The organism is Paenarthrobacter sp. CAP02 (assembly GCF_040137855.1).
Classification (GTDB): domain Bacteria; phylum Actinomycetota; class Actinomycetes; order Actinomycetales; family Micrococcaceae; genus Arthrobacter.
In genome coordinates this window covers 1-188370 of sequence record NZ_JBEEII010000008.1, presented here as the reverse complement: position 1 = coordinate 188370, position 188370 = coordinate 1, and the positions used below count along the sequence as shown (strand labels likewise).

The following is a 188370-nucleotide window of genomic DNA, read 5'->3' as shown; positions in this document are numbered from 1 at the left end:
GAACCAGTGACCTCTTCCGTGTCAGGGAAGCGCGCTACCGCTGCGCCAATCGCCCATGCATCCGACAAAAGCCGGAAGACATGGTTTTCACCGAGGTGGGTACGGGATTCGAACCCGTGTATACGGCTTTGCAGGCCGCTGCCTCGCCTCTCGGCCAACCCACCGTGTAAGCAGGATTCCGGGGAATTCTTGCCTTGACAGTGCCTTGCGAGCGGACGACGAGATTCGAACTCGCGACATCCACCTTGGCAAGGTGGTGCTCTACCAGCTGAGCTACGTCCGCAGTGTCGTTTTGGCGGGCAGCCCTTCAGGCATTCCGTCGCTTTCCGACGAGTAAAAACTCTATAGGAGGTTCCTGCAAACTCCAAATCGGTCGCTTGCTTTTGGGTCTGGACGTGGCCGGATCCCTGCAACTACGCGGTTCCTGGCGAGTTTCACGGCTGTAATTCCACGGCTGTAGTTAGGGTGCGGCGGCCATTGCCGGACCCGTTTTGCATTCCGGCGCTGGTCCGTTAGTGTTTTCTATGCACCCGGGCGATTGGCGCAGTGGTAGCGCGCTTCGTTCACACCGAAGAGGTCACTGGTTCGAACCCAGTATCGCCCACCAAGAGAAACCCCCTGGACTATTGTCCGGGGGTTTCTTGCTGTCTTCGGTTTCTTTGTAGTCCGGACAGCTGCGACACGAAATACGCACCCGACGCACTTCCCCAACGTGCGCATACAAGAACTACCCGAAGAGCCCCACACAGATCCAGAGTCTTCCCTATGCCTGGGAGACCTGGCTCTGACTGCCCCGATCCTGGCCGCAAAGCTGGCGCGACTGCCGTCGGAGCAGCTCGCCATTCTCTTCCCCTCGGAGAATGTCGGTCCTTTATGACACAGTCTGTATATGACTGCTCCACTGCTTGCCCACGCGACTGACTATGGCCGGATGTACGCCCGCTCCACCACTGAGCAATTCTCCGTGCCATCCATCACCACAGTGATCGGCCAACAGGCCCACACCTTGGACGGATGGTTCAGTTACATGGGCGCAAGCAGCCTGGCTGCCGACCCTGAGCTTCCCGCCATACTCGGAAGTCCGGCCAAAATCCGGCAAGCGATCAACAAAGCATCCAAGTCTGCGGAGCTTTACCGGGACCAGGCCGCTGCCCGCGGTGACAGGGTGCATACATACTGCGAGCAGGTGGCGTTGAGGGCGATGGGGCGGCCGCACCGCATGGAGGAATGCCGGGAAGACCTGGCAGCACACGGCGAACAGGCCTTCGCGGCCCGGTTTGACGAGTGGTGGGATCTCTACCAGGTTGAACCGCTGGCTCCCGAGATTACGGTCTGGAACTCGACCGTGGGCTACGCGGGGACTTTGGACCTTGTTGCCCGTATCAATGGGCGCATTTGCCTCATCGACTACAAGACCAAGGGGACAACCCGTGATGGGACTGTCAAAGCCCTTGATGACAAGGTGGTCATGCAGCTCACGGCCGGAATGAAGGCCGAAGAAAGCCTGGTGGACCCCGTGGCTGGCCAATGGGAGCCCTGGAAGTATGGTGACAATCCCATGCTGCTCGCTGTCGCAGTGGGCGAAACTGAAGTGCGGCCGCAACGGGCCAACCCTGAGATCCTCAAGCATCACTGGTGGAAGTTCTGCGCTTTGCGCCGGGTGTGGGAGATGTCGGCGGAAGTTGCTGCCGCCGGACAGGCGTTGCTGCCCATCGCCCCGCCTGTGTTCGCGACGGCCGGAGCAGGGCAGGGAACAGCAGCGGCACGGTGACCTCAACTAAACTGGCTTAGGCTCCGCATCACCCGGAGCCGGGTTTGACGAACGTGAGGACTGACAGCACATGGCAATTATGAGTATCCGAATCATTGGGGATCCGGTGTTGCGCACCGTAGCCGATCCCGTTACTGAATTCGGTCCGGAGCTCGCCAAGCTGGTAGCAGACATGACCGAAACCATGGAAGACGTTGAGGGCGCAGGCCTGGCCGCACCCCAGGTTGGAGTTAGTCAGCGCGTTTTCACGTACCGCATCGGTGGCGTGGAGGGCCACATCATCAACCCCGTCCTGGAAAACAGCGAGGATTTCCAGCCCGACGAAGTTGAAGGGTGCCTCTCCATCCCCGGTTTGGGCTTCCCCGTTCGTCGGTACCGGACCACCCGGGCAACCGGAGTGGACCTGAATGGCAACCCCGTTTCGGTGGAAGCCGAAGGTATGTTGGCCCGGTGCTTCCAGCATGAAACCGATCACTTGGACGGTATCTTGTACACCGACCGGCTGGAGGGCGAAGACCGGAAAGCGGCCCTCAGGGCCATCCGTAACGCCAACTACCACGCCATCACGGAGCAAACCACGTCCAAGCGTGCCAACTCGGTTGGTTCCAGTTTCGGTGGCAGCAGCTTTGGGGTTTCCGAGTGAGGGTACTTTTCGCGGGCACACCCGCCGTCGCCGTCCCGTCCTTGGATTCTCTTGTCAAAGCCGGGTTCGACGTCGTGGCGGTCCTGACGCGACCCGACGCGCCGGTGGGCCGCAAACGCATCCTGACTCCATCACCGGTTGCGGCCCGTGCCGCGGAACTGGGACTGGACATCATCAAGGCGGCGAAGGTAGAGGCAGAAACAACAGCCCGCATCGCGGAATTTTCTCCCGACGTGGCCGCGATTGTTGCCTACGGGGGAATCGTCCCGCGGGCAGCGTTGAGCGTACCCACCCACGGTTGGATAAACCTGCACTTCTCCTTGCTTCCGGCGTGGCGCGGTGCTGCACCTGTCCAGCGTTCCATCATTGCCGGCGACGACATCACCGGGGCGGCGACATTCCAACTTGAGGAGGGGCTGGATACCGGCCCCGTCTTCGGGACGCTCACTGAAACCGTCCGCCCGGAAGACACCGCCGGCGACCTTTTGGACCGGCTCTCCGTGAGCGGTGCCGTATTGCTCAGCCAGACGCTTTCCGCGATTGAAGCCGGGCAGGCCGTGGCCCACCCGCAGACCGGTGAAGTGTCGTTGGCTCCCAAGCTGACATTGGATGATGGGCGTCTGGACTGGAGCCAGCCCGCCCTTGCCCTGAATCGAAGGGCCAGGGGTGTCACACCGGAACCGGGGGCCTGGACCACCTTGGACGGCCAGCGGGTCAAACTTGAACCCGTGCTGCCAAGGCCCGATGTGAAGGACCTTGCGCCGGGAACCATCCGCGTGGAAGCCCAATCCGTATTGGTGGGAACCGGATCCCACGCCGTCCAGCTTGGTCGCATTCAGCCGGCCGGTAAGAAAATGATGTCGCCGGCCGATTGGGCCCGTGGCTTGGCAGCACCTGAGAGAGTGGTATTCGAATGAGCGAGTCCGGCCGGCGAGGCCCCAACAACAGCGGGAGCCGGGACGGTGGCGGACAAAGCGACCGTGGAGGGCAAGGCAACCGGGGTGGGCAGGGGAGTAAGCGCAATGCCCAGGGCAGGGAGCGGAACAGGGGCCCGCAGCGCGGGTTCTCCACCAGTGCTCCTGCGCAGCGCACGCGCCGCGCTGATCCCGCCCGCCTGGTGGCATTCGAAGTCCTCCGGGCGGTCGCTTCCGAGGACGCCTACGCGAACCTTGTCCTCCCGGCCCGTATCCGCGAGCACCGCCTGGATCGTCGCGATGCCGGTTTCGCCACAGAGCTGAGCTACGGCGCGCTGCGCGGCCAGGGTACGTATGACGCCATCCTGGCCCGCTGCGTGGACCGGCCACTAGAACAGCTTGATCCGGCCATCCTGGACGCGTTGCGAATTGGCGCGCACCAACTGTTGTCCATGCGGGTGCCTGCCCACGCAGCTCTGGACCAGACAGTTGGTTTGGCCCGTGCGGTCATCGGTGCCGGTCCGTCCGCACTTATCAATGCCGTGTTGCGCAAAGTCACGGCCCATACATGGGATGAGTGGCTGGATACGCTCCTTGACCAGGAAACGGATGAGACCAAAATCGCGGCCCTGCGCCACGCACACCCGGAATGGATTGTGCGGGCACTGCGTCAGTCTTTGGTGAACCACGGGCGCCCGAAGTCCGAGATCGACGCACTACTTGAAGCCGACAACGCAGCACCAGTGGTCAACCTCGTGGCGTTGCCCGGCCTGGGTGACCTCAACGAAGCGTTCGAAAACGGCGCCACCGCGGGCGAACTGGTGGAAGGCTCCGCCCTCTCAGCCGGTGGCGACCTGGGCCGTTTCGAGTCTGTCCGCCGCGGCACCACCCGGGTCCAGGACGTCGGCTCGCAGTTGGTTGCCCGCGCCTTGGCCGGCGTAGACCTCGACGGTGCTTCGCAGGACGGTGAACGGTGGCTGGACTTGTGTGCCGGACCCGGAGGCAAAGCTGCGCTGCTTGCCGCCTTGGCCCATCGTGACGGGGCTACCCTTCTGGCTAATGAACCCGCACCGCACCGCGCGAAGCTTGTCCAACAAGCGCTATCAGCTGTCCCCGCTGAGAGCTGGACTGTGCGGACCGGCGATGGGCGGGAGGTTGGTACGGAGCAGCCCGAGGCCTTCGACCGTGTACTGGTGGACGTCCCCTGCAGCGGATTGGGAGCTCTGCGACGGCGGCCGGAATCGCGCTGGCGCCGCTCACCGAAGGACATCGGCGACCTCGGCCCACTGCAGCGCGACCTCTTAAAGTCGGCAATTGACGCGGTCAGGCCCGGCGGTGTGGTGGCTTATGTGACATGCTCGCCGCACCCGGCGGAAACAACCGCTGTTGTGGGCGACGTGCTGGGCAAGCGTGAGGATCTTGAACTGCTCGACGCCGGACTGGCACTCGACCATGTCAGCCTCACCGGCAGCCTCGGTGCCGGCCACGAGCAGACGGCCCAACTGTGGCCGCATATCCACCAGACAGATGCGATGTTCATGGCGGTTATCCGCAAGAAAGCCTAGTCACATACATGCAGCCGCAACGGACGATGTGTCCGTTGCGGCAGCCCGTTCACCATCTACCCGAAGGGCCTGCCTTGTCCCAGTGCTGTATCAACCCGAGCATCCTGTCCGCGGACTTCGTCAACCTTGAGTCGGAGCTGAAGCGCATCAGCAACGCCGACGCCGTTCATGTCGACGTCATGGACAACCATTTCGTGCCCAACCTGACTCTGGGTTTGCCCGTGGTTGAGAGGATCCAGGCAGTCAGCCCGGTTCCGCTGGATGCCCACCTCATGATCTCCGACGCCGACCGCTGGGCCCCTGCCTACGCTGATGCAGGCGTCGCCTCAGTGACTTTCCACGCAGAAGCGGCGATGGCACCGGTCAAGCTGGCGCGCGAGCTGCGCGCCCGTGGGGCGAAGGCGGGGATGGCGTTGCGCCCGGCCACCCCGGTGGAGCCTTATCTGGACATGCTCAGTGAGCTGGACATGCTGTTGATCATGACCGTGGAGCCGGGATTTGGGGGTCAGTCGTTCCTCGACATCACGTTGCCCAAGATCCGGCGCGCCCGGGCGGCGATTGAGGGATCGGGCATTGGCGTGGCCATCCAGGTGGATGGCGGAATCACCGAAGAGACCATCGTCCGCGCGGCTGAAGCCGGCGCGAACGTCTTCGTGGCGGGATCCGCCGTCTACGGACACCAGGATCCGGCGGAAGCCATCGACCGTCTCCGGGCTGCCAGCCAGGCCGCTGCAGTGAGCTTCTGACACCTGTCACGGATGTTACGAAGATGGCTGGGAATAGCCTGGGATTCTTTGTAGTTGTGGCAGAATAACAACACACATACGTGCTCCGGGGTCGGTGTAAGTCCGAACCGGCGGTTATAGTCCGCGACCCGCAAGCCGTCACGGCCCAGATTGTTGGGCCTTGGAGGCGAACGGTTGAATCGGTGAAATTCCGATACCGACAGTTAAAGTCTGGATGGGAGAAGCACGTACAGTCATGCCTTGGGCGTTCCATCAGTGAACGCCCGGCATTGCGCTGTCGTACACCCCCGGAGTCATCGCGGCTTACTGGGAAGGAACGGCATGGACTTACTGCGATGGCTCTTCGAAGCTCAGATCCCCGTTGGAGGATCTGCTCTTGTCTTACGCGAAGTGCTTGGAAACATCTTTGGGTTGCTCAGCGCCCTCGGCGGAATGCGCCGGAAAGTCTGGGCCTGGCCGATCGGCATTATCGGCAACCTTCTTTTACTGACGGTCTTCCTGGGCAATGTCTTTGGTGCCGCTGCGCCCGCGACCTTGTGGGGACAGGCGGGGCGTCAAATCATGTTCATTGCCGTGGCCATCTACGGCTGGCAGTGGTGGAGGCAGGGTCGGCAGTCCAGCAGCATGGGGCGTGCCGTAGTTCCCGGGTGGGCCAGCAACAAGGTCCGCCTCTCTCTGGTGGCCGCGATGATCGCCGGAACCGCGGCCCTGACACCGCTGTTCGATTCCCTGGGTTCCTACCCGCCGGTGTGGGCCGACGCGTGGACCTTCATGGGCTCGCTGCTGGCTACCTACGGCATGGCCAAGGGGTGGACCGAATTCTGGCTCATATGGGTGGCCGTGGACATCGTGGGCGTACCGCTCCTGTTCAGTGCCGGTTACTACGCCAGCGCGGTCATGTACCTTGTCTACGGATTCTTCACCCTCACCGGATTCTTCGTGTGGTGGCGTGCCGAGAAGCGCGAACAGACACTCCTTCAACCCGGGGCTGCCCGGGTGGGAGCGGCCCGATGAACCACCTGGACATGCTCAAAAACGCCGCCGCGCAGCAGGCCATGGAAGCCGCACTGGCCGCCGCGCTTCGCGGCCCAAGGGGAGCGAACCCGCTGGTGGGTGCAGTGATCCTCAGCCCGGAAGGCGAGCACCTGGCTACCGGCTACCATCGTGGCGCCGGGACGGCACATGCCGAAGCCGACGCCATCTCCGAAGCCCGCCGGCAGGGCATCGACACGGCCGGGACCACCATGGTGGTGACCCTCGAGCCGTGCAACCACGAAGGCCGCACCGGCCCCTGCGCACAGGCCATCATCGCCGCCGGAATCGCCAAGGTGATTTACGCCGTCGACGATCCCCACGACCCCGCCGCGGGCGGCGCCCGGACGTTACGCGCCGCCGGAGTTGAGGTCCACTCAGGTCTGGCGGCCGAGCGGGCACGGGACCTGAACCGCGAATGGTTCGACGCCGTTGCCGCCAAGCGTCCCTTCGTTACCTTGCATATTGCGCAGACCCTGGACAGCCGGATCGCCGCCGTGGACGGCACCAGCCAATGGATCTCCAGCCCCGAATCACTGGCAGACAACCACGGCCTCCGGGAGTTGATTGACGCGATCCTGGTGGGCACCGGAACGGTGCTGATTGATAACCCGCGGCTCACGGCGCGCGCACCGGACGGGGAGTTGTCGCAGCACCAGCCTTTGCGGGCAGTCATGGGACTGAGGGACGTTCCCGAGGACGCCGCAGTACGGGGAAGCGACGGACGATTCGTCCACTTGCCCACCAGGGATCCAGCCGAGGCCCTTGACCGGCTCTTCGCTGAAGGCGCCCGGCACGTGATGGTGGAGGGTGGCTCGAGCATCCTCAGCACCTTCCTGGCCGCCGGCCTGGTGGATGAACTGATCATCTACCTTGCGCCGACACTGCTGGGTTCCGGAACGGCCGCGCTGAATGACCTGGGGATCACTACCTTGGCCGACGCCCAGCAGTGGTCGTGGGACGACGCCGGCGGCGGAGCCGTCCGAACCCTGGGCAATGATCTTCGCCTTCACCTGCGGCCCACCCGGGCCGTCAACACCAAGAATTCAGTTCCGCGCAGGGAAGCTGCGGAATATGTCACAGGAGGACACTGATGTTTACCGGAATCGTTGCCGAACAAGGCACTGTGCTGGGCGTTGAGCATGAAGGCGATGCCAGCGCGACCCTTCGCTTGAAGGCACCCACCACCACCGACGGCCTCGCCTTGGGCGGTTCCATTGCCGTCAACGGGGTGTGCCTGACCGCCACCCGGATCGACGGCCAGGATTTCAGCGTCGACGTCATGGGCGAGACCCTCGTCCGCACCACCATTGGCGAGCTGGCACCGGGGGACACGGTCAACCTGGAACGCTGCGTTCCCGCCGGCGGCCGCCTCGACGGCCATGTGGTGCAAGGCCACGTCGATGGGGTGGGCGAGCTCGTCGAACGTGAAGCACTGGGCAACTGGGACCGCCTCCGCTTCGGTGTACCCGCCCCGCTGGCACGGTACATCGCCGAGAAGGGGTCGATCGCCGTCGACGGTGTTTCACTGACGGTGACCGCCGTCAGCGCGGCGGCAGAGACCGCGCCATGGTTCGAGGTGGGACTCATCCCCACCACGTTGGAGGAGACCGGACTGGGGGCCAAGCCCGTGGGTGGCCGCGTCAACCTGGAAGTGGACGTGCTCGCCAAGTACACCGAACGCCTGTTGTCTTTCGCGCCCCAGCAGGGGAGTGCGCGATGAGCGTCCCCACGCACTCCGAAACCCCGGCGAACCGTCGTACCGGCCTCGACCCGGTGGAGGCCGCTGTCGCTGCCATGGCCGCAGGCAAGGCGGTCATTGTGGTGGACAACGAAGACCGCGAGAACGAGGGCGACATCATCTTCGCTGCCCAACACGCCACGCCAGCGCTGATGGGCTGGACCATCAGGTATTCGTCGGGCGTCATTTGCGTCCCCTTGGAAGGCGAACGGGCTGATGCCTTGATCCTGCCGCCCATGGTGGAATTCAACGAAGACGCCAAAGGCACCGCCTACACCGTTTCGTGTGACGCCGCCATCGGTGTCAGCACGGGCATTTCGGCGACCGACCGCGCCCTTACCGCCAGGATCCTGGCTGACCCGGGCAGTTCCCCGGCCTCCATCACCCGGCCCGGGCATATTTTCCCGCTGCGGGCCGTTAAGGGAGGAGTGCGTGAACGTCCGGGACATACGGAAGCTGCCGTGGACTTATGTCGTCTCGCCGGGCTTGCCCCGGTGGGTGTGATCGCAGAGTTGGTACATGACGACGGTGAAATGATGCGCTTGGACAGCTTGCGCGACTTCGCCTCCGAACATGGATGCCCCCTCATCTCCATTGAGGACCTGGTGTCATATGTTGGGAAGGCAGAGTCCGGCACGGCACATCATTCACAGGCAGACGAGGAGAAGCGATGACCGCATCGACAACACGCAGCAGCGACCACACGGACCCCGTTCCGCCTTCTGTAAGCGGCGGGCCAATCGTGCAGCTGCCTACGGCTTTCGGCGAGTTCATCGCCCAGGCCTGGACCGATCATGAGACGGGTCATGAACACCTGGCCGTGAGCTCACCGAACCCGCCCAAGGGCGGCAAGGCGCCCCTGGTGCGCCTTCATTCCGAGTGCCTCACCGGAGACGTGTTCGGATCCTACCGTTGCGACTGCGGTGAGCAACTCGCCTTCGCTTTGGAGCTTATCCACGCCGAGGGCGGAACCCTGCTGTACCTGCGCGGGCAGGAAGGCCGCGGGATTGGGCTGGCCAACAAGATCAAGGCCTATGCCCTTCAGGAAGCCGGTTTCGATACCGTCGAGGCCAACGAGCAGCTCGGCCTCCCGGTGGATGCACGCTCCTACAGTGCGGCAGGCCAGATCCTGGCCGAGATGGGCCTGCACGAGGTCCGCTTGCTGAGCAACAACCCCGACAAGCAAAACCGCCTTGCCCAGGCCGGAGTGTCAGTTGTGGAGATGGTTCCCACCGAGGTTCCATCCCGCGAACAGAACCTGCGGTACCTGCAGACCAAGAAAGACCGGATGGACCACCTGCTGGCCCTTGATGTAGAGCCCGTCAGCAACGGCAAATCCCCGGCAGCACGCCCCATTGACAAGAACCACGACTGAACGGATCCACGGAACACCATGAGCGGACACGGCGCGCCCACTATCGACCTCACCACCCTCAACCCCGAGGAAACCTCGCAGCTCAGGCTCGCCATTGTCGCGGCCAGCTGGCACACCCAGATCATGGACGGCCTGGTGGACGGTGCACTCCGCGCCGCCAAGGAAGCCGGCATCGCAGAGCCGACCCTGGTGCGCGTCCCGGGCAGTTTCGAGCTTCCCGTCGCAGCGGCCAGGCTCGCTCCGCACTTTGACGCTGTCGTGGCGCTCGGTGTGGTCATCCGCGGCGGAACCCCGCACTTCGACTACGTCTGCCAGGCAGCGACGTCGGGACTCACCGACGTCAGCGTCCGCACCGGCGTGCCTGTGGGCTTTGGCGTCCTCACCTGTGACACCGAGCAGCAGGGCCTGGACCGGGCCGGCCTGCCGGGTTCGCAGGAGGACAAGGGACACGAGGCAGTAACTGCTGCCCTCGCAACGGCAGTGACGCTGAAGCAGTACAGCTAGAACAGCCGACTGAAGGGGATGTGGGTGTGTCTTCACTCACATCCCCTTCGTCATGCAACGCCCCAACAAGCGGTGGCCGCCTCAGAGCAAGTAGTCTGGAGGGCGTGAAGAATTTCGAGACGCTGTTCGCAGAACTGAGTGAGAAAGCAGCGACCCGCCCCGCAGGTTCGCGCACGGTTGCCGAACTGGACTCCGGAATCCACGGAATCGGCAAGAAAGTGGTCGAAGAGGCCGCCGAAGTGTGGATGGCCGCGGAGTACGAATCGGACGAAGCCGCCGCTGAGGAAATCTCCCAGTTGCTGTACCACCTGCAGGTCCTCATGCTCGCCAAGGGCCTCAGCCTGGAAGACGTTTACAAGCATCTCTAGCCACGCCCCTCCGCGACCCTGTCGCGGAGTCAGCTGCGTGGCCGATGTGCCTGAAACCTCCATTCCAAAAAGAAAGTCTCCCCAATGCTCCGTGTAGCAGTCCCCAACAAGGGATCCCTGTCCGAAGCCGCCTCGGCGATGCTGTCCGAGGCCGGTTACCGCCAGCGCCGCGACTCCCGCGAGCTGGTCATGGTGGACCCCGACAACGACATCGAGTTCTTCTTCCTCCGTCCCCGCGACATCGCTGTTTACGTCGGCCAGGGAACCTTGGACGTTGGCATCACCGGCCGGGACCTCCTGCTCGACGCCAAGGTCGAAGCCGAAGAATTGCTTCCCCTGGGCTTTGCGCCGTCCACTTTCCGGTTCGCCGGCCCCGTCGGTGACTTCACCGGCGTCGAACAGCTTGAAGGCAAACGCCTGGCCACCAGCTACGACGGCCTCTTGCGTGACTACCTTGCCGAGCGCGGCGTAAACGCCACGGTTGTCCGCCTCGATGGTGCCGTGGAATCGTCGGTGCGCCTCGGCGTCGCTGACGCCATTGCGGACGTCGTTGAAACGGGAAACACCCTCAAAGCGGCCGGCATGGAAATCTTCGGGGACCCTATCCTGAAGTCCGAAGCCGTCCTGATCCGCCGCTCCGGTTCGGGTGGTGCCGCCAACGGGACCGCCAAGGAAATCGACATCCTGATCCGTCGCCTGCAGGGTGTCCTCGTGGCACGCCAGTACGTGCTGATGGACTACGACATCCGCAAGGACCTGGTGGAAGACGCTGCCGCGCTGACCCCGGGGCTGGAATCGCCCACGGTTTCGCCGTTGCGTGACTCCGAGTGGGTTGCGGTGCGGTCCATGGTTCCCAAGAAGGAAACCAACCGCATCATGGACGAGCTCTACGACCTCGGGGCCCGAGCCATCCTGGTCAGCAGCATCCACGCCTGCCGGATCTGATCACCGCATTCATCGAGCAGACCCAGCAGAATTGAGGAGCAGCACATGGCTGTAGCCGTACGCGTCATTCCCTGCCTGGACGTCGACGCCGGTCGCGTCGTGAAGGGCGTCAACTTCGAAGGCCTCCGGGATGCCGGTGATCCCGTGGAACTGGCACACCGCTATGACAATGGCGGGGCAGACGAACTCACGTTCCTCGACGTCACGGCCTCATCGGGCAACCGCGAGACCACCTTCGATGTGGTCCGCCGGACCGCCGAGGAAGTCTTCATTCCCCTCACCGTGGGCGGCGGCGTCCGTGGCGTTGCGGAGGTGGACAAGCTCCTGCGCTTTGGTGCGGATAAAGCCTCCATCAACACCGCTGCCGTTGCGCGGCCCGACGTCATCGATGAGATCACCCGACACTTCGGTTCGCAGGTCCTGGTGCTCTCCGTGGACGCCCGCCGGACCCGGGAAGGCGACGTCCCGACGTCGTCCGGTTTTGAAGTCACCACCCACGGTGGCCGCACGGGGACCGGCATCGACGCGATTGCCTGGGCAAAGGAAGCGGCCGACCGGGGTGTAGGGGAGATCCTGCTCAACTCCATCGATGCTGACGGAACCAAGGACGGATTCGATCTCGAACTGATCCGCTTGGTCCGCTCAGCGGTGAACATTCCGATCATCGCTTCCGGCGGCGCGGGAAAACCCGCACACTTCCCGCCTGCTGTGGCAGCAGGCGCGGACGCTGTCCTGGCGGCTTCGGTCTTCCACTTCGGCCCGGACGACATGATTGCCCAGGTGAAAGCCGCCATCCGCGAGGCCGGTTTCGAGGTCCGCTAGCTTCTCCAGACACGAACGCGGGGTCACTTCCGGCCCATGATCCCCTTGAGGATGGGCCGGAAGTGACCCCGCGTTGTTGCTTAAAGGCCGATGTCCGCTGACTGCAAAAGCGCGACGGCGTCCGGCTGGCCCTCGTAGGTGACCAGGGCCTGGCTGGTGCGTCCGTGGGCGTGCATGAGGAGTTCGCCGGGGTCGCCAACAATGGCAACGGAAACAGGCGCGCGCTTGGCCACGTGTCGGGGTCCGGTGGGCCGGACCAGGACGATTCCAAGGTCCACGCCGCGATAAAGGAAGGCGGCGCGTTTGATCAGCTCATCCCAAAGCGCGTCAGAGTAGGCTTCGTCGAGTGCGCGGGGAGCCCAGCGGTCACCGGCGCGGCGGATGTCCTCAGTGTGGACGAAGTATTCGATGAGGTTTGACGTCTCATCCAGCGCCTTGATCCTCAAAGGGGAGAGGGCCGGCGGACCCGCCCGAAACGTCTTCACAAGTTCCGCGTACGCGTCGGAGTCCTTCAGCTTGGCGGCCAAAGTGGACGTCGCCTTCTCAGAGGCCTTGCCAAGACTGGGGATCAACAGCCCCAGTCCTACGGCGATCTTCCGCTCGCGCAAATACAAATGCGCAGCGAGATCCCGTGTCTGCCACCCTTCGCAGAGCGTGGGGGAGTCGGGGCCGGCCGCAAGCAGGGTCTCGGCCAGTACTTCTCGGGAAGGATCGACGAAATGCATCACTTGTGAAACTAGCACGATCAGGGCTCTCTTGCGCAGTGGAACCGCCGCAGAATCCGGGTCCCGCCAAAGGCACTAGACTTGATCTGATGTCAGAGCAGTCCGCCCCCAGCCCCTCTCCCGCCGCGGAGCTTTCCAGCGACCCCACGGGCCCCTTGCCCCAGGAGATAGCAAGCGCCCTCAAGCGCGATACAGCTGGCCTGGTAGCCGCCATCATCCAGCAGTACGACACCCACGAGGTCCTCATGCTCGGTTGGATGGATGACGAAGCGCTGCACCGCACCATGACCTCCGGACGCGTCACCTTCTACTCCCGTTCCCGGCAGGAGTACTGGCGCAAGGGCGACACTTCCGGACACGTTCAGTTCGTGAAGTCAGTCGCCCTTGACTGCGACGGCGATGCCCTCCTGATCCGCGTGGACCAGATCGGCGCAGCCTGCCACACCGGTACCCGGACGTGCTTCGACGGCCGCGACTTCAGCGTCGTTACGGGCCACCGCGACTAAGGCATCCACCACTTTCCACTGACGCACCACCTCAGACCAAAAGGCGGAGAAAATAGCCATGCAGGACCTTGGAATCATCAGCCCGGGCCTGGAAGAGTTCCGCGAACTCGCCGTCCACAGCCGTGTCATACCCGTCCGACTCAAGGTCCTGGCCGACGCCGAGACCCCCATTGGTTTGTACCGGAAGCTTGCCAAGGGGCAGCCCGGAACATTCCTTTTGGAATCGGCAGCAGTAGGCGGGGCATGGTCCCGTTACTCTTTTATTGGGTCCAAGTCCCGGGCCACGCTGACCACCAAGGATGGCCAGGCCCACTGGATCGGCGAACCACCCGTCGGCGTGCCGGTCACCGGTAACCCGGTTGAAGCCGTCCGGGACACCATCGCTGCGCTCCAGACGGACCGTTTTGACGGCTTGCCTCCCTTCACGTCCGGCCTGGTTGGTTTTCTGGGCTGGGAGGCCGTGCGCCACTGGGAGCGGCTGACGTCCCCGCCGGAGGACGACCTGCAGCTGCCTGAGATGGCACTGAACCTCGTTACCGACATGGCAGTCCACGACAACGTGGACGGAACAGTCCTCCTCATTGCCAACGCCATCAACTTTGACGATAGCTCCGAGCGCGTGGACGACGCCTGGCACGACGCCGTAGCGCGGGTGAAGGGGCTGCTTGACCAGATCAGCACTCCGGTGGCCCAGCCCGTTTCCGTGCTGGAAAAAGCAGCCTTGGACTTCGGCTCGAGCGTGCAGGAGCGGTGGGACGAAGCCCGGTACCTTGAAGCGATTGATCGCGGCAAGGAAGCGATCGTTGACGGTGAAGTTTTCCAGGTGGTGATCTCGCGGCGCTTCGAAATGGAGTGCGCGGCCGACCCCCTGGACGTCTACCGGGTCTTGCGCAATACCAACCCCAGCCCGTACATGTACCTCTTCAGCCTGGAGGATGCCGACGGCCGCGAGTACTCGATTGTGGGTTCTTCGCCCGAGGCCCTGGTGACGGTAACCGGTGAGGAAGTCATCACCCACCCGATCGCCGGCTCACGCCCCCGTGGCAAGACAGTTGAGGCCGACAAGGCCCTGGCTGCTGAACTGTTGGCCGACGAGAAGGAACGCTCCGAGCACCTGATGCTGGTTGACCTTTCACGGAACGACCTCTCGAAGGTGTGCGTTGCAGGCACCGTGGACGTCACGCAGTTCATGGAAGTGGAGCGGTTCAGCCACATCATGCACCTGGTGTCCACGGTGGTGGGCGAGCTCGCTCCGCACGCCAAGGCGTACGACGTCCTCAAAGCCACTTTCCCTGCCGGTACGCTGTCCGGCGCGCCCAAGCCGCGGGCTTTGCGCCTGTTGGACGAGCTCGAACCACACCGGCGCGGAATCTACGGTGGCGTTGTAGGCTACCTGGACTTTGCCGGTGACATGGACATGGCCATCGCCATCCGTTCCGCCCTGCTGCGCGAAGGACGCGCCTATGTGCAGGCGGGCGGCGGGATCGTGGCGGATTCGCACAAACCCTCAGAAGCGCTGGAAACAGTGAACAAGGCAGCAGCACCCCTGCGGGCCGTCCACACAGCCGGCTCGCTGCACAACATCTCCGGTGACGCGGTGCTCGACACTGACAAGGCCGACGGCGGGACGACCGCACCATGAGCACGACGACACCCCGTTGGGCCCGAAAGGCAACCCTGGTCCTGGCCATGACGGTGCTCGCCCTCCTGGTCTTTGGGGCCACCACCCAGACCTGGGTCGAGGTCCAGCTGGACCCTAACGGAGCATCCAACAGCAACCTCTACGTCCCAGGAAACAAAGCTGCTACTGCCGTGACGGCATTGGCCCTGGTGGCCCTGGCGGGCGGCTTGGCTGCTTCCATCGCCGGGAAGATCGCGCGACTGGTCATTGCCGCCATCATCGGGCTGTCCGCAGTGGGCATCATCCTGGCCGCCATTACGGTGGCGGTGGATCCGCTCGGTGCGGCGCAGGGTTCCATCGCTGCAGCAACAGGCATCTCCGGCGGGCAGGCCAGTGTCACCACCACGGCATTCCCCATCCTGGCTGTCGTGGCGGGCGCGCTCCTGGCGGTCTGCGCTGTAGTGCTGCCCGTTGCCGGGCGCCACTGGAAGTCGCGGACCAAGTACGACACCCGTACCGGAGGTCAGCAAGGCGGTAACGGGCCGGTGGACGAGATCGACAGCTGGGACAGCCTCTCGCGGGGTGAAGATCCCACGTAGCGCGTCATGGCGTCGGACAATGTCCCGGCCGCCGTCAATAAATGGCAGAATGTAAGCAGTATTCATCCTGAGGAGATTTCACATGAGCAAAACCACAGTGTCCGCACACCAAGCTGAATCCAAGATGGCGAGCCACGCTGACGCCATCGGCCACGGTAATAGCCCGGCTGCCTGGACCTGCGTGATTGTGATGCTCGTTGGCGCCCTGATTTCCTCCATCGCTTTCGTGATTGCCAGCACCCCGATCTTCGTCGGCGGCCTGGTCGTCATGGTCATTGGCCTCATCGTGGGCCTGGTAATGCGCCGCGCGGGCTATGGAGTTGGTGGCAGCAAGCTGCAGAACAACGGCCACTAACCGTGACCGTTCTTGATGACATCATTGTTGGCGTCAAGGAGGACATGGACGGCCGTCGCCGTCACGTATCCCTTGTGGAGCTGAAGGAACGTGCTGCCGACGCAGCTCCGGCACGTGACGCGTGGGCCGCCCTCGGCGGTACCTCATCTGTTCGCAACGACCTCAAAGTCATCGCTGAAATCAAGCGCCGCAGCCCTTCAAAAGGTGATCTTGCGCCCATCGCGGATCCTGCGTCCCTCGCGGTCCAGTATGCCGACGGCGGAGCTTCCGTTATCAGCGTCCTGACCGAACAGCGCCGCTTCGGCGGTTCGCTGGCCGACCTCGATTCCGTGCGTGCCGCCGTCGGAACACCCTTGCTGCGTAAGGACTTTACCGTTGACGAGTACCAGATTTGGGAAGCCCGTGCCCACGGCGCCGACCTCATCCTGCTCATCGTTGCAGCTCTGTCCGACTCCGAACTCGCAGAGTTCAGCGCGTTGAGCCACGAACTTGGCATGAACGTGCTCGTGGAAACGCACACCGAGGAAGAAATTGAGCGTGCTGTTGCGGCACAGGCCAGGATTATTGGCATCAACGTCCGCAACCTCAAGACGCTCGACGTCGACCGCTCGGTTTTCGGATCGCTGGCCGGTTTGATTCCGGCTGAGTCCGTCATTGTCGCCGAGTCAGGTGTCAGGGGCGCCGATGACGTATCGCACTACGCAGCGGGTGGCGCCAACGCCATCCTGGTGGGGGAGGCGCTGGTCAGCGACTCCACGCCGCGCGAACGCATTGCTGAATTCAAGGCAGCGGGAGCTGCCGCCATCGCCGTCAGGAACTGAGGCAGTTACTGAATCACGGCGAACAGTCATAGGGCAGCCCGGGCATGTGCCTGCGGCTGCCTTGTGGCAAGTAGAACTACCCAATGAACTAACTGGAACAGGACGGTGAGACTGATGGTCGACGCGCCAACAGCCGGCTCAGAAGAGAATGTGGCTGACGCATTCCTGCAAGGTGGCCCTTCGCTGCGCAACGCATCGGGGCCCTACTTTGGCAGCTACGGCGGACGCTGGATGCCCGAGTCTCTCATCGCCGCCCTCGACGAAGTCCAGGACACCTTTGAGAAGGCCAAGGCTGATCCCGACTTCATCGCGGAGCTGAAGGACCTCAACAAGAACTACTCCGGCCGACCGTCGCTGCTGACCGAAGCCAAGCGCTTCTCCGAGCATGCAGGCGGCGCGCGGATCTTCCTGAAGCGCGAGGACCTCAACCACACGGGCTCCCACAAGATCAACAACGTCCTGGGCCAGGCCCTGCTTGCCAAGCGCATGGGCAAGACCCGTGTCATCGCAGAGACGGGTGCCGGACAGCACGGCGTGGCCAGCGCCACGGCCGCGGCCCTGCTGGGACTTGAATGCGTTGTGTACATGGGGGCTGAGGACTGCCGCCGCCAGGCGCTCAATGTGGCCCGCATGCAGTTGCTCGGTGCCACTGTGGTGCCCGTGACCAACGGATCCCAGACGCTGAAGGACGCCATCAACGACGCCCTCCGCGACTGGGTTTCGAACGTGGAACACACCCACTACTTGCTGGGTACCGCTGCAGGTGCGCACCCGTTCCCTGCCATGGTCCGCTACTTCCATGAAGTCATCGGTGAAGAGGCCCGCAGCCAGATCCTTGAGCAGACCGGCAAGCTGCCGGACGCCATTGCTGCCTGTATCGGTGGCGGCTCCAACGCGATCGGCTTGTTCCACGCTTTCCTGGATGACTCATCCGTGAAGATCTATGGCTTTGAAGCAGGCGGAGAAGGTGTCGAAACCGGCCGTCACGCGGCTGCCATCTCCTTGGGACGTCCCGGCGTGCTGCACGGCGCCCGGTCCTACCTCATGCAGGACGAGGACGGCCAGACCATCGAGTCCCACTCCATCTCGGCGGGCCTGGACTACCCCAGCGTGGGTCCGGAGCACTCTTACCTTGCTGACATCGGGCGCGTTACCTACGAAGCCATCACCGACACCGAAGCCATGGACGCGTTCAGCCTTCTGTGCCGGACCGAAGGCATTATCCCTGCCATTGAGTCCTCGCATGCCTTGGCTGGCGCCATCAAGATTGGCCACCGGCTCACCGAGGGCAAGGACAACCCGTCCGAGGTGACCGTGATCGTCAACCTTTCCGGCCGTGGTGACAAGGACGTGGAGACTGCCGCTGCCTGGTTCAACATGTTGGACGAGGAAGGGCACGTCAAGGGCACCACCCTGTCCACACGTAAGCCAAAGGGGCCCAGCGAACGCGCCGCCGAAGCTGATGCGGACGGAAACGAGGACCAGAAGTAATGACTGAACAATTCGCCAGCAAATCGGCTGAAGCCATTGACCGCGCCAAAGCTGAGGGCCGTGCGGCCTTGGTAGGCTACCTCCCGGCGGGTTACCCGACAGTGCAGGAAAGCATCGAGGCCGGCATCGCCCTGGCCCGCAACGGCGCCGACCTGATCGAAATCGGCATCCCTTACTCTGATCCCGTGATGGACGGCCCGGTCATCCAGGCCGCCACGACCGAGGCGATTTCCAACGGATTCCGTGTTGCCAACGTCTTCGACGTCGTGGCCGGCATCACCGCTGCCACCGATGCGGCCGTCCTGGTGATGACGTACTGGAACCCCGTCATGCGCATGGGCGTAGATGAATTCTCACGTCGCCTGGCGGAAGCCGGGGGAGCGGGGCTTATCACGCCGGACCTCGTCCCGGACGAGGCCCATGAGTGGTTTGAAGCCTCCGACAAGTACGGCCTCGACCGGGTGTTCCTTGTGGCACCTTCATCCACGCCCGAACGCCTGGACATGACTGTCAAGGCAAGCCGCGGCTTCGTCTACGCTGTCTCGATCATGGGTGTCACCGGAACGCGCACCTCGGTCAGCAGCAGTGCCGAGGACGTGGTGGCCCGGGCCCACGCGGCCGGAGCCGAGCGGGTCTGCGTTGGTCTCGGAGTCTCCAACCCGGACCACGTACGCGAGATCGCCGCCTACGCGGACGGTGTGATCGTCGGTACCGCGTTGGTGGCGGCACTGCGCGACGGCGGGGTTGACGCCGTCGGGCAACTTACCAAGAACCTCAGCGCCGGCCTGGGCCGCGCGGCTGCAGAAGCCTAGGAAAAGGAAACAGCGAACCGAATGCAGACCGTCCTCCACGCAGCGGCAATGGTCCCCCTGAGTATCCCGAGCCCTTCGTGGTCGGGTTTCGACATTCCGCTGCCGTGGGGGACGCTGCGTATCCACGCGTACGCCCTGTGCATCCTTGCGGGCATCATCGTTGGCCTCTGGCTGACGTCGGCGCGCTGGAAGCGGCGGGGTGCTCCGGAGGGAAGCCTGTGGGATATTGCCATCTGGGCGATTCCCTTCGGTATCATCGGTGGCCGCCTCTACCATGTGTTCTCGTCGCCGGATGCGTACTTCGGCCCTGGTTTTGACGGCACTGGCGACCTTTCCTTGATTCCGCAGATCCAACGGGGCGGTTTGGGGATCTGGGGTGCCGTGATTCTCGGTGTTGTGGGTGCCTGGATCGGCTGCCGTCGCGCCGGGGTGAAACTCACGGCCTTCCTGGACGCTGCAGCTCCCGGTCTACTCCTGGCCCAGGCCATCGGCCGCCTGGGCAACTGGTTCAACCAGGAGCTCTTCGGGGCCCCGACCACGCTCCCGTGGGGTCTCCAGATTGATCCCGCCAACGCCAACTTCCCGGCCGGCATGCCTGCGGACACCCTGTTCCACCCAACATTCCTCTACGAACTGCTGTGGAACCTCGCCGGCGTCGGCATTCTGCTGCTCCTCGACAAGAAGTTCCAGTTCCGCTGGGGCCGCCTGTTCTGGCTTTACGCCGTCTACTACACCCTCGGCCGGGTGTGGATCGAAGCCCTCCGGATTGACGATGCCGAACAGATCACCCTCTTCGGTATTACTACCAGGCTCAATGTCTGGACCAGTATTTTTGTCTTCATCGCAGCGCTGCTGATCTTCGTCGCCCTCGGACGTCTGGGTCGTCCGGTGCCGGACTCGCCGTATTTGAAGGGCCGGGAGCCGGAAAAAAGCGTCGAAAAGGAACCGGACGCGGTGACGAGCGTCACCAGTCATGATGTGGACGCATCTGTCTCAGATACTGGTTCGCGTGATAATCTCCGTGATAACCAAAGCGATCCGGGCCACGTTGACGAGCCGCAGGATGCTGCAGGGCGCGCCGCCAAGGACACCACATCCGCCGCGGATGCGACACCTGCCGCAACTGCCGTAAGGAAGGCCCCCGGATCCTCGCCGAAGGCAGACGACACCAAGTAGTCGCCGTCGGTACAGGGGCAACAGAGTCACCGCTCGTAGGGCCCAGTCCACAGCGTCGTGGCACCCCGGAAACCGGACCGCAGCATACCGATGTTCGCTGGTCAAGCCGGGGCCAGTGGTCTGCGTAACTGTTCGTTGCGCTTGATCGGCTGGCCTACAATTCCAAGTACTAGCGCTTTGTTATGCCCGTCACAGGGTAGGCAAGGTGGGGCCAACGTTGTCCCTTCCATACGCACGATCTCGAGGAAGGACGTCTCCCATGACCCATCTTCATAACCCCGGTTGGTCCGAAAATATCGAACCTCAGGGTGCCATGTCTCCGTTCAAGCGCTTTGCTGCGCTCCCGGAGGCCCAGGGTCTTTACAAGCCTGACAAGGAGAAGGACGCCTGCGGCCTGGCAATTATTGCCACGCTCCGCGGGGAACCGGGATACGACATCGTGGAAGCGGCACTGACCGCCCTCCGCAATCTCGAACACCGCGGCGCTGTTGGCGCCGATGAAGGCACCGGAGACGGCGCCGGACTGCTCATGCAGGTCCCGGACGAGTTCTTCCGGGCAGTTGCAGAATTCGAGCTGCCCGCCCCAGGCCAATACGTGGTGGGCACCGCTTTCCTCCCCGCTGAATCACGCGAAGCCGACAACGCTAAGGCCGGAATCGAAGCACTTGCCGCTGACGAGGGCCTGACGGTTCTCGGCTGGCGCGAGGTTCCCGTGGTAGCCGACCTCGTCGGTGCCATGGCTCGTGCGTGCATGCCGTACTTCTCACAGCCGTTCTTCGCCTCGGCCAACGGTGAACAGCTCGATCACAATGAGCTGGACTCCCGTGCCTGGCGTATCCGTAAGCGGGCGCAGAACAAGTTCGGCGTCTACTTCCCCTCACTGTCCTCGCGCACCATCGTTTACAAGGGCATGCTCACCACCGCGCAGCTCGAGCCCTTCTATCCGGACCTTTCGGACAAGCGCTTCAAGACCAAGCTTGCGATCGTGCACTCGCGCTTCTCCACCAACACGTTCCCTTCGTGGCCTTTGGCGCAGCCGTTCCGCACCATCGCCCACAACGGCGAAATCAACACGGTCAAGGGCAACCGCAACTGGATGCGTGCCCGCCAGTCGCAGCTGGCCAGCCCCCTCCTGGGCTCCGTGCCCGAAGAGTTGTACCCGATCTGCACCCCGGGTGCCTCGGACTCGGCCTCCTTCGACGAAGTGGCTGAGCTCCTCTGGCTCTCCGGCCGCCCCATCACGCACTCGATCATGATGATGATCCCGGAGGCCTGGGAGAACCACGCCACCATGGATCCGGCCCGCCGTGCTTTCTACGAGTACCACTCCCTGCTCATGGAGCCGTGGGACGGCCCGGCAGCTGTGTCGTTCACCGACGGCAGCCTGGTCGGCGCCACCCTGGACCGCAACGGGCTGCGCCCGGGACGTTACTGGATCACTGAAGATGGCTTGGTCATCTTCGCTTCCGAGGTTGGCGTCATCGAGGTTGAGCCTTCCAACGTGGTCAAGAAGGGCCGCGTTGCTCCCGGCAAGATGTTCCTGGTGGACACCGAAGCCGGCCGCATCATCGACGACGCCGAGGTCAAGGCCGAGGTTGCCGCAGCCAATCCGTGGGCCGAGTGGCTCAAGGACAACCTGATCGATATCAACGAGCTTCCCGAGCGCGAGCACGTGCTCCACACTGCTGCGTCGGTGAACATCCGCCAGCGCACGTTCGGCTACACCACCGAAGAGCTGAAGATCCTGCTTGGACCGATGTCCAGGACAGGTGCAGAGCCCCTCGGTGCCATGGGTTCAGACACCCCCGTTGCCGTCCTCTCCAAGCGTCCGCGCCTGCTGTTCGACTACTTCGTGCAGTCCTTTGCGCAGGTAACCAACCCGCCGTTGGATGCCATCCGCGAAGAGCTGGTGACGTCGCTGAAGTGCGCCATCGGCCCGAACGGCAACCTGTTGGATGGCAAGCAGGTCCGCCAGCCGCAGATTTCACTGCCGTTCCCGGTCATCAACAACGACCAGCTCGCCAAGATCGCCAATATCGAGAGCCCCGAAGGCGACCGCATCGCCATGAAGGTCCGTGGCCTGTACCGCCCCGAGGGTGGGGAGGCGGCCCTGCGTGCCCGCCTGACCGAAATCTGCGAGCAGGTTTCCGGCGCGATCAACCGCGGCGTGCAGTATGTGGTTCTCTCGGACCGTGACTCGAACGCCCAGTGGGCACCGATTCCGTCGTTGCTCCTGGTCAGCGCAGTCCACCACCACCTGCTTCGCAGTGCCAACCGCACCAAGACCGCCCTCGTGGTTGAGGCCGGCGACGTCCGCGAGACGCACCATGTGGCCGTATTGATCGGTTACGGTGCTTCGGCTGTCAACCCGTACCTGGCCATGGAATCAGTCGAACAACTGATCGCCAACGGCGACGTCACAGGTGTCACGCCCGAAGACGGTGTCTACAACCTCATCAAGGGCCTCGGCAAGGGCGTCCTGAAGATCATGTCCAAGATGGGCATCTCCACGGTGGCGTCCTACACGGGTGCACAAACCTTTGAGGCTCTGGGCTTGTCCCAGGAACTGGTGGATGAGTTCTTCTCCGGCACCCACTCCCAGCTGGGTGGCGTGGGACTGGACGTCATCGCCGCAGAGGTTTCGGCCCGCCACCAGATGGCGTACCCGGAGGGCGGCATCGAGCACCCGCACCAGCCGCTGCTCGGTGGCGGCGAGTACCAGTGGCGCCGCGACGGCGAACCGCACCTCTTCAACCCGGAGACGGTGTTCCGCCTGCAGCACGCTACCCGCGAACGCCGCTACGACATCTTCAAGTCCTACACCAAGGGCATCGATGACCAGTCCGAAAACCTGATGACCCTTCGCGGGCTCCTCAAGTTCAAGGACGGCGTCCGTCCGGCGGTCCCACTCGAAGAAGTCGAGCCGGTCTCCAGCATCGTCAAGCGTTTCTCCACCGGGGCCATGAGCTACGGCTCCATCTCCAAGGAAGCGCACGAGACCCTGGCCATCGCCATGAACCGGCTCGGCGGAAAGTCCAACACCGGTGAAGGTGGCGAGGACGTTGACCGCCTGCTGGATCCGGAGCGCCGCTCTGCCATCAAGCAGATCGCTTCGGGCCGCTTCGGCGTGACCAGCCTCTACCTGACCAACGCCGAGGACATCCAGATCAAGATGGCCCAGGGCGCCAAGCCCGGCGAAGGTGGCCAGTTGATGGCGCAGAAAGTCTACCCCTGGGTAGCCCGGACCCGTCACTCCACTCCCGGCGTGGGGCTCATTTCCCCGCCCCCGCACCACGACATCTACTCGATCGAAGACCTCGCGCAGCTCATCTACGATGCCAAGCGCGCGAATCCCTCGGCACGGGTGCACGTCAAGCTTGTTTCGGAAGTCGGGATCGGCACTGTGGCGTCCGGCGTCACCAAGGCGAAGGCCGACGTCGTGCTTGTTTCAGGTCACGACGGCGGTACCGGCGCCTCGCCGCTGAACTCGCTCAAGCACGCGGGTGTGCCGTGGGAACTCGGCCTGGCCGAGACCCAGCAGACCCTCATGCTCAACGGTCTCCGTGATCGCGTAGTGGTCCAGGTCGATGGCCAGCTCAAGACCGGGCGCGACGTCGTCATTGCTGCCCTTCTGGGTGGCGAAGAGTACGGCTTCGCAACCGCACCGCTGGTGGTTTCGGGCTGCATCATGATGCGCGTTTGCCACCTGGATACCTGCCCGGTGGGCGTTGCCACGCAGAACCCCGAGCTTCGCTCCAGGTTCAACGGCAAGCCCGAGTTCGTAGTCAACTTCTTCGAGTTCCTCGCAGAAGAAGTCCGCGAAATCCTCGCCGAGCTTGGTTTCCGCAGCCTTGAAGAGGCAATCGGCCACGCCGAGGTACTGGACACCCGTGAAGCGATCAACCACTGGAAGGCCGAAGGGCTGGACCTGGATCCGATCCTGCACGGCCTTGAGTTCGACGACGACGTGCCGCTGCGCAACATGACCGGCCAGAACCATGAGCTGGACAAGCACTTTGACCAGCGCCTGATCACCATGGCCCAGGAAGCGCTCAGCGACCGCATGCCTGTCAAGATCACCTTGGACGTCATCAACACGGACCGTTCCGTGGGTACGATGCTCGGCCACGTAGTGACCAAGACCTTCGGCGTCGATGTGCTGGCAACCGACACGATCGACATCACGCTCAACGGCACCGCGGGCCAGTCCCTCGGCGCATTCCTGCCTGCCGGAATCACGCTGCGCATGTTCGGCGATTCCAATGACTACGTTGGCAAGGGCCTTTCGGGTGGACGCATCATCGTCCGTCCGGACCGCACCAACGTGTTCCAGGCTGAGCGCAACGTCATTGCCGGCAACGTCATTGGTTACGGTGCCACCAGCGGCGAAATGTTCCTCCGTGGCCAGGTGGGCGAACGCTTCCTGGTCCGCAACTCCGGCGCGACCGCCGTCGTCGAGGGAATTGGCGACCACGGTTGCGAGTACATGACCGGTGGCCAGACGCTGATCATCGGCCGCACCGGCCGTAACTTCGGTGCCGGCATGTCCGGTGGTACCGCTTATGTGCTGGACCTCCAGCCTGAGCGCGTCAACAAGCTGGCCCTCGACACCGGCGAGCTCCAGCTCCTGGAGCTCGACGCCGAGGACCGCGACATTGTCCACGGCCTGCTCACCAAGCACGTCGAGGAAACCGAATCCGTCCTGGCCGGCCGTCTGCTCGAGAACTTCGACGACACCGCCGCCCGCATCACCAAAGTACTGCCGCGCGACTACGCCGCAGTCCTGCAGACCCGTCTCGACGCCATTGAAGAGGGTCTTGACCCCGATGGCGAAGAAGTATGGTCCCGAATCCTGGAGGTAACCGGTGGCTGATCCACGCGGATTTCTGAAAGTCCGGCAGCGCGAGACGCAGCCACGCCGTCCCGTTCCCGTCCGCATCATGGACTGGAAAGAAGTGTACGAGGCCCAGGAAAAGGGTGTCCTGAAGAGCCAGGCCGGCCGTTGCATGGATTGCGGCGTTCCGTTCTGCCACCAGGGCTGCCCTTTGGGTAACCTCATTCCGGAGTGGAACGACCTCGTGTGGCGTGACAAGGGTGAAGAAGCGATTGAGCGCCTCCACGCCACGAACAACTTCCCGGAGTTCACCGGCCGCCTGTGTCCGGCGCCCTGCGAGGCCTCGTGCGTGCTGGGGATCAACCAGCCCGCCGTCACCATCAAGCAGGTTGAGGTTTCGATCATCGACCAGGCCTTCGAGAACGACTGGGTCCAGCCCCTTCCGCCGACGCGCCTTACCGGCAAGACGGTTGCCGTGGTTGGCTCGGGTCCGGCCGGCCTGGCAGTCGCACAGCAGCTGACCCGCGTGGGCCACACGGTTGCCGTCTATGAGCGCGATGACAAAATCGGTGGCCTGCTCCGCTACGGCATCCCCGACTTCAAGATGGAGAAGGAACAGGTTGACCGCCGCCTGGAGCAGATGAAGGCAGAGGGAACCCGTTTCCGTACCGGAGTCGCAGTTGGCACCGACGTCACCTGGGAGCAGTTGCGCCGCCGTTACGACGCGGTGGTTGTTGCGACCGGCGCGACCGTTCCTCGGGATCTTCCCATCCCCGGCCGCGACCTTGACGGCGTGCACTTCGCCATGGACTACCTCGTCCCGTCGAACCGTGCGGTTGCGGGGGAGACCCCCGAGAACCACATTGACGCACGCGGCAAGCACGTGGTGATCCTCGGTGGTGGCGACACTGGTGCCGACTGCATCGGTACCGCCCACCGCCACCAGGCGGCATCGGTGACCACGCTCGCGATCGGCAAGCAGCCGCCGTCGGAACGTGCCAGCCACCAGCCTTGGCCAACATTCCCCACCCTGTTCGAGGTCGCCAGCGCCCACGAAGAGGGCGGCGAACGTACTTACCTTGCATCCACCGTTGAATTTGTCGGAGAAAACGGCAAACTCACCGGCGTCAAGGTTGCTGAAACCGAGTTCGTGGACGGCAAACGCCTGCCCAAGGCCGGTACTGAGCGGGTTATTCCTGCTGATCTTGTGTTCTTGAGCCTTGGCTTTACCGGTGCTGAGCCGGCAGGGATCACAGAACAGGTCAGCGCAGAGTTCGACGGTCGGGGCAACGTTGCCCGCGACGGCTACTACATGACGAACACCGAAGGTGTGTTCGTCGCCGGCGATGCCGGACGTGGCCAGTCACTGATTGTGTGGGCCATTGCGGAAGGCCGTGCATGCGCGGCCGCAGTGGACAAATTCCTGATGGGAAGCACTATTCTCCCGGCACCGGTCGCCCCCACCGACCGTGCGATCGCGGTCTTATAGCGCCGACAGGAATGTTCTTTTACTCAATCAGCACGAACTACTTAGGGTAGGTATATGAGACGCGCGAAAATTGTGGCAACTTTCGGCCCGGCTATCTCCAGCTTCGACAACACCCTCGCGGTGCTGGAGGCCGGCGTCGACGTTGCCCGTATGAACATGAGCCACGGCGACTACTCCGTCCACGACAACACCTACGAGAACGTCCGCAAGGCCGCGGCCCAGCTGGGTAAGCCTGTGGCCATCATGGCCGACCTCCAGGGACCCAAGATCCGTCTGGGTCGCTTTGTTGACGGCCCCCACGAACTGGCTGTCGGCGACACGTTCACCATCACCACCGAAGACGTCCCGGGAACCAAGGACATCTGCTCCACCACGCTCAAGAGCCTTACCGAAGACGTCAACGTCGGCGACGCCCTGCTGATCGACGACGGCAAGGTAGCAATGCGCGCCGTTGAGGTGGACGACGTCAAGGTCGTCGCCGTTGTCACCGTCGGTGGCAAGGTGTCCAACAACAAGGGCATCAACCTGCCTGGTGTTGCAGTCAACGTCCCCGCGCTGAGCGAAAAGGACGAAGACGACCTCCGTTGGGCCCTCAAGCGGGGCGCGGACCTGATCGCACTCTCGTTCGTGCGCGATGCTTCCGACATCACCCGCGTCCACGAGATCATGGACGAAGAAGGCCGCCGCGTGCCGGTGATCGCCAAGATCGAAAAGCCGCAGGCCGTGGACCAGCTCCACGAAATCATCGACGCCTTCGACGCCATCATGGTTGCCCGTGGCGACCTCGGCGTCGAACTGCCGCTCGAAGAGGTGCCGATCGTCCAGAAGCGCGCCATTGAACTGGCACGCCGTTGGGCCAAGCCGGTCATCGTGGCCACCCAGGTCCTCGAATCCATGATCGACAACCCGCGCCCGACGCGCGCCGAGGCTTCCGACTGCGCCAACGCAGTGCTCGACGGCGCCGACGCAGTCATGCTCTCCGGCGAGACCTCCGTGGGCCAGTACCCGATCGAAACCGTCAAGACGATGGCTCGGATCATCGAATCGACCGAAGTTCACGGCCTCGAGCGCGTCCCCCCGCTGGGCACCAAGCCCAAGACCCGCGGTGGCGCCATCACCCGTGCCGCCGTCGAAATCGCCGACCAGCTGGACGCAAAGTACATCTGTACTTTCACCCAGTCCGGTGACTCGGCACGCCGCCTCTCGCGCCTACGCCCGGTCAAGCCGGTTTTCGCTTTCACCCCGGTGGAGCACGTCTGGAACCAGCTCGCCCTCACCTGGGGCATCCAGCCGGTGCTGGTCCCATCAGTGGGCCACACCGACGAAATGACCGCACAGGTAGACAAGAGCCTGCTGGAAATGGACCTGGTGGACGAAGGCGACCTGGTTGTCATCGCCGCCGGTTCCCCTCCCGGGCAGGCCGGTTCCACCAACTCCCTGAAGGTCCACAAGGTAGGCGACCTTGCCGACACCTCCAAGACCGACGACGGTGCCCGCAAGGAGCCCGTTGGCCCATGGCCTGAAAAGAAGTCCAAGACCAAGGCATAGCCCTTAGTCGTGAAAGCGGGCCCCACCTCTTGGTGGGGCCCGTTTTTGTTTTGCTTTTGGCGGGTACGACGGCGGCCGCGCACCTCGCGTGAGGTGAGCGGCCGACGTCGTTGTTTTGCTGCTGGTGTGGCGCTAGTTGACCTGGTTGATGATGGTCTCGGCAACCTCACGCATGCTGAGGCGACGGTCCATGGAGGTCTTCTGGATCCAGCGGAACGCTTCCGGCTCCGTCAGGCCCATCTTGGTGGTCAGGAGGCTCTTGGCGCGCTCTACAAGCTTGCGCGTGGCGAACTGCTCCTGAAGGTCCGATACCTCGTTCTCAAGCGCCTTGATTTCCTCGTGGCGGCTCAGCGCGATCTCAATCGCGGGGATGAGGTCCGCAGGGGAAAAGGGCTTCACAACGTAAGCCATGGCGCCGGCGTCGCGTGCACGCTCCACCAGTTCCTTCTGGCTGAAGGCGGTCAACAGGACAACCGGAGCGATCCGGGCCTTCACGATCTTCTCAGCAGCCGAGATGCCGTCCATGACCGGCATCTTGACGTCCATGAGGACCAGGTCCGGTTTCAGTTCCTCAGCCAGCTGCACGGCCTTCTCGCCGTGGTCAGCCTCGCCGACGACGTCGTACCCCTCGCCCTTCAGAATTTCGATAATGTCCAAGCGGATGAGCGTCTCATCCTCGGCTACGACAACGCGTCGGGCCGGCTGGCTCGTGGGTGCGGACTCCGTCTGTTCGGTCACGGGATCTCCTAGGAAAGGTTCGGCGGGTTCATGTCCATCTTAGTGTGGACTCTTTGATGGCTGGTTTTTGTTGCATCAGCGCGCCCGGTTCTTTGAATCAGCCTATCTGCATGTATAGTAATTTCGCGTGCTGGGAAAGGATCGCGTTGCTCACAGAGATGGGAGCGGTCAGCGAGATTTAACTTCCCGGTAATCCGCGCCCGAGTGGCGGAATTGGCAGACGCGCTGCACTCAAAATGCAGTATCGAAAGGTGTGTGGGTTCGAGTCCCACCTCGGGCACTGTATTGTCGCAGGTCAGGGGCCTATATGGCCCCTGACTGTTGACAAAAGCCCCAAATCTGTTGACACGGAACTAGCATTTTTATGTGGCTAGTATCCGGAAACGCGTCAAAAAGGACGGCTCTTTGTCCTTCATGGTGGTCTGGCGCGACCCCAAGATCCGGAAGCAGCAGGGCATCACTGTCGACTCCGCGCATGAGGCTGAAACGCTCAAGCGGTTGCTCGATGCGAACGGTCAATCCTTTGAGATCGCCCAGCAGGCACTTCTGGACAGCAGGGCGAAGATACCCACGGTTGGGGAAGTAATCCAGGAGCACATCGACCTCCTGATCCGGCCGTCGAGCGGGACCGTCAAGACGTATCAGACGATGCTTGATCTCCATGTGAAGAAGGTCATCGGCCACGTGCCTGTCGACAAGCTGGACTACCGGATGATCGCCTACTGGGTGAAGTCGATGATGGCCAAGGGGCGTTCACCGAAGACGGTCAAGAACGTGCATGGTCTGATCTCGGCGTCGATGAACACCGCAGAGATGCTCGGCTACATCACGCGCAATCCTTGCCGGGGCGTGCAGCTGCCGAGCGTGGAGAAGGCCGAGGACGAAATGATGTTTCTCACCCACGCGGAGTTTGGATTGATCATGGACGGCATGGGGGAGCGGTACAAGGATTTCACGAACTTCCTGGTGATGACCGGGACGCGCTTTGGCGAGGCGACGGCGCTTACCGTTGCCGACATCGACTTGTTAGGAAAGCCGGCGACAGCTCGGATCAACAAAGCGTGGAAGCGGGATGGGCAGAACCAGTTCTACATTGGGCCGACGAAGACAGGCGCAGGCAAGAGGACTATAGGGTTGAATCCTGCACTGGTGGATCTGCTGATTCCGTTGGTGGCTGGCCGCCTTGGTGGCGACCTGCTGTTCACGACGCCCAAGGGTGGACGGATCGTGCACAAGCTGTACTGGCACCACTACTGGATGCCGGCGGTCAAGGCCGCGCAGGAACGCGGCTTGCGGAAGAATCCACGGATCCACGATCTACGGCACACGCATGCTTCCTGGCTGATCCAAGATGGCGTGCCGATCTTTACGATTTCGCGTCGGTTGGGGCACGCGTCGACCAGGACTACCGAAGGCGTCTATGGGCACCTCATGCCGGAAGCTCTGCAGGCCGGGGCGGATGCGACGGAGCGCTCGGTATCAGCGTTCATGCGCTGACGCTATTACTGCTGGACGGTCCCTAGGAAGCCACCCGATTGCGAGCCCTAGCGCCGATGAGACGGGTGCTGGTGTTGTTTCCTTGGCGGCTGTCTGCTGCCGGGCGGGCGACGGGCAATATCTCACTAAGCCTGGCTATCTCCGCAATGTGCTCCGACGTAAAGACGATCTTTCCCTTGCCCCAGCACGCATGCGGGAAGCGTCCCGCAGCAGCGCCGTCCCGCAGCCATCCCTCAGTGCAGCGCATGAGTGCTGCGGCTTCAGCGGGTTCGAAGAATTCCAGATTCATAACTTTCCGTTCACAGTTCGTCCAAGCTTGCCAATTCATGCTCGGTTCCTAGGGCGAGGACATGACTGGCGAGAAGTTTGTCCTAGGAGTTCTGGGGCAACCGGCGCGGAAAGAGACCCTAGCATCGGCTGCCTGGAAGTCGTGCGGGAGCTAGCGCAATCTATTCGCTGTCCTCGTGGCTCAGCAGCAGAGCGAGGAGTCGATAACGCATCCACGAGTGAGAAAGTCGCTGGGCATGACGACGAGATCAATCTCTTCAGCGCTCGATGTCGCAAGGGCACCGACGACGACCAATCATCCACCGTGTAGGAACGAGTGGTTTTAGCACAGGGGGTGTCCCGACCTTGTTGCAGAATGGGACGCATGGATCAACTCTGGGGCATTGGTGGGGTCGTTGTTGGCATTTTGGCCACAGCTTCCGGTAATTGGTGGAATGAGCGCCAAAAGTTTAAGCGTGAACTTAGTAAGGAGCGAATCGCTCGGGAGCGCGCTGTGAGTGTAAAACTGCTCGATAGCGTTGATTCGGAGTTAGCTGCTTTGGGGGCGTTCGGGGATGAGCACGGAGTCTTTCCCGGGGATATGGGCCGAGATCCGTCCGACTCCCCGGCGCGGGTAATGCTGACTAAGGTTTATTTCAACTGTCAGCCACGAGTGCACGCAAGGGCAGTAGCTCTGGTGGACGCAGTGGACGCTTGGGCGTGGAGGGGTGGCCCAAAAGAGTCAGTCCAAAAGAGCCGATTAGAGTTCGTTGAGGTTGTGAGGAAGCAACACTAGTAGCATGTGGCTTATTGGAAAGGGGGCAAGTTGGAGCGCGATGAGGTGAGACTCAAGATACTCGGCGCACCCAATGCCATCGACGTGCGCGCGCTCCACCGCGCCCTTGGTGGCCTTCTTGACCTGCTCCACGGTTCCACGGACGTTCACTGGTTTATCTCTGACTTGAGAGTCGGCAGCGCTCAAATCCAAATCCGTCCCCCGCGTAAGACGGAGGAGGAATGGGAAACTGCATTCCAAGAAATTACGGAAGGCCTCCGTCATTTGGAGACCGAGTGTTCCACGCCAGCTGCATGGGGCGACTCTATGCTCGAAGCCCTCGTCCAAACTGGAAGGCTGTCGAAGTTCGCCGGTGTTGAGGGTGTAGAGGTGACTCTTGGCGAAGGTCGCCCTATCCGGTTGGACCGAGAAATCGTTGCAAATGCCGCGCGTGCGCTCAAGGCACCAAACAAGTCACTCGGGTCAGTTGCGGGGAAGATTGACCGCTTCATTAGCCGTAGCGGAAAGAATAACTTTGGCTTGGTGGATCAAAACACGGGCAAGTCCGTTCAAGTGACTTTTACAAAGGCGATGGAATCGCGTGTGGTCGAGGCAATCGGCAAGCAAGTGCTCGCTTGGGGAGCTCTGCGACGAGACCATACAGGTCGAAAGGTATCGCTCGCATTGGAAGACTTCGAGGTTGTTCAAGCCGGACGCCGGACGGTGTCTGTTGACGAGATCGTTGGAGCGTTGGGAACGGATTGGACGGATGGTCGCGGTTCAGTGGAATGGGTAAGGGAGCAGCGTGACGAGGACTGAACCACGGCGAGCCATAGACACATGTGTCTTGATCAACGTTATGACGGGTGGTGCAAATGACGATCCATCATGGTTGCCTCGGAGCAAGCAAGTCCTTCAATCAGCCGTCCAAGGAAAGTACCAGCTGACGCTCTCCGCATTTGTCATCCCCGAACTTGCCGGAAACGGCAGGATTCGAGGCGATCAATTGCCTCGAGACGTTCGGCACGAGCGCGTAACCCGCGCTCGCGATTGGATCAGCAACGCTGGATTTATTCTCGTGGAGCTCGATGGGCAGATAGCCAACCAAGCTGCAGATCTGGCCATTACTAATCAGCTTAAGGGTGGTGACGCAGTCATCCTGGCTAGCGCGATTAGAGCCAAGGTTGACGTTCTTTACACATGGGATTCGGATCTGCTCAAGCTGAACGGGGAGTTCAGCTTCGAGATAGCACAGCCGCCATCTCCTGGCGACGAAGGCCAACTCGACCTCTTTGGTGCCGCCGCAGCCTCCTAGTCGCTCGTCGCTAAAATTGTCAGGCAGGATGACCACCGCGTAGGACTTCGCAAAGACCCGCAGTGACGACCGAATGGCCATACTCCCTTCGATTTCATCAATCTCCCGCTCTGGACATGTCCAGAGCATGGTAGTTCAATGGTTTTGCAAGCGTTCGGAGCGGCTCGGTATGGCCGCCAACGAACTGAGCGTGAATGCATCACTGGGGATGCCATGAACAACAGCCCATATGCATCAGGACATTCGCCGGCGGAGCGGGCCATGAATGCCTTTGAGTCCCTGACGCTTCCGACTCACCTGAACTTGGAACGACTCGTCGAAGTGGTTGAGGGTGTTCGGCGGCGTCCCATACAGATCGAAGCTGCCGTTGCACTGAATGGTGGATCGGTCTGTGGTTTGTGGCTCTCCACGGACGACGTTGAGATAATTTTGCACGCTGTAAGTCCTTCTGGGCTGCACCGGCAGCAGTTTGTGCTCCACGAACTTGGGCACATGGTCCTGAGGCATGACGAAGTGGTCGTCCCGGCCGACTATATTGAGGTTCTCTTCCCCAATCTCTCGGCGGGTCTCGTGTCTCGGGTGTTGGCTCGCAGCAGCTTCACTGATGATTTAGAGGCCGCCGCGGAATCGCTCGCGGATCTTTTTGCAGCAGCAATCAGGAACAGTGCGAAAGAGCCAAGATCGTTCGAGAGGGTTTTCGAATGATCCAGATTGTGGCCGCAGCTCTGATTTGGCTACTAGTCATCTGTCTCCTCCCGGGAATCAGGAGACGGCGCGATCACAGCGTGCTGACGGCCGCGATCACGATTTCAGTCTCACTGACGCTCAACATCGATCAGGTCTACTTGGGCGTTGATTCTGTCTTAGGCGGTCGCAACCTCGCGGACCTGTTGGCGAACATATCTATGGTCGTGGGCATCTACTTTCTTTCGAGAGCCATCATCCGGGCGGCGACGCCGGACGAGATAGTCGGGAAGCGAGACCGGACTGGTCTAATTCTCTTGGCCGTGGTGATCATGGGTCTGGCAGCCAGCTTCAGCGCCATCGTCACTCAGGGCAGTTCTACTCGTTTCATGGTGGATTACGGTGACCAGTCGGCTGCTGCCCTCTACTCGTCCATCCAGTTCGTATACATCGGCTACGTGGTTGTCGTTACCGGTGTTACGTGTTTCCGGTTTCGCGGTGACATGTTGAGGCCCTACTTCCGTACGGCATTCACGTGCATCGGGCTTGGCTGCGTCTTTGCCGTTCTCCTTGTAGTCCTGGTGCTGGTCATGGACATTCTGCATCTGCAAGGGCGCTTGGATGCTATGCGTGCGATCTCGCCTGTTTATGATGCGGCGGTCGTTGCCGCCATGTTTTTCCTTTGCCTAGGTCTGGGCATACCGCCCGTTGCGCGTCGACTTCTCCGCCATAGGGAGTCCGTGACCGAGGACGAGTTGGTCAGCAGCCTCACGAAAATCTGGGAAAAGACAACAAAGAAACGACAAGACGTTCGGCTCGTGAGAGACAGCGAAATGATCAGTCAACAGGACCCGGCCCAAAGACTCCATAGAATGCTTGTTGAAGTACAGGACGCACTGTTAGTCGAGCCCGGGTTGGGCAGCTCCTTGGACATTCACGACCTCAAAGTCCTGAGCGCTGCTGAGAATCATCTGGCTGGACCTTTCGTGCGCAAAGTTCCAGTTCGTCGACGGAGGGGGAGCGGGCGATATGACGGATGATGCGAGTTCGTCCGAAACGCCTCAGATCAGATTGGCTAGAAAGCTCAACCTGTTACTTGACCTCTACGAGGCCGCGGGATCTGAAGCATTGACCTACCCCGAGATCAATCGGCATATGAGTCAGCGTGGAACGCCACTTTCCCGCTCCCGCTGGGCGTACATGCGCAGCGGGGATAGCTCGCTGGCGACCGATCCCGTGCTGCTTCGGAACCTTGCAGAGTTCTTTGGAGTGGACCGTGAATACCTCTTGGACGACGCCGGGGAAATACCAAAACTTGTAGACGCTCAGCTTGAACTTCTTCGTACGCTGCGTGAGTCACGTGTGCGGAACTTCGCTGCTCGTCAGTTGCAGGGGATCTCTCCGGAAACCCTGGTGAAGCTCCGCCAAGTGATCGACGAACGCAATAGGGCTCATGAGGTGGACGATGTCGACAGCAACTAGTCGTAGGGCTATAAGGGTTGGTGTTCTTGCTGCATCCGGGGCTTTGCTTGCAGGCGTCGCCGGTGCAGCCCACTTCGCTCGTCAAGTTGTTGTGCCGAAGTACAGCCGTCGTGAGGATTTGGACGTTCGGGCCGTGCACACTGACGGAGGCGGATCTCTGAAAATCGAACTTTCCGCTACAGAACAAACGAGAGCGCAGGGACGATACAGCTTATGGTTTGACCAGGGAAATGGCCATGCATGTTTAGGCTCCGTCGTTGCGACAAACCCCAACCGCGGAACGGTCACCCGGACGGTTGAGCGAGTGGACTCTGGGGACCTCCAACAAGCCACGGCAGGTATCTGGAGTGGGTACGTTTACTCGAAACCGGAGCAACTTGGGCTGCCTTATCAAGACGTCGAGATTCCGGTCGAGAATGGTGCCGCCCCTGCGTGGAGGTTCGATGGCCCATCCGCCGGCGTCAATGCATCCGGCGGATGGGCCATCCACATCCATGGCATGGGCGGTAAAAGAGCCGGGACACTTCGCGGCATACCAGTCGCAAGGCGTCTGGGACTGACGTCGCTCGTTGTCTCGTTCCGCAACGACGGCGATGCGCCGCCGTCGTACGATGGCCGCTACAGCCTCGGCCAAGGCGAGTGGCGAGACGTCGAGGCCGGCATCAAACACGCCATTTCCAATGGCGCTGAACGCATTGTCCTGTTCGGATGGTCACTCGGCGCTGCCATAGCCCTTCAAGCAGCGGCACTGTCTCCGAATTCCTCGCTAATAGACGGGATGGTTCTTGACGCGCCAGTCTTCGACTGGCGATCGACCCTAGCAGCGAACGCCAAGGCCGCAGGACTCCCTCGGCCACTTGTACACCTGGGCTTCACTATTCTTCGATCCAAGGCCCTCCGTTGGGTTACAGGCCTTGGTGAACCGATATGTCTCGATTCCCTGGATTGGCTCGCGCGAGCATCTGAATTGAACAAACCGATCCTCGTGCTCCATGGAAAGCAGGACGACACAACGCCCTTCGAAGCATCGAGAAAAGCTGCCAGTCTGAGGCCGGACCTAGTCAGGCTGGTTGAGTTTGAAGCTGAGGGCCATTCTCTGGAGTGGAATGTCGACCCCGAAAAGTGGGAGCGATCGGTCGAGGAGTGGTTCCACGGCCTCCCGCTGGCCGGCGCTAGTCCTGAACAAGCGGCAGCGCAGTCGTAGGAGGCATTTGCACTGAGTACTGGGCCGCTAGGTCGATTAGCTGACACTCGACGAATGAGGCGTGAGCGGCGTAACGCTCGTCGGCCAAAGCCTGAATGTAACCAGCAGACTCAAGGACGAGGAGATGACGCCGAACCGTCGCTCGAGGAGCCTGAAGTCCTGACGCCAAGACTCCAGGGGTGGATGGCCCACTTCTGATGAGGAAGCGAAGAATCTGGCTCCGTGTTCGGTTCATCAAGATGGATGTCGTCATTCAAACCACGGCTCTGGTTTGGGGAATGTTCGCTGTAGACGGGTCTACAGCAACAGAATACGCCTCGGCGGAAGGCATGAAAAGAAGTCGTCCCGTTCCCCGTTGCCCCACGCGCGCTCTCGCGAAATACTGACATCGGAAGACATGTCTTTTAGTGTCATTACGTGGTGTTCGGATTCCGGGGTGAGCATGAAATCAAACGGGGCAAGTCGCGAGGACGCCTCGTCGCCCCAAGCTGCTCTGGCCCACCGGTTGAACCTGCTGCTCGATGTCGTTGTAGCCGAGAGAGGTTCGCCCGTCACTTTCAGGGAGATTGAGGCCGGACTCCGAGCTCGAGGAGTCAAAATCTCCAGGGCCAGGTGGTTCTACATGAAGGATGGAACAGGGCGTCTGGTCAGTGATCCGCAGCTGCTGGGCGCTATCTGCGAGATGTTCGACGTCGATCCCTCCTATTTGCTGCACGGCGTCGAAGGCGACGTTCCCGAACGCATCGACTCGCAGTTGGAGTTTGTGAAGTCTCTGAGGGCGGCCCGGGTGAAGTCATTCGCTGCTAGGACGCTCGGGGACGTCTCGCCGGAGACGCTTCGCGCAATCTCCGAGTATCTGAACAAAGACATCGACTTGCACCCGAACGGGGAGCGTGCCGCGGCTACTCCTCCAAGACATACCGAAGATGAGCGTCCAGCAACTCCTTGATGCGGGCAGGATTGGCCGAGTAGCGGGGGGAGCGGCCGTGACGCCGCCCGGCCTCCACATCGACCTCGATGGCGCCAACCTGTTCAAGTGCGATGAGGTGTTTGGCTACGCTGGGCTCACCGGCACTGACCGCTGCGACGATGTCCCCTCTGGACGCAGGACCATTTGCCGTCAGAAACCTCAGAATTTCGTTCCGTGAGCGGTTCCCGAACGTCGCCACGGCGTCTTCAACGTCAGGCGACCAGGCGTCGTCGTGAGGCTGCGTGATCCGTGGCATGGCTCCATTCTTGCTGAACAACATGCAAAAAGTAAGAACTGGGGTCTTGACGATACTTTAATTATCTTTGACAATAATTTTTAGAAGCTTTTGTTGTGGTCAGGGTCGTTACTGCCACGTTGCGCCGCCTCATCTGGTGACGCTGAAGATATTCGAATCCGTTAGTCGAAGCGGTGAGAGCCATGAGCCTGGAACACCTGGCGGGCAACGCTGAAATAGAGAACTCAAACTCATCCCCGGTGGACATTTCGCTGCTGAATCCGATGACACCGACCCTGACTGTACCCGTCGACCAGATGATGGGAGCGGTCGAAGGCGTGCGCCGCTACGTCATCTCGCACTTGGCTCGAATCGGCCGCTCTTGCGATGTGGACGATGTCATGCAAGACATCAGGATGGCTGTCTGGGACGGGGTGGCGCGCGGTAACTACCGGCAGATCCCTGGAGTTCCATTTGGGGCGTGGGTGCAAGGAGTAGCGGGAAATGTCTGTGCTGCGCACGTCCGCAAGGAACTCGGCCACAAGACGTTGCCCCTGCTTGTAGATCCGAGCAACGGTGAGAGCTCGGACATTCTCCAGCAGCTAGCGGTGCTGGTCGTGTCTCGTGATTACCGCGAAGCCGAGGAGATCATCGATCAAGAATGGGCGCACATGGTTCTGGGGCTGACTCGGGCCGCTGTGTCAGCTCCGGTATGGCGACTCGCAGTGGGCAGCCTGACCGAGCCGCGACGATACGCCCCTCCGTCGCCGCAAGACCGTCGCCGCTGGAATGCAGTCACCGCGGTTCGGCAGACTGCAAAGACAATAAGCCAAGCGTTGAATGTAGATCCGGAACTTGTGCACGACATGCCCGGTCTGTGCCGGCACGCCGTTGGTTGTCTGCCGAGTCCGCTGCTGCGGGGAGTGGCCGAAGCAGTCGTTCTGCCGGAACATCACGGCATCGAACGGCAGGATGCCATCGCCGCGGTTGCCGAGGAGTTCAACGTGACTGATAGATATGTGGCAGTTCAAATCGGCACAGCCCGTCGCCTGTATCAAACGGCATGGAGAGTCATTCGCAGTTCCATGACTTCGCCTGTTTAGTCAGGTTGCTCATTGGCGAGCTGAGTCATGGACAGGCAAGGAGTAAAACATGGCGGAATCCCTTTGGCGCAGGCGAACAAGTCGTCGGTGGGTATTTGGCTTAGCGCTGGCGGCCATCCTCGGCGCCCTCATTCTCGTTCTGGTCGCACCGCGGGAGTCTCCGTCTACGAAAGGGAGTAGTGTCCCATCGGTAGAGCCTTCAACGCAAAAGGCACTTCCGAACATTTCCCCGACTACTACAGCGAAGCCAACGAGGTCAGCTGCACTCCCTAAGGTGCCCGCGTCCGTTCCGCCTGTCACGGCCGATTATCGGGCGCTTGCTTCCGCGGCCGCCGTGGCCATCTATAGCTGGGACACCCGAAGTTCGTCCTATTCGGATGTGTACGCCCGAATTCGGGGTTGGTGGTTCGTGCTCCCTGACGGATCAAATCCGTTGGCAGTACTCGTCCAGGAATTTGAGGCAACGGGCATCAACGCGGGGTCCTTCGCTTCGCTCGCAGGCCAAGGCGCCTACCGGGTAGCAACGCTCGAATCCATGGCCTGCGACAGCGAGCTCGTAAAAGTTCGCGAACGGCCGGCTCCGTGGGTGGGGCTTCATGTCTGCACGGTTCGCCTCAAGGTTGTTGACCAGACGGTTAGTAGCAGCAATTCATACACAGCGCCGGTCAGTGTCATGGCCAATTGCCCGCCGGCAGCGAGCGCCCCGCCTGATCGTTGCCAAATGGTCGGCTTCTATGCATCGACTAGCCGGATCGTCTACTGATGCCGCATCCGGCTTTGGCGATGGCCCTAGTCAGGCGCCGAGCGCTCGTACGGGCTGCGATCGCCGTCTTTCTCGTCATCGTGCTTTCCCTGGGTGTTGTCGTCGGTGCGGTCGCTTTAGCCTTTGCGGGCGACAAGCCGGAATCACCTGTCGGGTGTGTGTCGAACAGTGGCGCTGTCACACAAGAGTGCGGTGGCAACCGTGCTGGAAGTCCTTGATGAACTGTTTGACATATGCGAACATCCTTCGTAAATTGCGAATGCGGATAAATGATGCAGTGATTAGGCTCACGCGTCAAGGGTCGATTTTTGATCTGTCTGAATTGCGGTAAGTTCCGCAAGATCCACCGTCTGTGCCAATCTGAGAAAAATGGGCCCATCCCCTTGACGTTCGCCGAATGTGGGTACAAGATTCAATCTGCTCCTGATCAACCAGTCAGATATTCGCATATTGCGAACGCAGGCGAGCTTCATGTTTTGCGCATTTTGGGTGCAGCGGATCACGCTCCACATCGATAAGGCCAAGCAGCGAGGCGCCATAGGAGGAATTCTTGGTCACTAAAATAGATAACGCTCTGTCCGATGTTGCCATCCGAACAAAGCGCAAAGTATTCCGGCGACTGATGCCGATACTGATGCTGGGGTACATCATTGGATACCTCGACCGGACCAGCATTTCGTTCGCCAGTCAAGGGCTTAGTCAGGAATTCGACATGAATGCCACCGCATTCGGATTTGCCGTCGGTATTTTCTTTTTGGGCTACGTGCTGTTTGAAATTCCCAGTAATGTCTTGCTGCATCGAGTGGGAGCCCGGATCTGGATCACGCGGATCATGATCAGTTGGGGGATCATCACCGTGCTCATCGGGTTCACGACGGGCGCAGCCGGCGTCTACGTCCTGAGGTTTTTCCTCGGCGTCGCTGAAGCTGGATTCTTCCCCGGCATTCATCCTCTACCTCACCTACTGGTTTCCCAATGCCGTTCGGGCCCGCATGCTGTCAATCTTTATGCTCTCTGTTTCCATCGCCCTGGCGACCGGAAGTCTCTTGAACGGTCAGATCCTTCAGCATTTCGACGGACTGCTTGGCTTTTCGGGCTGGCGATGGATCTTCTTCGTCGGCGGACTTCTGGCGGTCATCCTCGGCGTGCTCAGCTTCTTTCTGTTGACCGATTCTCCACAGAAGGCGCGTTGGCTCGACGAACCTGAACGCCAGTGGCTGATCGAGACCCTGGCGCGGGAAGGCGAAGAGCGTGCGGCGGGCCGATCAGACCACGGCATTTGGGCGGGTCTGCGTGATAGAAGGGTCATCCTTCTGGCGGTCATCTTCTTTTTGATCCAGTTCGGAAACTACCCCTTGGCATTTTGGCTGCCGCAACTGGTCAAGAGAATCGGACCGGAATTATCGGCAGTTCAAGTCAGCCTGGTAACAGCCATTCCCTATGCATGCGCTGCAATAGTCCTGTTTCTGATGGCAATGCGCTTCGCACGGCGGGACGCCGAAGTGGCTCATGTCAGCATTCCGCTGATTGTTGCTTCGGGTGCATTCGCCGTAATCACGGCGTTCCTGGGGCAGCCGATCATTGCTCTTATGGCAATCACCGTGGCTACGATGTGCGTCCTCCCGGCCACAGCAATGTTTTGGTCTCTGCCCACTCACTATCTGACCGGTGCTGCAGCCGCGAGTGGAATCGCATTGATTAACTCCGTAGGTAACATTGCCGGTTTTGTAAGCCCCTACAGTTACGGCATTCTTCGGGATGCTACCGGAAGCGACAATGTGGCCCTGGCAATGCTCGGCACTGCGGTCATTGCTGCGGCCGTGATACTCATTATCTGGCGGAATAAAACCCGGGAACGAGCCTCTTGGAACAGCCCGCGAACGTCACGTCCTGAAAGGGTTGACGCGAAAGAATCTTGAGGGCAAAAGTGTCAGCACAAGCTTGGCAGCCCCATTTGCCTGGGGCTAGTCGCCCAAGGGCTCAATGGCCCATGCGATGAGATGAAGGCCGGTAGCGGCCCGCCCCCGCAATGCGAGCCATCGCCGTCGTAATTGCTGCTCGCCGTCCGGAAGGGTGGGTGCCATGGGGAGGGCGCTGTGTGCAAGGTGCTGGCTCAAGGTGGCTTCTTCCTGCCGCGCCAGCAAGAGGGCAAGCGGATAGTAGCTATTCATCAGTTCTCCCAAGCGGTTCTCCAAGGCGGCCAGTCGGCGCTGCTGACTGGCCGGGCGGATCTGGTCTACGTTTAGTGCTTTGTAGTAGGAAGAGTATGCGGAGGGAATCTTGCCGCACTGTGCCACTCTGGGCCACGTTGGATGAGGGGCAAGCCGGGGCTCGACGAGGCGCGGGCCTGCGCCCGGGGGAGCGTGACTGGCCGCCGACTCCTATTGTGTTCCTGAGCCGAAGTCGACGGCCAAAATCGCCCGGGACAGGGTGACGGCACGGTTCGCCAGTTCTTCAAGCTCGGCGTCGGTGCAGTCGCGGGAGGCCCAGCGCGTGGCCCCTTCCAGGAGGGTCACCACAACCCTCACATGCTCCGTGGGATCTGAGCATCCCATATCGCGTGCCGCCGCCACGTACATTTGTTCATGGAGTGTCACCCAATCGTCCACTTGCGCGCGGAGGTCCTTGGGCAGGACTCCCGCCATCCTGTCTGTGGCTACAAGCAAGTCCCAGAGGTTGCTTTCCGGGAGCCGCACCTGCCGCGTGAAATGAAGCCTGACCATGGCGTCCCAGAACTCTTCAGCGTTAGCGGCCGGCGCGACAGCTTCGAGCAAGGCTACGCCAAAGCGGTGGAAATGCCAGCGGAGCGATTCGGCAACGATTTCATCTCTGCCCTCCGGGAAGTGGGAGTAGAGGCTGGGTGGCTTGATGTTGACGGCATTCGCGATGGTCCGCATGGAAACGGAGTTGAATCCATTGGCGATGGCGAGTTCCAGGAAAGCCTCAAGGATGTTTTGGCGGGCGGTTTTCTGGCCGGCCCAGTTCCAATCCTCAAGCTTGGTCTGGAAGCCTGCCTTCGCTGCTTCGTAGGACGTCAGGCTCATAATCCGCCATCCTAACAGTCGTTAGGTAAATCGGGGTAGGCGCTTCCCTAACGTCTGTTAGTTAGGTAGTCTGGAAGTGGCGTGGAGCACATGCACCCACCAGCCTGAGTGGTTTGAGCGGAAGAGCAAACAATGGTCACCGAAAACACGAGCCTGGGGCCCCCTCGGAACAACAACATCATCCTCGGAAGCGGTCTTTCGGGAATGGTTGCTGCGTACATCAGCGCACGTGCCCTGGAGGAGAACGCATCACAAGATGAGAACTGGAGCGCCGAGCGGGTCTTCCGTCCCAAGTTGCCGAGGTGGCGGCCGCGAAAGAACAGGCCCAGTGGACCTGGCCCGGCGTTGGCGTCCTGAACCGCATACCGAGAGAGAACCTCCACATGTCTGCAGAAACTCTGTCACCGTTGTCCCACGAGACACCACGAGAAACCAACCGGGTCCGTGAGCTCTTCCTAATGCAACCGCATGCCGACCTCAGCGGTATCCGTCCCATGGTTGCCCGCTCGTGGTACCGGAGTCGGGCTGCCGGCGTTGATGCCTTCTCCGACCGCGGGTTCTACGACGAGGGGCGAGTAGACGAGTTCACGATCGCAGCGGCCGGCCCGCACCTTCAGAAACTCGACGAGGTGGCCGCCGACCTGGGCGGCTACGTAAACATCACCGCCCCCAACGGTGTCCTGGTCAAGGCCGACTTTTTGCGGGACGACGGGTTCCCCGCCGGGTACTCCCTGCTGGAGGAGAGCTGTGGCAGCAACGGCGAGGGCCTGGCACTCGAAGAGGGGCGTGGTGTCTGGCTGGCTCCGGAAGAACACTTCCGGGAGGACATGAGGGGGAACTGGTGCTTTGCTTCCCTGGTACGCGACCCGTTTCATAACCGTGTGCGGGCCGTGATTGGGCTAACCCTTCCGGCAAACCGGGTCAGCACGCTGGAGCCATCATCGACCCTGCTCATGCTCGAAGGCGTCGCCTCCCGGATTGAACGGGACATCGAAGTCCGGACTTCGTCGAAGGAGCGGGCGCTGCTCAGTGAGTACCTCAGGATCTCACGCCGAAGGGGCAACCGGGCCGTCATTGCCGTCGATGGCAAGAACTCGCTCCAGAACGCGACGGCGACGGCGACGCTGGTGGACAGCGACTTTTCGATCGTTTCCGGCTATGCCAAAGCAGTCATGGCTTCCAGCCGCAACATGAACTGCGAAGTCATGCTGCAGGGGCCAGGGCGTTCCACGCTGGAAATATCACCGGTAACGCTTTCTGCGGCCAATATCGGAGCAATTGTGGTGGTCCGGCCGCATGCACCTGCCAAGGAACGGGCGAATGCTTCCGCAAGTGCGGCAATAACCCTGGAATCGGCACCTCGAGGGACCGCCGAGCGGTTGTTGAAGCATGTGGATGGCACCAGTACGGAGCTCAAGCGGACCCTCAACCTGGCGCGGAAGGCTGTGGACCAGGACCGTTCCGCGGTACTGATCGGTGAACTGGGCAGCGGGAAATTGCGGCTGGCCGATGCCATCGCGTCACTGCGAGGTGGCCGGATGGTTGTGGACGCACGTAACGGAGACCTCAGGAACCACAACTTCAGGGACGTCCTGCACCGGGTTTCCACCGAGCTCCCAGCCACGTTGATCGTGGAACACGCAGATGAGCTGTCGCAGAACGAAGCAGGCGAGATAGCACGCAACCTTCGCGGCAATTCCACCACCAAGCTGATCTTCACCATTACACGCCCCACGGACGCAACCCTGCTGCTTTCCGAGGCGTTCGACGTCCTTGAAATCTCGGTGGCACCGCTTCGCAACAGGAGGGAAGACATCCCGCAGCTTGCCAATGCGATTGCTGAGGAGCTGGGGGAGCGGCGGCTTTCGCGCCGCCTGCTAACGACGCTCACCCAGGCCGACTGGCCGCGTAACATCGACCAGCTGCGGGCCGTCGTATCCAACGCCGTAGAACGCGCAGACGGCACAGAAGTCACAGTGGATGACCTTCCGCAGGGATTCCACCGCGTCCTGACGAAGGGGCGGCTTTCCCGCCTGGAAGATGCAGAACTCAGTGAACTGCGCACGGCGCTCCAGGAAGCAAAGGGTAACCGCAGCCTCGCGGCCGAAACCTTGCAGATCGGACGCTCCACCCTGTACCGGCGCATGGACTACTTCCGCAGCCGCGGCTTCGATCTCTGATTGCACGCAGGGCGCAGCAGCCGACCCCTAAGGGGCCGGCTGCTGCTCTCTGCCCAAAAGCGCCGAAAGGCCCGACTACGAGTGGCCGCCTGTGCTGCCCGGCTCTCCCAGTCGGTGGGACACGGTGTCCCACTGCGGTGTCTCGATATGGCACGGATGACCGCCCCGATATCGCGTTGTACTGGAAATCACCCGACACCGGCACCCGTCCCAAGGAGTGTCCGGCAGCGACCGAGGGTACGAACACGAACAGGACGACTGACTATGACCCGCGATGCCCAGGGAACCATTCTTGTGGCCCCTCACCATTTTCCGGACCTGGACCGTGAGCACGCGCTTGCGGAGGAGTTCGGTTACACACTCAACCCAGCGGCAGACACCGATGCCTTCCGCGAAGGGCTTCCCGAAGCCGACATTGTGATGATCACGCCCTATGCCAAGCTCACTGACGCCGACTTCCCGTTGATGACCAAGTGCCGTGCAGTGATCCGGTACGGAATCGGCTACGACAACATCGACGTCGCTGCGGCTACCGAAGCGGGCATCCCGGTCTCGATCGTTCCGGGCACGGCCTCGGAGGAAGTCGCCTCCCATGCCTTCGCTATGGGCCTGGCGTTGGCCCGCCGCCTACCTGCCGGAAACGCCGCCATCGACAACTTTGGCTGGGCCGGAACCATCGGCTACGACACCCCTGTCCTCTCCCAGCTTGAGGTCGGCGTCCTGGGTATGGGCCGCATCGGGCAGCACGTGGCCCGCATGTACTCGGCTGTAGGAGCCCGCGTCCGTGCCTACGATCCCTTTGTCACGGAGAGTTTCGTGGAGATGACCGGGATGCAAGACATCCTGGAAAATTCCGACGTCGTCTCCCTCCACCTGCCGCTGAACGACGAGACGACGAACCTCATCTCCACCGACGTCCTCGCCAAAATGCGCAGAGGCACACTGATCGTCAACGTGTCCCGCGGCGGCCTCATCGATGAATCCGCGCTCGCCGAAGCATTGGCCTCCGGACACATCGCAGGCGCCGGCATCGACACCTTCGCCCAGGAGCCGCTCGGTGCGGAACACCCGCTGCGGACGGCGCCAAACGCCATCCTCACGCCGCACATCGCGTGGCGTTCCAACCGGTCGACAGGTGCCCTGCAGGACGGTGCCGTGGAGCGCGTACGCCTCGCGCTGACCGGCCAGCCGCTCATCGACCTCGTGAACTGAAACGACTTCTGAATTGAAAAGACTGGAGAAACCCGACTTGGCTACCACCAATCATTTAGAAGACCTCGCCGCATTGCAGAACCCTGCAGAGGATCCGCACCTCCGCCGTGGGCCGCGCGGCTTCCCGCTGCTGCCTGGCGGCTACGGCCGGTCAACCTACTACACCGGCGCGCCAAGCCCTTACGCCATCAAGGGCGAGGGCTACCGGGTGTGGGATGACCGCGGCCGTGAACTGATCGACGCGAACAACAACTTCACCTCCCTGATCCACGGCAACGCCCACCCGGAAATCACCGAAGCTGCAACCAAGGCCCTCACCACGGGTGCAAGCTGGGGCATCCCGAACCTTTACGAATGGGAACTCGCCGAACTCCTGCTCGGCCGCCTTCCCGAACTGGACCAGGTCCGTTTCGCGAACTCCGGCACCGAAGCCGTCATGTCCGCGATCCGTATTGCCCGTGCCAGCACCGGCCGTGAGCGCGTTATCGTCACCAAGGGCGGATACCATGGAACGTCCGAGGTTGCCCTGGTTCCCGGTGGACCGTCCTACCAGCGCGGCGTCACCCGCGGCGTGATCGACGACGTCACAGCGGTTCCGCTGAACGACGTCGAATTCCTGCGCCAAGCGGTCGAGGCCGCTCCGGACGCCTACGCCGCTATCATCCTGGACCTGCTGCCCAACCGGGCCGGCCTCCTCACCATCAACGAGGAGTTCGTCCGGACTGCCCGGGAACTGGCCACCCGTTACGGCATTGTGCTGATCATCGATGAGGTCATCAGCCTCCGCCTTGGCTACAGCGGCTTCAGCGGCGAATACGGGGTTACCCCGGATCTGCTGACCACTGGCAAGCTCATCGGCGGCGGATTCCCCGTCGGAGCAGTCTGCGGCAAGGCCGAACTGATGGCCGAGGTGGACCCGACGCGTCCTGGCAGCCTGCCGCACGGTGGCACCTTCTCCGGCAACCCCGTCAGCATGGCGGCCGGTTCCGTCGCCCTGCGCCTCTACACCGAAGATGAGGTCAAGCGCCTGAACGAGTTGGGCGACACCGCTCGCGACACGGTCAACGCCAGGGTTTCCGAAGCCGGTTGGGAGATCCGCGGCCGCGGCTCACTCCTCCGCGCCGTTCCGGCCGGTGCAGAGAAGGTGGACGAGCACACCCAGCACAAGCTGTGGTGGGCCTCCTACGAGCGCGGCCTGCTCGGCTCCCCGGCCAACCTGTTGTCGCTGTCCACGCCCATGGACGAAAAGGTGGTCGCTGACGTTACGGACCGCCTGGCCGACGCCGTCCTGGCAGTCGCCTCAGGGGCTCCCACCACGGAAGGCGCAAAGTAGCCATGAAGATTGTTTCCTACGAACACGAGTCTGGGGTCCGCGGTGGCGTCCTGATCGATGACACCGTCTATGACCTGGAGCTGCTGCTGCAAGGTTCCCGCCAGGCGGTGCACGGAGCCACGACGTCCGTCCGGGAATTCCTGGAATACTACGGTGACAGGCTTGAGGCCATTTCGGCCGAGGTCAGCGCATTGGCTGGTCGGGACCCCGAAGCCCATGTGGGTACGCGGGCCGCTATCCGTTTGACCACACCCGTGCCCAATCCCTCCAAGGTGCTGTGCATCGGACTGAACTACAAGGACCACGTTGCCGAGACCGGGCGCGCGTTTCCGGAGTACCCGGACGTTTTCGCCAAGTTCGCCTCCACCATGGTTGGACCCGAGGACGAGATCGGCGGTGCGACGGTCAGCCAAAACCTCGACTTCGAGGGCGAGCTGGCAGTAATAATCGGGCGCAAGGCCAGTCGGGTCACCGAAGAAGAAGCGCTGAACTATGTTGCAGCGCTTGCCCCGCTGAACGATGTCACGGCCCGTGACCTGCAGTACCGCGGGACCCAGTGGCTGGCAGGCAAGGCTGTGGACGGGTCAACCCCGTGGGGCCCTGCCCTGGTCACCTTGGACGAAGTGGGCGATCCCCAAAACCTGGGCCTGGCAACCCGCGTGAACGGCATCGAAGTGCAGCGCTCGAACACGAGCCACCAGATCTTCCCGATCGCCCGGATCGTCTCCTACCTCTCAAGCTTCCTCACCCTGGAACCCGGCGATGTCATTGCCACGGGGACCCCGCAGGGCATTGGTGCCAAGCGGAATCCGCCTGTCTGGCTTGAACCGGGAGACACGGTGGAAATCGAGATCGACAAGGTGGGGCTGCTCCGCAACACCGTGGGCAAGCCCCAACTCTAACCCCCTGCAAGCTCTACGAAAGTAATGAAGACCATGAGTGATGTACAAACACAAGCAAGTGAGGCCAGGTACCGCATCGCCGTCGACACCGGCGGTACGTTTACCGACGTCGTGGTTGGTTCCAACAGCGGTGACATGGCGGTCGGCAAGGCGTTGACCACCTACGACCGCGTGTTCACCGGCTTCGAAGCGTCCGTCCGCCGCGCAGCCGAGTCCGTTGGCTGGAGCGGTGACGATGTTCTGCGTAACGCAGACGTTATTGTCTACGGCACCACCCACGCCACCAACGCTGTTCTCACCGGTAAAGTGGCCAAAACGGCACTGCTGACCACGGACGGTTTCGCCGATACCCTGCTGCTGCGCGAAGGTGGTCGCCGTGATGCCTTCGATTCCAAGGCTGCCTACCCGCCGCCGTACATTCCCCGCCAGCTGACCTTCGAAATCACCGAGCGCATCTCTGCCGAGGGCGACGTCCTGGTGTCACTGGACGAAGAGCAGGTCCGCGAAGTCCTCGGATCCTTCAAGGAACAGGGCATCGAGGCCGTAGCAGTCTCCTTCCTGTGGTCCATCATCAACGATGCCCACGAGAAGCGGGTTGCCGAGCTGATCCAGGAAATCCTCCCCGGAGTTCCGTACACGCTCTCCAACGCGGCAAACCCCACCATCCGCGAATATCGACGCTCCTCGGCAGCCTCGATCGACGCTTCCCTGAAGCCGTTGATGGCCGACCACTTGGGCAAGCTCCGCTCGGACCTCCAGGAGTACGGTTTCGCTGGGGATCTCTTGGTGGTCACCTCCGAAGGTGCCGTCCTCGACGTCGCCGATGTCCTTGACCGTCCCGTCCTGCTTCTGAACTCCGGCCCGTCCATGGCACCGTTGGTGGGCGCGGCTGCTGCTCCAGACCACGACACCGTGGTGGTCTGCGACATGGGCGGCACCACCTTCGATGTGTCCTTGGTGGAGAACGGCGTGGTCCGTCACACCCGTGAGGCGTGGCTGGGGGAGCCGTTTGTCGGTCACCTCACCGGTTTGTCCTCCGTCGCGGTGTCCAGCATTGGCGCCGGCGGCGGCAGCATCGCCTGGATCGACGGCGGCGGCCTGCTTCGCGTGGGCCCGCAGAGTGCACGCAGCACCCCCGGTCCGGCAGCCTACGGCCGCGGCGGCGAAGAACCAACCGTCACGGACGCTTGCGTGGCGCTCGGCTACCTCGACACAGAGGGCTTCGAAGGTGGCTTTACCCTGAACCGCGAGGCTGCCATTAAGGCCATTGACACCCGCATCGCGGGGCCGCTGAAGATGGACACCCTGCAGGCCGCCCAGGCCATCCTGGATGTCTCCGCCAACCACATGGCCACCGCCATCCGACAGTCTGCCCTCGAACAGGGCGTTGATCCCCGGGGCGCGCTCATTGTTGCCGGCGGTGGCGCCGGTGCCATGGTCGCAGCGATCATCGGCAGGCTCCTGGAAGCCGACACCGTCCTTGTCCCGGCGACCGCCGGCGTCCTGGCCGCCTACGGCGCTCACCGCGCCCCGATCGCCACAGAGTTCCTCTCTCCGCTGCACAACGACACCCGCAGTTTCGACGCTGGTTCGGCCTCCCGTGCGGTGGAGGACCTAACAGCCAAGGCTGAAATCTTCGTGAAGCGCTTCGATGGCGTGGGCGAGGCACCCAAGGTCACCTACTTCGTGGATGCCCGGTACCCCGGCCAGGCCTGGGACCTCCGCGTCTACCTCGACGCCGCCCCAGACACCTCCGGCGATGCGGCAGGCATCATCGAGCGCGCCTTCCACGAAGAGCACGACCGCCGCAACGGCACCCACGACCCCGACAGTCGCGTGGAGATTATCACCTGGGGCGTCCGCGTGGAGATACCGCGTCCGGAGCACGCCAAGTCAGAAAGCGAACTCAGCCGCACGGCGGAAATCCACCGCACTGACGACATCGTGTTTGGCGGCGAACCTTTCAGCACCCAGCGCTACCGGGGCGTGACGCTCGCGCCCCGCGACAAGATCGTGGGACCGGCCGTCATCGACCAGCCCACCACCACAATCGTCGTACCGCCGGAATGGGACGCGACGCTCGATGAACGATCCAACATCTACCTCACCCGTAAGGAGGCGTAACCGTGACGCGCGAATTCGATCCCGTAAAGCTCTCGGTCCTTGCCAACGCATTCGACGGCATTGTCCGCGAGATGACCAGCGGCCTGCTCCGCTCCGCCCGCTCGTCCGTCATCAACACGGCCCGCGACTTCTCCTGTGCCGTGCTGACCGCGGACAACCAGTTGCTCGCCGCGGCCGAAGGTGTGCCAGTGCACGTCTTCGGCGCCGGCCCGCTGGGCGAGGACATGGTGGAACTGCACAAGGACATCCGGGAAGGCGACGCGTTCCTGCACAACGATCCCTACATGGGTAACTCGCACGCTGCAGACCACGTGATCCTGGTGCCCATTTTCATCCAGGGACGCCACCTCTTCACTGCCGTGACCAAGGCCCACCAGGCCGACTGCGGCAACTCGCTTCCCACCACGTTCTTCGCCACAGCGCGGGACGTTTATGAGGAAGGCGCGCTGATCTTCCCCTGCGTCCGGATCCAGCGCGACTACACAGACATCGACGACATCATCCGCATGTGCAGGTCCCGCATCCGTGTTCCCGACCAGTGGTACGGCGACTACCTCGCATCCGTGGGGGCTTCCCGTATCGCCGAGCGCCGCATCCACGAGCTGGCAGAAAAGTTCGGAGTCGATGACCTGGTGGACTTTGTGGATGCCTGGTTCGACTACTCCGAGCGACTGACCGCCGGCGCAATCGAAAAGCTGCCCGAATACGTCCTCCATGGCACCTCTGCCCACGATCCCTTCCCCGGCACCGGACCGGACGGCGTGCAGCTCCAGGCGACCCTCGAGGTGAAGCCCAAGCAAGGCAAGATTGTGATCGACCTGCGAGACAACCCGGATAACCTTCCCAACGGCTTGAACCTCACCAAGGCAACCGCCACCGGCGCCGCATTGGCCGGCATCCTTTCCGGCATCCCGGAGAACCTGCCGAGCAACGCCGGAACCTTCCGCCGGGTGGAAGTGCTGCTGCGTGACGGCTGCGCCGTCGGTGTTCCGAAGCACCCGTACTCCTGCTCCTCGGGCACTACCAACCTCGCCGACCGCGTAGTGAACATCGTCCAGGCCGCGTTCTCCCAGATCGACGACGGATACGGCACCGCCGAGGGTGCCGCCGGCCAGGCACCCGCCAAGTCGGTCATCTCCGGCACGGACGAACGCAACGGCAACGCCTATGTAAACCAGATCCTGGTAGGTGGTGTCGGCGGGCCGGCTACCCCGTTCGTCGACGGGTGGCCCACCTACCAGCGTCCAGTGTGCGGCGCCCTGCTGTACCACGACAGCGTGGAAGTGGACGAGCAGCGTTACCCGATCCTGGTCCACGAACGCACCCTGGTAGCCGACACCGGCGGAGCCGGCCGCCAGCGCGGCGGACTCGCAACCCGGGTCACCATGGAACCCCGTGGGGAGAGCGTCACCCTCACCTACGGCATCGAAGGCAAGATCAACCCGCCCAAGGGTGTCCGTGGCGGCCACGACGGGGCAGAACCGTCCGCCTGGGTAGAGGACCTCAAGACCGGCGAACGGCGCGAGATCCCGGTAGTAGGCCGCTACGACCTGCAGTCGGGCGAGAAGGTCGTCTCCATCACCCCCGGCGGTGGCGGCTACGGCGATCCGCTGGAGCGTGACGTCCTGGCAGTCCTCGACGACTACCGGGAATCCCGCGTCACTGCCGAGGCCGCAGCTGCCGATTACGGCGTCGTTATCACGGACGGCGCAGTTGATGAGGCAGCCACGGCGAAGGCCCGCCAGGAACGCCTGGCCGGCTAGCCGACTGCTATCGCAACCCATCCCGAGGCGAGGTATATTCCTCGCCTCGGGATGTTCCAACAAACATTTACGGAGATTCACATGGAACCCATTCGAGTCGGCATCATCGGCGTCGGAAATGTCCTTAACCAATACCTGGACAAGATCGGCGTCCACCCCGACGTCAACATCGTTGCGCTCGCGGATGTGAACCCCGAGGCAGTGCGGAAGCGTGCTGCCGAGTACGACGTTCCCAAGGCCCTCACTCCGGACGAGTTGCTCGCAGATGAAGACGTGGAGTTGGTCCTCAACCTCACGCCGCCCAAGCTCCATGCACCGGTCACCCTACAGGCGATCGCGGCCGGCAAACATGTCCTTTCGGAGAAGCCCTTCGCGACCTCTCTTGAGGAAGCCAAGCAGATCCTGGACGCAGCAAGGGCAGCCGGCGTCAGAGTCGGCTCCGCGCCCACCACGTTCCTGGGTTCCGGCATGCAGACCAGCCGCAAGCTCATCGACGACGGCTGGATCGGCGAGCCGGTGGCGGCCTTCGCATCGTTCGCGTGCCGGGGCTATGAGCACTGGCACCCGAACGTGGACCCCTTCTACAGCCCCGGGGCTGGCCCGATGCTGGACATCGGCCCGTACCTGATCACCAATCTGGTGAAATTCTTCGGCCCGGTGAAGCGGGTATCCGCGACCACGCCGCGTTCCTCCGAGACCCGTCCCCGCCCGGGCAAAGAGGACGAAGTCATCCAGATCCAGACCCCCACGCACGTCACGGGCACCCTCGACTTCGAGTCTGGCGCTACAGCTACGGTGATCGTCAGCTGGGACATCTGGAACCACAACCTGCCGCACCTGGAAATCTACGGCACGGGCGGTTCGCTGGCCGCTCCGAACCCGGACCACTTCTCCGGCGCTCCCGTGCTGCGCCGCGGCGAGCCTGGCGACCTTGCGCTGGACATGACACCTCCCGGTGGCGGAGATTGGCGCGAAACGCCCATCACCCACCGGGACGACGCCTACCGCGGCATCGGCCTGGCCGAATTCGGTTACGCCATCCGCAACGGCGTGGAACCCCGGACCGGCGGCGACTTCGCCTACCACGTCCTGGAAGTCCTCCTCGCCTTCGAGGCGTCCTCTGAGCAGGGCAAGCACATCGAAATCGACAGCACGTGCGAGCGGCCCCGGCCGTTGCCTTCGGTAGGGCCGCAGGAGCCGTACCGCTTCGACTAAGACAAATACGAAACAGCAGCCGACGGCGGCACGTAAGTGCCGCCGTCGGCTGCTGTTTGTTTGGTGTCCGGGCACATGGGTTGCTGCGTCCCAAACTGGGACACAACTTTGCTTCCCCATGGTGAAAACCTGATGTTCGGGCGAATCGGTTTGCAAATGCCGACGCACCTACGAATTTAGGAGAACCCATGACTAGCACAGCCGCTGCTGATATCGGCACCGAGGTCAATATTGCAGCCGATAAAAAGGCCGTCCGCCGCCGCACTGTCGCACAAGCGATCGTTGAGTATTTGCAGGTCCAGTACAGCGAACTCGATGGTGAAAAACGGCGTCTGATCGCCGGCATGTACGGCATCTTCGGGCACGGCAACTCCGTTGGCCTGGCTCAAGGCATCGATGAATACGGTGTGGACTTCCCGCATTACCAGGGCAAGAACGAGCAATCCATGGTCCACGCGGCCATCGGTTTCGCGAAGGCTTCCAACCGTGCCGCCACTCTGGCCTGCACCGCTTCAGCGGGCCCAGGATCCACCAATATGGTCTCCGGTGCCGCCACGGCCACCACCAACCGACTCCCTGTGTTGCTGTTCCCCGCGGACATCATCAACAACCGGTTCGGCGACCCCGTGCTGCAGCAGATCGAGCACCCTGTTGAGCGAGATGTTTCCGCCAACGACTGCTTCCGTCCTGTCAGCCGATACTTCGACCGGATCACCCACCCCGCACAGTTGCTGTCCACGCTCCCGGAGGCCATGCGCGTCCTTACCGACCCTGTGGAAACCGGTGCCGTGGTGGTTTGCCTTCCGCAGGACATCCAAGGTGCCGAGTTCGACTTCCCGGAGTCCTTCTTCACCCCGCGTGTCTGGCACATCCGCCGTCGCCCGGCAGTTGAGGACGAGCTGCGCGACGCCGCCGAAATCATCCGCAACGCCAAGCGTCCGCTGCTGATCTCCGGTGGCGGTGTCCGCTACTCCAAGGCACAGGAGGAACTGGCACGTTTCAGCGCGGAGTTCGGCATCCCGGTGTCAGAGACCTACGCGGGCAAGGGCAGCGGACCCATCACCGACCTCAACCTCGGTGCTCTGGGTGTGACCGGCACGGTGGGAGCCAACGAGATCGCGGATGGTGCAGATGTGGTCATCACTGTCGGCTCGCGACTCCAAGACTTCATCACGGCCTCGCATTCGCTGTTCCAGAACCCGGACGTTAAGTTCGTCAACCTCAATGTGGGCTCCTTCGATGCCCACAAGATGGGCTCATTCCCTGTGATCGGGGATGCCAAGCTGAACCTGGCCGCCCTGCGGGCGCGCCTCGCCGCCGTCGGATACTCGACGTCGGACGAGTTCCGCAGCGACATCGCAGATGCCCGCAAGGCCACTCAGGAGGTGCGCAAGCACGACCTCCAGGATTTCGCCGGCGAACTGATGAGCCAGGCCCAGGTGATCGATGTACTCAACAAGCGCACCACCAGTGATGACGCACTCATCTTGGGCTCCGGCGGCGTGGTTGAGGGCATCCACAAGGCGTGGGATCCCTCCAATGGCACCGAAATTCACTTTGAATACGCCAACTCCTGCATGGGCCATGAGATCCCGGCCGGCCTCGGCTACCGTTTGGCCCGTCCCGATGCGCCGGGCGAGGTATATGTCCTGATCGGTGACGGTACCTACTTCATGCAGCCCACCGAACTGGTCACGGCTGTCCAGGAACGCAAGAAGATCATCACTATCGTTATCGACAACCGCGGACACCAGTGCATCTGGCCCCTCCAGGTTGCCAAGGGTGGTCCGGGCCGCGAATTCGGCACTCAATACCGGGAACGCAGCAAAGAGTCTGGTCGACTGGACGGGGCGATCCTCGACTTCGACATCGCCGCCAACGCGGCCAGCATGGGCTGTGCTGCCTGGTCCACGACGACCGTCGAAGAGTTCTCGGCTGCCCTCACCGAAGCGAAGGAAACCGAAGGTCCCGCCGTGATCGTGGCCCGTGTTGAGCCGTGGCGCTACCTTTCCGGCAATGGCGCCTTCTGGGACGTTGGAGCTCCGATGACTTCGGAGCGGCCCGCCACCCTGGAGGGTGCTGCCAGGCACCTCAAGGGCCGTGAGCGCCAGCGCTTCTACGCTGCCACCACCGCACCTGAAACGCGCTAAGCGCACCGGGCGGGACCGCTACGCAGCGGTCCCGCCCGTCGTCTTACGGGCTTGCCCGTTCTTTCTGATTTTCGCAACTAAGGAGCATTCATCATGAGCGCATTTGCCGTTACTGATCCGGCTACCGGAACCATCCACGCCGAATACCCCGCAGCCACTGATGCCGAGGTGGAAGCCGGGCTCAGCGCAGCACAGAAGACCTACCAGGAGTGGTCCCGCACCACCACGGTGGCCGAACGGGCGGCCTTGGCCAAGCGTCTTGCGGACCTGTTTGTCGAGCGTAAGGACAAGCTGGCTGCCATCATCAACCGGGAAATGGGCAAGCCGCTGCAGCAGGCAGTGGGCGAAGCTGAGTTCTCCGGTTCCATTGCGGCCGCTTTCGCGGAGCACGCCGAGGAATGGCTGGCTGATGAGCAACTCGAAGTAGCAGACGGGCTCCGGAGCTTCTTCCGGTACCAGGGCCTCGGCGTGATTCTGGGCATCATGCCGTGGAACTACCCCTACTACCAGGTGGCACGGTTTGCCATTCCGAATATCATTTTGGGCAACACAGTGATCGTCCGCCACGCCAGCCAGTGCCCGGAATCGGCGTTGGCGCTGGAGGAACTTTTCCGCGACGCAGGCTTCCCGGAGGGCGCCTACGTCAACCTGTTCGCCACCCACCAGCAGATCTCGGACATTATTGCCGACGACCGCGTACAGGGTGTCTCACTGACCGGTTCCGAGCAGGTGGGAGCGATCGTGGCTGAGCAGGCGGGGCGCGCGCTGAAGAAGTGCGTACTGGAGCTCGGGGGCGCCGACGTGTTCCTGGTGCTCGATACGGATGACGTGGACCTTGCAGTGAAGAAGGCCGTCATGGGCCGCATGGGCAACACAGGCCAGTCGTGCAACGGTTCGAAGAGGATCGTCGTGATGGACAAGTACTTCGATGAGTTCTCGGAGAAGTTCAAAGCCGCCATCGCCGGACAGTCCTACGAGAACGGCGATTTCGGGCCGATGTCTTCGGCTTCGGCCACCAAATTCCTGGCCTCGCAGGTGCAGGGCGCCTTGGACCAGGGCGCCGAAATCCTAGTAGGCAACAATGAGCCCGAGGGCAACGTCTTCACGCCGACGGTGATCACCAACATCACCCCGTCCATGGACGTTTACAGTGAGGAGCTTTTTGGCCCTGTTGCCCAGCTCTACAAGGTCAGCAGTGACGCTGAGGCGATCAAGCTGGCCAACTCTTCGCCGTACGGCCTGGGTTCCGTGGTGATTTGCGACGACGTTGAGCGCGCCGAGCGCGTCGGCAACCAGCTCGACGTCGGCATGGTCTTCGTCGGTGCCTACGACCTCAGCGGTGCGGACGTGCCATTCGGCGGCGTCAAGAAGTCCGGTTACGGACGGGAACTGGGCAAGGTGGGCATGCTGGAGTTCGCCAACAAGAAGCTGTTCCGCTTCGCGAAGTAGTTTTCAGCGCACAAGTTTCAGCGCAGCACATAGGAGGCCGGATCATCGCGATCCGGCCTCCTTCCTGGCTTTTAGCAGCAAGCTGCCTTATTGCTCCTGCTCTGTGTACGGCATAGTGCCAGCCTCCATCGCTGCCAGCTGCAGCGCAAGCAGTTTGGAGTAGAACCTGCCGTCGCCGATGCCGAGGGAAACCATGAACCACAGCTGGTCCACCGCGGTTCGCCGCCACAACCGGCCATATTCGCGGTCCGCCCCCACCTTGGCGAACTCTCCGACCCGGTCAGCGATGTCACCACCGAGGACCTGCCGGACCACCGATGGAGCACCTTGGTAACCGGTAGCGAATACAACGAGGTCAGCCGCCAGGCTGCGATCCCCGTCCAGCAGGACCCCGCTGGAGCTGAGGCCCTCCACGCTGCCATGACGTAACTTGATGGTTCCATCGATGATCAGTTCGGAAGCGCCGGCGTTGTAGTAATAGCCGGTTCCGTTGAGGCCAAAGATCAACCCCAGGACGCCCTGTCCGTCTGGGCCGTCGCTCAGTTCGAAGCCGGCTTCAATCAGGCCGTCCAACAGTTCCCGGTCCATCGCCTTGACCAGCTCAACATGTTTGGGTCCGTGTGCAGGGAGTGCTCCGAAAGGCGTCGAAGCGTTGATGAGGTCGGCTTCTTCGGTGCTGTATTTTCCGCTGACGTGGTTCGCATGCATCACCTTGTGGAAAGTGGAGGTGTTCATGACAAAGGTTCCGGACCGCTGGATCATGGTAACGTCGACGCCGTGCTCGGCCAGATCCTGTGCGATGTCGTGCCCGCTGACGCCGGAGCCGACAACCACGGCACGCTTTCCCTGCCATTGTGCGTGGCCCTTGTAGTCCACGGCGTGCATCACGGTGCCCTGGAACTCCGACCCTCCGGGTACCTCCGGAATGTTAGGTGCAGCGTTCATCCCGGTGGCGAAAACCAGATGCTTGGGCTTGATCCTGCGGTGGTTCCCTTGCCGGTTAATGTCGACGATCCATCGCCGGGATGGTTCGTCGAACTTCGCGGCGTCTACTGTGGTGCCGGTCCAGACGGCCAAATCCAGGAGTGTCGCGTAGCTCTCCAGGAAGTCTCCCAACTTGTCCTTGGGAGTGAAGCGGGGCCACGTCGATGGGAACGGAAGATACGGCAGATGGTCGGAAGCCAGCGGAGTGTGGAGCGCCAGCGAACTGTACCGTTTACGCCAGTTGTCCCCAACGCGCTCGTTCGGTTCCAGAACCAAGGCGGGAATCCCAAGGGCCCTCAGGCGTGCTGCCAGCATGAGCCCGTTGTGCCCTGCGCCGAGGATGACAACGTCAGGCTCCTGCTGGGTGAACTCGGGGTCGAGTCCGTCCTGCCAGCCAACGCGGTTCCGGACCGGCCCGTGGGTTCTTCCGCTCGGTCGGGCGTCGAGATGGCACTCGGGGTGGCTGTCCAAGGCGTCGAGGGCCAACACGAGGGTCGCCGCGAGCCAGGTTCCGTCGTCGTCCGGCTGCACCAAGCGGACGTGGCCGAACCCGTTGCCTGCGCTGTTCCTGAACTGCAGGAAAGCGGATATGGCGCCGGAAGTTCCCTCCTCGACAACCACCGATGCGTTGCCCGGCCGCACCTGGATCGACGTCGGCCGGTCTGCTGCGGGAACGGCGAGGCAGGTGGAGATCTCCTGGTGTCCAATCGCATTGCGGAAATCCCAGGACAGGGCCAGGAGGTCACGGACAACGCCGTCGGGCAGGAAAAGGTCCGCAGCGGCGGCGACGTCCTGCGAGGACAAGGCATTCGTGAGCTGTCCCACCCATTCATGCACGATCATGCGGGGTGTTGTGGTGGAGCCCGGCTCCATTGCCTGGGCTATGGCTACATCAGTCATGAGTGCCGATTCCTTTGTGTGTGTCATGTGTATTGTCTCTTTCACTGTGGCGTCCGTAGACGAGCCGCCCTCATTACTGCGCGGTGTATCCGCCGTCGATCAGCAGGTCCGCCCCGGTGATGTAGCTGGCTTCGTCGCTTGCCAGGTACAGGACGCCATAGCTCACCTCTATAGGCTGGGCGGCCCGCTTCATGGGGGTAGCGTTGCTGAACTCCCTGTTGGACTCCTCGCCCTCTTCCTCAGCCATGGGCGTCATCACAAGTCCCGGCGACACGGAGTTGATACGCACGCCACGGTGCGCGTATTCCATGGCAGCGGCACGGGTCATCATCTTCACGGCCCCTTTCGAGGCTTGGTAGGAGAAGCCTCCGGGGCTGCCGACAGTGCCATTGATGGAGCAGGTGTTGACGATTGCGCCGCCGCCGCTTCGCTCAATCGCAGGTGCACCATGCTTAAGGCCAAGAAAGACGCCCTGTTGGTTGATCGCGGTGGTCTTGGACCAGCCGTCCAGGCCCTCATCTTCGACAGACTTCATGGTTCCGACGATTCCGGCGTTGTTGATCAGGATGTCCACGCGCCCCCACCGCTCTTCCGCTGCCGCTACTACGTATTTCCATTCGTCTTCGGAAGCAACGTTCAGATGCAGATAATGGACATCGTGCCCGGAGTTTCGGAGATCATTGGCTACTGCCTCGCCGACGTCGTCCAGCATGTCGGTGACGAGTACCGAAGCGCCTTCTTGGGCGAAGAGGCGTGCGTGGGACTCGCCCTGTCCTCTGGCGCCGCCAGTGATGATGGTTACCTTGCCTTGCACACGGCCCATGAGTCTCTCCTTTGGTGTGGATGATGTGAAGTGCTTCACGCTTGGGAAGACGTTACTGCTGCCACTTGACGGGATTTGTGTCAGAAAGAGACATCTTTTGCCTCAGGATCCGCGCCAGCATGGGCGGGAGGCGGGGCACCGGACCGCGCGGGATCAAAGGGGATTGACAGTGGGCGTGCGGCTCCAAGGCAAAACAGCGATAGTCTCCGGCGCAGCTTCCGGGCAGGGCCTGGCGACAGTGCGCGCACTGGCGGGCGAGGGGGCCAATGTCGTTGCGGCAGACATTGATGAAGCCGGGCTGGACCGACTGGCAAAAGAGAACGTGCAAATCTTCACCCATCGTTGTGACATGAGCAAAGCTGCTGACGTGGAACGGCTCGTTGCCACGGCAGAAGAGACATTCGGAGCAGTCCATGCGCTGCTGAATTGCGCCGGATACTTGCGGGCGGCCTCCGTTCTGGAGACGAGCGACGAAGTCCTCGATCGGATCATCGATATCAACCTCAAGGGAGTGTTCTACGGTTGCAAATACGCCATCCCTGCACTGCAACGGGCCGGCGGGGGATCAATCGTGAACTGGGGCTCGGTCAACTCGATGGTGGCCGAACCCGACATCGCCGCATATTCCGCATCCAAAGGAGCGGTGCTGATGCTCACTAAATCTGTGGCGGTCGAATACGCCAAGGACAACATCAGGGCTAACTGCCTGTGCCCCGGCGGCGTCCGTACTCCCATGGTTGCCGGTTTTTTCGACGAAGGGTTCCTCGAGGACGAACAAGCCCAGCGCGCCTACCAGCCGCTCGGCCTGATCAGCCCGGAGGAAGTAGCGGACGTCGCAGTGTTCCTGGTTTCGGACGAATCACGAAAGATGACGGGTTCTGCCGTCATGGTCGATGCGGGCTATACGGCCGTCTGAACAGATGTCCCACCTTGGGACAGTAGGCGCTGCCCTGGCTGCGTAATCTCGACAGAACCATCCCGCACGTTGGGGCGCAAACAATCCATAGAGGAGCAATCACGCGATGACCATTGACCAGCAACAGGCCTTCGCAGCCCGGATGACGGAACAACGGCGAAGCGGCCACACAACAGTTCACCACGTCATCGCGGGACAGGAATATTTTGAAGGCGAGCTCCTGCAGCGGGAAGACCCCAGCAACCCCAGCTCGGTGGTCAGTGCCTGCCACGACGCGCCGGATGAACTCGTCAAGCTGGCTGTTCAGGCGAGCCGTGATGCCCAGCGTGAATGGTCCCGGGTTCCGGCCGCACGGCGCATTGAACACGTTCGTCGGGCCATTCCCTTCATTGAGGAGCGCCTCGAGGAGTGGGCGGTCCGGGTGGCCCTTGAGATCGGCAAGCCCTACGCGGGTGCAAGGGCCGAAGGCGCAGAAGTGCTTGAAATCCTCCGGCAGTACGCCGATTACGCGTCGGCTCCAGGAGCCTTTGAGGATCGACGCAATGAGGACCCGTCCGGACTGGCCAACGAATCCGTACTTCGGCCCTACGGCGTGTTCGGCGTCATTACGCCGTTCAACTACCCGATTGTCCAGGCTGCAGGTCCAGCCATTGCTGCGCTGATCGCGGGCAACGGAGTGGTGGTTAAGACATCGCATGATGGTCCGTGGTCCGGGCACGCCGTATATGAGCTCTGCGAGGCAATGGGACTCCCTCGGGGATTGGTGAACGTGGTCCACGGAGGCGACAGTCCCGGACGGGCGTTGGTTGCCTCGGACATCGACGGCATCTGCTTCACGGGTTCGGTGGCCGTAGGGAAGTCGATCCTGGGGGACTTCGCCTCCGGGCCCTATCCCCGCCCCGTCATTGCCGAAATGGGCGGCAAGAATCCGGTAATTGTCACTGATACGGCTGATTTGGAACAGGCCGCCGACGGCATCGTCTTCTCGGCATTCGACCTCAGTGGGCAAAAGTGCAGCGCGCTGTCCCGGGTGTTGGTTACCCCTTCCGCCCACGACAAACTCGTGGAGCTCGTAGGGGAGAGAGTCAGGGACCTGAAGGCCGGCGACCCTGTGGATGCAGGTGTGTTCGCGGGTCCCGTTGTTTCTGCCGAGGCCGTGGATCGCTACGCCGGACTGCTGGCAACGGCCCGCGGTGAAGAATTCCACGTGGAGACCGGCAAGGCTCAGGATGGCGGCTACTTTGTTCCGGCCACCGTGGTGTCCGGAGTGCCCGCAACTCATCGCTTGGCCACCAAGGAGCACTTCCTGCCCTTCCTGACCATCAGCAAGGTGCCCACTTTCGAAGCGGCCTTGGCGGCCGCCAACAACACAGAAATGGGTCTGACGGCGGGAATCTACACCGGTGACGAGGCAGAGGCGCGGGAGTTCCTCGACCGTGTCGAGGCCGGCTGTGTGGACGTGAACGTCCCGGGCCACGCCACGACCGGGTGGTGGCCGGGACCGCAGACCTTTGGCGGCTGGAAGGCGAGCGGTACGACCGGGAAACAGACACTCGGGAAGTGGTACTTCCAGCTTTTCGGCCGCCAGCAGGCGCGGAAACTTCCCGCTCACCTGCAGCACCTGCTCCAGCACTGACATCAGCCAAGCCACTATCGGGAAAGCAGGCACGGCATGGCTTCGAAGGACGTTTCATGGCTCCCTACGGCTTCTTCGCTGCGCGTGGGCGGGACGCCCAACGCGGAAATTCAGTCGCTCAGGGAACGTTTCCTGACAGAACCCGGAGCGACGGACCTGAGCAGTCTGAGGCCGGTCATTGCCAGATCCTGGCAGCGGAGCCTGGCCTGCAATGTAACGGTCACGTCGCCGTTTCTGCAGGCTGCTGTCCACCAGGCCGACGAGCAGTTGCTCGCTGCTGCCGAACCCATCCTGACCGAACTCGAACGTCTGTGCAGCGACTCCGGGGGGCTGGTGGTGCTTACTGACGCCGAAGGCACATTGGCCGTCTTTCGCGGAGATGCCACAGAACGTCGAAAGGCGGAGCTGTTGTTTCCGAGCCTGGGAGCGCAGATGGCCGAGGACCTGATTGGAACCAACTCCGACGGAACTGTCCTTGAGGAAGGCGAAGCAGTACAGGTCTGGGGCGCCGAACACTTCAGCGAGGCGCTCCAGAACAGTTACTGCACGTCTGCTCCCATTCGTGATCCGATACGCCGCTCCGTGAGGGGTGTCCTGGGCCTGATGTTGCCCGAGAAGCTGGCACGCAACACGGACCCCGGCTCTGTTCTCCTGACCGTCCATGGGGCGGCCGCGGACATCACCAGGAGGCTGGCGGAACGACTCGCGGCGCGGGAGCAGGCGCTAATGTCCGAATACCTGAAGGAGATCCGGAAACGCGGAGCAGATGCTGTGGTGGCGATGGATGAACGCACCACCATCGCAAGCCGGAGTGCCCTCCGCATGCTGGATCCCAGCGATTTCGCGGTACTCGCGGCCCTGGCGCGGGAAGCCGAACAGCGGGACGGCCTGTCCCAGCACCGTCTGAATGTCAGTACTGGCAGGGAGGTGCAGCTTCACATCCGTCCCATGGAGTTCCGCGAATCAGGCTCTGGCGGAGCGTCCGTGATGCGCGTCCAGGTGCCGTCCGTCTCGCTGGGTGTGCGGGCGGCGACTACTGCCCGTGAACCGCAAGCGCATTTCGACGGGATGGTTGGAACCAGCCGGGCCTTCAAGAGGGCTCTTGGTGCTGCGGCTGCAGCCGTGAGCAGGCGGATGCCTGCTCACATCATCGGGGAACAAGGAAGCGGTAAGCGAACTTTGGCGGAGGCCATGGCCGGTCGCCTGTCGAGGGAGACGCGAATATTCGACTTTACCCAAAAGCCTGCCCGGGCCACTGTTGACGACGTTGATGCTGCCCTTGAGCAAGGGGCGGCTGTTATCCTCCACAGGGCAGACAAGTGCCCGCCGCATTTCCTGGACGACTTGGAAGGTCTGCTCCACGTCCTGGAGCAACCCCAACTTATCCTGACTGCCGGCGCCGTTAGCGATGATCTCCTGCCGGTGCTGTCTGCGTTGAGAGGCATTGAGGTTGGCATGCCACCTCTTCGTGACCGGCGTGAGGATATCGTCGGGCTGGCGTCGCATCTGCTAAGGAGAGCGGTGGGCAGGGAGGTCCGAATGTCACCGAAGTTGCGGGATGCACTGGTGGCTGCGGACTGGCCGGGCAACGTGCGGCAACTCCGCGACCTGGTTGAATCCGCTGCCTCACGGTCCCTGAGCGGAGAACTGCACCTGTCGGATCTCAACGCAGTGCAGCTGCGTGGACTTGGCACCATGCCGCTTACCCGGTTGGAAGAAGCGGAGCTTCAGCAGATCAGGGCCGCCCTCGCCGAGGCATCAGGTAATCGCGTTCGGGCCGCCTCACTGCTGGGGATCGGAAGGTCCACGCTTTACCGCAAGATCGAGTTATATGAAGCCAAGGGGTTCGATCTGGCGCTGTGCTGATGTCCCTGTCTGACGGTTGCGTGGTCCGGAATGCATCATCCTGGCACAGTTCCAGTGCCGTTCGAAGATCACAATCTAGGAACTGACCCGAATCCGGTTGAATCTACCCTCTGGTCATAGCAGCACGGCCAATCGGCCGCTCTTTCACCCAACACAGCGCGAGTCAACGGTGACTCCACTCCTCCGAGGAGAAAACACGTGAAACAAGAACTCCCCGTCCGACGCGAAGCAGCGGACGAACCAGAAGTCAGTGAAGCACGATCGTCGAAATACCAGCTCAGGGGCCGGATGGGAACCACCGGACTCCTCTTCACAGTGCTGGCCTTCACGGCTCCCCTTGGCGTCGTCTTCGGCTTTGTCTCTGTGAACATCTCCTTTGGGGTAGGAGTCCCGATCGCTTTCGTCGCGGTCGCTGTCCTGATGGCACTCTTTGCCATGGGATTCACTGGAATGACCAAGGCCATACCGCGGCCTGGAGCTTTTTACACCTACATCCGCGAGGGTTTGGGCCGTCCCTTCGGTTTGGGGGGATCTTTCCTTGCACTGGTCACCTACGGCTTCAACGTGACATCCTGCATTGTTGTTTCCGGCATTGCCGTGAACAACCTGCTTGGCGCCTTCGTAGATGGCGTGTCAACGCCGTGGTGGCTGTGGAGCATGGTGATGTTCGGCATCGCTTGGGTGCTGAGCTACTTCAATGTGGAGCTTTCCGCCAAGGTCCTCTCCGTCATCCTGGCCGTCGAAGTCCTTTCGGTAGCTGTCTTTGACATCGTCATCATTTCCAATGGAGGGCCAGAGGGCCCGTCCTTCGAACCTTGGAACCCCTCCAACCTCTTCACCCCAACCATCGGTGTCCTCCTGTTGTTCAGCATCGGAGTGTTTAACGGGTTTGAAGCCACGGCCATCTACAGGGATGAGGTCAAGAAGCCGGCCATCACCATTCCCCGGGCCACCTTCCTGGCCGTTGCCTTCCTGGGAATCTTCTACGCTGTTTCAGCCTTTGCCCTCATCCTGTCAGCGGGAACATCACAGGCAGTGGCAGTGGCTGGGGCGGACCCCACGGCCATGATGCCAGACGCGCTACTGCGCTACTTCGGAGCCTTCGCCAACCAGGTCATCGCCATCCTGCTGGTCACCAGCTTCTTTGCCTCAGGCTTGTCCCTCCAGAACATCCTTTCCCGTTACACCCACTCCCTTGCCGTTGATGGCATCTTTCCGAGGTCCATCGCGGCAGTGCACCTCAAGCATGGGTCTCCGCACCGCGCTGCTGTAACAGTTGGTGCCGTTCTCCTGCTTGTCCTGCTGGTCCTGGTCCTCTCGGGCGGTGACGAGGATTCCCTGTATGCCGCGGCGGCCGGCGTTGCGTTCTATGGGATGCTGCTTTTGCTCTGCCTGACGGCCATTGCGGTCATAGTGTATTTTCGCAGGAACAAGTCCTCGATGTCGTTCTGGCGGACGCTGATCGCCCCGATCGTGGCCCTGGCAGGGATTGGGTTCGCTTTGTTTACAGCTTCCTTCAATATGGAGCTGTTAGTGGCCGGGGATCCGCTCCTGCTGACGGTTCTGCTTCTGATCCCTTACGCGTCGATAGTCGCCGGCATCTTCCTGGCGCTGGTCCTCAGAAGCCGGAAGCCGGATACGTACATTCGGATTGGACGCGCTCTGGACTAAGGCGGCCCGCCCTAATAGGGCTCGAAAACGTAACTACAAAAGGAGGCCGGATCATCGCGATCCGGCCTCCTTCCGTGCCCTAGGGGCTTAGGCTCCGTAGGTCGTGTGTCCGGAGACTTCCGGAATTTCCACCCAGTCACCGGAACCGGCGCTCTTCAGCGAGGCATCCACCAGTTCGGATGCCGACCACCCGTCAGCCACCGAGGGACCGAGCTGCTTGCCTTCGGCCACCGAACGCAGGAACAGCGCGGCCTCGATGGTCTTGAGGTCATTGAAGCCGATTCCCGGACCGGGACCCGGCTGGAAGCGGCCGAATTCGCCGTAGGACGGCGGTGTCATGATGGTTCGATAACCGCTGCGGTCGGTGGCGAGCTCAAGCTGGTTCATGCGTTCGAAGTTCCAGCGCAGCGAGCCTTCCGTGCCGTACACCTCAATGATGTATTCGGCGTGCGGTCCAATGGCTACGCGCGTGGATTCAAACATACCGATCGCGCCGCCTTCGAAGCGGGCCAGCATTGCGGTGTAGTCCTCGTTTTCAACCTCACGGGTGACGTCCGAGGCCTGGCCCATGTCGAAGGAGTTGGAGGAAGTACCGGCCGGCAGCGGGCGGTCCTTAATGAAGGTTTCCGTGACGGCATTGAGCGAAGTGATGCGCCCAACCAAGAACTGTGCAAGGTCAAAACCGTGACTCAGCACATCGCCCAGGACGCCTGAGCCCGCTCGTGCCTGCTCGTAGCGCCACGTGAAGACCTGCGTCGGGTCGGAGGCGTAGCCGGTGAGCAGGCGGATCTGCACGTTGGTCACCTTGCCCAGCGCGCCGGAGCGGATGAGCCGCCTGGCTTCAGCTACGGCTGGTGCGTGCCGGTAGTTGAACCCCACGGATGTGATGAGTCCCGCAGCCTCGGCGCCTTGGGCAATCTCGCGGGATTCCTGGGCGCTGCGGCCCATGGGCTTCTCGATCCAGAAGTGCTTGCCGGCTTCGATGGTTGCCAGGGCGATTTCGTGGTGCAGGAAGTTTGGGGAGCAGATCGAAACGACGTCGACGTCCGGGTTCTCGAGCACTTTGCGGTAGTCGGTAGCCGTTTCCTTGTAGCCGAGCGCGTCCTCGGCGTGTTGGCGGCCGGCGTCGTCTGGGTCTGCCGCGATCACCAGCTCGGGGTGCCGCGGCAGTTCAGGGAAGAACTGTTTGGTGGCGAGGTAGGCGCGGGAATGCAGGCGCCCCATCCACCCCACCGAGATGAGGCCAACGCCAATGCGGTTCTGGTCTTCCAAAGTGGACTCCTTAGTTTTTGCCGCTCTCCGGCGGTGCCGTGCCGCTCAGCGAGGCGGCATCTGCGGATCAGCTTATGAACGCAGGGTGTGTGCGCTGTGTCTCAATCTGAGACATCCTCCGAAGGCATCCGGCTGTTTGAGTAGGACGTACTAGTCCAGCAACGCAAACAAAGAGGAGCCCGCCAACATGATGGACCGCAGTCAACCAGTTCGCACCGAACCGCTGCGGGTGCTCGTCACAGGCGCGACGTCCGGTGTCGGTGAAGCTACTGCAAAACTCTTCGCATCGAGGGGGGCGCGCGTAGCCCTGCTCGGACGCCGTGCGGTGGAACTGCAGCGCGTCGCGGACGACATCGACGGCGGTGGGTACCAGATAGTCACCAACGTTGCCGACGCCGAATCAGTCAGGGATGGAGTCCGGGGCGCGATCCACTCCCTCGGTGGGCTGGACGTGGCCGTTAACGCCGCGGGCGTTGCCGGCTATGCGGCCCTCCAGGACCTGGACGAGCACCGCTGGCGCGAAGTGCTGGACACCAACCTCTCCGGTACGTTCTACGTCGCCCGGGAAGCGGGACTCCACCTGCGCAGAGCCGGGGGTGGAGCGATCGTCAATGTTGCCTCGGACCTCGCAACCATGGGAGTCGCCGGGCTGGCCCATTACTGCGCAGCCAAAGCCGGTGTAGTGGGGCTCACAAAGGCGCTTGCAGTGGAGCTGGCGCCCCATGTCCGCGTCAATGCCGTCTGCCCCGGCCCGATTGATACACCTATGCTGCGCTCGGGCCTGGACGCCGAGCCGGATCCCGTCCTGGCCCTTCAGCAGAAGCAAAGCACTGTGCCGCTGAGCCGACTCGCCGATCCGGAAGAGGTGGCAGCAGCCATCTATTTCCTGGCCGTTGACGGCACCTTTGCCACCGGCACCAGCATGGCATTCGACGGCGGCACGTCCGCCGCGTAGCTGTAAGACCCACGACCTCATATAGAAAAACAAGCCAAGGAGCCTTGAAAGATATGTCCGAGTCGAATTACAACGACCTCCGCAGCGCACGATGGTTCGCGCCACACGACCTCACGGGATTCGTACACCGCACCGCCATCCAGGCTGAAGGCTTCTCACGCTTCGCCCTCAAAGACAAACCAGTCATTGGCATAGCAAACTCCTGGTCGGAACTGGTTAACTGCAACATCCACTTCAAACTGCTGGCCGACGCCGTGAAGCGCGGGGTCCTCATGGCCGGCGGGCTGCCGCTGGAGTTCCCGACGATCTCCTTGGGTGAGAGCTTGATGAAGCCCTCTGCAATGCAGTTCCGGAACCTGATGGCCATGGACGTTGAAGAGTCCATCCGCGCCTACCCGCTGGATGCCATCGTGCTTCTGGGCGGTTGTGACAAAACCGTCCCGGCGCAGCTCATGGGTGCCGCCAGTGCGGATGTTCCCACCATCATGCTGACGGGTGGCCCCCAAGAGCCCGCCCACTTCCGGGGGAAACAGCTCGGGGTTGGCACTGACACGTGGAAGTACGCAGATGAGTTGCGTGCCGGCAAGATCACCGAGGCGGACTTCGACGAGCTTGAATCCGCAGCGAAACCTTCCGCAGGACACTGCAGTGAGATGGGCACTGCCTCCACTATGACATCCCTCGTCGAAGCCCTGGGCATGTGCTTGCCGGGCACTGCCTCAATCCCTGCAGTGGACGCGCGCCGCGCCCAAGCAGCGGAAGCCACAGGACGCAGGGCAGTGGAAATGGCCCTGACGCAGGGGCCAAAGCCCAGCGAAATCTTGACCAAAGAAGCCTTTGATAACGCCATCACGCTCTTGATGGCTGTAGGTGGTTCCACCAATGCCGTCGTGCATCTCCTGGCGCTGGCGAGGCGCGTTGGTTACGAGCTGCCGTTGGACCGCTTCCACGAAATCTCGCAGCGCACGCCTCGCATCGTCAATGTCCGCCCATCGGGTGAGTACTTGGTGCAGCAGCTGTTCCAGGTAGGTGGCATCTCCACGGTACTCAAGGAGCTGACGCCACTGCTGAACAAGGATGCCATTACCGTCACGGGTGAGTCTCTTGAAGATGGCTACAAGATGGCACCAGAGCCGGACGGGGTCGTAGTCAGCACGCTCGAAACACCCTTCGACGCTTCAGGTGGCATCGCCGTCGTCCGTGGCTCCTTGGCACCCAATGGTGCCGTGATCAAAAGGAGCGCAGCCTCCAAGGACCTGCTGCAGCACAAGGGGTCGGCGGTGGTGTTCGAGGATATTTACGACCTCGGCCGCAGAATTGATGATCCGGATCTGGATATCACGGAAGACTCCGTACTGGTCTTGCGCAACAGCGGGCCCGTAGGAGCTCCCGGTATGCCCGAGTGGGGCATGCTTCCCATTCCGGAGAGGCTGCTGCGCCGTGGTATACGGGACATTGTCCGGATCTCCGATGCGCGGATGAGTGGTACGGCCTTCGGCACCACAGTCCTGCATGTTTCGCCGGAGGCTGCGGTGGGCGGCCCGCTGGCCATTGTCCGCGACGGCGATCCGATCGTGCTGGACGTCGAGAATCAGCGACTCGATTTGGACATCCCGGCTGAAGAAATCGAAAACCGCCTGGCCGACCTCAAGCTTCCCGCCCCGAAATACCGACGCGGCTACGGACGCTTGTTCATTGACCACGTCAACCAGGCACATGAGGGCTGCGACTTCGACTTCCTCAAGGGTTTGCCTGATGAAGAGCCGCAACGGCTGCCGTATGGACTGATGAGCGGTTGGCAGGGCGGCTGGTAGGCCGCCGCCGAAACTAGGCACGAGTTTTAGGGGCGCTTCTGCGGAAGCGCCCCGTGGAAGGAGAAAATGTGTCACGACCTAAAGTGATTGTCATCGTCCAGGAGGGCCGCCCGGTGCCCCCAGTGGAACGTCTGAAGGACGAAGCGGAGGTGGTGGTGGTCCGGACGGCGGAGGAATTCCGGGTTGCCCTGCCGGGGACGGAGATCCTGTTCCTCAACGATTTCCGGACGAAGCTCCTGCGTGAAGTGGGCCCCGGGGACTTGCGCTGGATCCACACTTCCAGCATCGGCGTCGACAGCCTCATGACCGAGGAGATCATCAACAGCGACATCGTGGTCAGCAATTCCCGTGGGGTATGCGAGCGTCCCATCGCTGAGTGGGTCCTTGGCGTGCTGCTGATGTTCACCAAGGACCTCCGCCGCACGATCGAGCTGCAGCAGGCGCGGACATGGCAGCACCGTGAGACCGAGCCGTTGCTGGGCCGCAAGGTCCTGGTGGTCGGCCCGGGACCGGTGGGGCGCGAAACTGTGCTGCTGCTGCGGGCGGCGGGCATGGATGTATCAGTGGTGGGCCGAACGGCTCGCGAGGACAAGCAGTTGGGCGCCATTGCCTCCTTTGACGAGCTGGATGCGCTCCTTGGAGAGGCCCAGGACGTGGTGCTGACTGTTCCCCTGACGGAGGAGACCCGTGGGCTGTTCAACGCTACCCGGTTCGACAAGATGCGTGCCGGTGCCCGCTTGGTCAACGTAGGACGCGGAGCCGTGGTGGTGGAGCAGGACCTCCTTGATGCCATTGATTCAGGGCACTTGGGTGCTGCGGCTTTGGATGTCTTTGAGAACGAGCCCTTGGCGGCTGAAAATCCCCTGTGGAGCCGCAAGAACATCCTGGTTTCCCCTCATGCCTCCGGGGACCTGATCGGGTGGCGCGGACGTGTGGTGGACTGCTTTGCAAAGAACCTGCAGCAGTGGAGGACTGGGCAGCCGCTGAGCGACGTTGTGGACCTCAAAAAGCTCGGCGGAAATGCTCCAAAAACGCTGTCTCAAGCTGGTACAGTACTGCCACAATCCGCGTCGGTAGTGTGATTCAGCACTCTAAATTTCGTGACGAGGATTACATGTCTAGCTCAACAAAAGGCAAGCCAATAACGCCTACCCAGACCCAGGAAAACAAGCTCAGCGGAAATATGGGGGTGGGCGAACTCGTGATGAACGTGCTCGCCTTTTCCTCCCCGTTGACTACAGTCGCCGGCACCCTGCCCGTGATGCTCCTCTTCAGCGGCCACACAGCTCCGGGAATCTACCTCCTGGTGACGCTGATGCTCCTGATCTTCTCTGTGGGATTCGTCAAGATGAGCAGGAGTGTCGAAGCTCCTGGCGGCTTTTACTCCTTTGTCACGGCCGGTCTTGGCAAGCCTGCGGGCTTGGGGGGCGCCCTACTGGCGCTCGTGGGATATATCTTCATCGGTTTCTTTGCGCCGTCACTGTTCGCCCTGACGCTGCAGAGCTTCGTGGTCAATACCCTCGGTGGCCCTGATATTCCTTGGTACTGGTACGGACTGGGCATCATTGCCATCACAACACTCCTGGCCTACAACCGGATCGACCTTTCCGCGAAAGTGCTGACGGTTGTAATGCTGCTCGAGTCCACCGTGGTCATCATTTTCGATGTTGCGGCGTTTGCCTCAGGAGATGTATCCCAAGGCGTCGGATTCTCCATGCCTTGGATAACCGACGCCGGATTGGGCCTTGCGCTGCTGTTTGCAGTTGGCAACTTCTTTGGTTTCGAAGCAACGGTCATCTACCGCGACGAGGTTAGGAATCCGGACCGGACGATTCCCCGGGCAACTTACCTGGCAGTCGTTGGCATCGGCTTGTTCTACGCAGTGGCCGCCTGGGCCTATACGGCATTCCTGGGAGCTGACAACGTCCAGGAAGAAGCCAAGGCCAACACGGTAAACCTGTTCAACGACGGCGCAACTGTGTTGGTTGGCAAGATCTTCGCGGACGTCGGGATTGTCCTGCTCATTACGTCCATCCTTGCTTCCATGCTTTCCATACAGAACATCGCGGCGCGATACAGCTTCTCGCTTGCCTCTGATGGGGCGCTTCCAAAGGTGCTGGGCAGGGTGCACCCCCGCCACAAGTCTCCCTACGTTTCAGCAGTGGGTGTGGGCCTTCTCTGGGCCGTGGCTACCGTGGTTTTCACTGTGGTGGGAGTTGCTCCTGAAGCTCTCTACCCGATCGCCAGCGGGAGCGGCACTTTCTCGGTCCTGCTGCTGATGTTCATCACTAGCTTTGCTGTATTGGTCTACTTTGTACGCCGCCGCAGCTTCGCTCCGGATTCCGTATGGAAGACCATTGTGGCGCCAATAGTCAGCGTGATCTTTCTCGGCTTGATCACCTACCTGGCTATTGCCAATTACCCGGAACTGATCGGCGGTTCCGCCCTAATGACAGCTATTTTCATGACCTTCACTTTCGCCTTGTTCATTGGCGGAATTCTCTACGCATACGTCCTGCGCCAAAAAAAGCCGGATGTTTATGCACGCTTGGGCCGGCAAAAAGTTGACTAATAGACATTTCAACATTGGAGACCTGCAGTGACGCAACAGATAAGGGTCGGCCTGTTCGGGACCGGCAGGATCGGCCAAGTACATGCCATGAGCTTGGCGACACTGGAAGAGGCAACGTTGGCCTGGGTGTGCGATCCCTTCATTGAGGGTGCCAAGCGAACAGCCGCCGAGTTCGGGGGCCGCGTGAGCGACGATCCCGGGGAAGTGTTTGCCTCTGGAGAAGTCGATGCAGTCATTGTGGCGTCTCCAACGACCACCCATGTGGAACTGATGGAGCAGGCGATCGACGCAGGCATCCCGGTGCTGTGCGAGAAACCCATCGACTTGGAGATCTCCCGCGTAGATGCACTCCGGGCGAAGGCAGCGGCAACCGACGTTCCCATAGCCTTGGGATTCAACAAGCGCTTCGACAGGCATTTCGTGGAGCTGAAACGTCGTGTGGCTGCCAACGAGATTGGAACCTTGGAGCAGCTGATCATCACCAGCCGGGACCCGGGTGAACCACCCGCGGCCTACCTGCCCCAATCCGGAGGTATTTTCCGGGACATGACCATCCACGACTTGGACATGGCCCGCTACTTCATCCCGGACATTGTCGAGGTGTCAGCCCAGGGTGCCAATGTATTTAGCGATGACATCCGCAAAGCGGATGATTTCGACTCGACCGTGGTCACCCTGCGGGGGTCCAAGGATGAACTCGTGACCATCCTCAACGCCCGGCATTCCGCCTATGGCTATGATCAGCGCATGGAGGCCTTCGGATCCGCGGGCTTGCTTCAGGTGTCCAACAAGAACGACAGCCTGGTCCGGCACTGGGGAGCCAGGACGGTGGAAGGGATGGGGCCGTACCAGAGCTTCTTCCTTGAGCGCTACGCGGAGGCGTACCGGCTTGAAGTAGCAGAGTTCCTGCGCGCTGTCCGCGGGCTTCCCTCGCGGAGTCCTGGCTTCGAGGACGGCCGTGCGGCTTTGATCCTCGCTGATGCTGCGGAGAAGTCCGCCCGGACCGGCGCCGCGATAGCCGTACACCTCTCCGCCTGACCCTGAACTGCCCGGCCTGGGCACGGATTCTTTCGCAACAATCCGTGCCCAGGCCGGGCTTTGCCCTTTAAGGGAAGTGAATTGTTTCCCGCGGCAACAGTTCAAGTCAATGCGGTGTTTCAAACTGGCACATCTGCAGCATTCTCCGATCCGTCAAAGTTCAAGTAAGTGAAACAGTGTGGCAAAGGTCACGCAGTTGAGGGGCTCCCTTGGAAATACCCCAACTCTGCAAAGTCAAACAACGTAGTTTGATGGGCCGACTGTCAGAGGTGTTTCACCGGTTCATTTGCATGGCCCTATCAAGCGAGGATGAGATGACCGACGCACCACCGGCGACAGTTCCACTTGTCGCCCTCAAGGACATACACAAGACATTCGGGGCGGTGTCCGCTTTGCGCGGAGTCAGCATCGATGTCATGCCCGGCGAAACCTTCGCACTTCTGGGAGATAACGCCGCCGGCAAGTCAACGCTTATGAAAGTGCTGACAGGCGTTTACCAACCTGACCGCGGCTCGATTGAGTTGGACGGGAAGCGGACCGAGTTCCCAACCCCTTCCGCTTCGCGCGACCAAGGCGTCGAGATGGTCTACCAAGACTTTGCCTTGGCAGACAACCTCGACGTCCGGACCAACATCTTCCTGGGGCGGGAGCCTCAAAAGAACATCCTTGGTCCGCTGCTGAGGATCATCGACAGGAAGAAGATGGAATCCGAGACCAAGCGGGTACTGGAACGCCTGGACATCCCCATCAACCCGCGCCTGAAGGTCAAGCGACTCTCAGGTGGCCAGAGGCAGGCCGTCGCGATCGGACGCGCCCTCGCCTTCGATGCACGCCTGATCATCATGGACGAGCCCACCGCGAACCTGTCGGTGGCCAAGGTGGACAAGCTCATCGAAGTAACCCAGCGCCTCAAGGACCTGGGCATCGCGGTGATCATCATTACCCACCGCCTCGACGAAGCCTTCGCAGTGGCAGACCGCTTCGCCGTCATGCGCCAAGGGCAAGTGGTTGGGCGGTTCCGGGTGGGTGAGGTTTCCGAAGCCCAAGTTGCCCACCTGATTTCCCACGGGACTCTGGACGACTATGTGGACACCGGCAGCGGCATCCCTGAGGAACGTCGCAAGATCGGAAGCACTTCATCGATGGAAACCGTTGATGCCCTGGCCGCGCGCGGTACTACGAACGGGAGCGACTCGTGAGCATCACCATGGACAATCTGAAGACCAAGCTGGGCCCCGCCGAGCTTAAGGAAGGCCTGACAGCAACGAAGGTCAAGCGCTTCATTGGCGATTACGGAATCATCATCCTGTTCGTGGTGATCCTGGTCTTCCTCGCAGCAGCGGCGCCGAACTTCCTTACCCTGAACAACATCGTGAACGTCGTCAGGCAGTCCTCCATTATCGGACTGATCGCACTGGGAATGACCTTCATCATGATCACGGCAGGAATCGACCTGTCGGTGGGCTCCGTAGTCGGTCTGGCTGGCATGACCTTCGCCCTGCTCGCTCCTGCCAGCGGCGGCGCCTTTTGGCTCCCGCTGATCGCCGGACTTGGCGTCGGGCTGTTGGTTGGTTTCCTGAGCGCGGCAATGGTTGTCTGGGGAGCCATCCTTCCCTTCCTGGCCACTTTGGCCACCATGGCAATAGCCCGCACAGCTGCATTGGTGATCACAGACGGGCAGGTTGTCTCCGGCCTGAGCGGACCGGCCGAGTGGCTGGGATCCGGCTTCATTGGGCCCGTCCCGGTACCCGTAATCATCTTCCTGGTGGCCGCCATCATCTGCGAATTCGTGCTGAGCCGAACCAAATTCGGCTCCCATGTCTACGCTGTGGGCGGCAATGAGGAATCGGCCAAGAAAGTCGGCATCTCCACCAGCCGCGTACTGTTCACCGTCTACCTCATTGGCGGCGTCACTGCCGCCCTTGGCGGACTCGTTCTCACCGCGCGGCTGGACGGCGCCGCACCGGTGGCAGGTACCGGCTACGAACTCCAGGTGATTGCCGCCGTCGTCATTGGCGGAACGAGCCTCTTTGGCGGCGTGGGTACCATCCGAGGAACCGTCATCGGCGTGCTTCTGCTGGGCGTGGTGATGAACGGTATGAACCTGATGGGCGTTTCCTCCTACTTCCAACAAGGCGTTCAGGGCGTGATCCTGGTCCTCGCCGTCCTGCTGAACCGCTGGAAGTCCGACTGATACGGCAACAAACAACGCATCACAGCAATCTCCCAACGCACAGACATAAACCACTGAAAGGAACAACCATGGGTATGCGACGTAAAATCGCCACGGCCGTCGCCATGATGGCTGCAGGAGCACTCACCCTCACCGGCTGTGCCGGTAGCAGCAACGCAACCAGCACCGGAGGGGCGGCCAAGAGCTACAACATTGGCGTTGTGGTCCTTGATCTGCAAGACCCGGACCTGGCCCACATGACCGACGCCATGAAGAAGACGGCGGAGGAAAAGGGCGTCAAGCTCAACATCACTGACTCCAAGAAGGATGTTGGCAGCGAACTGAATCAGGTTGAGGACCTGCTCACCCGCCAGGTGGACGCGGTCATCATGCAGCCGCTGGACGGCGATGCCAGCCAGAACGCAGCCAAGCGGGTCATTGCGGCCAACATTCCGCTGTTCATCCTTTCCACCGAGTTCGCCGACGGATCGAACGTCGGCTACAAGAGCTACATCGGCGTGGATGACACCGTGGCCGGCCAGATGCAGGCCGAATACCTCAACAAGCTGATGCCCAACGGCGGCAACCTGGTATTCGCCGCAGGCATCTACGGTGCATCGTGGACCGACCGCCGGAAGTCCGGCTTCGACAAGACCATTAATAAGAACTTCAAAATCGTGGCCGAATTCCAAGCCAAGGGTAGCCGGGATGACGCCAAGCGCAACATGGAGGACACCCTTCAGCGCTTCCCGTCCGGCCAGATTGACGCGGTTGTGGCCAACAACGACGAAATGGCCATCGGTGCGGCTTCCGCCATTGCCGATGCGGGACGCACTGCGGAGTTCAAGGCCGTGGTTGGAGTCGACGGTACCGATCCCGCGTTGCAGGACATCAAGGCGGGCACAATGTCTGCAACGGTGCGCCAGGACTCCGCGGGTCAGGGCGTAAAAGCCGTTGAGGTAGTGACGGACTTCCTCAACGGTGCCAACGTGGACAACCGCTACACTCTGCCGTTCACGCTCATCACCAAGGACAACCTGTCGGAGTTCCTGAAGTAACTCCCTGTCGGACACGGACGCAGTAACGGGCACAGTGGATCTCTCCGCTGTGCCCGTTCTGTTTTGGCACACTCCGGCAGGACGAGCACCTGCCTAAACTTCCAGCGGACCATAACGAATTGGAGAAGGCGAACATGCCCCACGGTGACCACGAAGACACGAAAGTTGAGCAGTTGCTGACCGCGTTGCGCGGGCAGGGCATCGAGGTGGATGACTCTCCGCGTCGGCTCTCCGAGTACTCCTACGATGCGTCCAACTACCGTGTCCGGCCTGCCGCCGTCGTCTTTCCGGCGAGTGTCGGCGATGTCAGGAAAGTGTTGCGCGCCTGTTCCACACTTGGCGTCCCGGTCACCGCGCGTGGCGGCGGAACGTCCATGGCAGGCAACGCAATCGGCCACTCCTTGGTGATCGACCTTTCGCGTCGTCTGACCTCCGTGGGAGAGCTCGACAGCGGTGCGGCGGCGGTCTGGGCGGACGCCGGCGTGGTCCTTGGTGAGCTGCGCTCCTACGTCGAGAACGCGAGCGGCGGGGAGTTGACCTTCGCGCCGGACCCTTCGTCCATGACCCGGGCCACCATTGGCGGCTCCATCGGCAACGATGCCTGCGGAAACCACTCGGTGGCCTACGGACGCATGACCCAGCATGTGCAGGAAGTGGAACTCGTGACGGCGGACGGAGCACACCTGCATGCGGGCAGGGACTTCCTGCGGGCCGTGGACGCGGGTGACCAGCACTCCGTTGCCCGGGCCGCGGAACTTCTTACGGGCCTGAAGGAGTTGGCCCAAGCCAACCTGGCCCCGCTGCGGGTTGAGCTGGGGAACATCCCCCGGCAGGTCTCCGGCTACCACCTGGGACACCTCCTACCTGAGAACGGCCTGGATGTGGCGGCCGCCTTGGCAGGCAGCGAAGGAACGTGTGCCCTGGTGGTCCGGGCCAAAGTGGGATTGGTGCCAAAGCCCCGGACCACGGCACTCTTGTGCCTTGGCTACGCGACCACCATCGATTCGGCCCGTGATGTGATGACCATCCTTGCGGCCAAGCCAAGCGCCATCGAAGGCCTGGACGCCTCGATTGTGGACATCATGCGCCACCGCCGGGGTGCCGCCAGCGTGGACTCCCTCCCGCAGGGCAAGGCGTTCCTGATGGTCGAGTTCCCGGCGGACAGCATCGACCAAGCCGCCTCGGATTGCGAACAGCTGCTGGAGAAACTCAAAGCCGACGGTCGGGTCCTGGACCATGCCCTTGTCACGGAGCCCCTGGAGCGCGCCAAACTCTGGCGGGTGCGCGAAGACGGTGCGGGACTCTCATCCCGGCGGATCGATGGAATCCAGACCTGGCCCGGCTGGGAAGACTCGGCGGTCGCGCCGGACCGCCTAGCCGACTATCTCGCGGAGTTGCTGCCCCTCGTGGAGAAATACGGCTACACCGCCTTCATGTATGGACACTTCGGGGCCGGCTGCGTGCACATGCGCCTGGACTATGACCTCCGCAGCGACACCGGCCGGGAGGCCTTCGAGAACTTCACCCGCGAAGCAGCGGCACTGGTGGTGGCCCACGGCGGCTCCCTGTCCGGCGAGCATGGTGACGGCCGGGCACGCAGCGAACTGCTGGACGTGATGTACTCGCCCACGATGCTGGCCATCTTCAAGGCGTTCAAACACCTCTGGGATCCTGCCGGAGTCCTCAACCCTGGAATCATCGTGAACCCCGAGCCCTTCGCTGTTTCGCTGGCTCTTGACGGCGCGCCCGAGCCGGGTGCGGCGGACGGTGAGCCCGCAGCGGTGCCGGGTGCCGACGTCGTACCTGCTTCAGCTGGCCACAGCCTGCTGCCGGTGGTGAGCCCCTTCGTCGGCAATACCCACGCGTGCATCGGGGTTGGGCGCTGCCGTGCGACCACCGGCGGCTTCATGTGTCCCAGCTACCGTGCCACCAAGGACGAGAAGGACTCCACGCGAGGCCGGGCCAGGGTCCTCCAGGAACTTACCCGCACCAAAGGCACCAGCCACGACGGGTGGTCAAACCCGGAGGTCCGGGAAGCTCTGGATTTATGTCTGTCCTGTAAGGCCTGCTCGTCTGACTGCCCCACTGGGGTGGATATCGCAGAGGCCAAGTCGGAGCTGGTGGATGAGCACTATCGCGGGAAAATCCGACCCTTTACACACTATTCCATCGGTTGGCTGCCGCGGTGGCTACCACTTTTGACGCGCATTGCGCCTATCGCCAACGCGGGGACCGGCTTCCGGCCGTTCCGGTGGGTGGGCGAAAAGTTGGGCATTAGCGCACGACGGCGGCTCCCAGCCTTTGCGGTGTCGGGCCGTATCCGGCGGCGGGTCGGCGAGGCAGAATTTACGGACAACGCAGACGTACTGCTCTTCATCGACAGCTTCACCCGCGCCTTCCGGCCCGAAGTGGTCCCGGCCGCTGCAAGGGTGCTGCGCGCATCGGGCAGTTTTGTGGGCTGCACACCCGACGCCTGCTGCGGACTGACGTGGATCTCCACCGGTCAACGCGGGGGAGCACGACGCCGGCTGGCCCGGTTGATCAGCAGGCTCGACGACGGCACGGACCGTGCCATCGTGGTGCTGGAACCTAGCTGCGCGGCGACGATCCGGGACGAGGGTCCCAAGATGGTGGGCGGTGCGGCGGCCGCGCGCGTGGCTGCCCGGGTCCGCTCGTTCTCCGTGGCTGTCGATGAGGCTATCAAACGTGGCTGGAAGCCGTCCGCCGTTCCCCCAAAAACGGCTGTCCTGCAAACCCATTGTCACGAGCATGCGGTATTCGGCTCGGGCGCCCAGAGACGGGTCCTGGAGGCGTGGGGCGTACCCAACGTCGTGGAGTCGTCCTCGTGCTGTGGAGTGGCCGGGAACTTTGGCTTTGAGGCCGAGCACTTCGACATGTCCATGAAGGTGGCCGATCACTCCATTGCGCCGGCGCTGGAGAGCAGTGACGGGCTTGTCCTCACCGACGGTTTCAGTTGTGCCATGCAGGTCTCGCAAATTGATCCGGAACGCTCCAGCAAGCATCTGGCGATTGCCTTGGATCCCTTGAGTGCCCGATGGACGGAGGACTAGGTGGCGTATCTCGGCATTTTCCTCATTCTGGTGGCGGCGGGGTTGCGTTTGGCAGGCGGGCATTTAGCCGGACCGTCCCGCGAACCCAGGGTGACGTCCAGCTTCCGTGGCGTCCACGCTGTTCCCTTGGGAGCTGCTGCTTTCCTGGTGGCTGCCAGTGGGGTCTTTATCTTCGCTGTGGGCATCAGCGTAGACGGTTGAGCCGTGTCTCAAACTGACACGGTTGCTTCGGGGTCCCGTGACAGATGCTGGAAGTGACCCAATAGCCCCATTACTTTTGAGAGTTGATCTCGATGATGAACAGGAAGCTCGCGCAGGGACGGCATGTCGAATGGTTGCGGGCATCGGCACACTTCAATGAAACCGATCTCGGTGAACGGACCGACCTTCAGCTGAAGCGCTCCGGGAAACTCGTTCACCGTCTCCTCCAGGACATGGCAGGAGGCCGCGACAGCGACGCCTCACCGTGGCCCACGCCGGGCACCTAGCCCCTCAAGCTGCGGGTCCGTAGCGCTTGTTCCTGGCACTGTGTCCAAGCGCTACGGCCCGCTTTCCTTACGCCAGGAGGCAGAGTTGGGCATTCGTGGATCCGCGGGCATGGCAGCCTCCCCGCTAGCGGCGTCCGGCGCCTGGGAGGGCTCGCCAACGTCCTACGTGTTGCCTGTCGAATTCGGCGGTTTCGCGGGGCCGGACCTGGCTACGGCTTGCCTGCTCCTCGATATGCCGCCGCGAACTTTGATCAGGCGCCTGTGCAGGACCAAGCACACCGTCAGGTCGTTCGCTGCGCCCGCGGCCTCCGCCCTGATAGAGATTCCGTGGGGGAGGCATTGGCACCAAATGGCCTACGCCGGCAGACGGGTTAAAGCCGTGCCCCAGGGCTCCCTTACCCTTTCTGTCGTAGGCGTCACTCTCACCAGCTGCGACGGGTACACGGATGACCTCGTGGTGGGACGGGTACGGGAGTGCTTTGCTGACTGTCTCATTGGTAGTGGGGACTCTGTATGGTTTAGGTCTTCTCAACCTAACGACTGTTAGTTAGACTCATTCCGTTACGACCCTTTAAGGATGAAATGAGTCCATCTCCGCGTGAGCAGGCGAACGCTGCTGTTCGGGAATTCCTATCCAAGCGTGACTGGGCGGCGCAGACGCCCGCAAGGAAGCGGATCCTCGTAGCCTTCCTCCGGCTGGCCGCCACCAATGGTTACAACTCGGTGAGCATGCGTACGCTGGGCCGCGAGCTGGGCCTGAAGGCGCCAAGCCTTTATTCCAGTTTTCCGCAAGGCAGGGACCAGATTGTGGCAGAGGCCCTCCTCTGGTTTACCCACGGCTTCGCCCGTGACCTCCTTGATGAAGTGCAAGAATCTCCGTGTGCGGGAGACTACTGGGCGGCCCTTGTCCGTTTCCATGTCGCCCAGCAAGTGAGCACGCCCGAAGCTGATCTTTGGAATCTCCTGGTTGCTTCGGACAAGGTGGCAGGGTTCCTAGGTCAAGAACTGCGTGAAGAGCTGGCCTTTTGGCATAGCCTGCACGAGGAGATGTATACAGCTGCGGCCGAAGAAATGGGACTCGCCGTCACGCGGCAAACAATCCAAGCCATTTTTACGCTGCTCGACGGGGCCGCTCACTGGTCCGCTTGGGACGGCACGGTGGCGCATCTGGAAAAGCTGGCGGACCACGGGGTGGCCCTCAGCCGTTCCTTGCTTGAGGCGGGGACCCAAAGCCCGGCGGGGGCATAGCCAGGCTGTCCCAACATGACACAACTCCCTTCCGTGGCCCGTCGATACTGTGATTCAGAACTCAATATTCAGTGATGAGGATTACATGAACAACACCACGCTCGAGGCACCAAGATTATCGCGTCAGACCCATGAGCACCGGCTCAGCGGCAACATGGGAGTGGGCGAGCTCGTCATGAACGTGCTCGCTTTCTCTTCACCTCTGGCCACAGTGGCCGGAACACTCCCGGTCCTGCTAATGTTCAGCGGGCAAACCGCACCTGCCATCTACTTGCTTGTGACGCTCATGCTGCTGATCTTCTCGGTGGGATTCGTCAAGATGAGCCGGAGCGTCCAAGGCCCGGGTGGCTTCTACTCCTTTGTCACAGCTGGACTGGGCAAGCCTGCTGGCCTCGGGGGCGCCTTCCTGGCACTGTTTGGCTACATCTTTATCGGCTTCTTCGCGCCATCATTCTTCGGGGTGACGCTTCAGGGGTTCGTTCTTAACACTCTCGGCGGTCCGGACATCCCTTGGTACTGGTATGCGTTGGCCATTACAGCCCTGACTACTGTGCTGGCCTACAACCGCATAGATTTGTCGGCCAAGCTGCTGACAATCGTGATGTTGCTTGAAGTGGCGATCATCGTGGTGTTCGATGTCGTTTCGTTCTCGGCCAACGGACTAGGGGCAGTGCAAAGTGCAGGGTTCGCCCTGCCGTCCATCACCGACGCAACCCTTGGCCTGGCGCTGCTTTTCGCCGTTGGCAACTTCTTCGGGTTCGAAGCCACCGTTATTTACCGGGACGAGGTCAAGAACCCCGACAAGACCATCTCTCGTGCCACATATTTGGCCGTGGCAGGCATCGGCATCTTCTATGCGGTTGCAGCCTGGGCCTTCATCGCCTTCTTCGGCGCCGACAAGATCCAGTCCGAGGCAGCGAACAACACGGTGAATCTCTTCAATGACGCACTCGTCGGCCTTATGGGACGTATCTTCGCCGACGTCGCCGTCATCCTGCTCATCACGTCCGTCTTGGCTTGCATGCTGTCCATCCAGAACATTGCCGCCAGGTACAGCTTTGCGTTGGCCTCGGACCACGCGTTGCCTTCCTTCTTGGGCAGGGTGCATCCCAAGCACAAGTCGCCGTACGCCTCTGCACTGGCCGTAGGTGTTGTGTGGGCGGGAGCAATCGTGCTGTTTACAGTCATAGGGGTGGCTCCGGAGGTGCTCTATCCGGTTGCCAGCGGTAGCGGAACTTTCGCCGTACTGCTTCTGATGTTCATCACGAGCTTCGCTGTGCTGGTGTACTTCATCCGCCGCCGCGGCTTCGCTCCGGAATCGTTGTGGAAGACGGTCATAGCACCTTTCATCAGCGTTCTGTTCCTTGGTGCCATCACCTACCTGGCAATCGCCAACTACCCTGAGCTCATCGGTGGATCGGCGGTCCTGACCGTCGTCTTCATGGCCTTCACCTTCGCGCTTTTCTTCGGCGGAATCGTTTACGCCTTTTTCCTGCGGGCAAAGCGTCCCGACATCTACGCGCGGCTTGGCCGGCAGAAGATCGACTGATTCGAACTCCTCTATAGACCTCTGTCCGGGTCACCTTCCATGAGATCGCCTACCCATGGAAGGTATCCCCGGTGGAAGGCCATTCCCTCCGGCAGCCCGTCTACGGAAACCGATGAGCCGGAAATGTTGATATTAATCCGGCCCTCACCGATCGGCGCGTTGGCGATGTGCAAATCGCCGTAACTTTCTGGAAGGACAGGGTCCATCCAAATGCCACCCTGGGATACATCGGGATCGTAGCGCATGAGCGTGGACACCAGCATTATGGGTGTGGTGGCGGCCCAAGCCTGGGGCGAGCAGGCAGTGGGGTAGGGTACGGGAGCTGAGAACGCCTCGCGACTGAAGCCACAGAACAATTCTGGCAGCCGACCGTCCGAGAACTCTGCAGCCTCCAGCAGTGCCGTCGAGATACGCTGTGCTTCCTCCACGAAGCCATAGCGCATAAGGCCCACCTGAATAATGGCGTTGTCGTGCGGCCAGACAGATCCGTTATGGTAGCTGACGGGGTTATAAGCGTCCATGTCGTCAGCCAGGGTACGCACCCCCCAGCCGCTGAACATTTGATCGGACATCAGGTGCTCTACTACGCCGGGTGCCTTGTCGTCGTCGATAATGCCGGTGGCCAGACAGTGTCCCATGTTGGAGGCGCAGGCATCGACCGGGCGCTTGTGGCCGTCCAGGGCGATTGCAAAGTAGCCCTTGTCCGGCAACCAAAACCGGTCATTGAACTGCTGCTTCAGGCGTAGAGCGCGAGCGCGGAGTTGGGCCGCTTTGGCCTCGTCGCCGACCTCATGCGCCATCCAAGCCGATGCTAAACATGCGCTGTAAACATAGCCCTGCACCTCGCTCAGCGCTATTGGGCCTTCGGCCAGGGTTCCGTCGGCGAAGTTAATGCCGTCCCATGAGTCTTTCCATCCTTGGTTGATGAGGCCTCTATCGTTACGGCGGGCGTATTCGACAAAGCCGTCTCCATCTCTGTCGCCGTAATTCCAGATCCAGTCCATGGCCCGGTCCGCATGGGGCTGCAGGTCAGCTATGGTCTCTTTTGCGAAACCCCATCGGCTGACTTCGCCCAATACCATCAGAAATAGCGGCGTAGCATCGACACTTCCGTAGTACGCCGGCTTTCCGCCAAGGGCAAGGCCACTGGACACGTCCAGACGTACCTCGTGAAGGATCTTTCCGGGTTCTTCCTCGCTCAGGGGATCTACGACACTGCCTTGCAGGTCCGCTAGCGTTTGCAAAGTACCCAGTGCCAAAGAGGGATCGACCGGGAGTGCCATTGTCGAGGCCCAGAGAGAGTCCCGCCCGAAGAGGGCCATGAACCACGGCGCCCCTGCGGCAACTACCACGCGCTCGGGATGCTTAGGGTCCTCGATCCGTAATGCCCCCAAATCTTCGTAGCTGCGCCGCAGTGTTCGTTCGATGGACCGATTGCCCATATGCACCAGGGGGATTTTGGCCACCCACTCCTGCCTGCGACGGTCGCTTGGCGAGAGGGTCTCTTTGTCGAAGTGCACACGGGGCAGAGCGCCTTCCACGCCCCACGGCGCCACCCTAAGCTGCACGTTCCATTCTCCGTGCGGAGGGACGCTCATCCTGTACGTCACGGCCTCTGGTGTCACCACTGCAGCGGGGCCTCCGTCGATATTGACGCCCTTGGCAATTTCCTGCCACGTTGCCCGGATGATCAGCGAGTGGGCCTCCACTTGCCTGGTTTCCTGCCAAGTGCGCTGCACGCGCGACTCCTTCACTTCGAAGAGGTCCGCAAAATCTGACTCAACTTCCAGCGCGATGACACATTCCTCGGGCAGTCCAGAATAATTCCGGACGGTGATCTGCTCGGTGATGCCAGTGCCCACTTCCCGGAGTCGTTCCACGACCAGCGGGCTGTCTGCCCTCGCGTCCCGGCGTGGTACTCGACCCACTATGAGAACCCGGTAAGGCTGTTTGACGTCCGATGCAAGTGCCTCAACGGGCTGTCCGTTCACCGAGAGCTTCCAACAGGACAGGATGCGTGTGTCTTCGTAGAAAAGCCCATGCGGGAGGCCGGGAACTATGTCCCCATTGGGTAGCGAGATGCAGAAGTTGGATCCTTCCACCAGCGTGACGGCCGGGCCCAATGCTCCGGCCGCCGTGTCAGCATTCCACCCAGCCATTGCGGCTCCTTTGAGGATCGACATCGGAGTGGTTGTTCACGGATGCCCACCGTCACCGTGCTATCTGATGCCTCGTCGTCAGTATTTCTGACGCTACGCTTGTCGTCGCGCGGCTACCAGCCCTCAGCTGGCTCATAGTACGGGTTTGGTAAGCCAGTCTCCGGGGCAGTGTGGGATAGCGCAGTCGTGCATGGAAGTTCGTAGGTGCCAAGGAGTGCTTGGGTGACTCTTCGGGCTTGCGCTACACAGTACATCGACCGGATGAACCAGCTACCGAATCGACCGTACGAGGGTTTTAACGTTCCGGAAATGCGGAATGTCAACAGTGGAAATCTTTGCCTCATAGGTTTGAGTCAACGCCGGAAGGGCTGCAAAATTCGAGTTGAATCGTACTGGAAGGGTCTGGACTGTGAAGTCTCGAAACTTGGCTTCCCGTGGGGCTGTTGAGTCGAAGTCTCGAAACTCGGCGACCAACGAATCAGGTGCGTCGTGGTCAGGAGTGCGTGAAACGGCTGATGTTGCGCGAATGTTTATAGGGCCGTATGACGAAGCCTGCCAACGACCCGAATGCTTTTGCCTGAAATCCCGCTAGTAGCTGATGTCGTGGGCGCGGCCCAGTCTTCCTTGGTTGCTTCGGCGTTTAGTGTGCGAGACCCGCGCCGATTTCGACCACCAAAACTCCGGCTCCGATGAGCATTATCCCGACTGCCGTGAGTGGTTCGTTGAAGAAGATGCGGGCCGAGACTGCCGTGAGTGCCACACCACAGGCTACCCAGATTCCATACCCCACACCAAGAGCAATCCCCTCGCTTAACGCCAGGCTAAGGAAGACGAAAGCAGAAATATAGCCGGCAACTATGGGAATTAGCCAGAGTTTCTTCTTCAGTCCTTCCGAAGCCCGCAAGGACATGGTGGCACTAGCTTCCGTTACGATGGCCAGGCTCAGGAAAACCCAGCTCATAGCGCATCTTTCGCTTCTTGGAGGCGCTTGGCCTTCTGCGATCCAAGCTCGACTGTTACGACGCCCGCGAGGATACACAGCATGCCGAGCCCCATCAGCAAAGTATGGGTCTCGTCAAAGATAAGAGCGGACAAAATAGCCGTGGTGGTTACTCCGCCTGCCCCCAGGCGCCGTAGGCAACGCTGATGGACATGCCGAGGCGCAGGCATATTGTCAGCAGTCCGAATGCTGCGATGTAGCCGACGACGACCAGCCCGTACCAGCCTGGCGCTTCTATGGCGGCTTTGAGGGCGAGGGTGGCGCTCACCTCTGTGAGGATGGCACCGCCGAGTGATAGCCATTTCTTCACTCTGCTTCTCCGCCCCGGGTCATCTCCATCAGTTGCGCCAAAATGGCGGATCGATCGGCTGCGCTTGGCCTAAGTCATGGCATGTTCAAGCCGTTTCGGTAGGCGGTGTTTTTGTTGGTGTTCCAGCCTGCGATGATGCCGGCGCCGAGCATGTGGTCGGTGAGGCGTGCGAAGCGGTAGCCGGGATCAGTGTCGAGGGCGAGCTGGAGATACTGATGTGCTTTGGATCCTCGGCCTTCCCACCAGTTGATGTAGCCGATGGTGGTGAGGATTGGTGCTGCGTGTTGTGGGCTGGTTCTGGTGTAGGCGTGGAGGAGGAGTTGTTGGGCCCATTCGACGCGTGACCACTGGGGTGCGGTCGCGGTTTGGGCGAAGAGGATGTGTTGGGGTGGTTCGTTGATGCCGGGGATGTCTGCCATGAGCCGGTCGCGGATGTGGGGGAATTGGAAGTACGCGATCAGCGTGGCGCAGTCCTCGTCGGTGGGGAAGTCGTTTGAGTCGAGCATGCCTGTCCAGAGTTGGCTGGCTTGTAGCGCTGCTTGATGGGGTGCCTGGGCGCGGATGGTGTTCATGCGGTTTTCGACGGCTATGGCGTGGTCTGCGTCGCGGGTTGGCACGGGGAGGACGATTCGGTTGGTGGGTTCGATGGTGCTGCCGCGGTAGATGAATTCGGCGTTGACTCGGCTGAATTCGGTGGTGCTGATGGGCAGGCTGATGTCCTGGCCTGGTTCGCTGTCGTAGGGGGAGTAGGTGTCGTCGCTGACGAAGATGCCCTCGCGGATGGTGATGCCGTTTTCGGCGAGGACTCCGGTCAGCGCGGCGATGGTTGCTGCGTGCGGTTTTGGCTGGCCAGGTTGGCAGGGCTGGGAGGTGTAGAGGGCGAAGACGATGCTCGAAGCTTGGGTATCGCTGGTGAGATAACTGCTGACGGTTCGGGCGTAGGGGAGTTCTGTTCCGGGTTGGCGGGGGAGGTCGATGCGGAGGGTGGCGCCGACCTTGCCTTGGTCCAGCGTGATGCAGACAAGGCTTTCTTGGGGCCAGAACCCGAGGGTGTGCCCGATGAAGCTGAGTAGGTCTGCTGGGTCTTTGATGGTGAGTGCATTCATGGTCCTTTTCCTTTGCGCGTCCGTTGCATTTATTGGTCGTTGGGCTGTTCGTATAGGAGACATGTCCGCTGGGCTCGGGGAGGGAGCTTGACTTGGGGGACAGAGCAGGTCCGGAAAAGTTCGGACGGGCCCAGTGGAGCAGGGAGCGTCGAGCGAAGTTTCCAGATCGACGCTGGATTGTCAGCGTCTTGGATGCGCCGAGGCCCACCCATCCATGTTCTGGCTATCAGATGACAAATAGCGTTGTTGCTTCTGGCTATCCATGGGCAGGCTTGGGCAGGGCGTCATGACGAAAGCGGCCCTGTTCGTAGGTGTGCCGTCGCTTGGCTGGATCGCTGTCCAGGATGCGGCGGGCGGGGCTGCTTCCGGTCCGACATATGCGGTGTTATCGGCACCTGCATGACTTGACTCCAGTTGCAAGCCAGCACGCTGGTTGCCGGATTGACTACTAATTCGCACTAGTGACTATTAGAGAAGCGGAAATCGTCGCTCGGAGAGAACTGACTCCGGCATTTGAGCATACTAAGGAACGTGCCTAAGGGCTTAGATTCCAAAATGAGTTAGTCAGACAGTAATATCGTTGGCACTATTTCACAGAACACTCAAAAGACGTCCATTTGATTAGTTCGGCAACAGGCGGCCTTGACCTCCTTAAGCAAAACGTCATCACATCGCTCGGGAGTGACATAGATGAGTGCTCACATCGCGCATTGTCAGTGACCTGCAGTACTGCGATTCGTTTGTAGGAGATACGCAGAATGGCTTGGTTAGGCCACTTGTTCCGTTACCCGTACCGTAACTTGATTTTGAATTATGTCTGAAATGGATCTAAACTCACGTTGACAAGCATGTCCAAACTTGCGTGATCATTCCTCACTCAAGAAGAGTTTGGGAGCTTTTCTCAACTTACGTGAAATCCGCTCACTCAACACGAGTGAAGCGGGTGCTTCTGGGCTCTAGATTTGAACTTGACATAGCTCTATTTGATCCGAAAAGATCTCCTTTAGCATTTATTGAACGGAGATTAGTGAAATGAAGATTTGCTCCTATGGAGGAGAAGCCTGCGGTGAACCCGCGCAGCTGTGTGGACCAGACAAGGTTTGCCCCAAGCACTACGGGCGCATGAAACGTTGGAAAAGTTACGACCCGTTGTGCATCCATGGCGGTGAGGCTTGTGGGCGAGACATTCGACTTTATGGCGAGGGAAGCTGCCGGGAGCATCATTTCTACGCAGACGCAAAACCGTGCATTGAAGGTGGATGTGAGCGGAGGCCAACGGCCGTTCGGAACAAATTTGTCGGGGGCAGATGCGAGAAACACGATCAAGCACACCGTTCAGCCCAGAAGCGGGGTGGGCAGGTTTGTTCTGAAGCAGGGCGCGGTGACTGCGGGCCGGCCAAACGCTTATACGACGGGAAGTGCCGTAAGCATTTCGAGCGGCAAAAGGTTCATGGCAGCCTCGAACCGATTGTCTGCAATGAGGCAGGATGCCGGGTTACGGATGCGACCGACCTGTCGGGACGATTTACGGCAGGAATGTGCAACATGCACTACCTCCGAGAAAGGCGAGGGCAGAAACGCGTCAAAACACTGGGCGTCCGTCTTTGCCCTCAGTGTGGGGACGACATGTCAAAAGCCAGACAAAATTCTACGTACTGCAGCACGCGGTGTCAGACAGCAGCTTGGGTCGACGCAAACATCGAAGTTGTGAGGCTGAGGCGTCGGATGTCCCAAAGCAAGAGAAAAGCAGCCAAGTATGGCAATCCTGGATACGAAGACTTCGGTATCCAAGACTGGCTCGACCTCGTGAAATTTTTGGATCATCGGTGTACTTACTGTGGGGAACAACTCGATGCCAGCGAGCTGGAGTTGGATCACATTGTTCCATTGAGACGCGGCGGCCCCCACCGTCTGTCCAACATCACGGCGGCTTGCAGCCCATGCAACCTATCAAAGCGGGATCGGCCACTCTTGTTCGAATGGGCTCCGAAGCGGCTAGGCGGAAAGCCCCGCTGGGACAAAACTGCTCCACGGGGGCAGCGGTCGAACCCTTGGAAACCGGAGGAGTGGAGAGGGAACGACGGCCCTCTTCCTCACATCAAAAGGTTGGCTGCATCATTTCCCGAACTAGCAAGGGCGATTGAGCTAACGGAGTCATTTTTTCAACGATGCACCGAAATCGGACCAATGCCACCGGAGGAAGAAGAGCCAGCTGCGTAATCCCCGGGGCTGCTGCGGTCTCATCGACGCAATCGCCGGGAAGGACCCGTAGGAGAAAATCAGGGCGTCGGCCACGTCTAGGCGGCAGCCTACGCCAGGGCTCTCGTCCCGGTCTCGTACATCAGATCGGTCTCAGGATTGGTTACGGGGGTTTCGGCAAATTCGAACTCGGCAGAGTAGAGCAGCCCGTCAATGGTTTCCACCGTGGAGATCCTGGTAAGGGCGCCGAGTAGAGTGCCGTCGGGTAGGCGGAATTCGGTGCCGAAGTGTTTGGACTTCAGGCTTCGAGCTGGAAGAAATGTCCAGGTGATGGCCCGCCGGGCCTTGTCTAGATGCGGAAGATCCGGGGAACACAGGGGGCACGCCGTCCGCCTCGGCATCGCTTCGATCTGCGCCCGCGTCTTCAGTATCGGCCAAGCCGGGATGGGGTCCTCGTCGGGCGAGTCACCTTGGAGCCGTTGTGGAAAGCGAAAATTCGTAGACCAGGCAGAGTCACGGTCAACGAAACGGCGCGTGCTGTCACATGTAGGCACGTGGACCTTCCCGGCGAGGGAGATGATGTAGCAGTCGCCGGAGTCCAACCACTCCTGCATAGCGGCCTTCTCCAGCGCCAGCGTTTCCTTCATCCGCTCCCGGAGCTCATCGTGGCTGAGAGCCTGCAGGGTCCTTGCGTAGTCCTCCTGCTTGTACATCGTCCTGGCGGCGGCCGCGGCCTGCCCTGCCTCCGAATCGGCCGGGCTTGTCAATCCACTCATGCCGATGAGCTTATCCGAGCTGACAGCTGCGGCGGTCCAAGGATGATCCGCGCTGCGGTTTCCGGACCGCGGATCTTTAGAGACTCGCCCTGCTGGGATTGGGGCTGGCCCGGTGCCGGGGGTGGATGGGTGCGCCGCTTTACTGCGATTCTTCATGTGCGGCAACACGCTGAAGCACTCCGGGGGTGCCGCGCACATGTCGCCCATGAACGAGGACGCTGGGGTGCTTCGCGTCGGCGCGCTCCAACAGTCCGGCTACAGGATGGAGCACCTGGGTGTGGCCCAGGAGGTGGCTGGATCGAGGCCGGTCAGTCTAGGTTCGAGTCATATCGCAGGCAAGAAACAGCACCTTAATGAACCAAATACGTTCACGTTTTCGGTGACCGTCGTCTAGAAACCGCCTAGTGGCCAAAGATACCGGCCTTTCATGTCGGTAGCACGGGTTCGAATCCCCTCTCCCGCTCGAAGGCGTCCAGTGCGTCGTCAAGCTTCCGTAGCTGGGCGAATAGAGCGTCGGCCGTCTAAGTCGCGGGTCACAGGTTCGAATCCTGCCGGGGCACGGTTCTGCGTTTGCTGCTGCTTACGCAGCTGCTCCGCCCGGTGGCGCTGCATGGCCGCCGCCGTGATGGCTTCGTCAGCTTCCACTCTGATGCCCCTGAACCCGTCCAACAGGTCATCCAGGTAGATGAACGGAACGCAGGAGGCGGGGTCGGCTTTCTGACAGCCTTCTTCCCGATCAGTTCCTGGATCGCCGCGGCTCCCTACGAGCTCTGGCCGACGGACATCACCGAACATCACACGGCCGGGGGCAAGCTCTACCTTTGCGCGGCGAAAAATGTCTATTGCGAAAGGATGGGCAGGTATTCGGTGGACTGGCGGATGAAGTCCACGCTTGCCGTGGCAGCACTGGAGAGCCCGGTCCAGGCACGCAAACCTGCAGGGACAAATGGGCCATTCGGATCGTGGGTTCCAGCTCCGTAGTGCCGGTTCGTCGAATCGCTCCGTCACCACGGGCTCACCGGATCCATGGGCAGTGTCGGTGCGTGCGCGGACAACGCCGCGGAGGAATCGTTCTTTTCGCTGCTGCAGAAGAACATCCTCGACCGACAGCGGTAGCACACCAGACAGGAAACTCAGACTGGCCGTCACAACGTGGATCGAGAGACGCTACCACCGCCGGCGTCGGCTAAGAAGGCTGGAAAAACTCACACCCATCGAATATGAAACAATCACCGGACCGCGCTTACAGCGGCCTGAGACTTCGAGTTAACTGAAGTTGGGCCCGTCCCCATGATTGATATAGAACTAGAAGTCTTCCCATAGGGACTTCAAGGAAGCGGCGATATTTAGCTATGTAGCCTGCTATACAATTACTTCATGGGAAGAGACTTGGTGTTGTATCCTAAAGGTGCCGATAAGGCTGAGCTTGTTACCTTCATTACATCTTTTGACAATGTGCAGAAGACGAGTAATCACTTATGGGATTGGCCAGTGGGTACTGTTCATTATTTCTGGTTTGATGAAACCGACTACAGGTCGACCGCCGGCGTGGAAATCACAATTTATCCAGTTCGAGATGATGAAAGAAGCATTGATAGCGGAAATTGGGCTATGCACGTCAGAAATACGTACTCGGCAACTTGGCATGATGTTGAGATGCTGAATAGGATACTCCGCAGCGGACGCAAGCGATTTGGTGGAGACATACTTGGAGATTACGGTAAGAATAGATATGCCCCACTCTGGGAAGATGAGTCTACTCCTATCAGTAGGGGGCTTGCGTGGGTTTACAACATGTCTCATCGGAATATAAGCGCAATTTTGCATGCACTCCCAAATGAACTTGACCTCAGCCAGGTCGAGGATGCAAAACTTACAAGTCTGCTCAGGTCTGTCGATCCTTCACGAGTCACTTATAACGGACTAGTGCCGTTTCTCGTTTCAATTATGGAGTTCTATTTCAGGAACATATTTATAATACTGCTCAAATACGATTTAGACGCGCGTGGCAGGATTGAGGAGCTAGATTTCGAGTTATCAGAGTCTGAAGCACCTATAGAGCAAACGATAGCCAGCATCGTTACTTTCCAAAATTTGCGCAATACAAAAAGAGCATTCAAGAAATGGCTGAATATTGATGTTCAAAATGCGCTAGATGGGCACGAAGATAACTGGCAGGAAACGCTGTGGCATCGATTGGGTGATCTGATCAAATACCGACATGACATCATTCATCGAATGAGCGTCAATACTAGTTTCAGTCGGGAGGAATTCATTGAGCGAGCTCAACTAGTCGAAGAATCGCTTAATGTTCTGCTAGGAGCAATAGCCCAGAAGTATCATTTAGATCTCGAGGATATCCAAAGCTAATATCCTCCCAAGTCGGGGCTGTCGATTAGGGCATCGAGCAGAACATCGGTGGGTAACATAGTCTGTTCATCATTCATGAATATCCGTTCCTGGACAAGGTTTGTCCTATCCGTATCCACAGAGGACGCAAAACTAGCGCTTTCTGCCCCAGTGCCTAGTGCAGCACTAAGCCCGCCAGTAGTCGTTGGACCCGCCGTCGCCAGGTTTGTTTGAGAAGTGCGGCGCCTCGCAGTCCCTCGGTGACACACGCGGGGACGTGTAGCAGCGCACACGGGCTGGGTTAGTGCATCTCGACGGGACTTCAGGCTGGCCCGGCCATTCACGACCGGTCTATGTGGGCCTTCGCTCAGTGAAAGTTCACGAGCGGACCATGAGAACTGCTTCCTCACTCGTCGGTGAAGTGATCACGACAGGACTTCGTGCCCCGCTAGATGATCGGACCACGCAGGGCTTCGGCCGGCGAGCCACAGAGTGGGTACTCAAGGGTGTCCCGGTGCGTCTGGAGGTCGGCCCCCGAGATCTCGAATCAGGCCAAGCGACGATCACGCGACGCGACACCGGCGCCAAGGAAAAGGTCACGATCAACGAGATCAGCACAACCGTTGTCGCTCTCCTGCAGCGCACATAGCGAGATGATCGAGGCATCTCACCAGCGACTCACGGACCGCGCCGTGGACGCAATGTCGGTAGCGGCGGCTCTTGACGCTGCCAGAGTAGGTTTTGCGCGAATCACGTGGGGGCATCTCGGCGAGAAAGGCGGGGACGCACTCAACCGCGGGGCTGTCAGTGTCCGCTGCCTGCAAACCCGCGAAGGAACTATACCGGGTAGCGAAGACCTCGACTCAGAACTCATGGCGATTGTCGGCCGGAGTTATTGACCATTCATGCCATGCGCTAGGACTGGCAAACCCGACCGCGATGGTTGTCCGGAAAATCTAATGCTTCCTGAGGCGGTGCTGCATCTGCGGCTGGCAAGCCAGACTCAGGATTTCCGCGCCCCACGGGGGTCTCGTTTAGTCGTCACGGCGTGAAGCGTCTCAGTATCGGCGGGGGAGGCGCTTCCGAGCGAGGGAACGTAAGGGGTTCCTGTACCGGACAGATTCCGCATCGAATTTGAGATTGCGTTCATGTGAACCGTACTCGCCGCCGCACCACGACCCAGTACGCGCGCTGGTACAGTCAGCGGCAGTGGTCCGAACAGATTTGGGGAACTGATGAGGCTTGAGGGCTATCACGTAGTTGTGCTTTTGGTGATGGTGTTGACAGTGGCCGCTGTCATTGTCGGAGTGACGCTCTTGGTTCGGTGGGGCCTGCGACTTCGCCGGAAAGGCGACGGCGGCGAGAGCGCGCCCCGGCTGGCCAAGAACGCTTCGACGAAACCGTAGTACCAGCCATATCAGCACGACTAGCAGCGTGCGCAGAGCTTTCCCCGGCAACGCCCTCCGACAGAACGAGACAGAGTGACCGCTTACGAAGACGTACTCGACTGGATCGCTACCCGGCCCTGGTGGCAGCAGCGCGCACTGGCCCGCATCGCGAGCGGTGAAACGATCGGCGAGACCGAGTACGAGGAGATCGCCAAGAGCCTGTTTAAGGAGCCGCCCCCTGCTCCGGAAGGGGGCTGGCTCGCATCGGTCACCGCCCCTCAGAGCACCAACGACGAGCCGGTGCGGATCCTCTCCGTCAAAGGCGTGTCGAATGTCAATCGGCTGGCCGAGAACCAGGAGCTCACGTTCGCGCCTGAAGGCCTGACCGTCGTATACGGCAACAACGGCAGCGGGAAGTCCGGGTACGCGCGCATCCTGCAGTCCATGGTGCGCGCCCGCCACCGGGCCGACATCCTCCCTGACGTCTTCGCTGAGTCCCCGGGAGAGCAGTCGGGCGAGGTGACATTCCTCGTCGCGGCGACCGAGTTCACCTCGTCGCTCGGGTCCACTGCCGATCCTGCTCTCGGGCGCGTCGCCCTCTATGACGAGCACTGCGGAGACACGTATCTCAACTCGGAAGCAGAGATCTCCTATCGGCCTTCGGCGGTGCAGCTTCTTGACGACCTTTCGACAGTGACCGCCGGCGTGCGGCGTGTCATCGACGCGTGGAAGACCGAGAAGGGCGCGCCCGGAGCTCTCCCCGTCGTCGTCGATCCTGGATCGGCAGCGACGTTCCTGAGGGCTCTCACGGCCAAGACGAAGGACGCAGAGATCGCCGCGGCCATCGCTTGCCCTCACGGCGTCGACCAGAAGCTGAGCGATCAGGTCGAGGAAGTGGCTCGGCTCCGGACCGCTGATCCGGGGCAGGAGAAGCAGAAGCTGATCCGCACGGCCGATGCGCTAAACCTGGTCGCCGGTCACCTGTCCGGCCTCGACCGCTCGTTCGGCTCCGCGGTGCACGAGAAGCTCAAAGGGCTGCGCGAGAGCGCGAAGGCCGCCCAGGAAGCGGCGGACGCAGCGTCATTGACCACGTTCGGAGACGAGCCGCTCGCCGGCATCGGATCGCCGGTCTGGAAAGCGCTGTGGCAAGCGGCGGAAAAGTACTCGCGCGTCGTCTACCCGGAGCACGACTTCCCGCACTCAGACGACGGAGCGGTCTGCGTCCTCTGCCAGCAGTCCCTCGACGGCGGAGGGGCGGCGCGGCTGAAGCGGTTTCACGAGTTCGTCTCGGACACGACGGCTAAGGACGCCGATTCGGCCAAGAAGGCGCTCGAGACGTTCCTCGCAGCTCTCGGCCGGCAGCCGGTCGAGAGCCAACCGGTGGCGGTCGCCATCGCCGCGATCGAGCAGTCCGAACCAGGATTCGCCGCGCGGGTCCAGACGCTGATCGACGCATTCCACGCGCGTCAGGCAGCCATGATCGCCGATGAGCAGCCAGCGGACGTAAGCGTCGCGGCGGAAGTCGCCACGCTTGCCGCCCAGGAGAAAGGCCTCCGCGACCAAGCCGGCTCGATCGATGCCGCTGATTTCGCCGGACGTCTCGCTCAGGCCCAGACCGAAGAGAACCGGCTGCGCGACCAGATCGCGATGCGGGACGGGAAGCCCCTGATCGAGGCGGAACGGGCCCGCCTGCTCGAGCTGACGGTGCTCAACGACAAGTTCTCGGAGACGAACACGCGCGCTATCACTGACAAGGTGGGCGAGCTGACGAAGAAGTACGTGACCGAAGAAGCCCGAGACCGCTTCACTCGCGAGACGGACCGGCTCGAACTGGAACGGGTCACCTTCAAGGCAACCAGGTCGCGCCAAGGAATGGGCCTGCTCCACAAGGCCGACTTCTTGAACGCGCGTGCAGGCGCGCGCCTCGGCGACGTCCTCTCCGAAGGAGAGCAGACGGCGCTCGGCTTCGCCGGATTCCTGACCGAAGTACACTTCGACACGAGCAAGTCGGCGCTGGTGTTCGACGACCCCGTTTCCTCGCTCGACCACATGCGGCGAGAGGCGGTCGCCAACCGGATCGTCGACCTGGCGGGAGAACGGCAGGTCATCGTCTTTACGCATGACATCGCCTTCACGATGGTCCTTCGCAAGACGGCAGAAGCAGCGGACGTATCCTTCGCGACCCGCGGCATCGAACGCAAGCGCAAGATCGGCCCGGGGTTCACCACCCTCAAGCATCCCTGGACGGCGCAGGACGCCGCGCAACGCGTGGACACCCTGAGGCAAGAAGTCGCTTCGCTGCGCCGCGACGAGGAAGGCATGTCCGATCCGGACTACCAGCGCGCCACCGAGGAAATCGCGGGTCACATGTCCCAGACATGGGAACGCATCATCAGCCAAGTGCTGGCCGAGCCGCTTGTGGACTATCGAGCCCTGGAAGTCCGCGTCGGGAAACTGAGGGTCATCGGCCGAGTCACTCCTGACGACATCAAGACGTACGACGATTCCTACAGCAGGATCTCTGGTTGGGCTTCCCGTCACGATCCGCACCCCGAGCTGAACTACACGCCGCCATCGGTGGATACCCTCACGGCCGAGATCGACGTGCTTGATACATGGCTGAAGAGCGTCAAAAGGTACCAGGCGAGCTGACCTCAGTCGGGTGCGCGCCACCAGCGCCGTCCGGCACTACGTCCGCCTGTTCAACCCGCAGGCGCAGGCGTCGTGGTGGACGAGGCCGTGGGCCAGGGCCTCGGGCGAAGTGTCATTGACGACGTAGGGCTCGCTGCCCGCGTGGAGATCGCTGTCGTCGAACTGCGCCCAGTGCGCCAGTGCTTCGCGCACAGCGGTCCGGACGTGCTCCGCCCGGTCGTCGATGAAGCGCTGGCACACTGCACGGATGGCCCCGGGCTCCTCGATTTGCAGGATCGACCATACTTTGACTTCGCCGACGCGGATGTCGCGGGTGAAGCCGCGCGGTCCGCGCACCTCGATGCAGACTTCGTCGCCGCCCGTGGGCTCGTCACGCCATGCGATGCGAGCTTGATGGTCGCTGGTTCATCCTCGCAAACGATTCTCCCCGCGCGGGTACCTCTGCGCGTACTCCGCCTGGATCTCCGGGGGCAGTGCCACCCAGATCGCGGCGACGCTTCTCCAGAATTCGACCCAGCGATCCTCTTCGTTCATGGCTGTGACTCTACGCCGGGCGAACACCGGAGCCCCGTACGGGTGGACCGGGCGCACCGTTGGTGGCAATTGCTGCCACGGCGATTGCGCCTCGCCGTCAAAAATGTACCCCATCAGCCTCGGGCCGGTGGGGTTCATTTTGTGAGGAGCGGTCTTCGCTGTCCTTCACGCGTGCCGCGGGCAGTCCGGGCGTCAGTGCGCCGTCTCGACCCAGCCCATTCCGGAGTGGCCGGTCTCGTGCATCCACTCCTTGCCGCATGCCGTGCAGCGGTAGTCCTGCTCGTCGGCGACCTTGCCCCCGCCAAAATGGCGGGAGGCTCCGACCGGCTCGAGGCGGGTATGCGGCCGGATGCTGCGCCCCGCCGGGCCGGTGTCCACCAGCTTCCAGCAGTCGTCGCACATTGCCTCCTTCACGAGCTTGACGATCTCGGGCGTCACACGGAACACGTGGGCCTGGCGATAGCCGGAGCCCTCGGCGTAGTCGGCCTCCATCGGGAACTCGGCGTCCTCGGGGAGGCTGCCGCGCTCGATGAGCTCGGACGTGATCGTCCGCAGGGGCTTCGTCCAGTTCTTCAGCTGCCGCTTGGGCTCGTAGTTGCCGAGGCGGAAAATTTCCTCGCGGCTGATCTCGCCGCCGTTCCTGATCGCCTGGTTGAACGCCTCGAGCTGCACGTCGTTGCCCCGGCGTCTGAGGCTCTCGCGGAGCATCAGGACGAGATCCAGCGTCCAGCCGCTGGACACGGCGTCCCGCCAGGACTCGTTCTCGTGCGCGCGCTCCGTCGGCCCGGCGCCCGCTCGTATGGAGCGGATCGTCTCCAGCAGCTGCGCCACTTGCGCGGGCGCGAGATCGCTGATGTCTAGGTTCAGTGAATCTGGCATATCCTCTTCCTTGTATCGGCCTCCCCGACGAGTTGCACCTTCAACGTCACGCGTCAGGGAGGCTGGTCTTGTATCCGCAGTTCACGGGTACAAAAGAGAACATAACACAACTATCGCCAATAGTTAGCTATAACTCTGTTTATCACTCGGAAGTATTGTTCTCGAGGTGACGGCGCTCCGGTCGGTGCTTCGCGTAATACTCCGTCGTCCAGTGGTGGTCGTAGAACCCGGAACCGTTGAGACGGTGCATCGCTGGGATGATTGTGGGCGACGCGAGGATGGAATCGCACAGCGGCGTCAGGGCACGGACGACGACCTGGCCGAGGTGGCCGAGGATCTCGATCTGGCCGGTGGTGTTCCCGAGCAGCACGGGTGCGATGGTGTTCATCGTTTCCTGGCCTTCTTCCTTCGGCACGCCGAAGTGCACGCCGCCCTCGACGTTCGCGTAGTACCGCACCACCTGCCGGACGGTCAGATCCGCGCCGTCGACGAGGCCCACCCGTGCGCGGGCGAACTCCGCGATGGTCGGCAGGGCGAGGGCGTCCGACCCGCCGACGAGTTCGGGACCGGCGAGACGGAGAGCGTAGGGCAGCTCGTCGGCTCCAGTCTGGGGCTTTGCCCAAGGCTTGATCCGGAATTCCGTCGGGATCCCTCGCCGGGCAGCGAGGACGGAGTCGACCAAGGCGGAGCCGTCCAGCAGCAGCTTGCGGAGCAGTGGCGCGATGCCGAGCAACTCGTACCTGCTCCTGCTGCCGGGATCCTCGCTACGGGTTCGCACGTCGGCGACCGTCTCCACGAGCAGCCACTCGGCCAGGATCATCTGCATGCCGATGTCACGCGCCATCGCAGGCTCGTCCTTTATCTGAGACTTGGTCCATGGCTGTGACTGTACGTGGTGCCACCGACTGCGAAGCATCCATCTTACAAACGAACGTTAGGAAGGAGAGTTGCCATCAGCACCACTCGGCACGGCGCCGGGGCAAGATGACACCCATAATGGACAGCAAGTTGCGGCGCGCTCCTGACGCGGAATGGGTGTTGATGTACCGGCTCGGGCTGAGCCGGAAACGCATCGCGGAGCTCGTACGCGCCGAACCTGCCACTATCGTTTACCACCTGGTCATCGCGCCCCGCCAGGACCCGGGGCTCGAGGCCGCCCACCAGATCGCCGCCTGTGCGGCACCCGTTCCTCACCCCTCGCCAAGGATCTGGCCCGCATGGAAGAGATCATCGTCTGGGTTACGGCCGAAGGTCGGGTCCCCCGTGACCGCTCAAAGGACAAGGGTGAACGGTCCATGGCTCTGTGGCTTTCGGACCGCCGGCGCGAAGCAGTCGAGGGCACCCTTCATCCCGCCTACCCTGACGGCCTCGGCAGAGTCTCCGGGTGGCCAGGGGACTCAAGGGCAGCGATGGAGGATGCCCGGTGGCATGACCGGTTCGCCCAGCTTGTGGGCTTCCGCGCCGAAGGAAACGACTGGCCCCGCCACCACCACTACGTATCAGAGCGTGAACATTCCCTCGGAGTGTGGATCCACGCCCAGCGGCAAAGTACCGCCGCGGCGAACTCGACCGGGCGAAGATCAATCTCCTGGATGGGCCTCTTCCCGGTTGGCGCACCGGGCGAACCAGGGGCCGGCGGCCCCGTCGTTAGACTGATACTGGTCTCGCCCAGGCTCGCCCGAGAACGTCACGCCTGCGGTAGCCTCATTGAGGCTCTCCAGTCCCCGTAGCGTGGAGAGCCGGGAGCCTCCACGCTTGAGTCCCTGGATTCGCGCGGAGGCTTTCTCATGTCCCCCGATGCAGGCCCCCGGCCAGGTGCAAGGGCAAAACACCCTGCAGCAGGTGCGGCGCCTGCTCTCCGATCTCATGGAAGACCTCGAACCCGTGATGCGCCAGCTCGTCCGCGTCTTGATCGATGACGGCACCTTTTGCCTGGGATTCCAATTCCTCCCCGGCGGACAGCTCTGCCCCACCGTCGACTGCTTTCCACGCCCGGCTGACCTATGGGGCCCGCACGATCGTCTACTGTCAGAATGGCGGCTTAGTCTTTACAAGAAGATTAAAAAAGCCACCCGGTGCTCATAAGTTGTGGGGCCACCAGCACCCGCGCCTATGATCAGAAATATTCAGTGGGTACTACAAACTTTGAGCGACAGGGCGACTTGATGGAAAGTGCTGACCAGGGAAACATACAAGGGCAGAGTTCCTCTCAGCAGGGAATCGGTCAGCCCAGAGTACCCCTGGGTGCTCTTCGGCATGCTGTGGGGGTCGTGGCATATGCATTCGGTACGGAAAACCAGTGCGCCAACGCGGCAGCCCTGCTTTGTGAAGTCGGTCTACACCTTGGCTACACGCTCACGGCGAGGCCCGTGTCTCTTATCGCGGCCGACTCAACAGGACGTTTTGCAGTTATGGGACCAAAGGCGCTGGAGCGCCATCCTAAAACCTCGGCGGGCTCGAGTCTAGGGCACGTCGTAGTGACCTGTGAGAATCCGTCACTACTGATGGATGCCAACTTGTCTCAGCTCGAGCAACACGGCATGAGCGGGCCGATCGTCATGGCAAGGATCGAGAGCACGGATCCCGACGATGGTGAGTGGGGTTTTCAGGAGGACGATCTCAGCTTCTGGTACATCCTCGATGAAGGTGCTCGCCCGCTCATTGAAGGATTTGATGAGGCTATGGCTTACTACACCGCTGAAGCGCTGCCGATTGCCAAGTGGATCATAGACGGCGCGACGGCGGGAGACATTCTGCGCCGACTAGGCCGGACTTCCGGATACCTGGCCGAAAACTAGTGCGCACCGTACGAGCACCAGGCAGGTAGGCGGCAAAGAACGCCACCAGCATGCCTCAACGCGGTGTTGTTAGGCGGAAAACTCCTGCCGACCCGCAGGGAGCCCAAGTTGGGGCCAAGCAAAGGGCACCCCCACACCCGCCCGCCGTAGAGGACCAGGCCGTGCAGCTGTCTTTGAGCCGCCGACCCCCGGTAAGATTTTCGCCCCAGGACGGGTACATCGCACCGTCATTGTGTTCGGATTCGCGGCGGACCGTTTCCGCTTCGATGGATTTGGCCACGAAGTGACTCTGCGGCTTTTCCTTTTCCGGGCCGAGGACCAAGAACCGGACGTCGGTTCCCCGTGGTCCGGATACCGGTGTCCGGTCATGATGGCGAGGGCGTCTCACTCGGAGGTCTCCGTCCCCACCAGGCATTGGCGCCCCTTTTTTACTGCCCACCAGGCATTTGAAACACCCAAGCCACCGGCACTGAGAATCCTGCACGAGGGACTGCTGGTCAGATAGTTTTGCCTGATGGCGCTGAACGATCCTTTGAGTATTCACCAGGTCGATACGGATGCATCTTCGGCTACGCCGGGTGCAGTGGAAGAGGTCCTGAAGGAGCATTACTACAGGGTTGATCCCGCAGAATACTTCGAACGCCGGCTCTGGGGCATAGTTGCCCTTGCTGATATGCAATCTGGTTCGGTGAAGTGGGACCGCACGGATCAGGCGTCCCTCTTCGGACAGTTCCAGTCAGTGTTGAAGGACAAGAAGTTCGCACTGGACGTCCCGCCGGGCGACACTCTTAGCAGCAGAACGATGGCCTCAATTGAGTCCTACACCTTGATGCAGCACGTAATCGAAACTGCGCTGCGGCTGTTTGTGGCCGGTCTGGAAAGAGCTACGGGTAGCAGTCCGATGACAAAGCTGCTCAACATGCGACTGAGCTCGGACCTCCGCGAGCCCATCAAACCTTTACTTGGAGGCGCCGCCCGGCATGCCGTCTCCAAGGTGATGTTTCCTCGGGAGCTTCGTCATGAAGAATCCGAGGGATCCAAACAGGACATGCGGCGGCACCTGGATTTCCTAACAGCCTGGCTCACTTTCTTCGCGCAGTTTTATTCGGACGGCGGCTATAACGGCGCCCAAGGAAACAATCAGCTCAAACATGGCGCCACAGTTGCCCCTCGGGATGACCTCAGTGTCGTGCTGCACCTCGCCGAGCAGCCTCCAACAACTCTCACGCCGGAGCAATGGAATGATGCAGCGGCCGTGGTCAACGCCGAATCGGTGACCTACGTCCTCCAGGAGCGCGGAGGCAAGAATACGACCCCTGGTCTGACCCTGCGGACAGATAATTCCGATCCCGCTACAAACCTGGCAATCAGCCAGGTCGGAATCAGCGTTGTGCGTTCACTGTGGCAGCTGTCGCGGGTCGTGGCCTACCCGCTCACTGTCAAGGACTACGCCTATGACTACTCACCTCTGCCGGCTGAGCTCTTCGCGAGCACAGAACGGCCTCCGCGGTCCATGACCCAGACGCTTCTTCAGCCTGCTCCGAAACCTGCAAAGCAGAGTTCCACCGCTCAACGGAGGAGGAAGCGTTGAACGCAGCCACCTGGTGAGGGTGCCGCTAGCGCTTTGGAACCGGGACAGTCCTGGATAAAACGGTCGTCATGAGGGACTGCCTCTCCGGGCGAGAAATGGACAGAGTTCCCCTATCGGTCCCTCTACGGTTGTTCGCCGTGACTGACCAGCTAATCTCGATCTGAGTCTCCAGTTCCGGGTCCGAACTAAGGACGGCAACGGGCCACGTTACGACGGAATCTTCGGCGGCAATGTCGCCAATATCGAATGTCACCTTGACCATGTCGTCGTCAATATCAACAGACGGTCGCCGGGGGGTGGTCGGCCGCGCCAAGGGAATTTCGTACCCCTCAAGATGCATGAACAGGGAGGTAGGCGGCAGGTTTTTGCCCACCTGCACCGGAAGTTCAGGCCATTTGGTAAAGGGATCGTCTACCACGACGTCCATCCCGGCCGGAAGTTGCAGCGTCAGCCGGACGGCCAGCACCGCCTCATCCGTGGTGTTGGTCATTCTCATGACATTGTGAAAACCTGGTCTGGAGTAGACCACGTGCTGCGTCCACTCGTCCACAAGACTCCTACATCTGCCTATGTATTCATTGAGGTCCTTCTTGTAGCGGCCAGGAGTCTGCTTTCCAAGTGACTCAAAGGCGGACATCATCGCCCCGGAGAAATCAAAAGGTCCCCTCGACGCTGACTCATCCATATCTTGCAGTCAAAGCAGGTGCTCGCGATGGCTTTCGAGCCACTCTTCAATGGATGATTCATCGTGCCAGAACAACCGGGGATCGTTTTGCCACTCAAGGTGAACCTGGGGCGTCAGTTTCTGGAGGCCGGCGATCAATCGTCGCTCCAAGCGTCTGATGTCTTCAGCCGTCGCAACTTCGGTGCTTGTCCCTGACCTCACAAAAATTGTGCCGTTGCGCCACAACCGTTCTTTGTTGCCTCCGTTGTCAGTGAATTCCTTCTCCAGAGCGTAAATATGAGCGGCCCGAGGCGCGGCGAGGATTGTGATGACCGCTACGTCCAGATTATTGAACCGTCCGTAGTCCAAGACGAACTGCGGACCACGAGTACCCGTATAAGACTGGATCTGCATCGTAATAGTGGCACTGTCGGCTTTCGTCAAGCCCTCGGCCCGCCCTGAATCGACACCCAGGACCAGATAGGCCTCACCGCCGAAATACTTCGCAGCCACAGCGGGATCCCTGTTGGCGAAACCAAGGATGAGCCTCGCGAGGTTCCCGGTCTTCTTCTTGTCAGTCAGATCCCACTCACTCTTGAGCTCCATGGCACTGTTTCGTCACCCAAAGCGCCGTCGTAAATCGCATTGAAGAGCTCCGCGTGGTCCTCAGCGGACAGGGGCATGGACCGATTCAATGAATGCCGCATAACAAGTTCCTTTCACAATGCCGGATTCCATTCTGCCGGGTCGGCATGCGGCACCCGTGCAGCTCCGTCCGGCGGGTTGGAGGGGGCAGTGGGTCACTCGTTCCACTCCGCGCTTCCGGAACCAAAGCCAGCACGGTCATACCGGGAAGTATGCCTTGCCTGCTCGCTTTCACTAATGATCTGACCCGAATAGGAGTATGTGGATTGCAGCGTCGACGAAGGCCACTTGGTTCCGCAAGTAGGCCGTGAGCGTGCTGGGCGCGTGGTGCAATGCGATCGGTGGACTAAGGCCGCTAGAGTGACCTTGACCGCAAAGCGAGGATGGCGGCTGTGTGCCTTCTTGTCAGCCTGTAGCCCTTGGCCCTACCTGCTTGCAGCCCTTTGCGGAAGACCCAGACATCGCGCAACCGCATCAGAATGTTCTGCAGGTCACCGGGCTTGTGCTTGCCCTGGAAGGCCTGCACGACGTCAACTATGGAGTTCTGGAAACCTGGATCAAAGGCGTTGGCGATCAACACCGACACCTCTCTGGCATCCGGCGAGTTGTACTCCAGACTTTCAACGTAGGACAGTACCTCGTCGAGGTGGAGCTCGTCCCCTGAGACCGGAAGCTGGTCTCCGGACGCCAGTATGAACTGGGCTTGCCAGGCAAGGAACACTGACTCCCATGGAGCGGGAGTGCCGAGGTGATAGAGGGTAGCTTCCCTGGGCTCGGTGAGGAAGGGTGTCGGGCGACGGACAATCTTTCCGGCCCGCACGACCATCGTGTTCGTCAACCTGTACTGGGCCCTCGCGAGCCGGGCGATCAGATTCTGCTCCGCCAGGTCGGCAGCAGCGGACGGCACCTGGCCTGCGATGAAGATCCGCGGCGGGGCGCCGAACCGTGCGACGTGCCAGGTAATCATCTGGTGGTTGCCAAATCGCTGCGTCAGTCCCCGGGCCTGTCCCACGTAGAAGGGCTTGGAGGGGTAGCCGGCGATGTTGAACATAAGCACGTAGATAAACGTCCGCCCTGCGGCAGCGTTCATGCCGGACGCCGGCGGATTGATGAGCTCGTAGGCGAAAGACACCGTTCTCCTGGTCCGTTCGCTAAGCGCAGTGCGGCCCAGCCGTTCAGACTTCCTTTCGCCAAGTATCAACGATGTCGGGACGGAATCGCTCGGCGAATCGCTTTCTCTTGCCTGCGTTGATTTCGGCAGCGAGGTCCTTGAGCTGGACGGCTGCATCGCCACGCCAATTTCTCGCCAGCGCTCCGGCAAGGAGATCTTCTGGATCAAAGTGATGGTTTGCTTTCCTCAGCTTCGTGAGACCGTCGAGCACAGTAGAACGATCCCGACTGTCCGAGAGGCCACTCGAGGAGTTGATGAGGTCGGTGAAGGTATCCATGTCGGCAGCGACGACGGGGTCGGGCAGGATGGGTTCTTTGACCTTAATCGTTGGTCCGCCTAGATGTATGGGCTTGAAAGCAGTGACCCACGGCTGGCAACCGACCATTTCTTCAGTCCCAATGCTCCGTTGATGATGTTCCGGGCCTGTAATCTCATACGCGGCTACGGCTGCCGTAGATCTTTTCGTCTCTACCTCCCACAAATGCGCGGCATGGGGTCGATACATCAAGACAGGGCCAGAGGGCAGTGCACCGACCTTCCCACGGGAGTCGGTGTAGACCTTCGCCCCTTCAGCAACGAATGCAGCTAGGAGAGGTTCGTCGTCGAGATCGTCCTCATGACCCGTCTGTATCCCGACCAGCCTGGCATCGCCGTTAGCCAGCGCGAGACACCAGGCAATTGTCGCGGCTAAATCCTTGTCACGGTCCTCATATGAATAATCATGCGATAGCGCCACGTAGGCGCGAGGGAGTGTCGTCCAGTCTTCTTCAAACATCATGAAGTCAGACTTTCACGCCCCTCTGACATTCTCAGTACACATACGTGCGAAGCCCCGTCCGGGCCACCTGGCCGGCTTCCAGCATGGCGCCGCGTCCGCACCGTGCCTGGCAGTCGGCAGCCAAGGCCAAGCCGAAATCCAAAGAACTGGGGGAGTTGCGCGCCTTCGAGCCAGCCTCGCGCCGAAGCGACGGGGCACCCAAGGTTGGTCCCGGTCCGGGGTACGTGGTCACCTCTGGAAATGTTTACCAGCCGGCATGGTGCAATTCCGTAGGCAATGTGTGGGATGAGAACCCCAAGAGGGTGCTGGTCGTCGAAGAGATTAGCGCTGGCCCTGGGAAAGTCCGAACAGCCTGCGACGAACCCATGCAAGTTGTGGGACCAGGCTAGCCGCCGGTGAGCTTCTACCGGCTGGAACTAAACCTTTCGGCCGCCCGTCGTGCCCTGATGATGATTGGGCCTCATATCGGCAAAGGCGCGATGGTTCTGATCTGCTGGCCGAGGCGCCCCGCGATGCGAAGGTGACCCCGACTCGTCGGGCTGAGCGCGGCTTTCGCATGGCCCAGATGGGCCAGACGGATCTTAATGAGTTCGCGTGTCACTCTCTCGGCAACACGAAAGAGGTTTCCTTGGAACGGTGATCCGGCGGCGATGTGGTCCATGACGGGCGATTCTGTGTCGTGGACGATGGCGTTACGAGTGTCCGCCAGGAACCAGTACCAGTTACCAAAAGAGCTGTATTCGGTGACCTTTTTGAATCCGCGAGGAAACACCGGGCCTGACTCCTGCCACAAAAACTCATGGGCACCGATCGTTCCCGCCACCGAACTGTAGATTCCTTCGAGAACCTGTATACCTTCAGCGGTTTTGCTCTCTCCTGAGAGTGCCTCGATGGCTGTCTTCAGCTGCACGATGATATCCGGCATGGTGTGAAGCGGTGAATTTTCCCACGCCCGGCTGTGCCAATGAAGCGCGGCGAGGACCTCACAGTTCACCCTGAGAGATTCATCTGACAACGCTTCCACGGCGACCCGGTAGACGGCCTCCAGGAGCTCGCCGTCCAGCCTAACGTCGGGGATCGCTACAAGCCCTTCGGGAGGTGTCACGACTACAAAGTCATCATGCACCGTGCCGCCACCAACGATTCGGCGGTTTAGTGATCCGCCTCTGGTTCGCACAAATGTGCCCTTTTTGAGTGCAGAGACTTCGCCAACAAAGAACGTCGCGACCTCGGCCGTAGCAACGTTCGGTGCTGCCGCTTCCCAGGGGATCTCATTCCCAAGGCCGGCGTTGGCATCGGCTACCGCGAACGACACCGCAGCCCGGAGGGCAACTCTTTCGTGCTCGCGTGCCTCTCCAGTCGACTCTGGCTCCGTTCGCTGAACGAGGGTCGCAGTGGTCAACGGCTGGCCGGCTTCATCACGGAACCGGGCAAGGAGTGCGCTCACCGTCCGGCCAATGTCGTCAAAAGGCGCAGCCAGTTTTTCCGGGTCCAGCGGTTGCAGTGACCACGGTCCAGCCGTCACTCCCTCACGCAGACGAAGATACGGGAACAGATAGAGGGCTGGTCGGTCAGTCACGTATCGATTATCCGATGTCGGGGCACGCCTTGCAGTTCGACACCGTTACGTCGCCTGGTCCGGGTCCCAGTCCTCCGGGTCATGCTCCTCCAACGTCTCAATCAACGGCTCGAAGCCGCCCACGCCGGTAGCCGCGGACACGACGCGGATCTCCTCGGCCAAGTCCCGCCAGATCCCCGCGTACCATGCGGCAGGATCAGTGCCATGCTCCAGCAGGAACGCATCCAGGGTCGCCTTACGGTAGACAAGTCTGGCCCCTCGCTTCTCAACGAGCGGACCTCGCCCGACGTACCTCAGACTTCGCAGAAACTCCACGCTCAGGGTGTATCCGACCGGTCCACTCAGGTAAGTCGCAGCCTCCCGGGAGCTCATCTCCATGTCTGGAGTCAGATCGTCCATTGAACCAGCCTTCGCTGCCTACCGCAGGGGCGGCAAGGTCTTAGCCATTAACCAGGGCGGCCTCATCGAATAGTCGCTGCAGGGGTCCATGAGCTCGTACCCGTTGTCTCGGTAGAAGTTCCGCAGCCTTTCAACATCGCCGGTCTCATCAGGATGAACGACCACGAGGTCGCGGCCCGCCTCCTGGGCGTCATCTTCGAAGGCTTCCAGCAGCAGGGCGCCGATGCCCCCGGACTGCCGTTCCTTCTGCACATAGAACTTCACGAGCCACGAGCATGCCCAGTATTCGGGCCGGTCCTCGTAGGCAGCCAGGTTCGCCCACGCCGTTGAACCATGATGGCCCGAAATCCAGCCCGCTATCCCCTTGGCGTCCTCGGCGACAAACTCACGTTCGCTGACCCGACCACGCCCATCGTGGTACCTCTGACCGTTGTCTCGGTCCCAGGGGAGTATCAGGTTGCCTATTGCCACCTGGTCACCCCGGCTGGCTCGTCTTATGTCCATGTCCCTGCTTCAGTTCTATGCCCGTATCTGGCTGCTGACTTATCGGCATGATCTTCCCACAGATGCCTCGTGGGGACGGCGGTAGTGCGCGAGGCGGGGCACATACCCGCCCGTCTCAGGCACCCTGGGGACTACATCAATGTCGGTAGCTTTCTCTGGGCTAGGCGCTTCACGGCCTCGGGAGTCGGTCGACCCCGCGCCTCGTCGAGGGCGACCCTCAACTGCGCGGCGAGGATATTGCGTCGCACGTGGAGGGCTAATTCTCTCCGAGCCTCCGGATCTCTGCGGAGCTTTCCGTCCGGCGTTCTCAACGTATCGAATGGGGACGGCGCCGGCGGGGGCGTCCGCTGTGCCAGCCGCACCACCGCCTCCGGCGTCTCTCGCCCACGGATCTTGTCCAAGGCGACCCGGAGTTGGGCCGACCGGATTCCACTCCGTATTCGCAGAATGGTTTCGTCCCTGGATGCACGGGCTTCTTCATCACCAGCGGACATCGTCTCGCCCCTCGCTGCATCCGTGATTTCTGGCATTTCCCTGTCAGTGCCGGTCGAAAACCGAGCCGTTTGGCTACAGTAGCCATTCGTCTAGTCGTCCCCTGAGGGAACGGGTAACTGGATCACGAAGAAGTGAGCTAACCCGTCGGTACCGGATTTCCAGCGGAGGTCTGTCGTGTCGTCGAAATCCTCGGGTACGTAGCTTAGGAAGAGTTTCAAGAGAGTCACTGACACGTCGTCGCGCAGATCAAGAATGACCCATACCTCAGCTTCCCAAGTGGGAGAGGACTGCCGCTGACAGATCCGCTGGAATCGCGTTGACAACATCATTGAGATTCCTTCGGATTGTACGTGCCCGCTCCGGCCCGTCTAGCCCCTCCTTTGTCGGGGCCTGCGTGCCGTGAATTTCCCTGCGTCGCTCCTGCGTCGCTTATTTCCTCTGGGAATTTCCCGTCCCTTACCCAGGGGTAGACAGGCCTCCGTCGGGCACAGCTCCGCAAGCTTCGCCAGCAGCCAAAACAACGGCGGGGGAGAGGGGAGCTGGCCACTCACCACGAGCGCCCCACCCACCGAATCCTCAGCAAAGGACACACACCATGAACGACCGCATCGCACGCGCCGCTCTGACACGACTGTTCGACGCGCAAGACGTCACCGGCCGTACCCTCGTCGGCACTCTAGGCGCCTACGCCGCCCTCCGCGTCGCTACGGGTGACCAGCCCGGCCACACCTTCGGGCACATCACGGACGTCGACCTCACCGAAGCGTTGAACCGCTGGGCGCCCCGGATGGCCGACGTCGACCCCGAGCGGGACCTTGCCGAAATCGAGCGCCTCGGTGGCGGGTTCCTCATCCCCGGCGACGAGCACTGGCCGACCGGCCTCGATGATTTGCTTGATGCACCGTACGGGCTCTGGTACCGGGGAGACATCACCCACGGCATCCCGGCCCCGGAACGGTCCGTCGCGCTGACCGGGTCCCGGGATTCGACCAGCTACGGCGCGGCCGTGACCGGCGACATCGCCCACAAGTTGGCCCAACGCGGCATCTGCGTCATGTCCGGTCTCGGCTACGGCATAGACGCCCACGCCCACCGCGCCGCCCTTGCCGGGTTCAGCGGCGACGGGGCCGCGACGATCGCCGTCGCCGCCGGCGGCCTTGACCGAGACTACCCGTCCGGGAACGCCGACCTCGCCGCGGCCATCCGGGCTGGGCCAACGGCCTGACGGTGTCTGAGCAGCCCCCGGGTAACGCGCCCACGCGCTACAGGTTTCTCCAGCGCGGCAGGATCATTGCGGTACTGGCGGGGGTGACCTGTGTCGTGGAGGCCCGGTGGCGTTCCGGCGCCCTGCACACCGCGCACCAGGCCGAGACCATCGCCCGGCATGTTGCAGCCGTCCCAGGCAGTGTCCACAGCGCGAACTCCGCAGGATGCCACCGGCTCCTGAGAGACGGCGGAGCAATCCTGGTCACTGACGCGGCCGAGATCAGCGAGCTTCTAGCGGCAGTCACTTTGAAACGGCTGCGCGTATTTGCAGGCGCCGCATACGAGGGCTCCGAAGCATCTGGTCCCGTCGTGGGGTGCTCGAAAGCGGCCAAAAAAGAAGTGTGGACAATGTGCACACCTTCCACCCCGGACTGCGCCGTACAACCCCCGGACTGCCCCGGATTCCGCATGTTTCCGCGACTTCCCAGCAATGGCAAGGGCGGGAATCCCGTTCGAGTCCCACCTCGGGCACGGCATACCCCCTCGTCAGAGGGGGTTTTGCTTTAACGTGTGTACAAAGCTTGACATGTGCCTCTGATTAGTTGGCCCGGGTGGTGCCTGGCCGCCGGGCACGGCCTGTTCAGTTTGGATGGGGGAGGCTCGGCATCCTGGCGTGTGGGCGTTCCCCTTGCCAGGTCGTGGGGTCACTGGTGTCCTCTCGTGTGGTGTTCATTCGGCACTTGTTGGCCGCTCACTACTTCATGGAGTGCGGTTGTGGTGTCGACATGACTTGACCGAAGATCACGCTGGATATTCTTTCGAATCCGAACTCGCCTGTGGCCGTTGCGTCTGGTCGGTTCTGGTCCTGCCAAAGGAGGTGTGGACAGTGTCCACACTTAAAGCAGACAACAATTAACCCCCTCCTGGCTTGGCTTTCGGAGTAACCACCTCTTCGTTGGGTCTCTCACTTCCTGGCAACATGCCCTCCTGCTCACAGCCACATAGCCATGCGAAAGTCCAGACCCTGCAGGACCAGGCCTCTACTCTGACCGGAGAGTTAAGGGAGTTGATTACGCCCAAACTTCCGGGTTTTGGATGCAGGAGGGCAGGGTTCGGGCCGCTAAAAGAAGAACCCGTCCCTTTCCTACAAATTTTCTGCACCTGCGTTTGAGCATCATGTTGTGTGGCTTCCAATCAAGGGGTGCTGTCAGTCTTGACGGGAAAGAGTTCGTTCCTCCAGACGGTAACGGGACAATCGGATCTCTCGCGGGCGCGGCATCGACAAGCCCAGCGCCGATAAACCCACTTCCGTAAGAGGGCAGATCTTAGGAATACAGACGCGCCAACAGCTCCGCACCAGCCGTTTTGCCCTGGATAAAACTGACCGTAAGCCAGTGAAGACAGTTCTTAGCAGCGCTTCTTGACCATCCGTCGGCCCCTCGGCAGCCCGGCTCGTGCGTTGCCGGGCTGCAGAGGATCTCAAGCTCGCGAACGCAGAACGGTTACCGAACGGTCCCGCACAATAAGGGTGCTCACTGGTGCTTCCACCTGCTGGTCGGGGTCAGAGGAAAGGGCCAGCTCCCATTCCTGCCGGGGCGCCTCCGGAACGGTGAACTCCACACCGTTTTCGGCGGCGTTGAAGAGCACGGCGAAAGCATCTGAGCCCTCGTGTTCCAGGACAAACGCGATGGCCCGGTGGTCTTCGTTCCAGTCTCCTTCGCCGAAGTTCTGCGCGTCGGCCCGGAGGACCTGGACCGAGTTGGCGCTTCCGGTCTCCGGAGCCTGGCGGAACCAGTCGGGGCGCAGCGCCGGATTATTCCGGCGCAGGGTGATCAGGTCCTTTGTGAAGTCCAGCAGGCCGCCGTCCACCTTGTTCCAGTCGAACCAGGAAATTTCGTCGTCCTGGCAGTAGGCGTTGTTGTTTCCGTCCTGGGTGCGGCCCATTTCATCGCCGCCGAGGATCATGGGTACGCCGGTGGACAGGAGCAGCGTTGCCATAAAGTTCCGACGCTGCCGCTCGCGGAGCTCGTTTACCCCGGGATCGTCCGTGGGACCCTCGATGCCGTGGTTGGCGGAGCGGTTGTCACTTTCACCGTCGTTGTTGTCCTCGCCGTTGGCCTCGTTGTGCTTTTCGTCGTAGGCTGTGAGGTCGGCCAGGGTGAAGCCGTCGTGGGCGGTGATGAAGTTGACGCTGGAGACGGGGGCGCGGCGGCTGGCCTCGTAGACGTCGGGGCTGCCGAGGAATCGCTGTGCGAAGTCGCCCAGTACGTTGCCGCCGTCGTGCCAGAAATCCCGGGCGTCGTCACGGAACTTGCCGTTCCATTCAGACCAGTCGGCGGGGAACCCGCCCACCTGGTACCCGGCTGTGTCCCAGGGCTCGGCGATCATTTTCACCGGGGCCAGGACGGGATCCTGCTGGATCAGGGTGAGGAAGGCGCTGTGCAGCTCCGCACTACCATCCTGCCTGGTCAACGTTGTGGCGAGGTCGAAGCGGAAGCCGTCAATGTGCATCTCTGTGACCCAGTAGCGCAGCGAGTCCATGATGAGGCCCAGCGCTGCGGGGTGCCCGACATTGAGACTGTTGCCGGTGCCCGTGGTGTCGAAGTATGCCGATTCCTCGCCTTCCACCAGGCGGTAGTAGGCGCCATTGTCGATGCCCTTGAAGGACAGCATGGGGCCCATGTGGTTACCCTCCGCGGTGTGGTTGTAGACGACGTCGAGGATCACCTCGAGCCCGGCCGCGTGAAGTGCCTTTACCATGGCTTTGAATTCGGCGACCTGGCCGCCGCCGTCGCCCGCGGAGCTGTAGTCGCCGTGGGGAGCAAAGAAACCAATGCTGTTATAACCCCAGTAGTTGCGCAGGCCCTTCTCCTCCAAATGGCTGTCCTGGACGAACTGGTGCACGGGAAGAAGTTCGACGGCGGTCACGCCCAAGTCCGTGAGGTGCTTGATGGCGGCAGGGTGGGCCAGCCCAGCGTACGTGCCCCGGATGTCCGCCGGTACGTCCGGGTGCTGCTGGGTGAAACCCTTGACGTGAACTTCGTAGACCACCGTCTCCGCAAGCGGGGTCCGCGGAGCGACGTCGGCGGTACCTTCGTCCCAGTCGAAGGAGTTGTCGGTAACCACACAGCGCGGAACCGAGGGGGCCGAGTCCGTTTCGTCCAGCTCCGAGGGCGCATTCATGTCATGGGCGAAGACTGCCTGGCCCCACTCGTAGCCACCCTCAATGGCGGTGGCGTGGGGGTCCAGGAGCAGTTTGTGGACGTTGTGCCGCAACCCCGCGTCCGGGTTCCATTCGCCGTCGACCCGTATGCCGTATCGGGCTCCGACTGTGACACCCGCAACCACGCCGTGGAACACATAACCCGTCCGGTCTGAAAGTCTGGTCCGCGTCTCGTTGCCGTCACCGTCGAACGCACAGAAGTCCACGGCGTCCGCTGTCTGGGAATAGATGGCGATGTTTGCGCCGCCCTCGCGCAGCGTGACACCCAGCGGATAGGGAAGGGAACGCGTGGCAGTAGCCAAACTCATGCGATGCTCGTTTCTCTGCGATGTGATTTCCAAATAATACTAAGTATGCTTACTAATAGCGAAATCGCGACTACATGGCTCGACCAAGCCGATATGTACGAACACAATCGCTATGCCATGACAAGCGCCTCATGTTGCAGCGGGGAATGCGCTGCCTGTGAGCTCTGGAGGCATGGGCGGGTCCAGGAGGCGCTTGCCGATCATGCCTTCCAGCTGGTATCGCTCCGGCGTGAGCGGCCCTTGTCCACTTCCTTGTGGTGAGTTATTGTCCGCAGCTACGCAGTCGGGCTACCCGGCTCGGGACCGTAGGTAGCAGCGTCCCACCAAGACGCGGTAGAGACTCCCTCATTCAGCACCCCATTGACGCCGCGATCCAGGACGCATGATCCCGAACACCCGGCGTGAGGTACGCCCGTAGAACTCCGAAAGCCTAGCGATTTTCCCTGACCAGTTTCCCCAGTAACCCCATGAGACACCTCTCGGGCCTTCGGGGTCAGGGGGCCGAAATTCGGTGCCATCGAAATCGGCGGTCGAATGCCCACCTCCGTGTCACCAGCCGGATTCACGGGATCCAGGAAAGTTCCGCCGTGCATCGCACGTCCATCCTGCGGCGCCGTGGTGCCGTCCAGGGTGGATGGGGTTATATCCGTGCGGCTCGTCAATAATCCGGCGCGGCCGTCCGGGACGTGAGCGTCCGCGTGGAGATGAGGCGCCCAAACTTCGGCGGAAGTAATCAAAGCACTCAGCACTCCGTAGGAACGAATATCAGGAACATGCATAAGCATACATATAACTAGCCAATCTAGCTAGTCTATCTAGTGACTTTGCTTTCCGATTGTCGATGCCGTGGGCAGTTTTGATGCCGCGCGGGCGAAGGTGGGCAGGGGTGTTGCGCGGTGAGTGCGCAAGCAAACAAGATCCCGGCGACATACATACCGACGTTGATTCCTGCGATTTGCGTGTGCTGGGCTCGTGCTCCCCGGACGTCGTCTACCTCCAGTTCACGGCACTAAGACTGGTAACGGATCCCCGTATGCACGACGAAGACGACGGCGGGCCTTCGCGCCGCCATCTTCGTCGTCCTGCTGCCCGGACAAGCCTTTAGGCGGAGGCGCCGCTGGTGACCTCGTCTGTGATGACGGAAGTTACAGGAAGGCCGCCGGAGAGGACGATGTGGCCGGCTTTAATGACGGTGCGGTTCCGGCGCTCGTCCCAGAGCACTGAGGGCTCGTCGAAGGGATTTCCGTCCAGTATCACGAAGTCCGCGCATGCCCCCTTCGCAATACGGCCCAGGTCATCGCGCCGGAGCAGTGCCGCGTTCGTTGAAGTCGCAGAACGGAGTGTGTCGTAGACTCCCAGCACTTCGCACTGCAGGCGAAGCCCGGCCAGCTGTTCATCCTCGAGCTCACCCATGAGGTCGCTGCCGAAGCCAATCCGGACTCCGGCGTCGCGCGCCAGTGTGACGGCGTTCTTGCCGGCGGCCAGGACTTCCTGGTTCTTGGCGACTCCTACCTCGGTAAGTCCGATTTCCGCTCCTCGGCGGCCCATAGCGTCGTATGTCACCAAGGTGGGTATGAGATAGACGTCATTCTCCGCCATGAGACGGGCGGTTTGAGCATCCAGCAGGTTGCCGTGTTCGATGCAGCGGACTCCATTGAGGACTGAGTGCGTAATAGCCTCTGGCGAGTAGGCGTGCGCGGTGGCGTAGCTGCCGCGCCGCGATGCCTCTTCGGTGACAACGCGGATTTCCGCCGCGCTGTACTGGGGCACACGGATCGGATCGACAGGAGAGATCACTCCTCCGGAGGTCATGATCTTGATGGCCGTTGCGCCGGTCCGAAACCGGTGGCGCACCGCCAGCAGCAGGTCCTCGACGCCGTCCACCACCTCACACATATGGCCGCCATGGAAGCAGCTTGCATCGTTCGCGGCGCGAATGTCACCGTGACCGCCGGTTTGGCTCAGCGCCGGACCGGTAAAGAAGTACCGGGGACCGGGGTACAGTCCCTCCTCGATGGCAGTTGCCAGGCCGACGTCTCCCCCAGCCACATCCCGGACTGAGGTGAAGCCCCGGCCGAGCGCGGCCTCAAGCCTGCGGGCACCGGCCAGCGCGGAATAGCTCAACGGCCCGGTTTCGTTGATCGCCGACGTCAGACTGAGCGCATACGCATGGAAGTGGGCATCGATGAGGCCGGGAATTACCACCCGGCCGCCCGCGTCAAGTATGTTTCCGGCGCCAGTGTCTTCGTCGGTGCTGCCTACGGCGGTGACCCTGCCATCCCGGATGACGATGGAGCCCTCAATGAGGGCGGGTGATTCGCCGTCGAAAATCCTGGCGTTCCGAATGGTCAGGCTTCCCTGGGAGTTGGGGATCACGTGCAGTATTTCCTTCCAATAGGGGGGGCGCACGCTAGCTCGTGGCAGCAAGTGCGTCTTCGAGGAGCCGGACAGAGCGCCTCGCAACCTCGACGGCGGCGTCCACCGAGGACTGGTCATAACTGCCTTCGGGTGCCAGGAAGTTCATCGAGCCGATCGTACGACCGTCGCTGAGCACCGGGACATTGACAATCGCGCCGCATCCCAGTGATTCGATGGTTCCGGAGTCGAAGAAGAAAGCCCTGACCGCTTCCCTGTCGGCACCCAGGAACGGCCGCTGTCCGATGAGGACCTGCTCCAGCCAGACAGGATTAGTGTCTCCCGCGAGGGTCTTCTTGCCGCCAACCGGGTAGACCTCGGGGTGGGTGGTGTAAACGCGCGCCATGCTGTCACCATCGTCGGCAATGACGGAGGCGGTGAAGAGACGGACGCCTACAGTGTCGCGGGCGGAGGCGTAGACGTCGTCGAAGGATTCAAACTGGGAACTCATGGGAGTCCTTTCTGGTTTCGTAGGGATCTTTAGAAACTTGTTTTCCGGGCGCCGCCGCACGGAGCACGTCCAGGAGCAGATGGACTGACAGCAACTGGGACGGATCGTCCAGCGGGACGCCCAATTCCCTGGCCCGGCCAAGCCGGGCCTGGAGGGTGTTGCGGTGCACATCGAGGGCCGCCGCTGCAAGGCTGACCGAGCCGCGGTGGTCAAGGAAGGCTGCCACCGCAGCGACGATCGCTTCCCGGTCAGGGCTAGCCATCAGCCGTGGCAGGCTCAGCTCGGCGACCAGCGCCACGGCATCCCTGTCGATGAAGGTGGTTGCCGCCGTCACGCCCAGGCCGGTGAAGCCCAAAACCGTGCCCTGCCCCGCCGGTCGGGCGGAGACGGCAGCCAGCCGCGCTTCCTGGATGATGGACGGGAGCGGCGGGGCCTCCTCCGCCCAGCGGGACAGGCCGGCCACCAAGCCCAGCTCGGCCAGGGAGGGCTGCAGCCGTGTCTTGAGCCGGAGTTCAAGCTGCGCCGCAATTGCTTGGTGGGCGGCCGGAACAAGTGCCAGCCAGCCGTCTTCGACCTCCGCCAGCGGACTGCGGGGTGAGACCTTCCGCCAGAGCAGCCTCAGCACCGCCGTCAGGTCGTTTACGGGTGTGCGCAGGCCGCTATGGCAGATCCACACTGCCGCGTAGCGTTCGTCCCGGCGCCACCCAAGCTGTGTGAGGAGGTGCCGGTGGTCTTCCTCGAAGTCCTTGCCGGACGAACCTAGGCCCTGGCTTAACCGGGCCAGGGCCGCAGTGGGAACAGCCCGGACTGTGTCCCGGGAATTGCCCAGTAACCAAGCGGCCTTCACCGAGGGTGCAGCCACTTCCAGGATCGATCGGACCAGCGGTAGGTTGAGGACACTGGAGGCGGGTAGGCGCACAGTGAGGGCAGAGGGGACGGTGGCGTCTGCGGCGCCCACGTCAACCGTAATGACCTTTGCGGGGTCCCGTGGGGCCGTGCCGGTTGAGGCGAGGACGACGCCGTCGTGTTCCAGCGAGACGCTAACCCCGTCCAGTTCCCGCGAGATAGTCCTAAGGACGTCGGGAAGGGCGCTGTCCTTGGCCACGGCCCGGGCGAACCGGGCGAGCTCGGCATCCATCACTGACAGGGCGGCGCCAATCTCGGCGGCCAAAGCCAGCGCGACTCCGGCGGGGTTCCCTTCCGCCGCCAGGAGCGTGATGCCAAGCCGTTCGGCCAGGCCGATCACCGCGCTGGAATAGGTGCTTCCGGCCACGACGACGGCGCTGGCCCGCCGTTCCCAGGCATGCCTGAGCGCGGCGGAGACGAGCCATCCACCGGAGCCCATTTCCGCCGAGAGGACCACAACTGTGTTCGGCCGCACCCGCTGGATTGCCTCGAGATGGGAGACCAAGACAACGCTCTCGACCAGGGCGCTGGAGGGGGTGAGGTACAGCGGGGTGGTGCCGCGCAGCGACCCGTGAGCCAGCAGGCCGGCAACGTCGAGCCGCGTGTCCTTCATGGTCCTACCCATGGTGCCGCCTTGGATGGTGGAGGGGAATGCCGAACGCGGCCGGTTCGGCCAGGTCCAGCCCGGCCTCCGAATACCATTGCGGCGCGGCACTGAGCTTAAGCACATCAACGACGCTGCCCACCCGAAGGTCGTCCAGGTTGGCCACGGAGCCATGCTCGGAATTGAGCAGCGTCACCATGTCCGGAACGGCCGCCGCGACGGCACCGTCCACGAGCACCAGCAGAATCTCATTCTGGATCTCCATCCGGATGATTTGTCCGGTGGTTTCCTCCTCCAGGGTCACACTGGAGGGCTGCGCCGGCAGTCCGAGGTCAGTCGGGCGGGAGAGGCCTTCAATGTGGGTCACCCGCCCCCTGGCGATGCGCGTCACGCCCAGCAACTCGGACAAGGACAGGAATTTGCTCTCCGCCGAGGTTTCGGCTTCGAGAATCTCGCCGATGTGGATCATCCGGCTGATGGAGCCGTGGACTCCGTGCTCTGCCAGCTGCCGTGCAGAACATGGATACATCACAGTGGCGGCCCAGCCGCCGAGCTCAGTGACGAGTGCGCGGACCAGCGTCTCGGCGCGCTGCGGATCACCCGCCTCTACTACGGCCCGCTCACCGGTTGCTCCCATCAGCGCGATGGGGGCGATCGCCACCCCGCCGATGGTCAAAGTGGTCTGGCTGATCAGAGGAAAGACCCGCCCCATGGGATCGGAGTCGACAACAGGAAGAGACGACTGCAGCCCCACCATGAGGGGAATGATTCCGTTGATATTGGCGGCGGCGAGCGAGTAAATGGCCCGCACCCTGCGCCCGAGCCTGGTTTCGATGGCCTCAATGCAGCCGGTGAATTCATCTCCCACGGGTGGCATGTCGGAGATGAACAGGCCTTGGGTCACCATGCCAACGGACACCACTAGGTCATCCGGAGCCAGTTCATCTACGGTGATGAGCTCGACGGACCGGGTCTGCATGGCCTCCTGGATCATGCCGGCGTAGACGTGTATGGCGGTGGGATCGATGGCGCAGGCCAGGAAGTGGGCGCCGGTTCGAAGGTGCCCTACGTCGTCCGGGGTGAGGACGGTGCTCATGCCGTGGCCTCCATGGCATGCGCATTAAGCGCCTGTTCCTCCGAGCCGGACGCACCGCCCGCGGCCTGGACCCGGATACGGATAATTCCGGGATTGCCGTAGGGCATGGCGTAGACGTTTGATTCGATGATGCGGGTATCTGTGGGGCCGGCGCCCAGCTGGACTGCAGCCGAGCTTGCTTCTTCCTCGGCCCGGTGCTGCACGCGGTGGAGGTCTGCTTGTCCGCTGACCCTTTCGAGCCTGTCGATCCACGCCGTCAGCGGAGTCGCGGCACAGCCCACGAGGGTCAGGTCCCGGGCAAGTGGAAGTGGTGGCACCAGGCCGTACTCAGGCGGGGTGTCCTGACTGGTGCGGATATCGGCGACCACCGTTTTGATACCCGGCCGGAATGGATGGTTCGCCGTGTATGGTTCCACGATGGCGGCGTTGGTGGCGAGGCTCGCTTCATACCCCTGCCGGATGAGGCTGCGCGCAACAGGAAGGCCGCCGCGCATGTTTCCCACGCTCACGCCCTCGTCGGTACAGATAACCACTTCGCCGTCACTCAGGCCGCCCAACGTGGCCGCGCCGAGGATCGCCATGGCCGCTTCAGGACGAAGCGCGTGCACGGGGGCCGTCGCCAGCCGCGCCAGGGGCGCCCGGCCGCCGTCGTTCCTTGCATAGGACAGTGCGGCGGCGGGGAAGTGGCGCTTCCCCGCCTCGTCCAGCATTGCCGCCAGTTCCTCGCCGGATTGCATCAGGGCGCTGTTGAGGACGGCGGTGTAGTCACGGTCGCGGAACGCGCCCGAGTAGAAATCGCTGGAGATGCTGATCCGCATGTCGCTGTTGTTGGACAGGATGGCATCCGCGATGCGGGTTTCGTGCTCGGCGGAGGCGGTGGAGCCGACGGCGGTGATGGCTATGTTCCGCAGGCCGCCGGACAGGATGGAAGGCAGTTCCAGCAGGAAGGCGTCCAAGCCCAGAGTCGCCAGCGGTCGTCCCCGCAGGTCGTGCCCGCCCTGGACATGCACGGTTTTAGTGACGGCTGGCTCGATGTGCGCAGGCAACCTGGTGTTGTGGAACTGGTCGGCCGGAGGACGGGGAGAGATGCGGACAGCGACGACGTTCCCGGGCCTGGCCGAGGCGAGGACGCGTCCGACGTCGGCCGTTACGTCGGTGATCTGGCTTCCGAACTGCAGTCGCAACGAGGACAGAACGCTGTCCAGCGCTTCCGCCAGGCTGCTGGCCCGCCGTTGTTCGGCTACCGAGACGACGGAGCGTCCCTCCACAACGAGCGCCCGGCAGCTGGTGCCCTTGAGCATCAGTCCTAACCGCATTGGCGGGCCTCCTGATCAGTGTTCTGTCGGGCCCTGGCCCCGCGATCCATCCGTGTCATATCTCTAGGGTCCACCCTGGCCGGTCATCTGGTGGATTTGCGGAAGAATAATCCGTCGGCCGCGACGGCCACGAGGATGAGGACGCCGGTCACCACCTGCTGGTAGGTGGTGTCCCAGTGCAGCAAGTTGAAGCCGTTGCTGATCACGGTGAGGATCATGACTCCCACGAAGGCCCTCCACATGGCACCTTGTCCGCCCAGGATGCTGGTGCCGCCGATGACCACGGCGGCGATGGCGGTGAGTTCGATGCCGATGGCCATGGCTGGCTGGGCTGACCCGGCACGTGAGGCCAAAATCATTCCAGCCATGGCGGAGCACAGTCCGCTGATGGCGAAGACGGCGACGTGGATGGAACCGGTCCGGATGCCGCTGAGACGGGCGGCTTCCTGATTGCCGCCTACCGCGTAGATCCTGCGCCCGAAAGTGGTGCGCCACAGAACAATTCCCAGCACAACGGTCATCGCCAGCATCAGGACCGAACCGGCGGTGAGGCCGAGGAGGCTTGGCCAGGTCCAGGTTTGGAAGGATGCGAGTTGGTCAGGAAGCGGCGCGACGATGGAACCGCCGGTGATCACAATGGCCAGCCCCCTGTAAATGATGCTCACCGCCAGTGTCCCGATGAACGAGTTGACCTTCGTGCTGACCACGATCAGCCCGGTAATCGAACCGAGCAGGGCACCCACAAGCAACGCCCCGAAGAAACCGGCCGCAACGCCGAAATGTTGGGTGATCATCACGCCCGAAATGGCGGAGACCGCGAGGGTGGCGGTCGAGGAGAGGTCGAAGACTCCGCTGATGATGCACAGGGTGGCTGCCGCGGCGAGCAGCCCCACCACGGCGGCCTGGTCGAACAAGTTGATGAAGTTGCGGCCGGTGAGGAATGTTCCGGTGTTCAGGGTCAGGAACAGCATGATGGCTGCCAGGCCAAAAACGATCCCGAAGTCTTTGAAGTTCAGATTGAATTTTTTCCCTGCCGACGAGGGCACGGCAACTGACGTAGTGGTCATGTGGTTCACCTATTTCAGAAAAGCGGAAGTCATGACTTCGTCACGGGTGGCGTTTCGGTCGAACTCGGCAACGATGCGCCCGTGCCTCATGACATGGATACGGTGGGACAGACCGAGCACTTCCTCAAGCTCGGAGCTGACCACGATGACTGCTGTGCCCCTCGCAGCCAGTTCAACGATGATGCTGTGGATCCGGGCCTTGGCGGCGATGTCCACGCCCCGAGTGGGTTCATCTACCAGGAGAACCGCCGGAGGATTCAACAGCCATTTGCCGAAAAGTGCTTTCTGCTGGTTTCCTCCGGAAAGGTTGGCTATCGGCTGTCCCGGGCGGGCTCCGCGCAGGTCGACTGACTTGCTGACGTCCTTGACCTCCGTCCATTCCCGGCGGGTCCTGACGAAGCCGGCCCATGAGCGTGCGGGCAGAGTCGAGAGGGCAATGTTCTCGCCGACTGGTCGGGACATGACCAAACCCTGTTCTTTCCGCGACTCGGGAATGAGGGCGATACCGGCCTTGATGGAGTCCCTGATGGAGCTGGGGCGGATGCGGCGGCCGTTGATTTCCACGTGGCCGCCGGTGGTTCGGTCGGCACCGAAAACGGCGAGCAGGGTTTCGCTGCGGCCGCTGCCCACCAGCCCGGCGATGCCTAGGATCTCCCCGCGGCGGACCTCCAAAGATATGTCCTTGACCTTGGCACTGGTCAATCCGGCCACCCGGATAACCGTCCCGGCTTCGGACGGTACCTGCGGAACGTCCGGGATGAGGAAATCGACTTCCCGGCCCACCATGAGCCGTACCAGCGACTCTGGAGTGTGGCCCCCGGCGTCTTCGGTAACGATGTGCTGTCCGTCGCGCAGAATGGTCACCCGGTTCACCAGTCCCAGGACTTCCTCCAGGTAGTGGGAGACAATCAGGACGGTGGTTCCGGTGCGGGCCAGCCGTTTGACGACCTGCAGGAGTTTTTCCTTCTCCGCCTCGTTAAGGACGGCGGTGGGTTCGTCCATGCACAGCACCTTTGCCCCGCGGGCAAGGGCTTTCAGGATTTCCACCTGTTGCTGTTGTCCGATGGGAAGGGTCCCCACCGTTGCCCTTGGGTCCAGCTCAAAACCGGTCTCTTCCAACAGCCGGGCGAAATGGTCGCAGTCCCGGTTGGGGGAGAGGAGGCTGCCCCTGTTCGACCAGTGGCCCAGAAAGACATTTTCCAGCACCGACAGGTTAGGGATCAGTGCCAATTCCTGGGAGATGAGAGAAATCCCGTGGGATATGGCGTCCCGGGGGGTTGCGATCCTGACCGGCTGTCCGTCCAGCTCCATGGTTCCGGAGTCCGCCGTGATGGCTCCGCCCAGGATTTTGAGCAGCGTGCTCTTTCCGGCGCCGTTTTCCCCCATGATGCCGTGGATTTCCCCGGGGGTCACCGACAACGTGACGTCCCTCAGCACCTGCGTTGCCCCGTAACTCTTGCCGATCCCGGAGACGGTGATTTCGGGGGCGGTTCTCCGGCTGGCGTGCTCGTGTTTTTCCAACTGTTGTATAGCCATGTTGACCTCTGGAAGTGGAAGGGAACTTAGGGCCAGGGTCCCGGGGCCGAAGCGGTGGGCCCCGGCCCCGGGGTGTTAGAAGCGGGGCTGTGCTAGTCCGAGTACTTTGAGACGTAGTTCAGGGAATCCAGTGCTTCTTTGGTGCCCTTGCCGTTGTTGGGGGAGAGACTGGCTTCGTCGATAGCGGTTTCCACCTGCTTTCCCCGGGCTTTGGCCAGCCCCAGTTCGGTGGCCTTGGCGCCGTTGGCCACGACGTCGCTCACATAGATGGAGAACCATTTGCCGGACCGGACCGCTTCCACGTTGGATACAGACGCGCCGTTGCCGATGAACTTGATGGCACTGTTCCCGGCGGCCGCGGCGGCTCCCGTGATGGCCTGGGATGCGCCGATCACCACGTTGACTTCAGGGTTCGCCTGGGAGACGTTCTGGAACGCCTGCCGGCCGCTGTCCTGCGTGTAGCCGCCTTCCACGCTGGCCACGAGTTTGATCTTCGGATCGGTGGCCAGTTCCGCTTTCACGGCCTCGGTCCGGGCATTGTCCAAAGGTAGGGACTTGAAGCCTTCAAGGTAGGCCACCTTGCAGGTGTCGCCCGGCACCTGGGCGCACGCTTCCTTGCCCATCTCGCCGAGCATCTTGCCGTTGCGGGTGGGCAGGTCCACGATGCTGATGGCGCCGGGGATCTGCGGCTGGGTAGTATCGAACTTCGGCCCGATGACGGAGAACTCGACGACTACAGTGATGCCTGCCTGCACTGCCTGGGTCAGCGGGGCGATGAGGGCCTGGTTGTCATTGGCCTGGACGACGATCACCTCGAACTGCTTGGACGTGACGGCATCCTGAATTTGCTGGACCTGGGTCTGAGCGCTGAAGTTGGAGTCCACGAAGGTGGCGCTGGCGTTGTTGGCCTTGGCCGCCTGCTCCACTCCAAGGTACGTGCCCTGTGCAAAGCCGTTGGATTTGGCAAAACCAAAGAATCCGACGTTGAGCTTCTGGTCCGCACTTGCAGCGGATGCCTCTGTGGTGCTGCTTTGGGCGGGCGGGGCGCATGCGGAGGTCAGCAGGGCGAGGCTCATGAGGGCCATCGCGGCGGCCGGGCGCTTTTTGAATTTCACGGTCAGTCCTTTCGATGAAGCGTTTAGTAGCCGTAGTGGGTCTTGGCGAAGTCCTCGGTGATGAATCCATTGACGATGTCGTACTCAATGTCTTCGCGGGAGCGCTGGGCGACATCGCCGAATCCACCGCCGCCCCCTACGGCCAGGCGAACCACGTCGCCGGCCTTGATTTTCCGTGCGTTGGCTTTCAGTGTCCGGACCTCATCCTGGCGGCCGGGGTTGATCACTACTTCCGGGCCCTTGGCGTCGGAGCCGCCGAAGAGGCCCCATGCCGGTGTCTTGGACCTTTCGAACCAGAGACCCACCACGCAGTCGGCGAGGAACTCATATTCACGGACCACTCCGTTGCCACCGCGCCACTGCCCGGGGCCGCCTGAGTTCGGCCGGATGGAGTATTCGTTGATCCGCAGCGGGTAGCGGGTTTCCATCATTTCGACAGGCAGGTCCTTCAGCGAACCGTTGACGTTGTTGATCATGGCGGATTCGCCGTCCGTGCCCTTCCATGCGCCCCAGCCGCCCAGGGTGGCTTCCATGCTGACGAAGTTCCGGCCGAAACGGGGATCGAAGCCGGCCGCGGTGATGATCATGGAGTCGCCGTGGCTGGCGCTGGCTACGCGGTCAGGCATCGCCGGTGCCATGGCCTTGGAGACCAGGTCTATCAGCAGCCCCAGATGCGAGAAGTACCACTGGCAGGGTGCCGGTGCGACGGCGCCGAGCACGGAGCCGGAACGGACCTGGGTAGTCAGTGGGCGGAAGGATCCGCCGTTGGAATTGGAGTCCGGGCTGACCAGGAGCTTGTACCCCACGCGCAGGGCGGAAACGGCTTGGGCTGCGCCGCAGTTGACCGGGCCCATGGTCTGGTCGGCCGAGCCGGTGACGTCGAAGTCCACCGTGTCGCCGGCCACGGTGATCTTCAAGCGGATGGGGATGGGGGTGTCCAGATTGATGCCGTCGTTGTCCAGCACGCCTTCGGCTTCGTAGACGCCGTCGGGAATGTTCCGGACGGTTTCGCGCTCGATCTCCTCGGTCTGCCGGAAGATTTCATCACGGGCCGCATCGAGCTGCTCCATCCCATACCTGGACACCAGTTCTTTCATCCGTGTGGTTCCCATCCGGAGTGCGGCGATCATCGCATGCATGTCGCCGATGGTCTGGTAAGGGAAGCGAACGTTAGTGCGGATCAGGTCCACCACGGAGGTTTCGATGCCGGCCTCCATGAGTTTGACCGGCCCCATGCGGAAGCCTTCCTGGAAGATATCGGTGGCATCCATCGAGCCGCCCACGTCCTTGGACCCCATGTCCATCCAGTGCGCCCGGGTTGCGGCGAAACCGACTACAGATCCGTTGTCGAAGATCGGCGCGAAGATGGTGACGTCATTGAGGTGCGTTCCGCCGAGGTAGGAGTCGTTGAGGATCCACACGTCCCCCTCCTGCCAGACTTCGCGGCCGTAGAGCTCTTCGACGGCGATGGAACAGGTTTCGAGGTTGCCGAGGAACAGCGGGAGCCCGGCGGATTGACCGAGGACGCGGTGTTTGGTGTCCAGCAGCGCCACCACGCAGTCCCCGCCTTCGTAGAGGATGGGTGAGTAGGCGGAGCGAATTAGGGTGGCGTTCATGTCGTCCGCGGCGCTGGTGAGAGCGTTGCGGATGATTTCAACGGTTACGGGATCCAGGGTTTTGACTGCAGTGATTGTCATTTGCGGTACCTCAATTTCCTTCGGCGTCTTCGATGCGGATGACCAGGGAGCCGAACTCGTCGACCGTGACGTTGAACCCGGGCGGCACCACGGTGGTGGCAGTTTGTTCCACGATGATCGCGGGGCCTTCAAAAGCGTGGCCGGCGGCCAGATCGTCGCGACGCACCACGGTGGTTTCGTGTTCCGAGTGGTCAAAGACAACCGGGCGCATCTGGTGTTTGAACTCGGGGCTCTGGGCTGCAGGGAAGAGCGGTGCTTGCAGTCGGCCCAGGTCGCCCACAGCTTGCATGCGCAGTGCGACGATTTCGATGGGCGCTCCGGGGTTGGAGTGCCCATAGCGCTCGTGGTACATGGTGGAGAAGCGGGCCGCCAGGTTCGCGACGAAGTCTCTTGACTCGGGCTCGTCGGCGGAGGTCAAAGGAACGTTCAGCGAAAATTCCTGTGATTGGTAGCGCACGTCCACGGAGGGATTGGTCCGGCGGCTTTCCTCCGGAACCCCCTCCGAGACGAGGGACCCTAGTCCCTCCACTTCCATCCGCCGCAGGACCCCGGACATGTCGGCGACGTCGATGTCTTCGTCGAGGTAGAAGTACGGCTCGGAGAAGTCCTTGCGGATGTTGGTCTGCAGCATGCCCCAAGCCGAGAACGCGCCGGGGAAGCGGGGAACCACGGTTTCCGGGATCCCCAGCTCCTTGGCGAGGAAGACTGCATGCATGGGGCCCGCGCCGCCGAAGGCGACCAGGGCGAAGTCGCGAGGTTCGATGCCGCGGGAGATCGTGATGGTCCGGATAGCTTGGGCCATCTGGGAATTGGCGACATCGCAGATGCCTTCGGCCATAGCGATCGGGTCAAGGCTGAGCTGGTCCCCCACGGTTTTGAGGGCCGTGATGGCCGCTTCCCGGTCAAGGGCGACCTGACCGCCTGCGAACCAGTCGGGGTCGACCCGGCCCAGCACGAGGTTGGCGTCGGTGACGGTAGGTTCGGTGCCGCCGCGGCCGTAGCAGGCCGGGCCGGGAGTGGCACCGGCGGATCGTGGGCCCACCCGGAGCCCGCCGGCTTCGAGCCATGCCACCGAGCCGCCGCCGGCTCCCACGGTGTGGATGTTGACGACGCTCATGAGCATCGGCAGGCCTTCGAGGTGGGCCTCGGTGGAAACGTCGGGTTTGCCGTCGACCACCAGGGAGACGTCGAAGGAGGTGCCGCCCATGTCAACGCCGATGAGGTTGCGGTTGCCGGAAACGGCAGCCAGTTCGACGTCACCCATCGCACCGCCAACCGGTCCGGACAGCAGCGTTTGGAGGGGACGCTTGCGGGCTGATTCCGCGGTGAGTACGCCGCCGGAGGATTGCATGATGTGCAGCGGGGCCTCCACGCCGCGGTCGGCGAGCTTTTCTTCCAGGTCCAGGAGGTAGTTGCGGACCACGGGGCCGGTGTAGGCCTCGACGACGGCGGAGGAGGTGCGCTCATATTCGCGCCATTCCTTCGCTGCTTCGTGGGAGAGGGAGACGGTGAAGTCTTCGCCGAGTTCTTCGAGCAGGATTTCGCGGGCGCGAAGTTCGTGGGCCGGGTTCTTGTAGCTGAAGAGAAATGCCACGGCTACAGCGCCGTATCCCTCTTCCAGGGCACGGCGGGCCGCCTGGCGGACGGCAACTTCATCGAGCGGGCGGATTACCAGGCCTTGGGCGTCAAGGCGGCCGCCGACGCCGATGACGTCCTTCCGCTCGACCAAGGGAGCCGGCTTCCGGTACTGGGCGTTATAGAGCTCCAGGCGCGGGCCACGGGCGATGTGGTACGAATCCTCGAGGCCGGCCGTCGCCAGTAGTAGAACGGAAACACCGCGGCGCTCAAGGAAAGCGTTCAGTCCCTGCGTCGTGCCGTGGACCAGGAACTCTACATCGGAAAGGTCGGTAACAATCGATTCGAGGCCGGCGATGACGCCGGCGCTCAAGTTGCCCGGCGTGGTGGATGCTTTCGTCGCCTCATAGGTCCCTGCAGCCTGGTCGTACGCGACGATGTCAGTGAACGTTCCGCCGATATCCATCGACACCCTGTAGTTCGGCATATGTATCTCCTCATGATTCCGGGTTGAACTTGGTGTGTGGAAAATCACGTTAGACATGAGGGGTCTCGGGTCACGGTGCGTCGTGCACAATGCAGGTAGAGGAAAAAGGGCTTGCTGCCCAAGAAGCCGTGCGGAAGGCTGGTTCGGCAGGGGTTTTAGGGGCCCGAGAAATCAGCGTACGGAATTCCCGGGTGATGGTTGACACGCTTGCTGAGCCACTCGGGGCAGTTTCCTGTGCCAGATCGGTGAAGGCTAAGTGGAGCGGCCAAGTCGGCGCTTCTCCTGCAGGGAGCTGAGTTGGTCTTGCAGCGGCACGCCCGTCGCCGGGAGATCAGTGAAGGGTTGGACTTTGTGACGAGTCACGACGCTGAACTGCTGACCCGCCTTGAGGACGCGTGACAACGTACCTGGACATTGAGGACGCCCTGCAGGTTGTAGACCGCTATGGCTTCCACATCCGGGATGTTGGTCTGTTGGCATCGGCGTTGGCCAGGCCTGCGACAACCGTCATGGGTGCAGAGGCATACGGTGATCTGGCGACGAAAGCAGCTGCTTTGTTGGAGTCCGTCGCACGTTTTCATCCCCTGAGCGACGGCAACTAGTCCACGGCCGCCACGACTTCGCAACTGATGAGGGGTTCGAGCTGGTTGTGGGCGTCGCCGCAGGAGGCATCGACTTAAGGGACTCTGCAGCGGCAATTTCGAAGCACCTCGTAGCCCGCTGACCTGGTGCGTCGGAATCGCAAAAAGGAGGTGTGCACATTGTGCACACCTTTCCCTTCGGACTGGCCCGTACAACTGCCGGACTGCCTCGGATTCCGCATGTTTCCGCGACTTCCCAGTGTTTACAAGGCCCAGAATCGCGTTCGAGTCCCACCTCGGGCACGGCATGACCCCTCTTCGGAGGGGTTTTTGCTTTACGTGTGTACATTCTGGTTGGTCAGGTCCCTCTGACACTGGCCGCGGGGTGTGCCTGGCGCTGCGGGTCGCCTGTTCTGTTGTGGGGGAGCGGGTTCAGGGCCGTGGCTGGGACCCGCCGCTTGCTCTGAACTGGGCCTATGCGGTCCTTTCCTGGTTCGTTCAGTAGGTCGTGGTTGGCCTACACCCCTTCATGGGTAGGGATGCTGCGCACGACATGACTTTGGGAACTTGCACTAAAGATCCTGACTGCGGTTCCTTCCTCGAGCGAGGAGACGTGGACGGTGGCTGCTTTGTCAGACCAAAGGGGGTGTGGACACTGTCCACACTTAAATCTTCTTTATCGTGACTAATTGCGCCCATTGGCTCTTCCCTCCTTGGGCCTTCGTCTACTCATGCATGTGAGTGGCAGTAGCGACATGATGCGGATTCGGAAGCGGTCTGCATTTGCAGGGACATTCAGAGAGTTCGGCGGCAATGGTCGGCCGAGTGCTATCAAATGGGTCCTCGCCTGGAGCTGAGCGAAACTGCCGTCATCGCGCTTGAAGAACGACACAAGCCACAGTTCAAGGCCATTGAGACTCCGATCTCTGGGACTGGCGCTTTCCTACTCAGCAGCAATACCAAGCTCTCGAGCGACGGCGGGACTGAGTCCAGCCGACGGCCGTTTCGGGCAAATCCTAGCTGTACTGCCAAGGAGGTTGAACACACTGATTGAGTTGACGAGATCGCGGACCTCATCCACAGGCGCAGCTATCTCTCCGTCCACAGCCTCGAGAGATGCCATGGGCAGAATGACAGTGCTTACGGCGGCGGAATACAACAATGGATGAGTTGTTCCCAAGATCGGAGCAACGCATTCACCGTTACAGGGGAATTTTCAAGAGACTGATGGATCTCGAGGGCTTGGTCTTCCGCCATTTGCGTGATGACCATGCGTCAAGACAGCTACTATAAGGGCGAGACAGTCGTAATCGGACCTATAAATGTCCAATCTAGTGCGAATGTATAGGTGCTGTCAGTTGGTAGTTTCAGCGTTTCCTGCCTTCGCATCCAATGCGGCTTGATACATGCGGTGCAGAAAGAAGTATTCACATTGTTCGTAGTTTGACTCGGAATCGACAAATAAAGGGTCGTCGAGGTAGAATGTCGGTGCTCGTGAAGAACGAACTGCACAGCCTATGAGTCCAACAGAATATAGCAACTTTGCCAGTGGCTGATAAAGAGCAAAGCCCGTTGAGTCTTTTCCAGGGGACCACATGGCCGCGGATAGATCCCTTAGCCAGTCAGTGCCAGGGAAATTCGGTTCTGATATAAGCAGCATAGCCTCATCAAGTCGGCGTTGGAATTCTTGTTTATCCATGCGAGCCGAACACCCGCGAAACTTGGTAAAAACTTGATCAATCCCAGGATATGTGGGTTTCCACTCGTCTCGAAGCGCGAGGAGGCGTTTGGCCGAATAGGTGCGCTCTGCATTGTGGATGTCCTGCCAAGTCAATCGGGTCTTTCCAATACCCACGCCAAGACATTCGTTTGCGAAGGCGATCGCATCGCGCGGCCGCATGAGGGTGCGCTCCAACATGTACTGGAGAGGATTCCCTCTCGTTTTATTGGTATGAGGAAGAAGATCACCCATCGACGTGGCTGCGACGTCGGTCCTTGTCGCTGATGCCTTGACGCGCTCGTCCAGAAGCTCTTGCAAGTCTGCCCGTGTCCACCGGAGGTGTAAGACCAGTGAGCGAAATTTTTCCTCCTGCCCGCCGCTCTTCTTTCCGAAATCGAGCTCTTGAAAAATGTTTGTTCTTAGTGCGACCACGACTTTGAGATTTCGCACGCGCTTTAGGTCCAAGACGGTTCGAAAAAGACAGCGGATCAGGTCATTTGCAAGTCGCTCATCGATCCAGTCCCGGTCCAGATCATCGATAATGACATATGTGAAGTGTTGGTCATCAAGTATATCTTCGTCCAGCACGGAGATCATCTTGTTTAATTTTGCCAGTTGTGTGTCATTAACAATTCGCTGAAACCGTTCAGTTTGTTCTGCCCTAGATTCGGTAGAAGCCTCCGTGCCAGCGGACGCGACAGCACGCGCTGAAACCAAGCCGCCAGTAGTCCCTCCTTCAACTTCGGCATCAATGCGGCGGGTGAACTTGTCCGTTATCTCGCGAACTCTCTCCTCTGTCTCACACCAAAACCTACCCTCGAATTCGTCAAGATAGCCGAGTGCCGCCTCCTTGCCGTGATCTTTTGATATCCGTTCGCGGAGGTTCTTCAGAAAGCTTTGCTTTGCAGCCGGTGTATTGACGCTGTAGCGATGACGTATTATTTCGACAAGAAGTACATGCTTCCACAAAGCAATCCAGAAAAGATCAAGATTGACGCCGAGGGAGTCAAGATATCGGATAACCTGCAAGTCGGTTATGTAAGGCAAAGACAAGTCTTCAGGGTTGATTCGGATGACATGTTCCGGGATCTCTTCTTCGATGCGTTGGAATGCCGCAGACTTTCCTGCCCCGGTACGCCCGATGACGAAGCATCTGGGATCTTCCTTAGAGCGGATGACGTCGTAGTCGCCGGACTCGTAGAAGGCATCTGAAAGAAGAGGATCCGCTTCTGCCTGTTCACCACCAAGAGTAAAGCCGCTTTTGAAGCGTGAGTTCTTAGACATTGCGACTCCTTGAACGTCCCCAGTATTATCCGAAGACTACGGTGACCTGGGAAATGTGTCGAGGCGTCGAGCCACCATTGGTTGCGACTGGGCAATCTCGATGATCGAGGACCCAAGCCGGTATGCGAGGAGCTTCTGGGCAAGTGTGATAGTCGATGGTGGACGGCAATTCCTCCGGCATATGTGTAGCGTTGTCAGCGCAACATGATGCGCCGGCCGATTGCTTATTCGGATGACATCGCGGCCGCTTGCCCATGGTTGGGCCCCGTTGGCCTTCTTTGTGTTCTGTCCGAGAGCGTGCTCTGACCAGTGAGAGCACGTATGTACTTCTGGGGGTCTTACTCGACAGGCTTACGCGGTCTCGATGGACGCTATGGCCCTCGACGCGGTCTGGTAAAGCAGTTCGGTGTGCGGATCGGTGATGGGAGTTTCTGCTTTGGCGAACACGCGGCGCTTGTCGCGACGTGCTGACCCCATACCGGGAAGCGTAGTTCAGCCGTCATGGTGTGAGGACGCTCACAGGCGGTCCGCAGGACAACGTGACTCGTGTGCCAGTCATTGACAGGCCCCATGGCTAGAGTGGTGGAGCCAGGTAGTTAGCAAGCCTTAGGGGGAACATTGTCCGTTGTTGAATCGCTGATCCAATCACCAGCTGGCCTGCGCCAGTTGCGCCTCATGCAGGCATTGACGGAGCTAGAACCACTTGACGGAGATCATCAGGTAGGTGTCAGTCCGCTCCGGGCTGAAAGTGAGAAGTGGGGGCTTGAGCCCGGAGCCATAACCAGCGACCTCAAGTACCTGCAGTCTCTGGGCATGGTGGAGTGCTTTGAGTCGTTGGCTGGCATCAACAACGTCTTCATTCAGCAAGCGGGCCTAGATATGGCCAAGGAATACCGGACATTCATGAAGAACAAGGTCCGTCGCAACAGGGCATGCCGCGATGCCTACCTGCACTGGCTCTACGAGGGCGACGACGCTCCTGGTGATTTCCACAGCGAGTACACCTTCTACGGCTCGCCGTACAGCGAGCAGGAACTCAAGGACGCCAAGAACTGGTTGGATGAAGAAGGCTTCATCGTCGGCAAATAGACCGCCGACAACGACATCTACTATGCAGAAATCACTTCAAAAGGAACCCGAGCCGTCGAAAGCGGTCGCTCCGTGAATGACTGGCACGCAGGAGGACTCTCAATGACAGACCGCAGCATCAACATCACCGGCTCTCAGAACGTCAACGTGGCTCAGGACAGCTCGAACGTGACTCAGAGCAATACTCTGACTCAGGAGCAGCTGGGCAAGATCACTGATGTCATCGAGTCATACCGAGCGTTGAGCAGCGCTCTCAATCTGCCGGAAGAGCAGCTGGAGGCTGCTGAAACTCTCGTGGGTGAGATTGAGGAAGAGACCGCCGATGTAAATGGTGAGCCAGGCAAGATCCGTCAGGCATTGGAGCGTCTGACCGGCATCGTAGCTGAGTACGGTGCAAAGGGTGTATCGACGGCTGTCATCAGTGTCATTGAACAGGCCCTTCAGTATCTCGGTTAGATCAATTGCCGAAGTTGCCAGAGTGCGAGCAGCGGTTTCTCATCGCTGCCGCCAAGGACGGTGTAACTTTGGTGCCGGCTCCTAATTACGACTGGATCGGCACCCGAGGGCCGTTTGGTCTGGCGACTCAATCTGGACCACTCTTCGACACGGTCCTGGAGATGGCACAAGCTCTTGATGGCTACTTGGATGTCATGCGCTCGCCGAAGCGCACCAAGCGAGCTGACTTCGACTTGATCCACGAACCAACCGGCATCCACATCGAGGTGGATGAAGAGCAGCACTTCAGTACCCACCGACTGAAGATGTTGGACTTTTATTGGCCTGACATCGACTACGGGTTTGACCCAGAGGAGTATCGGGCTCTCTGCCGGCTGCACGGTCCTCGAATGGACCGAACTGGCTGGGCTGCCAAGGACACCGTGAATTTCGGTCCGAGGAGTCGGGCGAAACAGCGAGCCTTCTACGACGCCATGAAAGATCTGGTCCTGCCCGCCATGGGTATGCCGCATGTCATCCGGGTCGAGGTTATCGACCGGGAACCGGAACTTGCTTGGGCATTGAACAGAGAACGAATATCCGCCGCTCTTGCCATCTAGGGAAGAGGCACCACCGACAAGCAAAGAAGTCGGTCAAACTAAAGGGGAAGTTGTTGTCCACAGTTGAATCACTAGTTCAAACCACGTCCGGACTCCGGCACCTACAGCTGCTTTCCGGTCTGGTTGACTGGCTGCCACTCAGTGGTGAACGTCAGGTGGATGTCAGTGAGTTGTACACCCTCGCGAAGTTGGAGGAGCGTCCGCGAGAAAGCGTTACGAGCGATCTCGAAGCCCTGCAAGAGCACAGATGGATATGGTTTGAAAAGCCGGGTGGAGGCATCGACTCTGTTGTTGTGACTCAGGCGGGCATTGACGCTGCGGAAGACTTCAAGACTTTGCGCACTGATCCGCGGCGTCGGGTCAAGGAGATACGGGATGCCGTACTCAACTGGCTTTACGACGAGCAGCTGAAGGGTGCGAACGTCTTCGGCATCAGCGACTTCCTTAAAAGCTCCAAGAACCACTTCCTGGGCGAGCCTTACTCCGAAGAGGAGCTGGCACGGGCTTCAAACTGGTTGATTGACGAGGAATACATCGACGGCACCAAGACATGGGGTGCTGAGTTGTTGAGGCCGACCATCACCACCAGAGGCAGCAAGGTCATAGAGGCTGAACAATCAGTCAATAAAGCCTTGGACGCAGCTGGGGTCACAAACAACGTAACCATTACGGGATCTCAGGCTGTCAACGTTGCTCTGCAGAGCTCCAATGTCACGCAGTCCAACTCCATGACGCGCGGGCAAGTTGAAGTAGTAGAGCGCATACTCGGCTCTGTACGCGCCATGTTGAACCCGATGGTTCTTGGTGTTAGTGATGACGTAACCACCGAAGCGCAGAATATCGCTAATGAGGTAGATGGAGAGATTCACTCACCAGCTCCCGATGCTGCCAAAGTGAGGGCGCTGCTCTTGAAGTTGGTAGACCTCGCCGCGACCGGAGCCGTCCAAGGTGACGTTGATGCCCTGAACGCCATGATGCAACAGGGCATCAACGGGATCGGTTAACTAGGACTGGATGTTGTCCTGGCGGTAGCGGTCGATGACCGAGGCGCACAATGGCACCGGTCAATCAGCCTGTTTCCTCTGCCGACGGGTTTTATCCTGTGTTGCTTGGTCACTCGGAATGACCAACCGTCGAAGTTGTTGGTAAGCCAGCGTACGGTGAGGGGATCAACGCGCCAATGGGGCTTCAACCGCGCGGAGGAGCGAGGGTGAAGTTGAAGGTCTTCAGGTGGAACTGGTAGCCGAACCGGATCGCCCCTTTGACTCAAACGCCATCAGTGTGCGTTGGAATGGGCGTGTACTCGGCCATCTCAGTCGTGAGGACGCGGCTCGCTACACGCAACCAGTCAGGAGAATTATTGCCATTGGGTTTGGTGCGGCATCCACTGCTCGAGTCTGGGCCTACGACGAGGGGGATCGGCTTCGAGCCCGCGTCACCGTTGCACTGCCCAAACCGGGATTCATAGCTCCGCTCAACGAGGCCCCGTGGGCGTGAACACGCTCTTGCCATGGGGATCAGCAATACAGGTCCTTAAAGAGGAGCACCATTTCGACGTTCTTTTCAGTCACGTGCAGCTGACGCTGTCGGCCGCCTGCTTGTCAGTTCTACGGTGTGCAATCAGACAAAAAGAAGTGTGAACAATGATGCTCCTATTGTTGTCAGGTCGTTGGACCAGGCGCCGTGCACGTTGCCGGGTCGGTGCTTACTGAACGATATAACTGGCTTTTGCAAAGATTGCTGTAGGGTTCCCTCGCCCACAGGCGTCGACAAGCTTGATGTCGAGCTGATAGTGCCGATAAGCACCCATACGTCGTGCTTGACAATTGACCCAGCATGAAGAAAGTGAAGAAGGGTCAGGAAGGTTGGCATGCCGCGGGTATTGATACACCATCTCCCGCTGAATCCATAGTCCTTCGCCAGGGTAGATTTAGGTGTTCCGCTAGCTGCCCTTCTTGCCAATTCGTCTGCTTGTTCCAGGGTAAGCGCCCTTCTCCGGGCCCCGGTAGGCGCCGCGTTGTTTGGCCAGAGCAATGCCTTCCCTTTGGCGTTCTCTGATAATTGAGCGTTCGAACCCAGCAACATCACCCGTGACTGAGAGCATCCTTTGACGCCGTCGAGTCCTTGGTGCACCCCAGTCCCGGCACCGCTGCAGAGTCCAAGACGAAGCCGCCAGGACGTAGTTAGATGAAGTTTCGGACAACGGGCAGCTTTCGAATCGGTGACTTTGGTGGGCCATGCAGCTTTCGCCTGTTCCGGGTCGATTCCCGGCCGCGGCAAGCCCGCTTATCGAGGATGTTTCGGTGGTTACCGCCGGCTGGGCATCATCGGGCGGCGGGGGCGTTTGCCGGCGAGCATCCTGATGACAAACTTTGTTCTCGGGCATTCCCAGGAGGGCCGGGAATCCGCCCTCCCGGGTGCGCCCCTAGTCGTTCGATGCCTGTTCATGACAAACAGGCGATAGGTCTATCACGGGAAAATGTTCTCGAGTTCGGGTTTCTGCTTCACCATGCCGTACTTGTGGACGACGTCGGCCAGCTTCCCTTCGGCCTCCATGTCAAAGTCCACCGTGAAGGTGGGAAGGTCCATCGACTGCAGTTGTTCTACAGTGTTCTTGGTGTACGTGGTAACGATTTCACGGACCTCATCTGGGTGTTCCTGCGCGTACGCTACCGATTTGGCCAATGCTTTGTTAAACGACTCCACCACTTTGGGCCGGTTCTTGACGGTGTCGTTCGTGGCGAAGTAGCCGGCTAGCGTGAAGTTCGGGGAGAACTCGGAGAAGTTATAGCTAACAACCCGGCTGCCTTCCGCGACCGCTTTCTGCAGGAACGGCGCCAGGATCCACCCGGCGTCTACCTGCTTCTTCTCAACAGCCGCTTGGACCTCGGAAGGCGCAATCTCAACGAACTTCATGGTGCTTGAGTCGCCGCCGTCAGCGTCAACCAGGGCCCGGATCGTGGTATCCACAGAACCCGAGATGCCAAGCACGGCAACGGTCTTGCCGGCGAGGTCGGCAGGTTTCTTGATGGGGGAGTCGTTGGGAACTATCACTGCCTGGGACTTTGGTGCACCGGCCGTAGTGGCCTCGTTGCTCACGAACTTTACGTCGATGCCCTTGTCGCGGGCCAGAAGGACGGAGACCGTGTTTCCCATGCCGAAGTCATAGCTTCCGGATACGACGGCGGGAAGGATGGCGCCGCCGCCGGATCCGGTTTTGATGTCCAGGTCCAGACCCTCTTCTTCGAAGAAGCCTTTCGATTTTCCAAGCCAGATGGGTGCCGAGTCCACGATGGGAATGACGCCGGCAGTGACTTTCGTCGCCGAGCCGGTGGAGGGCTCCGCCGGGCCACCACAAGCGCTTAAAAGCAGCGCAGAGAGGGCAGCGAGTGCGAGGAAACGTTTATTCAAGGGGTTGCTCCTGATGATGTTGTTGGGAGATTGGGGCACTGCAAGGGAAAGTCACGGACGCTGGGCGTGGAATCCGTTCACACGCCTTCGCCTGCGGGGCGGTGGCCCTTCTTGGCGAGTTGGATCTGCTCGTAGACGTGATGCCGGAGCTCCGTAAAGCGGGGCAGCGTGCGGGTATTGAGCTGGTCGCGATCCGCGGGCAGGTCAATGACGAGCTCTTCCTGGACTACGGTGGGGGAACTCGAGAGGATGATGACGCGCTCGCCGAGATAGACCGATTCATCGATGTCGTGGGTGACGAAAAGTACCGTGACACCCAGCTTTTTCCAGACCGTGCGGATCAGGTCCTCCAAATCCGCGCGGGTCTGTGCGTCCACCGCCGCGAAGGGCTCGTCCATGAGCAGGACCTCCGGCTGGTAAGCGATTGCACGGGCAATCGCAACGCGCTGCTGCATGCCGCCAGACAGCTGCCAAGGGTAGGAACGCGGCACGTGCGACAATCCCACGGCTTCCAGGGCCTCGTCGACGAGTCGGTCACGCTCAGCCTTGGGCACCCCTTGGTTCTTCAATGGAAGCTCGACGTTTTCGCGGATCCGCATCCACGGAAAGAGGGAGCGGCCGTACTCCTGGAACACAACAGCCATCTTTTTCGGCGGCCCTACGACTGGCTCGCCATTCAGGAGGACTTCGCCGGCGGTGGGGGACATCAGCCCGGAGATGCACTTGAGCAAGGTGGTCTTCCCTGAGCCGGAGGGACCCACCAGGCACGCAAGTTCCCCCGGGCGGAGGTCGAAGTTCAGGCTCCGAACGGCTTCAACCTCGCCGCTGTCGGTCTGGTAGACCTTCTTGAGCCCGCGCACGGAGAGCATTGCAGGTTCGGTGGGAAGGGCATTCCTTTGCGAACCGCGGGTGGCATAGATGGATTCAGGCTGCATTTTCTACCTCTCGCAAGCCGTGGTACCAACGCAGCACGCGCCGCTCGGCCCACTGGAAGATGAATGACATGACGACGCCGATGAGGCCCAGGAGCACGATGCCGGACCACATCTCCGGAACCGCGAAGGACCGCTGGAACTGGACAATCGTGAAGCCGAGCCCCGAGGAGGAGGCGAACATTTCGGAGATGACCATGAGGATCAACCCCAGGGACAGGCATTGGCGGACGCCCGCCATGATTTGCGGTCCTGCGGAAGGCAGGACGAGGTAACGAACCCGCGCCCGTCCGGTGATGCCGTAGGTACGGGCCGAGTCCGTCAACACGGAATCGATTGCCCGCACGCCTTCTATGGTGTTGAGCAAAACCGGCCATATGCAGCCGGAGACGATCACCGTTATCTTCATGGAATCGTTGACGCCCAACAGGAGGATGAGCACCGGTACCAGCACCGGAGGCGGTATGGCACGGAAGAATTCCAGGATCGGTTCAGTCAGTTCACGCAGCCAACGGACGGAGCCGATGAGCAGCCCACCCAGGACTCCGAGCAGGATTGCCATGGCGACTCCGGCCAGCAGCCTGCCGATGCTGGGTAGCACGTCGGAGAAGATACGTTCGCCAACCCAAGTTTCCGCAAACGTCGAAACAAGGGGAACAGGCTTTGGGAGGAAGAAGTTCGTTGAGGTGGAACTCGTTGCCCACCAGATCGTGACCAGTAACGCAGGCAGGGCACTGGCATAGAGGAAACGCTTCAGGAGGTTCATGCAATCGCCTCCGAGCGGACCGACGAGTGCCAGGCCAGGACCCGCCGTTCGACGTTGCGCATGGCAACATTGATGCCCACACCAATGAGGCCGGTGGCTACGGCCAGGGCGTACATTTCCGGGACCGCGCCACCGGACTGGGCCAGGGCAATCTCGCGGCCCAGCCCCGGGGAGCCGATGACCAGCCCGGCGGTCACGGCCAGGATCAAGGCGACGGCCGTGGCCAAGCGAACCCCGGTCATCAGGTAGGGCAGTGTTGTGGGGAAAACGACATATCGGATCCGGGCCATGGAACTCAGTCCGTAGGACCGTGCCGTTTGCATGGCGATGTTGTCCACATCAGCCACGCCATAGAGCACCTGAATGAAGACCTGCCAGAACGACGCGTAGATGATCAGCATCAGCGACGACTCGATTTTTACGCCGAACAACAACACCGCCAGCGGGATCAATGCAACCGACGGAATCGGCCGGAGGAACTCCACTGTGGAATTCGTCAGCCGGCGAAGAACGGCTGAGGACCCGATGACGAAGCCAAGGACGACACCCAAAACAATGGAAACAGCAAGACCGATCGCCCATGCCTGCATTGTTTGGCCAGCGGCTATCCAGAACTTGCCATGCACAAAATTGCCCATAAGAGCGCCAACGATATCGCTGGCCGGCGGCATGAAACGCGGGTCTACAAGCCCGGAACGGGAGCTCGCTTCGGATAGCAGCAGGAACCCTGCGACGCCGGCAAGGCCCAGCACCTGCCTTCGGGCTTTCATGGCAAACCCCCTGGGTCCCTTGACAGCGGTCCCGCCGGAGAGGGCGAGGGACTTGGTTGTGGATTCATTGGCTTCTTTCGTGATGACGGTGGATTGACTTGACCTCGCGAACTGAAAGGTCTAACCAACGAATGGTATGATCAAACTCATTGCGGGTGCAATAGGTCACATGCGTTGGTTGCTTGGAAGAGTGTGGTCCGGCGCGGGAGGTCGGGGAATCGAAGGTGATAACAATCGAGCAAGAGCTTTATGACTACAGTCCGATCGTCGACCGTCCTCCCCTTGAATGGCCCGACGGCAAGCGGGTGGCATTTTACGTAGGCCTCAATATCGAGCACTTCGAATTGGGGAAGCGATCGATATCACTGTCGCCCGGGTCCGCCGGACTCCCGCTTGATCCGCTCAATCACGGGTGGCGGGACTATGGCATGCGGGTTGGAATATGGCGGATCATTGAGTCCCTAGATCGCTACGGACTACGCGCGAGTGCGCTGTTGAACTCGGATGTCTGCACGCGGTACCCCCGGATCATCGATGCCGGGAGGGAGCGGGGGTGGGCCTGGCTTGCCCACGGGCGCAGCAATTCCGTGCTTCAGACGGGAATGTCGCCTGGGGAAGAGTTGGAATACCTCCGCGTAGTCATGGACACCATCGCCCTGCACACGGGCTCGCGACCCAAAGGCTGGCTGGGGCCTAACGCTACTGAGACCCCTGAAACCCCCCGGATCCTTCGGGAACTCGGAGTGAGCTATTTGCTGGACTGGCCTGCCGACGATCAGCCTTTTTACCTCAATGTCCCGGGGATGATGAGTGTCCCGTACTCCTTCGAAGTCAACGACGTCAGGATGCTGGGCGGGGCGGTCAGCGCGGGTGAGTTCTCGCGAATGGCAATGGACCAGTATGAGCAACTTAGTAAGGATTCAGCCAATGGAGGCCGGGTCATGGCATTGCCCTTGCATCCATTTATTAGCGGTCAACCGCATCGAACCAAGTACCTGGACCTGATTCTGGGCTTCATAACCAGCCAGCCCGATGTCTGGTTAACCACCAGCGACGAAATCGCCCGGCATTACCAGCTTGTTAATCCGACGCCCCTGTCGCAGCCGGCCGACCATATCCACCAAACCAACTACACGCGTTAGGAAAAGAAATGCAGTCTTGGCGAGACGTAATGTCTGAGGAAGCCTACAAGGGCTTCGGTGCTTCAATGGAGCGCGCTGTTGAGGCGGGTCAGAGGCCGGCGCTCCTGATCATCGACGTGGTCACAGCTTTCCTCGGCGAACCGGGCCTGTCCCTGAAGGAGTCAGTTGCGGAGCGCCCGCTCAGTTGTGGCCCCGCAGGCTGGTCGGCATTGACGCACATAAAGGAGCTGATCGAGTGGGCGCGGGCCAAGGATTTTCCAGTTATTTACACAGTGGGAAACTCGGGAATCCTGGGTGGCGCTTTAACGCGCCCCGTTGATGAGAGGCAGGCCGGCCACTCGGAAATCGCCGAAATTCCCGACGTGATTGCCCCTCTTCCTCCGGAAGCGGTCATCGCGAAACCTCGGGCCAGCGCGTTCTTCGGCACCCCGCTGGCCGCGTTGCTGGTGAAGCAGAAAGTGGACAGCCTCATTGTCACCGGCTGCACCACGTCGGGATGTGTCCGGGCTTCCGTGGTGGATGGGCACTCCCACGGTTGGCCGGTGGTGATCGCGGAAGATGCCGTGTTCGACCGCGCGAAGCTGAGCCATGACGTCAGCCTTTTTGAGATGAATGCCAAATACGGGCAGGTGTCGGGCTCGAAGGACATCATGGAGGCCTACGCTGACCCCGCATGAGTCCATCCATTAGGCCATTGCGGTATGATTTCCTCTGTTGTCTTGCCGCAATCGGCGGAAGGACCGCATTCTTCTTACGCATTCGACGATCCGTCTGACCGGCGGTCGGCAGGGGGGCAATGGCTACCAACACCGAGGATCTGTTCCTCCCTGTCAACGTTGACCGGGCCTCGCAGGTCATTGTTGACCAGATCAAGGTACTCATCAGGTCGGGAAAGTTGCAGCCGGGCGACCGGCTCCCCAGCGAACGCGAACTGTGCCAGCGTTTCAACGTCAGCCGCGTAACTGTCCGCGAGGCACTGCGGGTGCTTGAGACGAATGGGCTGTTGACCATCCGCGTCGGCTCCCATGGCGGCGCTTTCCTCACCACTCCGTCGGCCGAGCAGTTGGGCGTAGGCCTGGCCGACCTGCTCTCGCTCGCCCCGGCCACCGCCCATGATGTAACCGAGGCGCGTTTCATCGTCGAGCTTGGCACCTTGCCCTTGGCGGTTGAGCGGGCCACCGAGGAAGACATTGCAGCACTTTTCGCAATGGTCGAAGAAGCTGAAGCGGCGCTTAAGGCCGGCAAGTACAACGTTGAGCTTTCCGCTGCGTTCCACACCCGCATTGCGCAATGCACCCACAATCCGGCGGTCGAGATGCTGATGCAAAGCTTCAATGGCCCCTTGCGGATGTCGCTCGAGGAGTCGCACACCGCTGCGCCCATGGGTGAGAAGGGCATTGCAGAGCACCGCAAGCTCGCCGAGGCCATCCAGGCGCGGGATATCGACGGCGCCCGGAAGCTGATGACGGAGCACCTCAACCGGACTGCCGCCCGCGTCCTGCCCAACTCCTAGGCAAATTTCGCAGGCAAGTTCCCTGGAAAAAGCCTCCCCGGCTCGATTGGCCGATTCCTGCCGCCACTCTCGGCTTCAGGAGCGGAGTCCCTTGGCTTTGCGTCCATATTGGGGACCTTGGAATCCCGCCCGAGCGGGGAATGAGCCGGTTATTCAAACTCCCGGCCTAATCCGCGAAATTCCCTATTAAATCCAGCCCCAACCTCTCGCAATTTCCGCGTATCCGCGCTACGGTATAATGGTCTAACCAATGGAGGATCACATGACCGGAACCCTTATAGTCGGCGCCAGCCAAGCCGGCCTGCAGATTGCATCGTCGTTGCGTGGATTCGGGGATACCGATCCCATCACCCTGGTCGGCAACGAGGACGTTGCCCCCTACCAGCGCCCGCCATTGTCCAAGGCTTACCTGGCCGGCAAGGCCACGGCCGAGTCCCTCAGCTTCCGATCCGCCGATTGGTACGCGGAGAAGGGCATTGAGCTCCGCCTGTCCACCCACATCCAGGCCATAGAACTTGACGGCCCCTCCTCCGGCAGCGGCGTAGCCGTGACCGGCGCCGGCGTGGAGATCCCATTCCGCCGGTTGGCCCTGGCCGTGGGCGGCTCGCCGCGGCGGCTCCCCATCCCGGGTGCAGACCTCGACGGCGTTTGCATACTTCGCGATATCTCCCACGCGGACGATCTGCGGTTGCGCTTGGAAGCCGCGTCCAACGTCGTCGTCATCGGTGGCGGATTCATCGGCCTGGAAGCGGCTGCGGCCGCGACGGCTGCAGGCAAGGACGTGACCGTCGTCGACGTCGCCGATCGGCTTTTGGGCCGCGCGGTAGCCCCGGAAGTCTCAGCTTTCTACTTGGCAGCACACCGTCGGCGCGGCACCCAGGTGCTCCTGTCCACCGGGATCGAAGCCATCGAGGGCAACGAACAGGGCGGCGTAACCGGAGTCCGCCTGGGCGACGGCACTGTCCTGCGGGCCGACGTCGTACTGGTTGGCGTTGGGCTCGTGGCCAATACCGGCCTCGCCGCAGGTCTCGGCCTCGAAATCGATCGTGGAATCGTTGTGGACGCACTGGCCCGCACCAGCAACCCGAACATCGTGGCCGCCGGTGACTGCACCACGCTCCCGCATCCCCTCACCGGTGAGGGCCGCTACCGTATCGAGTCGGTCCAGAACGCCATAGCCCAAGCGCAAATCGCTGCCGCCACGCTCGTGGGACGCCCGCAGGGGCCGGCGGCTGTGCCGTGGTTCTGGTCGGACCAAGCCGACCTGAAGCTGCAGATTGCGGGACTCTCCAATGGCTACGACCAGGTGGTGGTCCGTGGTGAACCGGATGAGGAACAGTTCTCAGTCCTCTACTACGCCGCCGGTCGGCTGATCGCGATCGACGCTATCAATGCGCCCCGCGACTACATGGCGGTGCGCAAGCTCCTGGGGGCCGGCGGCAGCATCCCGGCTGAACTCGCAGGGGACACCAACGTCCCGCTCAGGGACCTTGCGGCCGCCGTCACGGTCTGAGCCAAGCCAAGCAGCAGAGAACGCTAAAGTGCCCCTCACCTCCGTGGAGGTGAGGGGCACTTTTCTGCACGCTGTTGCTCAGCGCCTGGCCGCAATGCGCGCGGCCAGGCCCGAATAGACCCCCACGGCGTTGTCCCGCAGGATCCGGAGTTCATCCTCCGGGGAAAGGCCCGCGTTTTTCACGTAAACCAAGGTGTGGTCCCACTCCACGCCGCTGTCTGGATCCGCGCCACGTACCGCCCCGAGCATTTCCGAGGCAAAGAGGATGTTGCCGGCCGGAATTACCCGTGTCAGCAGGTCGATTCCGGGCTGGTGGTACACGGCCGTGTCGAAATAGACGTTGGCCAGCAGCTCTGACGGGTCCTGCCAGCCGTTGCGCATGGAAAGGCCCCGGTACCTGCCCCAGTGGTAGGGAACGGCGCCTCCACCGTGCGGAATCACAAAACGCAGCCCGGGAAAGCGCTGAAAGAGATCCGATTGCAGGAGCTGCATGAAGACGCTGGTATCCGCGTTCAGATAATGCGCGCCGAGGGTGTGGAAGTTCGAATTGCAGGCAGTAGACACGTGGATCATCACAGGGATGTCGAGTTCCTGGATCACCTCGTAGAGCCCGAACCAGGACTCGTCGGTCAGTGGCTTCCCAGCCCAGGTCCCTGACGGGTCCGGATTGAGGTTCGCACCAACAAATCCAAGTTCGGTCACCGTGCGCCGCAACTCCGCGATAACTCCGGCGAAGTTGCCGTCAGGTGTCTGGGGCAATTGGGCCACGGGGGCGAAGTGCTCCGGGTACAGCTCGCTCACGCGGTGAACGAGGTCGTTCGAGACCCGTGCCCAGGCGTTGGCTGTAGCTGCGTGCGGGACGTGGTGTTCCATGCCTGAGGCCCGGGGGGAGAGGACCATGAGGTCGCCGCCGCGCTCACGAAGGATGCGCAATTGGTTGGGTTCCACGCTTTCGCGGAGCTCGTCGTCACCAATGGGAGCGAGGACGGCGTTCTCTCCGTTGAGCTGGGCCTTGCGGAAGGCGAACAGCTGCGCAGGTTCCGTGGTGTAGTGGCCATGGATATCGATAATCACTTGCGGGCCTCCTGTGTCCAGTCCTCGTAGGAGATGTAGCGAATGCCGGCCTTTTCAAGCAGCGGACGCATATTGTTGACATCCAAGGCAATCTCGCCGGCTTGATAACGCGAGCGAGCTTTGGCTTCTTTTTCCTCGCGGGCCTTCGAGGCGGCAAGGACGAGGGCGGCCTGCCGGCGTGGTACCACCACAACCCCGTCATCGTCGGCAACCACCACATCACCCGGATGGACGATCCGGCCGGCAATTGAAATAGGCACGTTGACGTCGCCCAGGCTTCCCTTGCCGGTTCCTTCCGCCGATACCGCTTTGGACCACACCGGGAAGCCCATCTGTTGAAGATCAGCCACATCCCGGACACCGGCTTCGATGATCAGTCCCCGAACGCCCCGTGCCTTCAGCGACGTGGCCAGGAGATCGCCGAAGTAACCCATATCGCAAGGAGCAGTCGGCGCGACAACAAGTACGTCGCCCTCGCCGCACTGCTCTACGGCTACGCCGATGGTGGTGTTGTCCCCCGGGGCAACGGTCACCGTGACGGCACTGCCCGCGATCCGGACTCCGCGCTGTACCGGATTGATGTGTGAACCGAGCAGCCCCTGACGGCCTTGGGCCTCATGGACGGTGGCCACACCGTAGGCGGCAAAGCTGTCCACGACTGTCCGGTCGGCGCGGGGCGCGTTGGTTACAACGAGGCCACCCATCAGCGCACCGCTCCGCCGGGCTGGCCCACCAGTTCGGGCATCATGGACACGTGGATGGCATCCTCGTCGGTCTCGCCGGCGAGCACGCGAATGGCATGGTCCACTTGGTCGATGCCGTAACGATGGGTGGCCAGTTTTTCCAAGGGGTAGCGCCGTGAAGCGAGCTGGCTGACGGCGAGTTCGCAGGCGTTGAAGGAGTGTCCGCGCGCCGACTTGATGGTGATTGCCTTCTCGGTGATTTTCTTCACGGGGAAGTCGGGGAAGGCGGCCAGTTCGCCCTGGATGAGCAGGGTGCCTTCCCTGCGCTTGAGGACGTCGACGCCGAGAAGCACCGGGGCGGTGCCCGCTCGGGAAGTGCAGTCCAGGACGTAGTCCAGGCCGCGGCCGTTGGTCAGGTCCATGATCTTCTCGCGGGGATCCTCGGCGAGGACATCAATGACGTCGTCGGCGCCCAGTTCCTTGGCAAGCTCAAAACGGGCTTTGTCCCGGGTGGTGCCGGAAACGATCACCTGTGCAGCGCCGGCTGTCTTGGCGGCGACCAGCTGCGCCAGGCCCTGCTGGCCCGGGCCTTGGATCAGCACGGTGTCGTTGTATCCGATGCCTGCAGTCAGCAGGGCCCACTCAATGCCGTTGGACAGGGGCATGACCAGGCCTGCTTCCTCGGCTGTGATGGTGTCCGGGATCTTGTGGAGCACCGCGTTCCAAGGCAGGTACATGTACTGCGAAAAACCGCCCCACAGCGTGCCGGGGAAGTCGGCGGAGGTATACCCAAAGCGGCGCGCATCGGGGTTGGTCCGCCAGTCAGTCGCCTCGCAGTGGCGGTACTCGCCGATGCGGCACCACTCGCAGCTGAAGCAGGCGACGTAGTGTTCCACGAACACCCGGTCCCCTTCTTCGAGTCCTTGGCGCTTCTTGAACTTATCGCCGGCCTCCACAATGACGCCGACGTTTTCATGACCCATGATGACGGGACCCTGGGTGGCCGCAGCGGTTGGCGGATTGGAATACAGCTTCACATCCGTGCCGCAGATTCCTGCGACCTCAATTTTCAACAGGGCCGACTCATCGTCGATCTTCGGCCGGTCAAACTCGCGCATCTCGGTGGTTCCCGGAGCAACCCGGACCGCCGCCAGCACCTTCTCAGACATCTTTGGCTCCCTTTGAGCACGGCTTCTTAGCCTTGGCAAAATGGTTAGACCAATCTACCATGCAGGTATCCATCGTTGCCATAGAAATTGGAGCCGCCATGCCCGTCCAGTTATCAGCCCTCAGCAGGACCCAAGGAAACAACCGCCGCCTGAAGGACGGGACCGTTGTCCCCGACGGCTTCCCGCTGGAGTTCCAGGAGACGCCGGTCCTCGTCCAGGGATTCCGCAGGATGGTCCGTGAACTGGCCTATGACGTCAGCGAAATGGCGCTGACGACTTACCTGACGGCGAAGGAGCACGGCGTGAAGTTCACGGCGCTCCCGATTTTCCTGGTGCGGGGATTCCACCACGATGCGATTGTGGTCCGCCGCGACTCGGGCCTTAACCACCCCGGACAGCTTGCCGGCAAGCGCGTCGGCGTGAACCGCGGCTACACGGTGACCACCGGCGTCTGGGCCCGGGCCATCATGGCCAACCAGTACGGGCTGGACCTGGACTCGGTGACGTGGGTCCTTTCCGGTGACGAACACGTCCAAAGCTACGTGCCGCCGTCGAACGTCGTTTCCGCACCTGCGGGCAGGACGCTTGAACAGATGGTGCTCGACGGCGAACTTGACGCCGCGATCGGCGTCAAGGCCGGTTCCCCTGACTTGGTCCCGCTCATCCCCGACGCAAACCAAGCCGCCCTCGCAGCCTTGCAAACAACAGGGTTCTATCCGATCAACCATCTGGTGGTTATCCGCGACGAGGTGCTGGAGGCCCACCCGGAGGCCGCCGTCGCGGTGTTCGAAGCCTTCGCGGAATCCAAACGGCACTACCTTGCGGACCTGAAAGCCGGAGCGCTGGCCGAACCCGACTCCGCCGACCGGCTCCACCTCCAGGTACTGGAAGCTACCGGCTGGGACGATCCCCTCCCTTACGGCGTGGAGCCCAACCGTGAAACCCTGGAAGACCTCATGGAACAGGCAATCCGGCAGCACATCCTGACCAGGAAGGTGAAACTGGACGAACTCTTTGCCGGGCCGGTCCGCGGGCTCACCGGCTAAACGTTCTCCATACGCAAGTCCAACTGCGCACGGACAGCCACAGGAGCTGCCGTGCGCAGTTCGTGTTTGGTGGCTTCTTCAAGGGGCATCCCGGTGGACAGATGCATCAAGACACGCAGCGCATTTCCGTGGCCAACCACCACCACGCTCCGGCCCTTGCGCAGTTCCGGAGCGAGGATTTCCTCCCAGTACGGCGCCATGCGTACAGCCACGTCCGCCAGGCTTTCGGCGGAGACAGCCGCCGCCTCGGGATGTCCCGCGTACCGGGGATCGGTGCGCCTGGCGGCCAGGCCGGCGTCGTTGGCGCTGGGAGGACAACCGTCGACGCCGCGGCGCCAGGACTCCACATCAGCGTCGCCAAAGCGCGCCCTTGCGTCGGCTTTGGCCAGCCCCTGCAAGGCGCCGTAATGACGCTCATTCAGCCGCCAGTGCGCGCTGGGCGCCAGTTGCCAACCGGCCTCTTCAACCAACAGCCGGGCCGTTTCCACGGCCCGGCTGAGGACGGAGGTGTGTATTGCGTCGGGAGTGATGCTGGAGAGCTGCGCCGCGGCCCGCCGGGCCTCCGCGCGTCCGCGGGCGGTGAGGGGAACATCGAGCCACCCGGCGAAGACGTCATCCGCATTGGCGGTGCTCTCACCGTGGCGCAACAGCACCAGGCCGGACATCAATGTTGCTCGAGGAACGCCAGGATCCGGGCGGGAGCGGTTTCCCGGGTTTGTTCGGCCACCGGAACATCCCAGTACTCGTGGACCGGGAGGCATTCCTCAAGGTAGCGCGCTGCGGACGGCGCATGTGAGCTGTCCTGTCCGGGAACAATCAGCCCCGGTACCTGTAGGGTCATCAGGTCCTCGGCTTCGACGCCCGGCACCGTGTCCCGGTCGAAGAGGCCCCGCACGGAACCGGTGACCATCAGTTCGTACTGCTTTGGGTCCATTGCCGCGTAGGCAGCCGCGAACCCGTCGTTGCCGCGCAGCGGCGCGGCCCAGGGACCCACGCGCGGGTCCTTGCTGAAGCCCAACGTGCTGGATCGGGCAAGTTCGACGACGGCTCCCATGCCATGTTCGAGGGCGAAAGCAAGGTGTTGGCCGAAGCGGCGGTGCTGGGCCATCCGGTATTGCGGCCCGCCGGCGGGGGAGAACAGGACCATGCTCCGCACACGGTCCGGGTGCCGGACGGCCAACGCCGCCGCAGTGGAGCATCCCACGCAACCACCCATCGTGTGCACGGCGTCGTAGCCGAGGTGGTCGATCAGTCCCAGCGCCTGGGTTACGTAGCGGTCCCACGCGAGGCGCTCCAGGCGACCGCCGGACTGGCCGGACTCACGCCGGTCGAAAACAATGCACGTGTACTTGCTCTTGAAGGCTTCGACGAAACCGAGCTCCCGGTACCGTCCGAAAGTGATCCAGTTTTCCAGCGTGGAGTCGAACCCGCCCGGGCTGAACATGAGCAACGGAGGGCCATCGCCCACTGCCTGGTAATTGGTTGGGATTCCGTCAATTTCGACAACGGGCATGATGTCTCCTCTTAACCTTGGCCGCGGAGGTGCTTCTCCCCGCGAATATCTGCGATGCACTCGGTCAGGGCGTCAAAGGCGATGCGCCCCACATTGGCGTAGGTAGTGGGTTCGGCATCGATCCACTTGGCGCTGTAGCCGATTGCCGCCGTCGACATCCTGATCCGGCCGTCCAACCACGGACCGCCGCCGAAGCCGCCCAGCACGGGGATGGAGACCGCCTCCACCACGGCCGGCCCCACCACCGGGCCGGAGTTGGTGAAGTTGAGGGCGACGGCGCCTGCGGACTCGAGTCGTTTGGCTTCGGCGACGAACTGCTCCACCATTTCCTCCGGAACAACCGCTCCTTCGGCCTGCGAATACGCAACACCGTATTTAAGGGCTGTTTGCGGGGTGATGCCGAACTGCGCGAAAACGGGGACGCCGGCACGGGTGACGGCCTCCACTGCTTCGGGGAAATCGGCGGCGCCGTCGAGCTTCACCATGTCCACGCCCGCTTCCTTGGCCAATCGGATAGCCGCGCCGACTGCCTCCCTGGCCCCCTCTTGGAGGGGACCGAACGGGAAGTCGCAACTGAGGAGTGCGGACTCCACGCCGCGGCGCACTGCCTTCGCCGCAACCAGGATTTCCTCCATGGTGATCTCCAGCGGATGGGAGTGCCCCCAGAGATTGACGCCCACTGAGTCGCCAACCGAGACGATGTCCGCACCCGCACGGTCTGCGATCCGAGCCATCTGGTAGTCCCAAGCGACAATGCAAGCGCTCTTCGTGCCATCCTTCTTCATTTCGCGGAGCTTGGGAATGGTCATGGTGCTCATGCGCGCGTAGCCCTCAGCAGCTCAATAAGATCGTCTTCTTCGGCGGGTACCAGCAGGATCCTGGCGTGGGGCCGGAGGTGGAAGAGCGCATCACTGGTGAGCGCGCCGGGTGTGACAACCAACCCGGCGGTCATGATGCCGCGCTCACGGGCGAGGCTCCCGACGGCGGCAACCGCCGCCCCGTTCTCGCCGGACGTAGAGACCATGATCACCGTGTTGGTGTCGGTCATTACCTCTCCCAGGGACACATCCGAGGCTCCGATCTCCGACAGCACCCCGCCGGGGCCGGAAACGGAGAAGAATCGGGCCTGGCCCCAGTCGAGCAAGGCTGCGGAACGGATGATGCACTCGGCCTCGTGGTCGAAAGCGACAACACGGGTGTTCCGTGCGGCCGACAACGGGTAGTCGATCCGGAATGCCGCTTCCTTGGTGGTCGCGGCCCGGGCGCATGAGCTCGGACCCGCGGGCACCGAACGTGGAGCACTTGAGTGTTCGTGATCGTGATCGGACATGGCTCAGACCGAGGTGTGCGGCTTGGCCGGTTCTGCGATCATGGCCTCGCCGATGCCCTCAACGAAGGCTTGGTCGGCGGGGAGCACGATCGCAACCGAACGGACCTTTTGGTCGCTGGGCCTGTTGCCGGTGGGTTCGACGCCGTCCTGCAGGGCTTTTACAGCCTTGTAGAGCTTCTGCCGGGCCTTGATGATGCCGGCGTCGGTGGCCACCAGGCGTTCCTTCGTCCGGTCCACAAGCGGGCCCATCGATTCCTGGAGCGAGGAGTCCTGAAGGGCGATTCCCTCGATGCCCGAGTAGTTCTCTCCACGCTTCTGGGACTCGCGGTCCATCAGGTAGTCGTTGTCCTTGTTCGCCAGTGGGCGGTAAGAAGCATCGTTTGCACTGTGGACGCCCTTGCCGGCGCGCATCGCAGCGACCTCGGCTTCCGTAAGCTGACGGGTGGGGTGGTAATCGAAGCTGTACGCCCAGCAGTTCTCGTCGTCGATGGGGACCCAGAAGTGGCCGTGGACGGGGTGGTCTCCGCGCGGCGGAACCATGGTGAAGTTGGGCAGGACCCACGGCGTCACGCGCCAGTAGTACTTGCCTTCCTCGGCATTGCGGCGCGCGCCGATCAACAATCCGCCTTCGTAGTCCACCACTTCGAAGAACGGCTTCAAATCGCCCTTGTTGTATTCATTCCCCTTGGATCCTTTGAACAGCGGGTCGCTTTCCAGGTTGCCGCCATGCAGGAAGGTGACATGGCTGGAGTCGATGCCGCCCTCAAGTGCCTGCAGCCAGTTGCATTCCTGGAGTCGCTTGGAGGTGAAAACCTGGCCCTCCGGTACGGTGTACGCTTCCCACTCCGGCAGCGGGGGCTGGGCCGCGGGGTCGCCCAGGTAGGCGAACAATACGTCCCCGCGCTTGACCATGGGGTAGGCCTTGAGCTTGACGTTGGCGCAGAAGTTGCTGGTGGCCGGCTCACTGGGAACCTCCACGGCCTGGCCGGTGACGTCGTACTTCCAGCCATGGTAAGGGCAGCGGAGGCCGTTTTCCTCGTTGCGGCCGAACCACAGCGACACGCCGCGGTGGGCGCAGAACTCGTCCATCAGGCCGTAACGGCCCTCGGAATCGCGGAAAGCGATGAGGCGCTCGGACAGCACCTTGACGCGAACCGGGGGGCAGTCGTTTTCCGGGAGTTCCTCGGCCAGCAGCACAGGCTGCCAGTAACGCCGGAAGAGGTCACCCATGGGAGTGCCTGGGCCTGTCTGGGCCAGCAATTCGTTGATGTCCGTACGCAACATGCGAAGGATCCTTTCGTCCTGAGCTCGTCCTGAGCGGGGTGGAAAATGCTTGCTTTTGTCCCGCTTCCGGCTGTGCCTCTAGCGGGACGGGAAACTAGGGCTGGGTCGGCGGAAGGTCGACCACCAAACCGTCGAGCTGCTCTTCGAGCACGATCTGGCAGCCAAGGCGGCTGCAGTCCCGCGGCTCGGAAACACCCATGTCTATGAGATCGGCCTCGATCTCGCCGGGCGTGCCCACTGTCTCCCGGAACTCCTCACGGACCCACACGTGGCAAGTGGCGCAGGAGTTGTTCCCGCCGCACTCGCCGATGATGCCTGACACTCCGTTGCGGAGAGCCGCTGACATCACCGAGTCGCCGACCTCGGCGTCCACAACATCGATTGCGCCGTCGGCGCTTACATAAGAAATCTTGACCATTGGATCCTCCTGCTAATGGTCTAACCATAATGCCGTTGTTCCGCTTGCCGTGTCAATGACGGGTCCATGGAATTTCCTGATCACGAGCCCGCCCGGCTGTACGGCCAAACCCTGCCGGACAACAGCCAGGGCCTGACACGGAGTCAGGCCCTGGCGGGGTTGTTCTGTTGACGAGAGCGGATATCAGGGATTGATCAGATCCGGCGCGAAGACATCGTTCGTCGCGCACTCTTCAGGGGGCACCGACCGTTCCATGAGCTGCTCCGCCGTCGCGGTGTTATCCGCGGTGACGTAATCCGTCGGGGGCCTGCGGTTGATCCTCAGCTGGAATATGTCATTGCGGTTGTAGTGGCCGGCGAAGTCCTGCGCGATCTTCTGGCGGGCCCACTGGTCGAAGTCCAACTCCGCGTAGAGAATCCCTTCCGTGGTGCCGTTGAGGGGGCCGGCAAGGATCCGTGTGTCGGGGCCGATGATGGCTGAGCCTCCCTGGCCCGCTCCTGATGCGATTCTCTCAGCAGCCTCCGCTGTCAGCCCCAGCTCTTCCGCATAGCCCGGGTGGGCAACGCCGCAGGCGCTGATCACGAAAGCTTTGGACATCAGCGCGAAGTTCTGTGCCGCCAGCAGCGAAGTCTGCGGCATGAGTGATGTCCCGTCCGCAGCCGAACGGAAATGCGGTGGCCAGCTCATTCCGTGCAGCCTCGTTCCGGCGGCGGTCAGGGCAAAGATTTCCAGGGGGTTGGAATTCTCGCCGCAGACCAGGGCGCTGGCGGGTCCGTATTCGGTGTCGAACGGCCGCAGAGTGTCTCCCCATCCTCCCCAGTGCACTATGCGCTCGCCGGCTGTTGGCTGAAGCTTTTGGTGCTTGCCCAGGAAGTGCCCGTCCGGGCCAAAAAAGAGTTGGGAGTTGATGAGGGAGCCCGGTGCATTCGAGGCCCGTTCACACGCTCCCATCACCACGTATGCTCCCGCATCCCTGGCCGCCTCGCCGATCGCGTCGGTTTCGGGCCCCGGCACCCTGATGGCGTTCTTGAACAGCCTCAGGTTCAGTTCATTGGAGAGGGGGTTGCTGACTGGTTGGAAGTGGAACCACGTAGGGTGGCCGGGCAGGAACCCTTCGGGAAAGACGATGAACTTCGCTCCCTTTGAACCGGCCTCCCGGATAAGTTCGCAGGCCTTCGCGGTGCTCCTTTGCAGGTCGAGGAATACGGGGGAGGCCTGGACTGCCGCAGCGGTGATGGAGCCGAAGAACTCAGCCAATGTTTGTCCTTTCGCGGGTGGGGCAGGGTCCGTCTTCAAACAGGGGCCCGTCACAGCTCCTGCCAGGGCTTGTAGATTTTCTTGACGTCGTCGAGCGTCAGGGAAGCGGCCGACTTGATGGTGAAGTGGGTGGCTTCGAGGATCCCTTTCAGCTGGTCCTCGGTGAGCTTTCCGTCCCGGGAGCTCATGGGAATCTCTTCTTTGATGATCCGCGCGGCCAGCTTGGGGTCCATGCCCCACTCGTCCGCCATCATCTTCGTCGCCAGGCTTTCGTCATCCATGATCCGGCCGGAAGCCTTGTAATAGCACTCGGCAAAGGCCTTGACGTCTTCGGGGCGTTCTTTGATGATCTTGTTGCTTGCGAAGACCACAGTCATGGCGTTCGGCCCGATGAGTTCGCGCACGTTCTCCAGGACTTTGGCGTTGCCGGCCTGCTCGAGCCCGAAAGCGGCGTGTCCGCCCCAAAGGAACGCGTCCACGGTTCCGCTTTTCAGTCCAGCCTGGATGCCGTCAAGGCTCCCCATGGTCACCTTCTTGAAGTCTGTGTCGCTCCATCCTGCTTGCTGGGCGAGTTTCTGGGTGGCATAGTCACCTGCCGAGCCGAAACTGCTGATCGCAAAAGTCTTGCCCTTCAGGTCGGCAAAGGACTTGGCGGTGCTGTCCGGCCTGACAACGAGGTATTCGTCGAATACCGACATCGAAGCGCCGATGATGGACGCGTCCAGGCCTTGGGAAATGGCGCCGATGACCCGGTTGGGCGAGGTGATTCCGATGTCTGCGCTGCCCGCCGCTACGGCCTCGGCGGTCTTTTCGCCAGCGGTGAGGCTGACTTTCATCTGTGGATCGCATTCAGGCCAGATACCAAGGAAGTCGCCGGCTTCCGCGCCGAGCTCCGTGGGATCGTGCTTGTTCGACTGGATGACGCGGATTTCATTGGTCCCCGCGTCGTCGGCACCCGCGGAACCACCGCAGCCGCTTAGAAGCAGTATGAAGGCTGCACCTGCGGCGGCTGTTCGGAGGCTCCTTGTGATGGCGGGAGGTGCAAAATTTCCCATGGGCATGTAACTCCTCTACGTGGTTGTTGGGGCGAACGTGGTCTTACATATCTTTTGAGGTGCGGCCTCGCCTGCCGTACATCAGCACCACTGCAAGGAAGGCGACGGCGGCAAGCGCGGCGCCGACCAGCAGGACGCCTTGAAAGCCGGCAAGGAAATGGTCGGGGGAAATCCCGGCTGTCGCGGGGGAGCCGGCGAACAGCTGGTAGAGCAACACGGTGAGCGTCACGCCAATGGCCCTTCCCAGATTTCGAAGGGTCGCAATGGTGCCGTTGGCTACTCCGGCCTGGTCCTGCCCCAGGTCACCCATCACGGCCGAACTGTTCGGCGGGCTGAAGAGCCCGACGCTCGCGCCGATGAGTGCCAGCAGGGCGGCAACCAACCACGACGGCGATGACTCCCTGAGGAACGACGCCCCAGCGAACGTGGCAATCATCACGGACAAAGCCACGAGTGCAGGACGCCGGGAACCGACGCGGTCGCTCCACCAACCGGAAAGGGGCGACACCAGAAGCATTGCAACGGCCTGGCACGTCATCATCAAGCCCGTCAGGCCGATCGACCACCCCAGGACCTCATGCATGTACAGGGGGAACAGGAATGCGGGAAACAGCAGGAGTACGTAGGAAAGGAACGCGGCCAGTGTTCCCCAGCCGTAGACACGCCTGCGGAAGTGGCGGAGGTTGATGAGGGGAACGGCGGTCTTGAGCTCACGCAGGACAAAAAGCCCGCAAGCCGCAACCGCCGTTCCCAACAGTCCAATGACCACTTCATGCGACCATCCGAGTCGGGGTGCGAAGCCGAGCCCGAGCAGCAGGCTCGACGTGAACACGATGAACAACGTGAAACCGGGGACGTCCAGCCGGGGTGCCCTTGCCCCCTTCTTTGAGTCCTTGGGGACGAGGGCCATCACGCCGATCGCACCGATCAGGCCCACGGGGACATTGATCAGGAAAATCGAACGCCAGCCAAACGCCCCTGTAAGGAGGCCGCCCAAGGCCGGCCCCAGCAACGTCCCTGCCGCCACCATGCTGCCGATGATCCCCAGGATCCGGCCCCTTCGGTCTACCGGGAACGTTGCCAAGGCCAAGGGCGTGACGGTCGCCATGAACATTCCCGCGCCGATTCCCTGGAGCACGCGGAACGCAATCATGACCGGAAGGGCCGGTGCCAGGCCCACTGCGAGCGACGCAACGACGAAAGCCAGCAAGCCGCTGCTGAGGATCCGCTTTCCGCCAATGGCATCCGACAGTTTGCCCAGGAATGGAACTACAGCCGTAATGGTCAGCAGGTAGGCGGACAACACCCATTGGAGGGAGTCGATATCAACCCCGAATTCCTTGGCCATCATCGGCAGGGCCACCACTACGGCTGTGGCGTCAATGTTGGCCATGAAGGTGCCCGTGGTAACGGAGAAGAGGATGATCCATCTGGCCGCCGTCCCCGCCGATGTGCGCTGGGTGGGCTGGATTTGGGTTTCGGTCATGGTGCGCTTTGCTCAGTGGGCAGCGTTGAGGGACTTGCCCCGTTCGGACTTGGGCGTCAGCAAAAGGTTGACCAATCCCTGCAATATGCCCACCAGGACCATGAGGAGAATGATCATGGCGAACGCCTGGGGAGCTGCGAAGGTCTGGCTGTTCAACGCGAGTTGATAACCAAGCCCGGCAGTGGAGGCCAACATCTCGGCGAAGATGACGGTGATCATTGACGCGCCGGCGCCGATGCGGACACCGGAGCTGATCAGTGGCAAAGCACTCGGCAGCTTAATAAGGAAGTCGGTCTGGAATGAGCTGGCCCCGAACGCCCTGGCTACCGTCAGCATGGTGGGCTTCACCGTAGCGAAGGCCCGCAGCGAGTTGTAGGCGATCGGGAAGAACGCACTGACCGCCCCATAACCGATCTTCGACCCGACTCCCGTGCCGAAGGACAGGATGAAGAGGGGGTAGAAGAGGATCAGCGGAGCGAGGTAGCCCCAAACGAAAATCGACTGGAAGACCTGGGTCCTAACCGGCGTCCTCGCTGCCCAGAAGCCCGCGGCGAGGCCGAACACCGATGCGATGATGAAAGCAGCCAGGATTTCACCGAACGTGATGAACGCGGCTTCGTAGGTCACCGGCTGCGCAAGTGCTTCGCCAAGGGCTTCCATGACCCTGGGGATGGTGGGCAGAACCAGCGGGGAGATCCCGCCGGGACCGTTACCGTAAGCCCAGATACCTAACAAAACGCCAAGTCCGAGCACCCGCAGGGGCCATACCAGCGGGGAATTTTTGTGTTGCTTCATTGATTTCCCTATGCTCTCTGCTTTTCCAAGGGGTTGGCGTGGGGGCCGTTGCCCATGGCTTCGTTCAGCATCAGGAAGAGCTGTGAACGCAGTTGCGCAAACTCCTCCGTGGCAATGAAGTCGAGCGGGCGCGGACGCATGTGCTCGATCTTGACTTCGGCCATGACCTTGCCCGGACGGGCGGACATGACGATCACGCGGTCGGCCCAGTAAATGGCCTCATCCAGGCTGTGGGTCACAAGGACAACCGTCTGCTTGTTTTCCGTCAGGACCGTGGAAATGCTTTCGCCGAGCGAACGACGCGTCTGTTCGTCCAGTGCACCGAACGGCTCGTCCATGAGCAGGATCGACGGGTCCATCGCCAAGGCCCTGGCCACCGCCACGCGCTGCTGCATGCCACCGGACAGCTGGCCCGGGTGGGAATCAGCCCACTGGGACAACCCCATCATGTCCAGCAGTTCCTGGCTGCGTTGGTGCCGTTCCTGCTTGCCGACTCCCGCGAACCGCAATCCGACGCCGACGTTGTCCAGGATGTTCTTCCACGGCAGCAGGGAGTAGTCCTGGAAGACGAAAGCTGCCCTGCGGGGGTCCGGTTCCTTCACCACTGAGTCGCCCACCGTGATCTGGCCCTTCGTGGGAGTCATGAGCCCTCCCATGCAGGTCAGCAGCGTTGACTTGCCGCAGCCGCTCGGACCAAGAAGGGCTACGAATTCACCCTCGTGCAGCGACAAGTTAATATCTTTGAGTGCTTCGACCGTCGTTCCGGCACGCGTGAACGTGACCGAAACATCATTGATGGACATTCGCATTGCTGTTTACCTAACTTGTCGCGGTGGTTGTAGCGGCCCCGGCGGCGGAAGTCTGCCGCCACTTGGTCAGCCGTGTTTCTAAGTGATTCCAGATGGTCCCCGCAACGACTGCGAGGATGGTGACTGCCAGCATTAGCGCAAGGGTCTTGTCCGTGTGCAGTTGTTCGGCGTAGACCCGGATCAAGCCACCCACACCGTCCGAGGAAGCCCACAGTTCTGCGATGAGGACCCCGATGAACGCGTGGCGGATTCCGAACCACAGTGCCGTGAAGATGCCCGGCAGGGCGGAGGGGAGTACAACGGTGAGGATGGTCTGCCCCCAGGATGCCTTGAAGGCCCGAGCCACTTTCATGTGGCGCTCCTCGACGAGCGCCATGCCGGCGGCCACGTTGATGGTGACGAACACTGCCGCTTCGAAGGCTCCAAATACGACGGCGGACGTGGAACCGATGCCGCACAGGAGGATGAAGATGGGCAGGAAGATGGACTTCGGTGTCGACATCAGGAACAGCAGCGGGGCCGAGTAGGCCTGCCAAAGGGTCTTGGACAGCCCCATCACGGTTCCGACGACGATTCCCACGGCGGTGCCGATGACGAAGGCCATGAGGATGTTTCCACCCGTGCTGCCCAGCGCCGTCATGACTTCGCGGGTGCCCAGCATCTCTACGAAGGCGACGGCGACGGCCAGCGGAGTGGACACGAAGTCGATGTCGATCAATCCGAGCCTCGTGAGGAGTTCCCAGGCGATGATCACGGCGGCGATGACGGCTACCCTGCCGAAGCGCGCTTGGACTTTTACGTTGGAGTTCCTTAGCAGCTTGGGGGCGGACAATCGCATTTGCTGGCGGGGAGGTGCTGAAAGGTTGGTTTGCATTGGGTCAGCTCCGTGCCCCGTGTCGGGCGGCCATCACAGGCTCTTCCAATGCTTGTACATGCCCTTGACGTCGTCGATCGTGAGCGACTTGGCGGACTTGATGGTGAACTGCGTAGCTTCAAGGAGCCCCTGCAACTGCTCCGGGGTCAATTCGCCGTCCCTTGAGCTCAGCGGAATTTCGTGCTCGATGATCCGGGCCGCCAGCTCGGGGCTCATGCCCCAGTCTTCGACCAGCATCTTCGTAGCCAGGGCGGAGTCTTCCATCATGGCCTCGGTGGCCTTGTAGTAGCACTCTGCGAAGGACTTTACCGCTGCGGGGTTCTTTTCGATGATCTCGTCTGTAGCGAAGACCACGGTCATGGCGTTTGGTCCAACGAGGTCCTTGACGCTGCCCAAAACCTTGGCGGAGCCCTCGATCTCGAGGCCGAATGCTGCCTGTGCGCTCCAGAGGAAAGCGTCTGCCGTTCCGCTCTTGAGCCCGGCCATGATGCCGTCGAGGCTGCCCATGGTGACGGTCTTGAAATCGTTGGGACCCCAGCCTTCCTCGTGGGCGATCTTCTGGGTTGCGTAGTCACCGGCGGAGCCGAAGCTGCTGATGGCGAACGTGGAGCCCTTCAGGTCCGCGAACGAGGTGGCTTTGCTGTCCTTCCGGACCACGACGTACTGGTCCCACACGGGCATGGATGCGCCGATGATCTTGCCCTTGAGTCCTTGGGATACGGCGCCGATGACGCGGTTGGGGGAAGTGATACCGATGTCGGCGCTCTTGGCGGCCAAGGCTTCTGCCACCTTCTCGCCGGCCGTAAGGTCCACCTTCACCTCGGGCGAGCATTCTGGCCATATGTTCATGAAGTCGCCGGCTTCCGCCCCAAGCTCTGTGGGGTCCTGCTTGTTCGACTCGATGACCCTGATCTGGGTCGGACCACCGTCGGAGGCGGGTGCACCGTTGGCACCACCGCCGCAGGCCGTCAGTGCCAGCGCTGACATGGCCGCCATTGATGCCAGAAGGGGGAGGCGGCGCGGGGGACCAGATTTCTTCCTGGCCGGGATCCAAGAAAACATGAAGCTCCTCTAAGTTCGGATAGCTGCGGAACGGGTTCGACGCAACGCAACAGAGGGCGGAGTTGGGCGAACCACGTTGTTCAGGTCACAAAAACAAGTGCCCGTTGAAGGACGGTAATTTACATCACTTCGGCATGTCAATAGTATGGTCAAACCATTAAGCCAAACTGAGGGGTTCTTGTGAATCGACTCGATGCAACAAAGGCGGCTATCGTCGTCGTCGACATTCAAAATGACTTTTGCCACAGCGGTGGCTACCAAGGGCAGCGGGGAAAAGATGTTGCCAGGGTGCAGGCTGCGGTCGGGCGCCTCGAACCGTTCATCCAGGAGGGCCGGGACCTCGGTGTCCCGGTGATCTTTATGCAGAACCTCCATGATCCGCAGAGCGACACGGAAGAGTGGCGTGGGCGCCACTTGGAAGCGCGCGATTCGCAGTCCTGCCTGCCTGGAAGCTGGGGGGCGGAGTTCTACACGCTGGAACCGCAGCCGGGAGACCATGTGCTTTCCAAGGCGCGCTACAGCTCTTTCGTCAAAACCGGCCTGGAAGAACTCCTGCGATCCCTCGGCCGCACATCGGTCTTCTTCTGCGGCGTCGCTACCAGCATTTGCGTGGAGACCTCGCTGCGGGACGCGACCTGCCTCGACTTCCTGGTCACCCTCGTGGACGACTGCTGCGGAGACTATTCGGAAACGGCCCACAACAACACCGTGCGCTCGGTGGCCGGGGGCTTCGGTGCAGTGACGGCGAGCAGGGATGTTTTGGAAGGCTTCCGGGTCTCAGCCAGGCCCGTCTCTGCGGCGGGCTGAAATCCCTTAAAAGTGAAACCGCTGTGGGGCGTCCGTATGGTCCCGGGCGCCCCGCAGCGGGCTTGTTGGATTAGCCCAGGCCCAGCTGGACAAAGATGAGCCACGCAAGCATCGGCACAATGCCGATCATGACGATCGCCCACACAAGCAGGGCCCGGAAGAATACGCGTTCATCCTTCGGCTGCGCGCTGGCCATGAGCAGGGCTCCGCTGGTGGACATCGGGCTCACATCCACCACGGAGGAGCTGATGGCTATGGCCGTGACTACTCCGATGGGGGAGAGCGCCGGGTCCATCGCGATGGGGTTGATGATCGGGCTGACCACTCCCAGCGTGCCGGTAGTGGATGCGAACGCGGAGACGACGGCGACGACGTAGCTGGCGATCAGGGCGGCGAGGGAGCTGTCGCCCAAGCCTGCAATGCCCGCCTCGAGTTCCTTCAAGGCGCCCATTTCTTCGAGCATTCCCACATATGTGACGATGCCGGTGACCAGGATGATGGCCGACCAGGGCATGCCTTCAACCGCCGGCTTCTGGATGCCCGGCTTCACGCAGACCAGCACCAGGGCCACGACGAGCGAGGCCACGCCAACGTCGATGCCCAGGACGGTGGTCAACACCAGCAGTCCTCCCAAGCCGATCAGGGTCAGGATCCGGATGGGCGTCGCCTCCACCTTTTCGGGGGCTTGGCGCACGCCGGGTTCGATGGCAGCCTGTGCCGGGGCGGACTTCGTGAGCAGTGACGATCCCTGCTGGCCCGCCTGGGTGCCGGCCGCCGGATAGGCGGAGTCTCCGCCGTCGTTATTTCCCGTTTCCGGTGTCTTCGCAGCGGCGCGACGCTTCATGAACCACTGCACCAGCACGTAGGCAAGGAAGGCGAGGACGGCGTTGAAGATGAAGCAGTAAATGTACAGTTTCAGCGAATCATCGGAGGCGCCGGCATCATCGAGCATGACGTTGGCGAGGACGCCGAAGGGGTTTACCGGGGAAAAGGCGCCTGCGTTCGCGCCCTGGACTATGACCAGGCCCATGGCCAGGGTGCTGATGCCGAACCGGACCCCAAGTGCCAGGGCTACCGGCGCGACGATTGCGACGGCGGCCGGAGTGAAAGCTCCGGCCGAGGCAAGTGCCGCCGTCAGGAGGAACATCAGAATGGGAACAAGGGCCTTGCGGTCACCGGCGAGGCGCTCGGCCCAGTAGGCCAGCAGGTCGATCGTGCCGGTAATCCGCACGATGCCAAACAGCAGGGTGGCGCCAACGAGGATGAAGAAGAGGCCGGCAGGGAATTGTCCGATGACATCCTTGACCGGCATCCCCACCAGGAGGGTGCCCACGCCGAACGCCGCAACCAGGGCGATGAGTCCGGCGTTGATCCTCGTGAATGAGCCAACGGCAAAGGCTGCAACGAGGATAAAGAACGCGATGAGTGAGAGGGACATGACCATGGGCTCTTTAGATGGTGGCGCCGGTCAGGGTGCGTGCTCCCGAGAGCAGGCTGCCGGCTCCCGTAATGGCGGGAACATGCCCGAGGGACTTGAGGATTTCGAATGTAGTAGCCGTGGCTGCGGTAATGACCGGCAAGCCAAGCTCATCCTCGACAGCCTGAACCGCCGGAAGCGAGGGCATCTGGACGCAGGCGGAGAGGACAATCGCTTCCGCGCCTTCCCGCTTGAGGTTTCGCGCAATGCCGGGCAGGTTCTGCGGATCCAGGCAGCCCACGGCAAGGTTGTCGGCTACCTCGAGGCTGGTTGCGTCCAGCACGGTGATGCCCGCTCCTTCGATGTACTCCACCACCATCTGCGTCAGCGGCTTCATGTAGGGCGTGATCATGGCGACCTTGCGTACGCCCATGGCCTGCAAGGTGCGAACCAAGGCTCCTGCGCTGCTGGTGACCGGCGCGGGGTGGCCGTTCTCCGCTGCTGCAGCGGCGATGACTTCTTCTGACTTGGCGTGGGCACCGGGACCTTGGGCCATTACTGCCACGAGGCAGGCGTAGGCGATCACGTCCACGTCGGCGTCCGACACTGCCTGGGCGCAGTCGGCAGCCTTGCCCACCATCGCCAGCAATTCTTCGCGATTGACGTTCTTCATGCCGGCCCGTGCCGAGTGGAACGTGTACTTGTGTCCCGTGGCTTGGGACTGGCGGCGGAAGAGCTCAGGAAGCTCGGTCTCCATGGTGGTGTTCGAGCTCGGGACGATCAGGCCGATGCGCGAGGCGCCGGGGCGCTTGGGCTCGGCGGCGGCTTCACAGGTTACTTCAGGAATGGTCATCGTTTTTCTCCACGACGTTGTGCTTACAGATAACCCCACGATGCGGGTTGCCGTCCCATAATGTGGGTTTCTCACGCGGATGTCAAATGGGTCACACATCTTTGAACGGTCCGGCGGACCTAAGATGGAACCCGCGCAGGATGGGGATTCCGGGTAGAAAGGACCTTCATGGCATCCGAACAGAGTTCGACTTCTTCACCTCTCTTGGTGCTGCATAAAGTCGCGGAGATCTTGAATTGCTTCTCCGTCGCAGACCCCGAGCCAATCCTCCAGCAGATCATCCGGAGGACCGGACTACCCTCCAGTACGTGCCAGCGGCTGGTCCAGAACATGGTTCGGGAAGGGTTCCTCGACCGCGAGGGGGACCGGTACCGCATTGGGATCGGCATGGTCCGCTGGGCGGCGCCGGGAACGCTGGGCCTGGACCTCGTCAAACTAGTCAAGCCCGTGCTGCAGCAGTTGCGAGACGAGACCGGAGAAACCGCCTGCCTCTACGTCAGGGACGGCGCGTTCCGTACGGTGGTTGCGGTCGCAGAGACCCGCCATGTAGTTATGCGCCCCTTCATGGTGGGAATGGTGATGCCGCTCCACGCAGGCGCCCCGGGCAAGATCTTCCTGGCGTACGATCCCGACGCATGGAACTCCTTGTCGGAGCCGGAGTTGAGCCCCTTCACCTCCGCGACTCCGGTCACCCTCGACGTTCTCCGAGTGCAGGCTGAGGAAGCCAGGAAGCAGGGCTTCTTCGCCGCCTTCGGGGAACGCAACGAAGACGTGGGTTCCGTGGCCGCGCCGGTTTTCGACCATGCTGGTCGCTTGGCCGGCGTGCTCGGCCTCGGGTTCCCCACACAGCGGGTTACGCCCGCGGATGCGCCTCGGCTCGGACCCATTGTGGCGCGGGCAGCGGCCGCTGCATGTAATGCGTTGGCTTACCAAAGCACCGAGGGATAGGGCTGCACCGTCCCGCGTGTCCTTCAGGGTAGTAATTAGAGTGCGAATTGTTCGTGCACTATCTCTCTGCTACGTTGTTCAGGTTCCGTCCGAAGAGGCCTCCCCCAATCCGCTTCGGACGGGACGCCCAAGCTGCTCATCTGCCTAGGCTGGACCATGCGACATGACTTTGACCCCGCTGAGTTGTCATCACGCGACTTCTACCAACTGCTGACGGCGGTGGTCGTTCCGCGCCCCATCGCATGGGTCTCCAGCAGGTCGCCCGGTGGCGTTGACAACCTTGCCCCGCATTCTTTCTTTACGGTGGCATCGGTGAATCCGCCCGTCGTTCAATTCACATCGGTCGGCGAAAAAGACTCGCTGCGGAATATCCGCTTGTCAGGGGAGTTTGTGGTGAACCTGGCGCCGGCCGGCCTCATGGCCGAGGTCAATGCGACCGGTACGAACTTCCCCCCGGACGTGAGCGAATTCGATGCCGTCGGAGTGACAAGGGAAGAGGGGCGCACGGTCGCGGCGCCCCGGGTTGCTGAGTCGCCGGTGTCCTTGGAGTGCAGGCTTCACAGTACGACGGCGATTGGCGATTGCGTTTTGGTCTTCGGGCAAGTCACCCATGCCGCAGTGGATTCCGGTGTCCTGGATGGCAGCCATCCACGGATCGATCTCCTCGAGCCGTTGGCGCGCCTGGGGTTGGATGAGTGGGCGGTGACCGGTGAGGTGATGGAACTGAAGCGCATCCGCGTAGACGACTGGCCGGCCGGTTTCGAGGCGGAGAGCCGGCGGTCGGGATAACTATCCTCCGGTTTCCGACGCCGCGCCATTGGGGTCGGTCTGTGCTGCGCGGGCGAGCCGGCACATGGCGTGGTGAAGTTCCTGGGCTTCTTCGCGGCTGAGGCCCAGTTTGTCGAGCATGGTGGCGGGAACGGCCAGCGCTTTGGCTCGAAGGGCGGTTCCAGCCGGCGTCAAGCTTACGGCGAGGGAGCGTTCGTCGTTTGGCAGTCGCTTGCGCGTGAGATAGCCGGAAGCCTCCAAGCATTTGAGCAGTGGGGATAGGGTGGCCGGGCCGAGCAGGAGTTCGGCGCTGATGTCCTTGACGGAGCGGGGGCTTCGCTCCCAGAGTGCCAGCATCACGAGGTACTGCGGATGAGTCAGATCGAGTTCCTGCAGCACGGGCCGGTAGGCGCCGATGACCGTGCGCGAAGCCACCGTGAGTGCAAAGCAAAGCTGCCGCTCGAGCAAGAGGTCATCTTCGGCCTCTTTGGGAGAAGACATAGGGAAATGATACCGAAACAGCCGGCTGTGAGCGCAGGATCCCTCTTGCGATGGTGGTTGGTCGCACTTTTCCTTGATCTGCTGGCGTCCTCGTTGGTTCTCCTGCCGCACCTGCTCGGATTCGAAGCCGGAGGCGGATCAGAAATCCTGACAAATGTGGCAACTCTTGTCTTCGTCCTCCTGTGCCCGATCGTGCTCGGCGGTTCGTGGGCCCTGGTCCGGCGGCACGACCGCATGCGGGATGACTCCAAAGGGCCTGGCCGGTCCATAAGCGATAAGGAGACGAGTCAGGAAGCACCTGAAATCCAAGCGCGTCTTGAGCGACTCTTTACTATCCGGGCTCTGATGACCGCGTTCCAGCCGATCCGCGACCTGGCCACCGGGAAGGTCGTGGGGGTTGAGGCACTTACCCGCTTTGTAAGCTCCCCCCTCAGGTCTCCGGACCAATGGTTCCGGGAAGCCGAATCAGTCGGTAGGGGCGCGGATCTCGAATTCCTCGCCCTGGAAACTGCTCTGCGGGCCGCGGCGGATCTTCCAGAACACCTTTACATCGGGGTAAATCTATCTCCCTTGGCTTGCCTTGATCCCCGTCTCGGCGAAGCTATTAAGGGTTCGCGCATCCAACCCGAAAGGATCGTCGTGGAATTGACCGAGCACTCAGTCGTTGCAAATTATGCAGATCTGAAGGCGGCACTGGCGCCGCTTCGGGAACAAGGGCTCCGGCTGGCAATCGACGACACCTGTGACGGATTCTCGTCTCTGCGCCATATCGCCATGCTTAACCCGGAGGTGATCAAGCTGGACCGGACGATCTCGGCCGGAATCGACTCCAACCCCACCTTACGGGCCCTCTGCGCGGCCATGGTCAGCTTCGCGACAGACATTGACGCACGGCTCGTGGCGGAGGGAATTGAAACCGAGGCACAGCTCGCCGTGATCACCCGGTTGGGCGCGCATGCCGGCCAGGGCTACCTGCTTGGCCGCCCCTCCGTCCGCCCGGAAGACTGGGCGCGTTGGAAAGAAGGACGCGACCGTGCCCCAAGGGCTGGCGATAGTAGTCAGGAAAGCGACATACGTAGATGTCCGTGAAGCAGGGCAAAGTTGACAAGCTTCGGCATGAAGGACCCGGACCGCCAGCCGGTAGAAGTCCAGCTTGCGGGAGAACAGCGGCCTTGCGAAATCATGAAACAGGGTGAGCTCCAGCGCCGTTAGGACCGGCATTTCCACATAAGCACCGTTATCGATCAATCACTTGCATCGGATCGCCGGCCCGCTCGCCCGCATTCCGGTTGCGTTCCGGGAATAGGGACCTGGAGTCTGAAAGAACGGATGCCGGGGCAAGGGGTGATCGAGCATTTGTTGGTGTTGCAAGGACAACAGCGGCCCCGGCCCTTCGTACAGAGGCTATTCGGGGTAGATCCATTGGCGGGCGGGAGCCGCTCTTGGTACAAGGGCGCTCTCGGTGAAATCGCTATTGGACACCTCCTCACTGCGCTTGGCCCGGACTGGACCGTGCTGCACGCAGTTCCCGTAGGCGCCAAAACCGCCGACATCTACCATGTCCTCATCGGCCCCTCAGGTGTCTTCACCATCAATACCAAGAACCACAGTGGCCAGAGTGTTTGGGTTGCAGGTCACGTGATGATGGTGGCAGGCAGAAAACAACGCCACCTCCAAAACGCACGATACGAAGCCACCCGCACAGCGGGGCTGCTCGGACGATAGGTACGCGCCACGGTTCCAGTGACAGCCGTCATCGTCATCCGGAACTCCAAGACCTTGACAATAAGGGAACAACGCATCGGCGCAGTTGTCCTCACCGACCACCAACTAATCTCCTGGCTCAGATCCCGCCCGGTCATCCTCAACTCCAGGCAGGTCCAACTCCTCGTCAGCGCCGCGGAAAAGCCAGCCACATGGCACCGCAACCCACAACCGGCAACAGACCCGGTCCTCTTGCGGAGCAGATTCTCGGCCCTCCAAAAGAGCATCAATCAGTCCCCGGGTCATACGCGGGGCATGGGAGCTGGGCGTGCTGCTCACAGTGCCGATCCTTATGCTGGCAAGGCTAAACGGTTACTAGAGGACGCCAAAAACACTTTCAAACGACAAAGATCAGCTACCCCATCCACTTCAGCTCGTACCGCTCGAAGGCCGTTGAGGGAGATTCCATCCACGTCTAGGTGAGGCCCGGAACGCAGTTGGCTCTGTCGTTGTGGCACCGAAAGGTGTTGTATATGCTCATTTAACCTGTGCCATTGGGGTACGGCGCCACGGTCTGGGGGACGCAATGCGACGTCTGAGTCTGGGTGCTTTCATGCTTGCTGCCACATTGCTGAGCAGTATTGCCTTCGCCGGCCCTGCCCGCGCCGATGATTTCTTATGGCACAACCTCGATTCAGGAATTCTGGGATGACGGCAAGATCTATGCAGACATGGTGACTATTCGCAACGACGGATTCACTTATGTCTATGCCGACAACAGCTTCTCCCAGCCGGAGTGTGCAGGAGGTTACGTTGGGCCAGATGTCAACGCCATACTTATGCCGGGGGACTGGGACGGCGACGGCTATGCGGACTGGATCTATCGAGCCAGTGATGGTGGATTGCATCGGATGCCAGGTTGGAGCGGCGGCACATCAAGGAACCAGATCGGCTGGGGCTGGAACATCATGACTGCGCTGACATCACCCGGGGCTGGGACGGCGACGGCGCCCCAGATGTGCTCGCCAGAGATGGCAGCGGAGTTTTGTGGCTGTACCGAGGTGACGGGGATGGCCACTGGTTTCCTGGGCGCACACAGGTCGGCTGGGGTTGGAACGTCATGAACACTATTTTCAGTGGCCATGATTTCAATGGTGATGATGCCTCAGATGTCATCGCCCGGGATGTCAACGGCTCCCTTTGGCTCTACCCGGCAAACGGATCCGGGGGCTGGCAGGACCGGGTGCGGATTGGCTGGGGTTGGCAAGTCATGACGAAATTTGCCGCTCCAGGTGACCACAACCGGGACGGCCACGGTGATGTCATCGCGCAGGACATCGACGGAAAGCTCTGGCTGTATCCGGGAAACGGCACCGGCAGTTTCACCGGCCGGCGCTTCCTGATGGACACCCCGACATCCAAAATCATTGGATAGCGCCGCCAAACGCCAACAAGATCTCACGGCCGTTGAGGCGTACACGGATCCATCACCGCTGCAACGTTTGAACCGCGGGGCCTCCGCTTAGCGGAATACCCTTCCGGCGGCCGGTGTCAGTATTTTCAGGCAAGGTGTTGCAGCGGCGACGCGGGTCTCAGTAATCTCTCGGGAAGAGCGTGTCGCTGGGGTGCGCCGGAAATGGGGGCCCATCGTGCGCCGTCTGATCATGATTGTTTCTGCTGTGGTTGCGCTGACGTTGGCCCAGCCCGCGGTCGCTGCGCAGGCGGATGATTCCTGGCACAACTCCATCCAGATCTGGTGGGACCGTGGCGTGGTCTATTCCGATCTGGTCACGATCACCGATGAAGGGCATGTCATCGTTTATGAGGGCAAGCCCGGTTGGGAAGGACAGGGTTTGGGGCCCGGGAACACTGTCGTGTTGGATGCGGATGCTTTGGTGACGCCGGGGGACTGGGACGGCAACGGTAGCGCTGACTGGATGTTCCGCGACAGCGACTCTTTGACTTCGTGTTGATCACGGCCGATCTCCGTGCCTCGGAGGAATCGTCGGACGTCAAGACGAGCATTATTGGTAGGATTCTTGAGCGTACGATCGATCGCACTTCTGCTGACTCTCAGATAGCGGAGATTGTTGAGAAGACCCGCATTGCTCAACAGGAGATCTACACCAAGAGTTTCCGAGAGCCACTTGAGAAACTGACGGGGCGCCTCAACTCGGTGGTCTCCACGTATAGGTCCGGGCAGGCTACTGAAGGTCACTCCAGCGGAAGTTGAGCTGAAGGCGCCGCGCACAACGTTTAATGTATCAATCCTTGACGGGAAGCTGGAGACGCCGGTGGAGCGGCAGGGCCATGGCTTCCAATGAACGCTCCTCATTTCTGCTTTGCAGATGCTTGCTGAACATGGGGCAGCGTCTGCGAATGGCGTTATTTGCCTGGCAATCGAAGAGCCTGAGTTGTACCAGCATCCAGTTCAAGCTCAAGCGTTTGCCAAGGTGCTTCGCGACCTCGCGGAAGATGAATCCAAGAATATTCAAGTGGCCTACGCCACCCACAGTCCCATGTTTATTGAGGCACAACGATTCTCCCAAGTCCGTCGTCTTACGCGCAGCGTTGAGGGGGATGGTGCCGTCAGCGTCCACGCGTCCAGCCTCGCCATCGTCAAATCATTGCTTGAAGGCATAGTCAAGCCTGCCACCGTAAATCGTCAGCTCGACGGCACAGTGTCTGCTCGACTACCCCTTGCTATGTTTGCCAATGCCGTTATTTTGGTCGAGGGCACTACGGAGGTTGCAGTGTTCGAAGGTATTGCTGATCGAACCCATGTATGGAGCCTTGCAGCGTGGGGTGCTGCCGTCGTTGAGGTAGGGGAAACTCTAGTATTCCACTAGCCCACGCCATACTTACGAGCCTCGGCATACCGGTGTACGCGATATTCGACGGCGACAACGGCTTTGAGCGCCGGGCGATTGCGAACGGAAAGAATGCGGAGAAGGTTCAGGAGGAGCGGGCCGCCCACATATCGGCAAACCAGAAACTCCTAAGGTGCTTCGGCCTCCCCGAAGTGGATTTTCCCTCCCAGCAGGTTACAGACAATGTTGCGATCTTGAGCGACCATCTGGAGGCACTCTTTGCCTCAGAATGGACAGAGTGGGAGGCTGCATGCGCGGCACTGGAAGAGGAGTCTGGCGTCTCGCTTCGAAAGAACCAAGTTGGTTATCGAACTGCGACGACGAGAGCAACAGGCACGCCCCCGGAGATCCTTACAAAAGTGCTTGAGCAGGGGCTGGTGATGGCCGGGAAGCTCTAGCCAGGACGACCACTGGGGTGAAGCACTGAGTTTGAGAGCCCGTGGTCGTGGTGGCATCGGTCGTGCATATCCTCTCGCGGACACCCAATTGGCCAGAGAAGTCGGGCGGTTTGAGCCGACATGTGCTGATGGGGCAAATCCGCTATGGATATCTGAAAGGAGTCCAACGATGCAGGAATCTTGCTCTGGTCAGAGTCGTAAGTTCCAGTGCGGTGGACCGCGGTCTAAGGGTTCGACCACAAGTCCGCTGCTCCATCAGGGGCGTCTCCGTGGGTGGCCATGGACCGAAAAGTGGCTGTGGACATTGTCCACACTTTCCACCCCGAACTGCCTGTACAGCCGCCGGACTGGCCCGGATTCGGCATGTTTCCGCGGTATCCCAGCAATGGCTAGGGCGGGAATCGCGTTCGAGTCCCACCTCGGGCACGGCATGACCCCTCTTCGGAGGGGTTTTTGCTTTAACGTGTGTACATTCTGTTCGGCCAGGTCCCGCTGACGATGGCGGTGGGGTGTGCCTGGCCGCGGGTCGCCTGTTTGGTTGTGGGGGAGCGGGTTCAGGGTCGTGGCTGGTTCGCCCTCCGCTGGCTTTGAACTGGGTTATGCGGGCCTCTCCTGGTTCGTCCGGTAAGCCTGGTTGGCCTACACGTCTTCATGGATAGGGATGCTGAGCGCGACATGACTTCGAGATCCTTCGGCAAAGAGCATGAGGTCGGCTCGTTCCTTACGTGAGGAAGCCAGCCAGGCCGATGCTTTGTCAGGCCAAAGGTGTTTTGTCGGCATCCCCAGGAGTGCCGGGACTCCGGCCTCCTCGGGTGCGCCCCTAATCGCTCAAAGTCCGCACATGATGCAGGGGCAAGGGTTAGGGGAACGGTTTCAATAGATCGGCTTTCTGCTTCCGCGGGACCAGGCCAATAGGAGCCGACAACATTCTGGACTACCTAGGCCTGACCCCGCGTGAAAGCTGGCACCGCTGGAACACGTCGCTGGCTGGCGCGCTCCGGACGAAAGTATCCCGGACGGACGGAACGGACAGCCGGGCCCTGCATGCAGCACTCCCTGCTGGACCTGCATAAGGTGGACGGGCATGACTTTCGCTGCCCCTGGTGCGGCCCGGGACGGGGTCGCCATTGCACCTACTTCTGGTCGGTTTGCAGGCGATGCCTGGAGTCGAGGCAGTTAGGCCACAGGGCTTTGAAGGTTACTTGCGTTGGGCTTTTCGCTGTTGCGTACACCGATTTCCACGTCGTCGGGGTTTTCGTTGACGAAGTACATGATGATCATGCCGAGGAAGGGGCCGACAGCGAGTGTGATCAGGGCGACCATGAAGGAATTGTTGGTGGCGGTGAAGGCGGCACCGACGGCCAGGGGGACCAAGACGCTTCCGATTTGCCATACGGCGTTTGTTATCCCTGCAGCGCCGCCGAGTACACGACTGCTCACGAGGCGGGGTACGAGGGCGACGATGAGTGGGAGATAGCAGTATGCCCCGAGTCCGAGCAGCGGGGCGGCGATGAAGAAGGCCAGTGCGTTGTCCAGCGTGCCGAAAACGACGAGCGTGACGGCGAAGCAGCCTAGGACGACCATCGCGGGTATTCTGCGGGCGCCGTTGAACTTGTCTGCGATCCAACCGATGAGGGGTTTGCCCAGGACGCCGAGGGCTCCGTAGACAGCTACGACTCCGCCAGCGACAGTCGGGTCGATGCCGTGTCCCTTAATCATGAGGGCATTGGACCAGGTGATGAAGCCATAGGTCCCCCAGAAGCCGCCGAATCCCGCCAAAGCCAGGAGAAGCAGGTTCTTGTTGCGTCCCAGTTCGATAAGGACCGACCGGCCCTCGGAGCGGTTGGCCCTTATGGCCACCACCGGGCCGGGCCTGAGCATGAGGTAGCAGGCGATGCCGGCCACGACGGAAATGCCACCGAAAAGCAGGTAAGAGGCATGCCAGGAGTAGTGCTGGATGAGGTACGGGACAGCGGTGTTGGCCACAACGACTCCCAGCGAGGTTGCCGAGGTGTAGATTCCCATGGCCTTGCCGAGTTCCTCGGGGCGGAACCAACTGGATATCAACTTGATCCCGGCGGCATATTCCGCCCCGGCGAAGAAGCCGATGACCGCCTGCACTGCGATCCCAATCCAAGCAGACGTCGTGGACCCGAAGAGCATCATGGCTGCTCCGGCACCCACAAGGGATACCGAAATTAGCAGGCGCCCTCCGACTTTGTCGGTTAGAAATCCAGTGCCTGCGTTCGAGACGACATAGCCGATGTAATAGAAGGTGGCGAACAGTCCGAGGCTTGCCAGAGGCACGCTGAGGTCGTCTCCAATGAAGGTCGAGGCCGGACCCCATGTTGAACGGTCAACTGAAGTCATGGTGAAGGCCAGCCAGCAAAGGACTAGGACCAGCCAGCGGTAGGGGCGCCTCGATGGATCGAGATCAGTGGAGACGCGGGCAGGGTTGAGGGTAGTCATGTTTATCCCATTCTGAATAGGCGTCGTTGCCGCGGGACATCGCGAAAACAAGAGTCTGAATGTGATGAATATAACCGGCCTCTGCGACGTAAAGCAATGCTTTTCGTCCGCATGGTGCCAAGTTGCGCGTAAGACGGACGTTTTATATGTTGAGGCCGTCCCTCAGGTCCGTGATGAATTCACTAGCCGTGTCTCTTAGGGCTGGGAGGAAGTTGTTGGTCATGTCCACGCCGGGAGTAGTGGCTTCGTGGACTGAGGCACTCATGGCGGCCACGACTTCGCCTCGGCGGTTTCGAAGCGGGACTGCAACGGCGCGTATCCCGGCTTCGAGCAATTGGTCGACATAGCTCCAGCCTTGCTCTCGAACAGCGGTCAGAGTGATGTCGAGATCTGCGAGGTCGTTGGCCGCTGCGTCCCTGCCCGCGGAGCGCTTGGCCTCCTCGAGGGCTGCGGGGGGCAGGAGTGACAGTAGGACCTGGCCCATGGCCGTGCGCTCTGCTGGAACCCTGGTGCCCGGCCGGATGTTGACGATCAAGGGACTCGGTGCACTGGCTCTGGCTACGTAGCGCAGGTCCATGCCGTCCAGAACGCCGACCGAAACCGAGGCTCCGAGCTTTCGCGCTAACGCTTCGAGACGGGGTCTGGCCACATCTGCCAGCGAAAGCCGGGGCAGCAGGGAGTACCCCAGTTCCAGTACCCGGGGAGTCGGCGCGTAACTGCGCCCCTGCTGTTCAAGGTAGCCAAGGGAGGCCAAGGTCAGGACGAAGCGACGCGCCGCCGAGCGCGGCAGCCCGCACCGCGCCGCTATCTGCGCCAGGTTCATCGCCGGGCGGCCTTCATCGAAGGCGGTGAGGATACACAGGCCTCTCTCCAGCGATTGAATTACATCGGAGGGACGCGTCCGCGCTTGAGCGGGGGCGCTGGAAGGCGCTGGCGCGGGCCCCACCGACGCCGTCACTGAAGACGGCCAAAGCGTAGCCGCCGTTCGCTGGGCGGCAGACTGAAGCAGCGGAACAAAGTCGTTCTTCAGTACGGCGGCGTCGACGCGGGTGGCATGGGCTGCAATATTTAGGGCAGCGACGATCCGCCCCTTGGGGTCATGCAGGGGAACGGCCACCGATCGAATTCCCGGGGTCAGCTCCTGATCGGCTACCGCCAACCCGCTCGTACGCGCCTCCTCGATCCGTTCCCGCACGTAGTCCGGATCGAAACCGGGGCTGGGCTCAATGGACGACAGGTAGTCCTCAAGGTCATCTGGGGCGAGACTGCCCAGCAGAACCCGGCCTGTGGCCGTACTGTGTGCGGCGACGCTTGCGCCAACGGTGATGTTGGCTGTGACGATCCTGTCGGCTGCTACGCGGGCGGCGTAATAGACGCGGCGCTTGTGCAGGACGGTTAGGGAGGCTGTTTCCCCAACCGTCTGGACAAGCTCATCCAGGTGGGGGTGGGCGGCGTCAGGCAACGGATTGCTCCGAAGGTAGGCATCCCCAATCGCCAGCACCCCCGGGGTCAGCCTGTATCCCTCCGCCGTCTGGCTTGCGTACCCCAGATACTCCAAGGTCAGGGCGAATCTGCGGGCCGCAGTACGTGTAATACCGGCCAGCGACGCGACGTCCCCTACGGAGAGTGCCTCTTCCTGCTCGCTGAATGCCTTGAGGACGGACAGGCCCCGCTCCAAGGAATCCACATAATCCGGATCGGTGGCCGCCAGCTCCGCGGCGGTCGGCATGGATGCTTTCACATTCTCGAATCTAGACCATTACCTGCGGTGGGGACGCCTCGCTTGACGGACCAATGAGACGCATGCAACACTCACTGAACCGATAAGCGCGCGTATGCGCGTAGAACGGACAAAATCGAATGTAGCGAAAGGCGCAACGTGCTTACTCCAGATCAGAATGTCTTGCTGACCCAGACCGGACCGGAAACTCCTATGGGGCGTTTGTTCCGGCGTTATTGGTTTCCCGCGCTTCTCGCCGAGGAATTGCCCGAGACGGATTGTCCCCCGGTGCGTGTCCAGCTCCTAGGCGAGAGGCTCATAGCGTTCCGCGACAGCTCCGGCCGGCTGGGCCTGTTGGACGAGTTCTGTGCTCACCGGACCGCTTCCTTGTACTTCGGCCGCAACGAGGAAAACGGCCTCCGATGTGCTTACCACGGGTGGAAGTATGACGTGGAGGGCAACCTGACGGACATGCCGTCCGAGCCAGAGGACTCCAAATTCAGGTGCCGGATTAAGCAGAAGTCCTACCCCTTGGTGGAACGGGGAGGCGTGCTCTGGGCGTACATGGGTTCGGCCGAGCAGATGCCGGCTCTGCCGGAGCTTGAATGGGCCCTGCTTGGGGATGGCCAGCGATTCATTTCCAAGCGTCTTCAGGAAACCAACTACCTGCAGGCCATGGAGGGCGGCATCGATTCCAGCCATGTCTCCTTCGCTCACCGCTTCAACCTTGACGATGACCCCATGCACTCCGGAACGGCTGGAAATGAGTACATAAAGGCTGATACGCGCCCGAAGTTCGAGGTCGCAGAAAGCGATGGGGGGCTGCTGATCGGAGCCCGGCGCAACGCGAATGAAGAAGAGTTCTACTGGCGCATCACCCAGTGGATTATGCCCTTCTACACGATCATTCCACCCTTCGGCACCCACAACCCCATGGGCGGGCACGCCTGGGTCCCGATCGACGACACCACCTGCTGGGCCTGGTCCTGGAACTACCACCCCACCCGTGACCTGCGGGAAGACGAACTGCAGCAGATGCGAAACGGCGACGGCATTCACGCCAAATACATCCCCGGAACATATCGAACCCTCGCCAACAAAGACAACGACTACCTCATGGACCGCGAGGCTCAGAAGCAAAACAAGACCTTTTCCGGCATTGAAGGCATCGCCGCCCAGGACTTCTCGCTGCAGGAAAGCATGGGCGACATCGCCGACCGAACCAAGGAGCGGCTGGGCACGTCAGATGCCGCCATCATCCTGGCACGCCGCCGGCTTCTTGCCGCATTGGACTCCATGGAAGACGAAGCCCTCCCGGGCATCGACACCGCAGACCAGCGGGTGCGCTCAACTTCGATGCTGTTGCCCAAGGAGGTCCCGTTCCACGAAGGCGCCCACCAGGCCATTCAGGTTGTCCCGGGAACTGACTTCGTTTCCATCTAGCCAGTGCATCTAGGAGTTCGGCATGAAAGATCAGCGTTCCAAGGTCACCGTTTCGCCCATGGAGTCGACGGCGGCTGCCTCCCTTCCCGATACTGTCAGGGCCGCCGTCTCGTTGCCCGAATCAACCACCACTGTTCAGGCAATCGACCCTGAACTGGCCACAAATGCCGCAGGTTGGCTGAAGGTGGAGTCCTCCGCGCTGTGCGGGACCGACCTGGACCTCTACCAGCGCGGCCTTGCACACCCAACAGTGATGGGGCACCACGTCATCGGCGAAATCATCTCCCTTAGCCCTGTGATGCAGTGGTCGTGGGACGTCGAAGTTGGCGACAGGGTGGCACTGGAGGAATACCTGCCCTGCGGACTGGCCACCTGTGATGCGTGCTCGAAGCCGGATGTCTACCGTTTCTGCCCTGAAGCGGACCTGTGGGGCGGCCAGCGCCGGGTGGGAATGCTCGGAACCCACGAAGGCTCCGGCCTTCACGGCGGCAACGCTGAATACATGGAGCTCTCGACGCAGACGGTGCTGCACAAGCTGCCCCCGGACCTGGATTCGAACCTGGCGGCCTGGACCCAACCGTTCGCCAACGCCGTCGATTGGGTCATCAACATCGGTGGCGCGACCAGCGGCTCGCGCGTGGCCATCATAGGGCCGGGCTACCACGGCATCGCCGCCGTCGCGGCCGCACGCGCAGCCGGTGCAGACGAGATTGTCGTATTGGGGCGAAACTCACGCACCAGCCGGGACCGCCTGGAGATTGCCGAGGCAATGGGCGCCTCCATCGTCGTCAACGACGACGCCTCTGCAACCTCGCTGGCCTTGGGCCGCCACGGTAAGGCGACCGGCTTCGACGTCATCGTCGATACCGTCGGCGTTGGGGGACCCGCACTCCAAACTACCGAACACCTCCGAAAATTGGGACGCCTGGTCCTGGCCGGACTCGGAGATACCCCCGTCACCGAAGTGAACCTCAGGACCCTGGTGCGCGGCGCCTCCGGTGTCGTCGGCGTACGTGGGCGTTCACCCCAGGCTCTCACCAGGAGCATAGAGCTTCTTACCGCCCATGACACGGGCTTAGAACATGTGCCCAGCATCGATGTCGGGCTGGAAGGCGTCGATGAGCTGTTCCGGACCCTTCTGGACCGATCGGGACCCAGCAGCCCGCACGTGGTGATTCGACCTTCGCTCTGAGCAGCGACAACAAAACATAAGGAAAGCCCATGACCCATCTGACATCGCGTGCCTATTACAAGGCCCGCATCCTTCTTGTACCGCTCGGGCCGTCGGGCGCGGCGCTCGTCTCGTCAATGTCCGACGCCGGACTTCGCGAAGTCCTGATCGCTGCCCCCGCAAACCACCCGGACGGGGTGTACGTGCGGGCAATAGACGAACCTGAAACGCAATTGGTGACCGAAACTGTCAGTGACCTCGCAGCGAGCACAGACATGATGGTTTTCCTCGGATCGCGGCTTGAGGAGATCCCCGACGATTTCGTCGAGAATATGGCTACAGCCGGACGGAACCAAGGCACCCTCCTCGCGGGCGTCCTCGTTGGTATGGGCGGCTGGAGTACCCAACCCGGCTCGACATCCATGAGGGTCCTCCGCCGCGAGCTGGACATGCTCGTCACAGTCAGGAAAACAGACCTCGCAAGCGACTTTATTGAGGTCCTCAAGGGCGGAACCAGGGAAGCCATTCCCGGCAAACTCTTCCAACACCCCATCACCGGAGCATGACCATGTCCCAAGAGACTTTAGACCTCGTTGTCCGAGGCCTGCGCCAGGAATCGACCAACGTCGTGTCCCTAGAACTGTCCCTTCCCGACGGAGGCCCACTCCCTCACTGGGAGCCCGGTGCCCATCTGGAGGTCATCCTGCCGTCGGGCCTGGTTCGGCACTACAGCCTGTGCTCGGAGCCGCGTCAACTTCAGAAATACCGTCTCGCCGTCCTCCGCGAAAACGGCGGACGCGGCGGGTCAGAGGAACTGCACTCCCAGATCCGCATCGGTACCAAACTCACAGCGCGCGGACCACGCAACCATTTCCGAGTTGAGGACGGCGCCGCACACCACCTTCTGGTCGCGGGCGGCATCGGCATCACACCGATAATGGCCATGGCGCGGGAACTAAAGGCAGCAGGCAAAAGCACGCGCCTCGTCTACTGCGGATCCAGTCGTCAAACCATGGCTTTCATCGACGAGCTCCAGGAGATCATGGGAGATTCCCTCGCGCTCTACCCTCGGGATGAGCTCGGCCGCGCCGACCTGCTAACCGAAATCCAGAACGCGCCCGAGGGAACCGCCGTGTACGCGTGCGGACCGGAACGGCTCTTGACCGACCTCCAGGGCATCACCGCAGCGACACTGGGTTCAGACGCCTTCCATGCCGAACTCTTTAAAGCCGCTACGCCAACGACCCGCACTGTGACCGAAGATGAAACCAAGACGGACGCACCGTTCGAAGTCGAGCTGCGCCAGTCCGGCTGCACCCTGACCGTTCCACCAGAAAAATCCGTCCTAGACGTCGTACTCGGGGTGAACCCGTCCTTCATGTCCTCGTGCGAGGAAGGGTTCTGCGGTACCTGCGAAACCAAGGTTCTGGAAGGTGAAGTCGACCACCGCGACACCATCCTCTCCGAAAAGGAACGCGCGAAGAACGACACCATGTTCATCTGCGTTAGCCGCTCCAAGTGCCCCAAACTGGTCCTGGACGCCTAGAGGGGTTCGCGTTACGGCGCAGCTGGATGCGGCCACACAGGTGACAGCGGCAGCGCCAAAGGCTTCTGATACCACCCGGCCACGGGAAGCGACGGCAGGAGCTGCCCCGTCCCGGCCCCTCTGTGCGGACGTTACCTACTGCTGTTGTCGAGTCCGACATCGCCGTCTCCTTTCTGATCAAACGGGACCCCACACGCCGTCATTCAGAACGGTCCCTAGATTCCAAGGGCGTTGTAAACGCGGCTGATGCGGCGACACATCCTCAGCAAGGCGGAGCGCGGGAAGAACGAGACGGTGACACTCTGCGTCGGCCGGTCCAAGACGGCGCTGCTGGTGCTGGAAGCTTGAGCCGGACCGGAGGACAGTAGACCGACCGCTGCGTGGGAGTACGACGTTGGCTGGCCTGTCACCCGCCCGCCGTCGGTGGAACTATGCGCTGACGGCGGGGGGTCGTTTCGATGGCCGCCGCCGTCGTCAGAAGACGTGGGAGGACGGAGGCGCGGAGGTTTTTGGCACTGACCCGCGTCGGGTGTGCGGAGACGTTCAGCGCCGCGATGATGCCGCCTCCTCGGTGAGCCCGGAGAGTAGGACGCGGCCGGTCGCCATCGGGTAGGTCGGTAGGCAGGCTGGTGCCGATGATGATGTTGATTGAAGGAAGCGGTCGGTGGACGGGTCGACGTAGATCACACGGCCCCGATGCAGCACCGACAAAAAGGCGGTCTGTCGACCCTCCTGCACCAGCGACACGAGATGCGGATGGGCCGCCACCAGCCGATTGTGGCTGAGCAGATACGCATCCCCGATCTCCGGCACGGCTGGATGGCCGTCGGGAAATAGCCGCTGGCGTCAAAGGAGAGGCCACCCAGGTATTCCAAGGTGAGAATAAAACGCCTCGCCGCGGTCCTGATGATCCCGACGAGCTCGGCAACATCCGAGACCGACAACGGCCGGCGGCGCGAAAGACTCAACGTGGGTGTATTCAGATGCGGGCCTGCCCATGGGGGACAGGGAGCGGTGTCAATGCGTCCTCGCTCCAAGTACAGGTCATCGCGGATGTGGAAGTGAAGGATCTCGCCCCCGACGACGTTTCCTGTGGCGCTGATTGGAACGATTCTGTCCAGGCGGCACTTGTCAGCGATCGGTGCGCTTTGTATGCGCGGCACGGTGGTGCTGGCTGATGAGGCTTTTTCCAGGCCGGGATTTCGAATTTCGTGCACAAACAATTAGTGTCCTAAAGGTAGTAAGTACGCTTGATAGTCAGGGGGGGAGCTGGGCGGTGCGGAATGACATGCCTGTTGTGTGGGTGGAGCGGTATTTTCGGGGGTTGGGGCCTCGTGGGCGGACGGTTTTGTTCCAGCTTCCGTTGTCCGTAACGATGTTGCTGGTAACCGTGCTGGTGACTTTCCTGCACCCGGGACTCGAGTGGTTCGGCCCCTTCGGGTACAGCTTGGTGGCACATCTGGCTCTACTCGTCGCCTGCTTTCTTGTGCCGTGGGAAAAGCTGCCGGGACGGGCAGCGCTCGTCATCCCTGTCTTGGACTGCCTGGCCGTGGGGCTCACCCGCGGTGCGGCGGATCAATACCTCGCGGTGCTGGGGTACCTCCTCGTTTTCCCAGTCACCTGGTTGTCCGCCAGCAAGCAGCGCAGCGGTGTAATCATCGCCGTTCTGGCGACCCTCCTCAGCGCCGCTCTGCCCCCGATCATCCTCGGCGCTGGAATCACCCGGGGCGACTTCCTGCGGATAGTGCTCCTGCCCGTTATCCTGGCGGCCATCGCACTTGCCGTCCATACGGTCTACAACGTTCTTTCCCACCAGCGACGCCTGCTGGAAAAGCAGCAAACCGAGGTGCGAAACCTGTTGCGCGCGAGCGAAGAACGTGAACAACTCCTCGTCACAATCGTGGGCACGGTCAGCGTCGGCGTTTGCGCTCTCGATGCCCGGGGCCGGCCAATACTCACCAACCACTGGCTCAGTCGCCATCTCACTGGCACCGGTAGCGAGGATCCTTTCGGGGCAGGGCATACGGACATCCCCATCTACCACGTGGACAGAATTAGTCCCCTTCCGCCCGACCAACACCCCTTCCACCGTGCCGCCAGAGGAGAGGCCTTCACAGATGAACTTGTCTGGGTCGGTAGCGCCACTGTCCAACGCGCGTACTCCGTCACCTGCAAACTTATGAAACACTCCAACGGACAGTGTTCCGGCGCGGTTCTGGCCTTCACTGACGTCACCGCACTGGTAGAAGCCCTCACCGCCAAAGACCGATTTGTCGCCAGCGTCTCACACGAACTCCGAACCCCGTTGACGTCTATCCTTGGATACCTGGAACTGGCCTTTGACGAAGACCTTGAACCCGGCCTCGAACACTACCTCTTCGTGGTTCGCCGAAACGCCCAACGTCTGCTCATCCTGGTTAACGACCTCCTTACCATCGCCTCAGATGCCCTGACTATCAATCCCCGGACAGCAGACCTGACCGAAGTCATCAGTCACTGCGTCGAAGCCGCCCGCCCCCGAGCTAAGGCTGCCGGCATCACCTTGGAAGTGGAAGCGGGCAGTCCTGCTAGAGGAATATTCGATCCTGACCGTATCGGCCAAGCAATCGACAACGTAGTGTCTAACGCCATCAAATACACTCCCGAGGGGGGCTCCATCAAAGTTCGGGCGGGAGCGAGTGCTGACATGCTCAGTTGTGAAGTCACCGACACTGGCATCGGCATGAGCAAGCACGAACTCGACCAGGCCTTTACTCGATTCTTTCGTGCCGCCAACGCGCACTCCTCAACTATTCCCGGCGCCGGCCTTGGACTGGCAATCACTAAGACGATCATCGAAAACCACAAAGGGACTGTCGCCCTAGTCAGTAGCCCTGGACATGGAACCACCGTTGAGATCACACTTCCCAAGACGGGCACAACTTCAAGCCCCTAAGAAGCTCCCATTCGCGCGCCGAGTCCGAAGTGAACTCCCGCGTCTGCACGTACTTTGGAGCGCCGACAACGGATGTTCCCTCAAACGATTGCTGCCCGTGACCGACCCCCAAGATTCGCTGGCGGAATGGCTGAACACCAGGTCTGGCGCATACTTTCCTAGGTCCCGGCCAATCTATCTTGTTCCGGCGGGCGGTGTCTTGTTGGTGTTCCAGCCTGCGATGATGCCGGCGCCGAGCATGTGGTCGGTGAGGCGTGCGAAGCGGTAGCCGGGGTCGGTGTCGAGGGCGAGTTGGAGGTATTGGTGGGCTTTTGATCCTCTGCCTTCCCACCAGTTGATGTAGCCGATGGCGGTGAGGATGGGTGCTGCGTGTTCGGGGCTGGTTCGGATGTAGGTGTGAAGGAGCAGGTCTTTAGCACATTCGATCCTGGACCAGTTCGGTGCCGCGCTGGTTTGGGCGAAGAGGATGTGTTCGGGTGGTTCGTCGATGCCTGGGATGTCTGCCATGAGCTGGTCGCGGATGTGCGGGAATTGGAAGTAGGCGATGAGTTTCAGGACTTTTTCGTCGGTGGGATAGTCCTTCGTGGTGAGCATGTCGTTCCAAAGGTGGTGCGCCTGGTGGGCCGCAGCCGCTGGCGGGCGGGCGAGGATGGCTTCCATGTAGCGCGCGACGGCGGCAGCGTCCTCCCACTTGTGGGTCGCCGCCGCGAGGTATGGGAGCCGGGCCACCCGGCCTCCACAATGCCCTGATGGACATCGACAGAGTCGACACTTCCGAGCCACATCAACCCTGAACTTCAGATCAGAAATGTTGTGGAAGTGGAGTTGAGTTGTTTCGTCTTGTCCATGAGTAAGTTGAACATGGCAGTAAATGGCCGGGTGAGACCGAGCTCTAGTCGCCTTCAGCCGAGTCCTCATCGATTGGCAGCGATTTAACTACGTTCAGTATCAGAGTGACATAGCGGGTTGCCTCTTTTATGTGGACCGACGCTTTTCGGTGCACAGCCTCGTTGCGTGCTCTAAGCGCATTGGCAAGCTCACCATATTTGGTGCTGTCGATTAGTCCTGCTTCGACGGCACCAACGAGCAGTGTATTGGGGTTTGATCGGGGAATCGCGGCTGTCTTAAACTTTCCCTGCCGCTGCGTCAGCTCCGCTTCCAGAAGTGCGACGGCGGATATCAGGGCTCCATCCGGATCGTTCTGTTCGAGCAGCCTCTCAGCCACTGTCCTCCGTGATTGCATGGCGTCGGGACTGAACTGGGAAATCCATTCCCTGAATGACATCTGGAAAGGTTCAGGGTCCTTCTGGTTCCGAATCAGTGAGTTCAAACCAGAGAGAATTTCCGGAACAGCATCGGACGTGCCTTTGATTAGGAGGACGTTTTGCTTTTCACGCTTTAGTGCTGCGAGTGCGGCAAACTGTTGACCTGCTTCGCTACCGATGTCAACGACCAAGACGGTCGCCCGTTGGGCCAAGGCGTCACCTTTGGTGGTATCCGTACCTGGCGGACTTTGTACGTCACTGGCGACTACGGGGGCGAAACCGGCTTCTTCGACAACGGGAAATAAAGTCTCCTTGTACCAGGCTACAGAGCTGATAGGTACTTCGAAATAGCAAGTCACGCTACTCTCGGCCGGGACCAAGAGGTCGGCTTTTACCCTCTCGTCGGTACTCTGACTCACTTCCAAGACCATCTGTCGCCAGTAGGATCCTAGTTCTTCGAAGAGTCGGCGTAGCTGTTCGTCGTAGGAGAGCCCAGCGCGGCGTGGCAAGTTAATGACGCGGACACCGCGGCGCTCAAAACGGGCTACTTCCTGAGGGGATGCGGATATTTGAACGCTCCATACCTGACGGCTCAGACCCCCGAGGCGTTCCTTTATCAGCGCCATGAGCTGACGGGTGTCAGGATCGTCGAAGCTGTAGCCGATGAGCACCGGTGTGTGATTAATAAAAAGCGATGTCACGGCGGTAGCCAGTAGTGGCCACCGATGCAGGAAGAGGTCGTAGTCGGATTCAGTCATCACAAGGTTCTCTGGATGATGGATGTCTCCATGGATCTTGAAAAGCCTAGGTCCGCGGGATCGACTGAGTCCGGCGAGTTGTGACTCTCCAAGCAGAGGTACGCAGGGCCTGCCTGCAGCCTCGTAGGCGCGTTCCAGGAGGAAATCAAAGTTAGTGGTTAGTACCGTTTCAAAACCCAGGTCTGCGAAGGCGGTGTGTGCCTTGCCGGGTCTGGCGTCATAAACTCTTGTTAACCGTCCAACTTTTTCGACGAGTGTGCTGCGTCCAAAAAGATGTTCGTACGCACTTATGATCTCCAGGGCACCTACCGACGAATCAACGTCTGGCATTTGCTCAGCCAGCGCCTTTCCGAGGGTTTTCCAATCCGGGGGTGAGTCGCCGTCGTCGACCACAGCATTACGTGAGAATCCTGCTCCTACAATAGGTAACCATTGACCCTCAACAAGATGTTCCAGCAAGGGCGCCGGGATCTGACTTATGTACTGCGGAGGCAACTTCCTGGCCTTTCAAATGCGGACTCATAGCTACTCGCACACCTGGGCCGAATCTGAACGTTTCTTTACGGAGGAGGACGTGGGCGAGTAAGAAAGGCCTTCAATTTATCACTCTTGGTGCATTACCAAAATTGTGGTGTTCCGGGTGCGTCAATTGATCGTTACCTTGGCGGCCATGATCCCAGTAGCCGGGACAGGGTGATTCGTTGTGTGAAGATGGCGAGGCCATTGCTACTTGAGGCCGGCGCTAATCGTCATGTCGTGGCCGGGCCGGCCCGCGATGAACATGTGAAGGGAGGGAGTCTGAGGAAGGCGTCTTGGCCAGCGCGTGTCCGCTGCCTTGGCAACCTATGCGGAGTTGCTGGGCTCTACGCTGTGCGTTGCGTTTGTCCGGCTCCGGAAATCGGCTCGATGGTTAGTCGTCGAGTGAAACGAAGTGTGCACAATGTCCACACTTTCCATCCCGGACTGGCCCGTACAGCCACCGGATTGCCCCGGATTCCGTATGATTCCGCCCCTTCTCAATGTTTGCAATGCCTGGAATCGCCTTCGAGTACCGCCTCGGGAACGGCATACCCCCTCGTCAGAGGGGGTTTTTGCTTTAACCTGTGTACAAATGTGGACACGAGTCCCCGATGCGTGGTGCCGGCTGATGCCGGGCCGCCGGTGGGCCTGTTCAGTTTTGGGGGAGCGGGTTCAGGGTCTTGGCTGGTGGGCCATTCGCCTGCTCTGAATTGGGAGTATGTGATCCTGTCTTGGTGCGTTCGGTAGGTCGTGGTTGTCCTACACCTCTTCATGGGTAGGGGCCCATTGCAAGAGTTGAGATTGAGCGGAAGTCCCGAAATCCCGGACCGGTAGCGGTGCGAAGTTGAACCTCCTGGCATTTAGCCGGGGCCTGTCCAGTCTGGGCGCCTCCATGGCGACGGCGGCTTTGATGCTGGCCTTCCAGACAGCCGGGGCGTCAAAGTGGACTGTGACTCCGCTTTTGTGCTTAGCCTCTTGCCAAGTCGTCGTGGGGCCGCTTGTCGCCCGTGGCTTGACCGCGTCGAGACCACAAGAACCTGGCAACCACGTTTAGCCTGCGCGGTTGCATCGGCATTGCCATTGCCTTCAGGTCCGACGTCACAGTGCTGTTGGTGCTGCTTGGGGTGGCCTCTGTGTGTCTGTAATCGATGGTCCACCGCTGACATTACTTGTGCTCAAGGTCGAGAAGCCAGGCTGGGGGCCCATTACTGCCATCGCCCTGGTGTGCTCGCGGACCAGCTCGGCAGCATGATCGTACTGCTGATCGGCGCTGGACTATTCTGGCTCGTCGCCGCGGTCATCGTGCTGATGGGTGTGCGCCGGTACCACCTGAGAACAAGGCGCCGACACAGCCTTCATGGTTCAAGCAGGTAGCCGCCGGCCCGCCACCTTGTCTGAGGTGAAGACTGTGGGGTTTGGAAGTGAGCCAGCCGTGAGCGACCTAGTACTCGGCCGCAGTTTCAGTGACGACGGCATAGACGGCGGCTTTGTCGGCGGAGCTTGAGGCCATCTCCAGGTTGGGTCCATTCCGACCCCTGCAAGACGAATGCAGCTCCGCCGACGAGTCTTCTCCTTATTTCACATGTGATAACTACTTACTGAAGGCGTGTAGTGGTCGGAGCTAATCAAATCAGCGGCTGTGATTTGCGACGGGCTACGGCCAATGTTAGCGTGGCATTTCAATCTGGAGTTTCCTCGGTCATCCGAGTACGTAACAGTGAAAGGATCGTTTTTGGGGCGGTTTTCAGCACGACAATGTTCACAATTGCGTTCTTGGTTGTAGCAGGCCTACTTCAAATGCTGGCATCGCAGGTTAAGTCCGGCGATTCGAGGCCCAATTATACGTTTGGTATACGCTCGAAGGCTACTCTGTCGTCTGAGCGTGCATGGAACGCTGCACACACTTCAGCGCTTGGTGCCCTGAAAGCTATTCCAGTGATGCTCATCGGCTTTGTGGCAACACTGTGGGTCATATTCGCAGTACTACCCAAGGATGATTCAAGTATTCCGTGGATCTTCTTCTCGGGTATGGGGTTCACGGCCATCATGGTGGCCCTGCTCATGCTCATGCACATGTACTACAAAGCTGATTCGCTGGCTCGACGAATTACTGAGGGCGATAAATAATCTAAAGCGTCAATCAGTCAACAACTAAATGCATTTTCATTAATATTTGGGGATATTGCGTTTTATAGTTCATCTAGTCGAACTTTTCGCATCGGCTTGGCTCCCGAGGAAACTACAGTGGCTTCCCCTAAAGCAAGTCGGCACCGGCTGGAACGCCATGAACCTGGTCAGCACCCCCGGGCGACTTCAACGGGGACCGTAAGCCAGATGTCTTGGCCCGCGACAGTGCAGGTGACCTGTGGATTTTGTAGATGATCCGAGGGTCTATCTGCGGGGTAGGCGGCGTGAGTACAGGCCGGGGTAGTCGATGATGAAACCGTCAGGATCGACCGTGATGTTGCAGGTGAAGTCGCTGTCCAGGGATTCATAGAGATACAGATTGACGGCGGTTCTCGTGTACGCCTGCGGGTCTGGCAGCACCCGGAGCGAGAGGGCTTCGATATAGGCCGTGGTGATCTCGGCCCGGGATCCAATGGCGAGGTTGAGACGCCGGATCGGCAGGGTGTTGGTGAAGGGGCTGAATCCCAGGTCGATGTCGATGGCGCCCTCCAGGTCCGGGCGTCGCTCGCCATTGACGCCCCAGGTTCCGTCATTGCCTCGCTGGACCTCCAGCCTCCGACTGTCGTGACCGTGAAGCGTGAGCTTACGAAAGACCCATTGGTCATCAAGGGTGACCTCATACTCGGAGCGCCCCTCACAGGAGGTGATGATGGATCGAGCCCGGAAGCTTTTGCCCATCGTAAATGTGAGCCGTTCGACGCTGCGCGTCTGCATGCCATACCAGGTGTAGTCCACCACCAGTTCCTCCCACCGCATCCGTAGTAGCAACAGTTTCTGTGGAAGCTGCCTGAAGGGGAAGCTTCTGCCCAGCCACTGTTTGATAGCGCCGAATAACTTAAATAGGGCCGACGCACCTCCCTCAGCGGAACTTCCCGGGGTTACTGTTGGATACAACAATTGGGGGAGTAAGGATGAGGCCAATAACTGTCGGCAGCGGTAAGGGAACGGTCGAGCTCACCGATGGTGACGTCCTTCATCTGGTGTGGGGGCCACATACGGTCCTCCTGGCCGATGACGTCCACGATGCCATGGCCACGATCAACGAGCTCGCGGACGGTGCAGAGTTCCCGTTACTCATCGATATCACGAACACCAAGGAAGTTACCCGTGGGGCCAAAGCGGTGTTCAGCACCAAGTGTGCCGCCTCCCGGATTGCTTTATTGGGCACCAGCCCTGTGAGCCGCGTGATAGCGAATTTCGCCATGTCACGACGGACACTGCCTTCTCCTACAAGGTTTTTCACGTCCAAAGATGACGCAATGTCTTGGCTCGTCCAAGCGCAACCGCCAGAAACCCTGGCTTGAGGGCTCACTAACTCTTGCTTCTCCTCCGATCCACGGGGGACGAGAATGCTGATGCGATCCGGCGCCGGACCCTCGAATCGGCAACCGCTGACGACCCGCAGGGTCCGCTCGGGGAGATCCTTCGGGTGTTGTTGGACGCGCCAAAAACCTAGCAAGCGGCTTTGTCCCTACGGGTCGGGGCGGGCGCTAGCCGGGTGCGTCCCCTGTGGACCCCCGTACCTGCAGCTGCGAGGGGACTTGGTGAACCCGGGCGGGCAGCTCCGGTGTGGTGAGGCGTTGCATGATGAACTTGCCGGCCTCGACGCCTACTGCCAGGTTGCCGTTGTCCACGGAGGTCAGGGAGAGGTGCCTGATTTTTGCCAGGTACGTGTTGTCGTAGCCCACCAGGGACAGGTCTTCGGGTACGGATAGGCCAAGGTCGTCGGCGGCGGACAAGGCGCCAATGCAGGCGATGTCGTTGTAGGCAAAGATCGCGGTTGGCCTGTCCTCCGCGGACAATAAGCGGCTGGCCGCGGCATACGCATTTTCCTCACTCAGTCCGCCGGCAACCACCACCGGCTCGAGCCCGGCGTCGCGTATGGTTCGTTCGAACGATTCCTGCCGGATTCGGCCTACTTCGGCCGGCCCCTGCAGGTGCGCGATCCTGCGGTGCCCCAGTGTGAGGAGGTGTTCGGTCGCCTGCCGGGCGCCGTCGTCGTCGTCATTGACCACGATGTCGACGCCGGGGAGGTGCGGTTCGCGGGTTCCGGCCAAAACGACGGGAATACTCTGCGCCGCCTTTTCGATGGCGGCCGACTCCGGGGTGGTACCCACCACCACCACGCCATCGATCCGCTGCTCCAGCAAGGTTTCCAAGGAGCTGCGGCCCACGCGGTTATCGGTGTAGGAATCGGCCAGAACCGGTGAAATACCGGCCGCGTGCAGGGACGCCGTCAGCCCTTCCAGCAGTTCCACGAACCATGGGTTCCGGATGTCGTTGAGCATCACGCCGATGGTTCCGCTTCGAGGGCCGGACAGGCGTTGGGCCAGCCGGTTGGGCCGGTATCCCAGCTCCTCCATGGCCTTCAGGACATCGCGACGGCGGCTCTCGCTAACATTGGGAGATCCCTGCAGGACCAGCGAAACCAAGGACTTGGAAACCCCTGCGGCGCTCGCGACATCGCGGATGGTGGGCTTGGTGGCCGGCATGCAGTATCTCCTCTCGCAGCTTCCATCAAGCTTAGGGGCTTGACTGGGCCTGCTCGTCACCTCCATCATGGACCGGTCCAAGTAAATTCCAAAGAGTCAAAGAGGATCCTTCAATGAGTGCACCCAATTCGAGGCAGTTGGTCGCCGG

Annotated in this window: 171 protein-coding genes, 5 tRNA genes, 5 pseudogenes and 1 riboswitch (1 of these 182 only partly in view); of the genes and pseudogenes, 106 read left to right on the top strand and 75 right to left on the bottom strand. The window is 61.4% G+C overall.

Features of this window, described 5'->3' with window-relative positions; all coding sequences use genetic code 11:
• From ABHM97_RS15305 to ABHM97_RS15295, 3 genes are all read right to left on the bottom strand, one after another.
• Positions 1–41 (bottom strand) — tRNA-Gly (locus tag ABHM97_RS15305) (it extends 154 nt beyond the left edge of the window).
• A 52-nt stretch (positions 42–93) separates the two neighbouring features.
• Positions 94–164: transfer RNA gene (locus tag ABHM97_RS15300), tRNA-Cys, on the bottom strand.
• 46 nt (positions 165–210) lie between these two features.
• Positions 211–283: transfer RNA gene (locus tag ABHM97_RS15295), tRNA-Gly, on the bottom strand.
• A gap of 249 nt (positions 284–532) precedes the next feature.
• On the opposite strand from ABHM97_RS15295, the gene ABHM97_RS15290 reads away from it, so the two are divergent.
• From ABHM97_RS15290 to hisF, 15 genes are all read left to right on the top strand, one after another.
• Positions 533–607, top strand: a tRNA-Val gene (locus ABHM97_RS15290).
• 282 nt (positions 608–889) lie between these two features.
• Entirely contained in the window at positions 890–1771 is an 882-nt protein-coding gene (locus tag ABHM97_RS15285; protein ID WP_235520522.1) for a cytochrome, read from the top strand.
• A gap of 70 nt (positions 1772–1841) precedes the next feature.
• Positions 1842–2414, top strand: a complete 573-nt coding sequence (gene def, locus ABHM97_RS15280; protein ID WP_235520523.1) for a peptide deformylase — start codon at positions 1842–1844, stop codon at positions 2412–2414.
• Positions 2411–3331, top strand: coding sequence for a methionyl-tRNA formyltransferase (fmt, locus tag ABHM97_RS15275; RefSeq protein WP_349471374.1), 921 nt, complete (start codon positions 2411–2413; stop codon positions 3329–3331). The genes def and fmt overlap by 4 nt, the downstream gene beginning before the upstream one ends.
• Positions 3328–4893, top strand: coding sequence for an RsmB/NOP family class I SAM-dependent RNA methyltransferase (locus tag ABHM97_RS15270; protein ID WP_349471373.1), 1566 nt, complete (start codon positions 3328–3330; stop codon positions 4891–4893). The genes fmt and ABHM97_RS15270 overlap by 4 nt, the downstream gene beginning before the upstream one ends.
• A 74-nt stretch (positions 4894–4967) precedes the next feature.
• Positions 4968–5639 carry a ribulose-phosphate 3-epimerase gene (rpe, locus tag ABHM97_RS15265; protein WP_349471372.1) on the top strand — a complete coding sequence of 224 codons (672 nt, stop codon included), beginning with the start codon at positions 4968–4970 and terminating at the stop codon, positions 5637–5639.
• 76 nt (positions 5640–5715) lie between these two features.
• Positions 5716–5870: riboswitch (FMN riboswitch) on the top strand.
• Positions 5871–5960: 90 nt separating this feature from the next.
• On the top strand, positions 5961–6653 hold the full coding sequence (gene pnuC / locus ABHM97_RS15260) for a nicotinamide riboside transporter PnuC (protein WP_349471371.1): 693 nt from the start codon (positions 5961–5963) through the stop codon (positions 6651–6653).
• Complete coding sequence (gene ribD, locus ABHM97_RS15255) at positions 6650–7765, top strand: bifunctional diaminohydroxyphosphoribosylaminopyrimidine deaminase/5-amino-6-(5-phosphoribosylamino)uracil reductase RibD (protein WP_349471370.1); 1116 nt, start codon at positions 6650–6652, stop codon at positions 7763–7765. The genes pnuC and ribD overlap by 4 nt, the downstream gene beginning before the upstream one ends.
• Positions 7765–8394, top strand: a complete 630-nt coding sequence (locus ABHM97_RS15250; protein WP_349471369.1) for a riboflavin synthase — start codon at positions 7765–7767, stop codon at positions 8392–8394. The genes ribD and ABHM97_RS15250 overlap by 1 nt, the downstream gene beginning before the upstream one ends.
• Positions 8391–9086 carry a 3,4-dihydroxy-2-butanone-4-phosphate synthase gene (ribB, locus tag ABHM97_RS15245; protein WP_349471368.1) on the top strand — a complete coding sequence of 232 codons (696 nt, stop codon included), beginning with the start codon at positions 8391–8393 and terminating at the stop codon, positions 9084–9086. The genes ABHM97_RS15250 and ribB overlap by 4 nt, the downstream gene beginning before the upstream one ends.
• Positions 9083–9787 carry a GTP cyclohydrolase II gene (ribA, locus tag ABHM97_RS15240; protein WP_349471367.1) on the top strand — a complete coding sequence of 235 codons (705 nt, stop codon included), beginning with the start codon at positions 9083–9085 and terminating at the stop codon, positions 9785–9787. The genes ribB and ribA overlap by 4 nt, the downstream gene beginning before the upstream one ends.
• Positions 9788–9805: 18 nt before the next feature.
• Positions 9806–10291: a 6,7-dimethyl-8-ribityllumazine synthase gene (ribH, locus tag ABHM97_RS15235; RefSeq protein ID WP_211714120.1), complete on the top strand. Its 486-nt coding sequence runs from the start codon at positions 9806–9808 to the stop codon at positions 10289–10291.
• Between the two features lie 104 nt (positions 10292–10395).
• A complete protein-coding gene (locus ABHM97_RS15230) occupies positions 10396–10659 on the top strand; it encodes a phosphoribosyl-ATP diphosphatase (protein WP_018778638.1) in 264 nt (87 codons plus the stop codon).
• Positions 10660–10743: 84 nt separating this feature from the next.
• Complete coding sequence (gene hisG / locus ABHM97_RS15225; RefSeq protein WP_235520531.1) at positions 10744–11604, top strand: ATP phosphoribosyltransferase; 861 nt, start codon at positions 10744–10746, stop codon at positions 11602–11604.
• 45 nt (positions 11605–11649) lie between these two features.
• Positions 11650–12426 carry an imidazole glycerol phosphate synthase subunit HisF gene (hisF, locus tag ABHM97_RS15220; protein WP_349471366.1) on the top strand — a complete coding sequence of 259 codons (777 nt, stop codon included), beginning with the start codon at positions 11650–11652 and terminating at the stop codon, positions 12424–12426.
• 80 nt (positions 12427–12506) lie between these two features.
• Here hisF and ABHM97_RS15215 read toward each other — a convergent pair whose 3' ends face one another.
• Positions 12507–13151 (bottom strand): TIGR03085 family metal-binding protein, encoded by a 645-nt coding sequence (locus ABHM97_RS15215; RefSeq protein ID WP_235520533.1) that lies wholly within the window; start codon positions 13149–13151, stop codon positions 12507–12509.
• A gap of 89 nt (positions 13152–13240) precedes the next feature.
• Between ABHM97_RS15215 and hisI the strand changes: the two genes are divergently transcribed.
• The 11 genes from hisI (at position 13241) to pyk (ending at position 28403) form a co-directional block, all read left to right on the top strand.
• On the top strand, positions 13241–13657 hold the full coding sequence (gene hisI, locus ABHM97_RS15210; RefSeq protein WP_349471365.1) for a phosphoribosyl-AMP cyclohydrolase: 417 nt from the start codon (positions 13241–13243) through the stop codon (positions 13655–13657).
• 58 nt (positions 13658–13715) lie between these two features.
• Entirely contained in the window at positions 13716–15299 is a 1584-nt protein-coding gene (locus ABHM97_RS15205) for an anthranilate synthase component I (protein ID WP_349471364.1), read from the top strand.
• Complete coding sequence (locus tag ABHM97_RS15200; RefSeq protein WP_349471363.1) at positions 15296–15877, top strand: Trp biosynthesis-associated membrane protein; 582 nt, start codon at positions 15296–15298, stop codon at positions 15875–15877. Before ABHM97_RS15205 ends, ABHM97_RS15200 begins: the two co-directional genes overlap by 4 nt.
• 82 nt (positions 15878–15959) lie before the next feature.
• The gene (locus tag ABHM97_RS15195; protein WP_211714126.1) at positions 15960–16232 is read left to right on the top strand and encodes an HGxxPAAW family protein; all 273 of its coding nucleotides are present in this window, start codon (positions 15960–15962) and stop codon (positions 16230–16232) included.
• A gap of 2 nt (positions 16233–16234) precedes the next feature.
• Positions 16235–17053 (top strand): indole-3-glycerol phosphate synthase TrpC, encoded by an 819-nt coding sequence (gene trpC, locus ABHM97_RS15190; protein ID WP_235520537.1) that lies wholly within the window; start codon positions 16235–16237, stop codon positions 17051–17053.
• Between the two features lie 114 nt (positions 17054–17167).
• Complete coding sequence (trpB, locus tag ABHM97_RS15185) at positions 17168–18544, top strand: tryptophan synthase subunit beta (protein WP_235520538.1); 1377 nt, start codon at positions 17168–17170, stop codon at positions 18542–18544.
• Positions 18544–19356 (top strand): tryptophan synthase subunit alpha, encoded by an 813-nt coding sequence (gene trpA / locus ABHM97_RS15180; RefSeq protein WP_235520539.1) that lies wholly within the window; start codon positions 18544–18546, stop codon positions 19354–19356. Before trpB ends, trpA begins: the two co-directional genes overlap by 1 nt.
• A gap of 21 nt (positions 19357–19377) precedes the next feature.
• A complete protein-coding gene (gene lgt, locus ABHM97_RS15175) occupies positions 19378–20532 on the top strand; it encodes a prolipoprotein diacylglyceryl transferase (protein ID WP_349471362.1) in 1155 nt (384 codons plus the stop codon).
• A gap of 259 nt (positions 20533–20791) precedes the next feature.
• Positions 20792–25405, top strand: a complete 4614-nt coding sequence (gene gltB / locus ABHM97_RS15170) for a glutamate synthase large subunit (RefSeq protein ID WP_349471361.1) — start codon at positions 20792–20794, stop codon at positions 25403–25405.
• Positions 25398–26855 carry a glutamate synthase subunit beta gene (locus tag ABHM97_RS15165; RefSeq protein ID WP_257368327.1) on the top strand — a complete coding sequence of 486 codons (1458 nt, stop codon included), beginning with the start codon at positions 25398–25400 and terminating at the stop codon, positions 26853–26855. Before gltB ends, ABHM97_RS15165 begins: the two co-directional genes overlap by 8 nt.
• 54 nt (positions 26856–26909) lie before the next feature.
• On the top strand, positions 26910–28403 hold the full coding sequence (gene pyk, locus ABHM97_RS15160; protein WP_235520543.1) for a pyruvate kinase: 1494 nt from the start codon (positions 26910–26912) through the stop codon (positions 28401–28403).
• A 132-nt stretch (positions 28404–28535) separates the two neighbouring features.
• Here the strand turns inward: pyk and ABHM97_RS15155 are convergent, their stop codons facing one another.
• Complete coding sequence (locus ABHM97_RS15155) at positions 28536–29141, bottom strand: ANTAR domain-containing response regulator (RefSeq protein WP_349471360.1); 606 nt, start codon at positions 29139–29141, stop codon at positions 28536–28538.
• A 198-nt stretch (positions 29142–29339) separates the two neighbouring features.
• Here ABHM97_RS15155 and ABHM97_RS15150 point away from each other — a divergent pair.
• Positions 29340–29421: transfer RNA gene (locus ABHM97_RS15150), tRNA-Leu, on the top strand.
• 134 nt (positions 29422–29555) lie between these two features.
• On the top strand, positions 29556–30638 hold the full coding sequence (locus tag ABHM97_RS15145; protein WP_349471406.1) for a tyrosine-type recombinase/integrase: 1083 nt from the start codon (positions 29556–29558) through the stop codon (positions 30636–30638).
• Between the two features lie 22 nt (positions 30639–30660).
• Here ABHM97_RS15145 and ABHM97_RS15140 read toward each other — a convergent pair whose 3' ends face one another.
• Positions 30661–30927 carry a hypothetical protein gene (locus tag ABHM97_RS15140; RefSeq protein WP_349471359.1) on the bottom strand — a complete coding sequence of 89 codons (267 nt, stop codon included), beginning with the start codon at positions 30925–30927 and terminating at the stop codon, positions 30661–30663.
• Positions 30928–31731: 804 nt separating this feature from the next.
• Between ABHM97_RS15140 and ABHM97_RS15135 the strand changes: the two genes are divergently transcribed.
• From ABHM97_RS15135 to ABHM97_RS15110, 6 genes are all read left to right on the top strand, one after another.
• A complete protein-coding gene (locus ABHM97_RS15135; RefSeq protein WP_349471358.1) occupies positions 31732–32499 on the top strand; it encodes a hypothetical protein in 768 nt (255 codons plus the stop codon).
• Positions 32486–32995: a type II toxin-antitoxin system VapC family toxin gene (locus tag ABHM97_RS15130; RefSeq protein WP_349471357.1), complete on the top strand. Its 510-nt coding sequence runs from the start codon at positions 32486–32488 to the stop codon at positions 32993–32995. The genes ABHM97_RS15135 and ABHM97_RS15130 overlap by 14 nt, the downstream gene beginning before the upstream one ends.
• A 213-nt stretch (positions 32996–33208) precedes the next feature.
• Positions 33209–33700 carry a hypothetical protein gene (locus ABHM97_RS15125; protein WP_349471356.1) on the top strand — a complete coding sequence of 164 codons (492 nt, stop codon included), beginning with the start codon at positions 33209–33211 and terminating at the stop codon, positions 33698–33700.
• Positions 33697–34719, top strand: a complete 1023-nt coding sequence (locus tag ABHM97_RS15120) for an MAB_1171c family putative transporter (protein ID WP_349471355.1) — start codon at positions 33697–33699, stop codon at positions 34717–34719. The genes ABHM97_RS15125 and ABHM97_RS15120 overlap by 4 nt, the downstream gene beginning before the upstream one ends.
• The gene (locus ABHM97_RS15115; protein ID WP_349471354.1) at positions 34709–35161 is read left to right on the top strand and encodes a hypothetical protein; all 453 of its coding nucleotides are present in this window, start codon (positions 34709–34711) and stop codon (positions 35159–35161) included. The genes ABHM97_RS15120 and ABHM97_RS15115 overlap by 11 nt, the downstream gene beginning before the upstream one ends.
• Positions 35145–36365 carry an alpha/beta fold hydrolase gene (locus ABHM97_RS15110; protein WP_349471353.1) on the top strand — a complete coding sequence of 407 codons (1221 nt, stop codon included), beginning with the start codon at positions 35145–35147 and terminating at the stop codon, positions 36363–36365. Before ABHM97_RS15115 ends, ABHM97_RS15110 begins: the two co-directional genes overlap by 17 nt.
• Here the strand turns inward: ABHM97_RS15110 and ABHM97_RS21530 are convergent.
• Entirely contained in the window at positions 36334–36600 is a 267-nt protein-coding gene (locus ABHM97_RS21530; protein ID WP_502921296.1) for a winged helix-turn-helix domain-containing protein, read from the bottom strand. The two genes, ABHM97_RS15110 and ABHM97_RS21530, sit on opposite strands and share 32 nt — an antisense overlap.
• Before the next feature lie 207 nt (positions 36601–36807).
• On the opposite strand from ABHM97_RS21530, the gene ABHM97_RS15105 reads away from it, so the two are divergent.
• Entirely contained in the window at positions 36808–37314 is a 507-nt protein-coding gene (locus tag ABHM97_RS15105) for a hypothetical protein (RefSeq protein WP_349471405.1), read from the top strand.
• Here the strand turns inward: ABHM97_RS15105 and ABHM97_RS15100 are convergent.
• Positions 37268–37591, bottom strand: coding sequence for an ArsR/SmtB family transcription factor (locus ABHM97_RS15100; protein ID WP_091466822.1), 324 nt, complete (start codon positions 37589–37591; stop codon positions 37268–37270). The two genes, ABHM97_RS15105 and ABHM97_RS15100, sit on opposite strands and share 47 nt — an antisense overlap.
• Before the next feature lie 182 nt (positions 37592–37773).
• Between ABHM97_RS15100 and ABHM97_RS15095 the strand changes: the two genes are divergently transcribed.
• The 4 genes and pseudogenes from ABHM97_RS15095 to ABHM97_RS15080 all read left to right on the top strand — a co-directional run bounded on the left by ABHM97_RS15095 (position 37774) and on the right by ABHM97_RS15080 (position 41355).
• Positions 37774–38673, top strand: a complete 900-nt coding sequence (locus tag ABHM97_RS15095; RefSeq protein WP_349471352.1) for a sigma factor — start codon at positions 37774–37776, stop codon at positions 38671–38673.
• A gap of 274 nt (positions 38674–38947) precedes the next feature.
• Positions 38948–39436: a hypothetical protein gene (locus ABHM97_RS15090; RefSeq protein WP_349471351.1), complete on the top strand. Its 489-nt coding sequence runs from the start codon at positions 38948–38950 to the stop codon at positions 39434–39436.
• Positions 39437–40058: 622 nt separating this feature from the next.
• Positions 40059–40349 (top strand): annotated as a pseudogene (locus ABHM97_RS21525) (MFS transporter); the annotation flags it as partial.
• 7 nt (positions 40350–40356) lie between these two features.
• On the top strand, positions 40357–41355 hold the full coding sequence (locus ABHM97_RS15080; RefSeq protein ID WP_502921299.1) for an MFS transporter: 999 nt from the start codon (positions 40357–40359) through the stop codon (positions 41353–41355).
• Positions 41356–41400: 45 nt separating this feature from the next.
• Here the strand turns inward: ABHM97_RS15080 and ABHM97_RS15075 are convergent, their stop codons facing one another.
• Both ABHM97_RS15075 and ABHM97_RS15070 read right to left on the bottom strand, forming a co-directional pair.
• Positions 41401–41607, bottom strand: coding sequence for a hypothetical protein (locus tag ABHM97_RS15075; RefSeq protein WP_349471348.1), 207 nt, complete (start codon positions 41605–41607; stop codon positions 41401–41403).
• A 210-nt stretch (positions 41608–41817) separates the two neighbouring features.
• Positions 41818–42480 (bottom strand): TetR/AcrR family transcriptional regulator, encoded by a 663-nt coding sequence (locus tag ABHM97_RS15070; RefSeq protein WP_349471347.1) that lies wholly within the window; start codon positions 42478–42480, stop codon positions 41818–41820.
• A 383-nt stretch (positions 42481–42863) separates the two neighbouring features.
• On the opposite strand from ABHM97_RS15070, the gene ABHM97_RS15065 reads away from it, so the two are divergent.
• From ABHM97_RS15065 to ABHM97_RS15025, 9 genes are all read left to right on the top strand, one after another.
• On the top strand, positions 42864–44660 hold the full coding sequence (locus ABHM97_RS15065) for a sigma-54-dependent Fis family transcriptional regulator (protein WP_349471346.1): 1797 nt from the start codon (positions 42864–42866) through the stop codon (positions 44658–44660).
• Positions 44661–44924: 264 nt separating this feature from the next.
• Positions 44925–45872, top strand: coding sequence for a C-terminal binding protein (locus ABHM97_RS15060; protein ID WP_349471345.1), 948 nt, complete (start codon positions 44925–44927; stop codon positions 45870–45872).
• 37 nt (positions 45873–45909) lie between these two features.
• Positions 45910–47205, top strand: a complete 1296-nt coding sequence (locus tag ABHM97_RS15055) for an aspartate aminotransferase family protein (protein WP_349471344.1) — start codon at positions 45910–45912, stop codon at positions 47203–47205.
• A gap of 2 nt (positions 47206–47207) precedes the next feature.
• Positions 47208–48107: a fumarylacetoacetate hydrolase family protein gene (locus tag ABHM97_RS15050; RefSeq protein WP_349471343.1), complete on the top strand. Its 900-nt coding sequence runs from the start codon at positions 47208–47210 to the stop codon at positions 48105–48107.
• A gap of 33 nt (positions 48108–48140) precedes the next feature.
• On the top strand, positions 48141–50231 hold the full coding sequence (locus ABHM97_RS15045) for a hydantoinase/oxoprolinase family protein (protein WP_349471342.1): 2091 nt from the start codon (positions 48141–48143) through the stop codon (positions 50229–50231).
• A gap of 2 nt (positions 50232–50233) precedes the next feature.
• On the top strand, positions 50234–51994 hold the full coding sequence (locus ABHM97_RS15040; protein ID WP_349471341.1) for a hydantoinase B/oxoprolinase family protein: 1761 nt from the start codon (positions 50234–50236) through the stop codon (positions 51992–51994).
• Between the two features lie 81 nt (positions 51995–52075).
• Positions 52076–53209 (top strand): Gfo/Idh/MocA family protein, encoded by a 1134-nt coding sequence (locus ABHM97_RS15035; protein ID WP_349471340.1) that lies wholly within the window; start codon positions 52076–52078, stop codon positions 53207–53209.
• 188 nt (positions 53210–53397) lie between these two features.
• Positions 53398–55359, top strand: coding sequence for a 3D-(3,5/4)-trihydroxycyclohexane-1,2-dione acylhydrolase (decyclizing) (gene iolD / locus ABHM97_RS15030; RefSeq protein ID WP_257368304.1), 1962 nt, complete (start codon positions 53398–53400; stop codon positions 55357–55359).
• Between the two features lie 93 nt (positions 55360–55452).
• Complete coding sequence (locus ABHM97_RS15025) at positions 55453–56808, top strand: aldehyde dehydrogenase family protein (RefSeq protein ID WP_257368303.1); 1356 nt, start codon at positions 55453–55455, stop codon at positions 56806–56808.
• An 87-nt stretch (positions 56809–56895) separates the two neighbouring features.
• Here ABHM97_RS15025 and ABHM97_RS15020 read toward each other — a convergent pair whose 3' ends face one another.
• Together ABHM97_RS15020 and ABHM97_RS15015 are read right to left on the bottom strand one after the other, a co-directional pair.
• Positions 56896–58719 (bottom strand): flavin-containing monooxygenase, encoded by a 1824-nt coding sequence (locus ABHM97_RS15020; RefSeq protein WP_349471339.1) that lies wholly within the window; start codon positions 58717–58719, stop codon positions 56896–56898.
• 46 nt (positions 58720–58765) lie between these two features.
• A complete protein-coding gene (locus ABHM97_RS15015; RefSeq protein WP_349471338.1) occupies positions 58766–59515 on the bottom strand; it encodes a glucose 1-dehydrogenase in 750 nt (249 codons plus the stop codon).
• Between ABHM97_RS15015 and ABHM97_RS15010 the strand changes: the two genes are divergently transcribed.
• The 4 genes from ABHM97_RS15010 to ABHM97_RS14995 all read left to right on the top strand — a co-directional run bounded on the left by ABHM97_RS15010 (position 59514) and on the right by ABHM97_RS14995 (position 65604).
• Positions 59514–60431: an SDR family NAD(P)-dependent oxidoreductase gene (locus tag ABHM97_RS15010; RefSeq protein ID WP_349471337.1), complete on the top strand. Its 918-nt coding sequence runs from the start codon at positions 59514–59516 to the stop codon at positions 60429–60431. The genes ABHM97_RS15015 and ABHM97_RS15010 overlap by 2 nt on opposite strands.
• 106 nt (positions 60432–60537) lie before the next feature.
• Positions 60538–62067 carry an aldehyde dehydrogenase family protein gene (locus tag ABHM97_RS15005; protein ID WP_349471336.1) on the top strand — a complete coding sequence of 510 codons (1530 nt, stop codon included), beginning with the start codon at positions 60538–60540 and terminating at the stop codon, positions 62065–62067.
• 36 nt (positions 62068–62103) lie between these two features.
• Positions 62104–63933 (top strand): sigma-54-dependent Fis family transcriptional regulator, encoded by a 1830-nt coding sequence (locus ABHM97_RS15000; RefSeq protein ID WP_349471335.1) that lies wholly within the window; start codon positions 62104–62106, stop codon positions 63931–63933.
• A 198-nt stretch (positions 63934–64131) separates the two neighbouring features.
• Positions 64132–65604 carry an APC family permease gene (locus tag ABHM97_RS14995; RefSeq protein ID WP_349471334.1) on the top strand — a complete coding sequence of 491 codons (1473 nt, stop codon included), beginning with the start codon at positions 64132–64134 and terminating at the stop codon, positions 65602–65604.
• 87 nt (positions 65605–65691) lie between these two features.
• Here the strand turns inward: ABHM97_RS14995 and ABHM97_RS14990 are convergent, their stop codons facing one another.
• Positions 65692–66876, bottom strand: coding sequence for a Gfo/Idh/MocA family protein (locus ABHM97_RS14990; protein WP_349471333.1), 1185 nt, complete (start codon positions 66874–66876; stop codon positions 65692–65694).
• Positions 66877–67063: 187 nt separating this feature from the next.
• On the opposite strand from ABHM97_RS14990, the gene ABHM97_RS14985 reads away from it, so the two are divergent.
• The 13 genes from ABHM97_RS14985 to ABHM97_RS14925 all read left to right on the top strand — a co-directional run bounded on the left by ABHM97_RS14985 (position 67064) and on the right by ABHM97_RS14925 (position 82842).
• The gene (locus ABHM97_RS14985; RefSeq protein WP_349471332.1) at positions 67064–67831 is read left to right on the top strand and encodes an SDR family NAD(P)-dependent oxidoreductase; all 768 of its coding nucleotides are present in this window, start codon (positions 67064–67066) and stop codon (positions 67829–67831) included.
• Between the two features lie 53 nt (positions 67832–67884).
• Positions 67885–69645 (top strand): IlvD/Edd family dehydratase, encoded by a 1761-nt coding sequence (locus ABHM97_RS14980; protein ID WP_349471331.1) that lies wholly within the window; start codon positions 67885–67887, stop codon positions 69643–69645.
• A gap of 68 nt (positions 69646–69713) precedes the next feature.
• A complete protein-coding gene (locus tag ABHM97_RS14975) occupies positions 69714–70727 on the top strand; it encodes a D-2-hydroxyacid dehydrogenase (protein WP_349471330.1) in 1014 nt (337 codons plus the stop codon).
• Positions 70728–70759: 32 nt separating this feature from the next.
• On the top strand, positions 70760–72217 hold the full coding sequence (locus tag ABHM97_RS14970) for an APC family permease (RefSeq protein ID WP_349471329.1): 1458 nt from the start codon (positions 70760–70762) through the stop codon (positions 72215–72217).
• A gap of 27 nt (positions 72218–72244) precedes the next feature.
• Positions 72245–73255, top strand: a complete 1011-nt coding sequence (locus ABHM97_RS14965; RefSeq protein ID WP_349471328.1) for a Gfo/Idh/MocA family oxidoreductase — start codon at positions 72245–72247, stop codon at positions 73253–73255.
• Between the two features lie 314 nt (positions 73256–73569).
• Positions 73570–74454, top strand: a complete 885-nt coding sequence (locus ABHM97_RS14960) for an ATP-binding cassette domain-containing protein (protein WP_349471327.1) — start codon at positions 73570–73572, stop codon at positions 74452–74454.
• A complete protein-coding gene (locus tag ABHM97_RS14955) occupies positions 74451–75449 on the top strand; it encodes an ABC transporter permease (RefSeq protein WP_242633464.1) in 999 nt (332 codons plus the stop codon). The genes ABHM97_RS14960 and ABHM97_RS14955 overlap by 4 nt, the downstream gene beginning before the upstream one ends.
• A 68-nt stretch (positions 75450–75517) precedes the next feature.
• Positions 75518–76486, top strand: coding sequence for a sugar ABC transporter substrate-binding protein (locus tag ABHM97_RS14950; protein ID WP_349471326.1), 969 nt, complete (start codon positions 75518–75520; stop codon positions 76484–76486).
• Between the two features lie 134 nt (positions 76487–76620).
• Positions 76621–79557 carry an FAD-binding and (Fe-S)-binding domain-containing protein gene (locus ABHM97_RS14945; protein WP_349471325.1) on the top strand — a complete coding sequence of 979 codons (2937 nt, stop codon included), beginning with the start codon at positions 76621–76623 and terminating at the stop codon, positions 79555–79557.
• Positions 79558–79758 (top strand): hypothetical protein, encoded by a 201-nt coding sequence (locus ABHM97_RS14940; RefSeq protein WP_349471324.1) that lies wholly within the window; start codon positions 79558–79560, stop codon positions 79756–79758.
• Between the two features lie 92 nt (positions 79759–79850).
• Positions 79851–80045 (top strand): hypothetical protein, encoded by a 195-nt coding sequence (locus tag ABHM97_RS14935; protein WP_131134404.1) that lies wholly within the window; start codon positions 79851–79853, stop codon positions 80043–80045.
• 582 nt (positions 80046–80627) lie between these two features.
• Complete coding sequence (locus ABHM97_RS14930) at positions 80628–81293, top strand: TetR/AcrR family transcriptional regulator (RefSeq protein ID WP_349471323.1); 666 nt, start codon at positions 80628–80630, stop codon at positions 81291–81293.
• An 85-nt stretch (positions 81294–81378) separates the two neighbouring features.
• Positions 81379–82842, top strand: a complete 1464-nt coding sequence (locus tag ABHM97_RS14925; protein WP_349471322.1) for an APC family permease — start codon at positions 81379–81381, stop codon at positions 82840–82842.
• A gap of 11 nt (positions 82843–82853) precedes the next feature.
• Here ABHM97_RS14925 and ABHM97_RS14920 read toward each other — a convergent pair whose 3' ends face one another.
• The 4 genes from ABHM97_RS14920 to ABHM97_RS14905 form a co-directional block, all read right to left on the bottom strand.
• Positions 82854–85001 (bottom strand): amylo-alpha-1,6-glucosidase, encoded by a 2148-nt coding sequence (locus ABHM97_RS14920; protein ID WP_349471321.1) that lies wholly within the window; start codon positions 84999–85001, stop codon positions 82854–82856.
• Positions 85002–85641: 640 nt separating this feature from the next.
• Entirely contained in the window at positions 85642–85962 is a 321-nt protein-coding gene (locus ABHM97_RS14915) for a DMT family transporter (RefSeq protein WP_349471320.1), read from the bottom strand.
• Positions 85963–86110: 148 nt separating this feature from the next.
• Positions 86111–86311 carry an SMR family transporter gene (locus tag ABHM97_RS14910; RefSeq protein WP_349471319.1) on the bottom strand — a complete coding sequence of 67 codons (201 nt, stop codon included), beginning with the start codon at positions 86309–86311 and terminating at the stop codon, positions 86111–86113.
• Positions 86312–86385: 74 nt separating this feature from the next.
• Positions 86386–87417 carry a DUF4192 domain-containing protein gene (locus tag ABHM97_RS14905; RefSeq protein WP_349471318.1) on the bottom strand — a complete coding sequence of 344 codons (1032 nt, stop codon included), beginning with the start codon at positions 87415–87417 and terminating at the stop codon, positions 86386–86388.
• A gap of 1032 nt (positions 87418–88449) precedes the next feature.
• Between ABHM97_RS14905 and ABHM97_RS21520 the strand changes: the two genes are divergently transcribed.
• Entirely contained in the window at positions 88450–89637 is a 1188-nt protein-coding gene (locus tag ABHM97_RS21520; protein WP_502921295.1) for an HNH endonuclease, read from the top strand.
• An 89-nt stretch (positions 89638–89726) separates the two neighbouring features.
• On the opposite strand, the gene ABHM97_RS14900 is transcribed toward ABHM97_RS21520, so the two are convergent.
• Positions 89727–90392: a hypothetical protein gene (locus ABHM97_RS14900; RefSeq protein ID WP_349471317.1), complete on the bottom strand. Its 666-nt coding sequence runs from the start codon at positions 90390–90392 to the stop codon at positions 89727–89729.
• A 750-nt stretch (positions 90393–91142) separates the two neighbouring features.
• Here ABHM97_RS14900 and ABHM97_RS14895 point away from each other — a divergent pair.
• From ABHM97_RS14895 to ABHM97_RS14870, 6 genes and pseudogenes are all read left to right on the top strand, one after another.
• Positions 91143–91649 (top strand): annotated as a pseudogene (locus ABHM97_RS14895) (transposase); the annotation flags it as partial.
• A 120-nt stretch (positions 91650–91769) separates the two neighbouring features.
• Positions 91770–92762, top strand: coding sequence for a hypothetical protein (locus ABHM97_RS14890; protein WP_349471316.1), 993 nt, complete (start codon positions 91770–91772; stop codon positions 92760–92762).
• A gap of 370 nt (positions 92763–93132) precedes the next feature.
• Positions 93133–93390 carry a His/Gly/Thr/Pro-type tRNA ligase C-terminal domain-containing protein gene (locus ABHM97_RS14885; RefSeq protein WP_349471315.1) on the top strand — a complete coding sequence of 86 codons (258 nt, stop codon included), beginning with the start codon at positions 93133–93135 and terminating at the stop codon, positions 93388–93390.
• 4 nt (positions 93391–93394) lie between these two features.
• Positions 93395–93640, top strand: coding sequence for a hypothetical protein (locus ABHM97_RS14880; RefSeq protein ID WP_349471314.1), 246 nt, complete (start codon positions 93395–93397; stop codon positions 93638–93640).
• Positions 93641–93976: 336 nt separating this feature from the next.
• A complete protein-coding gene (locus ABHM97_RS14875) occupies positions 93977–94147 on the top strand; it encodes a hypothetical protein (RefSeq protein WP_349471313.1) in 171 nt (56 codons plus the stop codon).
• Between the two features lie 75 nt (positions 94148–94222).
• Entirely contained in the window at positions 94223–96781 is a 2559-nt protein-coding gene (locus tag ABHM97_RS14870) for an AAA family ATPase (RefSeq protein ID WP_349471312.1), read from the top strand.
• Between the two features lie 36 nt (positions 96782–96817).
• Here ABHM97_RS14870 and ABHM97_RS14865 read toward each other — a convergent pair whose 3' ends face one another.
• The 4 genes from ABHM97_RS14865 to ABHM97_RS14850 all read right to left on the bottom strand — a co-directional run bounded on the left by ABHM97_RS14865 (position 96818) and on the right by ABHM97_RS14850 (position 99110).
• Positions 96818–97117, bottom strand: a complete 300-nt coding sequence (locus ABHM97_RS14865) for a hypothetical protein (protein WP_349471311.1) — start codon at positions 97115–97117, stop codon at positions 96818–96820.
• A gap of 69 nt (positions 97118–97186) precedes the next feature.
• Entirely contained in the window at positions 97187–97429 is a 243-nt protein-coding gene (locus ABHM97_RS14860) for a hypothetical protein (protein WP_349471310.1), read from the bottom strand.
• 78 nt (positions 97430–97507) lie between these two features.
• On the bottom strand, positions 97508–98194 hold the full coding sequence (locus tag ABHM97_RS14855; RefSeq protein ID WP_349471309.1) for a hypothetical protein: 687 nt from the start codon (positions 98192–98194) through the stop codon (positions 97508–97510).
• A gap of 142 nt (positions 98195–98336) precedes the next feature.
• Positions 98337–99110 (bottom strand): hypothetical protein, encoded by a 774-nt coding sequence (locus ABHM97_RS14850; protein WP_349471308.1) that lies wholly within the window; start codon positions 99108–99110, stop codon positions 98337–98339.
• A gap of 301 nt (positions 99111–99411) precedes the next feature.
• Between ABHM97_RS14850 and ABHM97_RS14845 the strand changes: the two genes are divergently transcribed.
• Positions 99412–99924, top strand: a complete 513-nt coding sequence (locus ABHM97_RS14845) for a helicase associated domain-containing protein (RefSeq protein WP_349471307.1) — start codon at positions 99412–99414, stop codon at positions 99922–99924.
• Positions 99925–99979: 55 nt separating this feature from the next.
• On the opposite strand, the gene ABHM97_RS14840 is transcribed toward ABHM97_RS14845, so the two are convergent.
• On the bottom strand, positions 99980–100138 hold the full coding sequence (locus ABHM97_RS14840) for a hypothetical protein (protein ID WP_349471306.1): 159 nt from the start codon (positions 100136–100138) through the stop codon (positions 99980–99982).
• A 425-nt stretch (positions 100139–100563) separates the two neighbouring features.
• Here ABHM97_RS14840 and ABHM97_RS14835 point away from each other — a divergent pair, with 425 nt between their 5' ends.
• Together ABHM97_RS14835 and ABHM97_RS14830 are read left to right on the top strand one after the other, a co-directional pair.
• Complete coding sequence (locus tag ABHM97_RS14835) at positions 100564–100992, top strand: hypothetical protein (protein ID WP_349471305.1); 429 nt, start codon at positions 100564–100566, stop codon at positions 100990–100992.
• A 514-nt stretch (positions 100993–101506) separates the two neighbouring features.
• A complete protein-coding gene (locus ABHM97_RS14830) occupies positions 101507–102583 on the top strand; it encodes a hypothetical protein (RefSeq protein WP_349471304.1) in 1077 nt (358 codons plus the stop codon).
• Positions 102584–102608: 25 nt separating this feature from the next.
• On the opposite strand, the gene ABHM97_RS14825 is transcribed toward ABHM97_RS14830, so the two are convergent.
• From ABHM97_RS14825 to ABHM97_RS14790, 8 genes are all read right to left on the bottom strand, one after another.
• Entirely contained in the window at positions 102609–103268 is a 660-nt protein-coding gene (locus tag ABHM97_RS14825; protein WP_349471303.1) for a hypothetical protein, read from the bottom strand.
• A gap of 9 nt (positions 103269–103277) precedes the next feature.
• On the bottom strand, positions 103278–103853 hold the full coding sequence (locus tag ABHM97_RS14820; RefSeq protein ID WP_349471302.1) for an RNA-binding domain-containing protein: 576 nt from the start codon (positions 103851–103853) through the stop codon (positions 103278–103280).
• 394 nt (positions 103854–104247) lie between these two features.
• Positions 104248–105024, bottom strand: coding sequence for a GIY-YIG nuclease family protein (locus ABHM97_RS14815; RefSeq protein ID WP_349471301.1), 777 nt, complete (start codon positions 105022–105024; stop codon positions 104248–104250).
• 43 nt (positions 105025–105067) lie between these two features.
• On the bottom strand, positions 105068–105841 hold the full coding sequence (locus ABHM97_RS14810; RefSeq protein ID WP_349471300.1) for a DUF1889 family protein: 774 nt from the start codon (positions 105839–105841) through the stop codon (positions 105068–105070).
• A gap of 31 nt (positions 105842–105872) precedes the next feature.
• Entirely contained in the window at positions 105873–106073 is a 201-nt protein-coding gene (locus ABHM97_RS14805) for a hypothetical protein (protein ID WP_349471299.1), read from the bottom strand.
• A 228-nt stretch (positions 106074–106301) separates the two neighbouring features.
• Positions 106302–107366, bottom strand: coding sequence for a hypothetical protein (locus ABHM97_RS14800; RefSeq protein ID WP_349471298.1), 1065 nt, complete (start codon positions 107364–107366; stop codon positions 106302–106304).
• Between the two features lie 99 nt (positions 107367–107465).
• Positions 107466–107819 carry a hypothetical protein gene (locus ABHM97_RS14795; RefSeq protein ID WP_349471297.1) on the bottom strand — a complete coding sequence of 118 codons (354 nt, stop codon included), beginning with the start codon at positions 107817–107819 and terminating at the stop codon, positions 107466–107468.
• An 18-nt stretch (positions 107820–107837) separates the two neighbouring features.
• Positions 107838–108323: a GNAT family N-acetyltransferase gene (locus ABHM97_RS14790; RefSeq protein ID WP_349471296.1), complete on the bottom strand. Its 486-nt coding sequence runs from the start codon at positions 108321–108323 to the stop codon at positions 107838–107840.
• A gap of 1090 nt (positions 108324–109413) precedes the next feature.
• Between ABHM97_RS14790 and ABHM97_RS14785 the strand changes: the two genes are divergently transcribed.
• Entirely contained in the window at positions 109414–110043 is a 630-nt protein-coding gene (locus tag ABHM97_RS14785; RefSeq protein WP_349471295.1) for a DNA-processing protein DprA, read from the top strand.
• Positions 110044–110045: 2 nt separating this feature from the next.
• Entirely contained in the window at positions 110046–110591 is a 546-nt protein-coding gene (locus ABHM97_RS14780; RefSeq protein ID WP_349471294.1) for a DNA-processing protein DprA, read from the top strand.
• 912 nt (positions 110592–111503) lie between these two features.
• Here the strand turns inward: ABHM97_RS14780 and glgX are convergent.
• The 11 genes from glgX to ABHM97_RS14725 all read right to left on the bottom strand — a co-directional run bounded on the left by glgX (position 111504) and on the right by ABHM97_RS14725 (position 127820).
• Positions 111504–113555 carry a glycogen debranching protein GlgX gene (glgX, locus tag ABHM97_RS14775; protein ID WP_349471293.1) on the bottom strand — a complete coding sequence of 684 codons (2052 nt, stop codon included), beginning with the start codon at positions 113553–113555 and terminating at the stop codon, positions 111504–111506.
• 1101 nt (positions 113556–114656) lie between these two features.
• On the bottom strand, positions 114657–115931 hold the full coding sequence (locus tag ABHM97_RS14770; protein ID WP_235522120.1) for a metal-dependent hydrolase family protein: 1275 nt from the start codon (positions 115929–115931) through the stop codon (positions 114657–114659).
• Between the two features lie 34 nt (positions 115932–115965).
• Positions 115966–116421: a GAF domain-containing protein gene (locus ABHM97_RS14765; RefSeq protein WP_235522121.1), complete on the bottom strand. Its 456-nt coding sequence runs from the start codon at positions 116419–116421 to the stop codon at positions 115966–115968.
• Entirely contained in the window at positions 116405–117952 is a 1548-nt protein-coding gene (locus tag ABHM97_RS14760) for a helix-turn-helix domain-containing protein (RefSeq protein WP_349471292.1), read from the bottom strand. The genes ABHM97_RS14765 and ABHM97_RS14760 overlap by 17 nt, the downstream gene beginning before the upstream one ends.
• The gene (locus ABHM97_RS14755) at positions 117945–119027 is read right to left on the bottom strand and encodes a DUF917 domain-containing protein (protein WP_235522123.1); all 1083 of its coding nucleotides are present in this window, start codon (positions 119025–119027) and stop codon (positions 117945–117947) included. The genes ABHM97_RS14760 and ABHM97_RS14755 overlap by 8 nt, the downstream gene beginning before the upstream one ends.
• Entirely contained in the window at positions 119024–120343 is a 1320-nt protein-coding gene (locus ABHM97_RS14750; RefSeq protein WP_235522124.1) for a hydantoinase/oxoprolinase family protein, read from the bottom strand. The genes ABHM97_RS14755 and ABHM97_RS14750 overlap by 4 nt, the downstream gene beginning before the upstream one ends.
• Positions 120344–120426: 83 nt before the next feature.
• The gene (locus ABHM97_RS14745; RefSeq protein WP_235522125.1) at positions 120427–121410 is read right to left on the bottom strand and encodes an ABC transporter permease; all 984 of its coding nucleotides are present in this window, start codon (positions 121408–121410) and stop codon (positions 120427–120429) included.
• A gap of 9 nt (positions 121411–121419) precedes the next feature.
• Positions 121420–122946 (bottom strand): sugar ABC transporter ATP-binding protein, encoded by a 1527-nt coding sequence (locus tag ABHM97_RS14740; RefSeq protein WP_235522126.1) that lies wholly within the window; start codon positions 122944–122946, stop codon positions 121420–121422.
• A gap of 92 nt (positions 122947–123038) precedes the next feature.
• Positions 123039–124061: a sugar ABC transporter substrate-binding protein gene (locus ABHM97_RS14735; protein WP_235522127.1), complete on the bottom strand. Its 1023-nt coding sequence runs from the start codon at positions 124059–124061 to the stop codon at positions 123039–123041.
• 23 nt (positions 124062–124084) lie between these two features.
• Positions 124085–125758 carry a hydantoinase B/oxoprolinase family protein gene (locus ABHM97_RS14730; RefSeq protein ID WP_349471291.1) on the bottom strand — a complete coding sequence of 558 codons (1674 nt, stop codon included), beginning with the start codon at positions 125756–125758 and terminating at the stop codon, positions 124085–124087.
• 10 nt (positions 125759–125768) lie between these two features.
• Positions 125769–127820, bottom strand: a complete 2052-nt coding sequence (locus ABHM97_RS14725) for a hydantoinase/oxoprolinase family protein (RefSeq protein ID WP_235522129.1) — start codon at positions 127818–127820, stop codon at positions 125769–125771.
• Positions 127821–128215: 395 nt separating this feature from the next.
• On the opposite strand from ABHM97_RS14725, the gene ABHM97_RS14720 reads away from it, so the two are divergent.
• On the top strand, positions 128216–128422 hold the full coding sequence (locus ABHM97_RS14720; protein WP_235522130.1) for a type II toxin-antitoxin system death-on-curing family toxin: 207 nt from the start codon (positions 128216–128218) through the stop codon (positions 128420–128422).
• A gap of 1333 nt (positions 128423–129755) precedes the next feature.
• Here ABHM97_RS14720 and ABHM97_RS14715 read toward each other — a convergent pair.
• Positions 129756–131405 (bottom strand): P-loop ATPase, Sll1717 family, encoded by a 1650-nt coding sequence (locus tag ABHM97_RS14715; protein ID WP_349471290.1) that lies wholly within the window; start codon positions 131403–131405, stop codon positions 129756–129758.
• A 351-nt stretch (positions 131406–131756) separates the two neighbouring features.
• Positions 131757–131882, bottom strand: coding sequence for a hypothetical protein (locus tag ABHM97_RS14710; protein ID WP_349471289.1), 126 nt, complete (start codon positions 131880–131882; stop codon positions 131757–131759).
• Positions 131883–132023: 141 nt separating this feature from the next.
• Here ABHM97_RS14710 and ABHM97_RS14705 point away from each other — a divergent pair, with 141 nt between their 5' ends.
• The 5 genes and pseudogenes from ABHM97_RS14705 to ABHM97_RS21515 form a co-directional block, all read left to right on the top strand.
• Positions 132024–132494, top strand: coding sequence for a hypothetical protein (locus ABHM97_RS14705; RefSeq protein WP_349471288.1), 471 nt, complete (start codon positions 132024–132026; stop codon positions 132492–132494).
• Positions 132495–132596: 102 nt separating this feature from the next.
• Positions 132597–132950 carry a hypothetical protein gene (locus tag ABHM97_RS14700; RefSeq protein ID WP_349471287.1) on the top strand — a complete coding sequence of 118 codons (354 nt, stop codon included), beginning with the start codon at positions 132597–132599 and terminating at the stop codon, positions 132948–132950.
• Positions 132951–132955: 5 nt separating this feature from the next.
• Positions 132956–133549 (top strand): DUF7255 family protein, encoded by a 594-nt coding sequence (locus tag ABHM97_RS14695; RefSeq protein ID WP_349471286.1) that lies wholly within the window; start codon positions 132956–132958, stop codon positions 133547–133549.
• A gap of 53 nt (positions 133550–133602) precedes the next feature.
• The gene (locus tag ABHM97_RS14690; protein ID WP_349471285.1) at positions 133603–134553 is read left to right on the top strand and encodes a hypothetical protein; all 951 of its coding nucleotides are present in this window, start codon (positions 133603–133605) and stop codon (positions 134551–134553) included.
• A 178-nt stretch (positions 134554–134731) separates the two neighbouring features.
• Positions 134732–135046: pseudogene (locus ABHM97_RS21515) on the top strand (HIRAN domain-containing protein); the annotation flags it as partial.
• A 364-nt stretch (positions 135047–135410) separates the two neighbouring features.
• Here ABHM97_RS21515 and ABHM97_RS21510 read toward each other — a convergent pair.
• From ABHM97_RS21510 to ABHM97_RS14665, 5 genes and pseudogenes are all read right to left on the bottom strand, one after another.
• Positions 135411–135788, bottom strand: a pseudogene (locus ABHM97_RS21510) (recombinase family protein); the annotation flags it as partial.
• Between the two features lie 230 nt (positions 135789–136018).
• A complete protein-coding gene (locus tag ABHM97_RS14680; protein ID WP_349471284.1) occupies positions 136019–136960 on the bottom strand; it encodes an ABC transporter substrate-binding protein in 942 nt (313 codons plus the stop codon).
• A gap of 77 nt (positions 136961–137037) precedes the next feature.
• Entirely contained in the window at positions 137038–137829 is a 792-nt protein-coding gene (locus ABHM97_RS14675) for an ABC transporter ATP-binding protein (RefSeq protein WP_502921298.1), read from the bottom strand.
• Positions 137830–137884: 55 nt separating this feature from the next.
• Positions 137885–138658: an ABC transporter permease gene (locus ABHM97_RS14670; RefSeq protein WP_349471282.1), complete on the bottom strand. Its 774-nt coding sequence runs from the start codon at positions 138656–138658 to the stop codon at positions 137885–137887.
• Entirely contained in the window at positions 138655–139428 is a 774-nt protein-coding gene (locus tag ABHM97_RS14665; protein ID WP_349471281.1) for an ABC transporter permease, read from the bottom strand. The genes ABHM97_RS14670 and ABHM97_RS14665 overlap by 4 nt, the downstream gene beginning before the upstream one ends.
• A gap of 224 nt (positions 139429–139652) precedes the next feature.
• On the opposite strand from ABHM97_RS14665, the gene ABHM97_RS14660 reads away from it, so the two are divergent.
• The 4 genes from ABHM97_RS14660 to ABHM97_RS14645 all read left to right on the top strand — a co-directional run bounded on the left by ABHM97_RS14660 (position 139653) and on the right by ABHM97_RS14645 (position 143596).
• Entirely contained in the window at positions 139653–140570 is a 918-nt protein-coding gene (locus tag ABHM97_RS14660) for a polysaccharide deacetylase family protein (protein ID WP_349471280.1), read from the top strand.
• Between the two features lie 29 nt (positions 140571–140599).
• Positions 140600–141247 (top strand): isochorismatase family protein, encoded by a 648-nt coding sequence (locus tag ABHM97_RS14655; protein ID WP_349471279.1) that lies wholly within the window; start codon positions 140600–140602, stop codon positions 141245–141247.
• 119 nt (positions 141248–141366) lie between these two features.
• A complete protein-coding gene (locus tag ABHM97_RS14650; RefSeq protein WP_349471278.1) occupies positions 141367–142083 on the top strand; it encodes a FadR/GntR family transcriptional regulator in 717 nt (238 codons plus the stop codon).
• 262 nt (positions 142084–142345) lie between these two features.
• Positions 142346–143596: an NAD(P)/FAD-dependent oxidoreductase gene (locus tag ABHM97_RS14645; RefSeq protein WP_349471277.1), complete on the top strand. Its 1251-nt coding sequence runs from the start codon at positions 142346–142348 to the stop codon at positions 143594–143596.
• A gap of 78 nt (positions 143597–143674) precedes the next feature.
• On the opposite strand, the gene ABHM97_RS14640 is transcribed toward ABHM97_RS14645, so the two are convergent.
• The 3 genes from ABHM97_RS14640 to ABHM97_RS14630 are packed head-to-tail and all read right to left on the bottom strand — an operon-like array spanning position 143675 to position 146522.
• On the bottom strand, positions 143675–144670 hold the full coding sequence (locus ABHM97_RS14640; protein WP_349471276.1) for an amidohydrolase family protein: 996 nt from the start codon (positions 144668–144670) through the stop codon (positions 143675–143677).
• Entirely contained in the window at positions 144667–145374 is a 708-nt protein-coding gene (locus ABHM97_RS14635) for a 4-carboxy-4-hydroxy-2-oxoadipate aldolase/oxaloacetate decarboxylase (RefSeq protein WP_349471275.1), read from the bottom strand. The genes ABHM97_RS14640 and ABHM97_RS14635 overlap by 4 nt, the downstream gene beginning before the upstream one ends.
• The gene (locus tag ABHM97_RS14630) at positions 145374–146522 is read right to left on the bottom strand and encodes a zinc-dependent alcohol dehydrogenase (protein WP_349471274.1); all 1149 of its coding nucleotides are present in this window, start codon (positions 146520–146522) and stop codon (positions 145374–145376) included. Before ABHM97_RS14630 ends, ABHM97_RS14635 begins: the two co-directional genes overlap by 1 nt.
• Positions 146523–146581: 59 nt before the next feature.
• On the opposite strand from ABHM97_RS14630, the gene ABHM97_RS14625 reads away from it, so the two are divergent.
• Positions 146582–147568, top strand: a complete 987-nt coding sequence (locus ABHM97_RS14625; protein WP_349471273.1) for a substrate-binding domain-containing protein — start codon at positions 146582–146584, stop codon at positions 147566–147568.
• Here the strand turns inward: ABHM97_RS14625 and ABHM97_RS14620 are convergent.
• The 13 genes from ABHM97_RS14620 to ABHM97_RS14560 all read right to left on the bottom strand — a co-directional run bounded on the left by ABHM97_RS14620 (position 147565) and on the right by ABHM97_RS14560 (position 159376).
• Positions 147565–148233 (bottom strand): 2,3-bisphosphoglycerate-dependent phosphoglycerate mutase, encoded by a 669-nt coding sequence (locus ABHM97_RS14620; RefSeq protein ID WP_349471272.1) that lies wholly within the window; start codon positions 148231–148233, stop codon positions 147565–147567. The two genes, ABHM97_RS14625 and ABHM97_RS14620, sit on opposite strands and share 4 nt — an antisense overlap.
• On the bottom strand, positions 148233–149081 hold the full coding sequence (locus tag ABHM97_RS14615) for an alpha/beta fold hydrolase (RefSeq protein ID WP_349471271.1): 849 nt from the start codon (positions 149079–149081) through the stop codon (positions 148233–148235). Before ABHM97_RS14615 ends, ABHM97_RS14620 begins: the two co-directional genes overlap by 1 nt.
• An 11-nt stretch (positions 149082–149092) precedes the next feature.
• A complete protein-coding gene (locus ABHM97_RS14610) occupies positions 149093–149899 on the bottom strand; it encodes a 3-methyl-2-oxobutanoate hydroxymethyltransferase (protein ID WP_349471270.1) in 807 nt (268 codons plus the stop codon).
• Positions 149896–150411: a hypothetical protein gene (locus ABHM97_RS14605; protein ID WP_349471269.1), complete on the bottom strand. Its 516-nt coding sequence runs from the start codon at positions 150409–150411 to the stop codon at positions 149896–149898. The genes ABHM97_RS14610 and ABHM97_RS14605 overlap by 4 nt, the downstream gene beginning before the upstream one ends.
• 3 nt (positions 150412–150414) lie before the next feature.
• Positions 150415–151695, bottom strand: a complete 1281-nt coding sequence (locus ABHM97_RS14600) for an aromatic ring-hydroxylating dioxygenase subunit alpha (protein WP_349471268.1) — start codon at positions 151693–151695, stop codon at positions 150415–150417.
• Between the two features lie 94 nt (positions 151696–151789).
• Positions 151790–152113: a 2Fe-2S iron-sulfur cluster-binding protein gene (locus ABHM97_RS14595; protein WP_349471267.1), complete on the bottom strand. Its 324-nt coding sequence runs from the start codon at positions 152111–152113 to the stop codon at positions 151790–151792.
• Positions 152114–152296: 183 nt separating this feature from the next.
• Positions 152297–153370: a carbon-nitrogen hydrolase family protein gene (locus tag ABHM97_RS14590; protein WP_349471266.1), complete on the bottom strand. Its 1074-nt coding sequence runs from the start codon at positions 153368–153370 to the stop codon at positions 152297–152299.
• A gap of 50 nt (positions 153371–153420) precedes the next feature.
• Positions 153421–154425: an ABC transporter substrate-binding protein gene (locus tag ABHM97_RS14585; protein WP_349471265.1), complete on the bottom strand. Its 1005-nt coding sequence runs from the start codon at positions 154423–154425 to the stop codon at positions 153421–153423.
• A gap of 43 nt (positions 154426–154468) precedes the next feature.
• The gene (locus ABHM97_RS14580) at positions 154469–155911 is read right to left on the bottom strand and encodes a DHA2 family efflux MFS transporter permease subunit (RefSeq protein WP_349471264.1); all 1443 of its coding nucleotides are present in this window, start codon (positions 155909–155911) and stop codon (positions 154469–154471) included.
• Between the two features lie 12 nt (positions 155912–155923).
• Entirely contained in the window at positions 155924–156706 is a 783-nt protein-coding gene (locus tag ABHM97_RS14575; RefSeq protein ID WP_349471263.1) for an ABC transporter permease, read from the bottom strand.
• Between the two features lie 8 nt (positions 156707–156714).
• The gene (locus ABHM97_RS14570; protein ID WP_349471262.1) at positions 156715–157509 is read right to left on the bottom strand and encodes an ABC transporter ATP-binding protein; all 795 of its coding nucleotides are present in this window, start codon (positions 157507–157509) and stop codon (positions 156715–156717) included.
• Positions 157510–157525: 16 nt separating this feature from the next.
• Positions 157526–158389 carry an ABC transporter permease gene (locus ABHM97_RS14565; RefSeq protein WP_349471261.1) on the bottom strand — a complete coding sequence of 288 codons (864 nt, stop codon included), beginning with the start codon at positions 158387–158389 and terminating at the stop codon, positions 157526–157528.
• A gap of 33 nt (positions 158390–158422) precedes the next feature.
• Entirely contained in the window at positions 158423–159376 is a 954-nt protein-coding gene (locus ABHM97_RS14560) for an ABC transporter substrate-binding protein (RefSeq protein WP_349471260.1), read from the bottom strand.
• A 255-nt stretch (positions 159377–159631) separates the two neighbouring features.
• On the opposite strand from ABHM97_RS14560, the gene ABHM97_RS14555 reads away from it, so the two are divergent.
• Entirely contained in the window at positions 159632–160258 is a 627-nt protein-coding gene (locus ABHM97_RS14555) for a cysteine hydrolase family protein (protein ID WP_349471259.1), read from the top strand.
• Between the two features lie 70 nt (positions 160259–160328).
• On the opposite strand, the gene ABHM97_RS14550 is transcribed toward ABHM97_RS14555, so the two are convergent.
• Positions 160329–161696, bottom strand: a complete 1368-nt coding sequence (locus ABHM97_RS14550; RefSeq protein WP_349471258.1) for an SLC13 family permease — start codon at positions 161694–161696, stop codon at positions 160329–160331.
• Between the two features lie 13 nt (positions 161697–161709).
• Positions 161710–162528 carry a maleate cis-trans isomerase family protein gene (locus tag ABHM97_RS14545; RefSeq protein WP_349471257.1) on the bottom strand — a complete coding sequence of 273 codons (819 nt, stop codon included), beginning with the start codon at positions 162526–162528 and terminating at the stop codon, positions 161710–161712.
• Between the two features lie 168 nt (positions 162529–162696).
• Between ABHM97_RS14545 and ABHM97_RS14540 the strand changes: the two genes are divergently transcribed.
• Both ABHM97_RS14540 and ABHM97_RS14535 read left to right on the top strand, forming a co-directional pair.
• Positions 162697–163476 (top strand): IclR family transcriptional regulator, encoded by a 780-nt coding sequence (locus tag ABHM97_RS14540; RefSeq protein WP_349471256.1) that lies wholly within the window; start codon positions 162697–162699, stop codon positions 163474–163476.
• A 156-nt stretch (positions 163477–163632) separates the two neighbouring features.
• Positions 163633–164265, top strand: coding sequence for a flavin reductase family protein (locus ABHM97_RS14535; RefSeq protein ID WP_349471255.1), 633 nt, complete (start codon positions 163633–163635; stop codon positions 164263–164265).
• On the opposite strand, the gene ABHM97_RS14530 is transcribed toward ABHM97_RS14535, so the two are convergent.
• Positions 164266–164745 (bottom strand): MarR family winged helix-turn-helix transcriptional regulator, encoded by a 480-nt coding sequence (locus ABHM97_RS14530; RefSeq protein WP_349471254.1) that lies wholly within the window; start codon positions 164743–164745, stop codon positions 164266–164268.
• 27 nt (positions 164746–164772) lie between these two features.
• Here ABHM97_RS14530 and ABHM97_RS14525 point away from each other — a divergent pair, with 27 nt between their 5' ends.
• The 7 genes from ABHM97_RS14525 (at position 164773) to ABHM97_RS14495 (ending at position 169717) form a co-directional block, all read left to right on the top strand.
• The gene (locus ABHM97_RS14525; RefSeq protein ID WP_349471253.1) at positions 164773–165834 is read left to right on the top strand and encodes an EAL domain-containing protein; all 1062 of its coding nucleotides are present in this window, start codon (positions 164773–164775) and stop codon (positions 165832–165834) included.
• Between the two features lie 333 nt (positions 165835–166167).
• Positions 166168–166470 (top strand): nuclease-related domain-containing protein, encoded by a 303-nt coding sequence (locus ABHM97_RS14520; RefSeq protein ID WP_349471252.1) that lies wholly within the window; start codon positions 166168–166170, stop codon positions 166468–166470.
• A 620-nt stretch (positions 166471–167090) separates the two neighbouring features.
• On the top strand, positions 167091–167573 hold the full coding sequence (locus ABHM97_RS14515; RefSeq protein ID WP_349471251.1) for a hypothetical protein: 483 nt from the start codon (positions 167091–167093) through the stop codon (positions 167571–167573).
• Positions 167570–167884: an FG-GAP repeat domain-containing protein gene (locus tag ABHM97_RS14510; protein ID WP_349471250.1), complete on the top strand. Its 315-nt coding sequence runs from the start codon at positions 167570–167572 to the stop codon at positions 167882–167884. Before ABHM97_RS14515 ends, ABHM97_RS14510 begins: the two co-directional genes overlap by 4 nt.
• 214 nt (positions 167885–168098) lie before the next feature.
• Positions 168099–168422: a hypothetical protein gene (locus ABHM97_RS14505; RefSeq protein ID WP_349471249.1), complete on the top strand. Its 324-nt coding sequence runs from the start codon at positions 168099–168101 to the stop codon at positions 168420–168422.
• Between the two features lie 360 nt (positions 168423–168782).
• Positions 168783–169298, top strand: coding sequence for an ATP-dependent nuclease (locus tag ABHM97_RS14500; protein ID WP_502921297.1), 516 nt, complete (start codon positions 168783–168785; stop codon positions 169296–169298).
• Positions 169299–169330: 32 nt separating this feature from the next.
• A complete protein-coding gene (locus ABHM97_RS14495; protein WP_349471247.1) occupies positions 169331–169717 on the top strand; it encodes a hypothetical protein in 387 nt (128 codons plus the stop codon).
• A 1176-nt stretch (positions 169718–170893) separates the two neighbouring features.
• Here the strand turns inward: ABHM97_RS14495 and ABHM97_RS14490 are convergent.
• Positions 170894–172186 (bottom strand): MFS transporter, encoded by a 1293-nt coding sequence (locus tag ABHM97_RS14490; protein ID WP_349471246.1) that lies wholly within the window; start codon positions 172184–172186, stop codon positions 170894–170896.
• A gap of 142 nt (positions 172187–172328) precedes the next feature.
• Positions 172329–173927: an IclR family transcriptional regulator domain-containing protein gene (locus ABHM97_RS14485; protein ID WP_349471245.1), complete on the bottom strand. Its 1599-nt coding sequence runs from the start codon at positions 173925–173927 to the stop codon at positions 172329–172331.
• A 192-nt stretch (positions 173928–174119) separates the two neighbouring features.
• Between ABHM97_RS14485 and ABHM97_RS14480 the strand changes: the two genes are divergently transcribed.
• Genes ABHM97_RS14480 through ABHM97_RS14465 form a run of 4 tightly spaced genes read left to right on the top strand, consistent with a single transcriptional unit; the run spans position 174120 to position 178066 of the window.
• Entirely contained in the window at positions 174120–175349 is a 1230-nt protein-coding gene (locus ABHM97_RS14480) for a Rieske 2Fe-2S domain-containing protein (RefSeq protein ID WP_349471404.1), read from the top strand.
• A gap of 22 nt (positions 175350–175371) precedes the next feature.
• On the top strand, positions 175372–176541 hold the full coding sequence (locus ABHM97_RS14475) for a zinc-binding dehydrogenase (RefSeq protein ID WP_349471244.1): 1170 nt from the start codon (positions 175372–175374) through the stop codon (positions 176539–176541).
• Between the two features lie 29 nt (positions 176542–176570).
• Complete coding sequence (locus tag ABHM97_RS14470) at positions 176571–177086, top strand: hypothetical protein (RefSeq protein ID WP_349471243.1); 516 nt, start codon at positions 176571–176573, stop codon at positions 177084–177086.
• Positions 177083–178066 (top strand): PDR/VanB family oxidoreductase, encoded by a 984-nt coding sequence (locus ABHM97_RS14465; RefSeq protein ID WP_349471242.1) that lies wholly within the window; start codon positions 177083–177085, stop codon positions 178064–178066. The genes ABHM97_RS14470 and ABHM97_RS14465 overlap by 4 nt, the downstream gene beginning before the upstream one ends.
• A gap of 543 nt (positions 178067–178609) precedes the next feature.
• Here ABHM97_RS14465 and ABHM97_RS14460 read toward each other — a convergent pair.
• Positions 178610–178879, bottom strand: coding sequence for an IclR family transcriptional regulator domain-containing protein (locus tag ABHM97_RS14460; RefSeq protein WP_349471241.1), 270 nt, complete (start codon positions 178877–178879; stop codon positions 178610–178612).
• Positions 178880–179441: 562 nt separating this feature from the next.
• Between ABHM97_RS14460 and ABHM97_RS14455 the strand changes: the two genes are divergently transcribed.
• On the top strand, positions 179442–181001 hold the full coding sequence (locus ABHM97_RS14455) for a sensor histidine kinase (protein WP_349471240.1): 1560 nt from the start codon (positions 179442–179444) through the stop codon (positions 180999–181001).
• Between the two features lie 174 nt (positions 181002–181175).
• Here ABHM97_RS14455 and ABHM97_RS14450 read toward each other — a convergent pair whose 3' ends face one another.
• Together ABHM97_RS14450 and ABHM97_RS14445 are read right to left on the bottom strand one after the other, a co-directional pair.
• Positions 181176–181730 (bottom strand): DUF4192 family protein, encoded by a 555-nt coding sequence (locus tag ABHM97_RS14450; protein ID WP_349471239.1) that lies wholly within the window; start codon positions 181728–181730, stop codon positions 181176–181178.
• A gap of 163 nt (positions 181731–181893) precedes the next feature.
• Positions 181894–183417 carry an SIR2 family NAD-dependent protein deacylase gene (locus ABHM97_RS14445; RefSeq protein ID WP_349471238.1) on the bottom strand — a complete coding sequence of 508 codons (1524 nt, stop codon included), beginning with the start codon at positions 183415–183417 and terminating at the stop codon, positions 181894–181896.
• A 1737-nt stretch (positions 183418–185154) separates the two neighbouring features.
• On the opposite strand from ABHM97_RS14445, the gene ABHM97_RS14440 reads away from it, so the two are divergent.
• Together ABHM97_RS14440 and ABHM97_RS14435 are read left to right on the top strand one after the other, a co-directional pair.
• Positions 185155–185670, top strand: coding sequence for an SdpI family protein (locus ABHM97_RS14440; protein WP_349471237.1), 516 nt, complete (start codon positions 185155–185157; stop codon positions 185668–185670).
• A gap of 203 nt (positions 185671–185873) precedes the next feature.
• Positions 185874–185921: pseudogene (locus tag ABHM97_RS14435) on the top strand (hypothetical protein); the annotation flags it as partial.
• 13 nt (positions 185922–185934) lie between these two features.
• On the opposite strand, the gene ABHM97_RS14430 reads toward ABHM97_RS14435, so the two are convergent.
• On the bottom strand, positions 185935–186468 hold the full coding sequence (locus tag ABHM97_RS14430; protein WP_349471236.1) for a putative glycolipid-binding domain-containing protein: 534 nt from the start codon (positions 186466–186468) through the stop codon (positions 185935–185937).
• Positions 186469–186641: 173 nt separating this feature from the next.
• On the opposite strand from ABHM97_RS14430, the gene ABHM97_RS14425 reads away from it, so the two are divergent.
• The gene (locus tag ABHM97_RS14425) at positions 186642–187034 is read left to right on the top strand and encodes a DUF7793 family protein (protein ID WP_235522133.1); all 393 of its coding nucleotides are present in this window, start codon (positions 186642–186644) and stop codon (positions 187032–187034) included.
• Positions 187035–187220: 186 nt separating this feature from the next.
• Here ABHM97_RS14425 and ABHM97_RS14420 read toward each other — a convergent pair whose 3' ends face one another.
• Positions 187221–188222: a LacI family DNA-binding transcriptional regulator gene (locus ABHM97_RS14420; protein ID WP_349471235.1), complete on the bottom strand. Its 1002-nt coding sequence runs from the start codon at positions 188220–188222 to the stop codon at positions 187221–187223.
• Between the last annotated feature and the right edge of the window lie 148 nt (positions 188223–188370).

Coding starts and splice junctions, on each gene's coding strand:
- ABHM97_RS14580 (WP_349471264.1), bottom strand. CDS start 155,911: ATGACCGAAACCCAAATCCAGCCCACCCAGCGCACATCGGCGGGGACG.
- ABHM97_RS14620 (WP_349471272.1), bottom strand. CDS start 148,233: ATGTCCGGCCTGGTGCTGTTGCGCCACGGTGAGAGCACCGCCAATGCG.
- ABHM97_RS14645 (WP_349471277.1), top strand. CDS start 142,346: ATGACCGGAACCCTTATAGTCGGCGCCAGCCAAGCCGGCCTGCAGATT.
- ABHM97_RS14650 (WP_349471278.1), top strand. CDS start 141,367: ATGGCTACCAACACCGAGGATCTGTTCCTCCCTGTCAACGTTGACCGG.
- ABHM97_RS14635 (WP_349471275.1), bottom strand. CDS start 145,374: ATGGGTGGCCTCGTTGTAACCAACGCGCCCCGCGCCGACCGGACAGTC.
- ABHM97_RS14615 (WP_349471271.1), bottom strand. CDS start 149,081: ATGCCCGTTGTCGAAATTGACGGAATCCCAACCAATTACCAGGCAGTG.
- ABHM97_RS14755 (WP_235522123.1), bottom strand. CDS start 119,027: ATGAGCACCGTCCTCACCCCGGACGACGTAGGGCACCTTCGAACCGGC.
- ABHM97_RS15195 (WP_211714126.1), top strand. CDS start 15,960: ATGAGCAAAACCACAGTGTCCGCACACCAAGCTGAATCCAAGATGGCG.
- ABHM97_RS14855 (WP_349471309.1), bottom strand. CDS start 98,194: ATGCCAGATTCACTGAACCTAGACATCAGCGATCTCGCGCCCGCGCAA.
- ABHM97_RS14905 (WP_349471318.1), bottom strand. CDS start 87,417: ATGAATGCACTCACCATCAAAGACCCAGCAGACCTACTCAGCTTCATC.
- ABHM97_RS14875 (WP_349471313.1), top strand. CDS start 93,977: ATGAGGCTTGAGGGCTATCACGTAGTTGTGCTTTTGGTGATGGTGTTG.
- pnuC (WP_349471371.1), top strand. CDS start 5,961: ATGGACTTACTGCGATGGCTCTTCGAAGCTCAGATCCCCGTTGGAGGA.
- ABHM97_RS14830 (WP_349471304.1), top strand. CDS start 101,507: ATGGCGCTGAACGATCCTTTGAGTATTCACCAGGTCGATACGGATGCA.
- ABHM97_RS14740 (WP_235522126.1), bottom strand. CDS start 122,946: ATGGCTATACAACAGTTGGAAAAACACGAGCACGCCAGCCGGAGAACC.
- ABHM97_RS15205 (WP_349471364.1), top strand. CDS start 13,716: ATGCAGGACCTTGGAATCATCAGCCCGGGCCTGGAAGAGTTCCGCGAA.
- ABHM97_RS14700 (WP_349471287.1), top strand. CDS start 132,597: ATGACAGACCGCAGCATCAACATCACCGGCTCTCAGAACGTCAACGTG.
- iolD (WP_257368304.1), top strand. CDS start 53,398: ATGACTAGCACAGCCGCTGCTGATATCGGCACCGAGGTCAATATTGCA.
- ABHM97_RS14510 (WP_349471250.1), top strand. CDS start 167,570: ATGAACACTATTTTCAGTGGCCATGATTTCAATGGTGATGATGCCTCA.
- ABHM97_RS14850 (WP_349471308.1), bottom strand. CDS start 99,110: ATGCTTCGCAGTCGGTGGCACCACGTACAGTCACAGCCATGGACCAAG.
- ABHM97_RS14960 (WP_349471327.1), top strand. CDS start 73,570: ATGACCGACGCACCACCGGCGACAGTTCCACTTGTCGCCCTCAAGGAC.
- ABHM97_RS14810 (WP_349471300.1), bottom strand. CDS start 105,841: ATGATGTTTGAAGAAGACTGGACGACACTCCCTCGCGCCTACGTGGCG.
- hisF (WP_349471366.1), top strand. CDS start 11,650: ATGGCTGTAGCCGTACGCGTCATTCCCTGCCTGGACGTCGACGCCGGT.
- ribH (WP_211714120.1), top strand. CDS start 9,806: ATGAGCGGACACGGCGCGCCCACTATCGACCTCACCACCCTCAACCCC.
- ABHM97_RS14665 (WP_349471281.1), bottom strand. CDS start 139,428: ATGAAAGCCCGAAGGCAGGTGCTGGGCCTTGCCGGCGTCGCAGGGTTC.
- ABHM97_RS15285 (WP_235520522.1), top strand. CDS start 890: ATGACTGCTCCACTGCTTGCCCACGCGACTGACTATGGCCGGATGTAC.
- ABHM97_RS14465 (WP_349471242.1), top strand. CDS start 177,083: ATGACCATGTCCCAAGAGACTTTAGACCTCGTTGTCCGAGGCCTGCGC.
- ABHM97_RS14935 (WP_131134404.1), top strand. CDS start 79,851: ATGATGAACAGGAAGCTCGCGCAGGGACGGCATGTCGAATGGTTGCGG.
- ABHM97_RS14930 (WP_349471323.1), top strand. CDS start 80,628: ATGAGTCCATCTCCGCGTGAGCAGGCGAACGCTGCTGTTCGGGAATTC.
- ABHM97_RS14595 (WP_349471267.1), bottom strand. CDS start 152,113: ATGGTCAAGATTTCTTATGTAAGCGCCGACGGCGCAATCGATGTTGTG.
- ABHM97_RS15020 (WP_349471339.1), bottom strand. CDS start 58,719: ATGACACACACAAAGGAATCGGCACTCATGACTGATGTAGCCATAGCC.
- ABHM97_RS14425 (WP_235522133.1), top strand. CDS start 186,642: ATGAGGCCAATAACTGTCGGCAGCGGTAAGGGAACGGTCGAGCTCACC.
- ABHM97_RS14745 (WP_235522125.1), bottom strand. CDS start 121,410: ATGACCACTACGTCAGTTGCCGTGCCCTCGTCGGCAGGGAAAAAATTC.
- ABHM97_RS14475 (WP_349471244.1), top strand. CDS start 175,372: ATGAAAGATCAGCGTTCCAAGGTCACCGTTTCGCCCATGGAGTCGACG.
- ABHM97_RS14825 (WP_349471303.1), bottom strand. CDS start 103,268: ATGGATGAGTCAGCGTCGAGGGGACCTTTTGATTTCTCCGGGGCGATG.
- ABHM97_RS14565 (WP_349471261.1), bottom strand. CDS start 158,389: ATGCAAACCAACCTTTCAGCACCTCCCCGCCAGCAAATGCGATTGTCC.
- ABHM97_RS14950 (WP_349471326.1), top strand. CDS start 75,518: ATGGGTATGCGACGTAAAATCGCCACGGCCGTCGCCATGATGGCTGCA.
- ABHM97_RS15000 (WP_349471335.1), top strand. CDS start 62,104: ATGGCTTCGAAGGACGTTTCATGGCTCCCTACGGCTTCTTCGCTGCGC.
- ABHM97_RS15005 (WP_349471336.1), top strand. CDS start 60,538: ATGACCATTGACCAGCAACAGGCCTTCGCAGCCCGGATGACGGAACAA.
- ABHM97_RS14900 (WP_349471317.1), bottom strand. CDS start 90,392: ATGAGTGGATTGACAAGCCCGGCCGATTCGGAGGCAGGGCAGGCCGCG.
- ABHM97_RS14890 (WP_349471316.1), top strand. CDS start 91,770: ATGGGAAGAGACTTGGTGTTGTATCCTAAAGGTGCCGATAAGGCTGAG.
- def (WP_235520523.1), top strand. CDS start 1,842: ATGGCAATTATGAGTATCCGAATCATTGGGGATCCGGTGTTGCGCACC.
- ABHM97_RS15110 (WP_349471353.1), top strand. CDS start 35,145: ATGTCGACAGCAACTAGTCGTAGGGCTATAAGGGTTGGTGTTCTTGCT.
- ABHM97_RS14535 (WP_349471255.1), top strand. CDS start 163,633: ATGCGACATGACTTTGACCCCGCTGAGTTGTCATCACGCGACTTCTAC.
- ABHM97_RS15015 (WP_349471338.1), bottom strand. CDS start 59,515: ATGGGCCGTGTGCAAGGCAAGGTAACCATCATCACTGGCGGCGCCAGA.
- ABHM97_RS21520 (WP_502921295.1), top strand. CDS start 88,450: ATGAAGATTTGCTCCTATGGAGGAGAAGCCTGCGGTGAACCCGCGCAG.
- ABHM97_RS14455 (WP_349471240.1), top strand. CDS start 179,442: ATGTTGCTGGTAACCGTGCTGGTGACTTTCCTGCACCCGGGACTCGAG.
- ABHM97_RS14860 (WP_349471310.1), bottom strand. CDS start 97,429: ATGGGGTACATTTTTGACGGCGAGGCGCAATCGCCGTGGCAGCAATTG.
- gltB (WP_349471361.1), top strand. CDS start 20,792: ATGACCCATCTTCATAACCCCGGTTGGTCCGAAAATATCGAACCTCAG.
- ABHM97_RS15250 (WP_349471369.1), top strand. CDS start 7,765: ATGTTTACCGGAATCGTTGCCGAACAAGGCACTGTGCTGGGCGTTGAG.
- ABHM97_RS21530 (WP_502921296.1), bottom strand. CDS start 36,600: ATGAACCGAACACGGAGCCAGATTCTTCGCTTCCTCATCAGAAGTGGG.
- ABHM97_RS14530 (WP_349471254.1), bottom strand. CDS start 164,745: ATGTCTTCTCCCAAAGAGGCCGAAGATGACCTCTTGCTCGAGCGGCAG.
- ABHM97_RS15100 (WP_091466822.1), bottom strand. CDS start 37,591: ATGCCACGGATCACGCAGCCTCACGACGACGCCTGGTCGCCTGACGTT.
- ribA (WP_349471367.1), top strand. CDS start 9,083: ATGACCGCATCGACAACACGCAGCAGCGACCACACGGACCCCGTTCCG.
- ABHM97_RS15140 (WP_349471359.1), bottom strand. CDS start 30,927: ATGAATCTGGAATTCTTCGAACCCGCTGAAGCCGCAGCACTCATGCGC.
- ABHM97_RS14765 (WP_235522121.1), bottom strand. CDS start 116,421: ATGAGTTCCCAGTTTGAATCCTTCGACGACGTCTACGCCTCCGCCCGC.
- ABHM97_RS15045 (WP_349471342.1), top strand. CDS start 48,141: ATGAGTGATGTACAAACACAAGCAAGTGAGGCCAGGTACCGCATCGCC.
- ABHM97_RS14625 (WP_349471273.1), top strand. CDS start 146,582: ATGCAGGTATCCATCGTTGCCATAGAAATTGGAGCCGCCATGCCCGTC.
- ABHM97_RS14550 (WP_349471258.1), bottom strand. CDS start 161,696: ATGTCCCTCTCACTCATCGCGTTCTTTATCCTCGTTGCAGCCTTTGCC.
- ABHM97_RS14880 (WP_349471314.1), top strand. CDS start 93,395: ATGATCGAGGCATCTCACCAGCGACTCACGGACCGCGCCGTGGACGCA.
- ABHM97_RS14795 (WP_349471297.1), bottom strand. CDS start 107,819: ATGGACGATCTGACTCCAGACATGGAGATGAGCTCCCGGGAGGCTGCG.
- ABHM97_RS14605 (WP_349471269.1), bottom strand. CDS start 150,411: ATGTCCGATCACGATCACGAACACTCAAGTGCTCCACGTTCGGTGCCC.
- ABHM97_RS15035 (WP_349471340.1), top strand. CDS start 52,076: ATGGAACCCATTCGAGTCGGCATCATCGGCGTCGGAAATGTCCTTAAC.
- ABHM97_RS14915 (WP_349471320.1), bottom strand. CDS start 85,962: ATGAGCTGGGTTTTCCTGAGCCTGGCCATCGTAACGGAAGCTAGTGCC.
- ABHM97_RS14980 (WP_349471331.1), top strand. CDS start 67,885: ATGTCCGAGTCGAATTACAACGACCTCCGCAGCGCACGATGGTTCGCG.
- ABHM97_RS14655 (WP_349471279.1), top strand. CDS start 140,600: ATGTCTGAGGAAGCCTACAAGGGCTTCGGTGCTTCAATGGAGCGCGCT.
- ABHM97_RS14420 (WP_349471235.1), bottom strand. CDS start 188,222: ATGCCGGCCACCAAGCCCACCATCCGCGATGTCGCGAGCGCCGCAGGG.
- ABHM97_RS14575 (WP_349471263.1), bottom strand. CDS start 156,706: ATGAAGCAACACAAAAATTCCCCGCTGGTATGGCCCCTGCGGGTGCTC.
- ABHM97_RS15105 (WP_349471405.1), top strand. CDS start 36,808: ATGAAATCAAACGGGGCAAGTCGCGAGGACGCCTCGTCGCCCCAAGCT.
- ABHM97_RS15075 (WP_349471348.1), bottom strand. CDS start 41,607: ATGAATAGCTACTATCCGCTTGCCCTCTTGCTGGCGCGGCAGGAAGAA.
- glgX (WP_349471293.1), bottom strand. CDS start 113,555: ATGAGTTTGGCTACTGCCACGCGTTCCCTTCCCTATCCGCTGGGTGTC.
- ABHM97_RS14560 (WP_349471260.1), bottom strand. CDS start 159,376: ATGTCAGCGCTGGCACTGACGGCCTGCGGCGGTGGTGCCAACGGTGCA.
- ABHM97_RS14785 (WP_349471295.1), top strand. CDS start 109,414: ATGAACGACCGCATCGCACGCGCCGCTCTGACACGACTGTTCGACGCG.
- ABHM97_RS15010 (WP_349471337.1), top strand. CDS start 59,514: ATGAGTCTCTCCTTTGGTGTGGATGATGTGAAGTGCTTCACGCTTGGG.
- ABHM97_RS14985 (WP_349471332.1), top strand. CDS start 67,064: ATGATGGACCGCAGTCAACCAGTTCGCACCGAACCGCTGCGGGTGCTC.
- ABHM97_RS14480 (WP_349471404.1), top strand. CDS start 174,120: ATGGGGCGTTTGTTCCGGCGTTATTGGTTTCCCGCGCTTCTCGCCGAG.
- ABHM97_RS14545 (WP_349471257.1), bottom strand. CDS start 162,528: ATGACCATTCCTGAAGTAACCTGTGAAGCCGCCGCCGAGCCCAAGCGC.
- ABHM97_RS15025 (WP_257368303.1), top strand. CDS start 55,453: ATGAGCGCATTTGCCGTTACTGATCCGGCTACCGGAACCATCCACGCC.
- ABHM97_RS14670 (WP_349471282.1), bottom strand. CDS start 138,658: ATGAACCTCCTGAAGCGTTTCCTCTATGCCAGTGCCCTGCCTGCGTTA.
- ABHM97_RS14760 (WP_349471292.1), bottom strand. CDS start 117,952: ATGGGTAGGACCATGAAGGACACGCGGCTCGACGTTGCCGGCCTGCTG.
- ABHM97_RS14820 (WP_349471302.1), bottom strand. CDS start 103,853: ATGGAGCTCAAGAGTGAGTGGGATCTGACTGACAAGAAGAAGACCGGG.
- ABHM97_RS15200 (WP_349471363.1), top strand. CDS start 15,296: ATGAGCACGACGACACCCCGTTGGGCCCGAAAGGCAACCCTGGTCCTG.
- ABHM97_RS14675 (WP_502921298.1), bottom strand. CDS start 137,829: ATGCTCTCCGTGCGCGGGCTCAAGAAGGTCTACCAGACCGACAGCGGC.
- ABHM97_RS15270 (WP_349471373.1), top strand. CDS start 3,328: ATGAGCGAGTCCGGCCGGCGAGGCCCCAACAACAGCGGGAGCCGGGAC.
- ABHM97_RS14710 (WP_349471289.1), bottom strand. CDS start 131,882: ATGGGGTCAGCACGTCGCGACAAGCGCCGCGTGTTCGCCAAAGCAGAA.
- ABHM97_RS14570 (WP_349471262.1), bottom strand. CDS start 157,509: ATGTCCATCAATGATGTTTCGGTCACGTTCACGCGTGCCGGAACGACG.
- ABHM97_RS14490 (WP_349471246.1), bottom strand. CDS start 172,186: ATGACTACCCTCAACCCTGCCCGCGTCTCCACTGATCTCGATCCATCG.
- ABHM97_RS15120 (WP_349471355.1), top strand. CDS start 33,697: ATGATCCAGATTGTGGCCGCAGCTCTGATTTGGCTACTAGTCATCTGT.
- ABHM97_RS14630 (WP_349471274.1), bottom strand. CDS start 146,522: ATGTCTGAGAAGGTGCTGGCGGCGGTCCGGGTTGCTCCGGGAACCACC.
- ABHM97_RS15115 (WP_349471354.1), top strand. CDS start 34,709: ATGACGGATGATGCGAGTTCGTCCGAAACGCCTCAGATCAGATTGGCT.
- ribD (WP_349471370.1), top strand. CDS start 6,650: ATGAACCACCTGGACATGCTCAAAAACGCCGCCGCGCAGCAGGCCATG.
- ABHM97_RS15060 (WP_349471345.1), top strand. CDS start 44,925: ATGACCCGCGATGCCCAGGGAACCATTCTTGTGGCCCCTCACCATTTT.
- ABHM97_RS14470 (WP_349471243.1), top strand. CDS start 176,571: ATGACCCATCTGACATCGCGTGCCTATTACAAGGCCCGCATCCTTCTT.
- ABHM97_RS15125 (WP_349471356.1), top strand. CDS start 33,209: ATGAACAACAGCCCATATGCATCAGGACATTCGCCGGCGGAGCGGGCC.
- ABHM97_RS15215 (WP_235520533.1), bottom strand. CDS start 13,151: ATGCATTTCGTCGATCCTTCCCGAGAAGTACTGGCCGAGACCCTGCTT.
- hisI (WP_349471365.1), top strand. CDS start 13,241: ATGTCAGAGCAGTCCGCCCCCAGCCCCTCTCCCGCCGCGGAGCTTTCC.
- trpB (WP_235520538.1), top strand. CDS start 17,168: ATGGTCGACGCGCCAACAGCCGGCTCAGAAGAGAATGTGGCTGACGCA.
- ABHM97_RS14790 (WP_349471296.1), bottom strand. CDS start 108,323: ATGGACATAAGACGAGCCAGCCGGGGTGACCAGGTGGCAATAGGCAAC.
- ABHM97_RS14610 (WP_349471270.1), bottom strand. CDS start 149,899: ATGAGCACCATGACCATTCCCAAGCTCCGCGAAATGAAGAAGGATGGC.
- ABHM97_RS15050 (WP_349471343.1), top strand. CDS start 47,208: ATGAAGATTGTTTCCTACGAACACGAGTCTGGGGTCCGCGGTGGCGTC.
- ABHM97_RS15070 (WP_349471347.1), bottom strand. CDS start 42,480: ATGAGCCTGACGTCCTACGAAGCAGCGAAGGCAGGCTTCCAGACCAAG.
- trpA (WP_235520539.1), top strand. CDS start 18,544: ATGACTGAACAATTCGCCAGCAAATCGGCTGAAGCCATTGACCGCGCC.
- ABHM97_RS14945 (WP_349471325.1), top strand. CDS start 76,621: ATGCCCCACGGTGACCACGAAGACACGAAAGTTGAGCAGTTGCTGACC.
- ABHM97_RS15145 (WP_349471406.1), top strand. CDS start 29,556: ATGGTGGTCTGGCGCGACCCCAAGATCCGGAAGCAGCAGGGCATCACT.
- hisG (WP_235520531.1), top strand. CDS start 10,744: ATGCTCCGTGTAGCAGTCCCCAACAAGGGATCCCTGTCCGAAGCCGCC.
- ABHM97_RS14585 (WP_349471265.1), bottom strand. CDS start 154,425: ATGGGAAATTTTGCACCTCCCGCCATCACAAGGAGCCTCCGAACAGCC.
- ABHM97_RS14540 (WP_349471256.1), top strand. CDS start 162,697: ATGGCATCCGAACAGAGTTCGACTTCTTCACCTCTCTTGGTGCTGCAT.
- ABHM97_RS14885 (WP_349471315.1), top strand. CDS start 93,133: ATGAGAACTGCTTCCTCACTCGTCGGTGAAGTGATCACGACAGGACTT.
- ABHM97_RS14730 (WP_349471291.1), bottom strand. CDS start 125,758: ATGACAATCACTGCAGTCAAAACCCTGGATCCCGTAACCGTTGAAATC.
- ABHM97_RS14715 (WP_349471290.1), bottom strand. CDS start 131,405: ATGTCTAAGAACTCACGCTTCAAAAGCGGCTTTACTCTTGGTGGTGAA.
- pyk (WP_235520543.1), top strand. CDS start 26,910: ATGAGACGCGCGAAAATTGTGGCAACTTTCGGCCCGGCTATCTCCAGC.
- ABHM97_RS14600 (WP_349471268.1), bottom strand. CDS start 151,695: ATGTTGCGTACGGACATCAACGAATTGCTGGCCCAGACAGGCCCAGGC.
- ABHM97_RS14725 (WP_235522129.1), bottom strand. CDS start 127,820: ATGCCGAACTACAGGGTGTCGATGGATATCGGCGGAACGTTCACTGAC.
- ABHM97_RS14750 (WP_235522124.1), bottom strand. CDS start 120,343: ATGCGGTTAGGACTGATGCTCAAGGGCACCAGCTGCCGGGCGCTCGTT.
- ABHM97_RS14925 (WP_349471322.1), top strand. CDS start 81,379: ATGAACAACACCACGCTCGAGGCACCAAGATTATCGCGTCAGACCCAT.
- ABHM97_RS15095 (WP_349471352.1), top strand. CDS start 37,774: ATGAGCCTGGAACACCTGGCGGGCAACGCTGAAATAGAGAACTCAAAC.
- ABHM97_RS15065 (WP_349471346.1), top strand. CDS start 42,864: ATGTCTGCAGAAACTCTGTCACCGTTGTCCCACGAGACACCACGAGAA.
- ribB (WP_349471368.1), top strand. CDS start 8,391: ATGAGCGTCCCCACGCACTCCGAAACCCCGGCGAACCGTCGTACCGGC.
- lgt (WP_349471362.1), top strand. CDS start 19,378: ATGCAGACCGTCCTCCACGCAGCGGCAATGGTCCCCCTGAGTATCCCG.
- ABHM97_RS14920 (WP_349471321.1), bottom strand. CDS start 85,001: ATGGCTGGGTGGAATGCTGACACGGCGGCCGGAGCATTGGGCCCGGCC.
- ABHM97_RS14845 (WP_349471307.1), top strand. CDS start 99,412: ATGGAAGAGATCATCGTCTGGGTTACGGCCGAAGGTCGGGTCCCCCGT.
- ABHM97_RS14970 (WP_349471329.1), top strand. CDS start 70,760: ATGTCTAGCTCAACAAAAGGCAAGCCAATAACGCCTACCCAGACCCAG.